General features: G+C 56.9%; 172 protein-coding genes, 6 tRNA genes, 1 other RNA gene and 4 pseudogenes (1 of these 183 cut by a window edge). 128 read left to right on the top strand and 55 right to left on the bottom strand.

The annotated features are described in order from the left end of the window. The first annotated feature begins 21 nt into the window (after positions 1 to 21). From CE168_RS03690 to CE168_RS03675, 4 genes are all read left to right on the top strand, one after another. Positions 22 to 3708 (top strand): DUF7604 domain-containing protein, encoded by a 3687-nt coding sequence (locus tag CE168_RS03690; protein WP_180753675.1) that lies wholly within the window; start codon positions 22 to 24, stop codon positions 3706 to 3708. A gap of 154 nt (positions 3709 to 3862) precedes the next feature. Continuing rightward, a complete protein-coding gene (locus CE168_RS03685) occupies positions 3863 to 5416 on the top strand; it encodes a SpaA isopeptide-forming pilin-related protein (RefSeq protein WP_180753674.1) in 1554 nt (517 codons plus the stop codon). Positions 5417 to 5748: 332 nt separating this feature from the next. Continuing rightward, on the top strand, positions 5749 to 6255 hold the full coding sequence (locus CE168_RS03680) for a hypothetical protein (RefSeq protein ID WP_099571138.1): 507 nt from the start codon (positions 5749 to 5751) through the stop codon (positions 6253 to 6255). A 484-nt stretch (positions 6256 to 6739) separates the two neighbouring features. Next, on the top strand, positions 6740 to 8254 hold the full coding sequence (locus CE168_RS03675; RefSeq protein ID WP_180753673.1) for an amino acid permease: 1515 nt from the start codon (positions 6740 to 6742) through the stop codon (positions 8252 to 8254). A gap of 127 nt (positions 8255 to 8381) precedes the next feature. Here CE168_RS03675 and CE168_RS03670 read toward each other — a convergent pair whose 3' ends face one another. From CE168_RS03670 to thiS, 3 genes are all read right to left on the bottom strand, one after another. After that, positions 8382 to 9296, bottom strand: coding sequence for a thiazole synthase (locus CE168_RS03670; protein WP_003833695.1), 915 nt, complete (start codon positions 9294 to 9296; stop codon positions 8382 to 8384). 82 nt (positions 9297 to 9378) lie between these two features. After that, complete coding sequence (thiF, locus tag CE168_RS03665) at positions 9379 to 10092, bottom strand: sulfur carrier protein ThiS adenylyltransferase ThiF (protein WP_099571136.1); 714 nt, start codon at positions 10090 to 10092, stop codon at positions 9379 to 9381. 127 nt (positions 10093 to 10219) lie between these two features. After that, positions 10220 to 10414: a sulfur carrier protein ThiS gene (thiS, locus tag CE168_RS03660; RefSeq protein WP_099571135.1), complete on the bottom strand. Its 195-nt coding sequence runs from the start codon at positions 10412 to 10414 to the stop codon at positions 10220 to 10222. 555 nt (positions 10415 to 10969) lie between these two features. Here thiS and CE168_RS03655 point away from each other — a divergent pair. The 5 genes from CE168_RS03655 (at position 10970) to CE168_RS03635 (ending at position 18011) form a co-directional block, all read left to right on the top strand. Further along, on the top strand, positions 10970 to 11935 hold the full coding sequence (locus CE168_RS03655) for an aldo/keto reductase (RefSeq protein WP_099571134.1): 966 nt from the start codon (positions 10970 to 10972) through the stop codon (positions 11933 to 11935). A gap of 126 nt (positions 11936 to 12061) precedes the next feature. Then, on the top strand, positions 12062 to 12556 hold the full coding sequence (locus CE168_RS03650; RefSeq protein WP_099571133.1) for a MarR family winged helix-turn-helix transcriptional regulator: 495 nt from the start codon (positions 12062 to 12064) through the stop codon (positions 12554 to 12556). A 305-nt stretch (positions 12557 to 12861) separates the two neighbouring features. Further along, the gene (locus tag CE168_RS03645; RefSeq protein ID WP_099571132.1) at positions 12862 to 14829 is read left to right on the top strand and encodes an ABC transporter ATP-binding protein; all 1968 of its coding nucleotides are present in this window, start codon (positions 12862 to 12864) and stop codon (positions 14827 to 14829) included. A 1-nt stretch (position 14830) separates the two neighbouring features. Beyond that, entirely contained in the window at positions 14831 to 16663 is a 1833-nt protein-coding gene (locus tag CE168_RS03640) for an ABC transporter ATP-binding protein (protein ID WP_099571131.1), read from the top strand. Positions 16664 to 16877: 214 nt separating this feature from the next. Beyond that, complete coding sequence (locus tag CE168_RS03635) at positions 16878 to 18011, top strand: ATP-binding protein (protein WP_099571130.1); 1134 nt, start codon at positions 16878 to 16880, stop codon at positions 18009 to 18011. A gap of 16 nt (positions 18012 to 18027) precedes the next feature. Here CE168_RS03635 and CE168_RS03630 read toward each other — a convergent pair whose 3' ends face one another. Beyond that, complete coding sequence (locus CE168_RS03630; RefSeq protein WP_099571129.1) at positions 18028 to 19044, bottom strand: FAD:protein FMN transferase; 1017 nt, start codon at positions 19042 to 19044, stop codon at positions 18028 to 18030. Between the two features lie 217 nt (positions 19045 to 19261). Here CE168_RS03630 and CE168_RS03625 point away from each other — a divergent pair, with 217 nt between their 5' ends. From CE168_RS03625 to CE168_RS03590, 8 genes are all read left to right on the top strand, one after another. Then, positions 19262 to 20686 (top strand): MFS transporter, encoded by a 1425-nt coding sequence (locus CE168_RS03625; protein ID WP_442861940.1) that lies wholly within the window; start codon positions 19262 to 19264, stop codon positions 20684 to 20686. 392 nt (positions 20687 to 21078) lie between these two features. Then, positions 21079 to 22842, top strand: a complete 1764-nt coding sequence (locus CE168_RS03620) for an FTR1 family iron permease (RefSeq protein WP_099571128.1) — start codon at positions 21079 to 21081, stop codon at positions 22840 to 22842. A gap of 91 nt (positions 22843 to 22933) precedes the next feature. After that, positions 22934 to 23596: an iron transporter gene (locus CE168_RS03615; RefSeq protein ID WP_022244781.1), complete on the top strand. Its 663-nt coding sequence runs from the start codon at positions 22934 to 22936 to the stop codon at positions 23594 to 23596. Positions 23597 to 23941: 345 nt separating this feature from the next. After that, complete coding sequence (locus CE168_RS03610) at positions 23942 to 25213, top strand: DUF2318 domain-containing protein (RefSeq protein WP_099571127.1); 1272 nt, start codon at positions 23942 to 23944, stop codon at positions 25211 to 25213. A 16-nt stretch (positions 25214 to 25229) separates the two neighbouring features. Then, complete coding sequence (locus CE168_RS03605; protein ID WP_099571126.1) at positions 25230 to 26594, top strand: ABC transporter permease; 1365 nt, start codon at positions 25230 to 25232, stop codon at positions 26592 to 26594. 125 nt (positions 26595 to 26719) lie between these two features. Continuing rightward, a complete protein-coding gene (locus CE168_RS03600) occupies positions 26720 to 27940 on the top strand; it encodes an ABC transporter permease (protein WP_099571125.1) in 1221 nt (406 codons plus the stop codon). 2 nt (positions 27941 to 27942) lie between these two features. Beyond that, entirely contained in the window at positions 27943 to 28764 is an 822-nt protein-coding gene (locus tag CE168_RS03595; RefSeq protein ID WP_099571124.1) for an ABC transporter ATP-binding protein, read from the top strand. 88 nt (positions 28765 to 28852) lie between these two features. After that, positions 28853 to 29410 carry an FMN-binding protein gene (locus CE168_RS03590; RefSeq protein WP_099571123.1) on the top strand — a complete coding sequence of 186 codons (558 nt, stop codon included), beginning with the start codon at positions 28853 to 28855 and terminating at the stop codon, positions 29408 to 29410. 139 nt (positions 29411 to 29549) lie between these two features. On the opposite strand, the gene CE168_RS03585 is transcribed toward CE168_RS03590, so the two are convergent. From CE168_RS03585 to CE168_RS03575, 3 genes are read right to left on the bottom strand one after another with little or no spacing between them, the layout of a single operon-like run. Next, positions 29550 to 30203: a TetR/AcrR family transcriptional regulator gene (locus CE168_RS03585; protein WP_099571122.1), complete on the bottom strand. Its 654-nt coding sequence runs from the start codon at positions 30201 to 30203 to the stop codon at positions 29550 to 29552. After that, the gene (locus CE168_RS03580) at positions 30200 to 32392 is read right to left on the bottom strand and encodes a YhgE/Pip domain-containing protein (protein WP_099571121.1); all 2193 of its coding nucleotides are present in this window, start codon (positions 32390 to 32392) and stop codon (positions 30200 to 30202) included. The genes CE168_RS03585 and CE168_RS03580 overlap by 4 nt, the downstream gene beginning before the upstream one ends. Continuing rightward, complete coding sequence (locus CE168_RS03575; protein ID WP_099571120.1) at positions 32389 to 35136, bottom strand: YhgE/Pip domain-containing protein; 2748 nt, start codon at positions 35134 to 35136, stop codon at positions 32389 to 32391. The genes CE168_RS03580 and CE168_RS03575 overlap by 4 nt, the downstream gene beginning before the upstream one ends. A gap of 372 nt (positions 35137 to 35508) precedes the next feature. On the opposite strand from CE168_RS03575, the gene CE168_RS03570 reads away from it, so the two are divergent. Further along, complete coding sequence (locus CE168_RS03570; protein WP_099571119.1) at positions 35509 to 36780, top strand: putative ABC transporter permease; 1272 nt, start codon at positions 35509 to 35511, stop codon at positions 36778 to 36780. Positions 36781 to 36941: 161 nt separating this feature from the next. Here CE168_RS03570 and CE168_RS03565 read toward each other — a convergent pair whose 3' ends face one another. Then, positions 36942 to 37178 carry a glutaredoxin family protein gene (locus CE168_RS03565; RefSeq protein ID WP_003833732.1) on the bottom strand — a complete coding sequence of 79 codons (237 nt, stop codon included), beginning with the start codon at positions 37176 to 37178 and terminating at the stop codon, positions 36942 to 36944. A 432-nt stretch (positions 37179 to 37610) separates the two neighbouring features. Continuing rightward, a tRNA-Lys gene (locus CE168_RS03560) sits at positions 37611 to 37683 on the bottom strand. A 147-nt stretch (positions 37684 to 37830) separates the two neighbouring features. On the opposite strand from CE168_RS03560, the gene CE168_RS03555 reads away from it, so the two are divergent. Next, complete coding sequence (locus CE168_RS03555; RefSeq protein ID WP_099571118.1) at positions 37831 to 39486, top strand: C69 family dipeptidase; 1656 nt, start codon at positions 37831 to 37833, stop codon at positions 39484 to 39486. Between the two features lie 357 nt (positions 39487 to 39843). Here CE168_RS03555 and CE168_RS03550 read toward each other — a convergent pair whose 3' ends face one another. Together CE168_RS03550 and CE168_RS03545 are read right to left on the bottom strand one after the other, a co-directional pair. Beyond that, positions 39844 to 40875 (bottom strand): glycosyltransferase family 2 protein, encoded by a 1032-nt coding sequence (locus tag CE168_RS03550; protein ID WP_099571117.1) that lies wholly within the window; start codon positions 40873 to 40875, stop codon positions 39844 to 39846. 303 nt (positions 40876 to 41178) lie between these two features. Beyond that, entirely contained in the window at positions 41179 to 41988 is an 810-nt protein-coding gene (locus CE168_RS03545; RefSeq protein ID WP_236824303.1) for a TetR/AcrR family transcriptional regulator, read from the bottom strand. 383 nt (positions 41989 to 42371) lie between these two features. Here CE168_RS03545 and ftsY point away from each other — a divergent pair, with 383 nt between their 5' ends. From ftsY to CE168_RS03500, 10 genes and pseudogenes are all read left to right on the top strand, one after another. Further along, positions 42372 to 43634, top strand: coding sequence for a signal recognition particle-docking protein FtsY (ftsY, locus tag CE168_RS03540; protein ID WP_099571116.1), 1263 nt, complete (start codon positions 42372 to 42374; stop codon positions 43632 to 43634). Between the two features lie 321 nt (positions 43635 to 43955). Continuing rightward, positions 43956 to 45251 (top strand): ammonium transporter, encoded by a 1296-nt coding sequence (locus tag CE168_RS03535; protein ID WP_099571115.1) that lies wholly within the window; start codon positions 43956 to 43958, stop codon positions 45249 to 45251. Position 45252: 1 nt separating this feature from the next. Beyond that, a complete protein-coding gene (locus tag CE168_RS03530) occupies positions 45253 to 45591 on the top strand; it encodes a P-II family nitrogen regulator (RefSeq protein WP_003807443.1) in 339 nt (112 codons plus the stop codon). 194 nt (positions 45592 to 45785) lie between these two features. Beyond that, on the top strand, positions 45786 to 47612 hold the full coding sequence (locus CE168_RS03525; protein ID WP_099571114.1) for a nucleotidyltransferase domain-containing protein: 1827 nt from the start codon (positions 45786 to 45788) through the stop codon (positions 47610 to 47612). A gap of 419 nt (positions 47613 to 48031) precedes the next feature. Continuing rightward, positions 48032 to 49480, top strand: coding sequence for a replicative DNA helicase (gene dnaB, locus CE168_RS03520; RefSeq protein WP_003833756.1), 1449 nt, complete (start codon positions 48032 to 48034; stop codon positions 49478 to 49480). Positions 49481 to 49482: 2 nt separating this feature from the next. Continuing rightward, positions 49483 to 50436 (top strand): annotated as a pseudogene (locus CE168_RS09315) (Mur ligase family protein); the annotation flags it as partial. A gap of 117 nt (positions 50437 to 50553) precedes the next feature. Next, positions 50554 to 51009, top strand: a pseudogene (locus CE168_RS09310) (DUF1727 domain-containing protein); the annotation flags it as partial. Between the two features lie 113 nt (positions 51010 to 51122). After that, positions 51123 to 51881: a type 1 glutamine amidotransferase gene (locus CE168_RS03510; protein WP_099571112.1), complete on the top strand. Its 759-nt coding sequence runs from the start codon at positions 51123 to 51125 to the stop codon at positions 51879 to 51881. A 197-nt stretch (positions 51882 to 52078) separates the two neighbouring features. Further along, the gene (locus CE168_RS03505) at positions 52079 to 52327 is read left to right on the top strand and encodes a phasin family protein (protein WP_099571111.1); all 249 of its coding nucleotides are present in this window, start codon (positions 52079 to 52081) and stop codon (positions 52325 to 52327) included. A 210-nt stretch (positions 52328 to 52537) separates the two neighbouring features. Next, positions 52538 to 54391 carry an AarF/UbiB family protein gene (locus CE168_RS03500; RefSeq protein WP_180753672.1) on the top strand — a complete coding sequence of 618 codons (1854 nt, stop codon included), beginning with the start codon at positions 52538 to 52540 and terminating at the stop codon, positions 54389 to 54391. 2 nt (positions 54392 to 54393) lie between these two features. Here CE168_RS03500 and CE168_RS03495 read toward each other — a convergent pair whose 3' ends face one another. Next, positions 54394 to 55413 carry a LacI family DNA-binding transcriptional regulator gene (locus tag CE168_RS03495; protein ID WP_095279266.1) on the bottom strand — a complete coding sequence of 340 codons (1020 nt, stop codon included), beginning with the start codon at positions 55411 to 55413 and terminating at the stop codon, positions 54394 to 54396. Positions 55414 to 55898: 485 nt separating this feature from the next. Between CE168_RS03495 and CE168_RS03490 the strand changes: the two genes are divergently transcribed. The 7 genes from CE168_RS03490 to CE168_RS03460 all read left to right on the top strand — a co-directional run bounded on the left by CE168_RS03490 (position 55899) and on the right by CE168_RS03460 (position 72562). Beyond that, positions 55899 to 57224, top strand: coding sequence for an ABC transporter substrate-binding protein (locus CE168_RS03490; protein ID WP_022245673.1), 1326 nt, complete (start codon positions 55899 to 55901; stop codon positions 57222 to 57224). A gap of 282 nt (positions 57225 to 57506) precedes the next feature. Further along, positions 57507 to 58433 carry a carbohydrate ABC transporter permease gene (locus CE168_RS03485; RefSeq protein WP_021913224.1) on the top strand — a complete coding sequence of 309 codons (927 nt, stop codon included), beginning with the start codon at positions 57507 to 57509 and terminating at the stop codon, positions 58431 to 58433. A 19-nt stretch (positions 58434 to 58452) separates the two neighbouring features. Next, a complete protein-coding gene (locus CE168_RS03480; RefSeq protein ID WP_003836777.1) occupies positions 58453 to 59271 on the top strand; it encodes a carbohydrate ABC transporter permease in 819 nt (272 codons plus the stop codon). A 130-nt stretch (positions 59272 to 59401) separates the two neighbouring features. Further along, a complete protein-coding gene (locus tag CE168_RS03475; RefSeq protein ID WP_065439056.1) occupies positions 59402 to 61375 on the top strand; it encodes a glycoside hydrolase family 127 protein in 1974 nt (657 codons plus the stop codon). 407 nt (positions 61376 to 61782) lie between these two features. Continuing rightward, complete coding sequence (hypBA2, locus tag CE168_RS03470; RefSeq protein ID WP_055062939.1) at positions 61783 to 67365, top strand: beta-L-arabinobiosidase HypBA2; 5583 nt, start codon at positions 61783 to 61785, stop codon at positions 67363 to 67365. Positions 67366 to 67474: 109 nt separating this feature from the next. Next, on the top strand, positions 67475 to 70888 hold the full coding sequence (locus tag CE168_RS03465; protein WP_236824295.1) for an OmpL47-type beta-barrel domain-containing protein: 3414 nt from the start codon (positions 67475 to 67477) through the stop codon (positions 70886 to 70888). A gap of 609 nt (positions 70889 to 71497) precedes the next feature. Beyond that, positions 71498 to 72562: a glycerophosphodiester phosphodiesterase family protein gene (locus CE168_RS03460; protein WP_099571110.1), complete on the top strand. Its 1065-nt coding sequence runs from the start codon at positions 71498 to 71500 to the stop codon at positions 72560 to 72562. A 115-nt stretch (positions 72563 to 72677) separates the two neighbouring features. Here CE168_RS03460 and upp read toward each other — a convergent pair whose 3' ends face one another. The 4 genes from upp to CE168_RS03440 all read right to left on the bottom strand — a co-directional run bounded on the left by upp (position 72678) and on the right by CE168_RS03440 (position 77789). After that, complete coding sequence (gene upp, locus CE168_RS03455) at positions 72678 to 73319, bottom strand: uracil phosphoribosyltransferase (RefSeq protein ID WP_099571109.1); 642 nt, start codon at positions 73317 to 73319, stop codon at positions 72678 to 72680. Positions 73320 to 73624: 305 nt separating this feature from the next. Further along, positions 73625 to 74368: a hypothetical protein gene (locus CE168_RS03450; RefSeq protein ID WP_099571108.1), complete on the bottom strand. Its 744-nt coding sequence runs from the start codon at positions 74366 to 74368 to the stop codon at positions 73625 to 73627. Between the two features lies 1 nt (position 74369). Then, on the bottom strand, positions 74370 to 75467 hold the full coding sequence (locus tag CE168_RS03445) for an NUDIX hydrolase (protein WP_099571107.1): 1098 nt from the start codon (positions 75465 to 75467) through the stop codon (positions 74370 to 74372). Positions 75468 to 75554: 87 nt separating this feature from the next. After that, positions 75555 to 77789, bottom strand: coding sequence for an RNA degradosome polyphosphate kinase (locus tag CE168_RS03440; protein WP_099571106.1), 2235 nt, complete (start codon positions 77787 to 77789; stop codon positions 75555 to 75557). An 820-nt stretch (positions 77790 to 78609) separates the two neighbouring features. On the opposite strand from CE168_RS03440, the gene CE168_RS03435 reads away from it, so the two are divergent. The 8 genes from CE168_RS03435 (at position 78610) to CE168_RS03400 (ending at position 84353) form a co-directional block, all read left to right on the top strand. After that, on the top strand, positions 78610 to 79440 hold the full coding sequence (locus tag CE168_RS03435; protein ID WP_099571105.1) for a P-loop NTPase: 831 nt from the start codon (positions 78610 to 78612) through the stop codon (positions 79438 to 79440). Then, the gene (locus tag CE168_RS03430) at positions 79421 to 80410 is read left to right on the top strand and encodes a CpaF family protein (protein WP_099571104.1); all 990 of its coding nucleotides are present in this window, start codon (positions 79421 to 79423) and stop codon (positions 80408 to 80410) included. The genes CE168_RS03435 and CE168_RS03430 overlap by 20 nt, the downstream gene beginning before the upstream one ends. A 14-nt stretch (positions 80411 to 80424) precedes the next feature. After that, complete coding sequence (locus CE168_RS03425; RefSeq protein ID WP_236824294.1) at positions 80425 to 81156, top strand: type II secretion system F family protein; 732 nt, start codon at positions 80425 to 80427, stop codon at positions 81154 to 81156. Positions 81157 to 81174: 18 nt separating this feature from the next. Further along, positions 81175 to 81699 (top strand): type II secretion system F family protein, encoded by a 525-nt coding sequence (locus CE168_RS03420; protein ID WP_099571103.1) that lies wholly within the window; start codon positions 81175 to 81177, stop codon positions 81697 to 81699. Between the two features lie 212 nt (positions 81700 to 81911). Continuing rightward, positions 81912 to 82199: a DUF4244 domain-containing protein gene (locus tag CE168_RS03415; protein WP_099571102.1), complete on the top strand. Its 288-nt coding sequence runs from the start codon at positions 81912 to 81914 to the stop codon at positions 82197 to 82199. Between the two features lie 3 nt (positions 82200 to 82202). After that, complete coding sequence (locus CE168_RS03410; RefSeq protein WP_099571101.1) at positions 82203 to 82571, top strand: TadE family type IV pilus minor pilin; 369 nt, start codon at positions 82203 to 82205, stop codon at positions 82569 to 82571. 146 nt (positions 82572 to 82717) lie between these two features. Further along, positions 82718 to 83107, top strand: coding sequence for an Rv3654c family TadE-like protein (locus CE168_RS03405; RefSeq protein WP_099571186.1), 390 nt, complete (start codon positions 82718 to 82720; stop codon positions 83105 to 83107). A gap of 115 nt (positions 83108 to 83222) precedes the next feature. Next, positions 83223 to 84353 carry a diacylglycerol/lipid kinase family protein gene (locus tag CE168_RS03400; protein ID WP_099571100.1) on the top strand — a complete coding sequence of 377 codons (1131 nt, stop codon included), beginning with the start codon at positions 83223 to 83225 and terminating at the stop codon, positions 84351 to 84353. 200 nt (positions 84354 to 84553) lie between these two features. Here the strand turns inward: CE168_RS03400 and CE168_RS03395 are convergent, their stop codons facing one another. Together CE168_RS03395 and CE168_RS03390 are read right to left on the bottom strand one after the other, a co-directional pair. After that, positions 84554 to 85537: a DUF5692 family protein gene (locus CE168_RS03395; protein WP_099571099.1), complete on the bottom strand. Its 984-nt coding sequence runs from the start codon at positions 85535 to 85537 to the stop codon at positions 84554 to 84556. A 49-nt stretch (positions 85538 to 85586) separates the two neighbouring features. After that, a complete protein-coding gene (locus tag CE168_RS03390; protein ID WP_099571098.1) occupies positions 85587 to 86183 on the bottom strand; it encodes a TetR/AcrR family transcriptional regulator in 597 nt (198 codons plus the stop codon). A gap of 271 nt (positions 86184 to 86454) precedes the next feature. Between CE168_RS03390 and dnaX the strand changes: the two genes are divergently transcribed. From dnaX to CE168_RS03370, 4 genes are all read left to right on the top strand, one after another. Next, entirely contained in the window at positions 86455 to 89052 is a 2598-nt protein-coding gene (gene dnaX / locus CE168_RS03385) for a DNA polymerase III subunit gamma/tau (protein WP_099571097.1), read from the top strand. Positions 89053 to 89116: 64 nt separating this feature from the next. Continuing rightward, positions 89117 to 89719, top strand: a complete 603-nt coding sequence (recR, locus tag CE168_RS03380; protein WP_099571096.1) for a recombination mediator RecR — start codon at positions 89117 to 89119, stop codon at positions 89717 to 89719. A 302-nt stretch (positions 89720 to 90021) separates the two neighbouring features. Continuing rightward, entirely contained in the window at positions 90022 to 90783 is a 762-nt protein-coding gene (locus tag CE168_RS03375) for an aspartate kinase (protein ID WP_099571095.1), read from the top strand. Positions 90784 to 90867: 84 nt separating this feature from the next. After that, complete coding sequence (locus tag CE168_RS03370) at positions 90868 to 91434, top strand: ACT domain-containing protein (protein ID WP_099571094.1); 567 nt, start codon at positions 90868 to 90870, stop codon at positions 91432 to 91434. Between the two features lie 244 nt (positions 91435 to 91678). Here CE168_RS03370 and asd read toward each other — a convergent pair whose 3' ends face one another. After that, positions 91679 to 92773, bottom strand: coding sequence for an aspartate-semialdehyde dehydrogenase (asd, locus tag CE168_RS03365; RefSeq protein ID WP_099571093.1), 1095 nt, complete (start codon positions 92771 to 92773; stop codon positions 91679 to 91681). 405 nt (positions 92774 to 93178) lie between these two features. Here asd and CE168_RS03360 point away from each other — a divergent pair, with 405 nt between their 5' ends. Beyond that, positions 93179 to 93799 carry a DUF5701 family protein gene (locus CE168_RS03360; RefSeq protein ID WP_099571092.1) on the top strand — a complete coding sequence of 207 codons (621 nt, stop codon included), beginning with the start codon at positions 93179 to 93181 and terminating at the stop codon, positions 93797 to 93799. 89 nt (positions 93800 to 93888) lie between these two features. On the opposite strand, the gene CE168_RS03355 is transcribed toward CE168_RS03360, so the two are convergent. Further along, the gene (locus tag CE168_RS03355; protein WP_099571091.1) at positions 93889 to 95484 is read right to left on the bottom strand and encodes a metallophosphatase; all 1596 of its coding nucleotides are present in this window, start codon (positions 95482 to 95484) and stop codon (positions 93889 to 93891) included. Positions 95485 to 95681: 197 nt separating this feature from the next. On the opposite strand from CE168_RS03355, the gene leuA reads away from it, so the two are divergent. Continuing rightward, positions 95682 to 97592 (top strand): 2-isopropylmalate synthase, encoded by a 1911-nt coding sequence (gene leuA / locus CE168_RS03350; protein WP_099571090.1) that lies wholly within the window; start codon positions 95682 to 95684, stop codon positions 97590 to 97592. Positions 97593 to 97735: 143 nt separating this feature from the next. Here leuA and CE168_RS03345 read toward each other — a convergent pair whose 3' ends face one another. Together CE168_RS03345 and CE168_RS03340 are read right to left on the bottom strand one after the other, a co-directional pair. Further along, positions 97736 to 99424 (bottom strand): glycoside hydrolase family 43 protein, encoded by a 1689-nt coding sequence (locus CE168_RS03345; protein WP_236824293.1) that lies wholly within the window; start codon positions 99422 to 99424, stop codon positions 97736 to 97738. Further along, a complete protein-coding gene (locus CE168_RS03340) occupies positions 99406 to 101001 on the bottom strand; it encodes a glycoside hydrolase family 43 protein (RefSeq protein ID WP_099571088.1) in 1596 nt (531 codons plus the stop codon). The genes CE168_RS03345 and CE168_RS03340 overlap by 19 nt, the downstream gene beginning before the upstream one ends. 100 nt (positions 101002 to 101101) lie before the next feature. Between CE168_RS03340 and CE168_RS03335 the strand changes: the two genes are divergently transcribed. From CE168_RS03335 to CE168_RS03300, 8 genes are all read left to right on the top strand, one after another. Beyond that, positions 101102 to 103231: a family 43 glycosylhydrolase gene (locus CE168_RS03335; protein ID WP_099571087.1), complete on the top strand. Its 2130-nt coding sequence runs from the start codon at positions 101102 to 101104 to the stop codon at positions 103229 to 103231. Positions 103232 to 103314: 83 nt separating this feature from the next. Beyond that, a complete protein-coding gene (locus CE168_RS03330) occupies positions 103315 to 104391 on the top strand; it encodes a LacI family DNA-binding transcriptional regulator (protein ID WP_022245262.1) in 1077 nt (358 codons plus the stop codon). Between the two features lie 267 nt (positions 104392 to 104658). After that, entirely contained in the window at positions 104659 to 105675 is a 1017-nt protein-coding gene (locus CE168_RS03325; protein ID WP_099571086.1) for a glycoside hydrolase family 43 protein, read from the top strand. Between the two features lie 253 nt (positions 105676 to 105928). After that, positions 105929 to 107245 carry an ABC transporter substrate-binding protein gene (locus CE168_RS03320; RefSeq protein WP_099571085.1) on the top strand — a complete coding sequence of 439 codons (1317 nt, stop codon included), beginning with the start codon at positions 105929 to 105931 and terminating at the stop codon, positions 107243 to 107245. A gap of 149 nt (positions 107246 to 107394) precedes the next feature. Further along, positions 107395 to 108342: a carbohydrate ABC transporter permease gene (locus tag CE168_RS03315; protein ID WP_099571084.1), complete on the top strand. Its 948-nt coding sequence runs from the start codon at positions 107395 to 107397 to the stop codon at positions 108340 to 108342. Beyond that, the gene (locus CE168_RS03310; RefSeq protein ID WP_099571083.1) at positions 108339 to 109247 is read left to right on the top strand and encodes a carbohydrate ABC transporter permease; all 909 of its coding nucleotides are present in this window, start codon (positions 108339 to 108341) and stop codon (positions 109245 to 109247) included. Before CE168_RS03315 ends, CE168_RS03310 begins: the two co-directional genes overlap by 4 nt. A gap of 189 nt (positions 109248 to 109436) precedes the next feature. Continuing rightward, a complete protein-coding gene (locus CE168_RS03305; RefSeq protein WP_099571082.1) occupies positions 109437 to 111959 on the top strand; it encodes a beta-L-arabinofuranosidase domain-containing protein in 2523 nt (840 codons plus the stop codon). A 37-nt stretch (positions 111960 to 111996) separates the two neighbouring features. Continuing rightward, positions 111997 to 113055 (top strand): glycoside hydrolase family 43 protein, encoded by a 1059-nt coding sequence (locus CE168_RS03300; protein ID WP_099571081.1) that lies wholly within the window; start codon positions 111997 to 111999, stop codon positions 113053 to 113055. 177 nt (positions 113056 to 113232) lie between these two features. Here the strand turns inward: CE168_RS03300 and CE168_RS03295 are convergent, their stop codons facing one another. Then, positions 113233 to 115563, bottom strand: coding sequence for a transglycosylase domain-containing protein (locus tag CE168_RS03295; RefSeq protein WP_099571080.1), 2331 nt, complete (start codon positions 115561 to 115563; stop codon positions 113233 to 113235). A 234-nt stretch (positions 115564 to 115797) separates the two neighbouring features. Here CE168_RS03295 and CE168_RS03290 point away from each other — a divergent pair, with 234 nt between their 5' ends. Next, a complete protein-coding gene (locus CE168_RS03290; RefSeq protein WP_099571079.1) occupies positions 115798 to 116940 on the top strand; it encodes an inositol-3-phosphate synthase in 1143 nt (380 codons plus the stop codon). A gap of 87 nt (positions 116941 to 117027) precedes the next feature. On the opposite strand, the gene glf is transcribed toward CE168_RS03290, so the two are convergent. After that, positions 117028 to 118206 carry a UDP-galactopyranose mutase gene (gene glf, locus CE168_RS03285; protein WP_099571078.1) on the bottom strand — a complete coding sequence of 393 codons (1179 nt, stop codon included), beginning with the start codon at positions 118204 to 118206 and terminating at the stop codon, positions 117028 to 117030. A gap of 199 nt (positions 118207 to 118405) precedes the next feature. Here glf and ffs point away from each other — a divergent pair. From ffs to CE168_RS03260, 5 genes are all read left to right on the top strand, one after another. Then, an RNA gene (gene ffs / locus CE168_RS03280) (signal recognition particle sRNA small type) lies at positions 118406 to 118502 on the top strand. 53 nt (positions 118503 to 118555) lie between these two features. Continuing rightward, positions 118556 to 119794, top strand: a complete 1239-nt coding sequence (locus CE168_RS03275) for a phosphatase PAP2 family protein (protein ID WP_099571185.1) — start codon at positions 118556 to 118558, stop codon at positions 119792 to 119794. Between the two features lie 125 nt (positions 119795 to 119919). Next, entirely contained in the window at positions 119920 to 122961 is a 3042-nt protein-coding gene (topA, locus tag CE168_RS03270; RefSeq protein ID WP_099571077.1) for a type I DNA topoisomerase, read from the top strand. A 108-nt stretch (positions 122962 to 123069) separates the two neighbouring features. Beyond that, positions 123070 to 123723, top strand: a complete 654-nt coding sequence (gene tmk, locus CE168_RS03265; RefSeq protein WP_099571184.1) for a dTMP kinase — start codon at positions 123070 to 123072, stop codon at positions 123721 to 123723. Next, positions 123720 to 124874: a DNA polymerase III subunit delta' gene (locus CE168_RS03260; RefSeq protein WP_065446837.1), complete on the top strand. Its 1155-nt coding sequence runs from the start codon at positions 123720 to 123722 to the stop codon at positions 124872 to 124874. The genes tmk and CE168_RS03260 overlap by 4 nt, the downstream gene beginning before the upstream one ends. Positions 124875 to 125326: 452 nt before the next feature. Here CE168_RS03260 and CE168_RS03255 read toward each other — a convergent pair whose 3' ends face one another. Both CE168_RS03255 and CE168_RS03250 read right to left on the bottom strand, forming a co-directional pair. Next, positions 125327 to 126364, bottom strand: a complete 1038-nt coding sequence (locus CE168_RS03255) for a LacI family DNA-binding transcriptional regulator (RefSeq protein ID WP_099571076.1) — start codon at positions 126362 to 126364, stop codon at positions 125327 to 125329. 239 nt (positions 126365 to 126603) lie between these two features. Then, a complete protein-coding gene (locus tag CE168_RS03250; protein ID WP_099571075.1) occupies positions 126604 to 126864 on the bottom strand; it encodes an HPr family phosphocarrier protein in 261 nt (86 codons plus the stop codon). A gap of 337 nt (positions 126865 to 127201) precedes the next feature. Here CE168_RS03250 and ptsP point away from each other — a divergent pair, with 337 nt between their 5' ends. From ptsP to CE168_RS03230, 4 genes are all read left to right on the top strand, one after another. Then, positions 127202 to 128851 (top strand): phosphoenolpyruvate--protein phosphotransferase, encoded by a 1650-nt coding sequence (ptsP, locus tag CE168_RS03245; protein ID WP_099571074.1) that lies wholly within the window; start codon positions 127202 to 127204, stop codon positions 128849 to 128851. A gap of 183 nt (positions 128852 to 129034) precedes the next feature. Further along, positions 129035 to 129592 carry a YbhB/YbcL family Raf kinase inhibitor-like protein gene (locus CE168_RS03240; RefSeq protein ID WP_099571073.1) on the top strand — a complete coding sequence of 186 codons (558 nt, stop codon included), beginning with the start codon at positions 129035 to 129037 and terminating at the stop codon, positions 129590 to 129592. A gap of 84 nt (positions 129593 to 129676) precedes the next feature. After that, positions 129677 to 131269 carry a C69 family dipeptidase gene (locus CE168_RS03235; RefSeq protein ID WP_099571072.1) on the top strand — a complete coding sequence of 531 codons (1593 nt, stop codon included), beginning with the start codon at positions 129677 to 129679 and terminating at the stop codon, positions 131267 to 131269. Between the two features lie 107 nt (positions 131270 to 131376). Further along, positions 131377 to 132894: a formate--tetrahydrofolate ligase gene (locus CE168_RS03230; RefSeq protein WP_099571071.1), complete on the top strand. Its 1518-nt coding sequence runs from the start codon at positions 131377 to 131379 to the stop codon at positions 132892 to 132894. A gap of 253 nt (positions 132895 to 133147) precedes the next feature. Here the strand turns inward: CE168_RS03230 and CE168_RS03225 are convergent, their stop codons facing one another. Further along, complete coding sequence (locus CE168_RS03225; protein ID WP_099571070.1) at positions 133148 to 133495, bottom strand: phenylpyruvate tautomerase MIF-related protein; 348 nt, start codon at positions 133493 to 133495, stop codon at positions 133148 to 133150. A 173-nt stretch (positions 133496 to 133668) separates the two neighbouring features. Between CE168_RS03225 and CE168_RS03220 the strand changes: the two genes are divergently transcribed. Continuing rightward, positions 133669 to 134205, top strand: coding sequence for a GtrA family protein (locus CE168_RS03220; RefSeq protein WP_180753670.1), 537 nt, complete (start codon positions 133669 to 133671; stop codon positions 134203 to 134205). Between the two features lie 177 nt (positions 134206 to 134382). Here CE168_RS03220 and CE168_RS03215 read toward each other — a convergent pair whose 3' ends face one another. Further along, positions 134383 to 135807 (bottom strand): MFS transporter, encoded by a 1425-nt coding sequence (locus CE168_RS03215; protein WP_099571068.1) that lies wholly within the window; start codon positions 135805 to 135807, stop codon positions 134383 to 134385. A 486-nt stretch (positions 135808 to 136293) separates the two neighbouring features. On the opposite strand from CE168_RS03215, the gene CE168_RS03210 reads away from it, so the two are divergent. Both CE168_RS03210 and CE168_RS03205 read left to right on the top strand, forming a co-directional pair. Next, positions 136294 to 136953 (top strand): histidine phosphatase family protein, encoded by a 660-nt coding sequence (locus CE168_RS03210; protein ID WP_099571183.1) that lies wholly within the window; start codon positions 136294 to 136296, stop codon positions 136951 to 136953. 157 nt (positions 136954 to 137110) lie between these two features. After that, positions 137111 to 138148, top strand: a complete 1038-nt coding sequence (locus CE168_RS03205) for a hypothetical protein (RefSeq protein WP_099571067.1) — start codon at positions 137111 to 137113, stop codon at positions 138146 to 138148. A gap of 195 nt (positions 138149 to 138343) precedes the next feature. Here CE168_RS03205 and CE168_RS03200 read toward each other — a convergent pair whose 3' ends face one another. Next, positions 138344 to 139249 (bottom strand): DUF805 domain-containing protein, encoded by a 906-nt coding sequence (locus CE168_RS03200; protein ID WP_180753669.1) that lies wholly within the window; start codon positions 139247 to 139249, stop codon positions 138344 to 138346. A 186-nt stretch (positions 139250 to 139435) separates the two neighbouring features. On the opposite strand from CE168_RS03200, the gene gltX reads away from it, so the two are divergent. From gltX to CE168_RS03165, 6 genes are all read left to right on the top strand, one after another. Further along, the gene (gltX, locus tag CE168_RS03195; protein ID WP_099571065.1) at positions 139436 to 140956 is read left to right on the top strand and encodes a glutamate--tRNA ligase; all 1521 of its coding nucleotides are present in this window, start codon (positions 139436 to 139438) and stop codon (positions 140954 to 140956) included. Positions 140957 to 141162: 206 nt separating this feature from the next. Further along, positions 141163 to 141235, top strand: a tRNA-Glu gene (locus CE168_RS03190). A 38-nt stretch (positions 141236 to 141273) separates the two neighbouring features. Continuing rightward, positions 141274 to 141348: transfer RNA gene (locus CE168_RS03185), tRNA-Gln, on the top strand. A 59-nt stretch (positions 141349 to 141407) separates the two neighbouring features. Beyond that, a complete protein-coding gene (locus CE168_RS03175; protein ID WP_180753668.1) occupies positions 141408 to 142109 on the top strand; it encodes a LytR/AlgR family response regulator transcription factor in 702 nt (233 codons plus the stop codon). A gap of 167 nt (positions 142110 to 142276) precedes the next feature. Beyond that, positions 142277 to 145153: a glycoside hydrolase family 3 C-terminal domain-containing protein gene (locus CE168_RS03170; RefSeq protein ID WP_099571063.1), complete on the top strand. Its 2877-nt coding sequence runs from the start codon at positions 142277 to 142279 to the stop codon at positions 145151 to 145153. Between the two features lie 146 nt (positions 145154 to 145299). Next, positions 145300 to 146808 (top strand): metallophosphoesterase, encoded by a 1509-nt coding sequence (locus tag CE168_RS03165; protein WP_099571062.1) that lies wholly within the window; start codon positions 145300 to 145302, stop codon positions 146806 to 146808. Between the two features lie 151 nt (positions 146809 to 146959). Here the strand turns inward: CE168_RS03165 and CE168_RS03160 are convergent, their stop codons facing one another. Further along, on the bottom strand, positions 146960 to 147700 hold the full coding sequence (locus CE168_RS03160) for an IclR family transcriptional regulator (RefSeq protein WP_143253530.1): 741 nt from the start codon (positions 147698 to 147700) through the stop codon (positions 146960 to 146962). Between the two features lie 431 nt (positions 147701 to 148131). Here CE168_RS03160 and leuC point away from each other — a divergent pair, with 431 nt between their 5' ends. The 8 genes from leuC (at position 148132) to CE168_RS03120 (ending at position 159221) form a co-directional block, all read left to right on the top strand. Continuing rightward, positions 148132 to 149535 (top strand): 3-isopropylmalate dehydratase large subunit, encoded by a 1404-nt coding sequence (gene leuC, locus CE168_RS03155; RefSeq protein WP_099571061.1) that lies wholly within the window; start codon positions 148132 to 148134, stop codon positions 149533 to 149535. Positions 149536 to 149615: 80 nt separating this feature from the next. Continuing rightward, complete coding sequence (gene leuD, locus CE168_RS03150) at positions 149616 to 150305, top strand: 3-isopropylmalate dehydratase small subunit (RefSeq protein ID WP_099571060.1); 690 nt, start codon at positions 149616 to 149618, stop codon at positions 150303 to 150305. Positions 150306 to 150590: 285 nt separating this feature from the next. Further along, on the top strand, positions 150591 to 151763 hold the full coding sequence (locus tag CE168_RS03145; RefSeq protein ID WP_099571059.1) for a diguanylate cyclase: 1173 nt from the start codon (positions 150591 to 150593) through the stop codon (positions 151761 to 151763). A gap of 420 nt (positions 151764 to 152183) precedes the next feature. Continuing rightward, on the top strand, positions 152184 to 153509 hold the full coding sequence (murA, locus tag CE168_RS03140) for a UDP-N-acetylglucosamine 1-carboxyvinyltransferase (RefSeq protein ID WP_099571058.1): 1326 nt from the start codon (positions 152184 to 152186) through the stop codon (positions 153507 to 153509). A gap of 726 nt (positions 153510 to 154235) precedes the next feature. Further along, complete coding sequence (locus CE168_RS03135) at positions 154236 to 155117, top strand: lysophospholipid acyltransferase family protein (RefSeq protein WP_099571057.1); 882 nt, start codon at positions 154236 to 154238, stop codon at positions 155115 to 155117. A 190-nt stretch (positions 155118 to 155307) separates the two neighbouring features. Next, positions 155308 to 156306, top strand: coding sequence for an NAD(P)H-dependent glycerol-3-phosphate dehydrogenase (locus tag CE168_RS03130; RefSeq protein WP_099571056.1), 999 nt, complete (start codon positions 155308 to 155310; stop codon positions 156304 to 156306). Positions 156307 to 156782: 476 nt separating this feature from the next. Next, on the top strand, positions 156783 to 157919 hold the full coding sequence (locus CE168_RS03125; RefSeq protein WP_099571055.1) for a D-alanine--D-alanine ligase family protein: 1137 nt from the start codon (positions 156783 to 156785) through the stop codon (positions 157917 to 157919). A gap of 180 nt (positions 157920 to 158099) precedes the next feature. Beyond that, positions 158100 to 159221: a CPBP family intramembrane glutamic endopeptidase gene (locus CE168_RS03120; protein WP_099571054.1), complete on the top strand. Its 1122-nt coding sequence runs from the start codon at positions 158100 to 158102 to the stop codon at positions 159219 to 159221. Positions 159222 to 159314: 93 nt separating this feature from the next. Here the strand turns inward: CE168_RS03120 and CE168_RS03115 are convergent, their stop codons facing one another. Next, entirely contained in the window at positions 159315 to 160100 is a 786-nt protein-coding gene (locus tag CE168_RS03115; RefSeq protein WP_099571053.1) for a mechanosensitive ion channel family protein, read from the bottom strand. Between the two features lie 224 nt (positions 160101 to 160324). Here CE168_RS03115 and CE168_RS03110 point away from each other — a divergent pair, with 224 nt between their 5' ends. From CE168_RS03110 to CE168_RS03095, 4 genes are all read left to right on the top strand, one after another. Then, positions 160325 to 161587, top strand: a complete 1263-nt coding sequence (locus CE168_RS03110) for an Mbeg1-like protein (RefSeq protein ID WP_236824292.1) — start codon at positions 160325 to 160327, stop codon at positions 161585 to 161587. Continuing rightward, on the top strand, positions 161587 to 162792 hold the full coding sequence (locus CE168_RS03105; RefSeq protein ID WP_099571052.1) for a DUF2974 domain-containing protein: 1206 nt from the start codon (positions 161587 to 161589) through the stop codon (positions 162790 to 162792). Before CE168_RS03110 ends, CE168_RS03105 begins: the two co-directional genes overlap by 1 nt. A 185-nt stretch (positions 162793 to 162977) precedes the next feature. Then, positions 162978 to 163685 (top strand): TetR/AcrR family transcriptional regulator, encoded by a 708-nt coding sequence (locus tag CE168_RS03100; RefSeq protein WP_099571051.1) that lies wholly within the window; start codon positions 162978 to 162980, stop codon positions 163683 to 163685. Between the two features lie 171 nt (positions 163686 to 163856). Then, positions 163857 to 165047, top strand: coding sequence for a pyridoxal phosphate-dependent aminotransferase (locus CE168_RS03095; protein ID WP_099571050.1), 1191 nt, complete (start codon positions 163857 to 163859; stop codon positions 165045 to 165047). 317 nt (positions 165048 to 165364) lie between these two features. On the opposite strand, the gene gnd is transcribed toward CE168_RS03095, so the two are convergent. The 3 genes from gnd to CE168_RS03075 all read right to left on the bottom strand — a co-directional run bounded on the left by gnd (position 165365) and on the right by CE168_RS03075 (position 168545). Next, a complete protein-coding gene (gene gnd / locus CE168_RS03090) occupies positions 165365 to 166258 on the bottom strand; it encodes a phosphogluconate dehydrogenase (NAD(+)-dependent, decarboxylating) (RefSeq protein ID WP_099571049.1) in 894 nt (297 codons plus the stop codon). 220 nt (positions 166259 to 166478) lie between these two features. After that, positions 166479 to 167807: a GntP family permease gene (locus CE168_RS03085; RefSeq protein ID WP_099571048.1), complete on the bottom strand. Its 1329-nt coding sequence runs from the start codon at positions 167805 to 167807 to the stop codon at positions 166479 to 166481. 186 nt (positions 167808 to 167993) lie between these two features. Then, on the bottom strand, positions 167994 to 168545 hold the full coding sequence (locus CE168_RS03075) for a gluconokinase (protein WP_099571046.1): 552 nt from the start codon (positions 168543 to 168545) through the stop codon (positions 167994 to 167996). 276 nt (positions 168546 to 168821) lie between these two features. On the opposite strand from CE168_RS03075, the gene CE168_RS03070 reads away from it, so the two are divergent. Then, positions 168822 to 169556 (top strand): FadR/GntR family transcriptional regulator, encoded by a 735-nt coding sequence (locus CE168_RS03070; protein ID WP_099571045.1) that lies wholly within the window; start codon positions 168822 to 168824, stop codon positions 169554 to 169556. A gap of 168 nt (positions 169557 to 169724) precedes the next feature. Here CE168_RS03070 and CE168_RS03065 read toward each other — a convergent pair whose 3' ends face one another. After that, positions 169725 to 171071, bottom strand: a complete 1347-nt coding sequence (locus tag CE168_RS03065; RefSeq protein ID WP_236824291.1) for an MFS transporter — start codon at positions 171069 to 171071, stop codon at positions 169725 to 169727. A gap of 53 nt (positions 171072 to 171124) precedes the next feature. Next, positions 171125 to 171331, bottom strand: a complete 207-nt coding sequence (locus CE168_RS08990; protein ID WP_180753667.1) for a hypothetical protein — start codon at positions 171329 to 171331, stop codon at positions 171125 to 171127. A gap of 66 nt (positions 171332 to 171397) precedes the next feature. Here CE168_RS08990 and rpmB point away from each other — a divergent pair, with 66 nt between their 5' ends. From rpmB to rsmD, 3 genes are all read left to right on the top strand, one after another. Continuing rightward, complete coding sequence (gene rpmB, locus CE168_RS03060; protein ID WP_003807649.1) at positions 171398 to 171592, top strand: 50S ribosomal protein L28; 195 nt, start codon at positions 171398 to 171400, stop codon at positions 171590 to 171592. Positions 171593 to 171959: 367 nt separating this feature from the next. Further along, entirely contained in the window at positions 171960 to 174698 is a 2739-nt protein-coding gene (locus CE168_RS03055) for an ATP-dependent DNA helicase RecG (RefSeq protein ID WP_099571044.1), read from the top strand. A gap of 56 nt (positions 174699 to 174754) precedes the next feature. Beyond that, positions 174755 to 175363: a 16S rRNA (guanine(966)-N(2))-methyltransferase RsmD gene (rsmD, locus tag CE168_RS03050; RefSeq protein WP_294446473.1), complete on the top strand. Its 609-nt coding sequence runs from the start codon at positions 174755 to 174757 to the stop codon at positions 175361 to 175363. A 48-nt stretch (positions 175364 to 175411) separates the two neighbouring features. Here the strand turns inward: rsmD and trmD are convergent, their stop codons facing one another. The 4 genes from trmD to rpsP form a co-directional block, all read right to left on the bottom strand. Beyond that, a complete protein-coding gene (trmD, locus tag CE168_RS03045) occupies positions 175412 to 176341 on the bottom strand; it encodes a tRNA (guanosine(37)-N1)-methyltransferase TrmD (protein ID WP_099571042.1) in 930 nt (309 codons plus the stop codon). A gap of 90 nt (positions 176342 to 176431) precedes the next feature. Further along, a complete protein-coding gene (gene rimM / locus CE168_RS03040; RefSeq protein WP_180753359.1) occupies positions 176432 to 177019 on the bottom strand; it encodes a ribosome maturation factor RimM in 588 nt (195 codons plus the stop codon). Between the two features lie 21 nt (positions 177020 to 177040). Then, positions 177041 to 177274: an RNA-binding protein gene (locus CE168_RS03035; RefSeq protein ID WP_003811858.1), complete on the bottom strand. Its 234-nt coding sequence runs from the start codon at positions 177272 to 177274 to the stop codon at positions 177041 to 177043. 2 nt (positions 177275 to 177276) lie between these two features. Continuing rightward, positions 177277 to 177726 carry a 30S ribosomal protein S16 gene (gene rpsP / locus CE168_RS03030; RefSeq protein WP_033512586.1) on the bottom strand — a complete coding sequence of 150 codons (450 nt, stop codon included), beginning with the start codon at positions 177724 to 177726 and terminating at the stop codon, positions 177277 to 177279. A 428-nt stretch (positions 177727 to 178154) separates the two neighbouring features. Here rpsP and CE168_RS03025 point away from each other — a divergent pair, with 428 nt between their 5' ends. Then, positions 178155 to 179189, top strand: a complete 1035-nt coding sequence (locus CE168_RS03025) for an endonuclease/exonuclease/phosphatase family protein (protein ID WP_099571040.1) — start codon at positions 178155 to 178157, stop codon at positions 179187 to 179189. Between the two features lie 120 nt (positions 179190 to 179309). Here CE168_RS03025 and ffh read toward each other — a convergent pair whose 3' ends face one another. Beyond that, complete coding sequence (gene ffh / locus CE168_RS03020) at positions 179310 to 180956, bottom strand: signal recognition particle protein (protein ID WP_099571039.1); 1647 nt, start codon at positions 180954 to 180956, stop codon at positions 179310 to 179312. Between the two features lie 171 nt (positions 180957 to 181127). Beyond that, complete coding sequence (gene cysS, locus CE168_RS03015) at positions 181128 to 182771, bottom strand: cysteine--tRNA ligase (RefSeq protein ID WP_099571181.1); 1644 nt, start codon at positions 182769 to 182771, stop codon at positions 181128 to 181130. Positions 182772 to 182885: 114 nt separating this feature from the next. Here cysS and CE168_RS03010 point away from each other — a divergent pair, with 114 nt between their 5' ends. From CE168_RS03010 to CE168_RS02995, 4 genes and pseudogenes are all read left to right on the top strand, one after another. Further along, entirely contained in the window at positions 182886 to 183626 is a 741-nt protein-coding gene (locus CE168_RS03010; RefSeq protein WP_099571038.1) for a type 1 glutamine amidotransferase, read from the top strand. A 106-nt stretch (positions 183627 to 183732) separates the two neighbouring features. After that, a pseudogene (locus CE168_RS09305) lies at positions 183733 to 184428 on the top strand (ATP-binding cassette domain-containing protein); the annotation flags it as partial. Positions 184429 to 184872: 444 nt separating this feature from the next. Beyond that, a pseudogene (locus CE168_RS09300) lies at positions 184873 to 185916 on the top strand (ATP-binding cassette domain-containing protein); the annotation flags it as partial. A gap of 193 nt (positions 185917 to 186109) precedes the next feature. After that, positions 186110 to 186649: a hypothetical protein gene (locus tag CE168_RS02995; protein WP_099571036.1), complete on the top strand. Its 540-nt coding sequence runs from the start codon at positions 186110 to 186112 to the stop codon at positions 186647 to 186649. Between the two features lie 260 nt (positions 186650 to 186909). Here the strand turns inward: CE168_RS02995 and ilvN are convergent, their stop codons facing one another. The 3 genes from ilvN to rnc all read right to left on the bottom strand — a co-directional run bounded on the left by ilvN (position 186910) and on the right by rnc (position 190438). Further along, positions 186910 to 187458 (bottom strand): acetolactate synthase small subunit, encoded by a 549-nt coding sequence (gene ilvN / locus CE168_RS02990; RefSeq protein ID WP_099571035.1) that lies wholly within the window; start codon positions 187456 to 187458, stop codon positions 186910 to 186912. Positions 187459 to 187494: 36 nt separating this feature from the next. Beyond that, positions 187495 to 189366: an acetolactate synthase large subunit gene (locus CE168_RS02985; RefSeq protein ID WP_099571034.1), complete on the bottom strand. Its 1872-nt coding sequence runs from the start codon at positions 189364 to 189366 to the stop codon at positions 187495 to 187497. Positions 189367 to 189622: 256 nt separating this feature from the next. Then, positions 189623 to 190438 (bottom strand): ribonuclease III, encoded by an 816-nt coding sequence (gene rnc / locus CE168_RS02975; RefSeq protein WP_099571032.1) that lies wholly within the window; start codon positions 190436 to 190438, stop codon positions 189623 to 189625. A 376-nt stretch (positions 190439 to 190814) separates the two neighbouring features. Between rnc and CE168_RS02970 the strand changes: the two genes are divergently transcribed. Then, positions 190815 to 191993, top strand: a complete 1179-nt coding sequence (locus tag CE168_RS02970; RefSeq protein WP_005323424.1) for an IS256-like element IS1249 family transposase — start codon at positions 190815 to 190817, stop codon at positions 191991 to 191993. 170 nt (positions 191994 to 192163) lie between these two features. Here the strand turns inward: CE168_RS02970 and rpmF are convergent, their stop codons facing one another. The 4 genes from rpmF to coaD all read right to left on the bottom strand — a co-directional run bounded on the left by rpmF (position 192164) and on the right by coaD (position 194368). Further along, positions 192164 to 192358 (bottom strand): 50S ribosomal protein L32, encoded by a 195-nt coding sequence (gene rpmF / locus CE168_RS02965; protein WP_004220165.1) that lies wholly within the window; start codon positions 192356 to 192358, stop codon positions 192164 to 192166. A 173-nt stretch (positions 192359 to 192531) separates the two neighbouring features. Further along, positions 192532 to 193158, bottom strand: a complete 627-nt coding sequence (locus tag CE168_RS02960; protein ID WP_099571031.1) for a YceD family protein — start codon at positions 193156 to 193158, stop codon at positions 192532 to 192534. A 14-nt stretch (positions 193159 to 193172) separates the two neighbouring features. Further along, positions 193173 to 193877 carry a cell division protein gene (locus tag CE168_RS02955; protein ID WP_099571030.1) on the bottom strand — a complete coding sequence of 235 codons (705 nt, stop codon included), beginning with the start codon at positions 193875 to 193877 and terminating at the stop codon, positions 193173 to 193175. Continuing rightward, positions 193874 to 194368 carry a pantetheine-phosphate adenylyltransferase gene (gene coaD, locus CE168_RS02950; protein WP_039196906.1) on the bottom strand — a complete coding sequence of 165 codons (495 nt, stop codon included), beginning with the start codon at positions 194366 to 194368 and terminating at the stop codon, positions 193874 to 193876. Before coaD ends, CE168_RS02955 begins: the two co-directional genes overlap by 4 nt. A gap of 117 nt (positions 194369 to 194485) precedes the next feature. On the opposite strand from coaD, the gene CE168_RS02945 reads away from it, so the two are divergent. Next, positions 194486 to 194812, top strand: coding sequence for a DUF3039 domain-containing protein (locus CE168_RS02945; RefSeq protein ID WP_180753358.1), 327 nt, complete (start codon positions 194486 to 194488; stop codon positions 194810 to 194812). A gap of 227 nt (positions 194813 to 195039) precedes the next feature. Here CE168_RS02945 and CE168_RS02940 read toward each other — a convergent pair whose 3' ends face one another. Next, positions 195040 to 196050: an aldo/keto reductase gene (locus CE168_RS02940; RefSeq protein WP_099571029.1), complete on the bottom strand. Its 1011-nt coding sequence runs from the start codon at positions 196048 to 196050 to the stop codon at positions 195040 to 195042. Between the two features lie 232 nt (positions 196051 to 196282). Between CE168_RS02940 and CE168_RS02935 the strand changes: the two genes are divergently transcribed. Continuing rightward, complete coding sequence (locus CE168_RS02935; protein WP_099571028.1) at positions 196283 to 196717, top strand: MerR family transcriptional regulator; 435 nt, start codon at positions 196283 to 196285, stop codon at positions 196715 to 196717. Between the two features lie 219 nt (positions 196718 to 196936). Here CE168_RS02935 and CE168_RS02930 read toward each other — a convergent pair whose 3' ends face one another. Next, positions 196937 to 197611, bottom strand: coding sequence for a non-canonical purine NTP pyrophosphatase (locus tag CE168_RS02930; protein ID WP_099571027.1), 675 nt, complete (start codon positions 197609 to 197611; stop codon positions 196937 to 196939). Positions 197612 to 197755: 144 nt separating this feature from the next. Further along, positions 197756 to 198520 (bottom strand): ribonuclease PH, encoded by a 765-nt coding sequence (gene rph / locus CE168_RS02925; RefSeq protein WP_099571026.1) that lies wholly within the window; start codon positions 198518 to 198520, stop codon positions 197756 to 197758. Between the two features lie 260 nt (positions 198521 to 198780). Here rph and CE168_RS02920 point away from each other — a divergent pair, with 260 nt between their 5' ends. From CE168_RS02920 to CE168_RS02860, 12 genes are all read left to right on the top strand, one after another. Continuing rightward, the gene (locus CE168_RS02920; RefSeq protein WP_099571025.1) at positions 198781 to 200103 is read left to right on the top strand and encodes a nicotinate phosphoribosyltransferase; all 1323 of its coding nucleotides are present in this window, start codon (positions 198781 to 198783) and stop codon (positions 200101 to 200103) included. A 73-nt stretch (positions 200104 to 200176) separates the two neighbouring features. Beyond that, positions 200177 to 201445, top strand: coding sequence for an aminoacyltransferase (locus tag CE168_RS02915; protein ID WP_099571024.1), 1269 nt, complete (start codon positions 200177 to 200179; stop codon positions 201443 to 201445). Between the two features lie 152 nt (positions 201446 to 201597). Beyond that, entirely contained in the window at positions 201598 to 202902 is a 1305-nt protein-coding gene (locus tag CE168_RS02910; protein ID WP_236824290.1) for an aminoacyltransferase, read from the top strand. Between the two features lie 105 nt (positions 202903 to 203007). Then, a tRNA-Thr gene (locus CE168_RS02905) sits at positions 203008 to 203083 on the top strand. Positions 203084 to 203150: 67 nt separating this feature from the next. Further along, positions 203151 to 203231, top strand: a tRNA-Leu gene (locus CE168_RS02900). Between the two features lie 431 nt (positions 203232 to 203662). Then, positions 203663 to 204670, top strand: coding sequence for an AEC family transporter (locus tag CE168_RS02890; protein ID WP_099571023.1), 1008 nt, complete (start codon positions 203663 to 203665; stop codon positions 204668 to 204670). Positions 204671 to 205031: 361 nt separating this feature from the next. Then, positions 205032 to 206729 carry a glucose-6-phosphate isomerase gene (gene pgi, locus CE168_RS02885; protein WP_003836153.1) on the top strand — a complete coding sequence of 566 codons (1698 nt, stop codon included), beginning with the start codon at positions 205032 to 205034 and terminating at the stop codon, positions 206727 to 206729. 540 nt (positions 206730 to 207269) lie between these two features. Beyond that, on the top strand, positions 207270 to 207635 hold the full coding sequence (gene rplS, locus CE168_RS02880; RefSeq protein WP_099571022.1) for a 50S ribosomal protein L19: 366 nt from the start codon (positions 207270 to 207272) through the stop codon (positions 207633 to 207635). Positions 207636 to 207754: 119 nt separating this feature from the next. Beyond that, positions 207755 to 208405 (top strand): signal peptidase I, encoded by a 651-nt coding sequence (gene lepB / locus CE168_RS02875; RefSeq protein WP_099571021.1) that lies wholly within the window; start codon positions 207755 to 207757, stop codon positions 208403 to 208405. Beyond that, positions 208405 to 209184: a ribonuclease HII gene (locus CE168_RS02870; protein WP_099571020.1), complete on the top strand. Its 780-nt coding sequence runs from the start codon at positions 208405 to 208407 to the stop codon at positions 209182 to 209184. The genes lepB and CE168_RS02870 overlap by 1 nt, the downstream gene beginning before the upstream one ends. A 161-nt stretch (positions 209185 to 209345) precedes the next feature. Then, positions 209346 to 210038 carry an ABC transporter ATP-binding protein gene (locus CE168_RS02865; protein ID WP_236824302.1) on the top strand — a complete coding sequence of 231 codons (693 nt, stop codon included), beginning with the start codon at positions 209346 to 209348 and terminating at the stop codon, positions 210036 to 210038. After that, a complete protein-coding gene (locus CE168_RS02860) occupies positions 210035 to 211540 on the top strand; it encodes an ABC transporter permease (protein WP_099571018.1) in 1506 nt (501 codons plus the stop codon). Before CE168_RS02865 ends, CE168_RS02860 begins: the two co-directional genes overlap by 4 nt. A gap of 47 nt (positions 211541 to 211587) precedes the next feature. Here the strand turns inward: CE168_RS02860 and CE168_RS02855 are convergent, their stop codons facing one another. Continuing rightward, positions 211588 to 212532 carry an AEC family transporter gene (locus CE168_RS02855; protein ID WP_065437693.1) on the bottom strand — a complete coding sequence of 315 codons (945 nt, stop codon included), beginning with the start codon at positions 212530 to 212532 and terminating at the stop codon, positions 211588 to 211590. A gap of 138 nt (positions 212533 to 212670) precedes the next feature. Between CE168_RS02855 and dapE the strand changes: the two genes are divergently transcribed. The 12 genes from dapE (at position 212671) to rplA (ending at position 225174) form a co-directional block, all read left to right on the top strand. Beyond that, complete coding sequence (gene dapE / locus CE168_RS02850; RefSeq protein WP_099571178.1) at positions 212671 to 213867, top strand: succinyl-diaminopimelate desuccinylase; 1197 nt, start codon at positions 212671 to 212673, stop codon at positions 213865 to 213867. 488 nt (positions 213868 to 214355) lie between these two features. After that, positions 214356 to 217223: an Rne/Rng family ribonuclease gene (locus tag CE168_RS02845; RefSeq protein ID WP_180753665.1), complete on the top strand. Its 2868-nt coding sequence runs from the start codon at positions 214356 to 214358 to the stop codon at positions 217221 to 217223. A gap of 152 nt (positions 217224 to 217375) precedes the next feature. Continuing rightward, positions 217376 to 217684: a 50S ribosomal protein L21 gene (gene rplU, locus CE168_RS02840; protein WP_003836136.1), complete on the top strand. Its 309-nt coding sequence runs from the start codon at positions 217376 to 217378 to the stop codon at positions 217682 to 217684. Positions 217685 to 217723: 39 nt separating this feature from the next. Then, positions 217724 to 217975: a 50S ribosomal protein L27 gene (gene rpmA, locus CE168_RS02835; protein ID WP_099571017.1), complete on the top strand. Its 252-nt coding sequence runs from the start codon at positions 217724 to 217726 to the stop codon at positions 217973 to 217975. A gap of 196 nt (positions 217976 to 218171) precedes the next feature. Beyond that, complete coding sequence (gene obgE / locus CE168_RS02830) at positions 218172 to 219863, top strand: GTPase ObgE (RefSeq protein ID WP_099571016.1); 1692 nt, start codon at positions 218172 to 218174, stop codon at positions 219861 to 219863. Between the two features lie 80 nt (positions 219864 to 219943). Continuing rightward, entirely contained in the window at positions 219944 to 221077 is a 1134-nt protein-coding gene (gene proB / locus CE168_RS02825) for a glutamate 5-kinase (protein WP_099571015.1), read from the top strand. Positions 221078 to 221188: 111 nt separating this feature from the next. After that, positions 221189 to 222412, top strand: a complete 1224-nt coding sequence (locus CE168_RS02820) for a pyridoxal phosphate-dependent aminotransferase (protein ID WP_099571014.1) — start codon at positions 221189 to 221191, stop codon at positions 222410 to 222412. A gap of 226 nt (positions 222413 to 222638) precedes the next feature. Beyond that, positions 222639 to 222714 (top strand) — tRNA-Trp (locus CE168_RS02810). A 33-nt stretch (positions 222715 to 222747) separates the two neighbouring features. Then, on the top strand, positions 222748 to 222975 hold the full coding sequence (gene secE / locus CE168_RS02805; protein ID WP_003836126.1) for a preprotein translocase subunit SecE: 228 nt from the start codon (positions 222748 to 222750) through the stop codon (positions 222973 to 222975). A gap of 24 nt (positions 222976 to 222999) precedes the next feature. After that, complete coding sequence (gene nusG / locus CE168_RS02800) at positions 223000 to 223809, top strand: transcription termination/antitermination protein NusG (RefSeq protein WP_099571012.1); 810 nt, start codon at positions 223000 to 223002, stop codon at positions 223807 to 223809. 226 nt (positions 223810 to 224035) lie between these two features. Then, entirely contained in the window at positions 224036 to 224467 is a 432-nt protein-coding gene (gene rplK, locus CE168_RS02795) for a 50S ribosomal protein L11 (protein WP_022245020.1), read from the top strand. 14 nt (positions 224468 to 224481) lie between these two features. Beyond that, positions 224482 to 225174, top strand: coding sequence for a 50S ribosomal protein L1 (gene rplA / locus CE168_RS02790; protein ID WP_004220116.1), 693 nt, complete (start codon positions 224482 to 224484; stop codon positions 225172 to 225174). A gap of 196 nt (positions 225175 to 225370) precedes the next feature. On the opposite strand, the gene CE168_RS02785 is transcribed toward rplA, so the two are convergent. Beyond that, entirely contained in the window at positions 225371 to 226150 is a 780-nt protein-coding gene (locus CE168_RS02785) for a PucR family transcriptional regulator (RefSeq protein WP_099571011.1), read from the bottom strand. A gap of 85 nt (positions 226151 to 226235) precedes the next feature. On the opposite strand from CE168_RS02785, the gene CE168_RS02780 reads away from it, so the two are divergent. Both CE168_RS02780 and CE168_RS02775 read left to right on the top strand, forming a co-directional pair. After that, entirely contained in the window at positions 226236 to 228335 is a 2100-nt protein-coding gene (locus CE168_RS02780) for a DUF6020 family protein (RefSeq protein WP_099571010.1), read from the top strand. Between the two features lie 64 nt (positions 228336 to 228399). Further along, positions 228400 to 229329 (top strand): biotin--[acetyl-CoA-carboxylase] ligase, encoded by a 930-nt coding sequence (locus tag CE168_RS02775; RefSeq protein ID WP_099571009.1) that lies wholly within the window; start codon positions 228400 to 228402, stop codon positions 229327 to 229329. A 24-nt stretch (positions 229330 to 229353) separates the two neighbouring features. Here CE168_RS02775 and CE168_RS02770 read toward each other — a convergent pair whose 3' ends face one another. Beyond that, positions 229354 to 229935: a biotin transporter BioY gene (locus CE168_RS02770; RefSeq protein ID WP_164519384.1), complete on the bottom strand. Its 582-nt coding sequence runs from the start codon at positions 229933 to 229935 to the stop codon at positions 229354 to 229356. A gap of 240 nt (positions 229936 to 230175) precedes the next feature. Here CE168_RS02770 and CE168_RS02765 point away from each other — a divergent pair, with 240 nt between their 5' ends. Continuing rightward, a protein-coding gene (locus CE168_RS02765; RefSeq protein ID WP_099571176.1) for an ATP-binding protein crosses the window boundary here: on the top strand, positions 230176 to 230686 show its beginning. The gene runs 1394 nt beyond the window's last position; 511 of the gene's 1905 nt are visible here — the first part of the coding sequence; its start codon is at positions 230176 to 230178; the stop codon falls past the right edge of the window.

Genomic DNA, 230686 nt, shown 5'->3' with positions numbered 1-230686 from the left:
ACAGGATTTAAGGGGATGCTCATGAGGCATGCACATGAATATGAGGCGAAGCCCAGGGGAGGACTTGCAAAACGTATAGTGGCTGTGCTCGCATCGGTCGCCATGCTGGGCGGCATGGGTTATGCCACCACCTCCGCCGCGCTTGCGGAAGATACGCCGACCACTGTGGAAACCACCACGGACCAGAGCGTGACCACTGCTAACGAAACGACCGGTGACGGTAACGCCACGGATAACGCGGGCACTGACAATGCGGGCGATACTTCCGTCGACCCTACGGGCACTGAATCCGATACCAACACGGGTACGGATGCCGGCGTGAACACGGCGAATGCGGCAAATGTCGGAGATGCTGCATCTTCGGATGCGAACTCGCAGACTGATACCACCGCACAGTCCAATCCGCAAACTGTCAACGCCGAGCAAAATAGCCCTTCCGTAGTGGCGGATGCTACTGATTCCAACTGTATTTACGCTGGAACGAATGCTTTGCAGCGCGTGTGCTGGCTTGATATGTCCAAGTTCAATTCAAACACCGCCAGAACAAAGGCCGGTCAAAAAATGACCGTGAATCTCGGCGGCGGCCTGACCATGTCATTTACCGCGTATTATTCCGGCAACCGTCCGGTCGTCGCCAGTGGAGTGCCAACGTGGGATGCTCGTACATACCAAGGTGAAGCTGGACATCACGCAATCTTCGGTGTTGAGGGATATTCTAATTTCCCAACCGGAAGCAAGCCCGCGCTGTATCAACGCGATGGAAATCGGGACGATTCGAAGATACAGCTTTCAGATATCACCATTACTAAAAACGGTCAGAATGTATCTAATCTGCAGTATTCGTTCGTTATGGCGGATGCGGAAAGCACCAACAAAAACGAGCAAATGGTGTACACCTCCAGTTCCGCGATTACGCAACTGGGATCTTATCCAACAGGCGATAGCAATTACAGTTTCTGTAAGCCGCAATTTTCGAATAACAATCAAACCATAACTTGCACGGGTAAGGATGGGGACAGCGTGCCTCAAGGCATTCGTCTGTATACAACGTCCACTCCAACTTGGGTTTCTATTGAGATGAAGAATAGTGGCCTTGGCTCTAGGCAGGGCGCAGCGTTCGGCGTTATTTTCTCGCAGGCTGTTGCGAGGGTCACTGTAAATGGTTTGGCGAGTGGCGACACGAATACAACGTTTAAGGCTGGTGTTTCGAATAATGAAGCCGGAAGTCTTGAATCGGATTCGATCTCGTTGAATAATACGGCAGAGAGCGATGCTTTGCCGATCCTCGCTAGCGCAGGCGAAAAGAAGACGGTTCGCTTCTACTTGGAAGGTAATCCAGGTGACTGGTCTAAGTATGACGTGACATTCGAAGGTACTGACAATGGCACGGTTGTTCCCGATCTTGATATCAAGACAGATGAAAACGGTCTGCATTACGTTGACATGACTGTTGAGGCCGATCATACGGTGCAGGGCCACTTTACGGTGACTGCCAAGCCTGATCCGCTTGGAGTGCCGGAACATCATAAGACCATCGCCAAGAAGGAGGGTGCCAACGATACGTACACGTTGAACCTCAACGTGACGGGCAAGCAATCCAGCACTTCGCAAACCGTCTCCCAGCCAGTCGACATCGCACTAGTGCTCGATAACAGCGGCTCGATGAACTACTGCATGAATGGTGTTCAGCCCTCCTTCTTCGACCCGTACCCGTGCAGAGGCGATAATGTTGTTCGCTCTGCAGCACTGCAGACGGCAGTGACCGCTTTCTTGGATGGCGTTGATATGCAGAATAAGACAATCGCAAACGATGGTAACAAAGTACAGGTTTCGTTGGTGAGTTTTGATGACTCTGCAGTTGCGCTAAGCGGACTTACGCCTGAGGTAGCGGAACTGAAAGCTAAGGTCAAAAGCTTAAATCCCGGGGGTGCCACTAATACTGCGGCTGGTTTCAGCAAAGCTAAGTCCACCTTGGATGAGGACAAGCGAACTAATGCAATCAAGTATGTAGTGTTCTTTACCGATGGTGTGCCGACTACGAGTACGGCATTCGACAATACTGTTGCGAACGATACATTGACGACCGCTAAGCAACTGAAAGGTGCGCATGTTGGTGTGTACAGCGTAGGCATCTTCTCTGATGCTAACACGAGCGTAACTTCGTGCAATCGGCAGTCAGATAAGACACGCAAAGCCAATGTGTTTATGAATGCGGTGTCCAGCAATTATCCGAATTATGGAAGTATTGCTTGGGATAATTCGTCTGGTGTAACGCTTAGTGGCGGCTCGAACAAGGGCTACTACAAGACCGCCAGTACGGCTTCTGGACTGTCGAAGGTTTTCAAAGACATTCAGCAAACCATTACGACCACCAACGGATATACCGGCGTGACCATTCAGGATACGCTGTCGAAATATGCTGAATTTGCTGGTGCCAATCCTGCAGAAACCGCACAAGTGGTTACCAATGGTGGCGATAACGTAACTAAGCAATGGAATATCAGGGTGAGTGATAAGACGATTACCGCATCGCCGAAGAGCACGGATCCGCTTCCTGACGGTGTGACTTACACGCTGCAGTTCGACATCAAGCCTACGCAGGAGGCGTATGACGATTATGCGGCGAACAAGAACGCTGGAAACGATAAAGATGGCTACGGCGGTGTGACTGGTAGCGCTGGTTCCGACGCTGCCGGTAATGCCACGTCTGCAGGTAAGCCTGGTTTCCATACCAACGACAGCGCATGCTTGGCCTACTCGGGTGACGGTGAAACACATGCCTGCGGTGATGCGCCTTATGCAGAGCAGCCGGTCGATCAGGTCAAGACCGGTGCCATCACAGTGCAGAAGAAGTGGGCTGATGCTGATGGCAATTCGAGCTCAGAAGGGAATCCTGCATCGGTGACGTTTACACTGCAGGTCGACGGACAAGACTCACGTGAAGCTACGGCAAAGGCTGACACGGGTTGGAAGGCAGCCTTCGAAAACCTAGCTCCCGGTCACACTTATAAGGTGGTCGAAAAAACCGTTGAAGGCTACGAAACTTCTTACACGAGTCAAGAGGTGAGAATCACTGCCGGCGAGCTGTGGAGAGCCGATTCCGACGCGAATACGGCTGACAATGTGAAGACATGGGACGTTATCGTCACCAACACTCACAAGAAGTCGACGTTGGCTGAAGGTTCGATCAAGGTGTCCAAGAGCATCAGCGGTCGTGAATGGAAGAAAGGTGACTCCTTCAACTTCACCATTGCCGGCTCTGACCCAGCCCAGAACGCTCCATTGCCTAAGCCAACTTCCGTCGCGATCAATGCGAATACCACAAAGCACGAGGCGAGCTTCGACAAGATCGAATACAAGACCGATGGCACCTACACCTACACGGTGAAGGAAACCAAGCCCACCGACGCCATTGCCGGCCTGCACTATTCTCAGGCGGAATACACGGTAACCGTGATCGTTCCTGCCGATATGGGCACGCCAACAGTGAGCATCAAGCAAGTCACGGACGACAACGGCAAGACTGTTGATAATCAGTCTGCGAATGTCGCCAAATTCACCAATACGTATGTGGCGGTATCGGCGTTGCCGTTGACGGGCGGAACCACGGATCGTCAATGGCTGCTGGTTGGCGGCTCGATCGGCGGATTCGCAGTACTGCTGGTTGGTGCGGCTGGCATCTGGAATCGCAAGAAACGTCTCGTCTGAGACGGTTCCTTGGACTGGGCTGCCCTACCAACCTTCACGGGGCAGCCCAGCCGTTCATCACAAATTTGTGGATCGCGAAGCATGTTGGGCTTCGGATCCCGTTAGCAAAAACAAACACAACATAAACAACACAAGAGAGGGGATTCTCATGAAGATGAGGAGACTTTTCGCCGGTATCGCCGCCGCTGCGACGTTGCTGGGTGGCATGGCTCTGGGCGCGGCCAGCGCACAGGCTGACGGCAGCGGCACTGTCGTCAAAAGTAATGTGAATTTCACATTCACTGCTCAGGACGCCAAGCAGCTGATCAATCGTAAGCTGAATGCCTACAAGATCGCTGACTACGTGCAGTACGGCACTGGTAGCGGTGCAACGTACGGTGTGCAGACTGCCGGCACGGTGACGGATCAATCCGGCATTAAGGCTGCGCTCGAAGACGCTGTTGCAGGCACTAATAAGACGGTTCCGACCGATGGCGGCGATCTGATGGCTTGGGCGCTCGCCGAAGGCGTGCTGGATACGACGGAATCGAGCAAGGATACGGCGACTGGCGCATGGAAGAACGGTGCTTCCCGTAAGTTCGTGGAAACGCTGAAGACCAAGACCAATATGCTTGGCGATTCGACTGTAGTTGATCTGGGCAAGAATCTTGCTAAAGATGGCTTGTCTGCTACTGTGACGCTCCCTGCAGGTCTGTACCTGTTTGTGGACGCGGATTACTCGGCTGGCACCAATAAGGATGCCACTCCGTCTATCGCAATCCTCGTTGGCTCCGGCAACGTTGAGAATGGCGTGCTGAATCCGCTCACTGAGGCAACTGTGGACATTAAGAACCAGACCACTGCCGTGACCAAGAAGGTGAATGGAAAGGACGCCATCACCGCTTCCGTTGGCCAGAAAGTGAGATACACCATTACGAGCAAGGTGCCGCAGAACACGCAGTACTACAGCGATTACGGCTACATCTATACGGATACCCCGTCTGCTGGCCAGACTGTGGATTTCGATTCCCTTAAGGTGAAAGTTGCCGATAAAGCGCTGGCCAAGGATACGGATTACACCGTGGCTAAAAACGAGGATGGCACTTTCACTGTCACCATCACTACCATCGAGAACCAGACCGCAGGTGCAGCCATCACTGTGACCTACGATGCCACAGTTACCGAAACGGAAGCCACCGGTAATAAGACCGTGATTAACACGGTCACGGTCTCCGACAATGGTGCTAAAGCCACCGACAGCACCTCCATCACCAACGGTCAGTTCTCCTTCACCAAGACCGATGCCCAGGGCAATGCTCTGGCTGGTGCTGATTTTGAGATCGAAGGGCAGAGTGGTACCTCGACTCCGTCCACTGCTACTGCGACTTCCGATTCAAATGGAACGGTGACTTTCAAGGGTCTTGCGGACGGTACTTACAAGGTCACTGAGACCAATGTTCCTGCAGGCTTCCAGCAGAATCTCAAAGCTGCATTTACCGTTACCATTGCGAACGGTAAGGCCGTCAAGTATGCAGGTGCCGATATCTGGGGCTTGGCTCCGAGCGCTGAGGTCTCCGGTAACTACACGTACAAGGTCAAGAACGTGAAGAACGTCACCCAGCTGCCGCTCACCGGCGCTGCGGGCACGACCCTCTTCACCGTCGTGGCGCTACTCGTGGCAGGTGCCGGCGTTGCCGTCGCGCTCAAGTCGCGCCAGCGCATGCGCTGATACGCGCTCAATCGCTGAAACAATAAGCGCAAAAACGAAATAAGCGGGCATTCGCGGAAACCATCCGTGGATGCCCGCTTTTCATGTCTTTTCGTGCCTTTCCATACTTTTTAGGGGTGAAGGTTTTGTATGGGGCAATATGGGATCGAAGCGGGTGAAATTCGGTACCAAACGGCGAAATCCGGCATAAAAAAGGTATCCGCAAGTGGCAACTAGGTGGCAAAACAGTCGTTAAAAAGCAACCATACAGGGGTTACGGGTGGGGGTATTTCGCGACAATACCACCCTACAATCGCAAGCACGTCCATGAAAACAGAGGAAAGGCGGGTGTCATGGCACGAGGTGGGGGAGCATTCAGCGACGAGGAAATCCAACTATTGCGCGGACTGCCGGCGGTCGCCAACGTAACGCGCAATCGCATCACCTACGCCGATTCGTTCAAGCAAGTGTGCACCATCCGCTACTTGACGGGCGAATCGCCGACCAAAATCTTCCGTGAAGCGGGACTTCCGCCGGATCTCATCGGATACAAGCGCATTGAACGGTGCGTTGACCGTTGGAAAACGTCGGCCATCAAATCCGTGGCCGGCAGCGGCAACATGAGTGACAGCGAGATCATCGCGCAACTTGTCAACCGGTATGAACACGCGTTCGTGATGAGGCGCAACCTCGACAGCATCGCCAACAGGCCGATGGAACATATTCCCGTCAACACGCAAGGCAACGACGGCATCGATTCGGGAACGGCGAGCATCATCATCAAGCAGCAGGCTCGCCGCATCGATGAACTGGAACGTGTGAACGCCGAACTGCGCGGGCAAATCGCCGCCACCGCCTGACCCAGACCATCGTTATGCCTCATAAGTGTCCGATTCTGCAGAATCGGACAAGTACACAGGCAAAAACGGGTCTCAGTTGTCCGTTTCTGGTGAATCGGACAAGTAAGGCGCGATTTGGGTCGAGCGGTTGGGCGTATTTCGCCTATATATGGCAGATTTGCACATGTGTCATGAGCTATTTCGCATATATATGGCAGACAGCTTACGGAAATACGCCCAAAACGTACCCCTAAGTGGTGTTTTGCCGTGAGCAAGTGCCATATATAAGCGAGAAAGCAGCGGTCAACCTCGGGAATCTGCCATATATAGGCGAGATAGGGCAGTATGGGGGTATGGCGAGGTGGAAAAAACGGGAATAAGGTGGTCGGCTGGGCACGGTTGGTCACAAACGGGATGCGCCAGTGCCGCAAAATCTGCGTACGTGCCCAAAAACAAAGCTTCGGCGGGCGCAATGTGCGGTTCGCGGGGTAGGGTAGTGAACATTATGACTTCCGAGAACACCAATTCCGCGGGCTCAAGCGCCGCGCACATCAAATCCGTCGAAAGCCTCGACCAAAGCAATGAAATGGAGCGAGGCCTGAAAAACCGCCATGTCCAGTTCATCGCCATCGGTGGCACCATCGGCACCGGCCTGTTCCTAGGCTCCGGTAAGTCGATCGCACTGACCGGCCCGAGCATCATTTTCGTGTACATCGGCGTCGGTCTGATCATGTTCCTGCTGATGCGCGCCATCGGCGAAATGATGTACAGCGATCCTAGCCAGCACACGTTCATCAACTTCATCACACGCTATCTCGGCCGCGGGTGGGGCAAGTTCGCCGGCTGGACGTATTGGATCGTGCTCATTCTGACCGGCATGACCGAAATCACTGCCGTAAGCACATATTTCGTAACGTTCTTCGGCACATTTGGCATAGACCTGAACTCGTGGAAGTGGCTGATCGAACTGTGCTTCCTCGTGGCGCTCACCGGCATCAATCTGATTGCGGTGAAAGTGTTCGGCGAGGCGGAATTCTGGTTCTCCATGATCAAGATCACGCTGATCGTCGGCCTGATCGTCACCGCCATCGTGATGCTGATCATCGGCTTCAGCTACCCCGCCACGCACATCGAAGGCGTGGACGGCACGGTGTCGGGCGCCACGGTGAGCCTCACGAACATCACCGACGGCTTCCAGCTCGCGCCGAACGGCTGGATGAACTTCTTCATGAGCTTCCAAATGGTGTTCTTCGCCTACCAGCTCATCGAATTCGTGGGTGTCACGGTGTCGGAAACGCAGAATCCGCGCGAGGTGCTGCCGAAGGCCGTGAACGAGCTGATCATGCGTATTCTGATCTTCTACGTGGGTGCCCTGATTGCGATCATGGCTATTGTGCCGTGGCGCAATTTCCACGAGAATTCCGACGGTTCGTTCGGATCTCCGTTCATCATGGTGTTCAAATATGCGGGTCTTGATTGGGCTGCCGCACTGGTCTTCTTCGTGGTGATTACGGCGGCCGCGTCGGCATTGAATTCGCTGATTTATTCGGCAGGTCGCCACTTGTATCAGCTGGCTTCTGATTCCGAGTCGCCTGCGATGGCGCGTTTGGCTGAAGTTTCCGATCACAAGGTGCCTGCGAATGCGATCATCGCTTCGGGTTGCATGATTCTGTTCTCCCCGATCATCAACGCGATTCCGGGCATTTCCGGCGCGTTCGTGCTGTTCGCTTCGGCCGCTAGCGCCGTGGTGATTTTCATTTACGTGCTGACGATGCTCGCCCACTGCAAGTATCGTCAGAGCAGCGATTTTCTGCCGGACGGTTTCGTCATGCCCGCTTGGCAGGTGTTTGATTGGATTGCGGTCGCGTTCTTTGTGCTCGTGTATGTCACGTTGTTCCTGTCGACGGACACGATTGGTTCTGCGATCGCCGGTCTGATTTGGCTGGTTGCGTTCGGCGGATATTGCCTGCTGCACGAACGATTCCAGAATCGCGATCTTAAGGAAGCCTTGCAGCAGTAGCGTTTGCAGGTAACGCAGGATACAAGTAAGGGACGTTCGCCGAACGTGAGTGCATCACGTACGTTCGGCAAACGCCCCTTTTCAGTATGGTCTTTGCGCGAATCCCCATTATGGGATTCAGCGCAAATCAGCCGATGTAGTCGGCCTCGTTCGTCGGGCTGGACGGCACGGCATGATCTTCCGTAACCTTGCCCAAGCCAGACAAATACGCTTCGCGACCCGCTTCGATCGCCTTCTTGAACGCGCGTGCCATCAGCGGAATATTGCCGGCGGAAGCGATGGCCGTGTATGCCATCACCGCGTCCGCGCCCATTTCCATGGCTTCCGCGGCCTGGCTCGGACGGCCAATACCAGCGTCGATGATCACCGGAACATTGGAATTCTTAATGATCACTTCAATGAAATCGCGTGCACGCAGGCCCTTATTCGAGCCGATCATCGCGCCCAGTGGCATCACGCAAGCCGCACCCGCGTCCTCAAGACGCTTCGCCGCGATCGGATCGGGGAACATGTACGGCATGACCACGAAGCCTTCTTTTGCCAGCTGTTTCGTGGCCTTGATGGTTTCCTCATTGTCGGGCAGCAGATACTTCGCCTCATGTTCGATTTCCACCTTCACAAAATCCGTCTGGCAGACTTCGCGCGCGAGACGGGCAATGCGCACCGCCTCTTCGGCATTGCGTGCGCCGGACGTGTTCGGCAGCATGGTGATGCCCTTCGGAATGTAGTCGAGCAGATTGTTTTCGGTGGTGCGGCAGCGGCGCAACGCCATGGTGACGATCTGCGTGCCTGCGTTCTCAATGGTCGCCTTGATGAGGTTCAGATCGTAGCGGCCGGATCCGAGAATGAAACGGCTTGTGAACTTGTGTCCGCCGAGAATCAGCGGATCGGCGTCACCGGTGGCGATTTCGTCATATGCGTGCGCATCCGGCTCCGGCAGCAGTGCGGTATTCGTGGTGGTGCCGACCAGCTCGTCGAGTGTGGCGTTCGGTGCTGCCGCGAAGTCCTTTTCCGCGGTGGTGATCGTGTTTTCGGTGCTCATGGTTAATCCTTACTATGCGATCAGTGTCGTGTTATTCGTTGTAATTTGCGTTTGTGGTTGCGTTTGTGGTTGCGTTCCGCTGTCAGGCGTCTTCTTCGCCAAGAATCAAGCGAGTGATCATATTGGCTTCGTGGCAGGCGACCACACCCACGCGCGGTGCCATCAGACCAGCACCCGGCACCGGAGCGGTTTCGCCATCGCCGCAGAAGTAGAAATTCTTTGAAACGCGACGAGTATTCACCAAATTGGAGCTGCGGAATCCTGCCATTCCAGAAGCGCTCACCAACTTCTTATTCGGCAGATTCTCAAGCACGGCGTTCACCAGCATCGTCTTGTTTTCCGGCACGTCGAACGCTTCGCAAATAATATCTTCATTGTCGAACAGCGTCGGCACGTTCTCGTCGGTCACTTTCACGGTATCAATGGTGATATCGATAAAAGGATTGATCTGACGCAAGTTGCTGCGCAATGCTTCCGTTTTGTACTGGCCGAGATCCTTCAAAAAAAACTGTTGACGATTCAGATTCGTCATATCCACGCGATCAAAATCAATCAAATGCAGGTGGCCGACGCCAATGCGGGTCAATGCCACCGCAATCGTCGATCCGAGACCACCGCAGCCACAAATGGCCACGTGCGCCCCGTCGAGCTTGTCTTGCGTGGCTGCGGTATGGCGGTCGAGCAGGGCTGCGCGGATTTCTTCGCGGCTGACGAGCGTGGTCGGGTCGGGCTGGTTGTCGAAAGCGTGCTGGCGGGCGTCGATCTGCGCCTGCGATGCGGATGGTTCAAAAGTCATGGTTGTTCTCGTATTCTCGTTTTCCGTTCGTGCGTTGTTTTTGCCGGGTTGGCCGTGTTTTGTATGTTCTTGCGATTGTTACGCGCGTATTGCGCCGGTCGTAATCGCAAGAAATTTTGAAAGTAGTTCAGCCGCCCTGCACGAACGTGACGATTTCCAACGTATCGGTGCCCTTGAGCTGCGTCTGCGCACGCTGGGTGCGAGGCACGATTTCGCCGTTGAGCTCGACAGCCACGCGGTCGGCGCGCAATCCCTTGTTTTCGATCAGTTCGGCCACGGTGATTGGCGTGGCGACGTCCTCTTCCTTACCGTTGATGATCATTGCGGTTCCCTTCTGTGTCTGTCGTGACACATGCTTCCTGCACTCCAAGTGTCCGTTTCTGGTGAATCGGACATCCGGAGGTTCATTTTTGGTCTCTAAATGTCCGATTCTGCAGAATCGGACACGCACGGCATCTATTTCAGTCCACGGATGTCCGTTTCTGGTGAATCGGACACTTAGGTGCTTATTTGAGCCGCTTGTGCGCCCGTTTCTGCAGAATCGGACACTCAAGGTTGGTACGAAAAAAGGGTCGCCGAAGGAACCGTACCCTATGAGGTGGTGCGCCCCTCCGTGACCCTAATCACGCGATATTCGGTTATCGCGAACGGAAGATGAGATACGCTTTGCGGCGTGAACAACCCGTCTCCTTACGGCGGCATTACCCGCATCAAGTCCTCGGTCGAAGCTTTATGAGCTCCCTCTCAGCCTTTCGGCTCCCGTTCGGTTGTGTTTTTATCTTCGCGCACGCGCCCGACAAGCTTGCGCCGGTTCACGTTGGGTTAGTCTTGAGATGAACGTGTACGAATCGGCTATGTTCTTGCAAGGAAGGGGAAGATGATGATGAACGGTGAATTGGCAGGATTTACGATTCCTCGGCTTGGCATGGGAACAATGGCTTTAGCGATTGAAGGGCGCCCGGATCGCGATACTGCGATTCGTACGATTCATGCCGGTTTGGACGCGGGTGTTCGCTATTTGGACACGGCTTGGTCATATTATCTGCCGAGTGAGCCTGGCACCGGTACTGCGGAAGATTTGGGGTACGGCGAAAAGTTGGTGCGTGATGCGCTCGCTTCGTGGAATGGCCCCCGAGATGAAGTGCTCGTCGCCACCAAAACCGGGTATCGCCGTACTTGCGAAGCGGTCGCGGCTACTGATGGCACGTATGCGGTGGGCGCTGATGAGAGCCGCCCGCAAAGCCAGCGTTTGCAGGCCGAAGGCAGCCGCTACGGTTGGATTGCCGACTCCCGCCCCGAAACCATGATTCGTGACGCCAAGGAGTCCGCGCTGCACTTGGGCGTCGATACGCTCGACCTGCTGTATTCGCATGGCCCCGACCCCGCGGTGCCTTACGAAGACCAATGCGGCGCGTTGAAACAGCTGCTCGACGAAGGCGTGATCAAATATGCGGGCATCTCCCGTGTGAATAACGAGCAGATCGACCTTGCACGCAGCATTATTGGCAGCGGATTGGTTGCCGTGCAAAACCAGTTCTCGCCGTCGCATCCCGATCCGGAACATACGATGGAGCATTGCGCCGAATTGGGGCTCGCATTCGTCTGTTGGTCGCCGCTCGGCGGATTCCTCGATACGTTCGATCAGAGCGCGTACGATCCGTTCCGCACGGTTGCCGCGCAACGTGGTTGCTCCTACCAGCGTGTGGTGCTGGCGTGGGAATTGACTCGTTACGAACGTCTGTTCACCATTCCCAGCGCTCGCAATCCGCAGGAAATCAACGATTCCTTCGCTGCAACGCAACTTCAGCTCACTCAAGAGGAACTTGTGATTCTTCCTCGATGATTATCGTTTATCGTTTCCTTTTTGTGCGTTTTTCTGTACTCGCATGCTGCGATCGGGGAAAAATGTTTATAGTAAAAGATATTATTGAGATGTAACTAGCGAGCATTGAATAAGGCGAGGTGAAGCGTGGGCTTCGAGCGGGAGTCGTTTGACAGGTTGATGAAAGCGGTCTGGGGCAAAAAGTCGCAGATGCAGCAGGCGATGTCGCGCGATTCCAAGGGTGAGCCATTCATTATTCGCGAGCTCGAGTTCAGGGGTGCGCAGACGCCGTCGCAGTTGGCCGCTGCGTTGAAAGTCACGTCTGGCAGGATTTCCACGCTGTTGGCTGCGTTGGAAAAAAAGGGTCTGATCGAGCGTGAGGTCGATCCCAACGACCGCCGCATTGTGCATGTGAATCTCACCGAGCAGGGGCGGGCGAAGGCCAAGCAGCAGCGTGAGGATATGTACGACGCCATTTGCTGGGTCTTTTCGCAGATGGGGGAGCGTCGCACGCGCGAATTTGTAGACCTTACCGAAGAATTCGCCACATATATGACCATCTGCATCCCCGGTCGGCCCCGCCCTACCGCCGAAGAGGTGAAGCGGGCTTTCGCGCAGGCCAATACTGAAGATCCGGCGTAGGGACTGCCCGTCGCATAAGTGTGCGCCTAACATGTGCCGTTCGCGACTGTAAGCTTGGCCAAATGGCCTGGAGTGTGTCGCGAATGGTATATGTTGGCCGCGCGCGACCGAGCTGAGAAGAATCGCTCTCAGCAAATACACAGAAATATGAGATTGTCTTACATTGTAAGTAATTAAATATCGTAAGATAATTCAATAGGACTTATGTAAATCATTAATCGCAATTCGATCAACTCATGTAGTTGATCCAACCAATCCATCAATCGCAAAAACTTCAAACGCAACACAAGAGAAGGAATCCAAGCATGTTCCGCATTATGCGATACCTCTCCAAAGCGGAGATAGGCCAGATGCTCATCGCATTGGTCAGCATCGTCGGGCAGATCTGGCTTGACCTGACCCTGCCGGACTACATGTCCGACATCACCACCCTCGTGGAAACCCCCGGCAGCGAAATGCACGATATTTGGATCGCCGGCGGCAAAATGCTGCTTATTTCGCTTGGATCGGCAGCATGCGCCATCATCACCGGCTATTTCGCGGCACGCATCGGCGCATCGTTCAGCCAGCGTCTGCGTTCCATGGAATTCCGCAAGGTAGAATCATTCGGACCGGCTGAAATGAGCCGATTCTCCACAGCCTCGCTGATTACGCGTTCCACGAACGATATTACGCAGATTCAGATGTTCATCACCATGGGATTGATGATGATCGTCAAATCGCCGATTATGGCGGTTTGGGCCGTCTGCAAGATTGCGGGAGACGGTCTCGAATGGACGCTCGCCACCGGTATCGCGGTAGTGGTGCTGCTGGTCTCCATTACAATCCTCATGGTTCTCGTCATGCCGAAGTTCAAGTCCATGCAGCGACTGACCGATAACATCAACCTTGTGGCGCGCGAGAACCTCACCGGCCTGCGCGTGGTGCGCGCCTACAATGCCGAGGATTACCAGGAAGCCAAGTTCACCAAGGCCAACAAGGAACTCACCGACACCCAGCTATTCACCAACCGTGCCATGGCCTTCATGATGCCGTTGATGAACACCATCATGAACGGTCTTATGCTTGCCGTGTACTGGATCGGCGCCTACCTGATCGACGCCGCCGACGCGGCCGACAAGCTCACCACCTTCTCCAACATGGTGGTGTTCTCCAGCTACTCCGTGCAGGTGATCATGAGCTTCCTGCTGATGAGCATGGTGTTCGTGCTGTGGCCGCGAGCGGACGTGTCCGCACAGCGCGTGCTCGAAGTGCTCGACACCGAACCGCTGATCACCGACGGCACCCGCAGCGACGCCGGCGAAGCGGGCAAGCAGGGCGAAATCGAATTCCGCAACGTGTGCTTCACTTACCCGGATTCGCGCGAAGCCATGCTCGAAGGCATCAACTTTACCGCCAAGAAGGGCGAAACCGTGGCGTTCATCGGTTCCACCGGCTCCGGCAAATCCTCGCTCATCAACCTCGTGCCGCGTTTCTATGACGCGACGCAAGGCGAGGTGCTCGTCGACGGCGTTAACGTGCGCGACTACACGCTCAAGGCATTACGAGACAGAATCGGATATGTGCCGCAACAATCCTTCCTGTTCAAAGGAACGATCGCATCCAATGTCAGCTATGGCGACAATCCGCTCGACACCACCGATGCCGGCATCGTCGACATGGCCGATACCTCGACCGCGGCCGGCAGAAAGCGCGAAAAAGAGCTGATCGCAACGCAAAACGAGCATCGCACACTCACTTCGGAACAGCGCGCCGACGTGCGTAACGCATGTGAAGTCGCGCAGGCGACCGAATTCATCGCAACCAAGGAAAAGCAGTACGATTCCGCGATTTCGCAGGGTGGATCGAACGTGTCGGGCGGGCAGAAACAGCGTCTGTCGATTGCACGTGCCGTCTATCGTCATCCGGAAATCCTGATTTTCGACGATTCCTTCTCCGCACTTGATTTCAAAACCGATCGTGCCGTACGCGACGCGCTCGCCAAGGAAGCGAAGGATTCCACCAAACTAATCGTCGCGCAGCGCATCGGCACCATCATGGATGCCGACCGCATCGTGGTGCTCGACGACGGCAAGGTGGTCGGCCAGGGCACGCACAGCGAACTGCTGGAAAACTGCGATGTGTACCGTCAGATCGCGCAGTCTCAGATGAGCGAAGACGAATTGAACGGCGGCAAGTCGGGCGAAAGCAAGCTGCCGGGCGAAACCGGCAAACCGATTGAAACCGGCAAGCCGTCCGTCGAAAGCGAATTGAACGAAAGCGAGGGTCGCTGACATGCCAGGAGGACCTATGGGACGCGGCCGCAGAGCCGTTGAAAAACCGCAGGATTTCGGTGGTGTGATGAAGAAACTGGTGCATTTCTGCCGCCACTACATTCCCGCCATCATTGTGGCGCTCGTATTGGGCGCGATCGGCACGGTATGCCAGATCGTCGGTCCGGACAAGCTCAAGGACATGACCAACGAGATCTCCAAAGGCCTGCCTGCGCTGGTCAACGGCAAGCCGGTGCTCGGTGCGATCGATATGGACGCGGTCACGCACATCGCATGGCTGCTGGTGGCGCTGTATGTGGGCTATGCGGTGCTGTGCTACGTGCAAAGCTGGATGATGGCGAACGTCACACAGCGTACTGCACAGGAGCTGCGCGAAGCCATCAGCGTGAAGATCAACAAGCTGCCGCTCAAGTATTTCGACAAGGTCAGCTACGGCGACGTGCTCAGCCGCATCACCAACGATGTGGACGCCATCGGCCAGACGCTCGGCCAGTCGGTCGGCTCGCTGATCACGTCGGTCACGCTGTTCGTGGGCGCGCTCATCATGATGTTCTACAACAATGTGATTATGACGGTGTGCGCCATCGTTTCCAGCCTGGTTGGCCTGCTCATCATGGGTGTGATCATGAAGGTTTCGCAGAAGTACTTCTCGCGCCAGCAGATCGCGTTGGGTGATGTCAACGGTCACGTCGAAGAGATGTATGCCGGACACACCGTGGTCAAGGCGTATTGCGGCGAGGCTGATTCGATTCGCGCGTTCGAAAAGTACAACGGCGATTTGTACGATTCGGGATGGAAGAGCCAGTTCCTTTCCGGCTTGATGATGCCGTTGATGAATTTCGTCGGCAATTTCGGCTACGTGGTTGTGTGCGTGGTTGGCGCTGTGCTTGCGATGGATGGCAAGATCGAGTTTGGTGTGATTGTTGCGTTCATGATGTACATTCGACTGTTCACCCAGCCGCTTTCCCAGTTCGCGCAGGCATTCCAGAACCTGCAGCGTTGCGCGGCCGCTTCCGAGCGCGTGTTTGGCTTCCTTGAAGAGCCGGAGATGGCCGACGAATCCGACAAGCAGGCGCTGCTCGGCGTGAACGGCAAACCGGTGCGCGGCGACGTTGAGTTCAGTCATGTGAAGTTCGGTTACGATCCGAGCAAGACGATCATCAACGATTTCTCCGCTTCGGTGAAGTCCGGTCAGAAGGTTGCGATTGTTGGTCCGACCGGTGCCGGTAAGACCACGATGGTGAATCTGCTGATGCGTTTCTATGAGATTTCGGGCGGTTCGATTGCGATTGATGGTGTGGATACGAAGTCCGTGCCACGCTGGAACGTGCATGACCAGTTCTCCATGGTGTTGCAGGATACGTGGGTGTTCCGTGGAACGGTGCGTGAAAACATCGCGTATTCGAAGCCGGGCGTCACTGACAAGCAGATCGAGGACGCATGCAAGGCCGTGGGTCTGCATCACTACATCATGTCGCTGCCGAACGGCTATGACACGGTGCTTGACGACAAGGCCACGCTTTCGCAGGGTCAGAAGCAGTTGCTCACCATTGCGCGAGCCATGGTTGAGGATGCGCCGATTCTGATTCTCGACGAAGCTACTTCTTCGGTTGATACGCGTACGGAAGAGCTGATTCAGAAGGCCATGGACGCGCTGACCGTGGATCGCACGTCGTTCGTGATTGCGCACCGTCTGTCCACAATCCGCGATGCGGACATGATTTTGGTCATGAACCATGGCGACATTGTGGAAAGCGGTACGCATGAGGAGCTGCTCGCCAAGGGCGGCTTCTACGCCGACATCTACAACAGCCAGTTCGCCCTCACCGACTGATTCACGGGGTCGACTGATTCACGGAGCCGCACGCCCCCCCCAAAAAAAAAGACGTGCGGCTCCCGTTATTTGCGTCATCTGTTTCACCCGTCCCGTGTACATTCGTACACTTTCGTATACTTTCGTATACATCGGTATACTTTGGTATATTTTCGTGTACATTGGTACATATTCGTGCGTAGTATTCATGCGAAAGTCGAGGTAAGGCAGCCCCATGGCGATGAACCCATTCAAGCCGACCGCTGGCAAGATGCCTCCGGTGCTGGTCGGACGTGAATCTGCCATTGAACAGTTCGCAGAAGCGCTTGACAACGGTGCAGGTGCTCCTGGGCGAATCATGTTGGTCATTGGCCAACGAGGTTTTGGCAAAACAGTGCTGCTCACGGAATTTCGGCGTATTGCGTCCGAACGCAAGTGGGAAACCATCTCCGAAACCGCATCTCCCGGTGTGGCGCAGCGTCTTATCGAAGCACTTGATTCGCATAATTTGCGTATTGATCAGGCAAGTTTGAATCCTTCCGTGAATATCGCAGGAATTGCGGGAGCAAGTCTTGGATCAATCGCCATTTCGTCATCTGCCTCGCCATTGAACCTACGGAACGCAATTGCCAAACGACTGGAAAGCAGCAAAATAGGCAAAGGCATTCTCATCACCATTGATGAAACGCAAGCGGCCTCGCTTGATGATCTTGTTGCCATCGCCACCGCTGTGCAGCACGTCATTACTTCCATTGATGAAACCAACGTGCCTGACAGCGAGAAAAAGGGTATTGCCATCGTATTTGCGGGACTTCCGTCGATCGTCAATGATCTCATCAACGATGACGTCATCACATTTCTTCGCAGAGCCGTGCAATGCAAACTAGACAATGTTCCGTTATTGGACGTCAAGAACGCTTTTCTTGAGTCCGTTGTCGATTCCGGCAAAACGATCAGTGATGACAATGCATGGAAGGCCGCTCAAGCGAGTGACGGATACCCGTACATGGTGCAGCTCGTCGGGTACTACATGTGGCAGTCGGCGCAACGGCGGCATTCGTCGGAAATCACGTTGGATGACGTTGATGCGGGCATTGCGGATGCACGGATCGCTTTTGATGATGCCGTTTGCGCTCCGGCTTTGGACGGTTTGAAATCGGCGGAATTGGAGTTTTTACAGGCAATGGCGGTTGATGTTCCCGACGTTACTGTAGTTAGCGACATTGAGGCTCGGACGGGCCACAGTCGGAGCTGGGTGAATAAGTATCGTGCCGCACTGATTAAAGATCAGGTTGTTCGCGCTGCGGGGCATGGCAAACTTGCGTTCGCGGTACCGCATTTGGGGGAGTATCTCAAGAAGCAGCTTTAGATTTGGGATTCGGCTGTTATGCGGATCGCAGGAAAAGTTCGGCCGGGAAGTTGCGGCTGGCTGCGATTTGACGGGATTCGTTCAATGTTGCGTATGCGAAATCGAACGTGCGTTGCAGTTGTGCTACTTCGGAAACGAACAGGGCCGTGGCCAGGCCGTCCGCGACGGCGGCGGGGTAGTCGCGCGCAATGTCGGGCGTTGCGTTTGCCGACTTATCGGCAGTATGGTGCAACTTGTTGAAATGCTGCGGATTGCAGGGAATGTATGCCCAGCTGGCTTCGGTCTGCTGTGCTGGCAGTCCGTCGATGGCATTGAGCAGATGATGAATGGCGATTTGGGTGCGCTCGTTGACGGCTACGTTCCAGTGGCGTCGGCTGGGTGCGCTCGCGCACAATGCACCATTTACGATGTGCGCAACTCCAATCGCACGAGATGAATCTTCCGGATCCTCAAGTGCGATGGAAATAGGCTGTTCCGCATGAATCAGCAAATCACCCCCCGCATCAATCACAAACTGTGTCGACCGCAACATGCGCCCAAGCAAATCGACAAGATAGCCTTTGCCGCATGCGCCGAAATCCAACTGCACCGGGCCGCGCGTGACCAGTGTTGTTCCGTGACGCTCCACATCCTGCCCCCATGTGGCGCGTCCACGCAATGCCCCCAAATGTTCGGGTGCATCCTGCGTAACCGTGAAACTCATCGACGCATCGTATCCAAGTCGGATCAAATCCTCGCCGACGCATGGATCAATCGCACCGGAAGTGGCGGAAAATAGCGCATCATACAGGTCGAACAGCGGCGCGCACCAATCCGGAAAATCGAAACTTCCGCCATGCTCGGCCTTGCCAATCGTTGCGGTCAGCGAATTATTGCGGAATCGAGACAGCACGCGTTCGTAATCTTCAATGAGCGATTCCATTGCGGAACGCGACTCGTCACCGATCGGCGAATCCGCGGAAATCATCATGCCGGTGCCGAGTGCTTTGGAAAACGCCGTAACATACGGCATGCGCTGCCCCAAAAAATCCATGCTTCCGATGCTAGCGTGTGTGCAATGAGAAATCAGCTGATTCTGACCGCACGATTCAGGGTTTCGCTCTTTCTGATCGCATGATTTCGATTATTTGACCGCACGATTTTAAAAAAGCGGCGAAAAACAAAATCGCGAGGTCGGCAGTGTCGAGAAAGAGACGAAGCTGTAAGTCAGGTGGTACAGTGGTTGACAAGGTGTCAACAGGGAGGTTGGTATGGGGCACGTCGATAACGCAGGTACGGTCACGAACGCAAACACAACCACGCGCACAACAAAAACGGTGAAGAGCCTGCCGATGCCCAAAGTCTGGGCTTTCGCCGTCGGCCAATTCGGCTGGGCGCTACTTTCCGGCATTATTTCGAATTGGCTCGTCTACTTCTACCAGCCCGACAACGAAACCATCTCGCAAGGGCAAACCGTGTTCGTGCCGCAAGGCCTTGCCGTGCTTGGCATAGTGACAGTGGTCGGCGGCATCACCGCGTTCGCCCGCTTCTTTGACGCATTCGTGGATCCGGCCGTGGCAAGTCTTTCCGACCGTTGCACATCAAAATCCGGTCGTCGCATGCCGTTCCTCAAATTTGCGGCCCTTCCGCTCGCCCTCGTCACCGTGCTGGTGTTTTGGAGTCCAATCAACGATACGAGCTGGATCAACGGCGCGTTCCTGTTCGTCACGGTGATCGGCTACTACATTGCGCTCACGTTCTACTGCACGCCCTACAACGCGCTGATCGCCGAGCTTGGTCACGATTCCAAACAGCAGCTCACCATCTCCACCGCCATTTCGTTCACGTGGGTGGCCGGCACCGCCATTGCGTACGTGGCACCGGTGATTTGGGCTGGTTTCGTGCCGGGCTTGGGGCGTGTGAACGCCATTCGTTTGACGTTCACCATCATGGCGGCCATCGCATTCGTGTGCATGCTGGTTCCGCCGCTCACCATCAAGGAACGCGATTACGTCAACTCGCAGCCCACGTTCGAGTCGACCATCGAATCGCTGAAGCAGACGTTCGGCGACGGCGAATTCCGCAAGTTCGTCTGCTCCGACGTGGTCTATTGGGTTGCGATCACTACATTCCAGACTGGTTTGCCGTTCTTCGTGACAAGCCTGCTCAAACTTCCCGAGACCACGACCACCATCTATTTCGTGCTCATGACCGCGGTTTCCGTGCTGTTCTATCTGCCGGTGAATCTGTTGGCGAACCGTGTTGGCAAGAAGCGGATTCTACTGGTTGCTTTCGTGATTTTCACATGCGCGTTCGCATTTGCCGGTGCGCTCGGTTCCGGCTTGCTTGCTGCGATTCCGCCAATGGCACAGGGCTTGATTCTTTCGATTGTCGGTGCGATTCCGATGGCTGCATTCGGTATTCTTCCGCAGGCGATTGTTGCGAATATTGCCGACGCGAGCTCGAAAACGACCGGTCAGGATCGTCAGGGCATGTTCTATGCGGCTCGCACGTTTGCGATGAAGATGGGTCAGTCGGTGGCGATGCTGCTGTTTACCGGCGTGAGCACGATTGGCATGGCGTCGGGCGCCGGCTATCGTATCGCGGCTGTTTGCGCCGCGGTATTGTGCGGCATCGGCGGTGTGGTGTTCGCGTTCTACAACGAACGCAAGGTGCTTGACGTGCTCGAATCCTGATTCCGTCCATGCGCCCGCTGACCTCACGATTTTGTTTTTCGTTGCTTTTTCGGAATCGTGAGGTCACCAGGGCGGAATCGTGAGGTCAGAAAGTCCAGTTCCATCCCAAATCTCCCAATTCCCGAATCTTCCAATCGCACGAATATGCATGGAGAGGAACGGCGAAAGCGCTTCAAAAAATCACTATGTGAGACGACGCGCGCGGATCGCAGAAAATAAGAATGGCGGAATTCCACCGTTTTATGGGTGTTTACAACAAAACTGCCAAAAAATCAAGACTGTTATTTCAATTTTTTTCGTTCTATCTTGTGAAGTCGGTGCGCACTGTGCGTACGGCAAAGATGGCGCACATGCGAATCGGATTATGAACGGCTGAGAGAGGAAGCGGTCTTATGTCATCCTGCGATACGCAGCGGGCTACAGGTGCGTTCGGTCGCCTTGTCGCGTTCATCGCGGCATTGCTGATCGCATTGACCACGCTTTTCGCGACTACCGTGGTCCCGCAGTCGGCAATCGCCGCCGATGACGGTCAAACGAATTTTGATTCCTGGGCTGCCGCTGCGAAGAACATCGAAGACCAGCTTGCGACCGCCGAAAAAGACTACAATGACGGCAATTACGGTCAGGCTGGCACTGATTTTCAGACCGCGCATTGGATTGGCTACGACGCGTCCAATTTTTCGAAGGTCGTCAATGACACAATCAGCGCTGACAAGCAGAAGGAACTGCTGCAGCAATTCACCGATCTTGAAGGTCTTGCCTACCAGCAGGACCAAGGCGACGCCATTGCAGCCAAAATCGACGCGCTGGCCGCCGAAATCAACGCAACCGCGCAAACGCTCGACACGAACGCAGACCTCGCCAATCCTAAGGAATACGCGAAGCAGCGTGCCGCGCAAACCGCCGAAGAGCGCAAGAAGCTCGACGCGGCCAAGAAGAATTCTTCCAAAGGCAAAGGCGACCGCACGTGGAGTGACGTTGCCGGCGAAATGACCGTCATTCTCGATCAGGCGTACGAAGCCGCCGCTTCCGGCAAGGGCAACGAAGGCTCCACGCTGGTCAACAACGCCTACTACCAGTACTACGAGAAACTCGGCTTCGAAAAGAACGTGATGAACGTGATTTCCGGCGACCGTGTTTCGCAGGTCGAATACCAGTTCAAGATGACTCGTAAGATCATGCGCGATGGCGGTTCCGACAAGGAAATCAAGCAGCATGTCGACGATTTGAAGAGCTGGATCGTGGAAGACGCGGCCACCCTTGACGGTGGCGCGTCCGGCAATGTCAACGGCTTCACCAAGCTCGTCACCAGCTCCGCCGGCCAGGCGTTCCTCATTCTGATCCGTGAGGGCCTCGAAGCGCTGCTGGTGGTGGCCGCAGTGATCGCCTACCTGGTGAAGTCCGGCAACGAGCGTTTCACTAGGTGGATCTACCTTGGCGTGGTCGCAGGTTTGGCCGGTTCCGGTTTGGTCGCCGTACTCTTTACGTTCCTGTTCGGCGGTTCCGGCCCGATTCAGGAGATTTCCGAAGGCGTGTGCGCGCTTATCGCCACTCTCATGCTGCTGTGGACCAGTAACTGGATGCTCAACAAGAGCTCCGTGGAAGCGTGGAACAACTACATCAGGAATAAGACCGAAGCGGCTGTGGCCGGCGCGCAAAGCAAGGTCGAATCCGGTCAGAGACTGGGCTTGGGCATGATCACCTCGCTTGCCATGCTGAGCTTCCTCGCCGTGTTCCGTGAGGGCGCCGAAACGGTGATCTTCTACGAGTCCATCTACTCCATGAGCCAGGATGCGCACGGCATGTGGGTTGGCGGTCTGGCCGCCGCCGCGGTGCTGATCGTCATCTTCCTGATTCTGCGATTCACTTCGGTGAAGATTCCGATCGGCCCGTTCTTCCTCGTCACTTCGATTTTGATGGCCGTGCTGGTTGTGATTTTCGCGGGTGGCGGCATCCATGCGCTCATCGAGGGTGATCTTATTGAAGGCACCTACTTGAGCAGCGTGCCAACTAACGATTGGATCGGCTTGTATCCGTACGTCGAAACGATTACGGCACAGGTGATTGCCGCGATCGCGGTGGTTGTGCTGTTCGTGGTCGGTTTCATTAAGAAACACAGGATGAAGTTGGCCGCGCAGGCGGAACAGGCTAAGTAAGCGCCAATCAATAATCACAAGTAAAGATTTAGAGATTTCCATAAGTTTCCAACGTTCCTCAAGGGACCAAAGAAAAGGAAGAGAAAAAACAATGAAGAATAAGAAGATCGCCGCCCTGCTCGGCATCCTGCTGGCCGGCTCCATGGCCTTCTCCCTGTCCGCATGCGGCAACTCCAACGATTCCGCATCCGATGCCAAGTCCGACACCTCCACTTCGGACACCACCGACAAATCCAGCGATTCCAGCGCTGATGACAGCAACGGCGCCGGCTTCGAAGAGATTCAGGTCGACGAGAAGCACTCCGATCAGGATGTTGACGCTCTGACCGTCAACGCCGTGTACTTCCAGCCGATCGATATGGAACCGTCCGGCATGGGCCTGAAGGCTGCCGACGCTTCCTTCCACCTGGAAGCCGACATCCATGCCAACGAGAAGGGCACCGAGCTCGGCTATGGCAAGGGCGACTTCGTGCCGGATCTGACCGTGAACTACGAGATCATCAACAACGCGAACAACGAGACCGTTGGTTCCGGTACCTTCATGCAGATGAACGCTTCCGACGGCCCGCACTACGGCGCCAACGTCAAGCTCGACGAGGCTGGCTCCTACAAGCTCGTGCTGAAGATCGAATCTCCGGAGAAGAAGGGTTGGATGCTGCATGTTGATCCGGAAACCGGCGTTAAGGGCCGCTTCTGGACCGAGCCGCTCGAGGTCACTTTCCCGGAGTGGAACTACACCCCGCAGGAGTGGTGATCTGAAACGTGAGTTCCGGCACATGCCAAGCGAAATGGTTTGGATGTAAGCCTGAATTCATGTTGAGATTCAACTCGTGGTTAACGCCGTTCACGTATCGCGAAACGTATGCAAGTAGCGCGAATATGGGTACGGCGTTCGCGGTTGCCTGGATAGTCGTTCGACGCGCTCAAGGCCGTTTGGCCGAGCCTACGGTCGAACAACCATCCAAGCAACCGCTCTCTTGCGTTTTAGGGGATACGCTTTTGGGAGATAACGCGCTTTTGGGGGAATCTTGGTAAGGGGGTTCCCTTTGTGTGCCGAATTCACTAGGCTTTGACAGGGATATATAACGAAAGGTGTGAGATGCTGACGCAGTACGTCACGGTGTTGCAGGGAACGCTGGCACCGGCTTTGCTGATTATGGCGCTGAACGTGATGCTCACGGTCGGTGAGGGGCGTGACAAGCCGTTGAGCGCGTACTGGCGTCTTGCGGGCTTTGTTATCGGATTCGCGGGTGCCATTGTGTTCGCCGCGTTGCGTGCGTCCGCGGTGATCAATCAGCGTACGTTCGTCAATTACCCTACGTTGTGGTGTTGTGTGATTTTCGATATCGCGGTGTTCGTTATTGCGCTGTTCGCACGTCGCATCACTACGAATTGGCATGATCATCGCGCGTTGCTTGATATTGCGAATCTTATTGGCTCTCTTGCAATCGCCGCCACCACCTTCCGTGCATTGCCTGATGTTATTTTGCGACTTACGATTTTCGTGGAGCCGGGAGATCCGATTTTCACTTCGGATATGCTCCTTCGTGCGCTTGGTTTCGCGTTGGGTGTGGTCACTGCGATTGTTGCGGCGTTGATTTTCCGTACGATGCGTTCCACTGCGATTCGTTGGTCGTTCACTACGGCTGTGCTGCTGTTGATTGCGCTGCTGTTTGTTTCGCATTTCACTGATCTTGCGCAGATTTTGCAGTCCAAGCGCATTGTTCATTTCCCTACGGAAGCGTTCCTGGCGTTGGTGTGGTGCATTAATCATCAGCGTCATATGGTCATTGCCATGGTGCTGGTGTTCATTATTCCGGTGATTGCCAGCATTGTGATGGGCTTCAAGATCAAGCCGGAAGGTGCCAACGAGGCCATTGTGCGATCGCATATCGCGTTCCGTCGCCGTGCGAAGGCGGCCGGTGCATGGAGCCTTGTTGCGATGATTGGCATCACGTTCGCGCTCACGTATGGTGTGGCGCAAACGAAGAAGGTTATTACGCTGTCTCCGCCTGAGGATTATTCGCTGAGCGACGGCGTGGCCACCATCAAATTCAGTCAGATCAACGATGGTCATCTGCATCGCTTCCAATATAAGGCGAAAGACGGCACGGTGATGCGTTTCATCATCATCAAGAAAAATGGTGGAGCGTACGGTGTCGGTCTTGACGCATGTGACAACTGCGGTGACGCGGGCTATTACGAGAAGGATGGCAAGATCATCTGCAAGAAGTGCGATGTCGCCATCAACCTCGCCACTATCGGATTCAAGGGCGGATGCAATCCGGTACCGTTCGATTATCAGGTTGAATCCGGCAAAATCGTAATCCAAACTTCAACGCTCGACGCATTGTCGACGCATTTCCAGTGAGCGGAAAGAGGTAGTCATGTTCTTTCTTCGAATGATTTTCCGCTCGTTCAGCAGGCAGTTCAAACGCAGGCTGTTGATCGCGGTCACCGTGTGCTTGTCGGCCACGGTCAGCGTGGCCATGTTGGGTGTGGTGTTCGACGTTGGAGACAAGCTGAACGCCGAACTGTCGACGTATGGTTCCAACATCATCGTGCAGCCTAAGGCTGATGCCGTCGTCAACGACCTGTACAACATGGGTGGTGACGCTGACAGCAGCGCTTCCGGTACTTCCGAATCCGATCCGACCACATTTTTGAAGGAATCGGATGTGCCGAAGATCAAAACCATCTTCTGGGCGTTCAATATCACGAATTTTGCCCCCGAACTTAATATCCATGCTGACGTGAACTGCGCGTCCGAATCGGCGGCATCGGCGGATTCCAGCTCCTGTAAGGCTTCCGGAGTGCCGATTGTAGGCACATGGTTCGCGAAGACCCTGCACATGGATTCCGGCGAATCCACGGTGGCGGGCATGAACGGCATGCGTTCGTGGTGGAAGCTTGACGGCTCTTGGCCGAAAGATGATAGCGCGCAAGGTCTGATCGGCACCACGCTCGCATCCAAGCTCGGCGTGGCTACGGGAGACACCGTAACCCTCTACAAAACCACGGCCGATGGCAGCCGCAACAAGCAGCAGATCACCATTACCGGCATTTACGATTCCGGCGATAGCGACAACAATGCGATGTACATTCCGTCATCCACCGCGCAGGTGCTTGCGAATCTGCCTGATTCCATCGACAAGATCGAAGTCAAGGCTCTGACCACGCCGGACAATGATTTGGCGCGTAAGGCGTCGAAGAATCCGAACGCGCTTACGCAAGACGAGTGGGAAACCTGGTATTGCACCGCGTACCCTTCGTCCATCGCCTACCAGATCGAAGAGGTTATTCCCGGTTCCGTAGCCAAGCAGGTACGTCAGGTGGCCGCATTGCAGGGCGATGTACTGCAGAAAACGCAGGCGGTGATGGTGCTGATGACCGTGCTTTCGCTGGTTGCGGCCGCTATCGCGGTGGCGAATCTGATGGCCGCCTCGATTGGCGAACGCGGTTCCGAATTGGCGTTGCTGAAGGCGATTGGTGCCACCGATGGCGCGGTTTCTCGCCTGATGCTCGCTGAAACGGCTGTGATTTCGTTGGTTGGTGCGATTGTCGGTGCGCTGTTGGGTTCCGGTGTCGCGCAGATTGTGGGACATGTGGTATTCGGTTCCGGCATTACGATGCGTCCAATGGTTTTTGTGCTGGTGTTCGTATTGTTGACGCTCACCGTGCTGATCGCATCGTTCTCGTCGATCCGTTCGATTCTGGGACTCAAACCCGCGGAGGTCTTGCATGGCCGCTGATTTCAACTTGGGTTCCGTAAACTCGGCCGCGGCTGCGGCCTCGGTCACGAACAGCGCACTGTGCTGTTCGTCTGCGGAGGTGTTGCATGGTAGGTGAGTTCAAGACAGTCCGTAAGGGGCATGAGATGACTAATCGCAAGATGTTCTTCACCATGCTGTGGGGTGCGGTGTTCCGCCGCCGTTCTCGAGCCGTTATGGCCGTGATCGCTTCCATGGTGGGCGCTGCCACGCTGTTCTGCCTTGCGGCAACGTGTATTGCCGTTCCACAGCAAATGAACGAGGAAATGCGTGCGTATGGCGCGAATCTTATCGTCACGCCGTCCGAATCAGCCGAAAAGTCCCACGGCATCGACACCGATACCGTCAAAGCGTTGAACCAGATGGTGAAAGGTTCGTACAGTGCCCGTTCCGCCGCCTACCGGTATGAAAGCGTGCGCATCAATTCCGCGCCATACACGATGGCCGGCATCATAACCAAAGACGTGAAAGCGCTCAACCATCATTGGAACGTAACCGGCGATTGGCCCAGCGAAGGTAATGTGATGCTCGGCCGTGACGTGGCCGACGCGCTCGGTGTCTCCATCGGTTCGACCGTAACCATCGGCTACCGCGCATCCGACGATGCGCAGGATTCCGGCGCTCTTGGCCAAACCGAAGCGCAAGTCACGGAAAACGGCCGTGTTTCGTCCGACATTATGGAGAACACCGGCACTGAATTTCGTGTCGGAGGCATCGTCGATACGGGCGGCAGCGAAGACGAAATCGTCTACGCAGTCAACGCTGACGTGGCCAAACTGTCCGGTTCCAAACGCGGTGCGGACGTGATCGAATATTCCGTCAATGCGGTAGGTAGCGAACTCAACGACGTCGTCAAATCGATCAACGCGAATCCGTCAACCGGCGTGAAAGCGCAGACCGTCACCAAAATCACCTCATCCGACACTCGCATCATCGCCATGCTGCAAACCCTGTTCTGGATCGTGTCGCTGGTCGTGCTCGTGCTGACGTTTGTGGGCGTGGGCACCACCATCAGCTCCATCGTCTCGCAGCGACGCAATGAAATCGGCCTGCGCAAGGCCTTGGGTGCATCCTCGCACGCCATCGGCATTGAATTCTATGTGGAATCCGCCATCTACGGACTGATTGGCGGCTTGATCGGCACTGCCATCGGCTACCTGCTGGCCCGCGTGCTGTGCGTGTCCGTATTCGAGCGTGCCATCGGCTTCAACTGGCTGTTGGGCGTCGCCTCGCTGCTGTTGAGCGTGCTCATCGCCGTCATCGCATCCATCCCGCCGGTTCGCCGCGCAACCCGTATCGACCCCGCCATCGTTTTGAGGGAGGAATAATCATGAGTTCCGAAAATACGTTGAATACGTTGCTTGAATTGGATCATATTTCCAAGATTTACGGCGATTTGCGTGCCGTCGACGATTTGACTTTGACGGTTCCGCAAGGTGAATGGCTTGCGATTGTCGGTTCGTCGGGTTCCGGCAAAACCACGCTGATGAACATGATTGGCTGCATGGATACTCCTTCGAAGGGTTCCGTCATGCTGGAAGGCCGCAAGTTGGAGGATTTGAACGCCAAGCAGCTTGCCGACGTGCGCAAGAACATGATTGGCTTGGTGTTCCAGAAGTTCTATTTGGTGCCGCATCTGACGGCTGTGGAAAACGTGATGGTGGCGCAGTACTACCATTCCGTAGTCAACGAGCAGCAGGCGATGGAAGCGTTGGAGCGCGTCGGTCTGAAGGAGCGTGCTCACCATTTGCCCGGTCAGCTTTCCGGCGGCGAACAGCAGCGCGTGTGCATCGCACGTGCGCTCATCAACTGTCCGAAACTGATTCTTGCCGACGAACCGACCGGCAATTTGGACGAAAAGAACGAGAAGATCGTGCTTGACCTGTTCCGCCAACTGCACGAACAGGGCACTACCATCATCGTCGTGACCCATGATGCGCTTGTCGCATCCTGCGCCCAGCGCGAGATCATGCTCAACCATGGCGTGCTCGTCGGTGAGAAGTGGAATGATGAAGCCGCAAAGAAAGCCTATGAGCAGGCGGGTGGCAAGCCGGCATACACCGGTTCCGCTGCGGAAGGCGCACAGAATGGCGAGACGGCCATCAGCTTCGCCGACCCGACCAAAGCCGCGAAAACCGGTGGTGAGGAATAAGCTGAAATCAGCCGAAATCGCGTTGAAATCGTACTGAAATCAGCCGAACAATCCAAGCCATAGCACTGACGAATCGTACGGAGCGAACATGAGCAACGAATCATCGAATGCGATCAAAGTAATCGCACTGTCTGCGGCAAGCCTTGCATTGCTGTCGGCATGCGGCGAACCCAAGGCGACGCCAATGGACGACGAATATGCCGGAAATTCCGGCGAAAGCGTGCAATCGCAGGAAAAAAATTCGAAGAACAGCGGTAGCGCCACCGACTCCGGCGATTCTGCGGATACGGACGTCAAAAACCATGCCGACGATCCGAACAGCACTACATCCGACAAGCAAGACACCGGCAACTATGCCGACGGTACCTATTCGATCAACGGCCAGTACGGGCCTGTGGGCGAAGACACCATCGACGTGCATGTGACGGTCAAAGATCAGACCGTCACCAATGTGGAGGTTATCGGGCATCCGTTCACGTCCATCTCCAAAAAGCACCAGAATGCGTTCGCCGAAGCCATCAACGGCGTGGTGGACGGCAAGCCGCTCAAAGATCTCAAGGTAGACAAGGTGGCCGGTGCCAGCTGGACGTCGGAAGCGTTCAACAAGGCGTTGGACGTGGCCCGTCAGGAAGCGTCGATCCAGTAGGCCCAGTAGCGGCGAAAAGTCTGCAAACGTACAATGAGCGCCCCGGCTACAGCCTCACCCAAAGAGTGATTAAAGGCCGTAGCGGGGGCGCTCATTAGTTTCAGATACTACTACGTGCAACTCTGCTCTGCAATGCCTTTCAGACGGCCATAACGGGCCACAGAACATCCGCCATGTTCTCAGGCCAAGGAATACTTGCGTCGCCATGCAACGCCTTACAGGCGAGCATGGAGCCGAGTATCGTGCTGAACAGGAATTGCGGGTCCAATCCATTACGGAACATTCCGGCTTTCATGCCGCGTTCAACAAACTCAGAAAAACGCTTTTCCGCAGGAACAAGCACTTGATCGGCAATCGCATTCAACGAAGGATTATCGGAAGAAAGCACCACACCGACGGCCTTCAAACCAAGCTCACTGTCGAAAAAACAGCCCTGAATGCGTTGCAGTATCGTCAGCAGACCGTTTTTCGACAACTCGACATCGCTGAAATCCGGCAATCCCGCAACTTCCAGCTGCACGCGGCGCAACAGATCATCCGCATTCTTATAGCGGCGATAAATCGTGGTTTTCGCAACGCCGGAACGACGAGCGACCTCTTCGATGGTCACCGCGCCGACGCCATCGGAAATCACAATCGCAAGCGTGGCCTTCATAATCTTATGATCGGTTTGCTCACGAAGCTGCTCGCGGCGGCTATGCACCTTGCGAACAGCCACATGCACGTCACTGACCGCGTCGGAAACCACATCGGAAACGGCTCCGGAAACCGCCTCATGCACTCCGGTAATCATGAGATCACCTTGGTGCTTTCCACTTTCGCCACATACCACTTATTGAACTTGACCAGCGGAATACGCAGCACCAAGCCAATCAGCAGCAGCGGAATCAGGAACAGCAGCAGCGAGCCGAGCGCATGCCAATAATCGTTGTTGTAAATACCGGCAATGGCCGCACGCAATGCCGTAATCGCATGCGTGGCCGGCAGGAACGGGCTGATATCGCCGATGATCTTCGGCAGCACGGCAAGCGGATACGCGCCGTTCGCGCCGGAAATCTGCAACACCAGCGTCAGCACGCCAATGGCCTTGCCCACGTTGCCGAAGCTCGCCACCATCGTGTAGGTGAAGAACGAGAACACGAGGGAGGCCACCCAGCCGGTCAACATGAACAGCCACGGGTGCACCGCCTGAATGTGCAGGAACAGCAGGCCGCCGCCCAGCGAGAACGTGCTCTGCAACAGTGCGATCACGGCGAACACGCCATAATGGCCGAGGAACAGCTGATGCGGCTTCGGATTGTCGAGCTCCTCACGATTCTTGCGCGACACCGTGGTCTTGAGTGTTACGGCCATAAGCAGCGATCCCACGAACAACGGCAGAATCGTGTAGAACGGAGCCAATTGCGAGCCGAAATTCTCCACAGGGAACACAGCCGTGCGCTTCACCTGGACGGGCGCCGCAAGAGCCGCCGCCAACGAATCCGTGTTGTTGCCGAGCACTTCCTTGACGGTGCCCATATTGCCGCTGTTCAGCGCGTCGGAAAGCGTGCCATTGAACGAAGACAGCGCGGTGCTCGCCTTAGTGAGGCTTTCGGCGGTGGAATCAAGCACCGTGCGAATATTGGTCAGCTGCTTGCCTGCCGACTTCGTGGTGCTGTTGAGATCTCCCAACGCGCCCTTCAGATCGGCGGCCGTGCTGCTCAATGCGGTGGCCGTGCTGCTGATCGAATCGGAAATATCGTTGAGCTGCGGCTTGAGCTGGCTGTCGAAATCGGTTTTGATGCCGTCGATGGAGGCCTTCGCCTGCTGGGCAAGCTGGCTCACGCGCTCGCGGTCGGCTGTGGTGTCGCTCACTTTCGCATCGATATTGTCGGCGCTGGTGTTGAGTGAGTTCGCTAGATCGTTGAGTTGCGTAATGGTCGCGCCTACGTTGGTTTTGAGACGGTCGATGGCGATTTTTGCGATTTCCGGCACCAGATTGTTGTTGCTGAGCTCGTCGAGGGCATCGTAGATGTTCTGATAGCCTTGCGCCTGCTTGGATACGTTCGCAGCCTGATTGCGCAGGGCGGTGGCCGTATTGCCGGCTTGGGTGCCCGCATTGTTGAATACGCTGTCAATATCGGTGGAGACAGCGCCGAAGCTGTTCGATGAGCTGCTCAACGCGGTGCTCAACGCATTCGTGCTGGTTTTGACGGCTCCGGTCAGATCATTGATGCCGTTCTTCGACTGTTTGAGCTCGTTGACGGCGTTCTTCGCGCTGCCGCTCACGTTGGAAAGCAGGCTGTTGGAACTGTCGAGCAGGTTCTGCGCGCTCAACGTCAGCGAGCTGAACGTGGTCAATGCGGACGACGTGTCTGTGAGCGTGTTCGCGAAATTGCCCATGTTGTTGCTGAAGTTGGTGAGCGTGGCCTGCGATTCCGGTTTGTCAAGCTCATCGGCCAGCTGCGAGGCGATGTTGAGCGCGGTGCTCGTCAACGTTTCGGAGAACATTTCGTTGATCTGTGCTGCCACGGTGTCGGCTCCCTGGCCGGTGATCTTCGGAGCGAGTGCGTTCTTCTTCTCGTTGTTGTAGTAGGTGAGCGTGGCATGGTCGCCGTCCGCGGTGAAGAACGTCATCATGCGGGTGCTGAAATCCCTCGGAATCACCACTGCCGCATAGTATTTGCCGGATTTGGTGCCGTCGATGGCCTCTTTTTTGGTGGTGAAGGTCCAGTCCATCTGGTCGTTGGCGCGCAAGGTGTTGACCACCTGGTCGCCGATGCTGATCTTCACTGGAATGAGGTCGGACTTGTAGCCTTCATCGTCGTTGGCGACGGCGAATTTCAGATTGCCGGTGTTGGCGAACGGATCCCAGCTTGCGCTGATGTTGAACCAAGAGAACAGACCCGGAATCACCACCAGTCCGGTAACGATGATGATGGAGACGATGTTGCTGGTCAGGCGTCGAACGTCGCCGACGAACAGTTTCCAGATGTTTTTCATGCGTTGCTCCTTTCGCTGTTACCGTTGGGATTGGTGTTGCTCGCTGTGCCGGTGTTGCCGGCTACGTTCATGGCCTGCACCAGTGTTGCGATGCCGTCGGCATCGGCTTGGCTGGTGTCTGCGACGTTGGCGATCGCCTGTTTGGTTTCGTGTTTTCTTCGTTGTGCCTTGCGCATCAGCTTGTCTCGCCTGATTTGTTGCGCGCGCTTCTTGCGGCGCAGCCTTGCAGCTTGGCGTTCCACCAGCTGTTCGCGAATCGCTTCGTCGCTGAGGCTGCCGAGTTCCACCTGGCGTTGCAGGCTGAAACGCATGTATTCGATGACCATCAGGAATCCGATGATGAGCAGCACCCAGATGATCCAGGTGGCAAGCACTACGCTTTTCTCGCCGTTGGTGAAGGAGAAGATCAGCACCAGGATCACCGGCACAATGAAACCAGCGATGAGCGCGCCACGCTTGAACTTCGGATACAGTTCAGCGAAACGGCTTGCGCGTTCCTCGATCGCCTCACGGTAGCCGCCCTTGTCGGCAAGCACCTGAATGGCTTGGGATACGTTGTATCCGCGTTCCGGAAGCTGCACTTCCTCGCCGATGATCATGTCGCTTTCCTTGATCTGACGGGCGAACAGACGGTTGAGATTGACCAGCAGCGGGCGAATCGCAAGTCCAATGAAGAACGCGGCCACGGCGAACAGCAGCAGCGTGCCAATCGACTTGAGCCAATGCCCATCGTAGAAGCCGGCAATCGTCTCGCGGAACGCGTCAATCGAATAACTGAATGGCACGAACGGGTAGACCATGCGGAAGAATTTCGGCATCATCTCAATCGGATACAGGCCGGAAGCGCCCGGAATCTGCACGATAATCAACGCGACGCACAATCCCTTGCCGATATGCATGAACGTGGTCGATAGTGCGAATGTGATGCTCAGATATACCAGCGATGTGATGGCGCCGGTAAGTACGAACAGCGGTGCGTTCACGGTCTGCACGCCAAGCAGCAGGTCTCCGATGGTGGTGATCGTGCCTTGGGCCGCGCCCATGATGCCGAGCAGCATGTAGCGGGCGAAATATTTTTCGGAAGCGGTCAGGTCGAGGCCTTCGAGGCCTTCATCGTCGACTTCCACCTTGAAGATCACCACGAAGGCGAACGCGCCCACCCATAGGGCCAGATTGGTCATGAGCGGAGCCATGCCGGAACCGTAGGAGTTTATCGGGTACACGTTCTTCGTGTCGATCACGGTGGGGGACTGCATGAACGAGGCGATTTTCTCCGTGTCGAGGGAGCTGCCGCCGGTCAGGCTTTTCAGCATGTCGACGCTGCCGAGCGCTTTCAGATCGGTGCTGACGGTGATGAGTTTGTTCTCCACCTGCTCGAGCTGCTTGTCGGTGTTCTGCAACGTGGTACGGGTGTCGTTCGCCACCTGGTCGAGTTGGTCGAGCACGGCGGAGGTCTGGTTGACCACGGTGGTCTGGCTGGTTACGGTGCCGGACAGTGTGCCGGCGGTCATGGCGAGCGAGCTCAGACCGGAGTTGAGCTGGGGGAGCGCACCGGAATTCAACGTGTTGCGGGCATCTCCCATGCTTTTCAGCGAATTTTGCGTGCTGTTGTTGAAGTCGGTGGCGAGTTTGGACACGCTGTCGGACGTGGATTGTGTGTTCTCGCTCAACGTTTTGAGGTCGTTGAGCGTGCCAGCGGCCGTGTTGTTAGTGTCTTCGAGCTTCTTGATGATGTCTTGGTACTGCGCGTTGTCGCTGACGTTCTTGAGCTTCTCGATGAGCTGGGCGTTGCTGTCGGTCACGCTTTGCATGTTGCTAACGGCCTGCTGTGCGGTGCCGCTTGCGGAAGAGACGGCCGTGGTCACCTTGTTGATGCTGGTGGTGGTGTCGCTGGCGGCCTGCGAAATCAGACCGGAACCGTTCTCCAAAGCGGTGTTGGCGTTGGAAGTGAAGGTATTGAGGCCGTTTTGCGCGGTGCTGATGGCGGTGGCGGTGTTCGCCAAGCCCTTGCCTGCGCTTGCTGCGGCCAGCTGCACGTCGTTCATTGCCTGACGGGCGGATTGCGTTTGTTGCGGCACGTTGGCGAGCTGCGCGTCAAGATCTTCGATGGTGGAGCGGATGAGGCTTACGTTCTTCTGGGTTTTGTCGAGTTCTGCTGTGGTTTCGTTGACGAAGGAGTTGGTTTTGCCGTTGATGGTGTCATTCGCGGAGTTCACGGCTTTAGTGAGTACTTCGCTGACGGTGGAGACGAAGGTGTTGTTGACGGTACGGTCGACGGTGGTCGCGCCTTGATCGGTGATTTTCGGGGAGATCGGGCTCGATTTTTCGTTGACATAGTATTCCAGCGTCGGCCGGTTCTTGCTGTCGGTCACGACGTTGGCGAGATCCTCGCTGAAATCGGAGGGGATGATGATCGCCGCATAGCAGTCGCCGGACTGTACCGCTTCCATCGCTTCGGCCTTGCCCATGAATTCCCAGCCAAGCTGGTCGTTGTCTTTCAGCGTGTCTTCGATCTGGTCGCCGAGGTTCATTTTGCCGAGCAGGGCGTTGTCGGTGCCTTTGTCGACGTTGGCTACGGCAACTTTGATGCCTTGGGTATTGCCATACGGATTCCAGAATCCGTAGATGTTGAACCATGCGTACAGCGGCGGAATGATGGTTATGCCGATCATGATGACCCAAGCGGCAGGTACGGTGACGAGTCGTTTGAGGTCACGACGCAGAATCTGCAGTACGTTGCGCATTGTCTCCCCAGTCCAATGGATGTTCGACCGTGTTGGCACGTAGCGATACGTTATTCGTAGCGCTACGCCTCCCGTATCGTAATACCCGCTCTCGGACAAATTTGGGCACAGGCGTAAATGCGCTCCGTCCATGACTGAAATAAACACGACAAACCGCGGCAGGACTGTGAATCTTGCTGTTGGCGACCGCGTAACTTGCATTCTGTGTATGTGCACGTCGAGTCTGCTGTCTGCACATCTTGTGATTGCGGGATGACATGTGACTTGCGCAGACAGAAATCGCAGGTTGTGCGCGTTGCGCGCAAACAATCATCTCGTGTAGCGCACTGCGATTGGGTTTTGGTAGCGTTGTTCTAGGGAGGACGAACAAGCATGAGCAAGATTGAAGATGTGAGCGAGGCCATCGCCGACGAAACCAAAATCGCAGCCATCGAAGAAGCGGGCATTATTACGCAATCGCAATCAGCGGAAGATGATGACAATCCGGCTGATCGCAGACTGCCGCTGATTGCACGCATCTACGGCATCGTCATGCTGGTCGAAGGCGTGGTGACGTTGCCGATCATCGTGATTTCCTGCCTGTACGCAGTCCACGCCGCGCTTTCCGGCAAACTGGCGTTTGGCGCGCTGAATCTCACCACTATTCTGTCGATTATTCATGCTGCAGTGCTGCTGGTCTCCACCGCATGCCTTGCGATTTTCGGCGTGCTGCTGATTCTCAACAAGCGTCGGCATATCGCGCAATGGACGTATTTGATGATTCCGCTCACGCTTGTGGAAGGCCTATTGTCGTTGGCGTTGCAGGGTTTGGGCGTGAATCTGATCAGTCCGACCGTGCAGCTGCTCGTATTGGTTGCGTTGCATATCACGGCTGATCCGTCGCTGCGCGAGGAACGACGTTTGCGGTTCGCGCTTCGTCGTTTGGATGCGCGCAGCGAGTATGAGACGGCTGTTTCGAAGGGTATGGCCGGCCGTGATCTGACTGGCAAGGGCTACATTTCGTTGGATTTCTTCAACTTGTTCTGGCTGTTTGTGGTCGGTTGCGTGTTTGGTCTGGTAGTGGAGACGCTGTACCACTATGTGCTGTTCGGCGAATGGCAGGATCGCGCCGGTTTTTTGTGGGGGCCGTTCTCGCCTATCTACGGTTTTGGCGCGGTGATTCTGACGGTGTTGCTCAACCACTTGTGGCGGTCGAATTGGATGCTGATTTTCTGCGCGAGCGCGGTGATTGGCGGCGCGTTCGAATATTTCACCAGCTGGTTCATGGAGGTTGCGTTCGGTATTCGCGCGTGGGATTACACGGGTCAATGGCTGTCGATTGATGGGCGCACATCCGGCAAATACATGTTTTTCTGGGGAATACTCGGCTTGGTGTGGGTGAAGCTGATTCTGCCGCATTTGCTTGCGATGATTCAGCGTATTCCGTGGAAGATTCGCTATACGTTGACGGCGGTGTGTTTCGCTCTAATTTTCGTTGACGGTGTGATGACGTTGATGGCGCTGGATTCCTGGTATTCGCGTATGGCGGGTATTGCGCAGAATTCGCCTGTTTCGCAATTCTTCGCCACGTATTTCGACGACGACTTCATGGCCAATCGGTTCCAGACCATGACGCTCGACCCGTCCACGGCCAGCCGCATGTAGTGGTTGACTGCTTTATGGATGACTGCTTTATGGACTAGATGGCGAAGCTTTGTGGAAGAACGCGGATGGTGACGTCCGCTGTTGGTCGCGCCGTGCACGGCTGCATGTGACCTGTGCCCGCACTGCCTTCGCGGACTCGGTGCACTGCGACTTCTACTTGCTTATGCGGCGAAGCTTTGTGCGAGCTGGCGGATCAGATCTGGCCTGTGTCCGCTCCACGAGGAGTTTGGTGAGATGACTACCGGAATCTGCTTGAAGCCAGCGTTTTTGATCTGTTCGAAGGTGGACGGGTTCTTCGTCAGGTCAACGGTATCGTAACGCACGCCCAGCTTTGCAAGCTCCTGTTCGGTGGCTTCGCATTGCGGGTTGCTCGGATTGGTGAAGACGGTCACGGTCATTCGATTTCCTCCCTATGCAAATGGCTTCCGTCGTTTGCGAAAGCCGTGTCGGCCACGTTCTTCGGTTATGCTCGCTTACGCAAGCCACTATCTAGCATACACACTACCGGTAGTGGTGTGTCGTGAGTTTCCTCACTGTATATAGTGGGGAATTCCCCAGAATTCCCCAAAATACGAACGTTTGTTCGAATATGTCTAGTGTACCCCAAACCACGGAATTCGCGCCCGCGCGCATGTCGAAACTGTTTCTAATGCTGTCGGATGGGCGCAAGATGCGTTGCGGACGGTCATGGAATGACGTCGAGTCTGCGATGCCTGTAGCGGTGAATGTACTGGGTAAATGCTGGGTTGCGGCCTTTGACCCATTAGACCGCAAAAACAAGAAAGCCTCGGAGACTGTTGAAAACATTGGCTTCCGAGGCTTTTCGCATGTGCCCCCCGTGGGATTCGAACCCACAACCCACGACTTAAAAGGACGCTGCTCTAACCGTTGAGCTAGAGGGGCAACAGAGAGCTAGTATACAGCATATTTACGCAAAACGCCACACGAATAAGTCGGAAGTGACGAAAAACGCGAATCATCGTCGAAATATCATCAAATTCCCGCGAATCGCAGCATCATTTCTGCATATCTGCTCGTACAGTGGAACGCATGTCATGTACCACGATTCTTGTAGGAAAGAAAGCCAGCTACGACGGCTCCACCATCATCGCACGCGACGATGATTCCGGTTCCGGCCGTTACGACCCCAAGAAATTCATTGCGGTCGCACCGCAAGACCAACCGCGGCATTACCGCAGTGTGCTCAGTCATGTCGAAATCGATCTTCCCGACAATCCATGCCGATACAGCATTGTGCCGAACGTGCTGCCAAATCGCGGAATTCTCGCGGAAGCGGGCGTCAACGAGCGCAATGTGGCGATGAGCGCCACCGAAACCATCGCAGTCAACGAGCGTGTGCTAGCCGCTGATCCGCTCGTTGAACTGCAACCGGCGAACGAAGCCGCTAATACCCCCGAAGTCCCGGGCGGAATCGGAGAAGAAGACATCATCACCCTCGTGCTGCCTTACGTCACCACGGCACGCGAAGGCGTTGCACGTCTCGCCGAACTGCTTGAAACATACGGCACCTACGAATCGAACGGCATCATCATTTCCGACGTAAACGAAATCTGGTATGTCGAAACGATCGGCGGGCACCATTGGATCGCCCGCCGCGTGCCGGACGACTGCTATGCGACCATCCCCAACCAGCTCGGCATTGACGATTTCGACTTCGACGACGCCTTCAACGTCCAACGCGAATTCATGTGCAGTGCCGATCTGCGCGAATTCATGGACGCGCACCACCTTGACCGCACTATGAGCGCGGCTGCGAGTAGCGGCTTCGGATTCCAGCCGACTAGCGCTTTCGGAGACGCCAGTATGAACGGCGGCGGCAATAGCAGTAGCGGCGCGGCGCTGGGCCACAGCCATTTCAATCCGCGCACGGCTTTCGGTACCGCCACCACCAAAGACCATATCTACAACACGCCGCGTGCCTGGTACATGCAGCGCTACCTCAATCCAAGCGAGGATTGGGATTCGCCGGCCGCCCGCTACACGCCCGCGTCCGACGATATTCCGTGGTGTCGCGTGCCTGAGAACGCTGTGACGCTCGAAGACGTCGATTTCCTGATGAGCGCACACTTCGAGGGAACCCCTTACGACCCGTACGGTACGCTCGGAACGTCGGAAAGCCGCCATCGTTACCGTCCGATCGGCATCAACCGCACCGGGCATATGGTGGCCATGCAGATCCGCCCGTACGTGCCGGAAACCGGCCGCTCGATCATGTGGATTTCGTACGGTTCCGGCCCCTTCACCGCGGCCACGCCGTTCTATGCGAACGTCAACGATACGCCCGCCTACCTGCGCGACACCACGCCGGAAGTCTCGACCGGCAACCTGTACTGGGCGAACCGTTTGATCGCCGCGCTCGCCGACGCGCATTTCTACGAAACCAGCAATGCGATCGAAGAATTTGCGGAATCGGCCCGCGCTTACGGCCATCGTCTGGTGGAACGTACTGATGCCGAATTGCGTGAGATGTCCGCGCAAACGAGCGTGTCCGAATCGCAAGAGAGTGCAGAGGCCGCGGAGATTACGGAAAATACAAGTATTGCAACCATCGCCAGACTGCAGCGGTCCAACGAAGAAATGGCGGAATATTTGCGCATTCACGTCACGAAACTGCTCAACGACGTGCTCTACACGTCCAGCAATCTCATGCACAACAGTTTCGCCATGTCCGACCGCTGGAACTGAGCGTAAAGCCCCGAAATCCGGCAAACCTCGTCCCAATGGGCCAGGTTTCCGCGCTCGGGGAGGTTCCGCATGAACGTAGGCTGTTGGAAGCGTCGGTGTTGCTTCCAACAGCCTCACGACTGCATCCGCATCCTCGTACGTCAGTTTTTGCCCATATCTTGCTTATATATGGCAGATTTGAAGAGTTGACATGAGGCATTTCGCTTATATATGGCACTCGTGCTTGTAGGCAAGGCGACTTCGGGGGTAAAAATATACCCTCTAAGTCACCTTGTTACCAAGGATATCTGCCATATATAAGCGAGATATCATCCGACGGACCCGCGAATCTGCCATATATAAGGCAGATGGCGCCGATCAGTTGAACCCGACGACGTGTTCCGCCACGAAATATCCCTTGCGAATCACGAAACGACCGATCGACCCGCGCAAATTCAACGCACGAGACATGGCCTTCTTGCGCACATCCTTGTAAATAGTGGGGGAGTACGCCTTAATGTCGTCCCACATATCCTTTTTCTTCTCATAATTTTCCGGATCGCGAGACAAAATCATGAACACACTTGCCACGGAGCTTTCAATCGCCAGAAAGTGGATCATATAACGGTATAGGCCGTCCGGCACCGTGTCGCGTTCCGGAGTGGCACGCACCATGCATTGGTTGACGAGGCGCAGCTGGTCGACGCGGCGGATCATCACATCGGTCTGCACGCTTTGGCCGTCGCGACCGATGAAATAATGGTAGAACGGCGTATCCAAATACTTCATGGTCTTCACCCAAGGGAATGGCTGATACGCGTAAATGAAGTCCACGTAGAACGTGTGTTCCGGCAGTTGCATGCCGGACTCTCGCACCACGGCGGTGCGGTACGTCAGCGCGTGCATGAGAATGTATTCAGCCAAGCCGAAATGCCCAAGATCGTTCCAGGTCAGGCGCTTGCCGGCCTTCATGGCATGGCGGAAGTTCACCACATGCTTGTTGCGTTTGCCAACCTTGTCATACACATAATTGGTGACGAGCATGTCGATCGGCTCGGCGGCGTCGGCTTCCTCGCGCAGCACGGCCATGACCTGTTCGAGCGATTCGGGGCCAACCCAATCGTCGGCGTCCACAACTTTCACATACATGCCGCTTGCCGCCGCGATGCCGGTATTGACGGCCCCGCCGTGCCCCTTGTTTTCCTGATGAATCGCGCGCACGATGCCCGGATAGCGGGCCTCGAATTTCTGCGCCATTTCCAGCGTGCCGTCGGACGAGCCGTCATCCACGATCAGCACTTCGATGTCGTCGTTGCGCTTCGCTGCGATTAACGACATGACGCATCGTTCCAAATATTCGGTCATGTTGTACGCGGGCACCACAAAGGTGAGCGTCTTCTTCTCCTGCATAGTCTTCCTTGGTTGGCCGAGGTGACCTTCCGCGCGCGGCGCGTGGTCACTGCGTAACGAAACTAACGTAGCACCTTGTTCGCTTCAGAGGAACGGTTTGTACGCAATAGGCACCCTGAATAGCGCAATCTGCACCTGAAATTTTCCTTAAGGGTACCGTTGTTGACGATTCGTCAGTTTTCGTCGATGTTTATTGGCTGTTGCGCTGCTTACGATTCCCCTGTTACGGGCACTGTTTGATTCCTGCGTCTGGCGCCTGCTGGCGTGGGTTGCGATGCTTGCTATGACTGGGTGCGGCTGGTTTTACGGCTGCTGTTCGGCTGGTGTGTCCTGGCTTCCGGCTGCGCCTTGTTCGGTATTCTGTTCAGCGTTCTGCTCGACTGGGCTTTCCGTATTGTTTTGTGATTGTGCTTCTTTTGCGGCCTTGCGCTCGCGTTTCGCGATTTCCTTGATTTCGCGCCTTTCTTGCTTTTCCGCCTCTTTTGCGGCTTTGTCGCTTTCGAAACGCAGTTCCGGCTTGGCTTCCATGCGGCTCAAGCCATGCCAGGCCAGATTCACGATGTGCGCGGCAAGCTGCTCCTTGCTGAGCTTGCGCTGGTCGGCCCAATATTGGCAGGTGTAGACGGTCATGCCGATGAGCATCTGCGCGTAGTATGGCACGCCCTTGGCGGGCAGATGCTGCCGCTTGAACGCCTCGGTGAGTATGTCTTCGACGCGGATGGAGATATCGCCGAGCAGCGAGTTGAATGATCCCGCGGGATCGGTTTTCGGCGAATCGCGGGTGAGCACGCGGAATCCCTCGGCGTTCTCCTCGACATAGGTGAGCAGTGCGAGGGCGGTGCGTTCGACGATCTGCCGCGGATGCGCCTGCGGATCGGACAGCGCGTTGATGAGGGTGTCGGTGAGCGCGCGCATTTCGCGGTCCACCACCACGGCGTACAGGCCCTCTTTACCTCCGAAATGCTCGTACACAATGGGTTTTGACACTTTTGCGGTGGAGGCGATCTCCTCCACGCTCACTGCTTCGAAACCCTTCGACGCGAACAGCGAACGACCGATTTCGATGAGCTGCTCACGCCGCTGATACGACGTCATTCTGGATGTATTGGCCATGCCGCCCAGTTTTTCACGTCCCGTGGATAGCTCCTTGACCGTCCGACCCCACGTATCGTCCGATTCTGCAGAATCGGACACGTGTGTCATATTGACAATGCTTACTTGTCCGTTTCTCCCGAATCGGACATCCGCGACCCATATTTAGGCACATACGTGTCCGTTTCTGGTGAATTGGACATCTGCAGGTCGGATCTGGACAGTTCGTTGTCCGTTTCTGGTGAATCGGTCAACTGCAGTGTATTTTGCGACGTTTACTTGTCCGTTTCTCCCGAATCGGACAAGTAACGCATACTTTTCGACGTCTGCTTGTCCGTTTCTGCAGAATCGGACATTCCGGATAATGCGTAGAGAGTGTCCGTTGCGCTTTTTAGGCTGGAGCCATGGATACGAATGTGATTATTGCGATTGTCGCCGTTGTCGTTATTGCGGCAATTCTGGTGATTGGCGGTTGGTGGCTCGGTAAGACCCGCAAGAACGCCGTCAACAAGTCCACTGAGGATGCGAAAGCCAAGGCTGACGCCCGTCTTGCCGCGGAAGCAAAGTCGGCTGCGGCTGATTCTTCCACGGTGAAGCCGTCCGTTGATTCCAATGTTGATGCAGTTGAAAAAGCTCCGGCTGAAAGTCAGCAGAAGTCCTCAGCTCAAGCTTCCTCTTCCGAAACGGCGGCTCCTGCACCAGCCACCGAAGCCAAGCCCGAACCGGTTCACGAAACCCCCGAATCCGCCGGCACGCGCATGCAGCGCCTTAAGGCGCGCCTGTCGAAATCCGGCAATCCGTTCGGCAAGGCTCTGTTCAACATTCTTGCGAAGGATCAGCTTTCCGAAGCCGATTGGGAGGACGTCGAAGACACCCTCCTGCTTGCCGACGTGGGCGCGGAAGCCAGCGAACAGCTCGTCGAGGAACTACGCAACGACGCCCGAATCGCAGGCCAGTCCGATCCGGCCGAAGTGCGCGCGGCGCTGAAAGACAAGCTGTTGAAGCTCGTCGGCACCGACGTCGATCGCCGGCTCAATGCCAATAAGGAAGGTGCTAGCAAGCCAAGCGTCATCATCATGGTCGGCGTGAACGGCACGGGCAAAACCACCACTGCGGGCAAGCTTTCTCGTCTGCTTGTTTCCGAAGGCAAGCAGGTCATGTTGGGAGCTGCCGATACCTTCCGCGCGGCGGCCGCCGACCAGTTGGAAACTTGGGGTGCCAAGGTCGGCGTCCCGGTCGTGCGTTCCGACAAGGATGGCGCCGATCCGGCGTCCGTCGCATTCGAGGCCAGTGCCAAGGCCAAGGAAGAGAACGCCGACGTGCTCATCATCGACACTGCGGGCCGCCTGCAGAACAAGGCGAACCTCATGGACGAGCTCGGCAAGATTCGCCGCGTTACCGAAAAGAACCTTCCGGTCGACGAGGTGCTGCTCGTGCTCGACGCCACCACCGGCCAGAATGGCATGACCCAGGCCAAGGTGTTCGCCGAAGCCATTGGCATTACCGGTGTGGTGCTCTCCAAGCTCGACGGCTCCGCAAAGGGTGGCATTGTGATTTCCGTGCAGAAGGAGCTTGGCGTGCCCGTCAAGCTTGTCGGCCTCGGCGAAGGCCCGGACGATCTCGCCCCGTTCGATCCGGAAGGCTTCGTCGACGGCATCCTCGCCTGAGCTGATTGTGCTCCCGAGAAAGCCTCCCCGCGCGGGAGGCTTTCTTTTTACCTCCGACCAGTCCTATCTCGCCTATATATGGCAGATACGCTGAAAAATGGGCTGATATTGGTTTGACCTGGGAGTGGTGCGCAATCTGAAACAAAACGTGCCAGCCGCATTATTCCGCCGTTTTCGGTTGACGTAATGGCGAGATGGCGTTACCTTGCTGTAACACGTCGTAACGTTTTCAAAACGCGGGCGGCGTTCCATACCGTTTTGTCAGCCCCACACGATGGGGCCGGAAATGTGAACTCAAAGAGAAAGAAAGAGGAGGGTGACATGGGTCAGCTTGATTCTGGAAATGCCGCGTGGATTTTGACTTCCGCGTCCCTTGTGTTCCTCATGACGCCGGGTGTGGCGTTCTTCTATGGTGGCATGGTCCGCGCAAAGGCCGTGCTGAACATGATGATCATGGAGGCGGCCGCTCTGTCCGTCACAATGGTGATCTGGGTGCTGTGGGGCTGGTCCATCGCCTACGCAGGCACTTCGGTAGGCGGTGTCTTCGGTGATCCGGCCACGGGCTTCCTGCTGAAGGATTCCATGGTTTCCGACGGCGGTGTCTTCACGTCGGCTTCGCTGAACTCCAACAACTACCCGGTCAGCGTCGATGTGGCGTTCCAGTCCGCATTCGCCATGATTACCGTCGCTCTGATCTGCGGCGCTATCGCTGAACGTGTCAAGTACTCCACTTGGATGATTTTCGTCGCGTTGTGGATTACCTTCGATTACGCTCCGCTCGCCCACATGGTGTGGAATGGCGGTCTGCTGAGCGCTGACGGTGCGATCTCCCAGGCCATCGGCGCTGCCGCCCACGATTTCGCAGGTGGTACGGTCGTGCACATCAACGCTGCAGTCGCCGCTCTGGTGATCGTGCTGATCATCGGCAAGCGCAAGGGCTTCGGCACCCAGCCGTTCCGTCCGCACAATGTTCCGTTCGTGATGCTTGGCGCCTTCCTGCTGTGGTTCGGATGGTTCGGCTTCAACGCTGGTTCCGCGTTCGCAGCCAATGGCACCGCAGGCTACGCTTGGGTTTCCACTTCCGCCGCAACCGCCGCCGCAATGCTCTCTTGGGGCTTCACTGAGAAGATCCGCACCGGCCACTACACCGCCATGGGTGCCGCTTCCGGCATCGTCGCAGGCCTGGTCGCCATCACTCCGGCCGCCGATGTGGTTTCCCCGCTGTGGGCCATCGTGCTCGGCGCCATTGCCGGTGTACTCACTTGCCTCGCTTGCGGCCTGAAGTTCAAGCTCGGCTACGATGATTCTCTCGATGTTGTCGGCGTCCACGGCGTCGGCGGCTTCACCGGCACTGTGCTTATCGGCTTCTTCGGCGAAGGTACCGGCCTGTTCGCGGGCGGCGACTGGAAGCAGCTGGTTGTGCAGCTCATCGTTGCCATCGTCGCCATCATCTGGTCTGCTGTTGTCACCGGCATCATCGCCTTCGCTCTGGAGAAGACGATTGGCTGGCGTGTCACCGAAGCCCAGGAAGTCGGCGGCATCGATCTTGCCGATCAGGGCGAACGTGCTTACGATTTTGCTGGTACCGCCAGCTCTGTTCTCAAGGAGGTGAAGTGAGATGAAGCTCATTACCGCTATCATTCAGCCGCATAAGCTCGACGATGTCAAGGAAGCCCTCGCTGCCGCAGGTGTTCACGGTCTGACCGTGTCTGAGGCTAACGGCTACGGCCGCCAGCGTGGACACACCGAGGTTTATCGTGGCGCAGAATACACCGTGGATCTCATTCCGAAGATTCGCATCGAGGTGCTGTCCGACGACGCCGACGCCGAGACTCTGGTCGGTGTGATCGTCAAGTCCGCCGGCTCCGGCACCATCGGCGACGGCAAGGTCTGGGTTGCCCCGCTTGACTCGGTGACCCGCGTGCGCACCGGCGAGACCGGCTCTGCCGCTATCTGATAATTCATTCGGATAGATATTAAGGGCCCCGGGCTTGGGTTCGGGCTATCAATAGACAGATCCTCGTACGTGCTTCGCGCCGTGCGGGGATTTTCATACGATTTTCGAGTCAGATTTTCTGCCTCGGATTTCCCACTTTCGCTTTTTACCTGCTCAGATTAGCTTGCTTTTGCGAAGATTCATAAGGATTTGCTATGACTTCAGCGGTTGATGGTCTTAAACAACGTTTCATGGATATGAGTCAGCCGGATGCCGACGGCGTGTACCGCAATGGTGCGGCGAAGCGAAAGGCCCGTACGGATTTGGCCATGGATTGCCTGACGAAGTTGTGGCAGGAGGCCTGCCAGACGGTTTCTTTTGACGTTCCACAAACTGGTATTGGTCTTGGTGCGGTGGGCTCGTTGGCTCGCGGCCAGGTTGGTCCGAGTTCCGATCTTGACTTGGTGGTCATTTATGAGCCTCACGCGCTCACTGACCAGCAGCTCAATGAGCTTGCCAACAAATTGTGGTATCCGATTTGGGATTCTGGTCTTGATCTTGACCAGTCGGTGCGTACCCGCGCGCAGTGCGAGGCTGTCACCGACCATGATCTGCCCGCCGCGATGGGTTGGCTGGATGTGGTGCCGATCGCGGGCGATACGCAGCTGATCGAATCCACGGCTGTCTCCATTTTGGAACGTTGGCGTAGGGCCGCCCGCAAGCGCTTGCCTGAATTGTTGAGTTCCGCCAAGTCTCGTTTGGACGAGTTCGGACGTATGGCGTACGGCAATCAGCCTGATATTAAGGAGTCTCGCGGTGGTTTGCGAGATTCCGTGCTGGTCTCCGCGCTTGCCGCTTCTTGGCTTGCCGACCGCCCGCACGGCCAGTATGACGATACTGTCGAACGGTTGCTGGATGTGCGTGACTGCATTCATTTGGTTGCCAATAAAGACACGAATATGTTGCTCGCTCCCTATCAGGCGAGGGTTTCGGCGATGTTGGGTTTGGCTGATCCGACGTTGCCGAGCGGCGAGCGTGAGGTGAAGTCGATTGATGATTTGCAGACGTTGCTTGCGCGTGTTGGCCGTCAGATCGCGTTTTCGCTTGATTCCACGGCTTCCCGTGCCGAGCATTCGTTGACTCATGAGAAGCCTCGTTTTGCGTTTTTTCAGGTGTTCCAGCCTCGTGGCGGCGGTAAGCGTCAGGCGCCTACGTTTGATGTGGTCGCGCCCGGTATTGCCAAGCATGAGGAGGAGATCGTACTTGCGCCGGGTGCCGATCCGAAGTCTGATCCGTGCCTTGCGTTGCGTGCGGCTGTTGCTGCGGCTGAGTTTGGTCTGCCGATTGCGCCCGGCACGTTGCAGAATCTGAAGTCATGTCCGATTGATGATCGCACGTGGAATGATGAGTCGCGTAGTCTGTTCTTGCGTTTGCTTGCGAGCGGTCCCGCATTGTTGCAGGTGTGGGAGGAGATTGATTTTGTTGATATTCCGGGTCGTTTGATTCCGGAATGGTTGGCGATTCGTAATCGTCCGAGCGCTTCGGCCGTGCATCGTTACACGATTGACCGTCATTCGGTTGAGGTGGTCACGCGGCTTGGCCGTGAAACACCTCGTGGAAACCGTTATGATGATCGGCATTATCAGGCGTTGCTGTTGGCTGGTATTTTACATGATATCGGCAAGCGTCCGGGGGTTGCCGATCATGCTGCGGAGGGTGCCCGCCATGCGTCTACGGTGTTGAAACGTATGGGTTTTGACCGTGACATTATTTGGTGGGTCACGTTGCTGGTGCGCGAGCATCTTACGTTGTCGGAGTTTGCGACTGGTCAGAATCCTAATGATCCGAATGTCGGCGACGAATTGGCCTCTCGTCTTGATCATGATCCGCTGCTGCTTGACATGCTCTTTGACCTGACTCGTGCTGACGGTTCGTCGTTGGGTGCCACGTCCGGCGAGACTATTTCCAAACAGTACGGCTGGAGCAAATGGCGCGAAACCCTTGTCCGGACCATGTACAACGCCACCCGCTACCACATGTGAGGCCGCGTAGGCTGTGAGCAAATGCCCGGCAAAGCGACATGGTTACCGATGCGGTACCCGCCGCGTCGGCGGAAACCCATCGTTTAAGAAAAAGTGGGGAACATATCACCTTCGGTTCACTTAAGCAAGTCAAAACCAGGGGAATATACACCCGTACGGAAGATGTCCCCAAGTTGTCCACTTGGTTATCCCCATTTGGTGGATAACTCGATATGTTTTCCACATAGTTATCCCCAGTATGTGGATAACTCGGGTTTTTTCGGCTTTCTTATCCACAGCGAATCGATTCGCGCGTGTCGGGTGATTTCGATCCTGCCAATGCGGAGATTCCTCCAGAATCTCATCGCAACATCATTCGTGAAGCGGCACAGGTATTATGGTTTTTCCCGGTACACTACACATCGAAGAGCTGGAGAAGCATGGCGGAGAGCAATTCTTGGAACAACGGCCTGAATCAAGGGCAAAACCGCGGTTTTTCAGGCAATGGCAGCACTTCCGGAACATCTGGAGCGGCCATTCGCGACGCCATCTTCGACCGTGTGCCGCCACATGACGACGCCGCCGAAATGGCGGTGCTCGGCGGCATGCTCATGAGCAAAGACGCCATCGGCGAAGTCTCACAGATGATCGACATCACCGACTTCTACCAGCCGCGTAACCAAACCGTGTACGAAGCCATCATCAACCTGTTTTCCGCATCGCAACCCGTCGACGCGGTGCTGGTAGCCAATCAACTGCTCAAAGACGGCGACCTCGAAAAAGTGGGGGGATCCGACTATCTGCACAGCCTCGTCGCATCCGTGCCGACCGCAGCCAACGCAACCTTCTATGCCGACATCATCCACCAGCGCGCCATCTTGCGCAATGTAATCGCAGCCGGCACCAAAATAGCGCAGCTCGGCTACACGGCCGAAGGATCCCAAGCCGAAGACGTCGTCAACCTGGCACAGGCCGAAGTCTACGAAATGTCGACCGGCAAAGTGAGGCAGGATTACGCGCCGATCGGCACCGTCATCACCGACACCCTTGACCAAATCGACCGACTGCAGAACGGCGAAGTCTCCAAGGGCGTACCAACCGGATTCCGCGACATCGACGAAGTGACGCAAGGTCTGCAGCCAGGCCAGATGATCGTTGTGGCAGGACGCCCCGCCATGGGCAAGTCCACGCTCGGCGTCGATTTCGCAAGATCCGCCGCGTTGCACCACAATATGACATCCGTGATCTTCAGCTTGGAAATGAGCAAAAACGAACTTGCGCAACGAATTATCTCCGCGGAAACGAATATTCCGTTGGCAGCCATGCGCCGAGCGGAAGATATTACGCAGGAACGTTGGAATATCCTTAATAATCTGCAAGATAAACTGCAGAACGCGCCATTATTCATCGACGATAGTCCGAACATGAGTTTGATGGAGATCCGTGCGAAATGCCGTCGATTGAAGCAGACGAACGATCTGAAATTGGTGGTGATCGACTACCTGCAGCTCATGACTTCCGGCAAGGCCGTGGAAAGCCGCCAGCAGGAAGTGTCTGACTTCTCGCGTGCATTGAAGCTGCTTGCCAAGGAATTGGAAGTGCCGGTGGTGGCGCTGAGCCAGCTGAACCGTGGCCCCGAAATGCGTCAGGACAAGAAGCCGCAGCTTTCCGACCTGCGTGAATCTGGTTCTATCGAGCAGGACGCCGACGTGGTGTTTCTCGTGCACAGGCCGGACGCCTACGACAAGGAGGACCGCCCAGGCGAGGCCGACATCATCATGGCGAAGCACCGTAACGGCCCGACCGATACCTTCAATCTCGCGTTCCTTGGCGCATACTCCAAGTTCAAAGATATGCCGCAGGACTATCAGAGCCAGCAGGAGGTATAAGCATGACGTGGAACTCATTCGCAACGCCGTTGATTGGCAAAGCCGTGCGTGCGGCCTCACGCCTGGCGCATGGCGGCGGCAGCGCGTTCCCCGGCAAAATCGTGGAACAGATCGACCCGCAATTCCTCGCACGCACGCTACAGCAACTGCCGCTCGGCGTGGTGCTCGTATCCGGAACGAACGGCAAAACCACCACCACTCGTATGGTGGCAAGCATGCTGGAATCGTTGGGATTAAAGGTGTTCACCAATCCGACCGGATCGAACTTCACCCGTGGCGTGGTCTCGTCGCTGCTGGCGGAAGTTTCGCTCGGCGGCAAACTGGACGCCGACATCGCCGTATTGGAACTCGACGAAGCGTACGCGGTGCATTTCGTCAAACAAGTACAGCCCGACTACTGCCTGCTGCTCAACGTGATGCGCGACCAGCTCGACCGTTTCGGCGAAATCGACAATACCGCGAAACTGTTGAGCAAAGCCGCCGAAGCGACCACCGGAACCGTGGTACTCAATCGTGAGGATCCGCGCATCGCACGACTTGCTGACGTCGCCCATACTGAAGATGGTGTGGAAGTGCGCTATTTCGGTCTTGACGGGTCGTTGCGCAGCTTCTTCCCGTCCGACGATGATATGCGCACGACGGTTGATACGGAATCGGCAACTGATACTGAAGCGTCAGTTGGTATTGACTTGTCCGAATCTGCAGAATCGGACGAGAATACTGCGATTAACGATTCCTCGGCAATTGCGAAAACTGGGGAAAATGCAGAAAAATCGGAAAATACAGAATCTGCGGAACAGTTTCCGGCTGACGTGACCCTGCTTGCTGTAGGCGACCATCGTGCTAGCTTCGGCATCGACGGCGAAACGTACGAAACCGGCGTGAAACTGGAAGGTGTGTACAACCTGTACAACGCGGCGGCCGCACTGGCCGTCGTGCGAGCGGTCGTGGCCGATGCGCAAGCAATGTTCCTGCCGTTCGAAGAGAACGTAACCGACGAACTATTGCGACAAGTGGGAATCTCACAGCGCATGATCGATTTTGCACACGCCACCACGCAAGCCATGATCGACGCGGCAGCCGAAGTCACTCCGGCGTTCGGACGCGGCGAAGTCATCGACGTAAACGGTTCGCCGGTAGAACTGCTACTCGTCAAAAATCCCATGGGATTCCGTCTGTCGCTCGCATCCTTCACTCCTGAAGGCTGCGATACCATGATCGCCATCAACGACGAGTACGCCGATGGGCGTGACATGAGCTGGTTGTGGGACGTGGATTTCTCCTCGCTGCGAGGCACCGGTGTAGCCATGGTTTCAGGCGTACGCGCATGGGATATGGCGTTGCGCCTCGAATACGACCAAGTGCCGGTGAACAGCGTCAACACGGAACTTGAAGAGGCCGTCTCAACGTTCGTGAACGCAAATCCGGGTACCCCTAAGCACATTTACTGCACGTACACGGCGATGCTTAAAACGCGAGCGGCGCTCGGCAAAATCGCCGAAGTCGCCGACGCTGGCGTGGGCAAGTGACGGCGCGTATCCGCACAATCCGGCAAGACGTGCGAAAAACGCATGAAAATCGGTGCAACGCATGAAAACGCAAGAACGTATGAAGAACGTATGAAACGCATGAGGGAGACGATATGAGCCAGGCAATCGACATCGTGTCGCTATATCCGAAAGACATGAACATCTATGGCGACTCCGGCAACGTACTCACCATCCAGCGCCGACTCGCGCTGTACGGCTACGAACCGCACGTGCACGCCTACAATCAGGGCGACGTGTGGCCCGAACACGTCGATATGATTCTGGGCGGCGGCGGGCAAGACACCGGCCAGAAGAAAATCGTCGACGACTTCTTCAAACGCGCCGACCTGCTGCGCTCGCTGGCCGCAGACGGCACCCCCATGCTCATGATCTGCGGCCTGTATCAGCTGTTCGGCGAATATTTCGAAACGGTGGATGGTTCCCGACTTGACGGCATCGGCGTGATCGGCGCGTACACGGTCGGCCAGGAAGTGCGCATGATCGGCAATCTGACCGAGCATTCCGCCGATTTCGGCGACATCATCGGCTACGAAAACCATTCCGGCCAAACCTTCCTGCGCGAAGGCGTGCAGCCGCTCGGCGTCGTCGACGCGGACGGCACCGGCAACAATGGCGAGGATCATACGGAAGGCGCACGCGTCAACAATGTGATTGGCACATACATGCACGGTTCGCTGCTGCCGAAGAATCCCGTGATCGCCGATTTTCTGATCCGTACCGCCGTGGAACGCCGATATGGTTCGTTCGATCCGGTTGCTGCAGGGCAAACGCAGGCGCAGCGTTCGGAACTTGACCGCATCAATACGATTGCCGACAACGCGCGTCGCGTGGCCATGTCACGTCCGCGCTGATCGGCCGCTCGTTTTTTGGGTGAGTTTCGCACGATCTCACTGTCCTGCGTTTTGCGGCTTCGTTTTCGTTTTTCCGTACGCTGTGGGCATACGGCAGCGAACTTTCCGCAGAATTGCGACGATTGACCAGTTTCGTTGACTTTATTTGTGAAGATAATGCGATAGAGTGGGTACCACCATCACCTAAGGAGGTAATCATGGCTGATTTTGATTTTGGTGACGGCCTGCGTAAGGTCTTTCTCGCCGGCGTTGGCGCTTTGGCGACCACGGTTGAGAAGAGCCAGGAAATCGTTGACGATCTCGTCAAGAAGGGCGAGCTGACCGTCGAACAGGGCAAGGCCCTCAACGCCGAACTCAAGCACAAGGTCGCGGAGGTCAAGGAAGCCTCCGAAGCCAAGACTGCAGAGGAAGCCAAGGAAGCGGAGTCTGAAGCCAAAGCCGAGTAACGTTCAATCGTTCCCATCGCCGTCTGCGCGTCGCATCACGTTCAGACGGCGATTTGCTATGCGCGCCATACGAAACTTGCACGGCATGCGAAACGTTCGAAAAATCGCGTGCGAATCGATAAGAAACGTGCGAATCGCATGAAATACGTGGGACGCAAGCCCCCATGAATCCCACTCATCGTAATCCGACCAACGTTTGCGAGCAGCGATATGTCTTTGAATTCCCCAATCGAGCCGGACGCGGTCCGCCCCGAAAGCGTAGAACCGGTCACACTTTCTGACCGAGTCAACGCGGTCATCAATCCCGCGGCAGACCCCTCGCCCGACGCGGCAGCGGCAACGGCAGCCAAATCCGCGGAAAAAACGGGAATGCCGCAATCGCGCAAACAGAACAGCGCAACCTTTACGCAACCCGAAACCATCGGACTGTTCGGCCCTCGCAAAGACTCATTCTCGCAACGCTACCACCTAACGCGACGTGGCAAACTGAAACGACTTACGCAAATCGCACAAATCGTCAACCAGTTCGACATTGTGCACGGACTGACGCCCATCAAAATGCGTCTCATGCTCGAAGCGCTCGGCCCGACCTTCGTGAAAGTCGGGCAGATCCTGTCCATGCGATCCGAAATCCTGCCCCAATCGTTCTGCGACGAGCTGTCCAAACTGCGCGCCGATGCCGATCCTATGCCGTACGGTACGGTACTGCAGGTGCTTGAGGACGAATATGGTCGTCCTGTTGGCGAGATCTTCGAGCATATCGACGCCACGCCGCTTGGCTCAGCGAGTCTTGCACAGGTGCATCGCGCGAAACTTTCCACCGGCGAAGACGTGGCCGTAAAAGTACAGCGGCCGGGAGTGCGCGAAACCATGGCACAGGATGTGTCCATCATGCGCACCATCGCACGAATAGCCGCCAAAACAATGCACAGTGCGCAAGTGGTCGATCTCTCCGGCGTGGTCGAGGAATTGTGGGACACCTTTGAATCGGAAACCGACTTTTTGATCGAAACCCGCAATTTGGCCGAATTCAAACGATTCTGCGAACGCTACAAATACATGGACTGCCCGAAGCCCTACCCGGAACTGTGTACCGAGCATGTGGTGGTCATGGACTATGTGGAGGGCATCTCCGTTTCGCACCCCAACGAACTTATCGAAGCGGGCTACGATCTGAAGGAGATAGGCACCAAACTTGTGGACAACTATGCCACGCAAGTGCTTGACGAAGGCTTCTTCCACGCGGATCCGCACCCGGGCAACATCATGGTGCGCGGCGGGCAGATCGTGCTGCTCGACCTTGGTATGACGGGTCGGCTTAATGCCAAAACCCGTTCCGTCTTGAAAGACATGATTTTCGCGGTCGCCAAACAGGATTCGCCCGCGCTTGCCGACGGTCTGCTGCGTTTCGCCGGTGCCGAGGCCGATCCGGAGGATTATCCGGCGTTATTGGCCGACTTGGACGTGATCGTCAAGGAATTCGGCACAGTGGATTTGGCCGAGCTGGATATCGCCGCCATGCTCACCGCGTTGACGCAAATGGCGCAACGCCACGGCATTGAAGTGCCGAGCACCGTCACCACGGTCGGGCGTGCGCTGGTCACTTTGGAAGGCCTGCTCGACGAGTTCATTCCAGACGTGAATATGATTCAGATCATCTCCGACCATATCGCCGCAAGCACGTCGAAGAAGGATTTCGCCAAGGATGAGGCGAAATCGCTGGTTATCGAAGGTCATCAGGCGCTGCACAGCCTGCTCGCTGCCGCCAATGAGCTGAAAGTGGCCTCCCGTATGCTTACGCGCGGCCAGTTGCGCGTGAATATGGAGATGGTCGGTTCGCAGGAACCGATCCATCTGCTTGCCAACATGGTGAACAGGCTTACGATGGCGCTGATCGTCGTCGGATTGTTCATCGGCTCGTCGATCGTCTACTACGCTGGCATCAAACCGGTGATTTTCGGCATTCCAATCGTCGGTTTCATGGGATATGTGATCGCGTTCATTTTGTCCGTCTGGATCGTGTTTGACATTTACTTCAAGGGACGTTCCAACAAAAAGCGATGACGCTAGTCTAGGGGGAGAGTGGATTCGCGTTGGATGAGGCGGCAGGGGAGGTATTCCGTGCCGTGGTGGGGCTGGCCGTTGATGGCGTCCATCAGGTAGCGGGCGGCTTTGCGGCCGATGAGTTCCGTTTCATTGTCGATGCTGGTCAGCGGCGGGCGGGAGCTCTTGGTGAGCACGTCCCAATTATCGTGGCCGATCACCGCCACATCCTCAGGAATGCGTAGATGCTGCGACTTCAACGCGTCAATGCATCCTCGTGCCAGCTGATCGCTCTGGCATACCACGGCGTCGAACTTCACGCCTTGGTCGAGCAGCAGTCTGGTGGCGGCACGCCCCCAATTCTCGTCCCAACGGCCATAGCGAATCGGGCCAGCCGGTTCCAAACCAACCTCGGACAACGCTTCCAACGCGCCCTTGGTGCGGTCGGTGGAGGCCGTATACGTTTCATCGCCGCCAATAATGGCGATACGGTTGCGTCCGCACGAAATCAGATGATTCACGGCCATGCGCCCGGCGTCCACATTGTCACACGTCACCGAACAATCGTTGGTGTCGGTGGAAGGACCATACACATACACCAGCGGCACGCCCCAATCACGCCCCAGCGACGGGCGCGGATTCGTCTCGCACTGCACAATCAGCAGGCCGTCCACTTTCAGCGACAGCAGTTTCTCTACATGGCTGCGTTCCAGCGCATCGTCACCGCGAGCATTGGCGAGTAGCACCGATGTCGATTGTGCGCGCAGCTCGTTTTCGGCGCCAATAAGAATAGGCGTGGAGAAACGGCCTTGCAGATCGGAAGTGACCAAACCGATGGTTCCGCTTCTGCCGCTTGCCAACGATTGCGCCAGCTTGTTCGGGGAATAGTTGAGTTGCCGCGCTGCCTCCATCACGCGCTCGCGGGTGTCTTCGCTGACGCGCGGTTTGCCATGCAGCGCCTTTGAAGCCGTTGCCAAAGACACGTTGGCCAGCGCTGCTACATCTTCAAGCCTTGCTGTTGAGTGAGTATCTGCAGTTGCCATGATGTTCCCCCTTTTTTACGGTGTGACGAAAACGTTGGCTGCGCGTCGATGCGCTTCGCCGCCCTTGTATTGCGTAATATTATACGACAAAACTGCGAAAGTTTTCGCATCGTGTCAAAAAGTGGACAAAACGGCTTTATATAGCCGATTGCTGACATTTTCACTTGCAAATTGCGAAACTTTCGCATTTGCGAAAATGAACACATTTTCTTTCGCATTTTCTGCATCTCACGTCATTTTTTGCTGTCATAAACGATTCTTAAAATGCTAAGAATCGTTTATTTATAACGGTTTTATCGACATGAATACCTTTGCATTCTGATGTGCGAAAGCGATTTTGCAAAATCTGGAGAAAACCATATACTGAGAAAAGGCTTTCGCACTACGGTTCAATCGAAGGAGAACAACCGGAAATCGTGAAGGCAGACGGCGGAAGGCCCGCCGGATGGCTCAAAGCTGAGCGATACATAGAGAAAGAAGTAGACATGGTGTCTTTCAACAAGGTCACTCGCGTTATTGCCGGCATCGCGGCAACCGCGTTGCTTATTCCGATGGCTGCATGCGGCGGTGGTTCCAGCAGTGGTGGATCCGCGGCTCCGGCCGATATTCCGGCAGCCGGCACTGATGACGGCACTGAGATCACTCTGTGGACCCGTTCTCCGCTGGAGCGTCAGGCCAAGAACGCGGTGAAGGCCTACAACGCCTCCCACAAGAACCAGGTCAAGCTGGAAATCATTCCGAACGACGATATGGAAGGCAAGGTTGGTGGTGCTTCCCAGACCGATTCCCTTCCGGACATTCTCGCCGGTGACGTGGTGCGTATTCCGTACTGGGCTTCTGAAGGCATCTTCACCGACATCACCAAGCAGATCGACGGACTCGACAACAAGTCCGACCTGCAGCAGGGCCACATTGAAGCCGGTACCGTGGATGGCAAGGAATACACGCTGCCGTTCATCACCGACGTTTCCGTGATGGTATGGAACAAGAATCTGTACAAGGAAGCAGGCCTTGACCCGGAGAAGGGTCCGAGCAGCATCGACGAGTTCGTTGAGCAGGCCAAGGCGGTCGCGGCCCTCAACAAGGACGGTGTGGCAGGCTCCTACTTGGCCGGCCAGTCCGGTGGCGCTCTCGTGTTCGACCTGTTCCCGTCCGTGTGGGCTGACGGCGAATCCGTGATGAACGCAGATGGCACCGAAGCCACCCTCGACAACGATTCCATGAAGGCCGTGCTCGACGCCTACAAGGAACTCGCCAACACCACCAACGGCTTGGGCGCAGGCTCCAAGGAAGAAACCGGTGCCACCTGGACCGCTCCGTTCGCCAACGGCAACATCGGTGTGATGCCGTATCCGAACACCTCTTCCACCGCACTGTTCGAAGCTGAGAAGGACGGCGGCTTCGAAGTGGGTGTCACCCCGATCCCGGGCACCAAGGAAGGCAAGACCTCCACGTTCCTCGGCGGCGATGCCATGGGCATCTCCAAGGACTGCAAGCACGTCGCTCAGGCTTGGAACTTCCTCGCATGGCTCATGAGCGATGACGCCCAGAAGGAAGTCTTCGCAGCCAACGGCGACACCGCATCCAACATCCAGACCCTGAAGACCGCCTACGACGATGCCGATCCTCGCGTCCAGACCATCAACTCCGTAATCATCGACGGCAATGGCCAGACCCCGAAGTCCGCAGCTTTCAATGAGGCTTTCAACGCAGCCGGTTCCCCGTGGCAGCTGCTCATCCAGAACGCAGTCTGGGGCGATGGCGATCTCAAGGCCGACAACCAGGCCATCACCGACGTGCTGGGTCAGTGAGGTGAGCCACTGAAAACGAACTTCTCTTCCTTTTTCTCCTTTCCCCGATTTACATAACTTAAGAACAACTGAATATCGAAAACAAAAATAGACAGACCACAGTTGTGGTCTGCCATGAAGATCGACAATACTTCAAAAACAATGTCGGTCTTCATGGCGGATTTCAACGGCCGCACGAGACGGAATCGCACTTCCAAACGCATATCCAATCGCTTGGCCATTTATGTCGAAAACCCCGAACGATTCAAGAGAGAGTCGCCAAAAGTGTTCCAAGGAGGGAATATGACTACTGTTTCCAAGAACGCTGCGCCAGTGAAGACGCATCGTTCCAAGGCCAAGGCGGAGGCAACCCGTCGTGGCCTGCTGTATGCGCTGCCTGATTGGCTGATGATCATCATGCTGTTCTTCGTGCCAATCGTGCTGCTCGTCATCATGGCCGGTTCCCGCTGGTCGTTGATGGGCGGTAACCGTGGTTGGAATTTCCCTGAGAATTTCGTCAAGGTTTTCGAAAATAAACTGCTCGGACAGTCGGTGTTGTTCACACTTGAATACACCGTGATCGTCACGATTTTCCTGCTGGTGCTTGGCCTTGGCCTGGCGCTGATCGTGCAGGAAAGCACCAAGTGGAACAATATGCTGCGCACGTGCTTCCTGCTGCCGTCCGCAACTGGTCTCGCCTCCGCTTCGCTGCTGTTCTACGCGCTGTACTCCCCGCAGGTGGGCCCCGTCACCAAGATCCTGAGCTTCTTCGGATTGATGGATGAGGGCGGTTCCGTGCTCGCCACCGGCCAGAGCGCGCTGTGGGCCACCATTATTGTGATCGTCTGGCGTTTCTCCGGCTACTACATGCTGCTCATGATGATCGGCCTGCAAGCCATTCCGGGCGACCTGTATGAGGCCGCGCGCATGGACGGTGCTGGCACGTGGCGCATTTTCCGTTCCATCACCCTGCCGCTGATGAAGCCGACCATCGTGATGTGCCTGATCTACTGCGTCACCGGTTCCATCCTCGCGTTCGACCAGTTCTTCATTCTGACCAAGGGCGGTCCGAACAATTCCACCATGACCGTGGTGCAGCTCATCTACAACTTCGCATTCGATTCCAAGAAGGATCTGGGCATGGCGGCCGCACTGTCGCTGATCGTGCTTGCGGCCCTCGTGGTGATCAATTCCATCCAGATGCGCGGTATGCGCGACAACACCAAGTGAGCAAGGGGAGGGAACTCACATGACTACTCCATTGTGGAAGCGCGTAATCGTCTATATTCTCGAAGGTCTGCTGGCTCTGGTCTTCATTTCGCCGCTGATCTGGGTGGTGGTCTGCTCGTTCAGTCCGCAGCCTGGTTCCGCACAATCCAAGGGCTGGGGTGTGAACAACTATCTGACGTTGTTCGGCTACCAGGAAGGCCTGCCGAAGTACCTGTTCAACTCGGTGGTGGTGACGTTGGTCGCCGTGGTGTTCTCCGTGGTGGTGTGCACGCTCGCAGGCTATTCGTTCTCCCGTTTCGACTATCCGGGCCGCAATCTCGGATTCATGGTGACGCTGTCCATTTTGATGGTGCCGTATGCGTCTCTGCTGATTCCGCTGATGGTGTGGTACAAGGATATTGGTCTGAACGATTCCTTGCTGGGTGTCGGTTTGGTTATTACCTTGTTCCAGCTGCCGATGAGCACGTTCATCATGCGTAATGCTTTCGATGCGATTCCGAAGGATATGGAAGAGGCCGCCATGGTCGATGGCTGCAACTCCCTGCAGTCGCTGATTAAGATTCTGGTGCCGGTCGTCAAGCCGTCGATGGTCACTGTCGGTCTGCTTGCTTTCCTTGAGGCTTGGAACAATTTCATGATTCCGCTGTACCTGTCGAGTTCGTCGAACGCCACGCTGCCGCTCGCTTTGGTGAACATGCGTCAGCAGACTATGGGCGTCATTGATTACGGTGCCACCGAAGCTGGCGTCGTGATTCTGATGATCCCCGCAGCCATCCTCTTCCTAGCCCTCCAGAAGTACTACGTCAAAGGGTTTATGGCTGGAGCCGTCAAGGGCTGACACCTGGCGATGTCAGCCCTTGGGAGACAGCCCAGTGGACTGTTTCCAGGCTCCGGCCTGAGCAGGACCGAAGGCGGAGTAGCCAAGAGCCGTCAAGGGCTGGCGAAGTCCTTAATCTTAAGGAAATATCATGAATGTAACTATTACTTCTCCTTTCTGGAAGCAGCGTCGCGACCAGATCGTTGAATCCGTCATTCCCTATCAGTGGGGTGTGATGAATGATGAGATTGCCACTGAAGTTCCGGATGATCCGGCTGGCAATCAGCTTGCCGATAATAAAAGTCATGCCGTGGAGAATCTGCGTATCGCAGCCGGTGATGAGGCCGGTGAATTTCATGGCATGGTCTTCCAGGATTCCGACATATATAAGTGGTTGGAGGAAGCGGCTTACGCACTGTCGTATCATCCTGATCCGCAATTGCGGGAACTGTGCGATGAAACCGTCGACCTCATCGCGCGTGCGCAACAATCGGACGGATATTTGGACACTCCGTACCAAATCAAAACCGGTGAATGGGCGCATCGTGAGCGTTTCACACTGATTCAGCAAAGCCATGAAATGTATGTCATGGGCCACTATATTGAGGCTGCTGTCGCCTATCATGAGGTGACCGGTAACCAGCAGGCGCTTGACGTGGCGTGCCGTATGGCGGATTGCATCGATGCCAATTTCGGCCCGGAGGACGGCAAGATCCACGGTGCTGATGGGCATCCGGAAATCGAATTGGCGTTGGCGAAGCTGTATGATGCGACCGGTGAGGAGCGCTATCTGAATCTGGCGCGGTATCTCATCGACGTGCGTGGTCAGGATCCGCAGTTCTACGCCAAGCAGATCGCCGCTGTCGACAACGACTACATTTTCCGGGATCTGGGATTCTACAAGCCCACGTACTTCCAAGCCGCGCAGCCGGTGCGCGAGCAGCAGACCGCTGACGGCCATGCTGTGCGCGTGGCCTATTTATGCACTGGAATCGCACATGTGGCGCGTATTACCGGCGATCAGGGCTTGCTGGATGCGGCGCATCGTTTTTGGAACAACATCGTGTCGAAACGCATGTATGTAACGGGTGCGATCGGTTCCACACATGTGGGGGAGTCGTTCACGTACGATTACGATCTGCCGAACGACACCATGTATGGCGAAACGTGCGCTTCTGTGGCGATGAGCATGTTTGCCCGCCAAATGCTTCTGTTGGAACCGAATGGTGAATATGCCGACGTGCTTGAGCGTGAGCTGTTCAATGGTGCCATCGCGGGCATCAGCCTTGATGGCAAGCAGTATTACTATGTGAATGCGTTGGAGACTTCGCCGGACGGTTTGGACAATCCGGATCGGCATCATGTGCTTTCGCATCGTGTCGATTGGTTTGGCTGCGCATGCTGCCCAGCTAATGTCGCGCGATTGATCGCGTCGGTGGACCGTTATGTGTATACCGAACGTGACGGCGGTCGCACGGTGCTCGCTCACCAGTTCATTGCGAATCAGGCAAGTTTTGATTCCGGGTTGCATGTGGAGCAGCGTTCCGATTTTCCGTGGAACGGTCATATTGAGTACATGCTGGAATTGCCCGCTGAGGCGGCTGATTCGGTACGTTTCGGCGTGCGTATTCCCACATGGTCGGCTGATTCCTATGCGCTGACATGCGATGGTGTTGCTGTGAAGACGGCTCCGGAAAACGGTTTCGTATATTTCGCAGTTGCTCCGGGAACTGCATTGCATGTGGTGCTGGATCTTGATATGGCAGTGCGATTGGTGCGTGCCAACTCTCATGTGCGTTGCGATGCAGGTCGTGTTGCGGTGATGCGCGGTCCGCTCGTCTATTGCGCGGAGCAAGCCGATAATGCCGGCGATCTGTGGACGTACCGTCTTGCTGATGGCGTGGATGCTGCGGATGCCACGGTTACTTTCGAGAGTGATTTGCTTGGAGGTGTTGACGCGGTGACGTTGCCTGCCGTTCGTGAGGCTGCGGATGCCGTGGACGCCCCGTTGTACATGTCCGCTCAGCGTGACGCCTCAGATGAGCGGACGTCGCTCAAGCTGGTGCCCTACTACGCATGGGCCAACCGCGAACTCGGCCAAATGAACGTGTGGTTGCGCAGCTAAACAAAAGAAAGACTTGCTACCCGGCGCTATGAGTGCCATGGTGCCGGGAAGCGGGTGAGCGCGGCGTGATCGATTGGAGCCGAATGCGCCGCGCTGACTGGAATGAGAGACCGGCTGCCCCTTATGGGGTGGCCGGTTTTGTCATAGCCCCTAGTATAAGACGGGAAAATGCGAAAACTTTCCTTTTCGCATAAAAGCCATCGTATGGCAGTTCACTTAGAAAAGCATTGGAGAAAACTGAAAGAAAATTTGCGAAACCGTATTCGCGTCATGTATTCTTGAAATGTCGGTGGACGCTCCAATCTCATGTCCATCGCACGACTCTCATTCCTACAGAAAGAAAGTTGGATGCCAGGGAACGAGCCTTGGCAACCAAGGGCCAACGATGGTCCATGTAGGAGGAATTGATGACACCATCAACAAGGAAGAAAGGGATTGTCACGTCATTGGGCGTGCTGACGGCAGTGGCCACACTGTTGTCTGGCGGTGTGACGACCGCATACGCCAATGACGCGCTGGCCAATCCGAACTCTGCCATGGGGTATCCGAGTTTCAAGGGGGCCGCCGACCCGATTCCGGGCACCGGCGTCGCTTTCGATCCCTCGACAAGCTACCTCAAGCAGGTGTTCGATGCGGATGTTGCCAACGGTGCCGGAACCGACACCGCACACGACTTCTGGATCGACAAGATGCTGACGCGCACAGGCACCGCACCAAACGGTACCGGCACCAACGATGCTGGCGACTACAACTATGCGGGCGCAGACAAGAACGAATACCTGTTCTCACGTGGCCGTGCCGCATTCATGTACACGCATACGCCGGAAGCACTTGGTTTCGTAGGAGATGTCGCATACTGGGATCAGACCGGCAACGACGGCTTTACCGTTGAGGTAAGCATTGGCGGTTCCAAGCAGACCCTGCGCGAGAACACCGACAAGCGCAAGCAGACGCCAAGCTACTTCACCACGGAATTCACCAACGGCGACAAGACCATTACCGTCACCGAAGTCAAGTACATCACCTACACCAATGTGATGGTCGCGAATTTCACCATCACCAGCACCACCGGCGGTGACGTAACGCTGACAGCAGCCTCGCCATTCGCACAAGACGGCAATGACGGCGACACTGAACTGACCGGTCGCTTCAATGTGAAGAACGATCTGACCACCATCTATCCACGGTTCTCCGGCAACGGTTTCACCGTAAAGAACGGCAAACTCGCTTCCACCCTCACCTTGGAAGCGAACGTGCCACAAACCACCAAGCTGCAGCTTGGCCTGATCGCCAACGAGTTGCCGGACTCCACCGCGGAATACGAAGCCCGATTCAACGGCGATCTCACCGATCCGGCCGCTTCCTACAAGGATTCCGTGACCACCTACAACCAGTGGTGGGTCGATAACATTCCTTACGTGGAAACCCAGGAACACAATATCGACAAAACTGTGTTCTACCGCTGGTGGCTGAGCCGTTTCAACATGTTGGACGCTAATATGCCGGGCAATACGTTCCAGTATCCGACCTCCATCGAAGGCGTGCTCGGATACAACAACCAGATCGTGCTGACATCTGGCATGTTCATCAACGACACCAAGTGGTTCCGTAACGCCGAATACTCGTACGGCACTTGGGTGTCGGCCGGGCAGACAGCCAAGAAAGGCCAGTCCGGGTATTACTACTACCACGACAATCCGGGCGATCCAGCCAATTGGAACCACAGCTACACGCAGTACATCACCAAGGCCGGTTGGGACTCCTACAAGGTGCACGGCGGCCCGTCATCATTGGCTGAAGCGTTGGGTGATTACGGTTCCGAAGATGTCAAAGGTCTGCTCAATTCGCAAAGCGAGCCAGACAGCAACGACAACCAGAATAGCAACGGCAACAAGCTGATCGACTGGTCGTGGTGGTCCATGACCGGCAACGATGCCGACGCGGTGTCGTTCTCCGAACCCGGTCGTTCCGGCCAGCGTATGGACCGTGCCGACGGTTCCGCCAACATGTGGGCCAACGCCAATGCCGCCGCGCAAGCATACAAGGCTGCCGGAGACACCGAAAAAGCCGCTGAAATGCAGCAGATCGCCGACGCCATCAAGCAGGATGTGCTCGACAACCTGTGGGATTCCGACAGCAAACTGCTGCTGCACAAGTGGCTGAACGACGGTCAATTCGCGAAATACAAGGAACTCAACAACTACTATCCGTATTCCGAAGGTCTGATGCCGACCGGCAATGATGATTACGATAGTGCGTTGCGCTTGTTCGAAGATGCCGACGAATTCCCGATTTTCCCGTTCTTCACCGCGAATCAGGCAGACAAGAAGGCGCTGAATTTCCCAGGATCAAACAATTTCTCCATTATCAATGCAACTCCGCTGCTGCAAATCTATTCTGCGGGAATCCGTGATTATAATGCTGCAGACAACGGATATATCACGAACGAATCGTTCAAGAAACTGCTGTATTGGGTGGCGTTCTCGCATTATCAGGGAGGCGACAACCAGTATCCGGACCAGAACGAATTCTGGAATATGGATAATAATTCCGCAGGAAGCACGATTCCGGAGAAGAACGCCGACGCCAGCAAGAACGGTGGAAAGATCACCTACCGTTCCTGGATTCACCACACCCAGCTTGGCACCACCAACTGGACGATTGTGGAAGACGTGGCAGGTATGGTTCCGCGTGAAGACAACAAGATTGAACTCAATCCGATCGAGATTCCCGGTTGGAACCACTTCACCGTCAACAACCTGAGCTACCACGGGCAGGATCTGTCGATCGTATGGAACAACGACGGCGCCTACAACGCTCCGAAGGGATACACCCTGTATGTGGACGGCAACGCCGTGCTCACCTCCGATAAGCTCGCCCACCTCATCTACGATCCGGCCAGTGGAACCGTTGAGGTTGCCGATGATTCCGGAGCGGTGATCACCGGCGCGACCACCGCCACCATGCCGAACGCCAACGAAGTGACCTATGCATCGAACAGCAGGGTTACGCAGATCTTCGCGCAGTCCGGACAGAACGTGGACGAAGCGTCCAAGAGCCAGACCAACGTGGCCAAGGACGCCGATGTGGAAGCCACTTACGAAACCAAGGGCTACCCGGCAACCAATGCAGTGGACGGCAAGAACGTGATGGAATCCTTCTGGGGCACCAAGGGATCCAAGAACGCCAAGGATTCGCTGACCGTAACGTTCAAGAATGGAGTGCAGAACATCGACGACGTGCGTTTGTACTTCTACCAGACCTCGTCCAGCCAGACGATTGCCGGCTACAGTGAGCCGTCGGTGTACACGCTTGAATATCAGGATGAGGCCGGCGCATGGCATGTCCTGCCGAACCAGGTGCGTACGCCTACTTACGCGGGAGCCAACTACAACCGCGTGCAGTTCTCCAAGGTCGTGGCCAAAGCCATTCGTGCCACCTTCACTCCGCAAGCAGGTCAGGCCATTGGCTTGAAGGAGATTCAGGCCTACGAAACCGACATTGTGCCGGAAGGCGAACCTACGAACCAGGCGCCAAGCGTTGACGCCTACATTGCCAGCAGCACCTCGTCCGGTGCGCAGCTGGTGGGCACGGTGAAGGACGACGGCCTGCCGTCTGACACGCTCACCACCACATGGGAGCAGGTGTCTGGCCCTGAAAACGGCGAAGCGAAGTTCGTCGACGCAACCGCTGCCAACACTACGGTCACGTTCAACCGTGAGGGTGACTATGTGCTCAAACTCACCGCATTCGACGGTGAGAAGACCGGTTTCAAGGAAGTCACCGTTCACGGCATTCCTTCCGACGGCACGGTGAATGTGGCTTCACAGTCCACTGCGAGCGCCAGCTTCACCAATCCATATCAGGCGAAGGACAATGCCAAGAAGGTTATCGACGGTCAGGTGTTGTATACCAATACTCCGAATGAGACCTGGAATAATTGGGGTGACAATACCGGTACCGAGCCGTGGCTGCAGCTTGCCTGGGATGGCACTGTTCCGTTGAAGAAGGCGAAGCTGTTCTTCTGGACTGACGGTGGCGGTGTGCCGATGGTCAAGTCGTGGAAGTTGCAGTATGCGGATGAGAATGGCGATTGGCAGGATGTGAAGCTTGCCGCCGGCCAGTCTTATACCACGATGCAGGGTGAAGGCAATGAGGTTCGTTTTGCCGAAACGGTGGAGACGAACAAGTTGCGTGTGCTGTTCCCGAAGGGTGCCATTGTTGGTGCTACCGAATTTGAGGCGTATGCGCTTGATCCGGTGAGCGTGGATGGCGTGAATCGTATGGTGCAGACTGGCAGCAAGGCTGCCGATGTGAATCTGCCGAAGACGGTGAGTGCCAGCTATACGGACGGTTCCCGTCGTGACTTGAGTGTTGCGTGGGATGCCATCACTGACGATCAGCTTGCTTCCGATAGCGAGTTTGCGGTTTCCGGAACGGTTATTGGCGCGCTCGCTGGAACCAAGGCCACTATTGGCGTGCGTTCCGACGCGCAGTCTCAGACTGCTGGTGCGGCTCAGCCGATCGAACAGACGGTGTACCAGAATTCCAAGTCGGTGGCTTTGCCGTCTGTGGTTCCGGTGCGATTCCCCAACGGCATGCTTGACGATCGCACGGTTATGTGGGATGAGGCAAGTGTTGCCGGCGTCAAGTTGGACACCATCGGCGATTATGAGGTGTCCGGCACGGCTGAGGGTTCAAGCTCGCAGGCCAAGATTACAGTGCATGTGGTCGCCGATCCGAATGGTGGTGCCGATCCTGATCCTGAGCCGACGCCGGATCCCAAGCCGGAGCCCGATACTCCGTTGACTGGTTGGATTGAAGGCAGGGCCATTGACACCACGGTGAGTGCCGAGGCGAGCTGGTCTCCGGCTTCCGGCAAGCTCAACGATGGTGTGCTGGTTGACGATACGTGGCCGTCTGATGATGACGCCGATGTGAATGGCCGCGTGTGGGGCAGCTGGGGTCAAGCTTCCGCTGGCATGTACGCGCAGTACACCTGGAGCAAGGAAGCCACCGTCGATTCCAGCCGTGTGCAGTTCTGGGCCAACTTCGCGGAGCGTAATGATGCCAAGGGTGGTTTGGATGTTCCGGACAGCTGGAAGATTCAGTACTTGGCTTCTGATGGTATATGGAAGGATGTGGAGAATGCGCAATACTCCACCGTGCGTAATTCCCCGGCCTCACGTGCCTCTGACGATGCTCAAGGCTGGAGCGTGGCCACGTTCACTCCGGTGAAGACCACGTCGTTGCGCTTGGTGCTTGATCCGCCGACCGCCGAGGGCGTCACCTTCGGTCTGGCGGTTGCCGAGTGGGGCGTGCATGCTGCGGAAAGCACTCCTGATCCAGAACCGACTCCTGACCCGGATCCAACCCCTGATCCGGAACCAAGCGTGGACAAGAGCAGGCTCGAATCCACCATCAACGCAGCCGGTTCCGTGCAACAAGCTAATTTCACGCCGAACAGCTGGAAGGCATTCTCCGAAGCCATGGGTAACGCTCAAAAGGTGTATGCGGACGAGAGCGCCACCCAGGATCAGGTGGATGCGGCCATCAAGCAGCTTGAAGAAGCCCAGCAGACACTGGTGAAGAAAGCCGACACCACTGAGTTGAAGACGGTTCTTGACCAGGCACAGGGCGTCAGCGGTGACCTCTACACCGAAGCCAGCGCCAAGAAGTTGGCTGAAGCAGTGGATGCCGCCTCCAAGGTGCTGAACGATGAGAACGCCACCCAAGCTGATGCGGATGCCGCAGTCAAGCAGCTGACCGAGGCCATCGCCGGACTTGAACTCAAGCCAGCGCCGAAGCCGGACGACGACAAGACCGACCCCAAGCCGAATGCCAAGCCTGGAAACAAGCCGGTTTCCAAGTCTGAAGTCAGTGCCGCAATCAGCAGCACCGGCAGCAATGTCATCGGCATCGCCGTCGTAGGAATGATCGTCCTGCTGACGGGAGCCGCCATCATGCTGACGCGCCGCAACCGCGACTAGCGCTAGCAATTGCTCAAGTCCTCTTACGGATCGCACGAGGAATACCAACGTAGCCTAAGCAATCCGTAAGAGGACTTTTCAATATCCAATCGTGAAAACAGGAATATTCATGAGCTTTTCGCACATCTCACATGCGTCGATGAAGACGCTGGTGGCAGGCATCGCAGCCGCAGCCACCTTATGCACGGGAGCAATCGCAACCATGCAGACAGCCAACGCGGCCGACGCAAGTACCGCGCCCAGCGTCGCCGGACACGCCTACAACGATCTGCCGGTCGGCAATCCCGACGTCACCGTCACACAAATCGACAACAGTGCGTTGCCGGCAACCCTTCGCAACCCCATCGGGCAGAACGAAGGAACCAATACCCCCAACGACCTGTCGCAAAACTACTATTCCGCAGACGCATCCACCCTTGAATACGATGGCAAACTCTTCGTATTCACCGGACACGACGAGGCCGAACCAACCTACGGGTCCTTCAATATGAAAGACTGGGGCGTCTACGTAACCGACAATCCGGAATCCGGCAAATGGACGCACTACAAGACCATCGCCAAAGCCGACCTGTTCGACTGGGCAACCGGCGACGGAGCCTACGCAGGACAAGTAGTAGTCGACGATGCTGGCACCGCAGACACGGCCGACGACTGGTTTTACTACTACGTGCCAGTCAAAGACAAGAACGCAGCCGCGGGAGCCGACCCGTTCTCCATCGGCGTGGCCAAATCAAAAAGCCCCCTCGGACCATGGGTCGACGCCATCGGAGCGCCGTTGCTGACTACCATGCAGACGCAAATCGAAACCATCGATCCCGCATTCTTCGTGGACAATGACGGTACCGGATATCTGCACTTCGGCACCTTCAACAGCGAACTCGCCGTAAAAATGCAGCGGGACGCCAACACTGGCCGCACCTCATATGTTGCCGTGGAAACCATGGGCGGAACGGCGGACGGAGCGCCGAAAATCTACAATATGCGTGACGCCGACGCGCTCGCCAACATACCCGACTACGATGCCAGCAAAGACGTGCTTGGCAGCGACTATGCGAACCAAGTGAACGCGTCGCTGACCTTGGGCAACAACGGCGGCGCTTATGCCAACGGGCCCAAAGGCTTCTTTGAGGCGGCATGGGTGTTCCGTGAAGGAGACACCTACTACAACGTGTACGACGGTGGCAAACCCGGGTCGGGAGTGGCGACCTGCGTGGAATCCAACTATCAGGCGTGCGTGCAATACTCCACGTCGGCAAGCCCTCTTGGGCCGTGGGCGTACCAAGGCGTAATCGTCGAATCGGGATCGTCCACCACCATGCATCCGTCGATTCAACGATTCGGCGGCAAATGGTGGGTCACCTACCACACTGGAGACAAGACTGGCGGTACTGACTTCCGCCGTGCAGTCTGCATCGATGAAGTGACGTGGAATGGCGGGCGCATAAACGCCGTTTCACATCCGACCAAAGCCGAACGGTTGCAACCCTCACGCAACGTGGCCCCCTATGCGTCAGTGGACGCGACCTACACCGAAACACCCGCCTACAAGGGTTCCGTGAACGACGGGCGAGTGCTGGAAACTGCTGTAGTGCCGCCGAACCATTGGACGAACTATCGAAAGATGCCACAAACACAATCCTCCGATTCGCTGATCTACCAGTGGAATGGCGCTGTACGTGTGAATGGATCGAAAGTCTGGTTCGATACCGATGCGAACGCATTGCGTGCCCCTGCCTCATGGAAACTGCAATATCTTGACGCAGACGGTTCCTGGAAGGACGTGCCCAATTCCAGCGAATACGGCGTGGATACAGGCAAGAACGCGCCTAATGAAGTGACATTCGACGCAGTGACCACCACTGCGCTCAAACTTGACATGACCGCGCAATCCGTTGACGGGGGCTATGCTTCCGTTGGCGTTCCTGAATGGGAAGTATACGCGCAACAGGGAGCAGTTGTGGCTGAACAGCCAGCCGACGTCTACGCCAAGACCGGAGACGCGCCGGAATTGTCGAACACGGTGAAAGTCGCGTACGGCTCGGAAACAGTGGAAACTCCGGTTTTGTGGCGCACGGTGTCTGCTTCTTCGTATGCACAGGCGGGTGAGTTCACCGTGCAAGGTGTGGTTGCTGGCATTGAAACCAAGCAGCAGGCTGATGATCTGACAGCCGGCAACGTAACCGTGACCGTACATGTTTCCGACGATTACGTAAAACCGGCTGATACCATTGCTCCTGCCGTGCGTGTGGCATTGGCTGGCACGGCTGGCAATGATGGTTGGCTGGTCACTTCACCGATCGCTCTTATTACGGCTTCCGACAATGCGGCTGCGCCGATCGCAAAACTCGAACTTGCGGTCGGGGATGGCGCATGGGTGACCGTCGGAACGAATGTGAACACTGCGGTAAAGGCTGTGACTGGCGAGGGTATAGTGAGTGTGCGTGCGCGTGCCACTGATGCGGCCGGCAATGTGAGCGAAATCGCTGCTGCGGAAGCGTGTGTGGATGCTACGGCTCCTACGGTAACCGCCTCGGTAGATACGGCTTCCCGCACTATGACATTGACCGCCTCAGATGGTGCTGGATCCGGTGTGAAAACGGTGGAATACCGGGTTGGAAACGGCGAATGGCAGCAATATGAAGAAGGTGCGGCGATTACTGCTTCTTCGTCGAAGCGTGAAACGGTGAGCTATCAGGCTTCGGACATTGCTGGCAATATGTCGGCTGCGGGCGTCAAAGATATTCCATCCGATACGTCGGTGCCGTTGGCCGGCTATATCGAGCAAGATGCCGTTGCTACTGACGTGGACAAAAAAGCGTCTTCTTGGACAGCTGGTGTTGCCGCGCTTAACGACGGCAAAACCATTCCGGGCGATTGCACGGTTGATAACGCCTGCATTTGGGGTACGTGGCCGAATACCGGTGAAATGAAGCTCGACTACGAATGGGATCGCGAAGTCACCATCGATTCCAGCCGTGTGCAATTCACCTCCGATGGAGGGGGCTTGGGAATGCCGGCGTCGTGGAAACTGCAGTATTGGGATGCTGGAACGAATGCGTTTGTGGATATTCCCGATGCCACATATACATTGGTTACCAATGCTCCCGGCGCTTACGGTACCGATAACGGCGGATGGAGCGAGGCAACCTGGACTGACGCGGTGAAGACCACTAAGCTGCGCATGGTGATTCAATCCGGCAGTGCATCGCCGGCCGCCGCCGAATGGCAGGTTCATGCACCTGAACCGACTCCGGACCCGACCCCCGATCCAACGCCTGAGCCCGAGCCGGAACCAACGCCAACTCCAAAGCCGGCTCCGGATAACAATAACAACAGCAAGCAGGACGGTAATAATGCCAAGCCTTCCGCGAAACCGCAATCATCGCAGCAATCTCAGTCTCAACGTAAGAAGAAGCTAAGCTCTACAGGCGTCGTTACTACGGCAATCGTCATTGCCATGACGGTGCTGGCCACGGCGGGGTGCTGCATCTTCGTAGCCAAGCGGGGCAAGCTGCGTAACTGAATCCAACATAAAAGTGGTAAGTTCTCAGCCTCGGCCTCTGGGCTGAATGTGTGTGCTTGACGCACTCAAGGTACCGCTACGCGGTCTTCGCGGCAAGCCGCTCACTTCGCCTGAGGAAAACCCACTGGGCTTTCCTCTTCACGGCTCAGTGGCCAAGCCTACGGATCCAGCATGCATGTTCGATCCGCCGACCTTTGGGAGTCCGAACCCCACGGACCTGGTGAACTCGGACGTCATCGGACCCCATTTTGCTCATAACTCGCCTATGCATGGCAGATTTGCGGGTCTGTCAGGAAGCATCTCGCCTATATATGGCAGAAGACTTTGCTAAAAAACCATATAGGGGGTATGAAAACGCATGTTTTCTGACTCCAGTCAGCCATATATAAGCGAGATGCCTCGTGACACAACTCGAAATCTGCCATATATAGTCGAGATATGGCTTGGCTGTTGGTGGCTTGAGACGGCGACATACGATCGCGGATCGCGTAGGTGGTCGCCGTTTTTGTGATTTATGGGCTAATCTCAGAAGAGACAGATTCGATGGCCGCGAACGGTGCGAACCAATGCGAGAGAATGCGTGAACGGCCATGTAAGGGAGGAAAGCCCATGTCCAAATCATTCGTCAATAAAGTGTTGGCGGGCGGTGCGCTCGCCGCAGGTGCCGCAGTATGGGCGATTGCCCCGCGTACCTTCTCCGACAAGCGTCGCAACTACGTGCCGTCCATTCCCGACGTGTGGTATGCGCACCGCGGTCTGCACGACGCAGGTTCCGGCCTGACTGCGCAATATGCCAATGAAAGCGGCGAATACGTGGCGCTCGCCCGACGTATGGCCATGAAGGCGGGCTATGGCAGTCCCAGCGTGACTGGTGCGATCGCTCCGGAGAACTCGCTTGCGGCGTTTGCCGCGGCCTGCGAGGCGGGTTACGGCATCGAACTTGACCTGCAGATGACCGCCGACGGCGAAATCGTGGTGGTGCATGACGGCGATCTGATGCGCGTCGCCGGAGATCCGCGACGCATCGCCGATCTCACATACGATGAGCTGACCCGTATTCCGCTGTTCCCAACCGACGCCCCCGGTGCCGCCGTCGCCGCGCCGCTGCCGGGCTCGCTTGAGAATCCGCCGCTGGTCACCACACCTGACAGCGCTCCGGAAGGGTATTTCCAGCATGTGCCACTGTTCGCCGACGTGCTCAAGGTAGTGGCGGGCCGTGTGCCGCTGATCGTCGAATACAAGTTCGACGACAATTCCAAGTGGAATCCGCGCGATGTCGAGCTCATGGAAAAGGGCGACGCACTGCTGCAGGCCTATTCCGGCGCGTACGTGATCGAATCGTTCAATCCGGCCGCCGTCAACTGGTACAAGGAGAACCGTCCGGAAGTATGCCGTGGTCAGCTTTCCTGGTGGCCGCAGGGGGAAGAGAAGCCGTCTGATCCTGCTGCGCTCGCCAAGGAATATGCGGCCGGTGCGTTGATTTTCGACTGGATTTCCCGCCCTGATTTCATCGCCTATGATTGGCACGGCGGCAACAGCCCGCAGGTGCGTCTGGCTCGTTTCATGGGTGCCGTTCCCGTGTCGTGGACGGTGCGTAGCCGCGACGAGCTTGCGCAGTGCGACGACTGGTTCGATTACCATATTTTCGAGGCGTTCGTACCGGACGAGCAGTAGAGGTTTTTACATATGATTTCGGCCTGCCGCCGCATGATTTGCGTTGTGGCAGGCCGTTTTTTATTCGATTTACTCGATTGACTGATTGGACCGATTCGGTTGAGCTCTGATTCGGTCAGTCGATCACGCCATACAGACGGTCGCCGGCGTCGCCCAAGCCCGGCACGATGTAGCACTTGTCGTTGAGCTTCTCGTCGACGGCACACAGCACCAGCTTGAACTTGATGGACGGATCGAGGTTCTCCTCAACGAACTTCAGGCCTTCCGGAGCGCCCAGAATGCACACGGCGGTAACATCCTTCGCGCCACGCTCGGCTAGGTAATGCGTTGCTGCGACCAGCGTGCCGCCGGTGGCGAGCATCGGGTCGATCAGGAAGCATTGACGGCCGCTCAGATCGTCGGGCAAGCGGTTCGCGTATGTGATCTGCTGGGTCGGGTTCTCCTCGTCGCGCTTCATGCCGAGGAATCCGACTTCGGCGGACGGAATCATCTTGGTCATGCCGTCAAGCATGCCCAGGCCCGCGCGCAGCACAGGCACAATGATCGGTGCCGGGGAAGCGATGTGCTTGCCTACCATAGGAGCGACGGGGGTTTCGATCGGCTTGTCCACGACTTCGATGTCGCGGGTGGCTTCGTAAGCCTCAAGCATCACGAGTTCGGAAATGAGCTCGCGGAACGTGGAGGACGGGGTGTTCTTGTCGCGAAGAACGGTTAATTTGTGGTCCACCAGCGGGTGGTTCAAAACATGAATATCCATGTTTTCTAAGCGTAGTCCATAATTGCGAAGAAAAATGCAGGAACTGAGAAAGGCGCCAAGAAAGACGCTGAAGAATCTTATGAAAAAGCAGTGAAATTTAAAAAGAGGGAAAGCGCCGAACCACGAAAGCGCCTGTCGGCGCAAAGGCCGCTCGCAGCGGCAAAAAATGGAGCCCGGGGCTATGCATGGCCCGGCGCGAATTCCTATTCTACAGATGCTGCAGACCGCACGGTACGCCGTGTCGCGAATTGATATTGCGATTGCTGTGCGGCACATTTAGTAGGGGGTGAAAGAAGCGGATTGCGCTACTCCAGTTTTCCTCGCCTCCACAGATTCGCCCCATGGCGAAAATCCTTGGCCGTAACAAACAGATTGCCGGCCGTATGCATCAAGCGGGCCGCTTTCGTGCGCACCTGCTTTTTCGCGGCATCCGAGCTTTCCGCTTGTACGGTCTCTAAAGTCACCGCCTCCAAGCGTGAGGCCATATTTCGTGCCTCGATGCGCAATCCCAACGCAACCACGTCGGTGAACGCCGCCGCACGTTCCAGCGCAACCGCAAAATCGCCGGTGAACGCGCCCGCCAGAATCGAATCGGCGGTGTGCGCAATGTCATCTTCCGTGGGTGCCTGGTCGACTCCGGCAATTGCCGAAGCGGTAGTTGCGACCGGTTCTCCGACGCGCCACAATCGTGCGATCGACTCACGATTCTTCCGCATCCACGTGCGCAGCACATACAGTCGCCATAGAATGCCCGGCAGCGAATCCGGCTCGGATCTGCTCCATAATTCGGCGATCACGTCAACGCCTTCGCGGTCCACCAGCGTGAGCACGCGTTCCACAAGTTCGGCGTCCTGCGTGTGGTGCACGCGATCCAGCAGCGCGGCCGCCGAGGCGTGGCTCATCTCGTTGATTTGTGCCGGATCGGCACCTCCCGCAATATTGTCGGCCATCATCTGGTCGAGCTGCCCCGGGCGGGCCGGGCGCGGCGATCCAGTGTTGGTGAAACCGGCGGAACGGCTTGGAATAACCGAGCCGGAACCGTAATGCATGTTAGTAGACAATGGGTGAAACCTTTTGAATATCGATAATGCTGGGACCTTGCGGCGTATCGATTATAAACAGCGCTACGGCGGTGCCGGTAGGCATGAACGGCGTTTTGGCGATGAGCTGCTTTGAGAGCGCTTTGCGAGCGCACAGTCCGCGCAGATGGTCAAACATACCCCCGATTACCGGTCGGTGCATGCAGATTGCCGTGGTTTCGCGGGTTTCGAGCGTGAGCTGGATCTGCTTGAGGAACGCCAGCCATGCGATGGTCGGGTGTTCGGCGAAGGCGTCTTCCGTGAGCGCGTCGATGTGTTCCATCGGGCGTTCGGTCTGCCAGCTAAGCACCTGCAGTGTTTCCTGACAGCGTAGCCATGGTGAGGTTGCGAGGCGGGTTGGGTTGTAGCAGGCAAGTTCGCGGTTGAGTGCGAATGCCGCGGCCGCGCCTTTCGGAGTGATCGGCCGGTTCGCGTCGGTGCCTTTCCATGATTTGCGCGATTCAGCCTTGGCATGGCGCACGATCAGCAGATTCTGCGCGGTCGCGGCACCCTCCTGTACGCGGTCCACGAAGATGGCGAGGGTGTCTTTATCGGTGGAATGTGTGAGGATTTTACGTGCTTCACGCACGGAAACCCACACGATATCGTTGATTTCGCCTACATCTGCGCGATGCACAGGGCCGAATGCGTCAAGCAGATGTTCCGCATCATCTCCGGAAATCGGTTGCGCCATCCAATACAACGTGTGCTTGGTGTCGACGGTGCGATCGTGCGAATGCCGGGTTTTCTTGCCTTCTTCGGATAACGGATACTCGACTTCGCACAGATAAGGGCCGAGTGCAATGGAAACGCCTGTCTCCTCGCCGATTTCTCGTACTGCGGCATGACGATGCGATTCGCCTTGCTCGAGTTTGCCTTTCGGCCAGCTCCAGTCATCGTACTTTGGTCGATGCACGATGCACACTTCAATGTTGTTGAGTTGTTCTTTTGGAGATTTCTGTGCTGCGATTGCCGGATTTTCAGCGATTTCGCTGCCGGCTTTCCACCGCCATACAATACCCCCGGCGGCTTCTACGACGCGTCTCATGTTCTCGCTCATATCTTTCATTGTAAGTGGTAGGCGCGGTTATTGTTCATGATCGAGCAATGAAAATGGCCGATCCTGCAATTGCAAAATCGGCCATTTTCGCGGAACTTAGTGCCTTGCCGGTCGGCGCGTATGCTTCTTGATGAGATATTCCTGGGAATCGACCAGCGGGCGACCCTCCTCATCCTTCGCATGACGCACGTAGGTGCCGTCGGCTGCCATGTGCCACGAGGTGGTGGAATCGGCCATCTGCAGATCCACGTACTTGATCAGTTCATCGACCTGCTCCGGAGCGGTGATGCGCACCAGCGCTTCGACTCGACGGTCGAGATTGCGGTGCATCAGATCGGCGGAACCGATCCACACTTCCGGACCTGCGGCCGGGCCTTCACCGATCTGTGGACCATCGGAGTTCGCGAATGCGTAGATACGGCTGTGTTCGAGGAAACGGCCCAGAATGGAACGCACGCGAATGTTCTCGGAAAGTCCCGGAACACCCGGCTTGAGCGCGCAGATGCCGCGTTCCACGATGTCGATCTTCACGCCGGCTTGGCTTGCACGGTACAGTGCGTCGATGGTCTTCTCGTCAACGATGGAGTTGACCTTGATCTTGATCCATGCTTCCTTGCCTGCGCGTGCGGCATCCTCTTCGCGGCGGATGCGCTGAATCAGGCCGGAACGTACGGTACGCGGCGCCACCAGCAGACGGTGGAAGCTCGACTTCGGAGCATAGCCGGACAGCTGGTTGAACAGGCGGGTCATATCCTGACCGACCACCGGGTCGCACGTCAGCAAGCCGAGATCGGTGTAAATACGGGCGGTCTTCGGGTTGTAGTTACCGGTGCCCACATGGCAGTAGCGGCGCAGGCCGTCGGCTTCCTGGCGCACCACAAGGCTCAGCTTGCAGTGGGTCTTCAGTCCCACGATGCCGTACACCACGTGCACGCCTGCGCGTTCCAGCTTGCGTGCCCATGCGATGTTGGCGTCTTCGTCGAAGCGTGCCTTGATTTCGACCAGTGCCAGCACCTGCTTGCCCGCATGTGCCGCGTCGATGAGCGCGTCGATGATCGGGGAGTTGCTGGACGTACGGTACAACGTTTGCTTGATGGCGAGCACCTTCGGATCCGCCGCAGCCTGCGCTAGGAACGCCTGAACGGAGGTAGAGAACGAATCGTATGGGTGATGCAGGAGGATATCGCGTTCGCGAATCGCTGCAAAAATGTCTTGCGCGCGGGACGACTCCACCTCGGCAATCTGACGATTGGTGGTCGGCACGAACGAACGGTACTTCAAGTCCGGACGGTCGATGCCGCCAAGTTCGAAGAGCACGGTCGCATCGAGCGGTGCCGGCAGACGGTACACCTCATCGGCGCTGACGCGCAGCTGGTCGGCGAGCAGCTGGGAAAGGAACGGGCTGGTCTCGTCGGAAATCTCAAGACGGATCGGCGGTCCGAAACGACGGCGCAGCAGCTCCTTCTCCATGGCGTTGAGCAGGTTTTCTGCATCATCCTCTTCCACGTCGATATCTTCGTTACGGGTAACGCGGAAGGAACGTGCTTCCTTGATGATCATGCCCGGGAACAGGGATTCCAGGTGCGCGATGATCAGGTTCTCCATGGTGATGAAGCCGTAGCGCACGTTGGTGGCATCGTCGTCGGTCATGTCGTCGACGGGCACGAGACGGTTCAGGTTTCCAGGAATCTTCACTCGTGCGAAGTGGGACTTGCCGGAAGCTGGATTCTCCACGAGCACAGCGAGGTTGATGGAACCGCCGGAAATGTACGGGAACGGATGGGCCGGGTCCACGGCGAGCGGCGTCAGAACAGGGAATACCTGCTGACGGTAGTAGCGAGACAGGCGCTCCTGCTCGGCTGCGGTGAGCTTGTCCCAGCTCAGAAGCACGATCTGTTCCTTCGCCAGGTCGGGAAGAATGTGATCGATCATGTAGTGCGCGTGCTCGTCCTGCAGGCGGTGCGCCTGCTCGCTGATGGCGCGCAGCTGCTGCCTTGGGCTCAATCCGGAGGCTGCCGTCACGGCGATGCCGGTGTCGATGCGGCGCTTCAGGCCTGCGACGCGAACCATGAAGAACTCGTCGAGGTTGTTCGCGAAGATCGCGGCGAAGCTTGCGCGTTCAATGATCGGCAGGTCCTCGTCCTGAGCGAGTTCGAGGACGCGCTTGTTGAACTTCAGCCAGCTCAACTCGCGGTCGAAGAAGCGGTCGTTCGGCAACGGCTCTTCGCCGGCCTGAAGCTCACGCTTATCGTTTTTATCGGTCTCGGCGATATGCTCAGCTATCTGGCTGCGCAAGATCGCCTTTGAGGGTGCGTCAAAAATCTGTGCCATACTTTCCTACTTTATCCTTAAGTAGCGGGACATGCCGTCAAAAGCGTCAAAATTTAGCAGGAGTTAACATTCGTTCGTTCGTATGCAAAATAAAGCGTCGACACGCCGTATTTTTGCAGCAAACGCACGCAATCAAACAAACACGCCGCGCGTTTCGCACATGATGAAACATTTTCGTGATTCTTGCGATCGCAAAGCAACAGTTGCGATAAATAGGGAACATCAGCCGATTTCGGTTTGCGATTGCCGGATTGCTGAGCATAATTACAAAGTACAAGAACAACTTAAGAGCAGAGCCCACAAAGAGTGTATGGCCAAGATAGGTCGTTACGTTGGACGGGCATTGGATAGACTTACCGTTACGACGATGTTGTTGTGCAGAGATTCTGCTTTTAAAGTTTCTTGCAAGGAAGGCCCGCTTCGGCGGGTCTTCCTTTTTGTTTTTAAGCGTGCTGGCATGTGTCCGTCCCGTTTCCCGAAGGGAATCGACAGACGTGGATATTTGATGCTTTGTGGATAGCTGTGGATGACACGCCGTGGTTGTGGATAACTAGCGTCCTCCGACCACAGGGCCGGTTCGGCTTGCGATGGTATGCATCGGGACTTTTCAATCGACGGTATGAGTAACGCAACGTCTTTTCCTAATATGCCTCCGGTACCGCTGCCGTCGGGCGGACTGATGCCGGTCGCGAGCTCGGCCACATCGCGATCGGCACCTCCGGCGCAGCGCAGAACCGTCTCTCCGCAACGGTTCTATACGTCACCTGGATTAGTCCAAGGCGGAGCGACACCGGTCGACGCAATGCCTGGAACGTACGGCATGGTTGCCGAGCGTGGCCGTATGGTGCGAGAACAACGCTGCGATGTGAGCAATGTGGTAATCGTTGACTCCGTGGTGGCGGGAGTGGGAGCGAGCACCCTGGCGGCCATCTTGGCTCGTGAGCTGAACGAGCGTGGACTCAAATGCGTACTTGTCGATGCCGATCTGCAAGGCGGAGGCCTTGACGTGCTTCTCGGCGTGGAAAACGAGGACGGCTCGCGACTTGGGGAAATCAGTGCACCGCTTGGCACCATCGACGGCAAGGCGTTGCTGCGGGAGTTGCCGGTCTGGGATGGCGTACCACTGCTGTCCTGCGATCCCTGGAAAACCGAAAATCCGCAATCCTGGGAAGTGCAGGCATGCATTCGTGCGCTATCGCAGGTACGTAGCGCGGTCATCGTCGACATGGGGCAATGGAACGGAATGCAAGATCTGACAGAACTACGACAGGCCATCCGCATCACCGTGGTCGAAATGACGGTACTTGGCCTTGCCCGTGCCAAAGCGAACATGCAGTCGCAACGTAATCTAAGCGATCCAATCGGAGAACACGATGCCGCAACGCAGGAACGGGAGTTTCTTGTAGGCATGCAACCGCGCGGAACCATACGCGACCATGGTGTGACGGCGGTCGAGGAAGCGGCGGAATATCTCGACTGCGATATCACCGCGTTCATCACAACGGACGCCAAACTTTGTAGCGAACTGTTGGAAGGGCTCGGACTTCGCAAACCTAATCGTGCGAATGCAAAAGCCATCGCAACGCTGGCTGATCTCATTCAGGAGGCATTGGGAGAAAAGAGCGTCGACCATGGAACTCGGCCCGCTTAGCGACATCGCATCCGAACCGGGCGTCACCGACATTGCGGTGACCTGCGACGGCACCGTGTGGGTGGATCGCGGCCAAGGAATGCGGCCGTACGCGTTGCGTGTGCCATTCGCCAACCCGCAAGCCATACGCGATTTCGCCGTACGATTGTGCTCGCAGCTCGGCAGAAGGCTCGACGACGCATGCCCGATAGCCGACGCCTCCACCGTGGAAGGCGTGCGCGTGCACGCGGTTATCGCACCGCTCGTTCCACAAGGCGCGGCCATCAGCATACGATTGCCGGACGCGGTTGCGCCCAGTCTGGAATCCTTGGCGAAAAACGGCATGTTTCCAAGCAAATGGATGCCTTTGCTGGAAGGATTCGTGGAACGCAAGGCTAGCGTGCTTGTGACCGGTGGCACCGGAGCTGGCAAAACCACGCTGCTCAAGGCAATGCTTATGCGGTGCGCGCCGGGGGAGCGCATCATCACTGTGGAAGAGGTGCGCGAACTTGGCATGCTCGACCACGACAATCGCGTGTCGCTGGTGACGCGAGACGCCAACATGGAGGGCAAAGGTGCCATAGGACTGTCGCAATTGATATGCGCGACATTGCGAATGCGACCTGATCGCATTGTGGTGGGCGAATGCCGAGGCGGAGAAATCGTGGACCTGTTGCGCGCGCTGAATTCCGGGCATCGCGGAGGTATGACCACCTTGCATGCCAACCAAGTAGCAGCGGTCCCTTCGCGACTGGTGGCATTGGGACTGCTTGCCGGGTTGAATCCGCAGGCTACTTCGGCGCTTGCTCAAGACGCATTTGACGTGGTGCTGCATGTGGGTCGGGTGGGAGGGCGTCGGCGCATCACGCAAATCGGGCGGCTCGAATTTGCGGAAGGCAAACTGCGTGGAAACCTGCTGTCCGGATGGAACGGCAGCCAAATGCGGGCCTCTCAGCAGTGGCCCGATTTCGTATGTGCATGGAGTCGTTGAATCGAGGTGGATGGATGGGAAGTCTTGGCGTTATCGCCGCGATATTGTTCGGACTGGCCGTATGGCTATGGCCACGCCGAAACACATACGATGTAGGTGAACGAACGGGAGATGGTCCGGGGTGCGCAGTCGGTCGATGGAGTAAGGAACATGGCGGGAAGCAGGGATTGAACCCCGAAGGAATCGACGACTTGAATGCGTCGGCGAGCGCATTGCCCGCCATCGGATGTATGGCATGTGTGGCGTCTCTGCGAGCCTCCGTGCGTAGCGGAGCCACATTGGTGCAGGCGTTCGAAGAACTTGGAGGAACGCCGTTCGCCACGGCTGAACTCACCAGACTGCGCATAACCATGGTGATCCGCAGTCGATGCCCGCCCAACGAGCAATCCGGGAGATTCGGGCAATCCGGCCAAGTCGAACGGCTGAGCGGCGAGTTGTATGCGGCCTGCCAGCTGAGCCTGACGCTCGGATGCGAAACTGGCCGTTGCCTGCAGGCGGTGGCTGAATCATTGAAACGGCAACGATTATTGGATGATTTGCGTTCCAACGCGTTCGCCATGCCCAAGGCGACGGTGAAACTCCTGATGGCGTTGCCGCTGCTCACTGTGCTCTTGGGAGAAGGTATGGGCGCGCATTCATTGGCTTTCCTTGTTTCAGGTGTCAAAGGCTTGGCATGTCTCGGATTTGCTCTCTGTTGCTACACATTCGGACTTATCTGGATACGTGCGTTGGATGCGGCAGGATGATATGAAAGGAGCCATGTGATGACTGGCTTATGGATGCTGACGGCGGTGGTGTGCGCGGCTGAGGCGATATGGCTGAAGCAGTGGAGGCCGGTTCGCGCGCCTTCTGACCTTGCGCTCGCCGAGCGAATGCGGGAACTTCCTCTGCCGTTGATATTGGAGATGCTCAGCGTCGCCATCCGACAGGGATCTTCCATTCCCCGTGCGCTGATTGCCGTGGGAGATATTGCGGCAGGAGAATTCGGCGCGGGACTGCGATCGGCCGGAGAGCAGTTGAACAAAGGTGTTTCCTGGGATGATGCGTGGCCAGATGATGGCGATCTTGCGGTAGTACGCGATGCGTTCGCCTCCTCATGGCACAGTGGCGCCTCTCCAGTGGAACGTTTGGAAACAGCCGTCGAACAATTGGATTGGGATGAGCGCTCGCAGATCGAACAGGCTGCGGCGAAATTGTCGGTTCGTTTGTTGTTGCCGACTGGATTGTGTTTTCTTCCCGCATTTGTTGCGGTTGGAATCATTCCGTCCGTCATGTCGTTTGTGCAATGACGATGTGCGCGTAACGATAGCGGAAAAGCGGGGAATGTCGAGATCCGATAATTCACGAAGTTTTGTGGATAACTGTGGATGACACGCCAAGGGTGTGGATAACTCACATCCTCCGACCACAACCTTGGAAAAACGCTCCCGCGAGCGTGATGATGCGCAACACTGGGTGCACTCGGCCGTCCGGCCGGGGTTGTTCGAACGAAAGGAACGCCATGAACAACGTAACGCCAATCAATGTCGATGGCTTGCCGGGCCTGATGGGCAGGGCAGGGCAACGGCTGCATGCCATGCGGGAACGGGCCGACAAGGCGATATGCCTGTTGGATGCGCGTATGCGCACGCTGACCGCCGAACCGGAAGAAGGCGCCGCCACCGCCGAATATGCGGTGGTGCTGGTTGCCGCCACCGGATTCGCAGCCGTTTTGGTGGGCATTATGAAATCCGATGCCATCAAAACGCTGCTGACCAACATCATCAAGAAAGCGCTGAGCGTCGGGTGATTCATGCTGAGGCAATGGTGGAAACGCCATACCGATGATGCCGATGAGGGAGCGGCCACCGCGGAATTCGCGGTGGTGCTCCCCTGCGTGGCGGCGGTGGCGATTTTGGTGTTGTGCTTGGGGCGTGCGTCCGTGGTGTCTATGAACTGCCAGGATGCGGCCGCGGCCGGTGCGCGGGCCTTCGCGGTTGATGATGCCGGCGGCGAATCGAAAGCAAGGGCTGCCGCTGTGGCTGCGGCCGGCGATTCGGCGACAGTACGGTTTGACCGTGGTGCGGATTCCGTCACCGTTACGGTGCAATGCCCTGTAATACCTGACCCAACCGGTGTGCTTCCCGCACGAGTTACAGGCAAAGCGACCCGCTACTTCTAGCGCCTCGCCTTGTGTCTGCGTGATGCGGGGCTGCTGGGGTGTGGGCTATACGCGGGTCTTCGGTGTCGAAAACTTGCAAGCACGACATGCGAAACATGCCGTGAAACACTGCTGGAGAGCGTCCGATGGATGCGAATCAGAAAGGAATGTATGATGTGAAACGCTTTGTGAAACATTGGTTTGCTTGGATTCGCGGATCCGATGAAGGTTCGGGAACCATATCCGGTGTGGCGCTGATCGCGGTGGCGGCCATAATGCTGAGTGCGGTCGCGTCGGCAGGCAATCTGTTGCTTTGCCTGCATCACGCGCAGAATGCGGCCGACCTAGCGTCGGTGGCGGCGGCCAACGCGCTATATGGAGGCTCTGCCGACCCCTGTTACGTGGCGGAACGTACCATTTCCGGTAATAATGCGACGATCGGATCCTGCACGATAGAAGGTGAGGATGTGTTGATCGAAGCGCAGGTCGGTACGCAAGTGCCATTCGTATCCCACGTCAGCAAGCGGTCGAGAGCGGGACCGATCGTCTGCGAATAAGTATCGCCTGGAAAAGCGTCTCATGGCGGAAAATCGTCACGCAAAACGTGGTCATCTGTCTGGAAAGCCGTTCATATGTGGCGTGTGGCGCGAATTGCGATTATCGTACTGAAGTATGAGCGAAACGTCCTGTGTGAATGCGACCGTTGCCGTTGTCGGCAATCCGACGTCGAACAAAGGCAAGGGCGCTGAAGTCGGCAATCAGGTGATCGGTCTGCTGCGGGAAGCCGGGCGCAAGCATGGCTTCAACGTTATCGATGCAACCGGTGAGAGTTTTGAAGGCTCTTTGCTGAACGCCAGAAACCGTAGAGACGAATATGACTACTTGGTGGTGGTCGGCGGTGACGGCATGATTGCGCTCGGCGCCAATGCCGTGGGCTGCTCCGGCAAGCCGCTTGGCATAGTGGCGACGGGTTCTGGCAACGATTTCGCGCGTGGACTTGAACTGCCGGTCAATCGTGTGGAAACCGCTGTCGATGGCATTGTCGGCGCGATTGTTCGCGGCACGCATATTGACGTCGATATGGGCTTAGCCACGTCGTTGCAGGGTGGATATGCCGTCGATTCCAGCACCGGTGATGAGTTGGTCGGAGATTCGGATGTGCCATTGCATCCGGCGGTCAATCGCTTCTATGCGGGCATGCTCTCGTGCGGTTTGGATGCGAGCATCAACGACCGTGCGAACCACTCGCGTTTGCCGAACGGTTCGTTGCGTTATTTCGCGGCCGTGCTTGTGGAATTGACTCATATGAAGCAGTACGGGTACCACGTCAAAGCCACGTTGGCCGATGGCACGGTGGAAGAGAAAGGCATTATCTCGCCGCTGCTCACGGTGGCAAATTCGCGGCATATCGGTGGTGGCATTGAGGTTTCGCCGTATTCGCGGTTCTCTGATGGCTTGCTTGATTTGGTGTGGCTCGACCATGTGCCCAATGTCGCCGAATGCGCGGATGCGGTGGCGCGCGCCTACAGCGGCAAGATCCTCGGATGCAAGGTGTTTGGCTGGAAGCGTGTGCGCGATATCGAAATCACCCGCGCGCAAGAGGGTGACGAGCCGCCGGTCTTGATGGCGGACGGCGAATATGTTGGTCGCCTGCCTGTCAAGGTCGTGGCCCAGGGGCGTGCGTTGCGTGTGCTCGTGCCGCCGGCCGTGGTGGAAAGCCAAGCTTCCAATACCGAGGAAAAAGTGCTGGAAATCATCAAACGAGACCATCGCGACCCGATTACCGGCGAATTTCTTCAGTGATCTTCAGCGACGTGCGGTGATCTGCAGTGTGACAGCAGCCAGCGTGTGCTGTTGCGTGACATCAAATATGTCGTAAGTTATCTCTTGTCGATAATAGAAATCCGATATTCGTGAGAATTGCATCTTACGAATACCGGATTTTCTGTAATTAGCGAATGGCGTAATTAGCGAATGCTGTAACTAGCGAACGCGGATTGGGATTAGGCGGCGACTTTTTGGCGGGCGATGGCCTGCTCGTAGTCGCGGGTGCCCTTGAAGACTTCCTGCAGCCACGGGTTGACGTGCTGCTTCTTCGCACGGTACAGGATGTAGCCGAGTGCGAGCACGTTGGCCACGAGTGCGATGATCGACACGGTCAGATTCACGTTCGGATTGTTCACCGACTGCACGGCGAACTTGGACTCATCCTGGAACATGGGGAACACTTGCGCGAACATGCACCAGATGGCGAGCGTGTTGGCGCGGTTCTGAATCCAGCCGCCCTTGTTCCAGAAGAAGTTTGCCACGGTCGGGGCGAGCAGCAGCGCGAGGCCGCAGTACCAGGAGTGGGTTGGCAGGCAGTTGTAGGTGTAGCAGAAGTTCCAAATATCGTATGCGACGATGAACACCCAGGTCATGTCGGGCCAAAGCATGTCCTGCTTCTTCTTCGACACGTAAATGCCGAACCAGCCGGTCATGCAGGCGATGTTGATCAGGCCGGCAACGCCGTTGAACACGTTGTGCCAGCCGCCATACAGCGTCACGCCTTCGGTGGAAACCCACGTGGTACCCCAGGCGCGAATGGCGGATTCGAAGTCGGAGACCACGGCGATGAGAATGTTGATGGCCACGATCACGAACGGGAAGCATTTGAACCACTCGGACTTGCCGATCTTGCCCCACTTGTATTTGAGCGCCATGAAGCCAATGCAGCCCGCGGTGGCAGCATACAGTTTGGCATAGTGGAACCAGCTGGTCATATGAACGTAGGTCGGGTTGTTGAGCGCCCACTCGGCGCCCATAGCGGCGGCCGCGTAAATGGTGATGAAGTAGATGGTCAGAATGGCCGGCACGATCAGGAACGCGACCACGCCACCGGTTTTGGTGCGGCGGGCCAGCTCATTGGCACCGATGAGGCAGCAGAATACGAGGATCCAGCCGATCCACTGGTATACGGCGGTGTCGCCATAGACTTGGAACAACATCGCTTTTCCTTTCTCTCGACACACATGTGCGCGCGGGTTGATTCCGCGTTTACATGTATTCGTTCAGGTGCAGCGTCTGCGCTGCGACCTGTCTGATGACGGTGTCTTCAATGTCTGGGTGCAGTCTGATCAGCGAAATCAGTCCAACGATGAGCGTGTAGAACGTCTCATGTTCGTTGGAGATGGGCATGCCATGCAGTTTTTCGAAATCACGTACGGTTGAACTGCAGATGTATTCCGCAATGCGATCGGCCACGAGGTCGATGAATTTGATGTACAGTCCCGCGTTGCCGTCTTCGATCATGCGCTGGCTGAACGGTCCCTCATCGGCGATGAGAGACCGGGTCAGTCGCACCACGTCGTCGAGCGCCTTCGAAATATTGCCGACTTCGCGATTCGCGTTCCACTCTTCCAAGTGTGTGATGACTTCGTCGATAACGTCGTCGAGTACGGCGTCCGCGACTTGGTCCTTGTCTTGGAAATAGTGATAGAAGAGAGATCTGGTCATGCCGACGCGACTTGCGATATCGCTGATAGTGACTTTAGAAAAGCCCTTTTCCAGGCAAAGTTCGCGGGCTGCGTGCACGATTTGCGCACGGCGTGCGTCTCCGACTGTCATCGCGGAAGCGTTGTGCTGTCCGTCCATGGCTCTCTCCTTCGCTTGAGTGGCGTCTCTCACCTACGCGACACGTTGACACTCTGTCAATTTCTTGACTGTCCTCAGTCTAGACCTGAAATTGACGCTCTGTCAATCTTGAAATGTCGGTGTCGTTGTATCCAGCTTAAACTCCATCGTCAGCCTTTTCTTTCGGGACACGCGCCCACACCTGCGCGAGTATGCGGTTCGACGGTTTTCGGCGCCCGCACGTGTCGTAATTAATCGGTAGCCTAGTGGCACTACTGCGGAAGGAATTGCGATGGCACTGGCACTCTATAGAAGGTATCGTCCCGACACGTTCGACGGCGTGATCGGTCAGGACCAGGTCACGGTTCCGCTGATGCGCGCGCTCGACGAGAACAAGCTCACGCATGCCTACCTGTTCTCCGGCCCGCGCGGTTGTGGCAAAACCAGTTCCGCTCGCATTCTTGCGCGATGCGTCAACTGTGCGAAAGGTCCGACCTCGCATCCGTGCGGCGAATGTGAAAGCTGCAAGGATCTCGCCACGGGCGGTCCCGGTTCCATCGATGTGGTGGAAATCGACGCGGCCTCGCATAACGGCGTGGACGACGCCCGCGAACTGCGTGAGCGCGCTGGTTTCGCGCCGGCCCGCGACCGCTACAAGATCTTCATTCTCGACGAGGCCCACATGGTTACGCCACAAGGCTTCAACGCGCTGCTGAAAATCGTGGAGGAGCCGCCGGAGCATGTGATGTTCATCTTCGCCACCACCGAACCAGACAAGGTGATCGGCACCATCCGCTCTCGCACCCACCATTACCCGTTCCGCCTGGTGCCGCAGGAGGTTATGGGCCCGTACCTCGAGCAGATTTGCGAAGACGAGCATATCGAGGCCGAGCCGGGTGTGCTGCGCCTTGCTATGCGTGCCGGAGGCGGTTCCGTGCGAGACACCCTTTCCGTGCTTGACCAGCTCATGGTTGGTGCGGTTGACGGCAGCATCGCATACGATTCTGCGGTTGCGTTGCTCGGTTTCACGCCTGACGCTCTGATTGGCGAGGCCGTCGACGCCGTTGCCGACAAAAACGGCGAAGCACTGTATGGCGTGATCCAGAAGGTTGTGGTCGGCGGTTTCGATCCCCGTCGATTCGTTGAGGATTTGCTTGCCCGGGTGCGCGATTTGCTGGTGCTCACGTTGGGTGGAGCGCGCGCGGAAAGCGTGCTTTCCGACGATGCGGCCGCCGAGAACGTGGATGATTTGCGTCGTCAGGCTTCCGCTTTGGGATTATCCTCGTTGACGCAGATGGCTGACACGATCAATGCGACGCTTGCCAATATGACCGGTGCGATTTCGCCGCGCATGCGACTGGAATTGCTTGCCGCGCGCTTGCTGGCCGGGCGTGAGGAAGGGGTGGCTGCAGTTGCGTCATCTTCCGGTATGCCTGATTTTGCTGGCGATTCCGAGGAGGCCGCCGCTGCAGAATCGCTGCGTGGATCCATGACCGGCTCGCGTCGCCGTGCGGCGAGACGTACCGCCGGCGTTCAGCCACAGGATTCCGCATCGGCAATTGATGCTTCTTCCGCGCCTGTGAAACCGGCTGTGCAGCCGTCTGCGGCGCCGATGAATCCCGCTGACGCCGTCGCTTCCGGAGTGGCTTCCATGCTTGCGGATGTTCAGCAGGCGATGAATGCGACGTCTTCCGTCGCGGCCGCTGCGCCTGCCGCGGCTCCGGCGCCTGCGGCAACTTCCATACCTGCTCCAGTACATGACGACCGCACCCCCGACCAGAAGTGGGATGCTTTGGTGGCCGCACTTCCTGAGGATGTGCGCGGTTATGTGAACCGAGAGAAAGTGCCTCGTGTGCTGTTGCGTGGTGACAGCTTGTGGATCAAATTCGACAAGGCGCTCAGCAAATACGCGTTCGCCAAGGGCGTGGCGAAGGAGTCGGTGGATGGAACCACCGAAGTGGTGAAAATCGTCCGCGCCGAAGTGCATAAGGTGTTCGGCCCGAATGTCACGCTTGCCCCCGCCAAAAAGCTGGCGGACGGTTCCGAATCGGTGCCGTGGAGCAAGCTTAGTCCGGAAGAGCAAAGCAAGATCAACGTGCAGCTGGCGCAGGAGCGACTCAAATCCGCAACACTGCTGACGGCGAATCTTGGCACCGCCGCAAGTCTTGAATCCTCCGGCAAAGAACCGGCAGACGAGGGCGCGCAGAAAACCGAGAATGGCGGTAATGCAGAGGATTCTAACGATGAGGAGGGTCACCGAGCCGTTGCGGACGCAACCGCCGAAAACGATCCATGGGCGGTCTCACAGCAGACCGCAGTAGTCCCATCGCAACTGGATGACGATCCGTGGGCCGTGCCAGCGCAACAGGTGCAACCGCAATCGGTGATCGCAAGCGGCGTCAACGACGTGAAAGCGCCGGAGCAACACGTGAAACATGTGGCCGTTCCCGATACCAGTGATAACGTCGATCCGTGGGCCGTGCCAGCGCCGGTACCGCAGCAGCCGCCGGTGGACGACGATCCTTGGGGTGCCCCCATGCCAGTTCAGGCAGGGCCGGCGGACGCTATGCCCGTGTCAACGGAATCTGAAACGGCCTCCAAGCATGCCAATCATCAGCATCGCGCACCTCGGCAGGAAGCGGCGTCTCAGCAAAACCAGCCGAACGCCGACCCATGGAGCCAACAGTTCTCCACGCCTGCGCAGCCAACACCGCAGGTCGCCGCGGAAGATGACGAATATTCCATGAGCGACGAATCGATCGGAGCGTCCAACGCGTTAAGCGTTGACGATTTGACACGACTATTCGAAGTGAAAAAAGTCGAGGATTTCGGCCCCGACGACGCCAAAAACCCGCGCAACATGCAGCAGAAGAAGAATCTCGACGATTAGCGGCACAATCGCGAATCCTACGGGAATGACCGCGAATCTTACGGCAACCAAGGAAAGGTGAACCATGGCACTGGCCTATGACGGCGCCATCCAACGACTGATCGACGCATTCGCGCACCTGCCCGGCATCGGGCCGAAAGGCGCGCAACGCATCGCCTTCTACCTGCTCAACGCATCCGACGAGGAATCGCAGACCCTGATCGACGCCATCACCGAAGTCAAGGAAAAAATACGATTCTGCGATGTTTGCGGCAACGTGTGCGAAACCAGTCCATGCCCGATCTGCGTCGATCCGCGCCGCGACCATAGCGTGATTTGCGTGGTCGAAGAACCGAAAGACGTGATGAGCATCGAACGCACACGCGAATATCGCGGCCTATACCACGTGCTCGGCGGCGTCATCAATCCGATGGCCAACGTGCAGCCGAGCGACCTCAACATCGCCAAACTCATCGAACGGCTCAAAGACAGCGAAGTCACCGAAGTGATTCTCGCGCTCAATCCGAACGTGGAAGGCGAGGCGACCACCAGTTTCCTTTCGCAGCTGCTGTCGCAAACCGACATCAAGGTCACGCGCTTGGCGAGCGGTCTGCCGGTCGGCGGCGACCTCGAATATGCCGACGAAATCACGCTCGGACGTGCGTTGGCCGGGCGTCGTGCGGTCTGACATCACATTCGCCACATGCGTTACATATGCCGGCATATGCTGGCGGCTATTGGCGATTGCTGGCGATTGCGTAGGCGTTGCGCAGGCGATTCGCCGAAGATTTCGTGCGAAACTTACGCTGAAGAATCGTACGAAACTCACGTCGGAATATTGCGTGGATTTCATGTATTGTTTCGCATGTTGAGCATGTATTGTTTCGCATGTTGGGCGTGCAGGGGCTTGATAAATCGGATTTTTCCTATAATCGACCAGCCTGCCTAGAATGGTTGGCAGACAACACATTGAAGAAGATTGGATAAGTTGTGGCTCTCATCGTGCAGAAATTTGGCGGCTCTTCCGTAGCCGACCCAGAGTCGATCAAGCGCGTGGCCCGACGCATCATCGAAACGAAGAACGCCGGCAATGACGTGGCCGTGGTGGTCTCCGCAATGGGAGACACCACCGACGACCTGATCGATCAGGCGCTCAGTATCGACTCCAACCCGCCGGCGCGCGAGATGGACATGCTGATGACCGCAGGCGAGCGTATTTCGATGAGTTTGCTCGCAATGGCAATTCATGCGGCCGGCTCTCACGCCTACTCCTTCACCGGTTCCCAGGCTGGTTTCATGACCGACGCCCAGTTCGGTACCGCACATATCAAGGCCGTGAAGCCTGACCGCGTGCGTCGTGCTCTCAACAAGGGCTCCGTGGCCATTGTGGCCGGCTTCCAAGGCGTGAACGAGGGCGGCGACGCCACCACGCTCGGCCGAGGTGGGTCCGATACCTCCGCAGTGGCTTTGGCTGTGGCGCTGGACGCCGACGTATGCGAGATCTACACCGACGTCGATGGCGTGTTCACCGCCGATCCGCGCATTGTACCGACCGCACGCCGTATTCCCGTCATCGACTATGAGTCGATGCTGGAAATGTCGTCCTGCGGTTCCAAGGTGCTTGCCCTGCGTTGCGTGGAATACGCGCAGCGATTCAACATGCCGTTGCATGTGCGCAGCTCCTTCTCCCACCGTAGCGGCACGCTGATCGTGCCGGAAGGTGTCGATCCGCGCACATTGCCGAACATCTGAGATATCTGAGATTCGCATTCGGCAATCGCGAGACATCGCAGGCAATCGCAAGAAAATCAAGACTTTACAAACAAAGGTAAGAACATGAGCGAAAACAACAGCCAGTCCTTGGGTGACCTGTTCCCCGATCTTGGACCGGAAGTCCCGATCATTTCCGGCGTTGCGCACGACAACACCGAATCGCTGGCCACCGTGCGCCGTGTGCCGAACGAGCCGGGCATGGCCGCCAAGGTGTTCACGATGCTGGCTGAGGCCGGCGTGAACGTCGACATGATCGTGCAGGCCTCCGCTTCCACCGGCACCGCCGACATTTCCTTCACTGTGCCCGGTTCCGCCGCGGCCAAGGTGCAGGAAGTGTTGCAGGAGAAGCAGGACGAACTGGGCTACCAGTCCTTCGACATTGACGCCAACGTGGGCAAGGTGGCCGTGGTGGGCGTGGGTATGAAGACCCACTCCGGCTTGGCTGCCAAGTTCTTCAATGCGCTGAGCGACAAGGGTGTGAATGTGCTGATGATCTCCACGTCCGAAATCCGCATCGCTGCGCTGGTTCCGCTCGAGCAGTTGCAGGACGCCGTCCGCGCGCTGCACACCGCCTACGGCTTGGACGCCGATCAGGTGGAAGCCGTGGTGTACGGCGGCACCGGTCGCTGACGCAATAGCACGTAATATCAATCGAAAGAAAGACTTGACTGGATTGCTTGAGGCGTCTCAGTCAAGTCTTTTTTATTCCCATATCTGTTTTACAGATATTTTTTGCAGATAATCTGCAAATAAAAAGCGGAGGATTGCTGAATAATCAACAATCCTCCGCAATATTATGTTCTGCAGAAATCAGATATCACAATGTGCAATCATGCACGATCATGCGTAACTGCAGAACATATGCAGATTGCCATCACTTCTTGGTGATGTAGCCGAGTGCCTTCAGCATTTCGGCGCTTTCCAGCGCACCGCCGGCGGCACCGCGCAGGGTGTTGTGAGCCAAGCCAACGAACTTCCAATCGAAAATGGAATCCTCACGCAGACGGCCGATGGAAACACCCATGCCGCCTTCGTAATCCACGTCCTTCTTGACCTGCGGGCGATCATCGTCGGTCAGGTACTGGATGAACTGCTTTGGTGCATGTGGCAAGCCAAGCTCGGAAGCCTTGCTCGTGTAGTTGACCAGGCGATCGATGAGCTCTTCCTTGGTCGGGTTCTTGCCGAAGTTGATGAACACGGTGGCGGTGTGACCGTTGAGCACAGGCACGCGAATGCACTGCGACGTGATCTTCAACGGACCGTCGAACGGCACGATTTCGCCCTTTTCCTCATCGACGTGACCGAACACCTTCAGCGGTTCCTTCTCGGACTTCTCCTCTTCGCCAGAGATGAACGGAATGATGTTGCCCAGCATTTCAGGCCAGTCGTTGAACGTCTTGCCAGCGCCGGAGATGGCCTGATAGGTGCTCACGATAACCTCGCGCGGCTCGAATTCCTTCCAAGCGGCGAGCGCCGGAGTGTAGGCCTGGATGGAGCAGTTTGGCTTGACGGCGATGAAGCCGTGCGTGGTGCCGAGACGCTTGCGCTGGTGCTCGATCACCTCATAATGCTCCGGGTTGATTTCTGGCACGACCATCGGCACGTCCGGAGTCCAGCGGTGGGCGCTGTTGTTCGATACGACCGGCGTTTCGGTTTTCGCGTATTCCTCTTCGATGGCGCGGATCTCGGCCTTCGGCATGTTCACTGCGGAGAACACGAAATCGACGTTCTTGACCACGTCTTCCACGTCAGCCACGTTCTTGACGACCATGTTCTTCACGAATTCCGGCATCGGCGTTTCCATCTTCCAGCGACCGCCGATGGCCTCTTCGTAGGTCTTGCCGGCGCTGTGCGCGGACGCGGCAAGGGTGACCAATTCGAACCACGGATGGTTTTCGAGCAGCGTGACGAAGCGCTGTCCGACCATGCCCGTAGCTCCGAGAATGCCGACCTTAATCTTTTCGGACATAACAACCTCTCGCTTATGCTGGAACGGTTTCGTATGATTTAACGCTTGAGGTCGACCAGCCGGCCCCAAACGACTTCGTGGGCGGCCACACGCGTTGTTTAATCTTACGAAATCCGCGGAACAAGCAGGTTCTCCTATCCGTATGCTGGTCTGTTTCGCGTTCTATACGTTCTTGTGCTCAGCTCGCGGAACATAGGGGCGAGCCAGGATGCCGTGAAGAGCTCTCTTGCAGTGATTCAGCATTTTTGCTTCCGTGACGTTCCCGGTTCGGGCAGTATGTTTGTCAGATTGGTGTGATGCGGTTGACTGATTGTCCGTGCTGATGCGTCTGTCTGCACAAATTTCGGTGCGCGGTCTGCGAGGCTTTTCGTGCTTTGGACGTATCGCTCGCGTACACTGGAAGCCATGTCGAAGGCATCAGAAGAAGCGCAAAAGCAGTTGGATCGTATCGTGGCGTTGGGCTATCCGGATGTGGCCGATATGTCGGCCGCCGCGTTCCGCGCTTTGGCGCGCCCGCTCATCCGTGCGTTGGAGGATTCCGATTTGGGCACGCAGATTCTGTTGGTGCCTACGCGCGAGTTGGTTTCCCCGGAATCGTTGATCGCGCGTACGTCGATCAATCGCATGGCTGGTTTCACCACGATGCCTCCGCGCGATATTGCCAGTTTTCTTCCGCAGGATGGTTTCGAGCCGCCGGAAGGCCCGTTTTACTTGGTGATCGAGCCGCATACGGGAACTTGCTACATCAATCGCGAGCCCGATGTTGCGCGCAAGCTGATCGATTCCGACGAGCGTTTGCCTCTCACGTTGGAAGAGGGGCTTGCGATTGCCACGCAGCATCCGGAATGGTTGTTGGAGGAGAACGGTTTCAATTTGTTGGGATCGCGTTCCGCGGATGGTCGTGTGCCGAGTATTTGGATGAGCCAGAATGCGCCTCGATTGGGTGCGGTATGGCCGAATTCCCGTCATACTTGGCTTGGCAACGCGTTTTGCGTGTCTCGTCGCGGCGTCAGTTTGTTCCACTGACGTTCTGCTGATATTTCGCAGATTTTCCGCATTCCACAGATTGGCGATTGTCCGACTGTTGCGACGGCCATGCCTTGCGGCGGTCGCGCCTAGCGCTTGAACAGTTTGGCGATGGCGTGGCCGGCTGCGGCGCACATCACCGATCCGACGCCCAGCAGTGTGGCCGTGACCTGTGGACGGCGCAGTTCGTTGCGGATGCCGACCAGATCGGTCACGCAATGGTCTTCGAAGAACACGCGCAGTTCGTTGCTGGAATAACGTCCGACCAAATCGCCCCACGTGAGCATGCACGTCACGTAGCTGACCGGATTGTTTTCGCGGAATTCGAACAGACGAATGCCGCGCAGTCGCGATTTCGGCCCATAGCATTCGAAGCCGCAGGTCGGCGCGTACCCAAGATCGATGTCGTGCACGTGCCCGACGAACGCGTTCTTATGGTCATGCCCGCAGAACAGCGCGAAATAGCCGCCCGCATCGCGCAATGCCTGCACTTCGCCAACGTTCTCATCCGCACAGCCGATCGCCTCGCCAAGCCTCGAGCCAGGTCTGCACACGTCACGATCCAACACATAGCAATGCCCTGCGAACGTTCGCGCACCCTCCACCGCATTCGGCGTGTATGCGGGCACTTCGCGCAGGCAGTCGTAGAATTCCTGCGGCGGAATATGCTGGAATGCGATAGCCGGAACCGCGCGACCATCGCCGTTGCGCCGTCCCAGCTCGCGTTGCACTTGCTTCAGCCATTCGATCGCTTCCGGCGAAGGTGTGCCGTAGCCGTCGGAATCGGCCAAATCCCAGCCGCGTGAATTCGACGCATATTTTGCGTAGGATGTCAGCGATTCTCGTCCGCCGGCAGTATTGCCAACAGTATTGCCGGATTTATCAGTATCTCCAACACGCTCGCAACCGTCAGAAATGCTGCAATCGCCGTCAAACGCATTATCCGCATAATCGCCGGAATTCACCATCATCACGCTCATCGCAATGCGCTTTGAACCATCGGAAGCCTCGATCGGAATCGCAAACGTGCCTGGTTCGAGCGCCAAAGGAGACGACCCGGCAACGGGATTCATGCAACCGGAAAACTCTCGGTAGATGTCATCCTGTTCGTCGGCGAGAATGCCGCACTGGAAATCGTGGTTGCCGTAGGTTGCGGCAAAGGGGATTCGCGCTTCCAATGCAGGTCCAAGGAATGCTGCGAACGTGTCTCGTACTTTCTGCCGTGTGTCATCGAGTATGGTCGCGGCGGTCGCGCGATTGATGGATTGTGCCCATGATTCAAGCTTGTTGGCGGATCCGTTGAGACCGTCGCGCTTGTTGCGTTTCACGAGTTTCGGCGAGTCGGTGCCGATGCCGTCAATCATCCAACTGTCGTCGGTAGGGGGATATTCGCGCAATGCTTTGGCGAGAGGGTGTCGTTTGATGCCGCGCAGTTTCGCTTCGATTTTAGTGACGATGCGCACGCGCGTGCCCGGCTGCTCTCCGCGGCGGCGCAGGAACGTGTCGATGTACGCGGGGTCGTATCCGCGAATCTGGTCGCCGGTGAAGACGATCAGATTGGGATGCGTTTTCTTGATAGCGGCTTCGATGAGACGGATCGTGTCTTTGCGTACGTTTGGTCCGTCCTGAATATCGGCCATCTGCAGCACACGGAAGGTGCCGTCGCTGTTGAATCGCAAGGTCATGATGCTCACTGTAATGCGGCAAATCTGGATATGGGGTGAAAAGTGTCGGAAGCGCTCTAAAATGGCAGCCGCATCGCGGAATGTCAGCAAAATATGGAGCTAGCTGACGCTAGGATGGACGGCGGTACATGAAAAGTAACATGCATGTAATAAATGGGTCGGCAGATCGTCGACAACTTCACAGATAAGGAGGAGTGATGGGTCAGGATCAATCTTCAGTGTTTGATCTCGCGGCAGTCGCCGCGGCGTCCAACGGAGGGAACAACGACCCGCTGCTGCCTCCGGCGCGTTATATTGGAGCTCCGCAAAAGCCTAGCAAGATGCCGTACAACAAGTACGTCGCATACGATAAGCAGGTGCCGTTTGATTACCCGGAGCGTACGTGGCCGGGCAAGCGACTGCAGCGTGCACCGCGTTGGTGTTCCGTCGATCTTCGCGACGGCAACCAGGCCCTCGTCAACCCGATGGATTCCGAACGCAAGCTGCGTTTCTGGAATCTGCTGGTGTCGTTGGGCTTCAAGGAGATCGAGGTCGGCTTCCCGTCGGCTTCCGAAACCGATTACGATTTCATCCGTATGCTGATCGAGCGTGAGCTCATTCCTGATGACGTTACGATCGTGGTGCTGACGCAGGCTCGCGAGCACCTGATTCGCAAGACTTACGAGTGCCTGAAGGGTGCCAAGCGCGCCGTCGTGCACTTCTATAACTCCGTGTCCGTGCTGCAGCGCGAGGTCGTGTTCCGTAAGGATAAGGCCGGCATCAAGAAGCTTGCCACCGACGCGGCCACCCTGTGCAAGGAGCTTGAGGGCGAGGCCGAGGGCATCGACCTGTATTACGAGTATTCTCCGGAATCCTTCACCGGCACCGAACCGGAGTACGCCGTCGAGGTGTGCAATGCGGTGATCGACGTGATCAAGCCGACTCCTGAGCATCCGATGATCATCAATCTGCCGGCAACGGTGGAAATGACAACGCCGAACGTGTTTGCCGACCAAGTGGAATACATGTCGAACAATCTGGTGCCGCGCGACGCCGTGGTGCTGTCGCTGCACCCGCACAACGACGAGGGCATGGGCGTGGCCGCCACCGAGTTGGCCGTGCTTGCCGGCGCCGACCGCGTTGAGGGTTGCCTGCTGGGCAACGGCGAGCGCACCGGCAACGTCGATTTGGTTACGCTTGGTTTGAACTTCCTCACGCAGGGCATCGATCCGCAGATCGATTATTCCAACGTTCCTGAGATTCGCAAGACTGTTGAGTACTGCAACCAGCTGAAGATCTCCGAGCGTCACCCGTATGCCGGCAATTTCGTGTTCACCGCCTTCTCCGGCTCTCATCAGGATGCCATTAAGAAGGGTCTTGAGGCTCGTCAGGTGGCCGCCGATCGTGCCGGTGCCGATTTGGACAGCTTCGTGTGGCTAGTGCCGTACCTGCCGATCGATCCGAAGGATATCGGCCGCACGTACGAGGCCATCATCCGCGTGAACTCCCAGTCCGGCAAGGGCGGCATGGCCTACCTGCTGAAGACCAACCACAATCTTGATCTGCCGAAGCGTCTGCAGGTCGAGTTCGACAAGGTTGTGCAGGCGTACGCCGATGAGACCAAGAAGGAAGTCAAGGACGAGGATATTTGGCGTCTGTTCAAGGACGAGTATCTGCCGGTCGAAGAGTCCGGCGCTACTGCGGCTGGTGCCGTGGTCGGCGACAGCAAGGACGACTCCCTCGAGCAGTGGGGCCGCCTGAAGCTGCTGAAGGTGTCGGTGTCTTCCGGTGAAGATGGTTCCGATACCGTGCTGAAGGCCAGGATTCTTGACCGTGGCGTGAACGTCGGCGTTGATGAGCCGGTGGAGCGTGAGGTTTCCGGCATGGGCAACGGCCCGCTTGCCGCTTTCCTGAACGCGCTGAGCAACTTCGGCATCGAGGCTTCCGTGATGGATTACGTGGAGCACACCATGTCCGTTGGCACCGACGCCATGGCCGCCTCCTACGTGGAATGCCAGATCGGTGAGGAAGACAACACGAGCATCGTGTGGGGCGTCGGCATTGACACGTCCATCGTCACCAGCTCGCTGAAGGCCATTATTTCGGCCATCAACCGTTCCGAGCGCTGATTTCCGCGGTTTTTCGGTTCTTGTAGCTGAAGGGCTTGTGATGTACTTGCGAGTACGTCACAAGCCCTTTGCTTTTTGATTTCATAGGATTCCCGAGTTTCCGGATTTTCCAGTTTTTCCGGATTATTCGGAAACTCGGAAATTCAGGATTGCGATCCCCAAATGCAGACATTGTTGCCGATTGCGGAGAACGTCATGACCGGCTTGCCGTCGATCTCGCGGGGGAGTGTTGCGAACCGTGCAATGTAGGTCACGTCGTCCAATCGGATTTCCGCGTCGCTTGCGCAACAGTTGAATCCGTTCACGGCGCCGGAAAGCGGTTTCCACGATCCGCAGGTGATCGGCCCGTCCGTCGACCTCGGCAGATTCGCGTCGGGAGTATCGAAGAAACTTACGATTTCACCCCGGGTGATCCGCCCGTCCTCATGGAACGTATATCGTGTCGGACGATTGATGCCAACGTACGTGCCATCATCCTCTTGCTTGCCGTTGAAGAACGTATGCTGATCATGCAGTACAACGTTGTAATCGCCTGTGATATCGGCAATGCCGGTCGGCGCGACGGCAACGGAACCGCGGTATTCGTACGGTGCCGCAGCCAGCCAGCCGTCGGAAGTTGGCAGTAATTCGCGTACGTGAGATTCGTAATCTTCATCATCGCCCTCGCTAAAGCGTTCCGCGAAACGGGTGTGGTAGACGAGGAACATGCGACCGTCCTCCGACCGACGAATGGCGGAATTATGCCCCTGCGAGACTTCGACATCGGCAAGTTCTGCCGGACCGCCATCCCACTGTACGGAAGACGTCAATCGAATGCCGGTGCCGCGCTCCTGATTGTCGGGAATCTCACCGTACGAAATCGCGGGATTGCCGTTCTGGTCCACGTACGGGCCAAGCAGCGATTTTGAACGGAACAGACGAATCTGATATCCGCCGGTGCGCCCAAGCCAGCCGTACGACATGAACAGATACCACCATCCGTTTTCACGAATGAAGTACGATCCTTCGCCGGAATTCCAGTAGCCTCCGGCCACTTTCACGCCGTAATAAGGATCGGAGGAATCCTTGACCAGCGGGTATCGCACGGAATAATCGCGCAAGCCGGTTTTCGGATCGAGCTTGAACATCCAGATGCCGCCGAACCATGAACCGAAACTCATCCACATTTCGCCGTGCTCGCACAATGCGGGCGCCGCGTCGATGGCGTTGATGCGCGTGTCTTTGAGCGACAGGTAGCGGGTCAGGTCATAGCCGACGGTGCCATCGGTTTTGGGCTCAAGTTCCAGCACTTTCGGCACGTCGGTGTTCCACAGGTTGCTCTCGTCGAAACCGGAATATACCACCGGCCCCACGTACGTCCAGTCGCCGTCCACATGGTCGGCGGTCAACAGCACGATCACCGAGCGGAACTGGTCGCCGTTCACCGACAGGTACATGCACCACTTGCCCATGGTCTCGTTCCAGATCACGTCGGGCGCCCACGTGTTGCCGAGCAGGTCGGGATTGGAATCCTGTTTCGGCCATGCCTGCCAAATATCGCCGAGCAGCGCGTACGGGTCGCGGCTCAGATTGTTATCGAACCGCTCCCAATGCACCATATCCGTGCTGCGCGCGCACCGACGATGCGTGCCGAACAGATAGTAGACACCGTTTTCCTCGACGATTGCGGGATCGTGCACGGCCACCCGCCCGGCATCAAGCGTATGCTCGATGCCGTTGGGCGAGATGGCCTGCGATGCGGGGCCTGCATTGCTTGCGTTGACTGCGCCGGTTGCGTCGGCTGCGGAATTCACGGTTGTTGCGCCGTTTTTGCTCACTTCTGAGACCCCCAAATGCACAGATTGTTCGTGCCCAGGGCGCTGAAGGTCATGACTTCCTTGCGGTCCTTGTCTCGCGGAAGCTTGTCGAACGCGCCGGAGTAGGTGACTTCGCCTTCGTCGCCGGTGAGCTTAAGCGTCATCTGGTTGGTGCCTTCCACGGCCTCCCAAGTGCCTGTCTGGTCGCCGGTCACGGTGCCGTCTTCCTTCAGGGTGATGTTGATGGGCTTGTTCACACCGCGATAGTCGGTGCTCGTCTTATCGGTGACCTTCTTCGGGCCCTTGAAATAGCTGGACTTGTCGTGCGTCACCATCTCGTAATCGCCGGCGATGTCGGCGGTCTTGTAGCCCTTCTTGTCGGCCTTGGTGCCCGTGTATTCGTACGGTGCGGCCGCCAGCCATCCGTCGGCGGTCGGCAGCAGCTCGTGCACGCGCACCTCATGCTTTTCGCCGGAACCGGAGAAACGGGTATGGTACACGAGGTAAGCGGTGCCGTCGTCGTCAACGAACGCGGAATTGTGGCCCTGGGAGACCTCGATGTTCGCGTTGTCGTTGCCGCTCCACTGGATCGAGCTCATCAGGCGCTCGCCGATGTCGCTTTGCCAGTTGTTGCCGATGGCCTTGGTGGAAATCGCGGTGTTGCCGGCTTCGTCAACGTACGGGCCGGTGATGTCCTTGGATCGGAACATGCGGATCTGGTAGCCACCGGTCTGCTGCAGCGCGCCGTAGGAGGCGAATAGATACCAGTAGCCGTTGTCGTGCAGCAGGTAGGAGCCTTCGCCGGAGTTGCCGAAGCCGCCGCCGAGCTTCACGCCATAGTAGGCGTCGGACTTGTTCGCTTCGGTGGGGTAGGTGGAGTTGTAGTCGCGCAGGCCGGTCGTCGGGTCGAGCTTGAACATCCACATGCCGCCGAACCAGGAGCCGAAGGTCATCCACATGTCGCCGTTATCATCGGTTTTCACGCACGGGTCGATGGCGTTGATGCCGGTGTCGGTCTGCGAGGTGTAACGGGTGATGTCGGCATCCTCGCCAAGCACCTGCGGCACGTCGGTCTTCTTCACGTTCACGCGTTCGAAGCCGGAATAGACCACCGGGCCAACGTACGTCCAATCGCCTTCGATGTCGTCGGCGGTGAGCAGCACGATTACGGAGCGGTAATTATCGCCGTTGATGGACATGTACATGCACCACTTGCCCATCGTTTCGTTCCAGACCACGTCGGGGGCCCACATATTGCCTTTGACGTCCGGATTCGTGGACTGCTTCGCCCAGCCTTCCCAAATGTCTTTGAAGACCTTCTCGTAGTCGGTGCTCAGATTGTTGGTGAAGGTGCTCCAGTTGATCAGATCGTCGCTTTTGAGCCAGGCGCGGTGCGAGCCGAAAATATAGTATTTGCCGTTGGCCTTGACGATGGAGGGGTCGTGGGATTCGCCGCGCTTGATGCTGGCGGTGCTGGTTTCGCTGGTTTCGGACTTTGATGACGCCGATGATTGGTCGGATGATGTGCTGGAGCAGCCTGCTAGCGTTCCGACGAGCACGGCTGCTGCGATCAGGCCTGCTGCGACCTGTTTCACAGTTGTACGGAGTTTCATTTTTCCCCTTCCTTGCGGATGATGCGATTTGTACAACGATGTAATTTCTTGTATAGTGTACAACGTTGTAAAGAAAAGTCGAATCATAAGGGGTTTCTCGATGTCGAGTTCCTACGAATTGCTGTGCTACGCGCGCGAAGCCACCGGCCGCGAAGAGGCGAATAACGAGGATATCGCCTACAGCATGCACCTTGCGTTGCGTGCCGACGGGGCCACCGAGTGGGAGCCGCTCAACGAGAATTACGGCGTTTTCTTCGCCGCCGGTGTGCCTATCCAGGCCGCATCCGCCGAATCTCGCCGCGCCTGCGTCGCCGCGGCGCATTTCGTCGCCGATCCGTTCGACGAGGCCCGTCCGGCCACCGATGCCGTCGCGTACGGCGCTGTGATGCCGGGAATCGACATCACGCTCAAATCCTTGAAGGATCCGTATCTGTTCCGCCTCGCGGACGGACGATTCGCTCTCGCGGCCACCCGTACCGCGCGTGGGGGAGCGCCGGACGGGTCCGAGCGGTCGGCGTTTCTGTTGGCGCTCAGCGACGATCTGACGGCTTTCACGCAGCTTGGATTGGTGATGCTGCGTACCGGCGGCGGCGTCAATCGTCCGTCTGTCGCATTCGACGCGGACGCCTCCCGTTATGTGATTTCCTGGATTTCGGATGATGGCGATGCGCGTTCCGCAAGCGTTGCCGATATTGTCGCCGCGGCCGCATCCGGCGAGCCGCTCGATGTTGCGGAAGCTGCGGTATCGGCGAAATCCTGCCATTCTGGCAACCTTTCCTGCGATTGCAATATTCCCAATGCCGTTCCTGGAAACGTGATTGATATCACCGAAGAAGAAGCGGCGAAACTCATCGAACGTTTCGGTCGTATTTACAACGTTGGAACATCGGTGGCGACGCAACATATCGATGCGGCCATCAGCGGCGAAGCGGCCCGTGAAGCCGTGCAGGCACTCGCCAAGGTCCGCGCCGATCTCGTCTACAGCGACGGTTCCGGCGCCACCCGTGTCGTGGATTGGAACAAAGACGAACTTGAGGCGATTGCGCAGGACGCCGCCGAAGGCAAGCTCCAGCCGGGCGACACGCGCACGGTGAGCGGCCGCATCCGCCAAACCGTATACCCGGTGCCATTTGCCGTGGAGCGTGCGGACCCGTCGGTGTTCGCTTGGAATTTCAACGGCAAGCCGATGTTCATGTTCATCGCCACCGACGATACCGACGGCAACTGCGTCGATCCGAACGATGGCGCCACGCATATGCCGTTGCGCATCGCCGACTCCATCGAAGCGCTTTCCGACGCGGCGGGCGGCCGTGCCAAGGAAATCGATCTGCTCAAATGCGGTGATTACAACGCTGAAGGACGCGCCATGACCGGCTGCTTCTGGGCGCCGGAACTGCATGTCATCGATGGAAAACTGTCGGTGCTCTTCATGCCATGCTTCGATGGGCCGGCCACCAATCCAGACGGCACGCCCAACGATCGCGCGGGCAAGCCAGACATGTGGACGGGCAGCTGCCATATCATGCAGCTCAAGCAGCATTCCGACGGCACGGATTTCGATCCGCGCGAACCCGAAAACTGGACGGTGCCGAAGCCGATTCTCACACCGACCGGCGGCGTGCTCAATCCCATCCAACGTATCTCGCTCGACATGACCGTCATCAGCGATTCCGGCCGCTGGTATTACGCTTGGCAGCAGGTCGGCAGCATTTGGATCGCCAGCTTCGATCCGGCCCGTCCGGAACGGCTTACCTGCGAGCCGAAGCAGGTCGTTGTGCCGGAATTCGCGTGGGACAATATGATCGCCGAAGGTCCGAACGCCATCGTGCATGATGGCACGATCTACCTGATTTATTCCGGCTCGCTGGTCGGTATTGACTACACCACCGGTCTGGTCACCGCTCCGGCCGGGCAGGACGCCGATCTGACCGATCCGAACGTGTGGACGAAGCTCGACTATCCGCTGCAGAAATCCGGAGTATACAACGGGCAATGGCAGCTCGGCACCGGCCATGGCATGTGGTCCAACGACGAGGACGGCAATCTCATCTATGTATTTCATAATGCGGAATACGAGAATGGACGGTATGGCGGCCGCGACGCCCAGGTGCGCCGCGTGCACTGGTCCAAGGAGGGTATGCCGATACTGGACATGCAGGCGGCGGAAGAGCTCAATCCGGACTATGCTGATATAACGATGAAAATCGTGGTTTCCGGCAATGAAGGCTGACTTCGTTGGCTTCAGCGCCGCAAGGGGTGAAAGCCGGTGTTGGGGCCGAATGTATGAGACGTTTTTGGTGAAAAGGGGTTGACATGCCGAAGCAGAATGGCGCCAACGGCGAGCACGTGGTGACCATGCGCGAGGTCGCGAAGGCGGCCGGCGTATCGATCAAAACGGTGTCCAATGTGGTCAACGACTACGAGTTCGTGTCGCAGGCCACGCGAGACAAGGTCAACAAGGCCATCGACGAGCTCGGCTACACGTTGAACGTGTCCGCGCGCAATCTGCGCAGGGGGCAGACCGGCATCATCGGCCTCGCCATTCCCGATCTGCAGATGCCGTACTTCGCGCAGCTTTCGTCACTGGTCATCGAAGAGGCCAAGAAGCTGGGCCTGCGCGTGATCGTCGAGCCGACGCAATACTCGCGCGAAGGTGAGATCGAGGCGCTGCACGGCTCCCAGCAGACGATGATCGACGGACTGATCTACAGCCCGCTGGAGCTTGACCAGGACGACGTCGACCAGCTGGACGTGGACTACCCGCTGGTGCTTGTGGGCGAACGCATCTTCACCGACAAGGTGGACCATATCGCCACGGAAAACGTGGAAGGTGCCAAGCGCGCCACGTCGTATCTGCTGCAGACCGGCTGCAAGCGCGTGGCCGTGGTCGGCGTGCATCCGGGCGAGAAGGTCGGTTCCGCCGCGCTGCGTTATCAGGGTTATCTTGAGGCGTTGGAAGAGGCCGGCGTCGAGTTCGACGAGCGTCTGGTGGTCGAATCGGGCATGTGGCATCGTAGCGATGGTGTGCGCGTGATGAACGCGCTGCTCGATTCCGGCGTGGTTCCCGATGGCGTCGTCGCGCTGAACGACATGCTCGCCTCCGGTGTGATGCATGCGATCCAGATGCACAATCTGCGCATTCCCGAAGATATTTCGGTGATCGGTTTCGATAATTCCGACGATTCGCAGTATTTGTCTCCTGCGTTGACGTCGATTGCTCCCGGTCTTGAGGCGGTGGCGCGTCTGTCGGTGAAATTGCTGAAGGATCGTATCGACGGGGTTTCGCCGTCGAAGGATCTCAAGCCGGAGCAGAAGGTGTTCCGCAAGGTTTCGTCGTCGTTGGTGGTGCGTCAGTCCACCAAGCTGCCTACGAATTCCTTGGTGGTGTGATTTTTCTTCCTTCTTTTTCTTCTTCTTTTGGAAGGAAGGAAGTGATTGGTGCCTCGGCGCTTGCGTCCGGTTTTTACGGATTGCCGGTGCCGAGGTTTTTGTTTTCCCTTTCTGACGATTGCCTGTTGCCGGGTACTGCGATTCGATTCTTCCGAGGAGTCGGATGCGAGAAACACGCGGTGCGTTCCTCCGATTTGTTACAACGTTGTAATAGTGATATATTCAACGTTGTAAATTACTGGAACAACGGATTGAAAAGGACTAGACATGGCTGTTTACAACAATCCGATCGTGCTTCAGCGCGCAGATCCTTGGGTCCTCAAAGTTGACGGCGAGTACTACTTCACTGGCTCCGACCCGGAATACAACTGCATCGCCATTCGTCACGCATCGAATATCAACGACCTGCAGAAGGCCCCTGAAACGGTGGTGTGGCGCAAGCATGAATCCGGCCCTGCGAGCATCTACATCTGGGCTCCGGAACTGCACCGCATCAACGGCGCTTGGTACATCTACTTCGCAGGCGCCGCAACGGATTTCGAGGCTTCCGGACTGCCGACGCATCGTATGTTTGTGCTGGAGAACACCGATGACGACCCCACCACCGACAACTGGGTGGAGAAGGGCCAGATCGTCACTCCGATCGACTCCTTCGCGCTCGACGCCACCACCGAGGTGATCGACGGCGTGCAGTACCTGGTGTGGGCCCAGAAAGATCCCGCGATCGAAGGCAATTCCAACCTGTACATCGCCAAGATGGCAAACCCGTGGACGCTGGACAGCGAGCCGGTCATGCTCACCAAGCCGGAATATGACTGGGAATGCATCGACTTCCTCGTCAACGAAGGCCCGGCCTTCCTGTTCCACGAGAACAAGATCTACATCACGTATTCCGCCTCCGGAACTGGTGTACCGTATGCCGTTGGCCTGCTCACCGCCGAGCGCGGCAGCGACCTGCTGAACAAGGATTCCTGGACCAAGAGCCCGGTGCCGGTGTTCAAGACCTGCGCCGAAAACGGCCAGTACGGCCCCGGCCACAACTCGTTCACCAAGTCCGAGGACGATTCCGAAGACCTGATGATCTACCATTGCCGCAACTACACGGAAATCAAGGGCGATCCGCTGTTTGACCCGAATCGTCATGCCCGTGTCGGCGTGGTCAAGTGGACGGAGAACGGCCCCGACTTCGGCGTGCCGGAACCCGACAATCTGTGGACTCCGGACACTACGGATGTGTTGCCGGCCGACGGCGGCGCTCTTGCGGGAACGCCGGTAGCGAACTGACTTACGTAATCGTAAGAAACGTTGCGATTCCAACAAAAATGAATAATTGAAGATTATAAAGAAACAGCTTTTCCATCGGCGTGTTTCCCGATTTGTACAACGATAGAAAAAGCTGTATAATCAAAATTACAACGTTGCAAACGGCAGTGCAGCTGACGAAGCGTGAACGACATCGCAAACAAGGTTGTTGATGAATGTCACTGCAACGGTTGGAGGAAATGTCTTGGGAGACCAAGAGGAAAAGGAGAAATCCATGAGGATCAAGAAGAGCACCAAGGCTCTCGCGGCTGCGGCGTCCTTGGCTATGATGGCCACCGTCGGCCTGTCCGCCTGCGGCGGCAGCAGCAACGACGCCGAGACGACCGCTGACGGCAAGGTCAAGATCACGATGTGGCACGGCTTCTCTGAGGCTGATGGCAAGACCCTCGAGTCCATCGTCAAAGACTTCAACAAGTCCCAAGATAAGTATGAGATCGATGCTCAGCTGCAGCCGTGGAGCACCATCGGCGAGACCATGGTGACCAAGGTCACCTCCGGCGACGGCCCGGACTTCGTGACCACCGGCGCCGACAACGGCCAAGGCTGGTCCATCGACGGCACCTTCCAGTGCGTCACCGATTTCTACGACGACAAGGACAGCGGCACCGATGAGTACATCGAGAACGTCGTTGACCAGATCACCTTCAATATCGACGGTTCCGAAGAGAAGTGCGGCGTCCCGATGGGTTACGCACCGACCGCTGTGTGGTATAACACCGACATGTGGAAGGCTGCCGGCCTGACCGACGCCGACTACCCGCAGACTTGGGATGAGCTGCTCGAAGTTGCCAAGAAGCTCACCAAGTCCGATGGCTCCCAGTACGGCATCGCTCTGCCGGATCTCGGCTGGGCTCCGTTCCTGAAGGGCAATGGCACCGGCATCTACACCACCGATGGCAAGGTCTCCATCAACACCAAGGAGAACAAGGCCTTCCTCGAGAAGATGCGTGACTTCTACAAAGGCGGCTACTCCGTGTCCGGCATGGATGAGACCGCTGCTCGTGAATCCTTCGAATCCGGCCAGTCTGCAATGGTGATCGTCGGACCGTGGGAGGATCAGGCCTCCACCGACAAGGGCATCAACCACGACCTGTTCCCGGTTCCGAACGGCGACGGCACCTATGTGTACCCGGACGGCACCAAGGGCTCCAACACCGGCTCCACCGGTCTGTACTGGTGGGTCACCTCCCAGGTTGGCGACTCCGCTAAGAAGCAGGGCATCTACGACTTCTTCAAGTTCTACAACAACCACGACAACCAGGTGACCTGGTCCCTCGGCTCCGCTTACCCGCCGAACAACACCACCGTCACCGCCGATGAGCTCTCTGAGCGTCCGCTGATCGCCAAGATCGGTGAGAACACCAGCAAGTCCTTCATCGGTATCGCAGGCCTCAAGGGTGGCTTCGGCGACATCGCCGCCTCCGTCGACACCCTGACCTCCAACACCGCCCGCACCGACGACGACATCCAGAGCCTGCTGGACGACGCCGAATCCCAGATCCAGGGCTACCTCGACGAGTACACCGAGTAAGCGAAGCGGGATTCACCTACAATCAACAAGTGAGCGGGGCTAACCCGCTCACCACCCCAGCAAAAGGCCACGGTGCTGGCCCTCACGCCAGCGACGCGGCCTTTGCTGTCTTAAAAAAACACATCCCTGGTGTCATTAAGGAGGAGATAATGGCACAAGCAACTGCCGTCCCAGGATCCGCGCATTCCGCGGTGGCCAAGGAGAACAAGAAGGCGATCCAGGCCCGTAACCTGCGCACCGGCCTGCTGTTCACCGCACCGGCCCTCATCGTTCTCGCAATCTTCGTTTTCTATCCGGCGATCAAGACGTTCATCACGTCCCTGACCTCCGACCGCATCAACCGTGCCGGCAAGTTCGTCGGTTTCGACAACTACATCAAGCTGTTCCAGAGCGCCGACTTCTGGACCGACGTCAAGAACACCCTCGTTTACGCAGTGGCCTACGCTCCGATCGTCGTGGTCGTCGCACTCGCGTTCGCACTGCTGCTCAACCGCAAGGACCTCAAGTTCGTCGGATTCTTCCGTACCTGCATGTTCCTGCCGTTCGTCATCTCCCTGACTGTCGCCGCCATCGCATGGCAGTTCATCCTCTCCCCATCGCTGGGCTTGGTTCCGTACTGGATTCAGCAGTTGACCGGCATCGCGCACGTCGATCTGCTCGGTACCCGTGAAACCGCCATGGCTGCCATCGTCTTCATCACCGTGTGGAAGAACTTCGGCTACTTCATGGTCATCTTCCTCGCAGGTTTGCAGGGCATCTCCGCCGAACTGTATGAGGCCGCCTCCCTCGATGGCGCCTCCGCATGGCAGAAGTTCCGCTACATCACTCTTCCGGCACTGCGCCCGACCTTCAATTACGTGGTCATCTTCGGCCTCATCGGTTCCTTCCAGGTTTTCGATCAGGTCTTCATCCTGACCTCCGGCGGCCCGGCACGCGCCACCGAAACCATCGTGTATCGCATCTACACCGAAGCATTCGGCAACGGCAAGCTCGGCTACGCATCCGCACTGTCGTACGTGCTGCTGATCATGACGCTCATCGTGGGCCTCATCCAGCTATATACCAACAACAAGCATGAGAAGGAGGAAATCGCATGAGCACCGCGACTCTTTCCGCACAAGAGCAAGAGAATGCCCGCATCAACGCCGAAAACGAGCGTCTTCGCAAGCAGGCGACCCGCAAGCGCTGCATCGGCCTGGGCTTCAGCTACTTCGCTTTGATCCTCATCACCATCCTGATGATCTTCCCGCTGCTGATTGTCGTGCTGGTGTCGTTCACCCCGAACGCCATCACGCAGACTTGGCCGCCAAAGCTCGTCCCGAACCAGTTCACCCTTGAGAACTACCAGTCGCTGTTCGAACGTCTGCCAATCGGTCGAGAAATGCTCAATACCGTCATCTTCGCCGGTGCCGTGACCATCATCTCCGTGTTCTTCGACTCCCTGGCCGCCTACGGCCTGTCCCGCGTGGACTTCAAGGGCCGTGGCCTGCTGCTCGGCGTGCTGATTGCCACCATGATGATCCCGGGCATGGCCCTGCTCATCCCGGTGTACAAGTTGCTCGCCAACATGGGCCTCATCAACAGCTACTGGGGCATCATCATCCCGCGTATGGCCGACGTCGGCGGCATCTTCCTGCTGCGTCAGTTCTTCATCTCCATTCCGAAGGACCTCGACAACGCGGCCCGCATCGACGGCGCAGGCGAATTCCGCATCTTCGCGCAGATCATTCTGCCGAACGCCGTGCCAGCAATCCTCACCGTGGGCATGTTCAACTTCATGGGCAACTGGAACGACCTGCTTTGGCCGTTGATCATGACCTCCAAGCCGGAGACCCGCACCATCACCGCAGGCCTCGCCATGCTGACCGGCCACGGTTCCTCCGTCACCCCGTACGGCGTGGTGATGGCAGGTGCGCTGATTTCCGCGCTGCCGCTGCTTATCGTGTTCTTCTTCGTGCAGAAGCGCTTCGTCGAAGGCATCGCGATGACCGGCATGAAGTAACCATAATTCAATAACTTTCCTTTCATCTCCTCCATCCGCATCTTGATCGGGTGCGGAAAATCCGCCGCGGTGTCTGCGATGCACTGCGGCGGATTTTTTAAAGTACGTGCGCTACATTGGACACAACGTTTATAACGATAGAAATCATCGTGTTCCCCTACCAATCATGCTGTGCGCAAAGGAACAATCATGAACGATGCCATCACACGCTTTCCCACATCCCGCGTCAGCATTGACGATACCGAATACCTAGCGGCTCAACAAGCAGGGGCGCAGTACCTGCTTCATCTCAATCCCGACAGGCTGCTCTATCCTTTCCGTCGCGAAGCCGGCATCCCCCAGCCGACAGCATCAAACGGTGAAACGATATTGTCATATCCCAACTGGGAGGCAACCGGCCTTGACGGTCATATCGCAGGCCACTATTTGTCAGCATGCGTAGCCTTCGCACAAGCTCTTGCTGGATCCTCTACCAACAACATCGCCGCCGCTGTCAACAGCACTGCTTTCATACAGCGTGCCGCCCATATGGTGCGCGGCATGTGCGAATGCCAGCAGGCCTTCTCCGATGACGAAACAATGCGTGGCTACATCGGCGGCATCCCGAATTCCCGCAGCATCTTCACCCGAATCGCACGCGGCGACGTCGAATCGCAGAACTTCGCTCTCAACGGCGGCTGGGTGCCGATATACAACCTGCACAAAACCTTCGCCGGGCTGCTGGACGCTTGGGAAGGACTGGCATGCATCGATGCGGATACCAGCATCATAGCCCGGCGGTCCGTCATCGAATTGGCCGACTGGTGGTGCCGCATCGCCGAACCGCTCAGCGACGAAATATTCGAACGCATCCTCGTCTCGGAATTCGGCGGCATGTGTGAATCCTTCGCCGAACTATACGCGCGCACAGGCAACGAACGCTACCGGCGCATGGCCTACCGGTTCTGTGACGCCACGATCTTCGAACCGCTGTCACGCGGTGAAGACACTCTTACTGGCATGCACGCCAACACGCAAATCCCCAAAGTGCTGGGCTGGGAGCGATTAGGCGCGCTGTGTGGCGACGACACCTGCAATACGGCGACCAATACGTTCTGGAATTCCGTGGTGCATCACCGTTCCATCAGCATCGGCGCACACTCGGTCAGCGAGCATTTTCACCCTGCCGATGACTTCTCCTCAATGGTCGAATCGCGCGAAGGCCCGGAAACCTGCAACTCCTACAACATGTCGAAACTAGCCGAACGGCTGTGGCTGCGTGAGCCGAAGCCGGAATATCTCGACTTCTATGAGCGCGTGCTGGAAAACCACCTGCTGTCCACGGTGAACCCTGAACATCCCGGATTCGTCTATTTCACGCCGATGCGGCCGGACCACTACCGTGCATACTCTACGTCCGGCCAGTGCTTCTGGTGCTGCGTCGGCTCGGGCTTGGAAAATCATGCACGTTACGGACGCCTTGTTTTTGCACGTCAGCATGTTGACGGCGAGCCGGAGCGACTGCTGTGCAACCTGCTGATTGGCGCGACGCTTGACTGGGCGGAGGAAGGTATTGCCGTTAGGCAGACGGTGACGCGCAGCAATGCTGACGGTGGACGGTACGTTGCACATATCCGCATTCATGCCGATGATGCACGGACGCATCGTCTGATTGTGTGTGTCAGGGATCCGTGGTGGGCTGCCGACTTCAGTATAGAGGTCGTGGCCGGCGGCGTTGCAGGTGATTGCACTGCGGTTGATTGTGTTGTGGACGACTGCGCCGTATTTGATGGCGCTGCGCCGGAGGGAGGGGCTTCGCAGTTGGCTTCGCTGCCGGAAGGCTATCGGGCCATGCGGCTTGAATGGCGAGGCGAGACTGAGATTCGCGTGCTGGTGAAGCCGCGCGTGAGCGTGGAACTGCTGCCAGACGGCTCCGCATGGGCGAGCTTCATGGTCGGTCCGAAGGTGATGGCGTTGCGCGGTGACGATCAGGATCTTATCGGCCAGTTCGCGGATGACAGCCGTATGGGTCATATTGCGGCAGGCCCGTTGCGTGCCTCTGCGGAACTGCCCATTATCGTTGCGGGCGATGCTGATGGCGCTGGTGTCGCCGGCGCTCCCAGCATGCTCGGCCAAGCCAGGCTGGACATGGAGAACAAGCGCCTGTCCGTGCCGGCGCTCGATTCCCGGAATCACCTGGTTGCATTGGAGTTGGAACCGTTTACCAGCATTCATGAATCCCGTTACAGCGTATACCTACCGATTGCGCCCAACGGTGATGTGGATGGCCGCCGTCAGGAACTGGCGCAGGCCGATGCGGAACAGATGCGACACGAAAGCAGCACGATTGATGCGATTTCGTGCGGCCAGCAGCAATCGGAAGTCGATCATGAATACTGTGGACAGAGCGATGACATGGGAGCGGATGGCACCATTCATTGGAGGCGTACCGCAGCGGAGGGGTGCTTCGGCTATACGATGAGGAGACCGTCTGACGGTGGCCGTTTGGAAGTGTCGCTGTGCGTTGACGACGCGGATATGCCGTATGCGCTGTCAATCGACGATGTAACGCTGAAACGCGTGGAGCGCCGCGTCATCGACGGTGATCCGTTATGCGCTGACATATATGATTTGGCCACTGCCGGCGACGCCTCACGTATCGCAGTGCGCATTGCCGCTGCCGGTCGGGTTTCAACGCCGCGAATCTCCGTGCTTCGCGTTGTTGCGTGCTGAGTATGATGCCGCTATATTGCAGGAAAGGATGCGGCCGATGAGTGATTGCACCAACGACCCTTACGCTTATCTTCTTGTACATTTCTTAGAGGATCCGGACGGCTACGCCGAACGCATCTATCTGGACGTGTCGGACGGCGACAATCCCCGTCGCTGGATTCCGCTCAACGGCGGGCGACCGGTACTGACATCGGATATCGGTACTACCGGTGTGCGCGATCCGCATATCATCCGCAATCCGCAAACCGGCATGTGGTATATCATCGCGACCGATTTGCGCGTATTCGGCGGTGACAATGGCGGATGGTACGAATGGTCTCATCATGCGAGCACGAATCTGATCGTCTGGCAATCGCCAGATCTGCTGCATTGGGAAGGCCCTCGCATGCTGGACGTCTCCCAGCGCGCCGACGGCACGCATATGCAACTTGGCATGGCATGGGCCTGCGAATGCCTGTGGGTGCCGGACTATTATCCGGAGGAATATGAAGGCGATCGCGGCGCATTCGTAATGTACTGGTCCAGCACCGTATTCGACGATGCGGATACGGCGCATGATGATAATTCTGTGACCAGTTCCGTGCTGTGGGGCGCGACCACCGACTTCACACAGGATACGTTCGAATTCGGCGGCGTGCTGATCGACACCGGTGGCGATTCCATCGACACCACCATGGTGCAGCGTCCATTGCCGGACGGCGGGCTGCGCACGTATCGCATCACCAAAGACAATTCCTTCGGCAACGGCATTTGGATGGACTACACCGATGCGCGGCGCTGGTGGGAATCCGACACGCAATGGCATGTCATACAACGTCATATCGGTGCGAATTATGTGGAAGACGGCAATCCCGGCGGTGTGGAAGGTCCCGCGGTATTCGCTAACCATCACAACAACGGTGGGCCGGACGACGAATGGTATCTGTTCGTGGACGTCATACCGTCAATCGGCTACAAGCCCATGAGCACGAAGGATCTTGACGCCGGCTGGCATCCGCTAAACGCCGCGGATTATTTCCTCTCGCCGCACACTAAGCATGGCGGCGTCGCCTCGCTGACTCGCGAGGAATACGAGCGTCTCATCCAAGTTCTCTGATTCGTAAAGCCCCTCTAATTCGTTAAAACCACGCGGTTTTAACGCTTGATGGTCCCTAAACACGCAATCCCCGTACTGCTTCCATTTTCGCCCTTTTTCGGGCCACGAAAATGGAATAGCAGTACGGGGATTACGGTTTTCAGACTTTAGGACTGGGACTCGGAACTCAGCCGAAATCTACTGCGTATTTCCGTTGGTTCCGGTCTGGCCGTTGGATTCGCTGGTGGAGCCTCCGCCGCTAGTATCGCCGCCGGTTCCGCCGGAATTGTCTCCGCTGCCGTCTCCGCTGTTGCTGCTGTTGCTGCTGTTGCTGCCGTTGCTGCCGGTTCCGCCGGTTCCGGAATTGTCTCCGTCTCCGTTACCGCCGCTGTTCTGATCGCTGTTCTGCGTCGGATCAGGCGTGGTCTGCTCGGTGTTCTCCTCGACCTTCGGCGTCTCCTGGTTCTGCCGTGTTTGGGTCTTCTGCGCGCCGGTGCCCCATGTGCCGTCCGGACCGCCGATCTTGCCGTTGTCGGTTGGCTCGGTGAAGGTCATCACCTCCTGATTCTGCAGGGCGAGTGACATGAACTCCTCGAACAGATGCGATGGGTAGCCGGTGGAGGAAACGCCATATCCTGCGAATGATGGCACTTCCTGCGCACTGCCGTCTTCCGCGGGATTCCAAATGGCCCACACATTGAGCAGCTGCGGCGTGTAGCCTACGAACGAAGCCGCCTTCTCGTCGTTCGCGGTGCCGGACTTACCGGCCACCTGGCGTCCGAGACGTGTCGAAACGCCAGCCGCGGTGCCATACGTGGTGGTGCCCTGCATGGCCTTCTGTACCAGATGGCAATCGTTCGCATCGAACACCTGCTGGTTCTCCTGCGCCGTCTTGTACAGTTCCTTCGAACCGTCGGACGTGAGCACCTTGTCGACGATGTGCAGCGTGTTCTTCGCGCCATCGTTCGCAATGGTGGAGTGGCCTTGCGCCAGATCCCACACGGTAATGCCGTTGATGCCCAGAATGTTGTAGGTGGTGTCTTCGGCGATGTCTTCCTCAATGCCCGCCTGATGCGCGATCTTGGCGAGATTCGCGGCGCCGAGGTGCTTGTTGACCTCCATGAACACGGTGTTCACCGAATTCGCGGTCGCCTGATAGAGGTTGATGTACCCCCAGTTGGTGTTAAGTGCGTTCGGCACCTGCGCGGTGGTTCCCGGAGTCGTCTCAAACGTCAGGCCGGAATTACCGTTGAACAACGTGTTGAAATTCACACCCTCCTGAGCGGCTCCCAGCAAACCGAACGGCTTCATCGTGGAACCCGGCTCGAATGTGGCCTGTGTGGCGTTGTTGAGCTGCTTGGTGAGGTAATCGTTGCCTGCATACATGGCTTTCACGGAACCGGTCTTCTGATCGACCGCAATACCGCCCACCTGAATACTTTCCGGCATGCCCTCCGGTCGGGTGTCGCCGACCTGCTGAATCTCGTCCTGCATGCCCTTGTCAAGCGTGGTGACGATCTTGTAGCCGCCGGTTTCCAGATCATCGGCGGTGAACGCCTTGGAATTGACCAGTTCGTTCTTCACCGTGGCCAGCAGATACCCGTTCGCGCCGGCCATCTGGTTGCTCTGCTGTATTTCCGCCACGGCAGGGAACTGCGCTTCCTTCTTCTCCTGGGCGGTGATGTAGCCGTCTTCCTTCATGATGCTGAGCACGCGGTCGTATCGCTTTTCGGCCTGTTCCTGATTGACGGCCGGATCCCATGAGCTCGGCGCCGGAATGATACCGGCCAACATGGCGGATTCCGGCAAGGTCAGATCGCTGGCGTTCTTGTTGAAATACGCCTTCGCCGCCGCCTGAATGCCATACGCGCCACGACCAAGATAAATCGTGTTCATGTAATTGCACAGCACCTGGCTTTTATCTTGTGCCTGCGCGATCTTGATGGCCAGGAACGCTTCTCTCAGCTTGCCGGAATACGACGTGGTTTCGCCCAAATAGTAGCGTTCCGCATACTGTTGGGTGATGGTCGAACCACCTTGCCTGCTGCCGGTGGTCAAGTTCGTATACAGTGCTCGCGCGATGCCATACAGGTCGATGCCCTTGTTGGTGTAGAAGGATCGGTCTTCCGATGCGACGATCGCGTTGCCCACGTAATCAGGCAGTACCGCGCAGTCGATGATTTCGCGGTTTTGCTCCGCGTAGCTGCCAATTTCCGTAGTGCCGTCGGAATAGTAGACGGTGGTTTTTTCGGCGAGGGCAAACTTCTCCGGTTCGGGGATTTCCGTGGTGATATACATGTAGGCGAACAGGCCGATTCCTGCTGCGAGCAGTGCCGCGAAGATGCCGAGTACCCACTTCAGTACGAGATGCTTGCGTTTGTTCTGCTTTTTCTTAGGTCCGTTGGCGCGGTGCGATCCATGGTTCTGAGGCTTGGGCGCGCTATGGAATGCGTTGCTGCGATTGCTGCTGGCGCCGCCGTTGCGGGCGCTTCTTGAGCGTGAGCTTACGCTTCGTGTGTGTGAAACCATAGCTTCCACCGTAGCTGATTGACTTGAGAAATCAGGTGGAAATAGGTGCGTTTGCCTTGGCGGGGGCATTTTTTGCGCAGCTCTTTTACAAATCGACAGTTTGCAGGACGTTGCCTCAATATCGGCTGATTTTCAGGGTTTTGTCAGTTTTTCAGGTGCCTTTTTGCTGTTTCGCAGGTATGCTTGAAACTTGGTACCTGTGAAACGCATATATAACAGAGGAGTCGTTTACAGATGAGCATTCGTGTAGCTATCGCCGGTGTTGGCAATTGCGCCTCGTCGTTGGTGCAGGGCATTGAATACTACAAAGATACGAAGGACGAGGATAAGATTCCCGGCCTGATGCACAACAATTTCGGCGGATACCGCGTACGTGACATCGAATTCGTCACCGCGTTCGACGTGGATGCGCTGAAGGTCGGCAAGGACTTGTCTGAAGCCATCGAGGCGTCGCAGAACAACACGATCAAGTTCGCCGACGTGCCGAACCTGGGCGTCGAGGTGCTGCGCGGTCCGACCAACGATGGCTTGGGCGAATACTACCGTCAGATGATCGAAGAGTCTGACGCCGAGCCGGTCGACGTGGCCCAGGTGCTGCGTGACAAGAAGGTCGACGTGCTTGTTTCCTACCTGCCGGTCGGTTCCGAGCAGGCCGACAAGGCGTACGCCCAGGCCGCCATGGACGCCGGCTGCGCGTTCGTGAACTGCCTGCCGGTGTTCATCGCCTCCGATCCGGAATGGGCGCAGAAGTTCCGTGACGCCGGTGTGCCGATCGTCGGTGACGACATCAAGTCTCAGGTTGGCGCCACGATCACGCACCGCGTGCTCGCCCGCCTGTTCGAAGACCGTGGCGTGCGCCTGGACCGCACGTACCAGCTCAATGTGGGCGGCAATATGGACTTCATGAACATGCTGCAGCGTTCGCGCCTGGAATCCAAGAAGATTTCCAAGACTCGCGCCGTCACTTCCGTGGTGCCGCACGATATGGACCCGCACAATGTGCATATCGGCCCGTCCGATTACGTGGCATGGCTTGACGACCGCAAGTTCGCGTTCGTGCGTCTTGAGGGCACCACGTTCGGTGATGTGCCGCTGAGCTTGGAATACAAGCTGCAGGTGTGGGATTCCCCGAATTCCGCCGGTATTGTGATTGACGCCGTGCGTGCCGCCAAGATTGCGCTCGATCGCCATCTGGCCGGTCCGATTCTGGCTCCGAGCTCCTACTTCATGAAGTCGCCGGCCGTCCAGCACGAGGATGGTGAGGCGCGCCGCTTGGTGGAGGAGTTCATCAAGGGTAGCGTTGAGGGCAGCGAAGAGCAGCTTGATGCCGATGTCGCCGCAGCGAAGGCCGCCGGCAAGGATGTGTGGCGCGCCTGATTTTTGGTTCGCCTGATATGAGGAATCCCCAATCTACCGTCGGTGGATTGGGGATTCTTCATTACGATTTGGAAACGATGCGTATCGTCACTTCTTGAGGAGTGGTTCGACCTGTTCCTCGTACGCGGTCAGCGCGGTGTCGATCACATTGTGCATGTCGTAGTACTTGTACGTGCCCAGACGGCCGCCGAACACCGTCTTCGGCTCGGCCTTCGCGAGCTCCTCGTACTTCGCGTACAGCGCCCTGTCGGCCTCCGTGTTGATCGGATAGTACGGCTCGTCGCCACGCTCGGCGAAACGGCTGTACTCCTCCCACACCACGGTCCTGTCGGGATTCTGGGAGGAGGCGCGCTCCGGGTTGAAGTTCTTGAACTCGATCGCGCGCGTGTACGGCACGTCCGCGTCGGAGAAGTTCATCACCGGGCATCCGAAATGGTCGCCCTCGTCGTAACGCACCTCCTTGAAGTCGACCGTGCGCCACTTGAGCTCGCCCAGCGAGTAGTCGAAGTAGCGGTCCACCGGGCCCGTGTACACCACCGGCACGCCAGCCGTGGCCAAAGCCTTCCTGTTGTACGGCTGGGACTCGTCGAAGAAGTCGGTCTCCAGGGTCACGTGGATGCGCGGATCGTCGATCATGCGCTCCATCCACGCGGTGTAGCCGTCCGTGGGCAGGCCCTCCCACGTGTCCCTGAAATAGCGGTTGTCGTAGTTGAAACGCACCGGCAGGCGGTTGATGATGCCCGCGGGCAGGTCCTTCGGGTCAGTCTGCCACTGCTTGCCCGTGTAGTTCTTGATGAACGCCTCGTACAGGGGACGGCCGATCAGCGAAATGCCCCTGTCGTTGAGGTTCCGGGGATCCTGGCCCGCCAGCTCGCCGGCCTGCTCGGCCACGAGCGCCCTGGCCTCGGCGGGCGTGTAGTGGGCATGGAAGAACTGGTTGATGGTGCCCAGGTTGATCGGCAGGGGGTAGACCTCGCCGTCGTGCGTGGCGTACACGCGGTGCACGTAGTTCGTGAACGAGGTGAACCTGTTCACGTAGTCCCACACGCGCCGGTTGGACGTGTGGAACAGGTGGGCGCCGTACTTGTGGATCTCCGCGCCGGTCTCCTCGTCCATGTAGCTGTACGCGTTGCCGCCGATGTGGTCACGCACGTCGATGATCTCGACCCTCGCGCCCAGATGCTCCACGGCCTGCTGGGCCACGGTCAGGCCGAACAGGCCCGCGCCCACGACCACCAGATCGGGATACTCCACCGATTCAGTCATAAGAACAACCTTCCGAACTCAAACAAACACACAATATTCGTGTGCGATTCCTCATCAAGCATACCCGTCCATCCTCCTTAACATGGGGTGCAGCATTTTTGACGTTCGATTTTTTCGTATGGCGAGGCCTGCATGGCGACCTATGGCATGGCCTACGTGGGTTTCCGGCGCGGTTCGGTCCGGGCATGGTGTACACTGGTCTTTGCCTCCGCGTGGCGGTACGTCACCCAACTCCCCCAGGGCAGGAATGCAGCAAGGGTAAGTGGCCTCTTCCGGGTGCGTGGAGGTTTTCTTATATCTTCTTGCCATTCCTGCATACCGTAGAGCCGATGTCGTATTCTCAATGATTATGACCGACGAATTCAAGCCAATCATCCGAGACCCGCATAAGTCCGCGAATATGTTGGAGCAGCCGGTCGCGCCCGTTCCTGCACCGCAGCCGCCATCGTCGCAGACAGCTTCCCAACAATCATCGCCGCAGTCCGCGCCGATTCCCGCGCAACCCGCGTCGGATCAACAATCCTCGCAGTCTTGGCAAAAACTGGAATTTTCCGACACTGCGCAGGTTGCATCAGCCGCACCGGTCTCGCCGATTGCGCAAGCCGGCCAAGTCGATCCGATCGAACAGGTGCTTTCCCCACGTGAAGTGAACGCAGGACTCGCCAAAGTCGATCCGCTGACCCGTCGCCCGCGCGTATCGAGCATCGTGCTCAGCGTGGCGTTCGGTCTGCTGCTGCTTGCCGCCGCAGCGGGCGTCTGGTGGTTGGGCGTGCGCACGATGGAAGGCCAAAGCTATGAGGATATGGTCTGGTCGAAATTCGACGCGGCCCTGCCGGGATGGCTGGAACCGGTCGTGCATGTCTTCACCATTTCCACCGTTGTAGTCGCAACAAGCGTGATTATGTCGATAATCGCCCTCGTCGTGCTCATCGTAAGAAAACGATGGCTGTTGATCGCGCAACTGGCGGCATTCGGCGGAATCTGCTTTGTCGCGGCGGAGTTGCTGAAGCCGCTGCTGCCACGTCCGTACCTGATTAATCTGGAATCAAATCCCAATAATTCCGCGCCTTCCGGGCATGTCATACTCGCTGCGACGGCGGGGGCGATCCTGTTGTGCGCCGTGCCTCGCATGTGCCGTGCATTGGTTGCGGTGATTGGTTGGGCGTACGCGGTGCTTGTCGGATTGTCTGTGATCGCGGGGCAGTGGCACCGCCCGACTGACGTGATCATGGCACTGCTGATCGTCGGCGGAGTGGGCATGCTCATGCTCGCCGCAACGTTTGCGAACGGTATGGATGAGCCCGGATCGCGTGCGTCGTCGCCTTCCGTGCAGATCGTCGGCAGCGTGTTGCTGACGTTCGGTGTGCTTGGCACCCTGTATGGCGCGTACATTATTTGGCAGATCCAGCCGGGACTTGCGATGAGCGCGGAATGGACGAATTCCGGCGCGCATCTTTCCACGGTGATTTTGACTGCTTCCATCGCGTCGCTGGTGTTCGGCCTGGTGTTGGCTATGCGTCAGCTAACCGCCTCGCCACTGACGAAACTTGGGCTGGTGGGGGCTCCTCCGGCACCGCCGAAACGCTGACGTCCATACCTGCGAGTGCACCGAAATTTTACGGTGAAGGCCGCTCGCGCCACACGGGCGGTTTGCCAACTGCATACGGTCAGTGAGTATTATTGCGTTGCAAACGCTAGTAATAAGGAGTGGCTATGGCTACCGGCAGCAAGCTCGTGATTGTGGAGTCTCCCACCAAGGCCAAGAAAATCGGTGGGTATTTGGGCTCCGAATATACGGTGATGGCCTCGGTCGGCCATATTCGAGATCTTGCGCAGCCAAGCCAGGTGCCAGCCGTCGACAAAACCAAATTCGGCAAGTTCGGAGTTGACGTGGAAGACGGATTCAAGCCGTACTACATCGTCGACGGCAACAAGAAGAAAACCGTGTCCGAGCTGAAAAGCGCGTTGAAAAAAGCCGACACCCTGTACCTCGCAACCGATGAGGATCGCGAGGGGGAGGCCATCGCCTGGCATTTGGTACAGACGCTCAAGCCGAAAGTGCCGGTCAAGCGCATGGTGTTCCACGAAATCACGAAGGAAGCCATCAAAGCGTCGCTTGACAATACTCGCGACGTTGACGACGACATGGTCGACGCTCAGGAAACCCGCCGTATTTTGGACCGCTTGTACGGTTATGAGCTTTCTCCGGTGCTGTGGCGCAAGGTTGGTCCGGGTCTTTCCGCGGGTCGTGTGCAGTCCGTTGCCACGCGTTTGATCGTGGAGCGCGAACGCGAGCGTATGGCGTTCGTGCGTGCTTCGTATTGGGATGTCACCGCAACGTTGGAAGCGCCGGATGCCGATGGCAACAATGTTGCGTTTGATTCTCGTATGGTGTCGCTTGGTGGGCGTCGTTTGGCGGGTTCCAAGGATTTCGGCGCCGATGGCAAGCTGACTGCGACCGATGCGAAGGATCAGGTCATGCAGTTGGATGAGGCGCAGGCTTCCGCGATTGCGCAGGCGTTGGAATTTGCAACGTTTACCGTCGCGTCGATGGAAACGAAGCCGTACCGTCGCCGTCCGGTTCCACCGTTTACTACGTCTACATTGCAGCAGACCGCCGGCAATCGTCTCGGCATGAGCTCACGTCAGACCATGCGTGCGGCGCAAGGATTGTATGAAAACGGCTATATTACCTACATGCGTACCGATTCGGTGACGCTGTCGCAGGAAGCGATCGCAGCTGCGCGTGAAGCGGTCGTCAAGCATTTCGGCGAAAACTATCTGTCGGATGCGCCGAAACAATATGCCACAAAAACCGCGGGTGCGCAGGAAGCCCACGAATGCATTAGGCCAGCGGGTGCGAAATTCCGTGACCCTGCGGAAATCGCAAGCAAAGTGCCGGCCGACCAGCTCAAGCTGTACACGCTGATCTGGCAGCGCACGCTTGCCTGCCAGATGGCCGACGCAACCGGTTCCACGGCGACCGTGCGACTGTCTGCGCCGACCGAATCGAATGGGGAAGCCATGTTCCAGGCTTCCGGCACTGTCATCGAATTCCCCGGCTTTATGAAGGCGACCGGTGAAGGCCGCCGTGCGTCCGCCGAATCGAAGAAGAGTGATGCTGCTGAAAGCGTTGAACAGGCTGCGCAATCCGGCAAATCCAGCAAAGCGAATAAGAAGTCGGATGACAATGTGTCGCTGCCGCCGATGAATCCGGGCGATGCGCTCGCTGCGGTGGCGGTTGACGCCGACGGACACGAAACTCAGCCTCCGGCGCGTTACACCGAAGCGTCGCTCGTGAAAACGTTGGAACAGAAGGAAATTGGCCGCCCGTCCACGTATGCGAGCATTATTTCCACGATTATCGATCGTGGGTACGTGTATGAGCGTGGTCGTGCGTTGATTCCGTCGTGGCTCGCGTTCTCCGTGGTCAAATTGCTGGAAACGAAGTTTCCGCGGTACGTGGATTACGAGTTCACGGCTGATATGGAAAGCGGTCTTGACCAGATCGCGAGCGGTCAGGAGACCGGTAGGAATTGGCTGACCCGCTTCTATTTCGGTTCCGGTGAGGGTGCTGCGCAATCCGCGGACGAGGCGCATGCCGGTTTGCAGCAGCAGGTCGCGCAGCTGGGTGAAATCGACGCTCGCGAGATCAATACGATTGAGATCGGCGACGGTTTGCATGTGCGCGTCGGCAGGTATGGCCCGTATTTGGAGGATGTGAACCATCTGGATGATGAAGGCAATCCGAAGCGTGCGTCGCTGCCGGATACTCTCGCTCCGGATGAGCTGACGGTGGAAGTCGGTCATGATTTGATTGAGAATCATTCCGGCGGTCCGCGTGCACTTGGTGTTGATCCGGTTTCCGGGGGCACTGTTGAAGTGCGTAATGGTCGTTTTGGCCCGTATGTTGCGTTGGTGATGCCTTCTGCGGATGCTGGTGCTGACGGTGACGTGGCTGGTGATGGCAAGCCGAAGAAGGGCAAGAGCGCTAAGAAGGCTGCCGATCGCCCGAAGATGGCGTCGTTGTTCAAGACGATGAGCCCGGAATCGTTGACGTTGGATGATGCGTTGCGTTTGCTGAGTTTGCCTCGTGAAGTTGGTTCTTATGAGGAAGCGGATTCTCAGACCGGTGAAGTGCAAACGGTTGCTGTGCAAGCCAATAATGGTCGTTACGGCCCGTATTTGACGAAGACTGGTGCCGATGGCAAGTCGGATACGCGCTCGCTCGCTTCGGAAGATGAGATTTTCACGGTTGATTTGGACAAGGCGAAGGAACTGTTCGCCCAGCCGAAGTATGGTCGTGGGCGCGGTCGTGGCGCTGCCAAGCCGCCGCTGCGTGAACTGGGCGTCGATCCGGAAACGCAGAAGCAGGTGACCATCAAGGAAGGTTTCTACGGCGCGTATATCACTGATGGTGAAACGAACCGTACGTTGCCGAAGCAGTATGCTCCCGAGTCGATCGAGCCGGCTGAGGCGTTCCGTCTGTTGGCGGAGAAGCGTGCGCAGGGTCCGTCGAAGAGGCGCGGTCGCAAGGGTGCTGCTAAGAAGACTGCTGCTAAGGGTGCTAAGGCTTCTGCTGATCAAGTTCGTGCCGATCGCCGTGCCAAGGTGCGCGAGTTAGCTGATAAGGGTTGGGCCAACACCCGTATCGCCAAGGAGATCGGTTCCACGCCGACCACGGTGAAGGCCGATGTGGAATGGCTTGCCGCCAACGAAGGATATGCCCGTCCCGCCGTAGTTCCCGCCCGGTGATGAATATGCAAGGCATATTCATCTCCTTTGAGGACGGACAGCCCGGTGGGCTGTCCGTAGCAGTGAGCAGCGGTAGCGTTGCGAACGCCGCAGGGTACAGTGATGAATATGCAGGGCATATTCATCTCCTTTGAAGGCATCGACGGTGTCGGCAAAACCACGCAGGTCGAACGGTTGCGTGCGTATGTTGAGGCGCAGGGACGCGAATGCGTGGTCACGCGCGAGCCAGGCGGTACTGTGCTTGGTGTGGCGATTCGTAAGCTGCTGCTTGGCGGTGTGGAAGGTTCCGACGCGGATATTGCTCCACGTGCGGAGGCGTTGCTGTTCGCCGCCGACCGTGCCCAGCATGTTGCCGAAGTGATTCGCCCTGCGCTGGAACGCGGCGCCGTGGTGATTACCGATCGCTACCTTGATTCTTCTCTTGCATATCAGGCGGGCGGCCGCGAATTGACGGCAGGTGAAATCCGCAACTTGAGTATGTGGGCAACGTGCGAGCTATTGCCGAATCGCACGTATCTGCTGGATCTTGACCCTGTGCAATCGCATGCACGACTGCAGCATGATGAAGATCGCATGGAGTCTGCAGGAAACGATTTCCAACGTCGTACACGACAGGCATTTCTTGACTTGGCAAAGGCGGAATCGCAACGCTTCCGCGTGATTGATGCCAGCCAATCCATCGATGAAGTATGGGCGCATATTCAGAACGATTTTGCGCAAATCAGTCAAATGAAAACTTTCCAATCGGAGGCCGCCCAGTGAGCGTGTGGGATTCGATTGTCGGCCAGCAGCAGGTTGTCGAACAACTCAAAGCCATCGCAAGTGGCGATCCGAAAGCCATTGCGCAATCCTGGTTAATTTGCGGTCCTCCGGGATCGGGTCGTTCCAATGTGGCGCGCGCGTTTGCTGCGGCGTTGGAGAGCCCCGATCATGGTCTTGGCGACGAGCCGACCAAAGCCGCGCAGCAGGTGCTTGCCGGCACTCACCCCGACGTGACCGTGCTGGCCACCAACAAAGTGACCATCGGCATCGACGAGGTGCGAAACATCATCACCACTTCCGAGCAGATGCCAAGCACTGCGCCGTGGCGCATCATCATTATCGAAGATGTCGATCGCATGCTGGAACGCACCACCAACGTGTTGCTCAAGGAGATTGAGGAGCCGAGTGAGCATACGATTTGGCTCTTGTGTGCGCCGAGTGCGCAGGACGTGTTGCCGACGATTCGCTCGCGCACTCGCATCGTCAATCTTGCCGTGCCCTCCACGCAGGCGGTGGCTGCATTTCTGGAGCAAAATGGCGGATTCGAGCCGAAAATCGCGGTGCGTGCCGCACGTCTTGCGGAAGGGCATATCGGCATCGCGCGCTTGTATGCGAAGAATGAGCAGGTGATGTCTGACCGCGACGAGCTGATTGTGGGCGTGCTTGGATTGCGTCGCGCGTCGGATGCGGTGCTGCTTGCCGGCAATCTTATCGACAATGCGAAGGCGCAGGCCGAAGCGGAGGTGAAGGTCAAAGCGGCAGAGGCGGAAGCTGATTTTCGCAGAGTCAATGGGCTTGGGGCGAAGGATCGTATTCCTCCGAAGCTGCGTGGCGCATACAATGCGATTGCCAAAAAAGACGAGCTGAAGCGTCAGACTACGCGACTTACACGTGATGTGCTTGACCGTGCGTTGAACTCGATTGCCAGTATTTACCGTGATGTGGCTGTGTTGCAGAACAATGCCGAGGATTCGGTGGGGCTGATTAATTTGGAGAATCGTTCGTCGATCACCGAACTGTCGGTGCGGCTTACGCGTGGGGGAGCGGTGCGGCGGCTGGAGGATATTGCCGTTGCGCGTCGCCGTCTGGCCGGCAATGGCAATCCCGTACTGGTCTTTGAAGCTCTCTTCTGCTCCCTCATCGCCAGCTAGGGCTAGCGGCGTTGGCACATACTGTTTTCCGAGGGCAGATTCTTCCAGTCGCTGGAGGTATTGCCCTGCTAGTGGGCGTCTTAGCGTCCTATTTCTTCCACTCACTGGATGAATCTTCCCGCTGACAGGGCTTTTGGCGTCCGTATTCCTCCAGTGAGTGGAGGAATTGCCCCGCTGATTGGTTTCTTAGCGTCCTATTTCTTCCACTCACTGGATGAATCTTCCCGCTGATTGGCCTCTGAAGGTCCGTTTTCTTCCACTCACTGGAACAATCTTCCCGCTGGTGGGGCTTTTAGGGTCCTGATTCCTCCAGTGAGTGGGGGAAATGGTTGTTTGGCTGCATGATTTTGGCTTGCTGCCGCGTAATTTCGTTTTTTCGCGATTATTTCGAACCGTGCGATCAGAAACTTGCTATCGTGCGATAACTGCCGGCAAAATTGCAAAAATGCGATTCAGCGCTGGTAATTGGTGGATTCGCGCACGATCAGTTGCGGCGCAAGTGAGATATGCGCGGGGCTGCCGGGGGCGTCGTTGAGTAGGCGTAGCGCTTCGGAGACGATTTGTTTGAACGGCGGGCGCACGCTGGTCAGCGCCGGCATGGTGGTGCGTGCAATCGGCGAATCGTTGTAGCCAACCACCAGCACATCTTGAGGCACGCGAAGCCCGAGCGAATGCAACGCCACCATCACACCGAATGCGATCGAATCGTCGGCACACACCACTGCCTCCGGCTGCACGAGCGGCTCGGAAAACAGTCGCATGGCGCAGTCGAATCCGCGCTGCACGCTACGGTCTCCGAACTTGTTCCATTCGGTTTCGGTGGCAAGATGGTGCGCTCGCATCTGCGTGTGGAACATGGCGAACAGTTCCGCCGATTCGAAGGAGATTTCCTTGCCGGCCATGTATGCCACGGATGCGATGCCACGTTCGGCCAAATGCCTGATCACGATTTCCATGGCTGTGTTTTCGTCGACGCTCACCATGGATGTGCGGAACGAGCATTGGCGGCCGCCCACCTGCACGATCGGCAGTGTGGAGGCGTAATGTTCAAGCTCCGCGGAAAGATAGGCCGCCCAGGCAGGCAGCACGATCAGACCGTCGACATGGCGGTCCACCAACGATTCGATACGTTGAACCTGCGTGGCCTGATCGCCGCCAATGCCCAGCAGCAGTTGCCGCGAATCCACGTCGATGACGGGTTCGATTGCGTCAAGCAGCTGCGCACAGAACGGGTCGGTGGCGGTCGGAATCACCAGGCCGATGGTGTTGGTGACGGTGCTGCGCAACGCGCTCGCCGCATAATTGACCGAATAGTTGAGGTGTGCCGCGGCCGCTCGCACACGGCGTGCGATGTCGTCGTCTTTGGTGCGTTTGCCGGAAAGTACGCGGGAGACGGTGGCGATGGAGACGTTGGCCAGCGCCGCGACGTTCGCGATCGAACTGTTCGCCGAAGCTGCCGAAGCTGAAGCGTTGTCGGTTGTACGTGCCATGCTCTCCTCCTACAGATATTCGAAATGCTCGAAAAAACTCGGATTATTCGAATTACTGCCGTGTCTCAATCGCGTATTTAAGAATAAAACAGCCACCCGTCGAAAGCGGCAGGTGGCTGAAAGCAAGTATCGCAAATATCGCAATCATGCATGTTGCATTGCGATTTCATAATTGCGATGCAACAACTGAAGATTGTTGAATATCTTGTGAAATTCTGAAATCTTCAGCAAAAGGAAGATCACTCGGCGTTGACGAGGATGTTCAGCAGGTTGTCTGCCACGGCCTCGTCATCGGTGCCCTGCACGTCGATGATCACGGAATCGCCCTGCTTGATGCCCAGGCCCATGATGGACAGGATGGAGCCAGCCGGAACCGGGTTGCCGCCCTCCTTGGCGATGGTGACGGTGCAGTTGGAGGCGGTGACGGCCTGAGAGAACTGTGCGGCCGGACGGGCGTGGATGCCGACGGGATCGTTGATGACGGTGGTGCGGGTTGCCATGATGGACACTCCTTTGAGTCGTGTGTTGTTTGATTTTTGGTTGTGTTATTTGAAAGTCGCGCTGCTTGCCGAGCGAAATGCCTCGGTACGCCGCTAACGACTACTATAGCACCTTTTTCTACGAAACGCAGAAAACGTTTACCGGTTGTGTGTTACGGCTTAAAGTGTGTATACTGTGGGAAGGCTGAAAATGATTTACCGGCAAAGACGGTGGGAATCATCCAGTAACTCGACGCGCAAAGCAAGCGCGGAAATCACAACAACGACAACAAACGTTCGGTTCGCGTTCCTTTCGCGGGCAAACAACGAAACAAGGAAACAGGTCAAAGGAGTTCACATGATTATCAAGGGTGTTGGCATTGGTCGAGGTGTTGCAGTCGGCCCGGTCATCCGTATGGCGCAGCCACTGCCGGAACCGTCGGACGCTCCGCGTGCGGAAGGCATTGCCGCCGAAAGTGAAATCGCCCGCGTTGAAAAGTCTCTCGCATTGGTGAACGCCGACCTGAACCGTCGTGCCGAAGAGGCCGCCAATGGTGACGAAGGCGCCAAGCAGGCCGCTCCGATTCTGCAGGCCATCGCCATGTTCGCTTCTGATCCGTCGTTGGCTGAATCCATCAAGGGTCTGATTCAGCAGGGTAAGACCGCCGAACGTGCGGTGCTCGAAGGTTTCGCCGCAGTGGAAGACATGTTCCGCGCCATCGGTGGCTATCAGGCTGAGCGTGCCGCCGATCTGCATGATGTCGGACAGCGCGTGATCGCCGACCTTATGGGCGCTCCCGCTCCGGGCTTGCCGCAGAGCGAAACCCCGTTCGTGCTCGTCGCCGAAGATCTTTCCCCCGCTGATACCGCGGCGCTCGACATGAGCAAGACCCTCGCCATTGTCACCTCGCAGGGCGGCCCGACCTCGCACACCGCCATTCTGGCTCGCGCTCGTGGCATTGTGGCGGTTGTTTCCGCAGCCGAAGCCGAAAACCTGACCGACGGTACTACCGTGGTCGTGAACGCGGCCAAGAGTGAACTTGTCGTTGATCCGACCGAAGAGGAGATCGCCACCGCCGAAGCCGCCAAGTCCCGTGCGGCCGCAGCTAAGGAACTGCGCGGCAATCCGGGCTCCACCAAGGATGGTCATCTGATTCCGCTGCTCGCCAACGTGGGCAAGCCGGCCGATGCGGCCAAGGCGCTGGAATATGGCGCTGAGGGTGTTGGCCTGTTCCGTACTGAATTCCTGTTCATCGGCAACTCCGAGCCGCCGACCGTCGAAGAGCAAACCCGCGCTTACACCGAGCTGCTGAGCCAGTTCCCGGGCAAGAAGGTCGTGATTCGTATGCTCGACGCCGGCGCCGACAAGCCGTTGCCGTTCCTCACTCCGGAAGACGAGCCGAATCCAGCCCTCGGTCTGCGCGGTCTGCGCACCCTGCGCGCCCATATGGACGTGCTCGAAGGCCAGCTCAAGGCGCTCGCCGCAGCTGATGCCGCCACCGACGCGAACCTGTGGGTTATGGCCCCGATGGTTGCCGACCAGCATGAGGCCGACTACTTCGTGAAGCTTGGCAAGAGCTTCGGCTTGAAGTTCGTGGGCGCGATGGCCGAAGTGCCGTCGATCGCGCTTATGGCTGACAAGGTGGCCGATGTGGCTGACTTCGTGTCGATCGGCACCAACGATCTGACCCAGTACACGCTGGCCGCCGACCGTACGCTCGGTTCCGTTGCCAACTATCAGACCGCCTGGCATCCGGCGGTGCTGCGTGCCATCAAGATGATCTGCGACGCGGGCAACGCCAAGGGCATGCCGGTAGGCGTGTGCGGCGAGGCCGCTGCCGATCCGGATTTGGCCGTGGTGCTGGCCGGTCTTGGCGTGAACTCCCTGTCCATGACTCCGGTGGCACTCGACGACGTGCGTGCCGCTCTTGCCGAAGTCACCTTCGAAGAAGCTCAGGCCCGTGCCGAAGCCGCCCTCAACGGCGACTTCTACCACCCGGCCAACTGAGCCGTACTAGCTGTGCCTATCGCCTATAACGTCCTATTTTTCAAGTAATGTGAGGTCTGATAGGCCCTGTTTCCCGGAATGACCCCTGCCCGCGTGCCCCCATAGGCTCGCCCGCAGGGGTCGTTTCGTTATGCCGTCAATTGAAGCCTTGTATGAGTCAGACGCTTGAGGGATACTGGGTGCATGAAGATTTCCGCAGATTTCACCGTCATTCCCGACGCGTTTGCCAAGGCGGCGCCGCCTGAGAACTGCATCGACGGTACGCCGATTGTTTCCTTCCCCTTCTACATTGATGCGCTTGATCCCGCAGTGCAGTTCCTGCATTGGGAATTCGTTGATCCGGATTCGATTCCGGTATGCGGTTTCCAGTGGAATCATTGGTCTCTGGCGAACCTGCCCGTGGACGCGCTGATGTACGATTTCAACGATTCTCACGCGCTCGCGATTCCGGCTGATTTCTCGCGCACGGTTTCCGCGATGATTCCTGAAACGATTCAGGGACGCACGTCCGCCGCTTCGCCGTTGCTGCAAGGCCGCAGTAGCGATCCCGCAGTGACGATGCGTTACAACGGTCCATATCCGCCGGATCGGGATCACGACTACTACCTGCATGTGTGGGGCACCACGGCTCCGCTTGCCGGCCTCAATCAGGGATTCTGGCTCAACGAAATGGAACGTGCGCTGCGTACTTCCGGCACAATCGTTGATCAGGGCGCTATTTTCCTCACTGGAAAAGCCTGATTTTTGAAAGACAATCTAAAGTAAGATCAGAAATATACCCGACGAAAACGTATTGACAATAATCGAAAGGATTGCTGAATAATTATGGCGTGTACCACGATTTTGGTTGGAAAAGACGCAAGTTATGACGGATCGACCATCATCGCCCGTAATGAAGATAGTGCAAATGGTGAGTTTTGCCCGAAGCGCTTCATCGTAGTCAAGCCTGAAGATCAGCCGCGCAAGTACAAGAGCGTGCTTTCGCATGTTGAAATCGACCTTCCTGACAATCCGCTGCAGTACACGGCTGTGCCGAATGCCGATTTGAAGGAAGGCATTTGGGGTGAGGCCGGTGTGAACGAGGCGAACGTTGCCATGAGCGCCACTGAAACGCTCACCACCAACGAGCGTGTGCTTGGCGCCGATCCGTTCGTGGAACTCACGCCGGCCAAGGGCAAGGAAGGCGAGGAAGGCTTTGAGCCGGAAGTCGCTGGTGGTATTGGCGAAGAGGATTTCCTCACACTCGTGCTGCCGTATGTCACCACTGCCCGCGAGGGTGTGGAACGTTTGGGTGCGCTGCTTGAGGAATTTGGCACCTATGAGATGAACGGCGTTGCCTTCTCCGACGTTGACGAGATTTGGTGGCTGGAAACCGTTGGCGGCCATCATTGGATCGCCAAGCGTGTGCCGGACGAAGCGTATGTGACCATGCCGAACCAGCTGGGCATTGACGAATTTGATCTTGAAGATGCGCTTGGCGAGCAGGAAGACCACATGTGCTCCGCCGATCTGGCCGAGTTCATTGAGCGTAACCATCTTGACCTGTCGGTGGAGAGCACGACGCCGTTCAACCCGCGTGACGCGTTTGGCTCCCACTCCGATTCCGACCACGTGTACAACACTCCGCGTGCTTGGTACATGCAGCGTTTCCTCAACCCGTACGACGAGCAGTGGGATGGTCAGGATGCCGACCACAAGCCGGTTTCCGACGATATTCCGTGGGCTCGCCAGCCAGAACGCAAAATCACCATCGAAGATGTGAAGTATGTGCTGAGCTCCCACTATCAGGGCACTCCGTACGATCCGTATGGAAAGCTTGGCGATCAGCGCACCCGCCACATGTTCCGCCCGATTGGCATCAACCGTCAGAGCCAGCTTGCGGTAATGCAGATTCGTCCGTACCGCCCGCAGGTGAGCCGCGCGATCCAGTGGATCGCCTATGGCTCCAACCCGTTCAACACGCTTGTGCCGTTCTTCCCGAACGTCAACTCCACGCCGAAGTATTTGGAAGACACCACTACGCGCGTCACGTCCGAAAACTTCTATTGGGAGAACCGCATTATCGCGGCTCTGTGCGATTCCAGCTTCGCCGACACCGCCAACGCTGTGGAACGCTATCAGGAGAAGACCGGCGCGATGGGTCATCGTATGGTTGCCTCTACCGACGAGCAGATCGAACGCTTGGTGGGTGACGTTGCTGACGAATTCGATGCGGAAGACGAAATCGGCGATGTGCAGCCGATGGAACCGGAGGGGATCATCGAAGCCGTGCGCAACGACGAAGCCCGCGAAATCCTTGCCGCAGCCAACGAGACCATGGCCGCGCAACTCAAGGAGGAAACCGACAAGCTTCTTGATTCCGTGTTGTATACTGCCAGCATGAACATGAAGAACGGCTTCCACATGTCGGACTTCTAGAATCTCACCATTCGGCTCCTGTGACCACGTTGCGGGAGCCGATTATTTTCCGCAATACAACATCGTTAAAATGACGTGCATTCCAAATCGAAGAAAGGAAACCCCCAGTGACCAGCATTGAGGACTTCACCAGCCAGTACGGCCTGGTGCAGAAGATTGACGCGTTCGGCTATCTCGATTATTTGAAGAATAATCCCGACGCTCAGCGCAAGCACGGCAAGGTCGTGCTCGTCACCGCCGACACTCCGTTGAAGGCGTCTCGCGGCGAAGGCAAGACCACCACCACGATCGCGTTGATCGATGCGTTGCGTGAGCGTGGCATCGACGCGGCCGCTGTGCTGCGTCAGCCGAGCATGGGCATCACGGCAGCCGGTTCCAAGGGTGGTGCTTCGGGCGGCGGCAAGGCCTCCCTGACCCACCCTGAGCTGATCGACTGGGGTCTGTGCGGCGAAATGGGTGCTATCGAAGCGGCTCAGAACCTGCTGGTTTCTTTTGCTGAGAAGGCTGTGGACGATGGCAAGCTGGACACCATCCTCGTGCCGCGCGTTTCTGAGGTGCCGTCCCGTTCGCTGCGTCAGATCGCGGTGGACCGTGGCAAGGGCAATGTGGCTGAGCGTGTGGTGCTCACTCCGACCTGCGAGCTCATGCAGATTGTGGTGCTTTCTCGTTCCATGGATGAGATCGCGGACCGCGTGTCCAAGATGATTGCCGGCACGAAGGACGGCAAGGCCGTGACCTTCGGTGAATTTGTTGATTTGTGGCGCATTACCGGCATTCTTTCCGATGCGGTGAAGCCGGCGAAGACGGAAACGGTGAATGGTTCTCCCGTGTATGTGCACGGCGGTCCGTTCGCGAACGTGTCCATCGGCATTCCGACGTTGGTTTCCGTGGAAATGGCGTGCGCTCTGCACGACGTGGTGATTGTTGAAGCTGGTTACGGTACTGACGCGGGCGCTCAGAAGTGGCTTGACATTGCTTGTCGCGAGTATGGCGCACAGTGGCCGTCCGCCGCGATTGTGGTGACTCGCGCTTCTACTTGGCGTGACGATCCGGCGCTCGCTTGGCGTTACCCGTTCCATGTGCAGCGCTTGGAAGGTCTTGATATTCCTACGTTCCCGCTTATCAACCTGTGGGATGGAGAGGATGATCAGGTGCCGGCCTTGAAGCAGACCGCCAAGGATCTGGAGTTCCGTGAGCCGATTATCGGCAACCTGTTCCGTGACGGCGGCGAGGCGCTGGCTCCGCAGCTTGACGCGTTTGTTAACGCGGTGGTGAACGGTTCCATGCCGGCCACGCCGCACAGCCGCAAGGGTATGGCTCTGGTGGAGAACGTGCGTTGGGTTGCCGAAAACGCGTACGGTGTGCCGTCTGACCGTGTGATTCTGAAGGACGGTTTTGCTGAATCGCTTAATGGGGCGATGGGCCTGTGCGCCAGCGCCGGCATTGACTTCGGTTCGCTCGCGCTGGTTGCGGTGAAATCTCCGGCCACGATGACCGACAACGATTCCGCTCCGGCTGAAGAGCGTACGGTTACGTTGAAGAAGGTTGAGGTGCATTCCGGTGCCGGTTTGGTGCATGTGAACCTCACCACTTCGCTGACCACCCCTATGCCGAAGATCGTGTGATAAACGAGTCGTAGCGTTCTGATCGCAACGTTTTAGGGCGGCCACTTGCGTATATGCGTAGGCGGCCGCCCTTTTTCACCCTAATTTTGGCGGTCTCTAGCGAACGTCGCAACGCCATGACTTCGCAGGAAGGAGGTAACTTCGTTGGAAGTTGTCGCCCCGAACCGTGAAGCGGGAAACACGGTGTGTTTCCCGTAGGTGAGGTGAGAGGTTCGCAATATGGGCGAACCTCGAAGGAACGGTGGTAACTTCGTCAGAAGTTGCCGCCGTTCCAGCCCCAATCGGTGGTGGCGGTGTAACGGATGTACGTGCGGTCGGACGGAATGCCCAGTTCCTTCTCCAATGCGGCCATGATCTGCTCGGTTAGCTTCTCCCAAGCGGAACCGGGCACGGAACGGCCGAACACGTTCACCTCGACGTATGCGGCCGGCTTGGAATCGTCACCGCCGAAATAAATCGGCATATTGTCTTCAAACGGGCACATCAGCCAGCCTTCGGACTTGCCGGGAACGGCGGTGATCGCCTTGCCGTATGCGGACTTCAGCGCCTCGCGCTGCTCGGCGGTGGTGGACACGGAAACATGGGTGTGGATGACTGGCATGATGCGCTCCTTGGATTGTTAGAATCAGCCTTTGCGTTCATCTCCAGTCTAGGCGTCAAACGGCTCAGACGGGGTGGTTGTGTGAGAAATTTTGGGCTTTGTCTGGATGGTCGCCAAGGTGGTCTGCGTACGCGTGTTAAATATTCGTTGTGAGAAAACTGATTGAACAGCTTATGAAATTTGGCCTCGTTGGCGTGATTGCCTTCATTATCGACTGGGGCATTCTGAATCTTCTCGTCGGCGTATTCCACATGCACAATGTGCTCGCCGCAACCATCTCGTTCGTTATTTCCCTGATTTTCAACTATGTTGCCAGCATGAAACTGGTGTTCAAGCATCGCGACGACATGGCTCGTTGGATGGAGATTGTCATCTTCGTGGTTGGCGCGCTGATTGGCCTGTTCATGAACGACGCCATTATTTGGATTTCCACGTATGGCATGAACCATGATGCGTACGTGTCGCAGAGTACGGAATATCTGATCCGTACCAATGTCGGCAAGCTCATCGCAACCGCCGTTGTGATGGTGTGGAACTTCCTGACGCGCAAATGGCTGCTCGACGATACGCATACCAACGCCATGAACCGTCTGCGCAAGGCTGACAACCGCCTGACTCCGGAGGAGTTGGAAGCCAAGTGGCAGAACAGCTTCTCGCACAAGCTTGGCGTATGGTCGATGGAACACACTCCCAACGGCTGGCCCAAGTAGTCCTGAATTTGGAAAATCTGTCTGCACAACCCGGAAATCTGCTCTGATCAAATCTGCCCTGATTTCCGATTGCGCAGACGGCCGGACAGTCCTGAATATGAAAAAGGCGGTGCCTTACCTATATAGAGGTATAAGGCACCGCCTTTTCATATGCTTTGCATGCTTAAGTACGAAAGATCACACGCTTACGGTGGTGAGCATGGGCTGCTCGGTAGAGTCCTTGATCTGCTTGAAGCCGAACAGGGCGATCGCCAGCGAGGTGAGAGCCAAAGCCGTCACTACAATGAAACCACCGTGCGATCCCATACGGTCGATGAACTGGCCGGCAATCGCCGAACCTACGGAGCCGCCGATCGAGTTCATCGCACCCATCCAGGCCATGCCTTCAGTGAAGCGTGTGGGCGGCACCAAGTGCAGCATCAGCTGGTTGCCGTTCACCCACGTCGGTGCTTGGCATACGCCGATGAACAGGTAGATGATCATGATTACCCACAGATGTTTGGCGAACATGAATGAGCCGATGCCTAGATCGACCACGGCAAGGCAGAAGTAGAAACGCTTCCACAATGGAATCGTCCAGTTCTTCGCGCCATACACGAGTGCGCCAATTAGTGAGCTGAACGAGAAGCAGGCGAACACGAAACCCGTGTACTGCTTCATATTCGCCTCCGTGGCGAACGCAACGATCGAAATGCCGGCAGCCGACTGGAACGCACCCAAGCCAAACCATGTCACGCATACGGCAATCAGGCCCGGCCCCCAAATCGACTCCTTGCGACCGGCATTCACATCCGCGGCGGCCTGATCCATGGCGGCCTGCACTTCGGCAGCCGTTTTGCCTTCGGAACGTGCGCGATCGCGGGCGTATTCGATTGCCGCTTCAGCCTGCAACGCCTTGGAACGGGCGGCTTCGCGCTCGCGGTATTCCTTGCGGGTCATGCCCGCTTCGCGAGCCAGCTGCGTTTGCGATTTCGGCTCGGTGGAAAGCTCGGTGAGGAACATGAGCGCGCCGACCACCACGCACACGCCGGTGAACGAGAACGCCAACAGGCCGGAAATCACGGCCAGCGTGGAGGCGAGCGGATTGCCGATCACCCACATGCATTCGTCGAACACGCCGGAAAGCGAAAGCGCACGGTTCGTTTTCTCCGTATCGCCTTTAAGCAGCGTCGTCCAGCGCTGACGGCTCATCGCGCCCCATGGCGGAATCGCCGCCATGAAGGGCACGATGCAGAACAGAATCCATGAGGGCACTCGAGCGGTGATGCAGGAAACCAGCGCGGTCGCCGCGATCATCCACACAATGATCGTCGGAATCGACACCTGACGCTGGCCGAACTTATCGACCAGCTTGCCGAGCATCGGGCTTGCAACGGCCAGTGCGATCGCCTGCACGGCCGTCAGCGCGCCTGCCAGCGAATAATTGCCGTAATAGTGCTGTACGGAAATCGTAATCGTCATGCCGACCATCGGGAACGGCATGCATGCGATCACCGAGCCGACCGAAAATCGGGCGGTGTGCGGTATGCGAAGAAGCTCCGCATACCCTCCGAAAAGACGTTGGCCGATGCTTTTGGCGCCGGCGAGGATTGAATTGGTCACGTTTTGCCGCTCCTTTCTGCTCACGGTTGGTGCTTGCGTCCGCCGCTTTGCGTTGCCGTGGACCGCTTGATATGTCCTTGTTCTTCTTTGACTGTTTTTCTGTTGTTGTTCTCCAGCCCCAGTTTCTCACTTCAACCTCGCTTGAACGTCAATCGATTGACGTTTCAGCGTGTTGCATAGGGGAGTGGAGATTGGTTGTGTGTCGTCTTCTTGACCTAGACAACTTTATGCGGAGGTGCTGTCGCAACACGCGGTACATTGAGGTTGGCAGACATAATTCGATTGGTTATTTTGTAAGTACTCACCACACGTTCACTTGGTGGACGAAAAGATGTTCGGCGGGCGAAAGAAGGTTGTCGCAAAATGGTTGCGCAACGCTTCCAGAGCTTGCAATTGCAGGATTTTCGTTCCATCGGTCAACGTCAGCAGTCAACGTCAGCAGTCAACGTCAGCAGTCCGGCAGCATCTTGCGGAAAGGCGGTAGGGATGCCCGCAACAACCATCCATTTCGTACGTCACGGCAAAGTCGAAAATCCGGGGCATTTGCTCTACGAACGACTGCCCGGATTCCACCTGTCGGAAGTGGGCGTGCGCATGGCGCAGGCGACCGCGCACTACATTGCCGTCAGTCCGCAACTCAACACCGTTTCCGCCATCTACTCGTCGCCGCTGGAACGTACGCGCGAAACGGCCGGCGAAATCCTCACCGCACTCAACGAAGTGCGCGAAACCCGTGGCGAGGAGCCGCTGGAACTCACCGCCGACGAGCGCATCATCGAAGCGCGCAACGAATTCCGTGGCACGCGCATCGGCTACGGCGAAGGTGCGCTTTGGAAAAACGGCAACTGGAAGCTGGTACGCAACCTATGGAAGCCAAGCTGGGGCGAAAGCTACCAGTCGATCGCGCATCGCGTGCAAGCGTTCGCCCTCGAAAAAGTGGGGGAGCATCCGGGCGAGCAAATCATTGTAGTCAGCCACGAATCGCCCATCTGGAGCTACAGGCACATGCTGGAAACCGGGCACCCGGAACATAATATGCTGCTGCGCCACACGGCACTCGCCTCCATCACCTCCATTACCTACGATTGCGATACGCGAAAGGTTTTGTCGATCACGTATGTCGATCCCGCTGCCGGCGTGAAATAATGCGTGAAACGCGCGGCGGATGGTTGTGATGGCTGATATGCGGCAGGTAACGTGCGTCGGTTGTTGAAAGGAAGGGGATTCCATGCCATTATTGAAGGGCTGGGTCTCCTGATGGGCTTAGCGAAGATATGAACGTCGAGGCTGCAAAGGAGCACGAATGCCTTTTAAGATCAACAACGAAGCGCTTTACCCGCTCTACAATATGCCTCATACGCAGTTGGCTATCGAATATTGCGTCAAAGTGGTGGAGTTGTGGCCGCTGCAAACCGCGCAGGAGATGGAGAACGACGCCAAGTATATGGAAGATCTGCAGGTAGGGTTCTCCTGCATGATGGCAAGGGCGTTGCTGCGCTTGCCGGATGAAGTCGACATATCCGTGGCGGAAGCCGTATATGAGGGAATGGATGAGATTCCGGGCTGCGATCCAGCAGTGGTGCAGGCCCTGAAGAAAGCTAATCAGGCGTATGATGTGATGCGCGATTATTCCGAAACCAACAATGTCGACCTGTTTTTCAAAGCGGCCGACATTCTGGGCATCTTCATCGACGCCCACGTCGAAAAGAGCATCCGCAGTGTGATGAAAAGCGTCACTCACCTCATTCGCGGTAGCTCCGGATTCGAATTCGACGGCGAAGTGTCGAAGAACGTCAGCTTCTGCTATGCCACCACGGTCGATCCGTTGCAGCTCACCGGCCGCTACCTTGCATCTGTTGCGGTGTGTGACGGGCTGATGAATCTCATGTGCGACGGCATTGACGATTTGGGCGAGCAGGTCATACGTGTGCTGCCGGTATTGCTGTACGCCAACGAGCTGTGCGAGCAGATGGCCATTCCGCCGACCTGCATGGGCGATGCGGCCCTGCTGCAACTGGTTGAGATGCGCGATTCCATACGCCACATGGATGGAATCGTTCCGGTCGAGGTCAATTCCTTCTGCGAGCGGACCTTCCTCATAACCGCAAACATGATGATTCCGCAGGCGGGCTTGGAATGGTCGTATCATGCGGATTGCCTGCGCTGGGATCCGAAGAAGGCCGAGCGGGAAGCCAAGGATGAAGACGAGCGTAAGAGCAGGGAGGCGCTTGCCGAAAAGTTCAAGTCGAAGAAGGATGATTCGTCTGATTCGAGCGAAGCCTCGGATGCTGCGGAAGCCGAAGATACGGAAGGTGGCACCTCGGAGCGCGATTCGGAATAATCAAAATACTGCAAAACGGGTATTCTAAGAATAAATTTGGAATATGAAATCCTGTCATGACATCGAATGATGGCATTGACGTGACAATATAAAAATCCCGGCACCTGTGACTGCAGTGCCGGGATTTTTATTACTGATTGTTGCAGGTGATATTTTGTTGTGACGTGGTCGTGATTGGGTTGTGCGCGACGTTCGTCAGTGACGGATATTGCCTTCCACGGTAGGGTCGTCGGATCCGTCGGAATCGTCGGAACCATACGGGGTGCCGTACGGAGCGTTTGTGGCTGCAGGGGTTGGGGTCGGTGCCGCCGGAACTGGGGCATAACCGTTGCCGGCTGCAGGGTCGTCGAAGCGTACGCCGGCCGGATCGGTCTTCCTGGCCATGAGCACGATGAATATGATCGACGTGGCCAGGAAGGTGACGAGGCCAAAAAGGAACAGTAAAAGTCCGGCAAGATCTGATTTGCCAACTCCATCCATTGCTGGGATAAAGCGAATGCCCATCAAAAAGACGCCGATGACAGTTGCGCCAATGAGGTCAGCTACATAGAGGATGACCAGTGTGGTGCCTGGCTTATTGATGTCGTGCAGGCGGCGAACGGAAAGCGCGAGGGAGGGAATAATCGTTGTCAGTCCCCACATAGTGTTGACAGTTCTTTGAATGCCGTTGGCGGCGTTGTTGCCGATGATGACGTCCAAAACCGCGATGATGATGCAGTTGCACAGAATCCACCACCAGAATTCGCCGCGGGAGGCGCGACCCTTGAATGTGGCGTATTTCTTCCAGAAACGGATGAACGCCTCGCCGATGGTGCAGTTATATGCCGGCTGATCGAGCGGAGCGGTCAGTGCGAAGAAACCGTTGGCCCCCTGAGGCTGAGGCGCACCGTACTGCGGCTGCTGTTGGTTGTAGCCGGCGGCATTGTTGTACTGCGGTGCGCTGTATTGCGGTGAGCCATACTGGGGTGCCTGTTGGCCGTAGTCGGGTGCGTCGTATTGCGGTGCCTGCTGGCCGTAATCATTCTGCCCGTAGGAGCCGTAGCCGCCGTATTGCGGGGCTTGCTGCGGGTTCTGTGGATTATATTGGTTGGGGTCCGTCATTAGATACCCTTTCGGAAAGTGAATCGACATCAAAAAATGAAGTCAGTTAATATAATACTCTCTCATGAAATAAGATACAAAATACATATAATTAACAATTTGAGAAACTGATTGTTGCCGGCGTTGTTGACGAGTCGGTGTGTGGGGATGGGTGGCACGTCCGGTTTGCGGGGCACAATGGAACCTATGACTGAAGCTGAAAACACCAAACCAGAACTTCCTGAGAATGTTCGCGTGCGCTTCTGCCCGTCTCCGACCGGCATTCCGCACGTCGGCATGGTCCGTACCGCACTGTTCAACTGGGCTGAGGCCCGCCACACCAAGGGCACGTTCGTGTTCCGTATTGAAGATACGGACGCCCAGCGTGACTCCGAGGAAAGCTACAACCAGATCATCGAAGCCCTGAATTGGCTGGGCATCGACTGGGATGAGGGCATCAACGTGGGCGGTCCCGACGGTCCGTACCGCCAGTCCGAGCGCGGCGACATTTACAAGGACGTCGCAGCCAAGTTGCTTGAAGCCGGCTATGCGTACGAATCCTTCTCCACTCCGGAAGAAATCGAAGCCCGCAACGTGGCTGCAGGACGCCCGAAGGCCTTCGGCTACGACGGTTACGACCGCAATCTCACCGAAGAGCAGAAGGCCGCGTTCCGCGCCGAAGGCCGCAAGCCGGCACTGCGCATCCGCATGCCCGACGAGGATATCGCGTTCGACGATCTGATCCGTGGCCGCATTGAATTCAAGGCCGGTTCCGTGCCGGATTACGTGATCGTGCGTCCGAACGGCGATCCGCTGTACACGCTGACCAATCCGGTCGACGACGCCATGATGAACATCAACGTGGTGCTGCGCGGCGAGGATCTGTTGAGCTCGACCCCGCGTCAGATCGTGCTCTACCGTTACCTGATCGAGTTGGGCGTGGCTAAGGAAATGCCGCTGTTCGGCCACATGCCGTACGTGATGGGTCAGGGCAACAAGAAGCTTTCCAAGCGCGATCCGGAATCCAACCTGTTCCTGCACCGCGACAACGGTTTCATTCGCGAGGGCCTGTTGAACTACCTGGCGCTGCTGGGTTGGTCCATCGCCGCCGACCGCGACGTGTTCTCCATGGAAGAGATGATCGAGAAGTTCGACGTGCGTGACGTCAAGGCCAATCCGGCCCGTTTCGACATCGACAAGGCCATTTCCATCAACGCTGAACACATTCGCATGCTCGAACCGCAGGACTTTCTGAACCGTGCCGTGCCGTATCTGAACCGTGACGGCGTGGTTTCCGCTGATTCCTGGGATGCGCTGACCGACCGTGAGCGCGAAGTGCTGTCCGCTTCCGTGGAACTCGTGCAGCCGCGCGTGCGCCTGCTGGGCGAGGTTGCGGGCATGGTCGGCTCGCTGCTCTCCACCGAGGGCTATATCGAGCCTGACGACGATGCCAAGAAGCAGTTGAAGGATTCCGCTCCGGCGGTGCTCGACGCTGCTATTGCCGCGCTTTCCGCTGTCGATGAGGCTGATTGGAAAACCGACTTCCTGCATGAGACGCTGAACAAGGCGCTGATTGAGGATGGCGGTTACAAGCCGCGTCTGGCATTCGGCCCTGTGCGCGTAGCCATGAGCGGCCGTCGTGTGTCTCCGCCGCTGTTCGAATCCATGGAGATCGTCGGCAAGGAGATCACCGTCGCTCGCCTGCAGGGTTTGCGCGAGCACCTGTGATGTGCTGATTCGTGCGTTTGCATGATTGCATGACTATTGACCCGCTGGAATGTTTTGTTCCAGCGGGTTTTGTTGTTCTTGGGATGATGTTCAAAAATGGTGGAAAATGGCGCGACACGCCGTGACTTGCGTACTCATGCGGATTCGCGTATATTTATCACTCGTTGCGGTTCACGGCTCAGCTGAGAATCACAGCAATAACTCAAGCCCCCGTCGTCTAGCGGTCTAGGACTACGCCCTCTCACGGCGCCAACACCGGTTCAAATCCGGTCGGGGGTACGACGGACAACTTTTCGAAGTTGCCACGCCTGCCAAATTGGGATGTGGTGTAATTGGCAACACAGCTGATTCTGGTTCAGCCATTCTTGGTTCGAGTCCAGGCATCCCAGCCAATGACCCTCGCAGATGCGAGGGTTTTTTGTTTTCTCGTTCACCATTTATAATGAACACCATGGTACAGGTTCGCATAGCGATATTGGATGATGCCCCACAGTGTCAGAAGATACTGTCCGGCCTGTGCAATCGCTATGCGGATCAATTCGGCTTGGACCTTCATCTTCAGATATTTTCCGATGTCAAAAAATTTATCGAGGAATACGTCCCGGAATGGAACGTGCTACTCGTCAATGTCGGCCGGTCGTCGAATGGTGGAATTGACGGTGTCAGGCAAATTCGTCGAACGGACACGGCTGTCGAGATTATTCTGGTTTCGATGTTTGAGGACTGCGCTGTTGATGGATACGAAGTCGGTGCGGCGTCGTACATCCTGAAACCACCCTCATGGACGCTGTTCTCCGCAGCGATGTCGCGATGCATCCATGGCATTCCCACGGTTACCGTCAGGGCATCCGGGAAAGAACGGCGTTTGCGTCTGGATGAGATTCTCTATGCTTCGTCTCACAGACACCGCACTGTCGTGCACACGATGATTGGAAATATACAGATTGAAGGGTCCCTTACCGGACTGGAACAACGATTGAGCGACTGTTCGGATAATTTCGTTCGAATTAATTCCGGCTATCTGGTGAATCTGTCGCAAGTCATAGGCATCGTTGACCGAGAAGTGCAACTTTCGAACGGCGAGAGCATACCTGTCAGCCGTCCTCGAAAGACCGCGTTCAAGGAAGCTTGGAAGCAATACCTTACCCGCTAGCGCGTTATTCGTAGATGACAAATTTTGCGCTACGGATGACAGAACGGTGCTTTTTAGTATGTTCGAATCTTTGATTTTGCTGTAATCGATATCGATGATGACGCCTGCTCGCGGCGTTGCATTCAGTAAAGTGGCTGGACGGCAGCGATTATGCAAAGGAGAAGAATATGGTCGGCATCAATATGGAAGATGTCATTGGTGTGCTCCAGACATGCAAATGGTATTTGGTGACTTTGGGTGTCCTGCTGGCCGTCGGTCTTGTGGTGGCGATTTCCTGCCACTGGATTGCGAAGCCGACGAGACAGCTGGTACGGAGTAGTACGTTCGTTGGCATGATGGCTTCGATTGTGGCCGTGGCCAGTCTGATTTGCCTTGGTCCGATGTCGACACTCATCGGTCTGACCATGGGATCGAGCACGGTGAGCGAAGCCACTACCGAGGATGCGAAGCAAGTGGCAGAACGGATTGCCGAAGAAGGTTTTGTTCTGTTGAAGAATGACGATGACACACTGCCTCTGAAGAGTGTCAAAAAACTGAATCTCTTTGGTTGGGCGTCGGAGAATCCCACGTATTCGGGTGGAGGCTCGGGCGGCATCAATGAGAATTATGAGGTGATTTCGTTGCGCCAGGGCCTCGAGCATGCGGGATTCTCCGTCAATCCTGGTTTGGCGAAATTCTATGCTTCTTACACGTCCGATCGTCCCGAAATGACCATTCAGAAGCAGAGCTGGACCCTGCCTGAGCCGGCGATATCCACCTACTCGGATTCCTTGCTGGAGCAGGCGAAAGCGTATTCTGACGTGGCTGTAATCACGCTGACACGAGGGGCCAGCGAAGGAGCCAACGATTTGCCTACCGACATGAGCAAAACCGATATCGACAGCAATTCCAAGGACTATCAGGAGTTCTCCGAGAACGATCATTATCTGCGTCTCAGCCATACGGAGCGCGATCTTGTGAGCATGGTGTGCAAGAACTTCGATAAGGTCGTCGTGCTGTACAACGGAGCCAATCCGATGGAGCTGGGCTTTCTGAACGAGCATCAGCAGATCAAGGCGGCGTTGTGGTGCGCAGGGCCGGGGCATGTAGGTTTTGACGCAGTGGGCAAGATTCTCTCCGGCAAGGTCAATCCTTCCGGGCGTACTACGGACACTTTCGTATATGACATGACCAAGGCCCCTTATCGGAACAATGCGGTCAAAACCAATTACAGCAATATGAAGGATTTGACTGTCGATGGCATGAATGCCGGTAAGCCACAAAAGTTTTCCCCGGCATACATCGATTACGCCGAAGGAATCTATGTTGGCTACAAATTCTATGAGACCGCTGCCGATGAAGGTGCGATCGATTACGACAGCGTTGTGCAATACCCGTTCGGATATGGCCTAAGCTACACCACGTTCAAGCAGGAGATGAGCGATATCACGGAGAAGAACGGTGAGTTGAGCTTTACGGTGACCGTCACCAACAGCGGTACAACGGCCGGCAAGGATGTTGTGGAGACCTATTTCAATCCACCCTACACTGATGGTGGCATTGAGAAGGCCACTGCGAACCTGATTGACGAACAGAAGACAAAGCTGCTTGAGCCGGGGGAATCGCAGGAAATCAAGGTCTCCTTCACCTTGGACGATCTGGCGTCGTATGATTACCAGACCGAAAAAGCGTATGTATTGGATTCTGGAAAGTATCATATTTCCATCAACGCCGACTCCCATAACGAGCTTGATTCCAAGGATTACGTGGTCACAAGTAGGAAAGTGTACTCGGGCGAAACCATGCACAATGGCGATAAAGTCGCGGCGACCAACCAGTTCGATGACTGCAACGGTGATATTCAGTACCTTTCCAGGGCGAATGGTTTCGCGAACTATGACGAGTCCACTGCGGCAGGTAGCGATGTCATGAGCGAAAAGGATCGTGCCGTCTACCATGTGAACTCTAACTTTGATTTCACCACGTACCTTGATTCCAAGGCGACCATGCCGATCACCGGGGCGAAAAACAATCTCAAGCTGGCTGACCTGCGTGGAGCGGCATACGATGATGAACGTTGGGATCAGCTACTCGATGAGATGAGTGTCGGTGACATGGTGCAGTTGACTTCTTTAGCTGGTTATCAGACTGCGGCAGTGGATTCAATCGGCAAAGTGAAAACCAACGATGCCGATGGTCCAGCTGCAATCAACAACAACTTCACCGGCGCCGGATCAATCGGCTTCCCCGTCGCGACGGTGGTTGCCGGAACCTGGAATCCCAAGTTGGTCGAGCGTTATGGTGAGATTATGGGAGCCATGGCAAAGGAAATGGATGTAGCCGGTTGGTACGCTCCCGGTGTGAATATTCACAGGACGCCGTTCGGTGGTCGTAACTACGAGTTCTATTCGGAAGACGGCACATTGTCCGGCATCATGGCGGTCAGCGCCATCAAGGGTGCCGCCAAGCATGGCGTATACGCATACATTAAGCATTTCGCGTTGTATGACGGCAACGCGAAGATGGTTTCCGTCTGGTCTAATGAGCAGGCAATCCGTGAAATCTATCTCAAACCCTTCGAGATGGGCGTCAAAGATGCTCACACGCATGCGCTGATGGTCGCTTGGAATTATCTCGGTGTTAAGTGGGTGGGCGAATGCGGCAACCTGCTGAACACCGTCCTGCGTGATGAATGGGGCTTCCAAGGTATGGCGATTTCCGATTACTTCCGCGACAACGGACACGGGTTCATGAATGCGGATGCGGCCGTCGCCAATGGCATGGACGCAATGCTGTCCACGTATGGATCGGGACCGAATGTGCCTCGGAATGTCAAGGATGCAAGCACGGTGCAGTACATGCGCCGGGCGTCGAAGAACATTCTTTATACGGTGGTGGGCAGCTGGATGTACGAAGAGGGTTCGGACCAAGTTGGTCTGGAGCCGTGGAAGAAGATTGTAGTTGGTGCCGATGCCGCTGTGGGCGTGGTACTTATCGCGGTCGAAGTGGTTGCCATCAGGCGATACCGCCGACGTGTTGCGGTAGAAACGGCAGTTACGCGGTAACATTTCGGCGTATGTCATGGTGAAGCGGGTTCGAGGGACTCTTTCGGACCCGCTTTGTTGCTCATGCATGACTAACGCGGTAAATGTGCAGCATGTCCGACAAGGGAATATGCCAAGCGAACCATAATTGCACTACCCTAGGGATTATGACTGAATTGCAGCATGCCGCCAAAGCCGCGGCCACGCGACCGCGCATCCAACCGGCGGAAGAAGGAGACGATCGCCCACTTTCCATATCCGCGCGACTGGGACGACTGCAATTCCACCAATCTGGCAAATTCCGCGTGCTGCAGCTTACCGACATCCAAGACGGGCCGAAAGTCAGCAAAGACACCGTCAAACTCATCGAAGCGTCGCTGGACGCCACACGGCCGGACATTGTTATCTTCACCGGCAATCAGATCGCAGGATACGATCCCGCATACGCGCAAACCACACGTAAACGCCGGTGGAGCGCGTCTGCCGAAACTGCGTGCGAGACCTCCTCATCCAAGTCCTCCGAGGTGTCCGAACGTTTCGAAGCCGCATTAGAACGCACCCGCACATCCGTGCGCGCCACCATCGAACAGCTCGTGCATCCGCTCGTCGACCGTAGCATTCCGTGGGCGGTGACCTTCGGCAATCATGATTTTCAGTGCGGGTTGGGCAATGCGGAAATCGAAAGCATTTGCAGGGAATTTCCCGGATGCCTGAATCCTGATCCTACGGGAGACGAGAGCAACGCTGAAAGCGCAGATTCTGCGGAAATCGTGGATTCCGCGAAAAGTACGGATTCTGCGCGACTTCAGGCGGAGCAATATTTGCCGAGCCAACGCGTGTTTGCCTGCGAGTCGGGAACATTCGCGTTGCCGGTTTCCGACGTGGATCGTACGACGTCCGTGCTTGGCCTGGTATTGCTGGATTCAGGCGATTATGCACATTCCGGCGGGTACGGAAGCCCGTCCGTGGAGGCGTTGCGATTCCTTGCCAAAGTGCCGGGAATGATGGCCACGCAATCGCAGGAACAGGTAGGATCGCACGAAACCGCGCAAACGCAGGAACAGGCAGTGCCGTGCATGGTATTTCAACATTTTCCGGTGCAACAGTATTACCAACTGTTGAAGCCGGCTGCGGCGAATGCGGCACGCGCGATCGAAGGCTACCGCAATTTCGCCGGAAAACACTACGTTTTGGACGAGGAGAAAACGCTTCCCGGCAGTTATTTGGGGGAGGGTATCAGCTGTCCCGATGCCGACAGCGGCGAATTTGCGATTTTGGAGCAATACGGGTATTTCGCGATTTCCGCGGGGCATGATCACCGCAATGCGTTCGTTGGAACGGTACCTATTCCGCAAAATTCCGATGATGCGCGGACGGTGAAGGTTTTGCCGAAGGCGGTTGACGGGCTGATGATGATCGCGTCGCCCACCAGCGGTTTCGGATCGTACGGTCCGGTGCCGCAGAAGAGGGCCGCACGCCTGATCGAGTTCGACATTCGACATCCGTACGAGCCGCGCACACAGCTACTGGAATACGGCGAATTGGTGGGCAAGCCGAGCGCGGGCAAGGCGTACGCATACGGTATGACCAGCGAGTCGAAGCCCGAATCCGAAGGCATGGACCTGCTGCATAGGCCAACCTGGCGGAGCAAACTGCTGTCTTGGCTGCACAAGTAAACGGCAATCGCGGCAAATGAAAACCGCAAATGAAAACCGCAAATGAAAACCGCAAATGAAAACCGCAAATAAAAAACCGTGCCTTGCATGCGTTGCAAAGCACGGTCGAAAAGCTTGCGAAGCCGTACGGTCATAAGACCATAACTGCCTGTCAGCGGCCGGAAGAAGCCTTAATCAGGGCGTCAGTCAAATATTTGCCGGCAGCCATGACCAGCGGGGCGTAACGGCGTCCGGGATTGGATCCCATACGACCGTCCGGGCCGGAAATCGAAATTGCGGCAATCACCTGACCGGAAGCATTGCGAATCGGCGCGGAAATCGAGCATACGCCCTCATCGCGTTCGTTCACGGATTCGGCCCAACCGCGCTTGCGTACGGCGGTAAGTTTGGCCGCGGTGAACTTGGCGTGACGCAACCCCTGATGCAGACGTTCGGAATCCTCCCAAGCCAGCAGAATCTGGGCTGCGGAACCGGCCTCCATCGACAGCATCGCACCAACCGGAATGGAATCGCGCAAACCGGACGCGCGCTCCACAGCGGCAATGCACACGCGCATATCGCCCTGACGGCGGTAAATCTGCGCGGATTCGCCGGTACGATCCAGCAACGTCTGCAAAATCGGCGCGGCTGCGGTCAGCAAACGATCCTCGCCGGCAGCTGCGGCCAATTCCGCAAAACGCGATCCAAGAACGAAACGACCATGCTGATCACGCAACACAAAACGGTGACGTTCCAACGCAATCGCCAGTCGATGCGCGGTCGGTCGGGCCAAGCCCGTCGAGGAAACCAGTTGCCCGAGCGTTGCCGGACCGGATTCGAGCGCGTCAAGGATTTTGACGGTCTTGTCAAGCACACCCACACCGGAATGAATCTCGTTGCTTTGAGAAGACATCGTGCGGTGGTTTTCAGCTTGAAGCTCAGTCTCATTCGACTGCGATTCAGGCATGGCGGTGCTTGTATTCGAAGAAGTCATAAGAGGGATTATGCCATCTCACATATTGAAATGCAAAATGTACGCAATGTCGGACTGCGGTAAAGCAGAAATTTTTTAATTCTTACTCGGTAATGGAAAAGTTGGGAAAATGCTGATTTTTCAACGATTATGTTGGCGCGTGCGGGGAGGTATGTCGCATTTTGCGTGTTTTTAGCGTGAATTAACGTGAACTCGACGCATGCATAATACGTGCGTTGCATGCAAGTATCTCAAATACCGGCATAGACGCATTCGAACCGGGCTTAAACACCATAGGCTTATAGCACGAACAACGCGGGTTGGCAATACCCGCGAGGAAAAAGCGAGGAAAAATCCGAGGAGGTCCCGCAATGGGAACGACATTGGCCGAGAAGGTCTGGGCCGATCATTTGGTACGCAAGGGTAGTGATGGGGCTCCCGACTTGCTGTACATTGATTTGATGCTCATGCACGAAGTCACCAGTCCGCAGGCGTTCGAAGGCTTGCGACTGGCCGGACGCAAGCCTCGTCACCTTGACCAGCTGATCGCAACGGAAGATCACAACACTCCGACTGCCGACATCGACCGCCCGAATCCGGATAAGATCTCCGCGCTGCAGCTGAGCACGCTCGAAAAGAACTGCAAGGATTTCGGCGTACGTCTGTGCCCGCTGGGAGACGCCGATCAGGGCGTGGTGCACGCGTTCGCGCCGGTGCTGGGTCTGACGCAGCCGGGCATGACGATCGTGTGCGGCGATTCACACACCTCCACGCACGGCGCGTTCGGCGCCATGGCCATCGGCATCGGCACCTCCGAAGTCGAGCATGTTATGGCAACGCAGACCCTGAGCCTGAAGCCGTTCAAGACCATGGCCGTGAATATCGAAGGTGAGCTGCCGAAGGGCGTCACCGCAAAAGACATTATTCTTGCGATTATCGCGAAGATCGGCACCGGCGGCGGCCAAGGGCACGTCATCGAATATCGCGGCGAAGCCATCAAGAGACTGTCGATGGACGCACGCATGACCATCTGCAACATGTCGATCGAAGCAGGCGCTCGCGCCGGCATGATCGCGCCGGACGAAGTGACGTTCGAATACCTGAAGGGCCGCCCGCACGCGCCGGAAGGCGAAATGTGGGACAAGGCCGTCGAATACTGGAAGACGCTGAAAACCGACGATGACGCCGTGTTCGACAAGGAAGTGACCATCAAGGCTGAAGATCTCGAACCGTATGTGACCTGGGGCACCAATCCGGGCCAGGGCATCAAGATCTCCGGCGTGGTGCCGGACCCGGCCTCGTTCAACGACGAAACCGAGCGCACCGCGGCCGAGCGTGCCATTGCCTACATGGGTTTGACTCCGGGCACGCCCATCAAAGACATTGCCGTGGATACCGTGTTCATCGGTTCCTGCACCAACGGACGCCTTGAGGATCTGCGCGTGGCCGCCTCCATTATGAAGGGGCACCACAAGGCCGAGAACATTCACCGCGTGCTCGTGGTGCCGGCCTCCTCGCGTGTGCGTCTGCAGGCGGAAAAGGAAGGACTCGACAAGATATTCAAGGACTTCGGTGCCGAATGGCGTAACGCCGGCTGCTCCATGTGCCTGGGCATGAACCCCGACAAGATGGTGGCCCGCGAACGTTCCATTTCCACGTCGAACCGCAACTTCGAAGGCCGTCAGGGCAAGGGATCGCGTACGCACTTGGCATCGCCGGCAGTTGCCGCAGCAACCGCCATCCGCGGTACCATCTCGTCTCCGGCTGACCTGTGAATCCTTGGAAATCCTCGAAAAACTTGGAAAATCTTGGATTTCCGGCATCTTGTGAATCGTAAATCGAAAGAAATGTTGAAATGGAAAAACTGACTGCTCTTACCGGCGTGGCTGTGCCGCTTCGCCGCTCCAACGTCGATACCGACCAGATTATTCCCGCCGTGTTTTTGAAGCGCGTGCAGAAGTCCGGTTTTGACGACGCGCTGTTCTACGCATGGCGTCGCGATCCGGAATTCGTGCTTAACCAGCCGGAATACAAGCAGGGCAAGATTCTCGTTGCCGGACCGGATTTCGGCATTGGCTCTTCGCGTGAACATGCCGTGTGGGCGCTGCACGATTACGGTTTCCGCGTGGTGATTTCGTCTCGTTTCGCCGACATTTTCTACGGCAACACCGCGAAGAACGGCGTGCTGGCTGCGATTATGCCGCAGGAATCCGTTGAGCTGCTGTGGAAGCTGCTCGACGAGGAGCCGGGCCGTGAAATGACCGTGAGCCTAGAGGATCGCACGGTGACGTGCGGCGATGTGACGCTGCCGTTCGAGGTGAACGACTACACCCGTTGGCGTTTGATGAACGGCTACGACGATATCGATCTGACGTTGCAGTATGAAGACGATATCGTGGCATACGAGAAGATGCGTGCCGAAAAGTTCCCGTTCAAGCCGAAGACGCTGCCGGTCAAGCGCGAACCGGAGCAGACGATCGCTTCCGCACGCGAAGGCGAATACCCGGATTGGCAGGGGCCGCTTGCCGATCGCGGCATTATCTGAGTTGGCGTCTGGCTAGCTGCGCGGGCTGTTTGTGCGGGGTGATTCCTCCACTGGGTGGAAGGATCACCCCGCTTGCATTGTTGCGCGGGCTGTTTGCGGGAGGATTCCTCCAGTGGGTGGAGGTTTTGGGACTTTGAGACGGTCCGTAGCGGGGTGATTCCTCCAGTGACTGGAAGAATTGGGACGTCAGGATTGCCGATTATGTGAGATTTGCGCGGGTTTTGCATATGAGACGCGCTATGGTGGGCTTATTGGTTTGCGCTTTCGTAGCTTTCGGAGAGAAATATGAGTCAGGGTTTCGCGCCGTTTTATGATGTCAATCGCACGTATGAAGACAATTATTTGCAAGGGCCGTTTGGCGCGTTTGCCGAAGCGTTGAAGGCTGATTCGTCTGATTCTGCAGATTCGGTCGCTCCTGTTGCTGCGGCTGCGTCCAATTCTTCCAGTGAAGATCAGGCTGCCCATGTTGTTCGGGCTCAAGCTCAGGAATTCCTTGGTTTTCGCGTGAACCTGTCATTTGGCATTCCGGCAGGCCCGCTGCTGAACGAGCGTTTCACCACGGCTGCGTTCCGCATGGGTTTCGATTTGGCCGTGTATAAGACGGTTCGCTCCCGCGCATGGGGCTGTAATGCGTTCCCGAACGTGCTTGCCGTGCATCCGAGGAATGCTGACGGTTCACTGGTTCCCGGCAGTGCCGAACTTGACGAGGGTGTGCTTGCCGACACCCGCTATGAGCTTCCGATTTCGATTTCCAACAGTTTCGGCGTTCCCTCCCGTGATCCGGACGAGTGGCAGCCGGATATGCAAAAGGCGATCGCGGCGGCCGGCGATGGTCAGCTGCTGGTGCCGAGCTTCCAAGGTTCCCGCGTGGAAGGCATGGATCGCGAGGCATACATTGCCGATCACGTCACCACCGCGCATTTGGTTGCCGAAACTGGCGCTGGTCTGATGGAAATGAACACCAGTTGCCCGAATGAGGGGCATAATCGTCTGCTGTGCCACGATCCGCATTTGGTTGGCGAGATTACGGAAGCGGTGAAGAACGAAGTCGGCGATCGTCCGCTGATTGTGAAGCTCGCATACATTCCGAACGATGCCGATCTGGAGATCATGGTGCGGGAAACCGCCGGTCATGGTGCGGTGCAGGGCTTTTCCACGATCAACACGATTTCCGCGAAACTGGTGGATGCGAACGGCAATCAGGCGTTGCCTGGCGCGGGTCGTGACCGTTCGGGCGTGTGCGGCAATGCGATTCGTGGCGCCGGTCTCGATATGGTCGGCCGTTTGAGTGCGATTCGTGAGAAGTTGGGGCTTGATTTTGCGATCGTCGGCGTGGGCGGTGTGATTCGTCCGGAAGATTACAAGGCGTACCGTGAGGCTGGTGCGAACGCGGTGATGAGTGCCACGGGTGCCATGTGGAACGCTCATCTGGCTCAAGACATTAAAGCTTCGTTGTGATCGTTGTGATTACGGCTCCATCTGTGGCTGATTTGTGATTTGGCGTCCATTTTTCCCAGTGACTGGAGGTTTTTGGACGGTGAAGCATGGTTTGGCGGGTGAATTATTCCAGTGACTGGAGGTTTTTGCCCGCTGAGATGGCTGTTGGCGGGTGGAATGTTCCAGTGACTGGAGGTTTTTGGACGCTGAGGTGCGGTTTGGCGGGGTGATTGTTCCAGTGACTGGGGAAATTTTCCCGCTGAGATGGTTGTTTGTGGGTGGATTGTTCCAGTGACTGGAAGTTTTGGGCGAAAGTCGAACGAAATTGGGAGACACTGCGCTGAACGTGGCATTTCACGAGCCCACTACATGCCTTATGGCAAACTGAAGGTTAGTGTGTTTCAAGCTTGAACCGTGTAAGGGAAGCGAAAGAGGTTGAGCGTGTCTGACAATAACAACGACATTCTGCACGTCGAAGGTGGCAAGCCGCTGAACGGCACCATCAAGGTGCGTGGCGCGAAGAACTTCGTGAGCAAGGCCATGGTGGCGGCGCTGCTCGCCCCGGGCACGTCCGTGTTGAAGAATGTTCCGGAGATTCGTGACGTGCATGTGGTCTCCGATCTGCTGCGCCTGCATGGCGTGGACGTTACGGTGGACGGCGATCATGGCGTGGTCACGATCGACGCCACGAATGTACAGCTTGCTGACGTGGCCGACGTGGATACGCTGTCCGGCTCGTCGCGCATTCCGATCCTGTTCTCCGGTCCGCTGCTGCACCGTTTGGGTGAAGCGTTCATTCCGGCTCTCGGCGGATGCAATATCGGCGGTCGTCCGATTGATTTCCATCTGGAAACGTTGCGCAAGTTGGGTGCCAATGTCGATAAGGAACATAAGGACGGCATTCATATCACCGCTCCGAACGGCTTGCATGGCGCGAAGATTCATCTGCCGTACCCGTCGGTAGGCGCTACCGAGCAGACGTTGCTTGCCGCAGTGCTTGCGGAAGGCAAGACGGAGCTTTCCGGCGCTGCCACCGAACCTGAGATCATGGATTTGGTGTGCGTGCTGCAGAAGATGGGTGCGATTATTTCCGTGGATGTGGATCGTACGTTCCGTATCGAAGGTGTGAAGGAGCTGAAAGGTTACACGCACACCTCGCTGACCGACCGCATTGAGGCCGCTTCTTGGGCTTCTGCGGCATTGGCCACGCATGGCGACATTTTTGTCAAGGGTGCCACGCAGCCTGAAATGATGACGTTCCTGAACGTGTTCCGCAAGATCGGTGGTGAGTTCGACATCACCGATAACGGCATTCGTTTCTGGCATCCGGGCGGCGATTTGAAGCCAGTCGCAATCGAAACTGATGTGCATCCGGGCTTCATGACCGACTGGCAGCAGCCGCTGGTGGTGGCGTTGACGCAGGCGAAGGGCCTGTCGATCGTACACGAAACGGTGTATGAGAATCGTTTCGGTTTCACGAAGCCACTGGTGCAGATGGGTGCCACGATTCAGCTGTATCGCGAATGCCTTGGATCGTTGCCGTGCCGTTTCCAGCAGCGCAATTACAAGCATTCCGCGGTCATTTTCGGACCGACCCCGTTGACCGGCCGCGATATTGACGTGCCGGATCTGCGCGGTGGCTTCAGCCATCTGATCGCCGCATTGACGGCGAAGGGTCCGTCCAACGTGCAGGGCATTTCGCTAATTGACCGCGGTTACGCTGATTTCCGTGGCAAGCTCGAAGCTCTCGGCGCAGATTTCGACTGATTTGTTGCCTGATTTAGCTGATATAGCTTGATTGGCTTGGTAAGGCCGGTGTTCACAACAGTGGACACCGGCCTTTTGCTTACATATTGCCGTTACGTGTGTATTGCCGTTGCTCGCTTTCAAAAAGCATAGTAATTCAGTGTGCAAATTGTTGAGCTTAATTTATGGGTTATGGCACGTAATAGTGATGCAATAGTGTCATTGTTTTTGAAAATAATGACTATTTCGGCAGAGATTCTTTCGGAATAGCACTATGATTGTCGATATTGAATGGCGTTTGCAACGATGTGAACAGCCAGAAGTCCTCATCGTTATTGTGTGTATTGCATGTTTGTCCCCGTGTCTCGGGTGGGGGTGAATTACTTGTAAATAAAGCATTTTTTGCGGCAAAAGGGGGTATTCTGCTTATGAGAGAGGGCGCAACTGCAGGGGTGTATCAACGATCTCAGTGACGCTGTGGAGGAATCCGCGGCCACTGAAGTGGCGTAAGCCTACAGACATAGGCAGTTGGGGGCTGAGCTGAAGAGTGGTGACGCAAATGAAGCGGCGTTGCCCAGGCTCACAAAGACGGAAAACGGCGGAACGGGTGGAAGGTGAATCGGCCCCTGGTTCCGCCTTTTCATATATTCGCTTCGTATATTCCGCGTTTTTTGTATTTCGTGTGTGCGTCGTGCATGAGCGCAATCGCCCCAACCAAGCGGAATGGGTGGTGGCAGAATGGAACGCATGGCATCCAAAGGAAAACCCTCGCCGCGTTCCGCGGTCAAACCGTTAAGCGACAAACAGGTCGCAAAGCTCGCACAGCATCACCATCTCGTTGATCCAACCCATGATTTTCCATGCGGGCCACGCAAAGCCAACACCGCGGAAATCGAAGCGCAGAATCCGAAAGCGACCCACCGACTGCTCACCGGATGCGACATCGTATTCCGTAATCGCACCAAACTCAAGGCGTGGGGCATCGAACATGTGCCGGAAACCGGTCCATTCATCACCGCGGCCACGCACGTCACCATGTTCGACGTGTTCGTGCCCATGATCTCCATATTCCACCAAGGCCGCCGCCCGCGTTATATGGCCAAAGCCGAAATGGCCTCGTGGCCGCTGATTGGCAAATGGTTCCAGCTGGTAGGCATGCAGCCCGTGCAACGACGTGCTGGCAAGGCGAAAGCCATCGAGGAGACCTCCGTGGAAATCCTCACCTCCGGCCGACCCCTAACCGTATGGCCGGAAGGCACGGTAACGCGCGACCCGCAGAAATGGCCGATGAGCATGAAAAACGGCGTGGGTGTGATCGCACTTGAGGCCTCACGCCGACTCGGCTATCAGATTCCGCTGTATTGCGCGGTAACGTGGGGTGCGGCAAGCATCAACCATTGGTGGCCGTGGCCGCGTAAAAACGTGGTCATGTGCTACGACGAGGCGCTTGATTATGCGGATCTGCTCTCCGATTGCGATTCCTGGGGTGAGGAAGTGCCGGAAGATCTCGCCAACGAACTCACTCGACGCATTCGCGTACGCATGACCGAAGTCATGGCCGAAATCCGCGGCGAACAAGCCCCCGACGGATATTGGGATTATCGCACGATGAGCCGAGTGAAGGACTGAATCGAAAAAAGACCGAACACTCGATTGCTGAAATGAAGTAATCGAAATACTGCCGGCCGATTGCGCGTACGTGTTGCGCGTATTGCGGTATGCATCGCGGTGTGCGTAGCCGGCGGTAGCATAAGGAAAGCAATTTTTGAGCCAAGACTCCGGACTATGAATGGTGCCTGGAGCAATGCAAGGAGCAAATATGACGAACGTGACGGTACTGGGCGCAGGAGCTTGGGGAACCGCTTTCGGTCAGGTGCTTGCCGATGCAGGCAACAATGTGACCATGTGGGCCATCGAACCGGAGATCGTGGAAGGCATTCGCGACCACCATCACAACGGTGTTCGCCTGCCCAGCGTGAAAGTGCTGCCAAGCAACATGACTGCCACCGGCGACCGTGCCGAAGCCGTAGCCAACGCCGACATTATCATCGTGGCCATCGCGGCGCAGTTCGCACGCGTCGCGCTCGCCGAATTCAAAGAGCTCATTCCCGAAACCGCGCTCGTGGCATCCCTGATGAAAGGCATTGAACGCACTACCGGCAAGCGCATGGACGAAGTCGTTATGGAAACGCTCGACCTGCCGGCCGACCGCTTCGCCGCCATTTCCGGACCGAACCTGAGCAAGCAGATCGCCGACCGCGAGCCGGCCGCAACCGTGGTTGCCTGCGAAAATCTCGACAATGCACGCAAGATCGCAGCCGCCTGCACCACCGACTATTTCCGTGCGTTCGTAACCCGCGACGTAATCGGCTTGGAAATGTGCGGATCGCTGAAGAACGTGGTCGCGCTGGCTGTGGGCATGGCCCGCGGCGCCGGCTACGGCGAAAACACCGCCGCCATGATCGAAACCCGCGGTCTGGCCGAATTGACCGCCCTGGGAGAGGCGGCAGGCGCCGATCCGAAGACGTTCGCCGGTTTGGCGGGCGTGGGCGACCTGATCGCCACCTGCGGATCCCCGTTGAGCCGCAACTACACGTTCGGCTCCAACCTGGGCAAGGGCCTGAGCGTTGAGGAAGCCACCAAGGTGAGCAACGGCGTGGCCGAAGGCGTGCCGACCACCGATGCGGTAGTGGCGCTCGGCAAGCAGTATGGCGTGCCCACGCCGCTCGCCACCGCCATGAGCCACGTGCTTTCCGATGGCATCTCCTGCGCGCAAATGCTGTCCGAACTTTTCGGCGAAGGCATCAGCGAAGAATAATCTTTCCGCAATATCGCAATTGCAAATAAGACCGCACTTTCAGGTGCGGTCTTTTTATTTTTTCGAGACATGCGATTGCGTAAAACGTCAATCGGAATTTGTTAATCGTCAATCGCCATATATTCGGCAATAATAGTAAATCTGTATAAAAATAGTCTAATCGTAATTAGTCTAATCGTAATTAGACAAAGCGCTTAAGCTCGGTTTTTCAGGCTGCAATCGCATCATTCCAACGTTTGATTCCGTATTCTATGATTCATGAAAATAGGACATGAGCGACGGGCGTGTGTAATCATGGTTCGTCGCGTGTGGCTGTGGGGTGCGGTTTGTATACTGAACTGCGATATTGCGAACGTGCGATATCGCAGGCGAACAGTAGTGCAAACCGGCGCGATATTGCGAGAACAAACAGTATTGACAGACGGTATTGGGCGCGTGTGCGTTCAACGGACCAATTTATGGAGCATAAGACAAAGATGGCAAAACAGCGCATTGTGGTGATGTATGGCGGCAAAGCCGACGAGCATTCGATTTCCTGCATCTCTGCGGCGGGCGTGTTGCGCGCGTTGGATACTGACAAGTTCGAAGCCATTGAGGTGGGAATTACCAAGAACGGCGAGTGGATCGTAGACGGCGAGGATCCGCGCAAGTGGAACATGAGCGAAGGTATGCCGACGGTGGAGAAGACGGATTCCTCCAAAGATGTGGTGCTGGATGTGGCACTCGGTCAGGATGGTTTCTTCGCTCGTGAAGATGACGGCACGTTGACTTCGCTTGGCCACGTGGACGCCGTGCTTCCGGTATTGCATGGTCCGTACGGTGAGGATGGCACGATTCAGGGCCTGTTCGAAATGATGAACGTGCCGTACGTTGGCTGCGGTGTGCTCGCTTCCGCCGCGTGCATGGACAAGCATTATACGAAGGTTTTGCTGGCTGCGGCCGGTATTTCCGTGGCTCCCGGCATCACGTTGGATGCGCGCGATTATGATGCCGCTTCCGAATTCGCCGCAGACGCGGACGAGATGCTTGCCGCGGTGCAACAGGCCGGATTGCAGTACCCGCTGTTCGTGAAGCCGTCCCGCGCCGGTTCCAGCTTCGGTGTGACCAAGGTCGAACATGAGGGCGATGCGGCCGAGCTTGCCGCCGCCGTGTTCGAAGCGTCCCACCATGATTGGCGTGTGCTCGTGGAACAGGGAATCGACGCACGCGAAATCGAATGCGCCGTGCTCTGCCCGAAGGCCGGCGAGGCTCCGCAGGCCAGCTGGCCGGGCGAAATCGTGCTTGACAAGCGTGCCGAGGGCGACGACCAGTTCTATGATTTCGACAGCAAATACATGAACTCCGACGCAAGCCATGTGGAAGTGCCCGCAAGTCTGCCGGAAGAAACCCTGAACCGTGTGCGCGAAACCGCCAAAAAAGCGTTCATCGCGGTCGACGGCACCGGCCTGAGCCGCGTCGATACCTTCGTGACGGCCGACGGCGAAGTGATGGTTAACGAAATCAACACCATGCCGGGCTTCACCCCGATTTCCATGTATCCCAAGGCATGGGAGGCGACCGGCGTGAACTACACCGACCTGATCACCATGCTGATCGAAGGCGTGCTGCGCTGATTTCGAGTGTGTGGCGGATCCGCGCCCGATCGTAGTGCTCGCCATGTGATCCTTTTCGTTGCGGACGCTTATGGCGACGGTCGTGAGATTGTAAGCTGATATTCAGCATTCCTGTACTAAGGTGCTGAGTATCAGCATTTTCATATATGCACTTCCGTGCACGTCGTCGCAAAGGCAGATATGACGTTTCCGCAGTACCCCCAATATCCGCAGCGGCCGCAACAACCGCAGCCGCGGCAGAATCCGCAACAACCATCCCAATATCAGCAATATCCGCAACAACCGCAGTATCCGCAGCCGCAAGCCAATCCTTATGAACTTTGGCTCAGGCGCGTGAAAAGCGTGTTCTCCCGTATCGGCGGAAGCATGTGCCTGATGGTGGTGATCTGGTATGCGCTTGCAACGGTGCTTTCCAGCGTGCTCTATCAGGTACTGCACACCACGAATCTGCCGAATTGGGCGGCGTATGTGGCATCGGATGTCCCTTTGTATCTCGTGGCCATGCCGCTCGCGGTACTGATCATGGGCAAATCGTCGGTCATTGCAACACGCAAGTTCGACATGAAACCGAGCCAATTCTTCAAACTGCTGGTCATGTGCTTCCCGCTCATGTATGCGGGCAGCCTTATCGGCAATATGCTGTCGTCGCTGCTCTCCGGAGGCAACGCCAGCAATTCGGTAAGTGACCTGGCCATGCAATTCGACGTGTGGAACGTGGTGTTCCTCGTGATTCTCGGACCGTTGTTCGAAGAATGGATCTTCCGCAAGGAACTTATCAGCCGCACGCGCAAATACGGCGAAAAAACCGCGATTGTGTTCTCCTCGCTGTTCTTTGGCTTGGTGCACATGAACCTGTTCCAATTCTTCTATGCATTCGCATTGGGGCTTGTGTTCGGCTACGTGTACGTGCGTACCAGCAAACTGCGTTATTCGGTGGTCATGCACATGTTCGTCAACTTCATGGGCGGTGTGGTCGCGCCGTGGGTGGTGAAGAACATTGACATCGACAGCCTGATGAACGTGCTGACAAGTGCGGAAAACGGCGACGGAACGGCCATGATGCAGTGGATAGATCAGAATGCGACGGGAATGATGATATTCGGCATCTATATGCTGCTGTATTACGGTCTGATCATTGCGGGTGTCGTGCTGCTTATTCGTGAACGTAAGAATTTTGAATTCTATACCGCGCCCGAAGAATTGCCTCGCGGCGTTCGCACGGGCACGGCAATAATGAACGTCGGTGTAATTACTTACATTGTAGTGACGGTTATTATTACGGCAATCAATCTAATGATGTAATAATTTCAGCATAAAAAAGTGCCGCATGTAGAATACTGCATGCGGCACTTTTTATGTATGGGCCAATCGCGATTTTCTCTGTTCGCGAGGAAATCACGATTCCTCGTTAATGGCGCGATTCTCAAGAAAATCAGCATTGGCGATGGAACGTGCCACGACGTTGATCATGTCGGAAAGTAACAATCCCGGCTTGGCAAACGCGCACACTTCAGCATTGATGCCGTAAGGGGAGTAGCCGGTCAGCCTCACTTTCGGAGGGAAGCGCGGATCAGCCAAATCGGCGGTGTCGCGCTGCACGGCCTCCACCACCTGACGGGTCATCTCGTCGATGTCAGTGCCGGCCTTGGCGGTGAACGGCACACGAACCATCATCTCATTGGATGGATTGAGTTTTTCCAGCGACGCGGTGTTCAGAATCGAATTCGGAATGATTTTGATATTGCCGTTGCGCTCGCGCACCACGGTCTGACGCCAGTTGATGTCTTCGACCACGCCATCGGTGCCCGCAACGTTTACCAGATCGCCCGGCTGGATCACACGGCCAAGCATCAGACCGAAACCGCCGATGATGTTCGCGATCGTATCTTTCATACCGAGTGACACCGCAAGACCGCCGATGCCGAGCGCGGTGAAAATCGTGGTCGGATTAATGCCGAACACAGGCTGCAGCACAGTGCCCACAGCCAACGTCCACACCACCGCACGCAGAATATTGATGAAAATCGAAGCGTTCGGCACTTGCGAACGGTCCAGCACTTTGCTCACGATTCGGGTAAGCGCCTTGTCGATAACGGCCGCAAGCAGTGCGACGACAATGAGCAGAATGATTTTTCCGGAATTGGCTTTCAGCCAATCCACAGCGATTTCAATCGGTTCCATGGTGTTCTGGAGCGTCCCTTCATAAGTTCGATTCGCAAGTATTACTGGTGCGCGACTTGCGTTCACTGCACCTGCGATGTGTGTTCGCAACTTGCGTTCGCACATATCCTACAGTGTGTGGCTGAGTCGGTTTGAGCGTGGGCGTGCGGGGAGCGCGTGCGAACATTTGGGGGAATGCGCGTGGTGACATGTGGTCGGAACTGCGGACGGGCTAGAGTTGAGGCATGGGCAATGTTGTGGATTATGTGCGCCGCGAGTTTCGCGGGTTCGGCGAATTGGCGTTCAGCAATGTCGATTCCCTGGTGCTTTCCGAGCTTTCCTACATGCGATTGCTGGGTTTGGTTCCGGCATTCGGCGAGGCCAAGTCGGTGGCGACCGTGCCGATCCGTGAATTGCTGCGCGCCGAAAGCTACGATGAGATGTTTGTTTCGAATTCCTCTGAAATGAACGATTATCGGCTTTCGATACTGCGTGCGGTTTGCGAATCGCCGCGATTCCGCGGGTTGCGGGTGGGGGAGTATGCCGAACGTTTGGATGAGGACGAGCAGCAGCAATTCGCTGCGATGACTTTCGATTTGGGTGCTGATTTCGGCTTATATGTTGCATTCCGTGGCACTGATGGCACGCTTGTCGGTTGGAAAGAGGATTTCAATATGGCGGTGCGCTGCCCAGTGCCGTCGCAAGAATCGGCATATCGATATGCGGACTCGATTTTGGACAGGACGGAACGTTTCCTTTCGGCGAAGGAATCGCCCGGCATTATGCTCGGCGGGCATTCCAAAGGCGGCAACATGGCGGTATATGCGGCCATGCAAATCGCGCAAAGCGATATTGAAGCGACCAACGAGCGCGCGCAACGGCTCGGACTGCTGCCGGCGCTCGGCGGAAGCGTGCCGGGACGTAACTGCAGAATCTTCCGCATCTTCTCACATGACGGTCCTGGAATGTCTCAAGTTATGGTGCATAGCCGCGCATATCAGGCAATCGCGGCACGAATCGACAAAACCGTGCCGGAATCCTCCATCGTCGGCATGCTGTTGCAATCACAAGTCAAACCGACCTTTGTCAAAGCCGACGCCATAAGCATTCTGCAACATATGGGATCAAGCTGGCAGGTGGCGCAATCCGGCGAATTCGAGCGGGCAAACGAGCTGACAGGCGGCGCGCAACTCATCGGCAAAACCATCGACGGATGGTTCGACCGCGTAAGCCAGGAACAGCGCGAACGGGCCATCAACCAGATATACGACATCTTCGCAGCAGCAGGGTACGGTAATATCGCTGATTTGGTGGCGAATTGGACGGATTCGCTGCCGAAAATCGTGGCGGCCGCCAGGGGTACCGACGTTGAAACGCGTGAACTCATCAAAGATGTGCTCAAGGCGATTCCGGTCAGCGCGGCGAAAGTCGCTGTCGGTGAACTGCGAACCGACGGTGAACTGCGAACCGACGGTGAACTGCGCAACGACAAGGAGATGGATGCGTGATGGGCAACATTGTGGACTACGCGCGCACGGAAACGCGCAGTTTCGAAGCATTGCCATTCCGCGAGGCCGACGCATTGGTGTTGGCGCAGCTTTCGTACGACGAAGTACCGGAATGCGTGCTGCTATTGGACGATTTGGTAGCGAAATACGGTACGTTGCAGGCGCGTGCGAAGCAATTCGATATTCGGCGTCCGATCGCATCGTTACGTATGCTGCACAAGCCCCCGTTTGGAGGTGTGACGATTGCGCGTGCCGATGACGAGCTGAACCACGACAAGCCCGTGGCCGACCATGATGTGGAGAACGTAGGATTGGTCGATCCGCAGGTGACGCACGACTTCTACCATGCTGTGGCGGCGAATCCGCGGTTTTCCGACGTTGAGATGAGTGCGTACTGCGAGCAGTTCGATGGTGGTGCGCAAACGCAGTTCGCGGCGGTGACTTTCCGGCTGCCGTCGGGAACGCTGGTTGTGGCGTTTCGAGGCACCGATGATTCGCTGGTCGGATGGAAGGAAGACTTCAACATGGCCTTCCAATACCCGGTTCCAGCACAGGTTTCCGCAGCTGAATACCTGAAAAAAGTCGCCTCGCTGTGGGATGGGCCGATACTGCTGACCGGACACTCCAAGGGCGGTAATCTGGCCGTATATGCGGCCATGAACGCCGAAGACGAGATCAAGGGTCGAATTGAACGCATCTACTCGCTCGACGGGCCGGGTTTCCCCGAGGAAGTGGTGAAAAGCTTCGAATATGCGAGCGTGAGCGATCGCATTGTGAAAATCGTGCCGGACTCCTCGGTGGTGGGCATGGTGCTGGAAACCCCCGAACGTTGTGTGGTGGTGAAATCCGACGTGGATGGCATCATGCAGCATTTCGCCTTCTCGTGGCAGATGCACGGGGGTGAATTCGCCAAGGCCGAAGACGTGGCCAACAGTTCCGTGGTGTTCAACAAGTCACTGAACGGCTGGCTTGCGGGACTTTCCAAAGAACAGCGAGAGCATGCGGTCGACGCGCTGTTCTCCGTGCTCGAGGCTTCCGGGGCGGGCAGTATTTCCGCGATTGTGGCGGCCGGGCCGAAGGTGATTCCCGAAATGCTCGGCACATATGTTGGCTTGAGCGGTGAGGATCGACGCAACATCAATCAGGCGCTGGTGATTCTGTTGCAGGCGGCGCTCGCGCGCAACCCGAAGGTGCAACGCAAGTAGGGCGCGGGCGAGTGCCGTGGGTGGCGTGCGTATGCGACGTGCGTGACGTGCGCGACGTAAGTATGGTACTGCCGGCTGTGTTGTATTTGTAAATTCGTATGCGACATTCGGTGAAAAATGGTCTAGACAACTTGTACAATAAAACGTGGTTATGAGGCAACGTGACTAATTATCAGGGGGTACTGATGCCACGACCACGTAGGGATTCGGAAATCCTGCCAGCGAAAGATCGTCTTGAAAACGCTTTCTGGGAGCTGCTTTCGGAACGCGAGTACAACAAAATCACTGTCACCGACATCGTGCGCACGGCGGACGTGAATCGCAATTCCTTCTACTACCATTTCTCCGGATTGCCGGAACTGGCCGATTCCGCCATTCTGCACGCCGTCGAAAACACGCCAATGCCGGGTGTGCCAGGGCGAGATTTCGATCCTGACACCGAATGGCGCAAGCACGTCACCGCGCTGCTGCGTGACCCCGAACAGCGCCAGCGTCTCGACCGATTGGCATTGCTTGCCGGTCCGCACAGCTCACCGGAACTCGTTTCGTCGCTGAAAGAATTCGGGCGTTTGACCATGATTTCCGTGCTTGGACTGGATGTGGACCATCTCGATCTGAAAACCGATCTTATGCTCGACTTCACTGTCGGAGGTATGTTGGCGGTGTTGCAGCGCTGGCCGAAGTTGCATGAGAAACTGCCACTCGACACCGTATTCAACGAGGACGTCGCCGTGCTTGCGGCGGGCATGTTCATGTCGATGTCAAAAGCGGACATGCTTGAATATTGGCGCAGAATCTTCAGCAACGGTTTCGTGCCCGGCATGGAGGCCGCGCAGCGCAATCGACTGAGGGAAGCCGGGGAAGTCGAGGAAGCTAAAAGGACTGTCGAATAATACCGTTACATGACACCCTGCCCGCGATTGTGACAAAGCAGTGGTAGAAACGAAAGTGTTGCACGTTCGCCGCCATGAGGTGAATTCGCGATTGACTGACTGAATTGAGCCGGGCGCGGGCGTGCATGATACATGCGTCAGAAGTACGACAGTACGACAGGGAGGTTGTTCATGATCAACGAAGCCTACAAGGCCATGCTTGGCGGAAAGTCCGTGATCCGCGAGCTGAGTGAATACGCGACCGCGCGTGGCGCCGAAATCGGCTACGAGAATGTGTTCGACTATTCGCTGGGCAATCCAAGTGTGCCCTGCCCGCAAAGCTTCACCGACGAAATGATCGCCCTGTATAGGGATGCGGAACCGGTCGCACTGCACGGATACTCGCCGTCGCTGGGTATTACCTCAGTGCGCACGGCCATTGCGGAAAGCCTCAACCGCCGCTTCGACATGGACTATACGGCCGACTACATCTTCCCGACCACGGGTGCGGCCGGAGCACTGGCCCACGCGCTGCGCGTGGTGACCAAACCGGGCGACGAAGTTATCACGTTTGCCCCATACTTTCCGGAATACCAGCCGTACGTCAACGGAACCGGCGCGCACCTGACCGTAGTGCCGGCCGACACCGAAAACTTCCAGATCAATTTCGACGCATTCGAACAGGCGTTGAACCCGGAAACCGCAGCGGTGCTCATCAATACGCCGAACAATCCTTCCGGAGCCGTCTATTCCGCCGAAACGCTGACTCGACTGGCTGAAATACTGCGGGCCAAGCAGATTGAATACGGGCATGACATCTTCCTGATCTCCGACGAACCGTACCGCGAAATCGTATTCGACGGGGGCGTGCAGCCGTATCCGAGCAAGTTCTACGACAACACGCTTTCGTGCTACTCGTACTCCAAGTCGCTGTCGCTGCCGGGCGAGCGCATCGGCTATGTGGCGGTGAACCCGCGTGCCACCGACGCCGAACTGATCGTGCCCATGTGCGGCCAAGTCAGCCGCGGAACCGGACACAACTGCCCAGGATCCAGCGTGCAGCTGGCCGTGGCCAAGGTGGTGGATGAGACCAGCGACCTTTCCGTGTACGAAAAGAACATGAACCTCTTGTACGACGCGCTGGTACGCCTCGGATTCGACGTAGTACGACCGGGCGGTACGTTCTACATTTTCCCGAAGGCGCTTGAGGAGGATGCGAACGCGTTCTGCATGAAAGCCAAGGACTACGACCTGATTCTCGTTCCGTCCGACAGCTTTGGCGTGCCCGGCTATTTCCGCATGGCGTACTGCATCGACACGGAGAAGGTGGAACGTTCCATCGCCGCGCTCGAAAAGTTTGTGCACGAAGTCTACGGCCGCTGAGTTCCTGACTGGAACCTCTGACTGGAGCAATCCGGACACAAATATGCTAAGGGGCGTGTGTCTGCCTTATATATGGCAGTTCGGTTGGCTAAAACCTCCAAATCGTACCCTCGAAGTGCTGTTTCGCCGAGAGCGTCTGCCATGTATAAGCGAAATAGGCGTTCTTAAGCTGTGTGGAGTGTCCGTTTCTGCAGAATCGGACACTCATGGGCTGGTTTTGGGTGTTTGGATGTCCGATTCTGGTGAATCGGACAGTTGGGCTGCTGTTTTTGGATTCTGCTTGTCCGTTTCTGCAGAATCGGACATTCAAAGCACTCTCAGTGGGTGGCGACTTCGTCGATCTTGGTGACGTGGCCGCCGAACTGGGCGCGCATGGTGGAAACAACGCGCAGAATGTCATCCGCGCCGCCGCGGGAAGTCTGCCGCGCGTAAAGTGCGGCCGCGGTGGCGGGGGTCGGCACGCCCAGTTCGAGCGCCGCCTCGATCATCCACTTCGCCTCGCCGGACTCGTTGGCCACCGGCGGCATGGATTCCAGCGTCGGATCGGACTTGAATGCGATCGCCAGCAGATCCAGCAGCCAGGACTGTACCACGGAACCGTCTCGCCATGAAGTCATCACGGCAGCGGGATCCTTGATGAGGTCGGACTTCACCATAGTGGCGAAGCCTTCGCCGAACGCCTGCATCATGCCGTATTCAATGCCGTTGTGCACCATTTTGGCGAAATGGCCGCCGCCGACCGGGCCTGCGAGCGCCAGTCCGGAATCGCCCTCAGGCTTGAGCGCTTCGAAAATCGGTCGGGCGCGTTCGAAATCCTCTTCGCTGCCGCCTACCATAAGCGCATACCCACGGTCGATGCCCCATACGCCGCCGGAAACACCGCAATCCATGAAGTGAATGCCCTTCGGCTCAAGTTCAGCCGCGTGGCGAGCGTCATCGGTGTAGCGGGAATTGCCACCATCGATAATCATGTCGCCAGGTTCCAACAGTTCCGCCAGTTTGTTGATAGTGCTGTCGGTCGCCTCGCCTGCGGGCACCATTACCCATACGATGCGCGGCGCGGCGAGCGCGGCCACCATTTCCTCAAGGCTTGCCACAGTGCGGTCCGATTCGGGGGAGCGGTCGTATCCGACTACTTCGTGTCCGGCCGCAGCGATGCGCTTTGCCATATTTCCGCCCATTCGGCCCAAGCCGATCATTGCCAGCTGCATGATGTTCTTCTTTCTACGGTTTTTGATGTGGATTTAAATTGGGATTTAAATTGGATTCGAATTGGGATTGGTGCCGCCCATCCATTTTCTGCATCTTCCGCAACGCAGAAAAGAAGATGCTTAAAAACGAATGGACGGCAAGTTTTTTGTATTTCAGATATGTTTTTCAGATATGATGCACGCGAATCGCAATCGCAATTTGTGTGCGAAATGTCGTGCGTCAAAGCACCAGCGAAAGCAGCATGACGCAACCCAAGCCGGTGACCGACAGAATCGTTTCCATCAGCGACCAGGTCTTCAATGTCTGACCGACCGACATACCGAAGTATTCCTTGACCAGCCAGAATCCTGCATCATTCAGGTGCGAGAAGAACACGGATCCTGCGCCGATGGCGAGCACCAGCAGAGCCAGATGCGTTGGGCTCATGCCGGTGGCGAGCGGCACCATGATGCCGGATGCGGTGACGGTGGCCACGGTTGCGGAGCCGGTGGCGAGACGGATGAGCACGGCGACCAGCCAGCCTGCGATCAGCGGATTCATGGCGGATTCGGTGATCGAATTAGCGATCACGTCGCCAATGCCGGAATCGACGAGCGTCTGCTTGAAGCCGCCGCCGGCGGCGACGATCAGAATAATGCCGGCGACCGAGCTGAAGGATTGGCCGACCATGCCGTTGACCGCGTCGCGGGTGAATTTCTGCATGTAACCGAGCACGACCATCGCGAAAATCGTGGTGATGAGCAGCGCGGTCAACGGAGTGCCGATGAAAGCGAGTGCACGACCCCACGCGGTTTCGCTCTGACCGGTCAGATCCACTATGGAAGAGGCGAGCATGAGTACGACCGGCAGCAGGATGACGGCGATTGCGGAAGCGAAGGATGGGCGGTTTTCCGCGGATTTCGGAGCTTCGGCCTCAGCCTTGTTTTCGGGGGCGGCGATCGGCACCCACTTGGCGGCGAGTTTGCCGAAGAGCGGGCCGGAGATGATCACGGTTGGAACGGCTACGAGCAGGCCGAGCGCCAGGGTGATGCCGAGGTTCGCATTCAGAGCGCCGATGGCGGTGAGCGGGCCGGGGTGCGGCGGCACGAACGCGTGCAGGGTGGAAAGGCCTGCGAGGGCTGGAATGCCCAGCAGGATCACCGGAGCTTTGGCGCGGCGAGCGGCAAAGAGCACCACCGGAATGAGAATGACCACGCCGACTTCGAAGAACATGGGAATGCCGACGATGAACGCGATCAGGGCCATGGCCCACGGCAGACGTTGCAACGGCGTTTTGGCCATGATGGTGTCGACGATGGTGTCGGCACCGCCCGACTTGAACAGGATTGTGCCGATGATCGAGCCGAATGCGATGAGCAGGCCGACGTTGGAAATCGTGGAACCGACGCCAGAGGTGAAGCTGTCGAACGCCTTGCCGTACTCCACTCCCGCGCACACGGCCATCGCGAACGAGCCGGCAAGCAGGGAAAGGAACGGATGCACTTTGCATACCGCGATAAGTAGAACGATGATGGCGATGCCGATGATCGCCGCTGCAATGAGGTTCATGAATCCTCCTCGATTCATGGGTTTGGTGTGCCGGATTTGTCCGATTCTGCAGAATCGGACAGTTGTGCTGCTGTTTTTGGGTTCTGTTTGTCCGTTTCTGCAGAATCGGACAAACATGTACCAGTTTTGGGTGTGTAGTTGTCCAATTCTGGAGAATCGGACACATTTGGACCGGTGGATGGCGGATTAGGAGGCCTGGGTTGCGGTTTGGGCTGCCGCGGTTGCGGCCACGGTTGCTGCATAGGCGTTCAGCGCTTCGATGGCACGGTCGACCATTTCGTCGACGCTGCCTTCGATGGAGATTTCCACGCCGTTCTCTTCGGAGGCGAGCGGCTCAAGAATGGCGAACTGGCTTGGCAGTAGCGCGGGTGGCATGAAATGTCCCTTGCGTTCGCTGAGCCTCTGCTGAATGAGCTCGTGGCTGCCGTTGAGATGAATGAAGAATGTGGGCACGTCTTTGGCGAGCACCTCGCGGTAGCTGCGCTTCAACGCGGAGCTGGACACCACGGTGTTTTCGTCGAGCGCCTCGCGTGCCACCATCCAGGAGTTGATGACGTTCAGCCATGGCCAGCGGTCCTCATCGGTGAGTGGAATGCCGGCTGACATTTTGTCGATATTCGCTTGCGGGTGGAAGTCGTCGCCTTCCGCGTACACGTATCCGAGTCGTTCGTGGATAGCTTCTGCGACGGTGGATTTGCCACATCCTGCAACGCCCATCACCACTACGTGAATGCTCATGTTGCTCTCCTTGCTGTTGACGATCCTGTGCCGCTTCGCACCAGGAATAAGACTACTATAAACCATAAAAGTAGTATCAGTCAAATAAAAAGTACTACGAATTGGAAAAATCGTGTGACTTGCTATGCTGGAGATAGTGCAAAATAGCGGTAAATCACGCAATCGTAGATATACGATCATCTGCGATTTGTGATTGCCGTGCATGTCGCAGAATATGTGAAACATACCGTGAAACAAAGCAGGCATGTTATGGAGTGAGCGAGGGAGGAACGGTCGATGGCTGAAGACACGGTAATCGCAGAAAATGCCGGCGGTGAACTGATGCAGGATTCGGTGAGCCGAACGCTTGCCATCGAAATGCTCGACGGCGTGTGGAAGGCTGGCGAAAGCCTTACGTTGGAAGACCTGCAAAGTCGTTTCGGTATTTCCAGAACCGTGGCGCGAGAAGTCGCGAAAACACTTGAATCCATGAACGCGGTACTTGTCAAACGTCGCATCGGACTTGTCGCACGCCCATTCGGCGAATGGCAGGCGCTCAACCATCAGGTGATCGAATGGCGTCTCCACTCCACGCAACGCGAGCAGCAGCTGTCATCCCTCACCGAACTGCGGCTAGCGGTCGAACCGGCTGCAGCGGCTTCCGCCGCACGTCTTGCCCCCATCGACGTCAAGGCGAAATTCCCCGTGTATGCGGCGAAAATGCGGCAGATCGCCGAATCCAACAAGGAAGGCGAAGCCGGACTTGCGCAATTCCATGATCTCGACGTGGAATTCCATACGTTGATCCTGCATGAAAGCGGCAATGAGCTGTTCGCCGCGCTTTCCGACACCATCGCCACCGTGCTGCGCGGACGCGTGGAACTCGGCAAATACCCGATGAAGCCGAAGCCTGACGCGCTCGACGCACATGATGCCGTAGCCGACGCAATCGCCAAGGGAGAGCCTGAACGTGCGCGCAGCGCCATGCTTGACATCGTCGACGAAGTGGCACGTGCCCTCAACTTTTTCTGATTTTCGAATCAGCATTGCTTTTCCCCGTAGACCCTGAAGAAGATTGCAATTGCGATTACTATGCGATCGACTCTTGCCATGCATGACTTTTCGGACGTGAGGCGACATCGGAAATACGACATGAAGGCAGCTGGTTGCCGAAAAACAGACAGAAGTTAAACGGCGAAACTACTTGCGGGTGGGGTCTTTTTGCACCAGGAGGAAGATGAGGGCAACGATCAGCAGGATTGCGATTGAAAGCACGCCTACAGAGGCGTTGCCGGTCAGCGAAGTGGTGGTCGCAACAAGGAAGGTGCCGATAATCGAAGCGGTTTTGCCGAAAATATCGTAGAAACCGTAATATTCATTGGCACGATTCTTTGGAATGATCTTGCCATAATACGAGCGAGACAACGCCTGAATGCCACCTTGGAACAAGCCGACAAGAATCGCAAGAATCCAGAATTCCGTAGCGGAACGCAAGAAGAACGCGGCAAACAGCACAATGCAGATATAAGCGATCACGGCGGTGGCGATCATGGTTTTTGCGCCAAAACGCCCAGCCAGCTTACCGTACGCGATCGCGCTCGGGAATGCCACGAACTGCGTGACCAGCAGTGCCATTACCAGATGTGTGGAGTCGATGCCCAACTGCGTACCGTATGAGGTGCTCATGGAAATCACCGTGTTCACCGCGTCGATATAGAAGAAGAACGCGATCATGAACATCCACAGCGGCTTGTTGCGACGGATCGCGCGGAACGTGATGCGAAGTTCGTGGAATGTGCCGCGAATCGCCTTGCCGGCCTGGTTCGCGGTAGCGCGGTAATGCACCTGCTTATAGCTGGTGAGCAGCGGAATGGTGAACGCAACCCACCACAATGCGGTGATTACGAACGAAGCGCGCGTGCATGCCACCGTGGGCCATCCGAACAACGACGGACCGCCGAAAATCAGCGCTATGCAGGCAATGAACGGAATCGTGGAGCCAATATAGCCCCATGCGAAACCATGCGAGGACACGCGGTCCATACGCTCATTCGACGTGATATCGACCAGCATGGAATCGTAGAACGTGAGCGAACCGTTCAGTCCGACCGTGGCGAGAATGCACACCACCAAGAAAACGAGCCAGCTGAGCGGCAGCGCCATCGCACAGCAGGCGACCACGCCCGTCAGGAAGAATCCGGTGAAGAACTTTACCTTCATGCCCTGCACGTCGGCCATGGATCCGAGCACAGGCATCATCACCGCGATGATCAGCGATGCGATGGTTTGCGCGTACCCCCATGTCGACACGATATTCGATTGGCCGGCGGACTGCAGCAGCGAGTTCGCGTAGATTGGCACGACGGCGGTCGATAGCATTACGAATGCGGAATTGCCGACATCGTAGACGATCCACTTTTTTTCGCGTGTGGTGAGTTTTTCGTTGGGTTCTGGCAGATTTTCTGCAGATGTTGCAGACGTTGCAGACGTTGTGGGCGCGGAAGTTGCGGCAGGCGCAGTTGTGGGCGCTGTTGCGCGTTCAGACATGATTGTTGACTCTTTCGAATAAACCGTCAATTCACTGTTGTATACACTACAGTTCATCTTAAATGGACGTAAGGGATGCGCTCTGCCGTTACGTATGAACAATGCATGAACATTGCGACTGATGTGTGATTGATGTCCAGTTTTTTGAACAAGCGCCATGATTCCGGGGAATCCAAGGCGATTTCTATCCACAGGTCTGCAATCTGGTTTGCGATTGGCTGGGGCTGGTTGTATAGTTGAGAAGTTGTGTGTTCTGCCATGCATTCAGTTGCATGGTGTCGAACGCGCAGACTTGCAAGTCAATAGTAATTTATAGGGAGTCCATTATGGCAGCTCGTTGCGCAGTGTGCGGCAAGGGACCGCAGACCGGTTTCACCGTTTCGCACTCACATATTCGCAATAAGCGCACCTTCCGCCCGAACCTGCAGCCGGTTCGCACCACCATCGACGGCGAGAACGTTCGCGTTCGCGTTTGCGTCAAGTGCATCAAGGCTGGCAAGGTTCAGCGCGTTGAAGCGTGAATCGCGAAATAACAGCTTGAAACCCCGGTAGACCGCTGGTCGCCGGGGTTTTGCTTTATGCGCCCAGGTCGTGAGTGTCCGGATTGTTCCAATGGGTGGAGGTTTTGGGTCGTTGGGTGGCTTGTTTGCGGGGTGATTCTTCCAGTGGGTGGAGGTTTTGGGACGTTGGCAGGGCTCTGGGTGTCCGGATTCTTCCAGTGGGTGGAGGATTTTGCCCGTTGAGGGGCTTGTGGGCGTCCGGATTTCTCCAGTGGGTGGAGGTTTTGGGACGTTGGCAGGGCTCTGGGTGTCCGGATTGTTCCAGTCGGTGGGGAATTTTGCCCGCTGAAGCCGCATCTGTCGGCATAACTGGGGAGAATGGTGCATTATGAGCACCACACTGGAAACGCCGATTTCATCAATCGAAAGCAACCGCCGCAGAGTTGGTGCGCTGAAATCGCTTGGCGTGGTGTCCGTAGGCGACGCCCTGACCTACTATCCGTTCCGCGTGACCGATCCCATTCCAGCGCACGCACTGCACGAGGCGAAAATCGGGGAAAAAATGGCATTCGCAGCGCACGTGCTCGAAACGCGTGTTTTCCCCATGGCTCGTCGTGGCTTCCGCCTGATCGCAACAGTCACCGACGACGATTTCGCAGCCCGTCGCAACACCCCAAAATCGTTGGCGTCACTGGTTTTCTTCTCATATCGCAAATCGTATGTCGATTGGGTGCAGCGCAAATTGCACACGGGAGCGCTGCTGGTCGTCGCAGGCGAGCCAAGCGTGTATGACAATCGTTTGCAATTCACGCATCCCGACCTGCTTACCATCAATCCCGTGCAATCGCAGGCAGAAAGCGGGGAATGGAATGACGGTTTCGGCGATCCTGCAAATCCACCGCTTGGTAATCTGAAATACGATGCGCAAACTGTTGATGAAGCATTGAAACGAGTCTGCCGTCCGCGACCGGTATATCATGCGAATTCCAGGATTTCCAGCGAACATATTCACGAATCGGTATTGAAATACATGGATGCGTTGCGTGGAAGCGAATATTTGGCGGCGACAACGGCAAGTAATTCCTCAGATAATATCGCGCAAGAAGGGGAGTTTGACGCTCCTCAAGTAAATCGTGAAGTGCAGATTAAAGCGTTGTCCGTCGCTATTCCCGACATTATTCCGGAAGATTTTCGCGAGGAATATGGGCTTATGCATCGCGCTGAAGCATTCATGGCGATTCATGATCCGGTCGATCGCAAGAATTTCGACAACGCCCTGCAAACGTTGCGATACGAGGAAGCGCTGATCTGCCAGACCGCACTCGTCAAAACACGCGACGCATCACGCAAAAACAAGGCGACCGCATGTTCCGCAACGCGGTTGAAAGACGACTTCATTGCCTCACTGCCGTTTGCTCTGACGAGCGGTCAAAGGCAGGTTATTGCCGATATTTCCGCCGATATGACGCGCGACTACCCCATGCAACGATTGCTGCAGGGCGAGGTTGGATCCGGCAAAACCGTGGTCGCGGTCGCAGCCATGATGCAGGCTGTGGGATCGGGCGGGCAGGCCGTGCTTGTAGCGCCAACGCAGGTTCTTGCCGAGCAGCATTATGCGAGCATTTCCAAAATGGTGGCGAAACTGACGGATGCAGACGATAAAACGGCTTCCGAAATCCGGGAAAATACGGCGCCAACTCAAGTGTCAACAATCCAACAAACCGGGGAATCCGCACAAAAAACTATCAACAATAATGCTGTGGATAAAGGTGTACAACCCGCCGATCTGTTTGAGATAGCCCAAATTTCCAATGTGGATAACTCGAATAACGACGATTTGATTACATTGCGAAGTGAGCAATCGCATATTTCAAATGCGCAAAAAAAGGGTATTCCAAGCAAAGGAAACGATATATTCGGCACAAAAGATGGGGAGATTCCCGTATTTCTTCTTACGGGAAGCATGCGACTGGCCGAACGCCGTCGCGTACTTGCCGCAGCCGCATCGGGCATGCCCTGCATCGTCGTGGCGACGCACGCCGCATTTTCCAAGAATTTCCAGGCACCGAACCTCACACTGGCGGTAATCGACGAACAGCATCGCTTCGGTGTGGAGCAGCGCGAATCGTTGAATTCCAAGGGGACTACTGCGCCGCATCTGCTGGTCATGACGGCCACGCCGATTCCGCGCACCGCAGCCATGACCTGGTTCGGTGATCTTGATATTTCCGCGCTGACTGAACTTCCTGGCGGCCGCAGGCCAATTCGCACATTCGTGGTGCCGGAAAGCAATGCGTCGCTGATGAGCGAAATGTTCGCCCTGATCCGTAAACGCATTGACGCGGGGGAACGCGCCTACGTGGTCTGCCCGCGCATCGACGATGATTCCGAAAATGCGGACGACGCGTTGGCGGCGTCGGCTGCTTCGGATTCGAAAACCGCAGGCTCGCCGGTTCCCGCCTTTGACGAGGCATACGATCTTGGCGAAGACGACGACAAGCGTGCGCAACGCCCCCCGTTGCATTCCGTCGCAGAAATCGTGGAGCGTCTGCAATCGTTGCCGCAATTCGAAGGCATTCGATTCGCAACATTGACCGGGCGCGACGATGACACCACAAAATCGCAGGTTATGGCCGATTTTGAAGCCGGCATAACGCCGATTCTGGTAGCGACCACGGTAATCGAGGTCGGCGTGGACGTGGCGAAAGCCAGTTGCATCGTGATTTTCGACGCAGATCGGTACGGACTTTCGCAATTGCACCAGTTGCGAGGGCGCGTTGGCCGTGGTGGTACTGATTCGGGGGCTTTTCTGATTTCGCGTGCGCCTGCGGACAGTGATGCCGCCCGCCGTCTTGACGTGATTCAGGGCACGTTGGATGGTGCCGAAATCGCACAGGCCGATTTGGAATTCCGTGGAGCCGGCGACGTGCTCGGAGATGCGCAATCCGGCGGGAAAACGGGATTGAAGCTGCTGCGCGTGGTCAAGGATGTGAAGATCATCGAACAGGCACGGGCCGAGGCCACGCAGCTTGTTGCGGCCGATCCCGATTTGCTTGGATTTGTGCAGTTGGCTGGAGCGGTATTGGATTTCACGCGCGGCAACGAAATGTTCCTGACCAGCAATTAGTTTGGCACGCCTAAAAGAGCCGGACACACCTAAATTAAGCCCGCCACGCTAGAGTAGTGCGTATGCGCGTAATTTCAGGACGATTCAAAGGTGTGGCATTGACCACGCCGAAGTCGGGTACCCGACCGACTACAGATCGCACCAAAGAGGCGATTTTCTCGCACCTTGATTCGTGGGGAGTGTTGGACGATGCCCGCGTGCTCGATTTGTTTGCAGGAACCGGCGCTTTGGGCATCGAAGCATTGAGCCGTGGCGCGCGAGAGCTGGTGGCGGTGGAATCCTCCGCTCCGGCGGCCGCATTGATCGCGCAGACGCTGACCGCGTTGAAGCATAACCGTTCGTGGGAACATGGCATGAGCGCCCGCGTGGTGAAGGCCCGCGCGGAAAAATACGCGTCTTCGGCTTCGGCCGTTGAACCGTTCGACATGGTGTTCATCGACCCGCCGTACGCCTTCGAAACGAATGATTGCAACCAGCTGCTCGCCGATCTTGCCAGCCGTGAACTGACTTCCAGCAACACGGTGATCATGCTTGAACGATCCACCCGTTCCGAAGCTCCCGCGGCCCCCGCAAACTGGGAAATCACCGATCGGCGCGACTATGGCGAAACTGCCGTCTACTACATTGAACCCAGCGAGCCAATCTCCGATAAAGGTCAGCACTGATCGCAAGAAAAACTTGCGATCATTCCGCGTAAAACAAACGTTTGAAAGCTAGCGTTTGCGCGGGTGAGCGGCGGAAACCTCCCAACCGAGCGCCATCAGCGTCTTGCGATCGGCTTTGTCGAGTTTGGTGCAATCCAGCGCTTCGATCAGATCCGGACGCAACTTGTCGGTTTTCTGGAGCGCCTCATCACGGCGGAAACGATCCACTTTCGCATGATTGCCGGAAAGCAACACGTCCGGAACCTTGATGCCACGCCATTCGGCAGGCTTCGTGTACTGGCGATGCTCCAACAGCGCGTTCTCGCCCGTATACGATTCCTCAACAATCGATTCTGCATTGCCCATAAAACCGGGCAGCAGTCGCGTAATTGCCTCCAACATGACCGAAACCGCGACTTCGCCGCCGTTCAACACATAATCGCCAATCGAATACTCGCGCACATCAATGCCTTGCGCACGGTAATACTGCGGAATACGCGCGTCATACCCCTCGTAACGACCGCAGCCGAACAGCAGATGATCGGCATGACTCAATTCCGTCGCATCCTGCTGTGTGAACAGTGGGGCGGAAGGATTCGGAAAAATCAACACAGGACCTGCGAAAGATTGTGCAATATTCGTTTTTTCGGAATCGTCGGATTTTGCGGGAACTGCAACAGTTGCAGAATTGCCAGAATCGCACGTATCGTAAGTATCGCAAGAAACTGCAGAATCCTCAATATTTTCCGTATTCTCAACTACCGCCGGCTCAAGCTGCAGCAGCTCGTCGAGGCACTCGCTCCACACTTCCGGCTTCATCACCATGCCTGCGCCACCGCCAACTGGAGTGTCATCGACGGAATGATGCACGTCGTGCGTCCAGTCGCGCAAATTATGGGCGGTCACTTCCACAAGACCTTTCGCCTGCGCTTTGCCGAGCAGACTGAGGTTCAGCACTTCGAAATATTCCGGGAAAACGGACACGATATCAATCTTCATAATGGTTCCAGAATACCGGTATGTCTGCCAAATAGCAGAAAACAAAAGGTGGGCATGGAAATCCAATGCCCACCTGATAAGTAATTGCGATCACAGTCCCGGAATAAGGCCTCCGGGCGGATCGAGGGTCAGATAACCCTCTTCAAGGTCGATGTCTGGCACGAGCTCGTCCACAAACGGCACGAGCGCGCTGTTCTCAACCACAACGCCGTCGGCATCCTTCACCGGATTGGCGAGACGAATCTTCAGCAGCCATTGGGCCACTTCTATCACGTCAACGACTTTGCCTACCACCATGCCCGGTTCAAGGCCAAGCATATTGTTTTCAGCCAGTCGCGCCTCAAGGCCAATAAGGTCTTTCGGATACCATTCGTCGGCTTCAAGCATGTCTTCCGGATCGTCCGCCTCGCCATACAGCACAATGCCGTTGGCCGCTTCGGACTGGTCGCGGTTGTCAATGCCTTCGAACTTGATGATCCAACGGTTTTTGAAGGTACGGGAGTGTTCTACCACGTACTCTTCTTCGCCGTCTTTCGTATACAACACAGCACCGGGAGCGAACCGGTATTCCGGTTCGTCCGTATAGATCTGCACGGTGACTTCGCCTTTGAGTCCCTGCGCACGCCCGATACGACAGACCCTCAGCAGCTCGGGCTGTTGAGGGTCGTCAGAATGCATATCACGCACCACGCTAGGATCTCACCTGCGCACGTCCATGATGTCGACGCGCACCTTGTGGTCGGCCAGTGCCTGTACCACGGTGCGAATCGCATTTGCCGTGCGTCCGCTGCGTCCGATGACGCGACCGATGTCTTCCGGGTTGACGCGCACGCGAATGAGTTCGCCACGCGCGTTCTCATGGGACTTCACTGAAACATCGTCGGGAAAATCGACGATGTTCTTAATCAGATGTTCCACAGCCTGGGCGAGCATGATCACTCAGCTTCCGCAGCCGGCTCTTCAGCCGGAGCTTCCTCGGTAGCGGCGGCTTCGGCTTCAGCCTTGGCCTTGGCTTCAGCTTCGGACTTTGCAGCCTTCAGCTTCTGAGCCTGGGACTCAACGGCCTCAACGCGAGCGGCGGCATCCGGGCCGGCCTCAACGGTCTTCAGGGTGCCTTCAGCGCCTTCAAGGCCCTTGAACTTCTGCCAGTCGCCGGTGATCTTCAGCAGGTTCAGCACCTGTTCGGTCGGCTGGGCGCCGACGCCGAGCCAGTACTGAGCACGCTCGGAATCGATGACGATGGTCGAAGGCTGGGTGTTCGGGTTGTAGGTACCGATCTCTTCGATGGCGCGGCCATCACGCTTGGTACGGGAATCCATGATCACCACGCGGTAGAACGCGTAGAACTTCTTACCCATGCGCTTCAGACGAATCTTGGTTGCCAAAATGGCTCTCCTTGTATAACTAGGGGTGTGCGTTTCGTTTTCTGTGTGGGGCACGGAATCCGAAACCCACGTGTTCCTCACGTCACGCGATAGTTAGAGGGCCTCGCGCGCGCGAATAACTTGACGATTATAACCGTGGGGTACGGACGGATGGGTCTTAGAATGTTTTCCGCTCTACGCGACTTTCCGAATCCATGCAAAACTGGGAAGTCGTTTGTCTGATTCTGTGGAAACGGTCAATTATGCGGCGAATATGATGCTTTGAATGACCGAATCGGCAGAATCGGACATTTGCTGGCATTCGTGAGATGTTTGCGTGGGTCTACATGGCGGAATCGTCGGAATCAGGCAGGCTGGCTACACTTGGAGGTTCCGAGTTTGCGTATGTCCGTTCGGAGTGAACGGTTTGCATAGGGGGAGTTGCCTGAATGATTATCGCGCTTTGGATTGCGTTGATTATTTGTGTTGTATGGATTGCGCTTGGCGAGATGCCGGCTGGTTGGGATGGGCGTTTGCCGTTGCCGTATTTGATTGCGTTGATTCCGTTGCTGTGGATTCCGACGCTTGTGATTGCCGTCGCCGGTTTCGCGTTGCATGAGCCGGCTCTCGGGGGAGTTGCTGTGGTGGTCTGTCTTGCGTCGCTGCTGCGTAAAATCGCATATTGGATGGAGAATCTCAATTCTCCCAATACTGCGCAGAGGGTCGCCGAAAAACTTGCAAAAAAGCGTGAAACATCTCGTGAAACAGGCGATGAAGCTGTTGCAAAATCCGCGAAACATGGCCGTTTCCGTGTGATGACACTTAACTGCAGATTCGGTCGCGCCAACGCTGCGGCAATCGTCAGTGCGGTCAAAAAACATGATATTGCAGTACTTGCATTGCAGGAATTGACGGACGATCTGGTTGCGCAATTGGACGCTTCGGGATTGTCTGATTTGCTTCCGTACCGTCAATTGGGGGAGAACAAGGAAACGGATAATGGCGGATTCAATGGTGTGTGGATTCGCATTGAACCAAGCGACATGTCTCCGGTCACTGCGGTGATTCCCGCGGCCGATGTGCCGGGTGTGTGCTTCCCGATCGATTCGATGCGTGGCATCACGTTTGTTTCGGCGCATCCGAAGTCTCCGATGCGCGGATGCAAGGAATGGTCCGCCGGCATCATCGGTTTGGGGGAATTGGCGACCACTCAGAAGCAGGGCGACATCACTGTTGTGTTGGGTGATTTGAACTCCGGTACCGATCATCCAAGCTTCCGCAAGCTGCTGAATGCGGGATTCAAGGATGCTGCCTTGTGCGAGGCGAAGGGCCGTCATCCCACGTTCCCATCATGGCTGCCATGGCCGCGCATCATTCTCGACCATGTGCTTTTCACCAAGGGATTGGACGCTTCCGACGTGAGTTCGTTCTGCGTTGAAGGCAGCGATCATCTTGCACTTGTTGCCACGCTGACGTTGAAGTAGTTGATGACGATTATGCGGTAGTCGATTCAGTTGAAAATAACTGATTGGATACGCAAAAGGGGATGTGATTCGTATTGAATCACATCCCCTTTTTACGTTTCTGTTTTCGCGTTGCTTGCTTTAGTGCAGCAAGCCTGACAGTCCGCCACCAAAGTTCGGCGGTAGCTCACCGGCATCGCCCATCATGTCTTGCAATCCGGCAGGAAGTGCAGGATTCTGCGGCTTCTTGGCAAAAGCGGAACCGCCGGAAGACTTACCGTCGGAGCTCTTGCCAGCAAGCTTGTTGCGCAATGCCTTCTCTTCGGCCTCGCGCTTCATTGGATTTCCGGACTTGCTTTTCTTCTTGCCCTTCTTGCCTTTGCCCTTACCTTTGCCGCCGCCCATGGCAGGGCCGCCAAAGCCAGGCATGCCAACGCCAGCCTTGTTGCTCATACGCTTCATCATCTTCGCAGCCTGCTCGAAACGCTGCAACAGCGCGTTCACCTGCGAAACGGTCACGCCGGAACCGTAAGCAATACGAGCGCGACGAGAACCGTCAATAATCGAAGGGTCACGACGTTCCGCAGGAGTCATCGAACGAATAATGGCCTCAGTACGATCGATTTCCTTCTCATCGAACTGTTCAAGTTCCTTACGATGCGCAGCCATACCCGGAATCATGCCAAGCAGATTCTTCATCGGACCAAGCTTGCGCACCTGCTGCAGCTGATCGAGGAAATCATCCAAACCAAAGGAACCATCGGAAATCTTGACAGCGGCCTTACGAGCCTCTTCCTCATCGAACTGCTTCTGCGCCTGCTCGATCAGGGTAAGAATATCGCCCATATCGAGAATACGGGAAGCCATACGATCCGGGTGGAAAACCTCGAAATCCTTCAGACCTTCGCCAGTGGAAGCGAACAGAATCGGCTTGCCGGTAACGGAGGCGACCGAAAGCGCGGCACCGCCACGGGCATCGCCATCAAGCTTCGAAAGCACCACGCCGGTGAAGTCCACGCCCTCATCGAACGCCTTCGCCGTCTGTACGGCATCCTGACCGATCATCGCGTCGATTACGAACAGGATTTCGTTCGGCTGCACGGCATCGCGAATATCGCGAGCCTGCTTCATCAGCTCTTCGTCAACGCCGAGACGGCCTGCGGTATCGATGATGACCGTGTCGTACAGCTTCTGCTTGGCCAACGCAACAGCGTCACGCGCCACCTTCACCGGATCGCCGGTAGTCAGACCCGGGGAAGCGACGGCTTCGCCACCGTCGGACTGCACACCCTTTTCCGGAGCGTACACGGGCACGCCTGCACGTTCGCCAACCACCTGCAGCTGCGTCACTGCGTTCGGACGCTGCAAATCGGCTGCGACCAACAGCGGAGTATGGCCGGAATCCTTCAACCAGTAGCCGAGTTTGCCTGCGAGGGTGGTTTTACCAGCACCCTGAAGACCGGCGAGCATGATGATGGTCGGCGGATTCTTGGCAAAATTCAGCGGGCGGTCAACGCCAGCGCCAAGCACGGCCGTCAACTCTTCGTTGACGATCTTCACGACCTGCTGGGCCGGATTCAGTGCCTGGGAAACCTCGGTGCCGAGCGCACGCTCGCGGATTCGGCCGGTGAAGGAACGCACCACGTCGAGCGCCACATCGGCGTCGAGCAGCGCACGGCGGATTTCGCGGATCGTACCGTCGATATCAGCCTCGGAAAGCTTGCCTTTGCTCTTCAAATGCTTGAACGCAGTCGAGAGCCTATCTGTCAAAGAACTAAATGCTGCCATAATGTTCCTCAGTCTAGCCGTCCCGCGGGAAATTTCGCATTCTAATTAATGGTGTTGATGATGTTCAGTTGATATTCGGTGAGATGCTTGATGTTATTTGCATGAGAAATGAAAATCCCGTCTCTTCCAATAGAAGAAGACGGGATTATCGCCCATTGATGATGCAGCGGATTATTTGAGGGTCCAGGTAGGACCCTGGGGGGTGTCTTCGATGGTGATTCCGGCGGCGCCCAAGGCGTCACGGATGGCGTCGGCGCGGGCGAAATCCTTGGCCTTGCGGGCTTCGGCACGTTCTTCCAACTGTTCGGAAACCAAGCGGTCAAGCGCGGCGTGCTCAGCGGAATCGGCACCAGCTCCGGCAGTGCCGCCGGCCGCACCCTCGCTTACCCACGGTTCCGCCAACGGATCCAGACCAAGCGTATCGAGCATCGCACGCACATTCACCAAAACAGTACGCACTTCACCTTTCGCAATATCCGAATCAACACGATCGGCAAGCTTCGAAAGCAACGTGTTACCGAAACGAATCGCAGTGAAAATCGCAGCGGAAGCGCCGGAAACATTAATATCGTCATTCAGCGCGGCAACGAAATCAGCCGGCAGATCATCGGCGGAAATCGAAACGATCTCCTCACGAGACGGCTGCTCGCCAACAGCGGCACCGGCACGTTCGATGAAATTCGACACACGATCGTACGCGGACTGCGCTTCGGCCAACGTTTGATCCGACCATTCCAGCATGGAACGATACTGTACGGAACCAAGCGCATAACGCACCACCCAAGCGGAATTTTGAGTCAAAACCGCAGGAACGGACAAGCCGTTGCCCAGCGACTTCGACATCTTCTCACCCTTGGCTGTAACCCACGCGGAATGCATCCAGCGAGCTGCCGAATCGTAGCCGGCAGCGCGAGTCTGCGCCATTTCGTTCTCATGGTGCGGGAAACGCAAATCCAGTCCGCCGCCATGAATGTCGAACATATCCTTCAAATAACGGTGGCTCATCGCCGAGCATTCAATATGCCAACCCGGGCGACCCGTGCCGAACGGAGTGTTCCAACGCGCGTCAAGCGGATCGGAATCCTTCGGAGCCTTCCACAATGCGAAATCACGTGGATCATGCTTGTCTTCCGACATGTCCGCAGGATCCACCGGATTGTACTTGTCGTTGCCCGCATTGTCGACAGACGGACCCATGGCATCGGCCACCTCGGAAGCAGCATCAGCCACAGCGGTCTGCTTCTGATGCGTCAACTCGCCATAGTGCGGCCAGCTGGCAACGTCGAAATACACGTTGCCGGTAGGATTGCCGTTCTCGTCAGTCACCACGTAGCCGTGGCCATTGTCGATGATCTGCTTGATCAGATCGATCATGTCGATCATGTGGCCGGTCGCACGCGGCTCATACGTAGGCGGCTCAACACCCAACGTGTTGTAAGCCTCGGTGAACTCGCGCTCGTAGATGTACGCACGTTCCCACCACTGCTGGCCGGCGGCCGAAGCCTTATCGAGAATCTTGTCGTCGATATCGGTGACATTGCGCACGAACGTGACCTTGTAGCCCAAACGCTCGAACCAGCGGCGCACCACGTCAAACGCGACAGCCGCACGAATATGGCCGATATGCGGCGAGCTTTGCACGGTGGCGCCACACACGTACATGCCGACCTGACCGGGCTTGATCGGCTTGAAATTCGACACGGCGTGCGATGCGGTGTCGTACAGCTTCAGATCGGCAGCGGCGCTCGCCACTGCGTCAACTGCGGTTGCGACGCTAGAAATGTTGATATTCTGCGGTTCTTGCGTGTTCGTCATAACCACGAGAGTATTGCCAGAATCGGACATGCATGCGAGATGAAAATGAACGGCAAAACGGTTTTTGTTGGATTTGTGAACATCGTTTACGTAGGTGATGCAACAATAGAATGTATGACGCAATCGCAGGTGCTGATTTTGCAACACGTTCCGTGGGAGAGACCGGGACGCATTTTAGACAGTTTGGATGATTTGGGACTGCAGTATCAAATCATCAATGTCGCCAAGCAGAAGAAACCGGATTTGCCTGATTTTGGCGAGGTTTCCGGCGTGGTGATTATGGGCGGCCCGATGGGTGCGCTCGACTACGACAAGTATCCGGGATTAAAGGCCGAGGCCAAGCTTGCGCGGGCTGCAGTCAGTGTGGGCAAGCCGGTGTTGGGCGTGTGCCTGGGACATCAGATTATCGCCACCGCGCTGGGGGCGAAGCTCAAGTCGGGAGAGGCGCCGGAAATCGGTTTTGCGCCGATCAAACGCATTGACAAGCATGATTATTTTTCCATGTGGAACAAAACCGTGGACGTGCTGCACTGGCATAACGATGTGGTGACGCTGCCGGAGGGCGCGCAACCATTGGCGCGATCCGAGAAGACTAAGGTGCAGGCGTTCCGTTTTGGTTCCGCTCTGGGCATGCAGTTCCACTTGGAGGTTACCCCTACCTTGTTGGAGGAGTGGCTTGACGAATCAAGCATGGTCAAGGATTTGAAGGCTACCGGTGGGTCGAAATCGCAGTTGCGGGAGGCGTTTGCCGAATATAATCCGCAATTGCAGCCGCTCGCGGATCAGGTGTTTTCAAGTTTTGCCGCCCGTTGCAATTCGTATGGGCAGGGTTTGGCTCAGGCGCAGCAAGGCTGATTGCCGAGTTGCGTGCGGTTCCGATCGCTGCGTAGCACTGGCGGCGATTCGCAAGTTGCGGCATTGACTGTAAGTTTGGGAGATGTTCCCGCTACATTGGTGACTTATGCCGACTTATGATTTGGGACTTGAACACGTTTCGCTTGCTTTTGCGACCAAGAATATTTTCAACGATGTAACGCAGGGTGTTTTTGAAGGCGACCGCATCGGCATCGTCGGTAAGAACGGCGACGGCAAATCCACGTTGCTGCATTTGTTCAAAGGCACGCAGGAGCCGGATTCCGGCCGTGTGACCATTCGCGGCGGGCTTACGTTCGGCATGCTCGACCAGCGTGATCCGCTCGACGACAATGCCACCGTGCGCGAAGCTGCGCTCGAAGGCCGTGAAGACTACGAATGGGCCGCGGAAACCAAGTCGCGCGAAATCGTCGAAGCATTGCTTGGCGGCATCAGCTTGGAAGCGAAAATCGGTTCGCTTTCCGGCGGTCAGCGTCGCCGCGCCGATTTGGCACGCCTGCTGCTCAAGGATTGGGATATTCTCGCGCTCGACGAGCCCACGAACCATTTGGACGTGGTGACCATTCACTGGTTGGCGGAACATTTGAAAAACCGCTGGTCGGCCGGATCCGGCGCACTGCTGCTCGTCACCCACGATCGTTGGTTCCTCGACGAAGTGTGCGAATCCATGTGGGAGGTGCACGATGGCGAAATTGAGCCGTTCGAAGGCGGCTATTCCGCATACATGCTGCAGCGTGTGGAGCGTGATCGCCAAGCCGACGTGCGTGAAACGAAGCGTCGCAATCTGGCTCGTAAGGAACTTGCCTGGCTTACCCGCGGCGCCCGCGCCCGTTCCACCAAGCAGAAATTCCATGTGAAGGCCGCGCGTGAGCTCATCGCCGATGTGCCTCCGGTGCGCAATACGCTGGAATTGAAGCAAATGGCCACATCCCGCTTGGGCAAGCAGGTGGTTGACCTGATTGACGTGACGCAGATTTTCGAACATGTGCAAGGCGAGGCTGATATCGATCCTGATGTTGCCGAAATGGAAGCGTCGGCATCACGCGTCGATGTGGTGCCGGCCATGTATGCCGAGCCGCAAGTGCATGGTTCCGTGGAAGTTGCCGTCGATGATCTGACTGATCCGCGATTGGTGGATGCCGGTGTTGCGGCGGCGCAAGTTGCTGCAGCTGCGAAAGAATCGCAAGAAATTCAGGGATCACAAGAAAATAACACTGATGATTCTGCAGAAGAAATTACTTCTGCAGCGCAAAAAATTACTGTTACCGGTCGTAAGATTCTTGACGACGTGACATGGCTGATCGGGCCTGGCGATCGTTTTGGCATTGTCGGCGCGAACGGTGCCGGAAAATCGACGTTATTGAAGATTCTTGACGGCACGATCACCCCTACTGTAGGTCATGTGAATATCGGCAAAACCGTGAAATTCGCGGTGCTTTCGCAGCGTCTCGACGAGTTGGAGAAGCTCGGTAAATACAAGATCAAGGAAGTGCTGAGCCGTTATAAGCCGAGCTATATCGTTGATGGTAAGGAAACGACGCCGGGGCAGATGATGGAGCGTCTCGGATTCGAGTCGGCGCAGCTGATGACGCCGATCAAAGACCTATCAGGTGGTCAGAAGCGCCGTATGCAGCTGCTGCTGATTTTGCTGGACGAGCCGAATGTGCTCATCATGGATGAGCCCGGCAACGATCTCGACACCGACATGCTTGCAGTTATGGAAGATCTGCTCGATACGTGGCCGGGCACGCTGATCGTGGTTTCGCACGACCGTTACCTGCTGGAACGCGTGACCGACCAACAGTTCGCGTTGATCGGCGGCAAAGTGCGTCACCTGCCCGGTGGCGTGCAGGATTATCTGGACATGACTGAGGCAATCAAGAACGGCAAGGATCCGTTTGCGGGCGAAAAGGCAGGTGCCGGCAAAGGCAAGAAGAGCGGTTCCGCTGGGGCTGGTGTTGCCGGTTCCACAACCGAAGGCACCGCAGGTAACTCCGCAAGTGGGTCTGCAACTGCTGAAGCATCTTCTGCGCCTTCTACGCCGAAGCTTTCCGGCAAGGCCTTCCATGAAGCCTCCAAGCGCGTATCGGCAATCGAGCGTAAACTCGCCAAACTCGAAGAGCAGAAAGCCGATCTTGAACAGCAAATGGCTGCGCACGACCCCAGTGACTACGAGGGCTTAGGCAAGCTCAACGAACAGCTTCAAGCCGTCACCGACGAGTCCGAAGAACTCGAACTCGAATGGATGGAGCTTTCCGAACAGCTCGAGTAGCATTCGTATCGTCTGCGCCAATTACCGGATCGGGTGTGCATATTGTGGCGGCGGCGCAGCTTCTCCAGCGTTTCCGGTGAATGTTGGCCATTCGTGCGACAGCGATGCGTGGCATTCCATGTGCCAATGTCATATTCTTGTTATTGCAGGAGACCTTAGCTGTTCTTGTCGGAGAGACCGATGGAGGTGCCTTATGAATCAAGTGATGCGAAGAAGTGCCTGTTGCTTGTTGTCCACCTTGTTGTTGTGGTCATGCGTTGGTTGCACGAAAGCTGCACATGAAAGTTCTGGTGATGGCTCCGTACAGAGCAGCAGCGAGAATGATGATGCCGCAAAACAGGCATATAAAGCATTTACTGTGGACGCTCTTGACCGCGTTGCCGTCGATGACCTTAATGATTCGGAAGAACTGGTTCTAGTAAACAAGTTGGGTGCGAAATCCGTGCATGGCGATGATGCTATTTCGTTTGCAAAAACAGTTGATGACAGCAATATGTATTATGTCATCTCCATGTGTAAGCAGAAGGAACAAGCTCCTTATTCGTTTGTTCTCTACAAAGATGGACAGCCACACACCCTAACCACTAGGGAGGGCTGTACACCTAACGGAATAGAAACGATCTCTCTTCCGGCGAGGAATTTCCCAGATGCCACCTCATTGTCCATTATCAATATCGGCAATACGGATCTTGTTGTTTCCGTATATGAAGTAAAGGAGCACCATCATGAATAAAAGGAAAAAGCAATTGCAGCAATTACCGGTGTTATATTAGCTGGCTCTCTGGCGTTCCTCTCGGCTCCTGCGCAAGCGGTGCAAAATACTGGCATTGCGCCTACTTCTTGTCCGGAAATCGGCCATCACCAGTCTGTTTCTAACAAAAGTCGTATATTCAGCGTTTTCCAACCAGTAGGGGTGTGGATTCTTGTGTTTTCAAACAAAAAGGGCTTTCCCGGGGGAGGGGAAAGCCCTTGGAAGTGGAGTGATGAGGCAATTTAGCGGCCGGTGATTTCGGAACCGATCACCTTTTCGCTCAGCGCCTTCGGACCTCGCGTCACGGCGACCGCACCGGAACGAACCAGCTCGATAACGCCGTAATGCTCCAAAAGCCCCAGCAGTGCGTCGATCTTGCCTTCGGCACCGGTGGCCTCGATGGTCAACGACTCCGGATTCACATCGACCACGCGCACGCGGAACAGACGAACGATCTCAAGCACGTCGGAACGGTTGGATTCGTCGGCAGCCACCTTGATAAGCACCAGTTCGCGCTCCACAGTGGTGTCCGGATCCAAATCCACGATTTTCAACACGTGCAGCAGCTTGTTAAGCTGCTTGATGATCTGCTCAAGCGGCACCTCATCCACTTCGGCGGTGACGGTGACGCGGGAAATGTCAGGGCGCTCGGTGGGGGAGACGGACAGCGAGTTGATGTTGAACGCACGACGGGCAAACAGGCCAGCGATACGCGCCAGCACGCCCGGACGATTCTCTACGAGCACAGAAAGCGTATGGCGCTTGGAACCCGGCTGAGATGCAGGATACATTGGTAGACCCTTCCTTACTACTTACCCGATACTCGTTTACTCGTTGTCGGCAACAGCATTCGGACGCTGCAGCGGCTTGATTCCGGGCATATACGTGACATTGTCGTTGGAATCGCCAGCTGCGACCATCGGCCACACCATGGCGTCCTTCCATACGCGGAAGTCGATAAGCACCGGACGATCGTTGATTTCGTTGGCTTTCTTGATCGCTTCGACGGCTTCTTCTTCCGTGAACGCACGCATGCCGACGCAACCATATGCTTCGGCAAGCTTCACGAAATCAGGAACATCCACGATTTCCGGCGCATTCTCGCCATCCATCAGATTGGTGGCGGAATAATGCTCGCCGTAGAACAGGGTCTGCCACTGGCGAACCATGCCATATACGGAATTGTTCAGCAGCGCGATCTTGACCGGCGTGCGGTCGTGGAATGCGGCTGCCAGCTCTTCAGACGTCATCTGGAAGGAACCGTCGCCGTCGATCAGCCACACCGGCTTTTCGCCCTCATGGAAACGTTCGGAACCGACACGAGCGCCGATGGCGGCCGGCAGTCCGTAGCCCATGGTGCCAAGGCCGCCGGAGCTCAGCCAAGAATGCGGTTTCTCGAAATCGATGAGCTGCGTGGCCCACATCTGATGCTGGCCCACACCGGTAACCCAAATCGTGTCAGGATCAGCCAGGTCGGAAAGCTGCTTGATGACCCACTGCGGGGCGAGTGAACCATCGGTCGGCTCGTCCCACTTGATCGGGTACTTTTCACGCCAATCATTGATGATTTCCCACCAATGCGAAGTGTCAGGCTTGCCATGCACAGCCTGTTCGCGCTTGATTTCTGGAATGAGATCCTTCAGCACGGTTGCCACATCGCCAACAATCGGCACGTCCGGCTGACGGTTCTTGCCGATTTCCGCCGGATCGATATCAATGTGAATCACACGTGCACCCGGAGCGAAAGCGTCAAGCTTGCCGGTCACACGATCGTCGAAACGAGCGCCGATCGCAACAAGCAGATCGCAACGCTGCACGGCGCCGGTAGCGGCAATCGTGCCATGCATGCCAAGCATGCCGAGCACCTGCGGATCGGAATCAGGCACAACACCGCGTGCGGGCAGCGTAGTGACAATCGGAGCGTTCGTGACTTCCGCCAGTTCCTGCACGAACTTGCCGGCATCGGAACGTGCCGCACCGCCGCCCACATACAGCACTGGACGGTACGACTGCTCGAACAGCTTCGCAGCGTCGGAAAGCACACGGCCGTGCGCTTTCGTAGTGGGGTTGTAGCCGGGCAGAATCATGCGCTGCGGCCACGAATAGTACATATCGCCGGTCTGCGCGGTCTTGGTGACGTCAACCACCACCGGGCCGGGGCGGCCGGAACGTGCCACATAGTGCGCTTCAGCCAGCACGCGTGGAATATCCTGCGCACGCGTGACCAGATAGGAATGCTTGACCACCGGGTAGGTTGCGCCGACGATATCGGCTTCCTGGAAAGCGTCGGTACCAATGGCGTTCACGCCGACCTGGCCGGTGATGACCACCATCGGCACGGAATCCATGTTCGCGTCAGCGATCGGGGTGATCATGTTCGTGGCGCCCGGGCCGGACGTGACGATGCACACGCCGACCTGGCCGGTCGATACGGCATAGCCTTCAGCCGCGTGGCCTGCGGCCTGTTCGTGGCGCATCAGCACAAAACGGAAACCGGTCTCATCATTGATCGCATCGTAAACCGGCAGAATCGCACCGCCTGGAACGCCGAAAACATCCTTGACGCCCAGATCTTCCAGCGAACGTACCAGCGCTTCGGCGCCGGTCATCTTCTCGCCGTCAACAATGGTCTGCTTTTCAGTGGTTGCGGCTGCTTTGGGCATGCCGCTGAATGCCTGCAGAGGCGTAGGTAACACCATGTTCCCTCTCATGTTCGTTCGTGGAACTCTCTTACAGGGGTATGCTTCCGCGTTTCGGTGCACGCAATCAGCCGAACCCCATCATCGGAAAGCGGCGCAATCGCTTGTGGCGACTTGCGAATCGCAATCCTTCGCTAATAATCAGTCTATGCTATCGGCTGACAGGAGAATATGCCGGATTCGTGCCATATTCTGGCGCTTTGCGTTCCACGGTGGTATGAGAGGGTGGATTCGTAGCTGTTTTGTCCGCTTGCGACTACTTATTGTCGTTGCTGTCGTTGCCGTTGTTGCCGTGCTTGTGATGATGTTTGCGATGCTTACGGACGTTTTGTGCTTCAGACTTGCGATTATCCAGCGCCTTCCAACCTTCTTCAGCTGCGGCGAGTTGCGCCTTGCGTTTGCTGGTGCCTGTGCCGGTGCTGATGATTTCGTCGCTTTCGCCCAGCATGACGTTCGCGGTGAACACTTGCGCATATTCCGGACCGGAAACCGACATCTGGTAGCGCGGCTCGCCGAAGCCCATTCCATGCGCTTTGACGGTAAGCGAGGTTTTCCAATCGAGGGCAGGGCCTTCCGTGGCGACTTCCGCAAGCGTTTCGTCAACAAGATGATGCACAACGCGACGTGCCTCGTCAATGCCGTGCTGAATGAACGTTGCACCGATCAACGATTCGACGATATCGCACAAAATCGAGCTTTTATCGGCGCCGCCCTGATCGCTTTCGCCATGACCGAGCAGAATGTACGGGCCCGCATGTAGCTTTTCGCGGGCGATTTTGCTTAGGGATTCCTCGGAAACGGCTTTCGCTCGCATTTTCGCAAGCTGACCCTCGTTCATGTCGGGGTGCGCCTTGTAGAGGGTTTCCGTGGAAACGAGCTCAAGCACGGCATCACCGAGGAATTCCAAACGTTCGTAGTTTTTCGCGCCAGGATTCTCATGCGAGAAGGAGCGGTGGGTGAGCGCTTCGACCAGCAGGTCGGGTTCGAGCGTGGTGCCAAGCGCCTCAAGCAGCGCGTTGGCGGTCACCTCGCCTTCGGAAACGGCTGATGCGTCGATGTTGTTCTTGGTCATATTCGTCCTCGGTTTCGTAGTGGGTATGGGGCGGCGAAGCTCGCCGCACGGTTTCGGGACGTTGCGTACGTGGCAAAATGCCAGCGAATCTGGCCGATTGCTATGCAAACAACGATCTCGTTCAGTTTACTCTCTGCCCACGTCTAGGCGGAATAGGGCGGAAGCAGGGCAGGAAATAGGAAAGGGACAAGCGGAAAGGGACAAGTGGAAAAGAAGGGTTAAGGGTCAAAAAGTGTGTCCGGAATCGCGGATTTTCACGGATTGACCTGTAGGTTTCCGGAAAGTATATGCTCCGGAAGCATATATCTAGCCCCCGACGGGAAATCCTCGGTGTGGCAGCCGTGATGTGCTATGCGCGGCGTGGTGTGGTGTCGCAATGTCGAAGAACCAACCACGCTGCCACTGCGGCGGTGAAATGAAACGCAACGGCACCACCAGCAAAGGCACCACCAGATGGCGCTGCAAACAATGCGGCGCCTCCAGCGTCAAACGTCGAAACGACATCACCAACGCGGCAGTGTTCACCCAGTTCATCGAGCATTGCACCACCGCAATATCACTCGACGACCTAGCCAAACGAAACGGTGTTAGCCGCGCCACCATGAAGCGGCGCTTCAAGTGGTGCTGGCTCGTTGATGTGCCTGACCCCACCGCCGGCCACCACAAGCGGATCTACGACCAGGTATTTCTCGATGGCACCTACACCGCCGGTGGCTGCCTGATCGTCGCGGCGACCATCGACCACGTGATCGCCTGGCACTGGTGCAAACACGAAACCACCCGCGACTACCAACTGCTGCTTGAACGCATCGAAGCCCCACTCATCGCCGTCATCGACGGCGGCCAAGGCGCATACAGCGCAATCAAAAAGTGCTGGCCGACTACGAAAATTCAACGCTGCCTCGTCCACGCCCAACGCGTGGTCCGCCGCTACACCACCACCAACCCACGCACCGATGCCGGGCGCACCATCTACCGACTTGCGCTGAAACTGACCCGGATCACCACACTGGATGAAGCCGCCGCGTGGGGTGTGCAACTGCACGAGTTTTCAACGATCTACCGGGAATGGATGAACGAGAAAACCATGATCAAAGACCCCAAAACAGGTGCATGGACCCGCGTGTGGACCCACCACAACGTGCGCAAGGCCTACAACAGCCTCAACCATCTTTGGCGGTCCGAGATGCTGTTTGTCTACCTCAACCCGCCAGCAGGAGTCCTTGCGCCCGAGCGGATCAAATCCACCACCAACAGCTTAGAAGGCGGCATCAACGCCCAGCTCAAACTGCTCGCCAGAACCCACCGCGGCAGATCAGGCGAACGACAACGCCGCATGCTGGATTGGTGGCTCTACTTAAAAACGGAACTGCCTGACGATCCAGTACGAATCGCCAGGCAGTCCGACTGGGGCCAGGGCCAACTCGCCAAAGTATCCACCCTGACCCAAACCGAGAACCAAGCCGACCACGAAACAGGACGCCCAGCCCTCTACGACAACGCTATCGACACCGACTACACCCACTCAATCGGCATTCAAAAAGGCCAAATCTAACCCCCGCGACACGCCGAGCCAGACACACATTTTGACCCTTAACCCGAAAAGAATGGGAATGAGACGGGTATGGCCGTGCTCTCAGCCTGAATCCGGCCTGAGATATGCAAAAACCCTGCCACCCGTCGATGGCAGGGTTCTCATGCTTTATGCCGTTACTCGGCAGCCACTCACTTGGTGTGGATGGAGCGGACAGCCTCGCGGTACACGCGGCCGCGGTAGGCGCCGCAGCTCGGGCAGGCCATGTGCGGCAGCGCCGGAGCGCCACAGTTCGGGCAGGTAACGGTCTGGGCGGCCTTGGCCTTCCAGTTTGCGCGGCGAGAATGAGTATTCGCGCGCGAGGTCTTGTACTTAGGCAGTGCCATTGTGTTTCCTCTGTTTCGTTCGAACGATTGAGCTTAAGCGTTCAGTATCTTAACTTGTGCTCCGTACAAACTGCAAAACTCGATCAGAAACCCATGCAAAAACCAAGTAAAATCAGCCTTGCCTGTACCCTGCTCGTATCCCGCCTGACGCCTAGTTGCACTAGGCCGAGCCTTTATTCGTTGCCTTTCAGCTGGGCCTTCAACCCCTCCAAAGCGGCGAAACGAATATCGGTCACATCATGATGATGGTCCGGTTCCTCGTTCAAATCGGCGCCGCACTGCGAGCACAATCCCAAGCAATCCGGTTTGCACAACGGCTGCAGCGGCAGTTCCTCAACCAACGTGTCACGCAGTAAAGCCTCGATGTCGGCCCAGGAGCCGCCTTCAAGCAGCGGATACGAATCCTCCGACTCGTCTTCGCCGGCAATAATGTCGACTTCCTCTTCCTTGGCGCCGCCCTTGCCGTTTTTGCCGCCCTTACCGGATGCAACGTTTGCGGACTTGTCTTCATAGGGGAAGAACGAGGTGACGTTCACCGTCCAATCGCGCTTGATCGGTTTCAGGCAACGGGTGCATTCCGCATGCACGGGGGCGCTGATGCGGGCGTTGAAAATCAAGCCGTCAACAATCGAATCAAACGATCCGACAACAGTAACGTCAGCACCCTCTTCAACGCCGACGATCTCATCGCCGATGCCGCTCGGCGCGGGGAAAGTCGCGTCGATCTCCTTGCTTTGCCCGGCTCGTGAAGCGACCTGCGCCACGGAAATCGCCCACGGGGAATCTTCGATACGTGCCATGTTCAGCCTTCCATTCAGCTTTCCGGATAGTCGTTTGCGTCAAGATGCGGCACATGCGTGCTCGCTTCGCGCTGGCGATCATACAGTACGTTCAATCCCGCCTGCACGTCGTTGCCAAGCTTGCCGAGCTGCTGTTGCAGCGTTTCCATCACCGTGGTGCAGTACTTGTCGGCTCCCTGCGTGAGATGGTCGGCCCTGGCTTGCGCCTGGTCGAGAATAGCACGTGCCTTCTGCCGTGCGATCTCGGTCACATTTTCCTGACCGGCGAGGAACTGCGCCTGTTCGTTGGCCTCACGTATAGTGTCGGCCGCACGCGATTGCGCGGATGACACGATGACGTTGGCTTGCGTCTGAGCGCTTTCCAAGCGTCGTTCCGATTCGCGCATCAATGCCGAGGCGCGTTCCAGCTGCACCGGCATCATTCTCTTCAACTGGTCGAGCTGTTCGGTGAACTCGTCACGGTCCACGCGCACGGTGCCGGGGGAGAACAGTATCGGTTTTGCCTCATCCAACGCCGATTCGAGCTTGTCGATGATGTCATACACGGTGGTGAACTCGTCACGGCTCAGATTGCCGGAATCCGTCAAAGGCGCGTCCGGGTCGAACGTGGTGCGCAAATCTGGCAAATCAGACATGGCGATCACCGGTCGCTGCGACGTCGTGTCATCGTCGACGCCGTCCGCAAGCGGATCGTAGCCCGTGGTCTCTTCACCCATCATGCCCTCTTTTCATTGTTGAGCGCTTCGCCGAGCAGCGGAATCACGCAATCGGGCACCATGCCAGTCACATCGCCGCCGTGGCGAGCCACATCTTTCACTATCGAACTGGAAATATGTTCCAAATCAGGTGCCGCCGGCAAAAACAGCGTTTCCACATCGGCAAGCTTGCGATTGACCAACGCCATACCCAACTCGGCCTCATAATCGCCATTCTGGCGAAGACCCTTCACAATAACCGTCGCGCCGACCTTTTTGCAATAGTCGGTAATCAGTCCGGTTGTTGAAGAAACCTTGATATTGCGGCAATTCCGCTTTTCAAGCGCCTTACGGATGATCTCAACGCGGGTCTCTTCGGAAAACATCGGTGTTTTCGCCGCGTTCACCGCCACCACGACATGCACTTCATCGAAAAAACGCGCGCAACGTTCGATGACGTCCAAATGTCCGGCGGTTACTGGGTCGTACGACCCGGGGCAAACTGCAATTGTCATAGCCTCAAGCGTACCGCGGTTGCGTGAAATTACGCGAAGTGTCGGCGAATATGTGGGTTTTCATGGCTATGATGGAGGCAGTGGTGCCGCGGTTGCGGCGTATTTGAGGAGTTGATTATGGCATTTTCGATGTTCGGGGATCGCGACGGCTTCATTGACGAGGCTGATCCGGTCTCGCCGCTTTCCAATCCGGATGCTGGTACCGGCACTGCGGTGCTGGAACGTCCCGAAGAGGAGACGAAGCTGGATGATGGCGGCAATGGTGATGCGGATCGTTTCGCACATTATGTGTCGCGCGATCGCATTGCCGAGTCCCGTCGCACCGGCCGACCGGTGGTGGCGTTGTGCGGCAAGGTGTGGGTGCCGAAGCGTGATCCTTCGCAGTTCCCGGTATGCCCGGATTGCAAGCGCATCTACGACGAAATGATGAACTCCGACTTCTGATCGTTTTTCTCATCGTATTTCTCATCGTATTTCTCATCGTATTTCTCGTCGTATGGTGATGTTGGAATTTCACTGAAATTTCCGAAGATTGCCGAACGTGATTACATATAAAAAATCTGCCGAGATGGTCTCTGTGTCGAAATTATTTTCGATAATTCAGATTGTCTCGGCAGATTTTTATTGCTGTTGTATTTTATTGTCGGCTTGCTTTTTTGAAATATCCGCGCTTAGCGCAGCGAGATTTCGTCGATGCGACGCAGTTCCTCATCGCTGAACGTGGTGTTCTTCAACGCGCCGATATTGTCGAGCAACTGCTGCGGGCGGGACGCGCCGACAAGCACGGAGGTCACGTAACCGTCGTGCAGCAGCCATGCGAGCGCCATTTCGGCAAGCGTCTGACCACGTTCGGCGGCAAGGTCGTTCAGATCGCGGATTTGCTGCAGACGTTCCGGCGTCAACGCGCTTTCCTGCAAGAATCGGCCGTCATGTGCGATGCGGCTGTCTGCGGGCACGCCGTTGAGGTAACGGTTCGTGAGCAGGCCCTGTTCGAGCGGTGAGAACGTGATGAGGCCTTTGCCGAGCTTTTTGGCGGTTTCCTTCAGTCCGTTGCGTTCCACAGTGCGGTCAAAAATGTTGTAACGGTTCTGGTTGATGATGAACGGCACATGCAGTTCGTCAAGGATCGCGGTGGCTTTTTCGAGCGTCGGACCGTCGTAGTTGCTCAAGCCAACATATAGCGCTTTGCCGCTTTGCACGGCGGTTGCCAGTGCGCCCATGGTTTCTTCGAGCGGTGTGGAGGAATCCATGTGGTGATGGTAGAAAATGTCGACGTAGTCGAGGCCGAGACGTTCGAGGCTCTGATCGAGAGAGGCGAGCAGATATTTGCGGCTGCCGAGATCGCCATAGGGGCCGAGCCACATTTCGTAGCCGGCTTTGGTGCTGATGATCAGTTCGTCGCGATGATGATGGAAATATTCGTGCAGCAGACGGCCGCAGTTCTTCTCGGCACTGCCCGGTTCGGGACCGTAATTGTTGGCGAGGTCGAAATGCGTGATGCCGTTGTCGAATGCGGTGAACACAATGTCACGCATGGTGGCGTATGGCGTAATATCGCCGAAATTATGCCAAAAACCGAGTGAAACCGCTGGGAGTTTCAGGCCGCTTGCGCCTACATGGTTGTAGGTCATGGAGTCGTATCGGGTGGGTGACGGCGTGTAGACGGTGGTCGGTTCGAGCATTGTTCCTCCTTGAAGACTCTGCGCATTTCGCTGTGCGCCGTGCTGCTTGAGTTGGCGCATATCGTGAGTTTGTCGACGATACTATCGTCGCACTTCAAGTAAACTTGAATGCAAATATCGTCGATAGTGTGTTTTTCGATGATTGTCGTTCGCAGGAAATCGCAGGAAACTGCCGATATGGCAATCGCAAGAAATCGCACAATCGCAGAAAACGTAGAAATGAGACGGGAAGATGGCAACATATACGATTCGTGAGGTTGCACAACGATTCCATGTGCAGACGTCAACCTTGCGCTATTACGAGGATCAGGGGCTGCTGTGCAATGTGGAACGCGACGATGCTGGGCGGCGCGTGTACACCGACGCGCATATTGGGCGGCTCAAGGCGATCGCCTGTTTCAAGCATGCGGGCATGAGCATCGATGAGCTCAGGCGCTTCTTCGCATACGAAAAAGACGAGCGCGCACATATCGCGGACATGTTGGAATTGTTGGAATCGCGGCATCAGGCGATTTTGGAGCAGCGGGCCGCGCTGGAAGAAGCGTATATGCATGTGTTGCGCAAACTGCACTTGTATCGCGATATTCAGCGCAGTATCGAAACCGGCGGGCCGCACCCGGATTGGGCGAATTACGATGGCAAGGATTTTCGAGCCGACGATCGGTGAGGATTGGCGACGGTTGGTGAAGATCGGTGCCGTCCGGCGGCGTCCGGTTGGCGAAGGCCAAAACGGTGAGGTTCGGTGACGTCCGGTGAAAATCAGCAAACAAAAGGTGCGGAACCGTAAACTACGGTTCCGCACCTGATAGCAATTGTTGCGTCTTGTCTTGCGGCGGCTTGTTCGAGTTGCGGCGGCTTGTTCGACCCCGCGTCGGCCTTGCTTCTCTTACTTCAGCAAGGTGGCTACGGACGGCAGCAGAGCACGCAAGGCCTTGCCGCGGTGGGAAATGGCGTTCTTTTCGGCCGGTTCCATCTGTGCGGACGTGAGTTTCTCGCCGGCTTCGATGGCGCGGGCGGGCTGATCGTCGGGCACGAACAGCGGGTCATATCCGAAACCATGCTCGCCATGAGGCTCATGCAGCAGCACACCCGGCATTTCGCCGGTTTTCACAGTCTCGCTGCCAATCGCATAACGGCCGTTTGCACCGGCGCCAGCTTCGGTTTCCGGCACCACCAGCGCGGCCGCGCAACGGAAACGCGCAGTACGCTTGGCGTCTGGAATGTCGGCCATCTGCGCGAGCAGCAGCGCATTATTGGCTTTGTCGTCGCCATGCCTGCCTGCCCAACGTGCGGAAAGAATGCCGGGAGCATTGCCCATCACGTCCACAATCAGGCCGGAATCGTCGGCAATCGCCGGGCAGCCTGTGCGCGCGGCCACGTCACGGGCCTTGATCAGCGCGTTCTCTTGGAAGGTCACGCCGTCTTCCACCGGATCCGGCAGATTCAGCGAACTGGCGGAAACCAGCTCCACCCGAGCCGCGTCCGCACCTAGGCAATCTTCCAGAATGCGATTGATTTCAGCGAGTTTGCCTTCGTTATGGGTTGCGACGATGATTCTCACGTTCCGATTCCTTTCGTTGCTTCGTTGATGTCAGCTTGCCTGACATGCGTCTGACATGCGTCTGACGTGCGTCTGACGTGCCTGGCCGACGGTCGGCCTGCGGAGGCCAGCCTACAGTCGGATTGCGTTCGGCTTGCGGCCGTTTCAGTCCTGTGCGAGCGCGGCCTGCTGCGCGGCCTGCAGTTCCTTGTTGCCCTTTTCCGCCAGATCAAGCAGCACGTCAAGCTCGGTGCGGTTGAACGGGCGATGCTCCGCGGTGCCCTGAATCTCAATGAATTCGCCGGAGCCGGTCATGGCCACGTTCATGTCGGTCATAGCCTTGCTGTCTTCGATATACGGCAGATCAAGCATCGGCTTGCCGTCGATTACGCCCACGGACACGGCGGAAACGCTGTCTTTGATCACGCGGTCGGCAGACTTGATGTGCTTGTGCTTCTCGGCCCAATGCATGGCGTCCACGAGCGCCACATATGCGCCGGTGATCGATGCGGTTCGGGTGCCGCCGTCAGCCTGCAGCACGTCGCAGTCGATCTGCACCTGGTTTTCGCCGAGCGCCTTCATGTCGACCACGCCACGCAGGCAGCGTCCGATCAGTCGGCTGATCTCGTGCGTACGTCCGCCGATCTTGCCGCGCACAGATTCGCGATCAGTGCGGTCTGCGGTGGCTCGCGGCAGCATCGCATATTCTGCGGTGACCCAGCCCAGGCCGGAGTCCTTGCGCCAACGAGGCACGCCTGCGGTGAACGTAGCCGTGCACATCACGCGTGTATTGCCGCATTCCACAAGCACGGACCCCTCCGGAACGTCCGTGAAATGACGGGTGATACGCACCGGACGCAGCTCATCCACCTTACGTCCGTCCGCGCGAATTATCGTCTGCCCGTCCAACATGTCTTTAATCGCTACCATCGCTGATTTCTCTGCTTTCGATTGATTACACGATCAACAATCGCTTGTATTTTCCGAAAAAACAGTATCACCAGCCGAAAACCCATCTTGAGGTGCGTGAATCGTTCGTAATTGTCTTGCGATCATTTTGCGTCGTTTTCCGCGTTTATCTCACGTAATACAGGCATTCAAGCACGTATGATGGAGTGAAAACCTGTGCTTGGCCACAGCGAGGCCTACGCTCATGGTCAGTTTCACCAAAAGTCAGAAAGGCTTTGGAAATGCTGGATTATTCACCTGCGCTCATGACCGACATGTACGAATACACCATGCTTGACGCGTGTCTGAGGGACGGCACCGCCAATCGCAAGTGCGTATTCGAAATTTTCACCCGTCACCTGCCGATTGGCCGCCACTACGGAGTGGCCGCCGGGCAAGGACGCATTCTTGACGCGCTTGAAAACTTTCATCTTGACGATAATGATCTGAAATTCCTTGCAGATCGCAAGGTGGTGGGCCCTGAAACCATCAAATGGCTTGAGAATTTTCATTTCTCCGGTTCAATCAAGGGCTATCGCGAAGGTGAGATGTTCTTCCCGAATTCACCGATTCTGCAAGTCGAAGGCACGTTCGGCGAGTGCACACTGCTGGAAACGCTGCTGCTGAGCATTCTGAATTACGATTCTGCGGTTGCGTCGGCGGCGTCCCGCATGGTCAGCGCCGCGAAGGACCGCCCGTGCATGGATATGGGCGGTCGCCGAACGAACGAGTGGGCCGCCGTTGCCGCAGCCCGCGCCGCCGTAGTGGGCGGTTTCAAAGGTACGGCCAATCTGCTGGCCGCGCAAATGTATGGCTTGAAGGCCATTGGCACGGCCGCGCACTGCTTCACGCTAGTGCACGATGACGAGCGGAGCGCGTTCGAATCGCAGATCGCCGCGCTTGGCAAGAACACCACGCTGCTGGTCGACACGTACAACATTGAAGAGGCTGTGAAGACGGCGGTTGAAGTGGCCGGCCCAGAATTGGGCGGCGTGCGCATCGATTCCGGCGACTTGGCGTCGCTGGCGCAGCGTGTGCGTAACCAGCTGGACGCGCTGGGAGCCACCAATACGAAGATCACCGTCACCAACGATTTGGACGAGTATGCGCTCGCATCGCTGCAGACTGCGCCGGTCGATTCGTATGGCGTGGGCACTATGCTCGTCACCGGATCGGGCGCTCCGACCTGCGCGATGGTGTACAAGCTGACCGAACGCGAAAATTCCGCTGGCGACATGCAGCCGGTGGCCAAGAAGTCGAAAGACAAGGCCACGGTTCCGGGACGCAAGCTCGCCTTCCGCTCGTACGAATATTCGCTGGCCGACTGCGAACATGTGATTTCCGGATCCGAAAAGCAGCTTGCCTCCTATCAGCCGGAAGAAGGCTGGAAGGATCTGCTGGTCGACTATGTGACCGACGGCGAAATCAACTCCGACTATCAGGGGCACGAAGCCATCGTCAACGCGCATAATTATCGTGCTCAGGCACTGGCCGAACTGCCAATCGGCGCGCAAAGCCTCATGAAGGGCGATCCGGTGATCCCCACCGAAATCACAGTCCTTTGACTCGTGCTACCATCATGCTGGTTGCGTACGGCAATCAATCTCGTAATCAACCAGCATGAAGGGGTAGGATTACATGCGAGCATTTTCTCTGGTTACGTTGAGTCCGGAGGCGTTTGACGATTTTTCCGCACACCACCCGGACGGCAACTTCCAGCAAACCTCCGCTGCAGGCCGTCTGCGTGCCGCCCAAGGAATCGAAGTGGAATATCTTGGCGTTCAAGAAAACGGCAAAATCGTTGCGGGATCGCTGTTCGAAACGCATCGCAGCCGCCTTTCCACATTCAGTGTGGTGCATGACGGACCATTGTGCGACTATCGTGATCGCGAATTGACCGAATACTTCATGACCCAGCTGAAGCAGCATGCGAAGGCGAAAGGTTCCGCACAGATGGAAATCGTGCCGGAAATGCCATACTGCCTGCATGATTCGCGCGGCGGTGAACTGCCAGCTGACCAAGGTGGTGCTCCTGCTGAGGATGCCGTGGAAACGTTGAAAAACCTCGGCTTCATACATGACGGCTTCACGATCGGCTACACTGCGGTGCCGCGCTGGCGCTACTTGAAAGACCTGACTGGCATTACCGACGAAAAGTCACTGCTCAAGTCGTATGACAAGCGCACGCAGTGGAGCGTGAAACGTGCCGCATCCATGGGCGTGCATGTGCGCGAACTGGGTGAAGACGAGCTGCAGGTGTTTGCCGACATCGAGCAGGCCACCGCCGAACGTCGCAATTTCGAATATCGCGGTGAAGCCTACTTCCGCAAGTTCAAACAAGCCTATGGCAGCAAAGCTCACTTCATGGTGGCGCAGATTCACATCGGCGAATACATTGCCGACATGGAATCCAAGCGTGATGTCTTGCAGAAGAAGGTCGATACGCTGCAGTCCAAATACGATGAGCATCCGACCACCAAAACGGGACGTCAGCTAGGGGAGGAGTCCCGCAACCTTGCGGCGGCGGAAAAGCGTTTGGCTGAAGCGGCCGAGTATGCCAAAGATGGTGACGTGCTTCCGGCGGCGGCCTCCCTGTTCGTGGAACATGCGCGTGAAACGGTGTATCTGTTCTCTGGCAGCGTGGAGAAGTACAAGCCGTTCTACGCTTCCGCGCTTGTGCAACATGACGCCATGCTGCACCTGTGCGTGGAGCGTGGCGTGACCCGCTACAACTTCTACGGCATCGACGGCGTATTCGATGATCCGAACAGCGAAGGCCGTGGCGTGCTCGAATTCAAGCAAGGCTTCAACGGGTATGTTGAGGAACTCATGGGTTCGTTCGTGCTTCCCGTGCGCCCGTTGGCGTTCAAGTTCAAGACTGTCGTACGCAAACTCCTTCGCCGCTAGCTCGTCATTCGCATGGAGGTCTCTGGGCGCGGACTTATAAGCGCGCGAGGGTTATGTGAACGTGGTTGACGGCGGCTGCAGGTCAGACTAGGTTATCTCCCTTGGGAAATGGGGCTTTTAGCCGGTTTGAATAATGAAAGGCAGCGCGGATCATGGTGCGAGAAATGGATGTGAGTGAGGAACAAGAGCGAGAATCGTCTGAATGGAATGTGCGTGAGCTGAGCGCCGATGAATTTGATGCGCTTTCTGCTGCGAGCGAGTACGGCGGATTCCAGCAGACTTCCGAAATGGCGGTTTTGGCGCAAGCTGAAGGCATGCAGACGCAATACGTTGGATTGGTGGATTCGCACGATGCTCCGGTGGCGGGAGCGTTGGTGGCCTTTTCACAAGGGCGTTTCGGCGTGGAAGGTTCGTTGTGGCTTGGCCCGTTGTGCAATGGGAATGACAGCGAGCGGATGACCGCGTTGACCGACGGTTTGCGCGAGGTTGCCGAACGGGTTCACGCCATCAGTCTGACGTGCTGGCCCAACCAAGTGTATTGCGTTCGTGATTCGCAAGGCAAGGCTGTGACCGAACCCAATGATGCGATGGTGCGGGAGTACGAGCGGCTGGGTTGGAAGCATGCTGGCTTCACCCGTGGGTACGATGCCCTGATGAACCGTTGGAATTACGTCAAGGACCTGAGTGAGTTCTCGGACGCCGGCGAACTGCTCGCTTCGTATGCGAAGAACACGCGTCGTAACGTCAAGATCGCGCGGAACAGCGGCGTGGAGGTTCGACGCCTGAATCGCAGCGAGTTGAATGTGTTCCACGATATTTGCGAGCTGAGTAGCGAACGCCAGCATTTCGCCAACCGTAGCCTTGATTATTTCGAACGCGTATATGATGCGTTTGGAGACAAGGCCGAATTCATGGTGGCGGAAGTGCATCTTGACCGCTATTTGCAGTCCTGGGAAGAAAAGCTGGCGAAGTTCTCGAAAGACGTGGAACGCTTGGAGCGTTCGCTTGAGCATACGAAGTACCCGGATGATGTGCGCAAGAAGCTCGATACGGCTCAGAAGAATGTGGAGTCCGCACGACGCCGCATTGAGGATGCGAACGAGCGCATCGCTCGTGATGGCGAAGTGGTACCGGTCGCCGTAGGTCTGTTCATGTGGCATGAGCGCGAGCTGGTGTATTTCTCCAGCGGATCTGACGATCGTTACGCCAAGTTCTACGCGCCCACCGCCTTGCAGCATGAGATGATGTCGCGTTGTTTGGAACGCGGAGTGACGCGGTACAACTTCTATGGCATTTCGGGTGTATTCGACGATCCGGAAGACGATGGACGTGGCGTGTTGGAGTTTAAGCAGGGCTTCAACGGCTATGTGGAGGAGTTGCCGGGCGAATTCACGCTTCCTGTGAGCAAGCTGCGCTACGGCGTGAACGATTTGGCCCACAAACTCCTTCGCCGCTAGCTCGGGGGTGCTGGGGCTGCTTGGCGCGACGCGGATTTGCGCGGGGTGAGTTTTTCTGATACGCTTTGTGTCCTGTGCGCGGATGGCGTGTGCTTACCGGGCATTGCCACTTTAGCTCAGTCGGTAGAGCGGCTCACTCGTAATGAGCAGGTCGACAGTTCGATTCTGTCAAGTGGCTCCAGTGCCCTAGATGTGAAAGCATCTAGGGTTTTGCATATCAGGAGCATTTCGCTCCGGTATGGCTACTTGCGCGAGTGGCGGAATTGGTAGACGCGCAGGATTTAGGTTCCTGTGTCTTTGACGTGTGGGTTCAAGTCCCATCTCGCGCACTTGCAGAAAATGGCGGCAGCCTGCCTGTTCTTGGCCATCGCAGACCATTCAATAAGCCTTTTTGAGAACATTTTGAGAACATTTCGCACGTTTGCGTCCCGATTTCTCCAGTGACTGGGGGATTTGGGACGTTGGGGAGCCTGCGAGCGGGTGGATTGTTCCAGTGAATGGGGAATCAGGACGTTGAGAGGCGCGCAAGCGGGAGGATTGTTCCACTCACTGGGGGATTCGGTGCGCTTAGGGGCTTGTTGGCGGGATGATTCCTCCAGTGAGTGGATGTTTTTCCCGCTGGGGTGGCTTTGGGCGGGTGGATTCTTCCAGTGGGTGGGAAATTAGGGCGCGGCAGGGAGTCGGCTTGGTGGTGGGGGATGCTCCTAAGATGACTGTGGGTAGGAAGAGGAAGAGAAGCTTAAGGATTAGGGGGAGTGTTGTGTCTGCACTGATTCAGCCTGTTGCGTTGCTGCTGATTATCCTTGCCGGATATTTGTTCAAGCGTGCCGGTCTGTTCAAGGATCGCGATTATCGCATTATGCAGACCGCTATTTTCAATTTGGTGCTGCCGGGTGCGATCGTCTATTCGTTTGCTACGAATCCGCATGATTCCAGCCTGTTGCTGATTTCGCTGTTCGGCCTGATCGTTGCGTTCATTCCGCCGGTCGTGGTTTTCCTGACGTCCCGCCATCGTCCGGTGCAGGATCGCGCGTTCATGATGTTGAATGGCTCCGGCTTCAACGTTGGCTGCTTCTGTTTCCCCGTAGTGCAGGCTTTTCTTGGCACAGGCGCGATCGTGCCCGCCGCCATGTTCGACATTGGCAATTGCGTGATGGTTGCCGCCGGCACGAATGTGATGACGCAAACGCTGTTGCATATCAAGCCTGGCACGCCGCTTATCGAGCAGTATCAGGGCAATGCGCCCACGCTCCCGCATGTGAAGCTGAAAGACAAGGATGCCAAGTGTCTTGCCCGCAAGGCTTTGGCCCGCAATGTGTTCAAGGGGTTCTTCGGCTCGGTTCCGTTCGATACGTACTTGGTGATGATTATTCTCACGCTCGTTAACGTGAAGATTCCTGACATTATCGCCACGCTTGTGCAGCCGCTTTCGAACGCGAATTCGTTCTGCGCGATGCTGATGGTGGGCATGCTTATGGATTTGCCGTCTGGCAGGCAGGATGTGTTGAAGCTTCTCAAGGTGATTGGTTGGCGACTGCCGTTCGGTATTGCGTTTGCCGCTGCGGCTTGGCTGCTGCTTCCGTTCAGTGCTGAGATTCGTGAGACGGCCGCCATGTGCTGTCTGGCGCCGATTGCCGTGTTTTCCACGCTGTTTACCGACAAGGTGCTTGGCAATGCGAAGCTTGCTGGTTTTACGCTGTCGATTACTGCGATTATCAGTTTGCTGATGATGACCGGCGCTCACTTCTTGTTCGTCGCGCTCGCATGAGAGCGGCAAGAAGATTTTTACCGGGGCCCATGCTGAGCGCTTTGGTCTGGTCGGGTTCTGCGGTGGGGATTTGGTGCCGGCGTACGGTCGATTGCGTAGAAGTGTGACGAAGGCTTACGGCGGAACTGTGCATACGATTTCAGTAAGCGTCAAAAGTATGCTTGGCGAAGATGGAAGTGGTCGGAACCGCGCTATATTGCGAATCCTAGCGAATGTGTTAACTCGGGAAACATTTTTGTGTTGTTCTGTCTTATTTTGTGAGTATCTTGTGAGGTGAAGAGATACGGAATGCGACGTACGGAAATCTACGAAGATCCGTAGCTTGTTCCGCTTCATAGTGATGATGAAAGGACCTAATACCATGGCCATCAATCCTCCTGTTGACGCCACCAAGACCCCGGAGTGGGCCGCACTGCAGAAGCACTACGATGAGCTGCAGTCCGAAGGCATCAGCCTCAAGCAGTGGTTCGCCGATGACGCCGAGCGCGTCGAGAAGCTGAGCTTCGATGCGGGCGACCTGCACTTCGACCTATCCAAGAACCTGATCAAGCCGGAAACCCTGCAGCTGTTCGCGGACCTCGCCAAGGCCGTCAAGCTCGACGAGCGCACCAAGGCCATGTACACCGGCGTGCACATCAACAACACCGAAGACCGTGCCGTGCTGCACACCGCACTGCGCCGCCCGGCCGAAGACGAAGGCAAGTACATCGTTGACGGACAGGACACCGTCAAGGACGTGCGCGAAGTGCTCGGCCGCATCTACGCCTTCGCAGACAAGGTTCGCTCCGGCGAATGGACCGGCGTTTCCGGCAAGAAGATCGAAACCGTGGTCAACATCGGCATCGGCGGTTCCGACCTGGGTCCCGTCATGGTGTACGAAGCGCTGAAGCCGTACGCTGACGCAGGCATCTCCGCACGCTACATTTCCAACATCGACCCGAACGATTTGGCTGAAAAGACCAAGGGCCTCGACCCGGAGACCACTCTGTTCATCGTTGTTTCCAAGACCTTCACCACCTTGGAAACCCTGACCAACGCTCGTGAAGCCCGCACCTGGCTGCTCGACGCCCTCAAGGCTGCCGGCGCAGTCGACGGCTCCGACGAGAAGAACGCCGAAGCCATCAAGAAGCACTTCGTCGCCGTCTCCACCAACCTGGAGAAGGTCGCCGAGTTCGGCATCGACCCGGCCAACGCCTTCGGCTTCTGGAATTGGGTTGGCGGCCGCTACTCCGTGGACGCCGCCGTCGGCACCTCCCTCGCTGTGGTGTTCGGACCGGAACGCTTCGAAGAGTTCCTGCACGGCTTCCACGAGATCGACGAATACTTCGCCAACACCCCGTTCGAGAAGAACGTGGTCGTGCTGCTCGGCATGCTGAACGTGTGGTACCGCAACTTCTTCAAGGTCGCCTCCCACGCCGTGCTGCCGTACGACCAGTACCTGCACCGCTTCCCGGCCTACCTGCAGCAGCTGACCATGGAATCCAACGGCAAGTCCGTGCGTTGGGACGGCACCCCGGTCACCTCCGAAACCGGCGAAATCTTCTGGGGCGAGCCGGGCACCAACGGCCAGCACGCCTTCTACCAGCTGATCCACCAGGGCACCCAGCTGATCCCGGCCGACTTCATCGCGTTCGTGAACACCCCGAACCCGACCAAGGACGGCGATCAGGACGTGCACGAGCTGTTCCTCGGCAACTACTTCGCACAGACCAAGGCTCTGGCCTTCGGCAAGACCGCTGACGAAGTGCGCGCAGAAGGCACTCCGGAAGAGATCGTTCCGGCCCGCGTGTTCACCGGCAACCGCCCGACCACCTCCATCTTCGGTGTGGCACTGACCCCGTTCGCACTCGGCGAGCTCATCGCCCTGTACGAGCACATCACCTTCGTTGAAGGCACCGTGTGGGGTCTGGACTCCTACGATCAGTGGGGCGTTGAGCTGGGCAAGCAGCTCGCCAAGCAGATCACCCCGGCCATCTCCCAGGATGACGAGGCTCTGGCTGCTCAGGACGCTTCCACCCAGTCCCTGATCCAGTTCTACCGCGCAAATCGCAAGTTCTGATTTCTAGGGAAACCGGAACGCTGCGTTCAGCGACGTGCATAGCGCCGTAGCGCAATAACTTCCAAAGGGCTCTGCATTTCGGTCCAGAGCCCTTTTCATTACCCCTGAATCATCATTTTCAAATATCCAAGTTTTGCATTTCGTGCGAAATCAGCACCATGAAGTTCTGCATATCGTACATGGAAGTAGCGTTTTCCGCAGAAAATAGCCATTCTTTAAATAATCAATCATCAAGAACTTTTGCGGCGAGTTTTGGACGGCATGAGGTCTGGTGGATGAGGTATTTTTGAATATTGCTATGCCGGGACTCAGGACGCCGCATAATCCTGAATCCCTTCGGGTCCAGCCGAAAACGATCGCAAGATTGAGTGGAATATTGCACGAACGCAAACTTTGCGAACGCAAGTTGCCGCGATTTTCGGCGGATTGGCAATCCTTCGCAGGCAGACCTGCGAAGAACATACCAGGCAGAACGATTTTGCGAAAATCGTGAAGCCCTTACCTGTGCGCTGATATGCGGCGGCGACTCGAGGAAACACAATGGTTAACGCTATTGAGGCATTTGACGCCAAGCACATGAAGCCGGCCGAGGAAATCCCGGCATTCCGTCCGGGTGACACCGTTGAAGTCAACGTGAAGATCCAGGAAGGCAACAACTCCCGTATTCAGGCCTTCACCGGCGTTGTGATCGCTCGTCAGGGCGGCGGCGTTCGTGAAACCTTCGTTGTGCGCAAGATCAGCTTCGGCACCGGTGTGGAGCGCCGCTTCCCGCTGCACTCCCCGGTCATCGACTCCATCAAGCTGGTCCGCAAGGGCCGCGTGCGTCGTGCCAAGCTGTACTACCTGCGCAACCTGCGCGGTAAGGCCGCTCGTATCGCCGAGCGCCGCGACAACTCCGAGAAGTGAGTTTCAAACGCAAATAAAGCGTGAAATTGGCCCTCAGCCTTACGGCAGGAGGGCCTTTTGCTATTCTTGGCCGCTATGATAAGGGTCAGTGTGCAAACCGGACGATAAAGGAATCATGTATGAAGCATGCCGAAGAAAAAAACAATAGCGGCGAAAGCTTTGGCTTGCGCGACACCCTGGTTTGGTGCGGAATTCCTATTATTGTCGTGCTGCTGATACGTGTTTTCCTGATCGGATTCTACGTGATTCCTTCCGAATCCATGATGAACACCATCGAACCAGGCGACCGAGTGATCACCTCGAAACTCACCCCGAAAGTCTTCGACCTGAAACGCGGCGACGTGGTGGTGTTCAAAGACCCCGACCACTGGCTGCAGCAGGAAGACAACAGCAAATTCGGCGGCGACTACCTCATCAAACGACTCATCGGACTGCCAGGAGACACCGTAGCTTGCGAAGGACCGGGCAAGCCGATCACCGTCAATGGCGTGGCGATTGACGAAAGCTCATACATTCGCCCAGGCGTGGACCCCAGCTCATTCGCGTTCAGCGTGACCGTGACCGAAGGACACGTGTTCGTTATGGGCGACAATCGCGCCAATTCCGCCGATTCTCGCTACCATCAGAACGATTCCTCACATGGACTCGTGCCTATTTCCGACGTAGTGGGTGTTGGACTCGCGAGATATTGGCCATTGAACCGTATCAGCGGGCTCGATTCGCACCATGAAGTGTTCGCCGACGTTCCGGAAGGAGGCTCGGCGGTCTGATGGCGGTTTCCGTAATTCCCACATTGGATTTGGAACGCGCTATTGCCGAACAGGGCTACGATGTGATCGTCGGCTTTGACGAGGTAGGGCGTGGATCTCTCGCAGGGCCGGTAATGGTTGGTGCGGCTGCGATTTGGGCGCGTGACTTGGATGGGTCGGCTGGAGCTTCGCAAGGAGACTCGCAGGAATCTTCGCCTCTGGAAGTGCCGAAAGGCGTGGCCGACTCCAAAATGCTGACCGAACACAAGCGCGAAGCCATCTTCGACGAACTCGAACAATGGTGCGCCGCATGGGCGGTCGGAGCAGCCTCCAATACGGAAATCGACGAATGGGGTATTTCGTACGCACTCGGCGTGGCGGCACTGCGGGCGCTCGCCGAAGCGGAACGCAAGCTTGGCATTGGCGGGAGTGGATCTGCTGGAATTGCAGGATCTTCTGAATCATCGGAAGCGTTGAACAATCTGAAAATCGGCGCGATTCTTGACGGTCCGAACGACTACATCACCAAAGCACTCAACACCTTCGACGCGCCCGACGTGCCAATTCCGGCGGACGTGACCTGCAAAGTCAAAGGCGACCGGCATTGCGCGACCGTGGCGACGGCGGCCGTCATCGCCAAAGTCACACGAGACCGACTCATGGTCAAACTCGCCGCGCAGCCGCAATATGCGCCTTACGAATGGGCCAACAACAAAGGCTACGGATCGGCGGCCCACCGCGAAGCCATCGCCGAACATGGACCCAGCGACCTGCACCGCCTTTCCTGGCACCTCGTCTGACATACGGCATCTCATCCGCAGTCCGCGATTACGCTAATCCTTGCGGATGATGCATGCCGGAAGGAAACCTGTAAGTTCATCCCGCCGTCTGATGGCCGGCACCAATCCGTTTCCGTACCGTAGGAAACATGGAACACATACTTCAGGCGACCGATCTGGTCATGGATTATTCGACCCAACAGGCGACACCAAATGCCACACACATGCTGGCGCTCAATCACGTGGATTTCGGCATCCAGGCAGGCGAAAGCATCGCGGTCATGGGACCGTCCGGTTCCGGCAAATCGACGTTACTGCACGCACTCGCCGGCATCATCACCCCGACAGCCGGCAATGTGATGTTTCGCGGTGCCAACCTGGCGCGGTTGAGCGACGCTGACCGTACCAAACTGCGCCGCAGCGCCTTCGGTTTCGTCTTCCAATCCGGACAGCTGCTGCCGGAACTGCCGGCCATCGAAAACATTGCGTTGCCGATGATGCTGGGCGGCGCAAGCTACCAGCAGGCCACCGACACGGCCATGCTATGGCTGGAACGATTGGGATTGCGCCAGCTCGCGCAACAACGTCCCGGCGAAATGAGCGGCGGCCAGATGCAGCGCATCGCCATCGCACGTGCGCTCGCCGCGCAGCCGGCAGTCATCTTCGCCGATGAACCGACCGGCGCGCTCGACCAGACCACCGGCCACGAAATCATGAGCATTCTCATGCGGACCGCACGACAGACCGGCGCGGCCGTGGTCGTGGTGACGCACGATTCGAATGTGGCCGCATTCTGCGATGCCACCGTTACCATGCGTGACGGCAGGCTGAGCTCGCCGCAGCAATCCCAACCTACCGCCGGAGACGCACGATGAACATGTTCCGATTATGGCGATTGTTCCACCGCTCCGGCACCCGCGGCACATCCGGCCGCACCTCTGCGCTGGCCGTCGTTGCCTTCGCATCCGCCACCGCAGTCTTCCTAACCGTGCTCGGAGGCCTGCATGGCTTCATCTGGCGGGCCTCCGCCGACCACACGTTCGGTTGCATGATCGATTCCAACAGGTGCGCGCCCGGTACATACGAAACATGGTCCAAAGCCCTGGCGCACGTCGACAAGCTCGTCGCCACGGTCGGCGACGGCCATTGGACGGCCGACCAGGCCACAGCCGTCATGAACACCTATTCCGACGGCTATGTGATGCTCGCCGCATTCGCCAGTCTGCTACTCATCGTGCCGTTCGTGGCGCTCGCCGGCTCGGCGGCTCGTCTCGCGGCCTCCCGCAGGGACGCACGTCTCGCCGCACTGCGACTTGCGGGCGCCACCACCGCGCAGGTCACGAAACTCACCGTGCTCGATGCGGGTGGCCAGGCTCTGCTTGGCGCGCTGGTCGGCATGGCCGGCTACTTCGCGCTGATACCGGCGATCATGCTGCTCGACTTCCAAAACCAGCATTTCACCTTCGAACAGTTGTGGGTGGGACTGCCTGCTCTGGTGGCCGTGACCGTCGGAGTCACGCTGCTTGCCTTGGTCTCCGCGCTGGTCGCCCTACGCCGCGTGGCCTTCACCCCGCTTGGCGTGACGCAACGTACCGGACAACCCATGCCGTCCGCATGGCGCGCACTGATTTTCCTTGCCGTGTTGGCCGTAGGCTACCTGCTGCTCAACAGCGTCTCCGCATTCGCGCACTTGGGTCAGATGGTGGTCTACGCCATCATCTTCGGCGTCTTCTTCCTCGGTTTCGCCATGGTGAACGTCGTCGGTACCTGGGTGGTGGCGATGCGCGCCAGATCGCGTGCGAAACACCCGAAGGACGCGGCCACTATGATTGCCATGCGCCGTATCCTCGACAATCCCAAGCGTGCTTGGCGCAACGTGTCCGGTGTGGCGCTCGCTGTGTTCATCGCGGGGATGACGTCGGTGTGCGGATTGCTCGCCACCGGAATCGGAGGCAACCACGACCCGTTCGACCCATCTATGCTGTACATGCGCGATATAGCGATGGGTGGTTTCCTGACGCTCGCCTTTGCCGCGGTGCTCGCCGCCGTCAGTTCCGGCGTGATGCAGACGAGCAACGTCTACGACCAGGCCGACGAGTACCGCATGCTTGCGTTGGAAGGCACGGATGAGGCGACGCTCGACAAGGCACGCATGATGGAAGTGATCACCCCGCTCAACACGGTGATGGCCGTTTCGTTGGGGTGCTCGGTGTTGTTGCTGTTTCCGATTCTGGCAACGTCGTTGCTCAATCCGGCTTCGTTGCTTACGTTGGCCGCGGGAATCGGCTTGTGTTATGCGTTGATGGTGCTCGGAGGGTGTGCCGCGAATCATGCGGCGCACGGGCTCGGTCATGCCGGCTACCGTACGGACGATTGATGGCCTCGCCGCGGCGGTCGTGGATACCGCGGCAAGGACTGGCGAGGTCAGCCGAGCAGCACCGCGATGATTGCGATGAAGATCGGTGAGGTCAGTGTCGAGAAGAGAATGCCGTCGCGTGCGAACGAGAGACCCACGTTGTACCGCGCCGCGTAGTTATAGACGTTCTGCCCGGTCGGTAGGGCGGCGAGCACCACGCACGCGTACAATGTGGCGCCGCGGAAGCCCATCACGAAATACGACAGCAGGAACGCGATGATTGGCATCACGATGTTCTTCAACGCCGCTACCGTGAACACCGCGGGAATGTTCGACTTGTCCTGCAGCGGCTTCGTGCCGTGCAACGACATGCCGAATGCCATCAGAATCATTGGCACTGCGGAATCGCCGATCATGTCGATCGGATCGTAAATACAGTCCGGCACCACGAAATGACCGGCTTTTGCGGAAATCGCGGATACGGCGATGCCCAGCAGCGAACCGATAAGCAGCGGCTGATGCAGCGGCTGCTTCAGAATCTCCCTCGTGGAGACCTTGCCTTTGGTGGTCACATCGAGCACGGTCAGGCCGATCGGTGTGAACACCGCCTGTTGCATGACCAGAATCGGCGCGACCAAAGCGGGATTGCCCAGAATGTATGTGGCGATCGGCAGACCGATGTTGTTGGAGTTCAGATACAGCGAATTCAACGCGCCGATGGTGGCATCCGCCGCCTTCAGATGGAAGAACAGCCTATTGAGGATCAGAAACACCAATCCGACCAGCACGGCCGAGAAGAACGCCACGACAATGGAGGAGTGGAATATCTCGAAGATTCTCTCCTTGGACAGGATGGCGAACATCAGGCACGGGCTCGATACGAAAAAGCTGAACCTGTTGAGTACCATCTGCGCGGTAGGTCCGCCTATGCGCATGCGCGCGGCCACGTAACCGGTGCCGATGACGATGCCAATGACGCAGAAGCCTTCCAATGCGCTTAACAGACCCAGCATGACAATCTTCCTTTCGCTCTCGGCCGTTGGTTTGGCCGCTATCCAGTGTTGCACCATGCATATGGATAACATCCGACCCGTCTCAAAAGCGTTGTTGAACGGCGATGTCGGTTCCGGTGGTGCTGGATAATGGACGGTATGAACGAACTTGAGATTGGATTTTCCGCTTCCGCCACCAGGCAGGAGCAGCTGAACGGGCTGATGGAACAGATCATGGGCTCCTATTCCGTGAGCGACGACGAAGGCCCTCTGACCGATGCCGTCGAAGTGTTTCTGAACAAACAGCAGCATCTGACAGTGCGCAGGCATGGCGATACGCTGGTTGCGTCCACGAATTTCGGACGTGAACGCCGCGTGATTCTCGCCGGGCATCTCGACACGGTGCCGGTGATCGACAATTTTCCGCCGCGATGGCTGGAACCAGGTGATCCGCTGATTCGCGAGGATGTTGCCGACGGCCATGAGCATGAGCGCGTGATATGGGGGCGTGGCGCCACCGATATGAAGGGTTCCGACGCGGTGATGCTCTATTTGGCGGCCACGTTGACGGATGCGAAATACGATCTGACATACGTGTTCTACGATCACGAAGAGGTTGCTGCCGAACAGAACGGCCTGCGTAAGGTGGTTGAGGCGCATCCTGATTGGATTTCCGGCGATTTTGCGATTATTGGCGAGCCGACCGATTGCGGTATTGAGGGCGGTTGCAATGGCACGATGCGTTTCGACGTGATCACGCACGGCATTGCGGCACATTCGGCACGCGCGTGGATGGGCAGGAACGCCATTCATGCGGCCGCAGAGATTCTGAACCGGCTGAACGCGTATGAGAATCGTGCGATCGAAGTGGATGGCCTCGCGTACCAGGAGGGGCTAAATGCCACGCTGATTTCAGGCGGCAAAGGCACGAATGTGATCCCCGACGAATGCCGCGTGCACGTCAACTACCGTTTCGCACCGGACAAATCACTGGCTGAGGCGAAGGCGCTGATGATTGGCGCGGATGCCGGTGCGGAATTGGGCAACGGCGAGCATGTTGCCACGGGCGGCGTGTTCGAAGGCTTCGGCATTGAAATGAAGGACGAGTCGCCTTCCGCGCGCCCGGGGCTGACGTCGCCGCTCGCGCAGTCGCTGGTGGAATTGGTGCGCGAGCGCACTGGGCGTGAGCCTCTGGCCAAGCTTGGCTGGACGGATGTGGCGCGATTCTCGATGCTGGGCATTCCCGCAGTGAATCTAGGCGCGGGCAGTCCGTTGCTGGCACACAAGCACGACGAGCAGCTGCCGGAATCGGATTTGCTGTTGATGACCAATCTGCTTGAAGACTGGCTAAAGTAGCCGTTTCGTGACTGACGGCTGTCTGCTTGACTTGCTGATTTTGCTTGCTTTGGATTGAAATAATCAGAGATAATCAGAGATAATCAGATTTCTGCATTTGCTGTCTGCGCAAGTCTCGTCCCGTGTCTGCACAAGTCGGGAATAAGGCCTGATTGTGACTTGTGTAGACGGGAAATGCAGGTTGCGCAGGCGCAGATTGCGACTTGTGCAGACGGGGCCTGGGATTTGCGGGCGGGGAACGTGGGAGTCGGAAAATTTCCCGTCATGTCATGTTCCGTTATTTTTTGTGCCATACTTATAGACGGTGGTTCTGCAAATCACCAATGCATCCGATGGCGTTGATCCCCTCGCGTGAAATTCATGTGTGCCCGCGAGCGCCGGTGTCCGCCGTCGCATGATGAAGACTTTTGACGGAAGTTGCTTCCTACGGGCGCCATGATGCGCGGCCACGGTGAGAGCGTGGTGTGAGAACCGTATGAGGCCTAAGCATGGACGGCGCGATTGCAGCGTGCCGTCGAGGAGTCATTGTGCCTGATATCAATGAGGGCTTCGATCAGGTCGAAGCCGCGGCATCGCCTGAGCATGCCGTGAATGTTGTGAAATTCGAATCGTCCCAGTCCGATTCTGCGCCGCGTCGCCGTCGTGGCGGTCGTCGTGTGGTGCGTGGGGTTGGAGCTGCCGGCGCGTCTTTGGAATTGAAGGTCGAGGAGCATGCCGCGACCCCGCTGTTCGAAGAGCCGAAGTTACCGGTTGCGCAGCCTGTGCATGGTGTTGGCGACGACGCTGTTTCCAGTGATGATGGCGATTCCGATGGCGTGTCTCGCCCGTCTCGTCGCCGTCGTCGTTCGGCCCAGTTCGACGATGATGTTCGTGAGATTGCCGATGAGCAGTCGACACATACTCGTCGCCGCCGCGCGGTGCAGGTCGAGGATGAGCGTGATGAGGATCGTCCTCGTCGTCGCCGTCGTTCCGTTGAAGATGCGGATGAGTATGGCGAGATGCCTCCTCGTCGCCGTCGCAGTGCCGTCGATGATTCCCGCGATGAGGAATCGTATGAAGAACGTGCGCTTGATGCGGTCGATATGTTGCCGGAAGGCCATGAGGTCCGTCATAATCCGCGTCCGATGATGTCGCTGCTGTTCCAGGAGCCGGTTTTGCCGTCTGCTGCGGATTCTCGTGACGGGTCCGATGACGATCGTGACGATTCCCGTGGATCTCGCAATGATCGCAATATGCGGGATCATGACGATGCGCAGGATGAGGACCGTCCGACCCGTCGCCGTCGCCGTCGTAATCGTGACGTTGCCGACGAAGAGCGTTCCGAAGGCAATCGCAGTGAACGCAACGATCGTGACAATCGTAATGATGATGCGGAAAACGATGAGGAAGGCGGATCTCGCAAGTCCCGTCGTTCCCGTCGTTTGAACGCGCAGGAACGTCGGGCTGCGGCCGAGGTCGAGCAGATTGAAGAGGATTTGATCCTCGACGATATCACGTACGCGCCTATCGACGACGAAACACGTGGCAATCGTGGTGACGATGATGATGACGAGCAGCCGACGCGCACCCGTCGTCGCCGTCGTGGTCGTGGCAATCGTGAGGAAGCTGACGAACAGCAGCAGGAGAACGTCGAAGGTGAGTCTCGCCGTCGCCGTGAGGAGGATGACGAGGAAGAGGGCACGGTGACCCGTCGCCGTCGCCGTCGCCGTGGCGGCGCGAAGACCGAGGAGCAGGAGGAGCCGCTCGTACGCCGTTCCCGTAAGCAGCAGTACATCGACGAGATTACCGATGTCGAGGGTTCGACCCGACTTGAGGCCAAGAAGCAGCGTCGCCGTGACAATCGCCGCGAACGTAGCCGCCAAAGCCAGCTCATGGAACAGGATTTCCTGGCTCGCCGCGAGCATGTGGACCGTCTGATGGTGGTGCGCGAGCGTGAACGCCACACGCAGATCTCCGTGATCGAAGACAATGTGCTTGTCGAACATTACGTGTCCGACATTCAGGAAGTCGCCACCGTGGGCAACATCTATCTTGGCCGCGTGCAGAACGTGTTGCCGAGCATGGAGGCCGCGTTCGTCGACATCGGTCAGGCTCGTAACGGCGTGCTGTATGCGGGCGAGGTGAACTGGGATTCCGCACGTTTGGAAGGCCAGCCTCGCCGCATCGAACTCGCGTTCAAGTCGGGAGACCCTGTGCTTGTGCAGGTCACCAAGGATCCGATTGGGCACAAGGGCGCACGACTGACCTCGCAGGTGACTCTCGCGGGCCGTTTCCTGGTGCTCGTGCCGTCCGGTGGCATGACGGGCGTGAGCCGCAAGCTTAGCGAGCGCGAGCGTTCCCGCCTCAAGAACATCGTGTCGAAGGTCGCTCCGAAAGACATGGGCGTGATCATTCGTACCGCTGCAGAAGGCGCTTCCGAAGAGGCGATCACCAAGGATCTCGAAAGCTTGGTGCGCCAGTGGGAACGCATCACCGCCAAGCGTGACGAATTCCTGCATGGCAAGCGTCCGAAGCTGCTGCAAGGCGAACCGGACGTGGCGATCCGCGTGGTGCGAGACATCTTCAACGATGACTTCTCCAAGATGATTGTTGAAGGTGAGCGCGTGTACGGCCGTATCGAGGAATACCTCGACACCATGGCTCCCGACTTGAAAGACAAGCTTGAAAAGTGGGATCCGGCCGAACATGAAGGCAAAGACGTGTTCGACAAGTGGCAGATCGACTCCCAGCTGCGCAAGGGCATGGAACGTCAGGTCTACCTGCCGTCGGGCGGCTCGATCGTGATCGACCGCACCGAAGCCATGACCACCATCGATGTGAACACCGGCCGTTTCATCGGCCGCGGCAAGAGCCTTGAGGAGACGGTGACCCGTTGCAACCTCGAAGCTTCCGAAGAGATCGCACGTCAGCTGCGCCTGCGTGACATCGGCGGTATGGTGATGATCGACTTCGTCGACATGGTCATGCCGGCCAACCGTGATCTGGTGTTGCGCAGACTGGTGGAATGCCTGGCCCGCGACCGTACCAAGCATCAGGTGGCCGAAGTCACCTCGCTTGGCCTGGTGCAGATGACGCGAAAGCGCATCGGACAGGGCTTGGTGGAGGCCTTCTCCGAGGAATGCCCGACCTGCAAGGGTCGCGGATTCATTCTTCACGACGAGCCAACCGTGTCCGCGGATTATGACGATCCGTACGCCCTGAAGGGCGGTGACCCGTTCGTCAAAACCAACAAGCATGGTCACGGCACGGACGTGCAGGTGCCGAAAGGCTCCTCGCCGGACGTGAAGGCCAAACTCGCGCAGATCGCGGCGGCGGCTGTAGCAGCCAACAATGCGGAACTGGGCGAGGAGATATAGAAGAATAAATGATTATTCCGGTCTGTCAACCTGACACGCCGGGAACAGACTTGCGGTTGTACGCGGGTATGTGTAGATTAGATTGCTGGTGTCTGGCCGCGAGGCTCGAACGTGCCGGGCAGTAAGCTTTCCAAGTTAATAAAGGAACGGATATGTACGCGATTGTGAAGGCCGGCGGCCATCAGGAAAAGGTTGAGGTCGGTGACGTCATCTACGTCAACCGTCTCGAGGCTAAGAAGGGCGAAACCGTGGAATTCCCGGTTGCTCTCGTTGTGGACGGCTCCAAGGTTGTCCTCGGTGCCAAGGATCTCGCCAACGTCAGCGTCAAGGCTGAGGTTGTCAACGATGAGGCCAAGGGTCCGAAGATCAGCATCATGAAGTATAAGAACAAGACCGGCGTTGCTCGTCGCAAGGGCCATCGCCAGCAGCTGACCGCTGTCAAGATCACGGCTATCGCCTGATTGACGCAGGGTTAGAGTCAAGGACCGAAAGGAACAGACATGGCACATAAGAAGGGCGCGTCCAGCTCGCGCAACGGTCGCGATTCAAACGCGCAATACCTCGGTGTGAAGAAGTTCGGCGGCGAAGCTGTCGTGGCCGGCAACATCATCGTTCGTCAGCGTGGCACTAAGTTCCACCCGGGCGAGAACGTCGGCATGGGCAAGGACCACACCCTGTTCGCCCTCAAGGACGGCAGCGTGCAGTTCGGCGTTCGTCGTGACCGCAAGGTCGTCGACGTGATCGCCGCCTGAGATACGCGCAATCAACGCTTATAAGATAAAGCCGCGCCCGTTGTGGACGCGGCTTTTCTTTATTTTGATGATCGCTGAGGATTGTTTTCCTCCAGTCCGTCCCAAACGTCACGTAACGTTGCATGCAGAACATGCATGCAGACTTGCGAACGGACAATAAATCGGACCGTTTCGAACAAACGATTAAGGTAGATACATGAGTGATTTCGTCGATCGCGTGACCGTCCATGTGAAGGGCGGCGACGGCGGCAACGGTTCCGCCGGCATCCGTAGAGAAAAATACAAGCCGTTGGCAGGCCCGAACGGCGGCAACGGCGGTGACGGTGGTTCCGTGATCTTCATGGCCGACCAGAACGCCAACAGCCTGCTCGATTACCGTTTCATGCCCCACCGTGAGGCTGGAAGCGGCACCATGGGCTTGGGAGATACCAAAGACGGTTCCAAAGGTGCCGATCTGATTCTGCCAGTTCCCGTGGGCACCGTGATTTTCGAAGCCAAAGGGCCGCAAGGCAAGCCCAAGCATCCGGGCGAACAGCTCGCCGATCTGCGCCACGCCGGAGACAAGTTCGTAGTGGCGGCCGGCGGCAACGGCGGCCTTGGCAACGCCGCACTGGCCAACCGCACACGTCGTGCTCCAGGCTTCGCGCTCTTGGGTGAGCCGGGTGAGGAACGAGATGTCATCCTCGAACTCAAATCCATCGCCGACGTGGCTTTGGTGGGCTTCCCGTCCGCAGGCAAATCCAGTCTGATCGCCGCCATGAGCTCCGCCAAGCCGAAAATCGCCGACTACCCGTTCACCACACTCGTGCCGAATCTTGGCGTGGTCATGGCGGGAGACATGCGTTACACCATCGCCGACGTGCCAGGCTTGATTCCGGGAGCCTCGCAAGGCAAAGGCCTCGGCCTTGAATTCCTGCGCCACATCGAACGCACCGAAATCATCGCCCACGTAATCGACTGTGCCACGCTGGAACCCGACCGTGATCCGATGAGCGACTACAAGGCGCTCGAACACGAACTGGCCGAATATGCAGACAAGCTGGAACTGCCATTGGGCGCGATCCCAATCCCCGAACGCCCCCGCATCATCATCCTCAACAAGGTCGATATGCCGGAAGCCAAGGAATTGGCTGAATTCGTCAAACCGGAATTCGAAAAACTCGGCCTCAACGTGTATGTCATCTCTACTGCATCCCATGAAGGTTTGAAAGAACTCAACTGGGCGTTGGCAGCCATGGTCTCCGACATGCGCAAGGAAGTCGCCAAACGCGAACAGGCCGAAGAAGAGGCGCGTGTGGTCATCAAGCCGCTTGAAGAGCCTCGCAATCGTCGCCGTCGCAACGACGAAGGCGGCACCGCGCTTGACTTCACCGTGGAACGCAAGGAAGCCGGCAACGGCGACGTCTGGTATGAAGTGCTTGGCACCAAGCCGGAACGTTGGGTCATGCAAACCAACTTCGACAACGACGAAGCGGTCGGCTACTTGGCAGACCGCCTCGCCAAGCTCGGCGTTGAAGACGAACTGCGCAACAAGGGCGCCAAGCCGGGTGACGAAGTACGCATCGGCAAGGGTGCGCGAGCCGTGGAATTTGATTGGGATCCGACCATTGCGGCAGGTGCGGAAATGCTCGACGGCGCCCAGCTTGGCGCACGAGGAGTCGACCTGCGACTGCAGGAACAGGACGGCCGTTCTCAGCGCCGCACCAACGCGGAACGCCGCCGCCAATACCACGAAATGATGGACGCACGCCAGGCCGTGCGCGAAGCCATGATGGCCGAGCGCAAGGCCGGACACTGGGCCGATCCTTCCGTGGATGACGACCGACACGACGAAACCAGCCTCTTCGGACGCGGCGAAACCACCGAATCCGAAAACGTGGAACAATAGAAGCAGCAATACGCCCGCTGATGTGCCGATCGGCATATCAGCGGGTTTTCTTTTCGGCCATTCGAACGCCTGGAGGAACCATGAACACGCCATCGCAAGCCCAAGTGCGCCGAGCCATCGCCGAAGCGCAAACCATCGTGGTGAAAGTGGGATCCAGCTCGCTGACCAAGCCAAGCGGCCACCTCGATCCGGAACGGCTCAACGCGCTCGTGGCGGCCATCGCACGCGTACGACTCATGGGCGGGCGCGTGGTGCTCGTCTCCTCCGGCGCCATTGCAGCCGGATTCGGCCCCCTTGGCTTTGAAGCGCGACCAACAGATGTGGCTGACCAGCAGGCATGCGCGGCCGTAGGCCAAGGCCTGCTCATGGCACAATACGAAAACGCCTTCGCGCGCTACGGACTGCGCGTCGGGCAGATCCTCATCACCGTATCCGACACCATCGCGCCACAACAATACCGCAACGTACGACGCACTCTCGAAAGACTGCTCGACCTGGGCGCGGTGCCAATCATTAACGAAAACGACTCGCTCGCATCCAACGAAATCCGATTCGGAGACAACGACCGCCTCTCCGCATTGATTGCCAACATCGTTGTCGCCGACGCCCTCGTACTCCTCACCGACGTGGACGCGCTCTATACGGCGCCCCCAAGCGAACCCGGGTCGAAACGCATCAGCTACGTGCCGAACGTGGAAGATGCGCTCGCCAATGTGCAGGTCGGCGGCACAGGCTCAAATGTGGGCACCGGCGGCATGGTCACCAAAATGGAAGCAGCCCGTGTGGCGGCAGTTTCCGGCATTCCTGCAGTGCTCACCTGCGCGTCGAACGCAGGCCCGGCCATGATGGGAGACCCGGTCGGCACCGCATTCGCACCAATCAACGACCGTGGCTCTTCGCGCCGCCTATGGATTGGCTTCGCGGCCCACCCGCAAGGTACTCTGGTGGCCGACGCGGGCGCGTCCAACGCGGTGCGTGGGGGAGCGGCCAGTCTGCTCGCAGCCGGCGTGCTTGAGGTGAAGGGCGATTTCGCCGCCGGAGACGCGGTGTGGATCGACAACGAAGTGGGAGAGCATCTCGCAAAAGGCCTTGTAGGATTCGACTCCGAAGAGATCCCGCAAATGCTCGGCCGTAATACCGCCCAGCTCAAGCGTTTCCTCGGCGAAGAATACGCCCACCCCCTAGTTCACCGCGACAATCTTGTCTTAGTCTAAAAAATTTATCTGCCAGTCCCTGCCGGACACCAGATGCAGGAAAGAAAAAGGAAGCAGAACAATAGATCAAAATGTGCCGAAGGCTGTTGTTTTTCGGGTGGGAGAGTTAGCATGGCAAGCATGACTATGGCTGACTGGCAGACTCTTTCCGAACGTATTAACCACGTGGCTCCGAGCGCTACTCTGGCCGTTGATTCCAAAGCGAAAGCGATGAAAGCCGAAGGAATCGACGTCATTGGATTTGGCGCGGGCGAGCCGAACTTCCCGACTCCGGCTCCGATCGTCGCAGCTGCGGCCGAAGCGGTGCAGGATCCGAAAAACTATCGTTACACCCCAACGGCAGGTTTGCCGGAACTGCGTAAGGCGATCGCAGAAAAAACGTTGCGCGATTCCGGTTACGAAGTCGATCCGAACCAGGTTATCGTAACCAACGGCGGCAAGCAGGCCGTGTACTCGGCATTCCAAATCCTGCTTGATGAAGGCGACGAAGTCATCATTCCGACGCCGTATTGGACGAGCTATCCGGAAGCGGTGAAACTGGCCGGAGGCGTGCCTGTCGAAGTGTTCGCCGGTGCCGACCGCAATTTCGAACCAAGTCTTGAAGATCTCGAAAAAGCGCGTACCGAACGCACGAAAGCCATCATCGTGAACACGCCGAACAATCCGACGGGTGCCGTGTGGAAGCCGGAAACCGTCAAGGCGATTGGTGAATGGGCTGTGGAACATCATGTGTGGGTGATTTCCGATGAAATCTACGAGCATCTCAACTACGATGGCGCAAAAACCACGTACGTCGGCGCTGCAGTGCCCGAAGTGCGTGGCCAGCTGCTGGTACTCAACGGCGTGGCCAAAACGTATGCCATGCCCGGTTGGCGTGTCGGTTGGATGATCGCTCCTATCGACGTGGCCAAGGCCGCGTCCAAGCTGCAGGGGCATATGACGTCCAACGTGAACAATATCTCCCAACGTGCCGCAATCGCGGCCGTGTCCGGCTCGCTCGATGCCGTGTACGAGATGCGCGAGGCTTTCGACAAGCGCCGTCAGACCATCGTTGCCGCGTTGAACGATATTGAGGGTGTGAACTGCCCGACGCCGACCGGTGCATTCTATGCGTTCGCCGATGTGAGCGCCCTGCTGAACAAGCCGCTTGGCGCAAGCAAGGCCTCCTATGCGAGCACGTCCGAGCTGGCTGCGGCATTGCTTGACGAAGGCCATGTGGCGGCCGTTCCAGGTGAAGCGTTCGGTGCTCCTGGCTACTTGCGATTCTCGTATGCGCTTGCCGACGACGATTTGGTCGAGGGCATGAAACGCATGAAGCAGTGGGTCGAAGCCTGATACTGACCTGACTGAAACTTTTCGTACGATTCGCACCACGGTGACATGCCGGGTGCGAATCTTTTTTTCGTTGGAAAATAGCGGTTTTGAGAGGTTTTTTAAAAAACTGGTTGGACTAAGTCGCAAATACCCGCTATTATTTCGACTTGGCGGTTTTGCCGCTTACTTCTTGCGTGGTTTTTCGCATAAAATCCTCGCCAGCAAGTAGAAACGGCAGAGTACACCTAGGGAAGTGGCGCAATTGGTAGCGCAACGGTCTCCAAAACCGTAGGTTGTGGGTTCGAGTCCCGCCTTCCCTGCCAAGCTTCTTGCAACAAGCTCAGCGGAGGATTATTATGGCGAAGGCAAAAAATAGCGAAAAGGCCGTTAAGCCGAACATCTTCATGCGAATTGGCTTGTTCATCAAACAGATTATCGACGAACTCCGCAAGGTCGTGACCCCGACCAGCAAAGAGCTGTTCTTCTGGGCGCTCGCCGTGTTCATTTTCGTGCTGTTCCTGATGGCACTGGTCACCGGCATGGACTACGGTCTGGGCAAGCTGACCCTGTGGATCTTCGGCTGATCAACAACTTGAAGGTGAAACTGCATGACTGACGAAGTGTTTTCTGACAACCTCGACGAGGCTCCTGAAGCTGATCTCGAGGCCGTGGCCGCCGTTGAGGCGCTGCCGGCCGAAGGCGAAAGCGTTCAGGAAACCGCCGATGAGACCGTTGAGGCAGAGCCGACTGCCGAAGTCGTTTCCGACGAGTCCGAAGAGGGCAAGGAAGACGACGAGCAGGATGCCGGCGCCAAGGCCGTCGAAGACTTCTCCAACAGCCTGCGCACCCTCGAGGGCAAATGGTATGTGCTGCACACCTACTCCGGCTATGAGAAGCGTGTGAAGACCAACGTTGAATCCCGTGTGGCGAGCTTCGGCATGGAAGACAAGATCTTCCAGATTGAAGTGCCGATGGAAGAGGTCGAAAAGCACACTGAAAAGGGCAAGAAGGTCATCACCCGCGTGCGTGTACCCGGCTACGTGCTGATTCGCATGCTTCCGGATGAGAACGCCCGTCGTATCGTTCGTGAAACCGAAGGCGTCACCGGCTTTGTTGGTCCGACCAAGGAACCGGCACCGCTGAGCCGCAAGGAAGTCGTTTCCATGATGGCTCCGATGATTGCCTCCGAAGCGCTCAAGAAGGCTGGCGACAAGCCGGCCGCCAACAAGAAGCGCGTCCTTGAAGTCTCCTACGCCGTTGGCGATCAGGTCACCGTCACCGACGGTCCGTTCACCACCATGGCAGCTGTCGTCTCCGACGTTGAGCCCACCACGCAGAAACTCACCGTGCTCGTGTCCATCTTCGGTCGCGACACACCAGTGGAGTTGGGCTTCAATCAGGTAGAAAAACTGGCCTGAAATTTAAAATAGTAAGGATTTTGAAAGACCCCGCGCATTGCGGGGTCTTTTTTGTCTGGGGGAGTGGGCACAATAGGAAAGCTTGTGTCTGGAGGGTTTGGCGTGCCTGAACGAGGGTGCGGAATCCGCTAGCACAGCACAGCAATATACGTTGCGGAAGGAACCGGACGCGGGAGACCTACTCCGGTGCCGCTACCACCGCTTCTACAGAAAGAAGAACCATACAATGGCTCCTAAGAAGAAAGTCTCGGCGCTTCTCAAGCTCCAGATTCAGGCTGGCAAGGCCAACCCGGCCCCGCCGCTGGGCCCGGCACTGGGTTCCCATGGCGTGAACATCATGGACTTCTGCAAGCAGTACAACGCTGCCACGCAGGACAAGATGGGCCAGGTCATCCCTGTTGAGATCACCGTTTTCGAAGATCGTTCCTTCACCTTCATTCTGAAGACCCCGCCGGCGGCAGCTCTGCTGAAGAAGGCTGCGGGCATCCAGAAGGGTACCGAAAACCCGCTGACCCACAAGGTCGGCTCCGTCACCAAGGCCCAGGTCCGTGAGATCGCCGAAATCAAGATGGCTGATCTGTCCGCACGCGACGTCGAAGCCGGCATGAAGATCATCGAGGGCACCGCCCGCTCGATGGGTATCACGGTTACCGACTGAGAGGAGAGGGACAAATGGTAAAGCGTTCCAAGAAGTACCGCGAAGCTTCTGAGAAGATCGATCGCAACAATCTTTACACCGCCAACGAAGCCATCGCTCTCGTCAAGAGCATGCCGGAGTACAAGTTCGATCAGACCGTTGAGGCCGTGCTGCGCCTGAACGTCGATCCGCGCAAGGCCGACCAGCTGGTCCGCGGTTCCGTCAACCTGCCGAACGGCACCGGTAAGACCGCCAAGGTCCTCGTGTTCGCCCGTGGCCCGAAGGCCACCGAGGCTCTCGAGGCTGGCGCCGACATCGTCGGTGACGATGATCTCGTGCAGAAGGTCGCCGACGGCTTCCTTGACTTCGATTCCGTGGTGGCTACCCCGGACATGATGGGCAAGGTCGGCCGCCTCGGCCGCGTGCTCGGTCCGCGTGGCCTCATGCCGAACCCGAAGACCGGCACCGTGACCATGGATGTCACCAAGGCCATCAAGGACATCAAGGGCGGCAAGGTCGACTTCCGCGTCGACAAGAACGGCAACCTGAGCTTCCTCATCGGCAAGCTCTCCTTCACCGAGCAGGCTCTCGACGAGAACTTCAAGGCTGTTGCCGACGAAATCAAGCGTCTGAAGCCGTCCACCGTGAAGGGCCGCTACGTCACCAAGGCGACCATCACCTCCACGATGAACCCGGGCGTCCCGGTTGATCCGACGGTCATCGCCTGAGCAATATAGCTTGCAAATAGCTTCTATATAGCTTGCAAAAGACCCGCATCCTGCCTCAACGCGAGATGCGGGTCTTTTCGTATATATCTTGTGATTATCCATCTCATTTAATAAATAATGATTCTGCAATCGCTGAATATCAAGGAATTTCAATGAAACTAGATATCAGACAGATATTAAAAACAGAAAAGTAATTTCAACGATCGCGCATACGGCCGATTGCAAGCGCGGTCGTCAACACGTATGCGTCGCGCGGATCGGTCGCATCCCAACCAGTCGTTTCCGCGGCACGCTTCAAACGATAGCGCACCGTATTCGGATGCACGTTCAAATCCTTCGCGGTGTTCTCCAAAGAACTGCCGTTCCTCAAAAACGTGGAAACCGTCACAAAAGTCGGATCGTCGGGATTATCGCCATGAAGCACCCGATACACGTTCTGATACAGCTCCTCACGAGCGTAGTCATCGCCCAAAAGCGCCCTCTCAGGCAGCAATTCGTCGGCACGCAATGGGCGGGACGGCGAAGCCAAAGCGGGAGCGGCCTGCAACGAGAACAAGGTTTCACGCAACACATGCGAGGCGCCGATGACACCGGAACGTACCGGACTCAAATACACCGGCTCATCCTCGCTGAACGCGGAAATGACAGACGTGCACGTCACCTCGGCGGTGGCGGCCCCCATCTGGCAGACCAGCACCAGCAGAAAACTGCCGTACGTGCCGACGATCGCGTGCTCCCCACCCAAATCACGCACCGCATTGCGCGCGACAAGCGAAGCCGAGGCGGGACTTACCTTCGGTGTGCCGCCAATCGCAAAGCAATCGAAATTTCCGCGCCATCCGAGCACATTCATCAACGAGGCGACGCGATCATCCGTAAGATTCGTCATCAGGCATTCGAAAGCGAGCCGTTCGATAGTTGAATCGTCGGTGTGCCCTGCCAGAAGGTCGAGAATGTCTGCCTGATCGGAGTTCATAAGTGTCAAGTGTAGCCGCCTATCCAACGAATCGCTGAACAGGCGGTGACAACAAGGTGAGGCTCATTCGGGGAGTGCCGCTATTATGCCGCTTATGAGCGAAGTCAAAAAAACCGGAAAGCGTGGCGAAAAGGTCGGCACATTCCTCAGCTGGACGCTGGCCGTGCTGGCATGCCTGTGGGTGGCATGGTGTTGCGCCATCGGGCCGTTGTATTGGTTCGGTGGCGGACTTTCCGACTTCGGCTGGCTGAACGTGCTGTATTTGGCGGTCGCTTTCGCAGTATGGTTTTCGATTGTCGTCGCGCTGGTCAGATTCGGACGCGGCCGTCGCGTGCTTCCGCGATATTTCGTACGTCGGCATGAAAGACTATGCGACGAGATCGCAGGAACGCCAACCACTGTGCTTGGCATTATGTTGCGACACCTGCATGACGTCGCGCACAGTCGCCCAGGGCGTGCCCTTCATGCGATGATCGTATGGTTTGGGCGCAAACTTACGCGTTGCACCGACTGCTGGTGGAAACTCATGCTGGTGTTCGTGACCGGCTGGCTGTGGGTGCCTACCACGCTATTGGCCGCATTCGGCGCCGACATACGTTCGCAAATCCGAGAATTCAGCTGGGCGTTGAACCAGTGGACGGGTCTGAAGCAGCCGTATATAGGCTTCTTCTCGTTCGTGCCCATGGATATCTACCCGACCGCGCATTACATGTGGCCGGATAATCCTACGTACCTGACCGACCAGCATAACGTTGTGCTCACCGTGTTCTACGGCGCGGTGGCGTCGGTTTCCCGCTATTTCACCGACTCCAACGATGCGGGCATTGTGGTGCTCGCCGCATTGCAATGGCTATTCGCCGCATTCTGCTGTTCGGCGACCGCCAACCGATTCTTCAACCTGCCGTGGCGCAGGCTGGGCGTCGGCACATTCGACTTCTCGCATCCGGAACGCCACGATTGCTGGAATATGCGCGATTACACGCATCCCGAAGCGGGCGTTGTGGCACGTCCTTCCAGACTGCGTGCCGGTGCGAAAACCCGATTCGTGATACTTCTGTTCTTCATGGTGTGCCCTCTTGCGGTGTTCGCCACGATTTCCCTGACGAAATCGCCGTTGTTCGCTTTCGCATTCGTATGGTGGTTCGGCGTGTGGTACGAACTGCATATGACGCACATCAAAGCGCTGCCTACCATCAACGGCAAACCGACTCGTCTGCGCAAACGCTCGATCATGGCGTTCACCATCTCAAGCTGCGTGATGCTCGTCAGTGCGAAATACGCGTGGTACATCATTCTCTTCGCTCTGATCCTGGCGCTCATCAATGATCGAAAGCGTTGGAAAACTTATCTTGTGACATTGCTGCTGCCGATCATCCTCATTCATGGCGGCATCATATTCCTCACCAACACGGGTGCCATCATCGGCGGCGACCCGATCGAAAGCCGGGGTATCCAACTGCAGCAGATCGCGCGCGTCGCCAAATACAATCCAAAAGGCATTCCGGCGGACGCGGCGAAAAAGCTCGACCCCATCTTCAACCTCGACCAAATGGCCGAAGCATACTCCCAGCAGGACGCCGACCCGGTGAAATCCTCCGGCATCCAATCGAAAAAAGTCAGCTACAAGTGGCGTACCGTCACCGAAGACGACATGAAGAACTTCAACGAGGCATGGCTTGAAATCGTTGTCGCGAATCCCGTGATCGCACTCGACGCGTTTTTCGCGGAGTGTTTCGGCTATTTCGACGTGACCGACCTACCGTACGTGTCGATGGACTACTACGTGAACAACGATTACGTGCAGAGCGGCAATGAGTGGATCCATCTGTATAACCATGATTGGCGCGATGCGGTGGCTGGTTTCGCCAAAGGATGGGGCAATATTCCCGTGGTCGGCTGGGTGACGCACGGCAATCTGTACGTAACGCTGATGCTGCTGGTCGGCGCCGCCGAAGTGGTGCTGCGACGGTGGCGTTCGCTGTCGTGGCATTTGCCTTTGCTGCTGCTCATGGGCGTGATGATCACCGCTCCGGCCAACAATTTCGAACGGCATATGCTGCCGGTCGCGTTCGTGTTCGGTTTCGTATGCCTGCAATTCTGGCGTGAGTCGCGTAATGCGCGGCAGGCGGTCAAGGCGAACGTGGTCAGCGAACATGAGGCCAGCCAAGTGCGGCAGGACGAATAGCGGCTGCGTGGTTGTTGCGTTGGCTGTTGCGTTGCATCGAACATGCCGTAGTAGATAGGGGGTAATGATGGCGATTTTGGATTCGGCAGTGGTTATGCCGCGTACTTGTGCTGTGGCGGATCAGGTGCTGCTGCTCGACACCGTGGGATCCACGAATACGTATGCCGCGGATTTGGTGCGCGAGGGAGTGCTGTTCGGTGTGAATGGTGCGGATGGCGTGAGCAGCGCGGATGGCGTGAATGCAGGGAAGTCCGCGTGGAGCGGGCATGAAATCGTGGTCATTGCGGCGAATGAGCAGACGGCAGGCCGCGGGCGTCTCGACCATACGTGGACGAGCGTTCCGGGGGAGTCGTTCATCGTGTCGCTGGTGGTAAGCGTGCCCGTTTCGATTATGCGCGATTCGTCCGTCAATGGTTGGCTGCAGATGATCGCCGGCTGCGAGATGCGTGAGGCGATTGTTGGTGCGGTACGCGATTGCGGCGGCGGCTTTGACGAGAATATCGGGGATATTGCATTGAAATGGCCGAACGATATTTTCGTGGATGGACAGAAACTTGGTGGCGTGCTCGCCGAAATGGTGCCGATTGCGGGTTGCGAGGATCGCGTCGCCATTGTGATCGGCGTCGGCTTGAATCTTGCCGTCGCACAGGAGCGGTTGCCGATAGACAAGGCCACGTCGTTGCAGTTGATTGCGCACGATCTGCCGGATGTTGCCGTTATGCGCGATGCGATCGCCGCACGTTGGGTGCGAGGCTTGCGCTCGCGGTTGGCTGATTTTGAGGAGGATTCCCATCGTGAGGCTGTGCGTGCCAGAGAGGCCATGATTCCGATCTGCTGGACGCTTGGCAAATCTTGCGAAGCGCATTTCGTGGACGGAACCACTCTGCGGGGCAAGGCCGTCGCTTTAAACGACGACGCCTCCCTGACCATTGAGGATCAGGAAGGCGTGTTGCATCAGGTCAGCACGGCCGATGTGGGCGTGTTCGGCAAGTGAGAAAACGTTCGTAACGAGTTCTACTCACTTCAGCTTGGCAAGACCTGCTACCACGGCGGAAGCGATGACGGCCTTGACCGCGTCGCCGGCAATGAATCCCATGGAAGCTACCGCAACGATCGGCAGCGCAACGCCGGTAATGGCGGACTGCACGATGAAACCAAGCAGATAGTCAAGTACAATGCAGCCGGCGACGCAGGCGAACAGATAACGTGCGGCGGTCAGTGCACCGTGCTTCAGCGAATCGGTGCGGGCCTCGCCCTTGAGCAGCGAGGTGACGACGGCCGCCGGCAGGAAGCCGATCAGGAAGCCGGCGCTCGGGCCGACCAATGCCATGGTGGAAGCGCCGCCTGCGAACACCGGCAGACCGACCGCGCCTGCCGCCAGATACATGAGCATCGCGGTGCCGGCCTGCTTCCACGGCAGCATCAGCGCGGCCAGCATCACCACAAACGTCTGCAGGGTGATTGGCACGGGCGTGCCCGGAATCGGCACGGCGCCGGCCGCGGAAGCCGCCCACATGAGCACGGCGAACAGTGCGGGCTTGAGCACGGATCCAAGAGTGCCGCTGGTAGCGGTTTTCAGTGTGGTCTTGAGCGTCAGCATTGCGTTACGCACGATAATTCTCCTTGAATTTGATTGCATTACTGTTGATGAATCGACGATTATTGGCAGCCGAAATGACGGCGATCGCAAAAGTGACGAAAATGCAGGATTTGTCAACTTATGCCCCAATCGTAGGCTTGCTGAGTTTCGGTAACGTTTGTGGAGCCTTACAAAAAGTTTGCGTGTCTTTTGTGGGAAACGAGTTCGCGATTTTTCGTTCGTTTGGCCAAACTTGACGTTATGCCTAAAAATGTCAACAAACTTTTGGTGGCGAATCGCGGCGAAATCGCGCTTCGCGTAGTGCGCACCGCACGCGAGATGGGGATTCCCACGGTTGCGGTGTACGCGGAACAGGATCGCCATGCGCAATATGTGCAGATGGCTGACGACGCATATCTGCTTTCCGGAGATACATACAAAGACACGTATCTCAACGAGGATCTGCTGATCGACATTCTGCAGCGCAGCGGTGCCGACGCAGTGCATCCCGGCTACGGATTCCTTTCCGAAGTCGCTACATTCGCACAGAAAGTGATCGACGCGGGCGCGGCTTGGGTTGGTCCCAATCCGAAAGCCCTCGTGGATTTGGGAGATAAGATCACCGCACGTCGTGTGGCGACTTTTGCAAAAGTTCCGCCGGTTCCCGGCATTTCCCAGTCAATTTCCGACATGCGATTGCTGCTTGATTTCGCACACACGCACGGTTATCCGCTGATGCTCAAGCGCACCGATGGCGGCGGTGGTCGAGGCA

Origin of the sequence: Bifidobacterium sp. N5G01 (assembly GCF_002742425.1) — a bacterium.
GTDB classification, from domain to species: domain Bacteria; phylum Actinomycetota; class Actinomycetes; order Actinomycetales; family Bifidobacteriaceae; genus Bifidobacterium; species Bifidobacterium hominis.
The sequence above is the reverse complement of the archived record's forward strand: the minus strand, read 5'-3'. Positions and strand labels throughout refer to the sequence as shown.

Coding starts and splice junctions, on each gene's coding strand:
- CE168_RS03690 (WP_180753675.1), top strand. CDS start 22: ATGAGGCATGCACATGAATATGAGGCGAAGCCCAGGGGAGGACTTGCA.
- CE168_RS03685 (WP_180753674.1), top strand. CDS start 3,863: ATGAGGAGACTTTTCGCCGGTATCGCCGCCGCTGCGACGTTGCTGGGT.
- CE168_RS03680 (WP_099571138.1), top strand. CDS start 5,749: ATGGCACGAGGTGGGGGAGCATTCAGCGACGAGGAAATCCAACTATTG.
- CE168_RS03675 (WP_180753673.1), top strand. CDS start 6,740: ATGACTTCCGAGAACACCAATTCCGCGGGCTCAAGCGCCGCGCACATC.
- CE168_RS03670 (WP_003833695.1), bottom strand. CDS start 9,296: ATGAGCACCGAAAACACGATCACCACCGCGGAAAAGGACTTCGCGGCA.
- thiF (WP_099571136.1), bottom strand. CDS start 10,092: ATGACTTTTGAACCATCCGCATCGCAGGCGCAGATCGACGCCCGCCAG.
- thiS (WP_099571135.1), bottom strand. CDS start 10,414: ATGATCATCAACGGTAAGGAAGAGGACGTCGCCACGCCAATCACCGTG.
- CE168_RS03655 (WP_099571134.1), top strand. CDS start 10,970: ATGATGATGAACGGTGAATTGGCAGGATTTACGATTCCTCGGCTTGGC.
- CE168_RS03645 (WP_099571132.1), top strand. CDS start 12,862: ATGTTCCGCATTATGCGATACCTCTCCAAAGCGGAGATAGGCCAGATG.
- CE168_RS03640 (WP_099571131.1), top strand. CDS start 14,831: ATGCCAGGAGGACCTATGGGACGCGGCCGCAGAGCCGTTGAAAAACCG.
- CE168_RS03635 (WP_099571130.1), top strand. CDS start 16,878: ATGGCGATGAACCCATTCAAGCCGACCGCTGGCAAGATGCCTCCGGTG.
- CE168_RS03630 (WP_099571129.1), bottom strand. CDS start 19,044: ATGGATTTTTTGGGGCAGCGCATGCCGTATGTTACGGCGTTTTCCAAA.
- CE168_RS03625 (WP_442861940.1), top strand. CDS start 19,262: ATGGGGCACGTCGATAACGCAGGTACGGTCACGAACGCAAACACAACC.
- CE168_RS03620 (WP_099571128.1), top strand. CDS start 21,079: ATGTCATCCTGCGATACGCAGCGGGCTACAGGTGCGTTCGGTCGCCTT.
- CE168_RS03615 (WP_022244781.1), top strand. CDS start 22,934: ATGAAGAATAAGAAGATCGCCGCCCTGCTCGGCATCCTGCTGGCCGGC.
- CE168_RS03610 (WP_099571127.1), top strand. CDS start 23,942: ATGCTGACGCAGTACGTCACGGTGTTGCAGGGAACGCTGGCACCGGCT.
- CE168_RS03605 (WP_099571126.1), top strand. CDS start 25,230: ATGTTCTTTCTTCGAATGATTTTCCGCTCGTTCAGCAGGCAGTTCAAA.
- CE168_RS03600 (WP_099571125.1), top strand. CDS start 26,720: ATGACTAATCGCAAGATGTTCTTCACCATGCTGTGGGGTGCGGTGTTC.
- CE168_RS03595 (WP_099571124.1), top strand. CDS start 27,943: ATGAGTTCCGAAAATACGTTGAATACGTTGCTTGAATTGGATCATATT.
- CE168_RS03590 (WP_099571123.1), top strand. CDS start 28,853: ATGAGCAACGAATCATCGAATGCGATCAAAGTAATCGCACTGTCTGCG.
- CE168_RS03585 (WP_099571122.1), bottom strand. CDS start 30,203: ATGATTACCGGAGTGCATGAGGCGGTTTCCGGAGCCGTTTCCGATGTG.
- CE168_RS03580 (WP_099571121.1), bottom strand. CDS start 32,392: ATGAAAAACATCTGGAAACTGTTCGTCGGCGACGTTCGACGCCTGACC.
- CE168_RS03575 (WP_099571120.1), bottom strand. CDS start 35,136: ATGCGCAACGTACTGCAGATTCTGCGTCGTGACCTCAAACGACTCGTC.
- CE168_RS03570 (WP_099571119.1), top strand. CDS start 35,509: ATGAGCAAGATTGAAGATGTGAGCGAGGCCATCGCCGACGAAACCAAA.
- CE168_RS03565 (WP_003833732.1), bottom strand. CDS start 37,178: ATGACCGTGACCGTCTTCACCAATCCGAGCAACCCGCAATGCGAAGCC.
- CE168_RS03555 (WP_099571118.1), top strand. CDS start 37,831: ATGTCATGTACCACGATTCTTGTAGGAAAGAAAGCCAGCTACGACGGC.
- CE168_RS03550 (WP_099571117.1), bottom strand. CDS start 40,875: ATGCAGGAGAAGAAGACGCTCACCTTTGTGGTGCCCGCGTACAACATG.
- CE168_RS03545 (WP_236824303.1), bottom strand. CDS start 41,988: ATGGCCAATACATCCAGAATGACGTCGTATCAGCGGCGTGAGCAGCTC.
- ftsY (WP_099571116.1), top strand. CDS start 42,372: ATGGATACGAATGTGATTATTGCGATTGTCGCCGTTGTCGTTATTGCG.
- CE168_RS03535 (WP_099571115.1), top strand. CDS start 43,956: ATGGGTCAGCTTGATTCTGGAAATGCCGCGTGGATTTTGACTTCCGCG.
- CE168_RS03530 (WP_003807443.1), top strand. CDS start 45,253: ATGAAGCTCATTACCGCTATCATTCAGCCGCATAAGCTCGACGATGTC.
- CE168_RS03525 (WP_099571114.1), top strand. CDS start 45,786: ATGACTTCAGCGGTTGATGGTCTTAAACAACGTTTCATGGATATGAGT.
- dnaB (WP_003833756.1), top strand. CDS start 48,032: ATGGCGGAGAGCAATTCTTGGAACAACGGCCTGAATCAAGGGCAAAAC.
- CE168_RS03510 (WP_099571112.1), top strand. CDS start 51,123: ATGAGCCAGGCAATCGACATCGTGTCGCTATATCCGAAAGACATGAAC.
- CE168_RS03505 (WP_099571111.1), top strand. CDS start 52,079: ATGGCTGATTTTGATTTTGGTGACGGCCTGCGTAAGGTCTTTCTCGCC.
- CE168_RS03500 (WP_180753672.1), top strand. CDS start 52,538: ATGTCTTTGAATTCCCCAATCGAGCCGGACGCGGTCCGCCCCGAAAGC.
- CE168_RS03495 (WP_095279266.1), bottom strand. CDS start 55,413: ATGGCAACTGCAGATACTCACTCAACAGCAAGGCTTGAAGATGTAGCA.
- CE168_RS03490 (WP_022245673.1), top strand. CDS start 55,899: ATGGTGTCTTTCAACAAGGTCACTCGCGTTATTGCCGGCATCGCGGCA.
- CE168_RS03485 (WP_021913224.1), top strand. CDS start 57,507: ATGACTACTGTTTCCAAGAACGCTGCGCCAGTGAAGACGCATCGTTCC.
- CE168_RS03480 (WP_003836777.1), top strand. CDS start 58,453: ATGACTACTCCATTGTGGAAGCGCGTAATCGTCTATATTCTCGAAGGT.
- CE168_RS03475 (WP_065439056.1), top strand. CDS start 59,402: ATGAATGTAACTATTACTTCTCCTTTCTGGAAGCAGCGTCGCGACCAG.
- hypBA2 (WP_055062939.1), top strand. CDS start 61,783: ATGACACCATCAACAAGGAAGAAAGGGATTGTCACGTCATTGGGCGTG.
- CE168_RS03465 (WP_236824295.1), top strand. CDS start 67,475: ATGAGCTTTTCGCACATCTCACATGCGTCGATGAAGACGCTGGTGGCA.
- CE168_RS03460 (WP_099571110.1), top strand. CDS start 71,498: ATGTCCAAATCATTCGTCAATAAAGTGTTGGCGGGCGGTGCGCTCGCC.
- upp (WP_099571109.1), bottom strand. CDS start 73,319: ATGGATATTCATGTTTTGAACCACCCGCTGGTGGACCACAAATTAACC.
- CE168_RS03450 (WP_099571108.1), bottom strand. CDS start 74,368: ATGCATTACGGTTCCGGCTCGGTTATTCCAAGCCGTTCCGCCGGTTTC.
- CE168_RS03445 (WP_099571107.1), bottom strand. CDS start 75,467: ATGAAAGATATGAGCGAGAACATGAGACGCGTCGTAGAAGCCGCCGGG.
- CE168_RS03440 (WP_099571106.1), bottom strand. CDS start 77,789: ATGGCACAGATTTTTGACGCACCCTCAAAGGCGATCTTGCGCAGCCAG.
- CE168_RS03435 (WP_099571105.1), top strand. CDS start 78,610: ATGGTTGCCGAGCGTGGCCGTATGGTGCGAGAACAACGCTGCGATGTG.
- CE168_RS03430 (WP_099571104.1), top strand. CDS start 79,421: ATGGAACTCGGCCCGCTTAGCGACATCGCATCCGAACCGGGCGTCACC.
- CE168_RS03425 (WP_236824294.1), top strand. CDS start 80,425: ATGGGAAGTCTTGGCGTTATCGCCGCGATATTGTTCGGACTGGCCGTA.
- CE168_RS03420 (WP_099571103.1), top strand. CDS start 81,175: ATGACTGGCTTATGGATGCTGACGGCGGTGGTGTGCGCGGCTGAGGCG.
- CE168_RS03415 (WP_099571102.1), top strand. CDS start 81,912: ATGAACAACGTAACGCCAATCAATGTCGATGGCTTGCCGGGCCTGATG.
- CE168_RS03410 (WP_099571101.1), top strand. CDS start 82,203: ATGCTGAGGCAATGGTGGAAACGCCATACCGATGATGCCGATGAGGGA.
- CE168_RS03405 (WP_099571186.1), top strand. CDS start 82,718: ATGTATGATGTGAAACGCTTTGTGAAACATTGGTTTGCTTGGATTCGC.
- CE168_RS03400 (WP_099571100.1), top strand. CDS start 83,223: ATGAGCGAAACGTCCTGTGTGAATGCGACCGTTGCCGTTGTCGGCAAT.
- CE168_RS03395 (WP_099571099.1), bottom strand. CDS start 85,537: ATGTTGTTCCAAGTCTATGGCGACACCGCCGTATACCAGTGGATCGGC.
- CE168_RS03390 (WP_099571098.1), bottom strand. CDS start 86,183: ATGGACGGACAGCACAACGCTTCCGCGATGACAGTCGGAGACGCACGC.
- dnaX (WP_099571097.1), top strand. CDS start 86,455: ATGGCACTGGCACTCTATAGAAGGTATCGTCCCGACACGTTCGACGGC.
- recR (WP_099571096.1), top strand. CDS start 89,117: ATGGCACTGGCCTATGACGGCGCCATCCAACGACTGATCGACGCATTC.
- CE168_RS03370 (WP_099571094.1), top strand. CDS start 90,868: ATGAGCGAAAACAACAGCCAGTCCTTGGGTGACCTGTTCCCCGATCTT.
- asd (WP_099571093.1), bottom strand. CDS start 92,773: ATGTCCGAAAAGATTAAGGTCGGCATTCTCGGAGCTACGGGCATGGTC.
- CE168_RS03360 (WP_099571092.1), top strand. CDS start 93,179: ATGTCGAAGGCATCAGAAGAAGCGCAAAAGCAGTTGGATCGTATCGTG.
- CE168_RS03355 (WP_099571091.1), bottom strand. CDS start 95,484: ATGACCTTGCGATTCAACAGCGACGGCACCTTCCGTGTGCTGCAGATG.
- leuA (WP_099571090.1), top strand. CDS start 95,682: ATGGGTCAGGATCAATCTTCAGTGTTTGATCTCGCGGCAGTCGCCGCG.
- CE168_RS03340 (WP_099571088.1), bottom strand. CDS start 101,001: ATGAAACTCCGTACAACTGTGAAACAGGTCGCAGCAGGCCTGATCGCA.
- CE168_RS03335 (WP_099571087.1), top strand. CDS start 101,102: ATGTCGAGTTCCTACGAATTGCTGTGCTACGCGCGCGAAGCCACCGGC.
- CE168_RS03330 (WP_022245262.1), top strand. CDS start 103,315: ATGCCGAAGCAGAATGGCGCCAACGGCGAGCACGTGGTGACCATGCGC.
- CE168_RS03325 (WP_099571086.1), top strand. CDS start 104,659: ATGGCTGTTTACAACAATCCGATCGTGCTTCAGCGCGCAGATCCTTGG.
- CE168_RS03320 (WP_099571085.1), top strand. CDS start 105,929: ATGAGGATCAAGAAGAGCACCAAGGCTCTCGCGGCTGCGGCGTCCTTG.
- CE168_RS03315 (WP_099571084.1), top strand. CDS start 107,395: ATGGCACAAGCAACTGCCGTCCCAGGATCCGCGCATTCCGCGGTGGCC.
- CE168_RS03310 (WP_099571083.1), top strand. CDS start 108,339: ATGAGCACCGCGACTCTTTCCGCACAAGAGCAAGAGAATGCCCGCATC.
- CE168_RS03305 (WP_099571082.1), top strand. CDS start 109,437: ATGAACGATGCCATCACACGCTTTCCCACATCCCGCGTCAGCATTGAC.
- CE168_RS03300 (WP_099571081.1), top strand. CDS start 111,997: ATGAGTGATTGCACCAACGACCCTTACGCTTATCTTCTTGTACATTTC.
- CE168_RS03295 (WP_099571080.1), bottom strand. CDS start 115,563: ATGGTTTCACACACACGAAGCGTAAGCTCACGCTCAAGAAGCGCCCGC.
- CE168_RS03290 (WP_099571079.1), top strand. CDS start 115,798: ATGAGCATTCGTGTAGCTATCGCCGGTGTTGGCAATTGCGCCTCGTCG.
- glf (WP_099571078.1), bottom strand. CDS start 118,206: ATGACTGAATCGGTGGAGTATCCCGATCTGGTGGTCGTGGGCGCGGGC.
- CE168_RS03275 (WP_099571185.1), top strand. CDS start 118,556: ATGACCGACGAATTCAAGCCAATCATCCGAGACCCGCATAAGTCCGCG.
- topA (WP_099571077.1), top strand. CDS start 119,920: ATGGCTACCGGCAGCAAGCTCGTGATTGTGGAGTCTCCCACCAAGGCC.
- tmk (WP_099571184.1), top strand. CDS start 123,070: ATGCAGGGCATATTCATCTCCTTTGAAGGCATCGACGGTGTCGGCAAA.
- CE168_RS03255 (WP_099571076.1), bottom strand. CDS start 126,364: ATGGCACGTACAACCGACAACGCTTCAGCTTCGGCAGCTTCGGCGAAC.
- CE168_RS03250 (WP_099571075.1), bottom strand. CDS start 126,864: ATGGCAACCCGCACCACCGTCATCAACGATCCCGTCGGCATCCACGCC.
- ptsP (WP_099571074.1), top strand. CDS start 127,202: ATGATTATCAAGGGTGTTGGCATTGGTCGAGGTGTTGCAGTCGGCCCG.
- CE168_RS03240 (WP_099571073.1), top strand. CDS start 129,035: ATGAAGATTTCCGCAGATTTCACCGTCATTCCCGACGCGTTTGCCAAG.
- CE168_RS03235 (WP_099571072.1), top strand. CDS start 129,677: ATGGCGTGTACCACGATTTTGGTTGGAAAAGACGCAAGTTATGACGGA.
- CE168_RS03225 (WP_099571070.1), bottom strand. CDS start 133,495: ATGCCAGTCATCCACACCCATGTTTCCGTGTCCACCACCGCCGAGCAG.
- CE168_RS03220 (WP_180753670.1), top strand. CDS start 133,669: ATGAAATTTGGCCTCGTTGGCGTGATTGCCTTCATTATCGACTGGGGC.
- CE168_RS03210 (WP_099571183.1), top strand. CDS start 136,294: ATGCCCGCAACAACCATCCATTTCGTACGTCACGGCAAAGTCGAAAAT.
- CE168_RS03205 (WP_099571067.1), top strand. CDS start 137,111: ATGCCTTTTAAGATCAACAACGAAGCGCTTTACCCGCTCTACAATATG.
- CE168_RS03200 (WP_180753669.1), bottom strand. CDS start 139,249: ATGACGGACCCCAACCAATATAATCCACAGAACCCGCAGCAAGCCCCG.
- gltX (WP_099571065.1), top strand. CDS start 139,436: ATGACTGAAGCTGAAAACACCAAACCAGAACTTCCTGAGAATGTTCGC.
- CE168_RS03175 (WP_180753668.1), top strand. CDS start 141,408: ATGGTACAGGTTCGCATAGCGATATTGGATGATGCCCCACAGTGTCAG.
- CE168_RS03170 (WP_099571063.1), top strand. CDS start 142,277: ATGGTCGGCATCAATATGGAAGATGTCATTGGTGTGCTCCAGACATGC.
- CE168_RS03165 (WP_099571062.1), top strand. CDS start 145,300: ATGACTGAATTGCAGCATGCCGCCAAAGCCGCGGCCACGCGACCGCGC.
- CE168_RS03160 (WP_143253530.1), bottom strand. CDS start 147,700: ATGTCTTCTCAAAGCAACGAGATTCATTCCGGTGTGGGTGTGCTTGAC.
- leuC (WP_099571061.1), top strand. CDS start 148,132: ATGGGAACGACATTGGCCGAGAAGGTCTGGGCCGATCATTTGGTACGC.
- leuD (WP_099571060.1), top strand. CDS start 149,616: ATGGAAAAACTGACTGCTCTTACCGGCGTGGCTGTGCCGCTTCGCCGC.
- CE168_RS03145 (WP_099571059.1), top strand. CDS start 150,591: ATGAGTCAGGGTTTCGCGCCGTTTTATGATGTCAATCGCACGTATGAA.
- CE168_RS03135 (WP_099571057.1), top strand. CDS start 154,236: ATGGCATCCAAAGGAAAACCCTCGCCGCGTTCCGCGGTCAAACCGTTA.
- CE168_RS03130 (WP_099571056.1), top strand. CDS start 155,308: ATGACGAACGTGACGGTACTGGGCGCAGGAGCTTGGGGAACCGCTTTC.
- CE168_RS03125 (WP_099571055.1), top strand. CDS start 156,783: ATGGCAAAACAGCGCATTGTGGTGATGTATGGCGGCAAAGCCGACGAG.
- CE168_RS03120 (WP_099571054.1), top strand. CDS start 158,100: ATGACGTTTCCGCAGTACCCCCAATATCCGCAGCGGCCGCAACAACCG.
- CE168_RS03115 (WP_099571053.1), bottom strand. CDS start 160,100: ATGGAACCGATTGAAATCGCTGTGGATTGGCTGAAAGCCAATTCCGGA.
- CE168_RS03110 (WP_236824292.1), top strand. CDS start 160,325: ATGGGCAATGTTGTGGATTATGTGCGCCGCGAGTTTCGCGGGTTCGGC.
- CE168_RS03105 (WP_099571052.1), top strand. CDS start 161,587: ATGGGCAACATTGTGGACTACGCGCGCACGGAAACGCGCAGTTTCGAA.
- CE168_RS03100 (WP_099571051.1), top strand. CDS start 162,978: ATGCCACGACCACGTAGGGATTCGGAAATCCTGCCAGCGAAAGATCGT.
- CE168_RS03095 (WP_099571050.1), top strand. CDS start 163,857: ATGATCAACGAAGCCTACAAGGCCATGCTTGGCGGAAAGTCCGTGATC.
- gnd (WP_099571049.1), bottom strand. CDS start 166,258: ATGCAGCTGGCAATGATCGGCTTGGGCCGAATGGGCGGAAATATGGCA.
- CE168_RS03085 (WP_099571048.1), bottom strand. CDS start 167,807: ATGAACCTCATTGCAGCGGCGATCATCGGCATCGCCATCATCGTTCTA.
- CE168_RS03075 (WP_099571046.1), bottom strand. CDS start 168,545: ATGAGCATTCACGTAGTGGTGATGGGCGTTGCAGGATGTGGCAAATCC.
- CE168_RS03070 (WP_099571045.1), top strand. CDS start 168,822: ATGGCTGAAGACACGGTAATCGCAGAAAATGCCGGCGGTGAACTGATG.
- CE168_RS03065 (WP_236824291.1), bottom strand. CDS start 171,071: ATGTCTGAACGCGCAACAGCGCCCACAACTGCGCCTGCCGCAACTTCC.
- CE168_RS08990 (WP_180753667.1), bottom strand. CDS start 171,331: ATGGCAGAACACACAACTTCTCAACTATACAACCAGCCCCAGCCAATC.
- rpmB (WP_003807649.1), top strand. CDS start 171,398: ATGGCAGCTCGTTGCGCAGTGTGCGGCAAGGGACCGCAGACCGGTTTC.
- CE168_RS03055 (WP_099571044.1), top strand. CDS start 171,960: ATGAGCACCACACTGGAAACGCCGATTTCATCAATCGAAAGCAACCGC.
- trmD (WP_099571042.1), bottom strand. CDS start 176,341: ATGAAGATTGATATCGTGTCCGTTTTCCCGGAATATTTCGAAGTGCTG.
- rimM (WP_180753359.1), bottom strand. CDS start 177,019: ATGCATTCTGACGACCCTCAACAGCCCGAGCTGCTGAGGGTCTGTCGT.
- CE168_RS03035 (WP_003811858.1), bottom strand. CDS start 177,274: ATGCTCGCCCAGGCTGTGGAACATCTGATTAAGAACATCGTCGATTTT.
- CE168_RS03025 (WP_099571040.1), top strand. CDS start 178,155: ATGATTATCGCGCTTTGGATTGCGTTGATTATTTGTGTTGTATGGATT.
- ffh (WP_099571039.1), bottom strand. CDS start 180,956: ATGGCAGCATTTAGTTCTTTGACAGATAGGCTCTCGACTGCGTTCAAG.
- cysS (WP_099571181.1), bottom strand. CDS start 182,771: ATGACGAACACGCAAGAACCGCAGAATATCAACATTTCTAGCGTCGCA.
- CE168_RS03010 (WP_099571038.1), top strand. CDS start 182,886: ATGACGCAATCGCAGGTGCTGATTTTGCAACACGTTCCGTGGGAGAGA.
- CE168_RS02995 (WP_099571036.1), top strand. CDS start 186,110: ATGAATCAAGTGATGCGAAGAAGTGCCTGTTGCTTGTTGTCCACCTTG.
- ilvN (WP_099571035.1), bottom strand. CDS start 187,458: ATGTATCCTGCATCTCAGCCGGGTTCCAAGCGCCATACGCTTTCTGTG.
- CE168_RS02985 (WP_099571034.1), bottom strand. CDS start 189,366: ATGGTGTTACCTACGCCTCTGCAGGCATTCAGCGGCATGCCCAAAGCA.
- rnc (WP_099571032.1), bottom strand. CDS start 190,438: ATGACCAAGAACAACATCGACGCATCAGCCGTTTCCGAAGGCGAGGTG.
- CE168_RS02970 (WP_005323424.1), top strand. CDS start 190,815: ATGTCGAAGAACCAACCACGCTGCCACTGCGGCGGTGAAATGAAACGC.
- rpmF (WP_004220165.1), bottom strand. CDS start 192,358: ATGGCACTGCCTAAGTACAAGACCTCGCGCGCGAATACTCATTCTCGC.
- CE168_RS02960 (WP_099571031.1), bottom strand. CDS start 193,158: ATGGCACGTATCGAAGATTCCCCGTGGGCGATTTCCGTGGCGCAGGTC.
- CE168_RS02955 (WP_099571030.1), bottom strand. CDS start 193,877: ATGATGGGTGAAGAGACCACGGGCTACGATCCGCTTGCGGACGGCGTC.
- coaD (WP_039196906.1), bottom strand. CDS start 194,368: ATGACAATTGCAGTTTGCCCCGGGTCGTACGACCCAGTAACCGCCGGA.
- CE168_RS02945 (WP_180753358.1), top strand. CDS start 194,486: ATGGCATTTTCGATGTTCGGGGATCGCGACGGCTTCATTGACGAGGCT.
- CE168_RS02940 (WP_099571029.1), bottom strand. CDS start 196,050: ATGCTCGAACCGACCACCGTCTACACGCCGTCACCCACCCGATACGAC.
- CE168_RS02935 (WP_099571028.1), top strand. CDS start 196,283: ATGGCAACATATACGATTCGTGAGGTTGCACAACGATTCCATGTGCAG.
- rph (WP_099571026.1), bottom strand. CDS start 198,520: ATGGTAGCGATTAAAGACATGTTGGACGGGCAGACGATAATTCGCGCG.
- CE168_RS02920 (WP_099571025.1), top strand. CDS start 198,781: ATGCTGGATTATTCACCTGCGCTCATGACCGACATGTACGAATACACC.
- CE168_RS02915 (WP_099571024.1), top strand. CDS start 200,177: ATGCGAGCATTTTCTCTGGTTACGTTGAGTCCGGAGGCGTTTGACGAT.
- CE168_RS02910 (WP_236824290.1), top strand. CDS start 201,598: ATGGTGCGAGAAATGGATGTGAGTGAGGAACAAGAGCGAGAATCGTCT.
- pgi (WP_003836153.1), top strand. CDS start 205,032: ATGGCCATCAATCCTCCTGTTGACGCCACCAAGACCCCGGAGTGGGCC.
- rplS (WP_099571022.1), top strand. CDS start 207,270: ATGGTTAACGCTATTGAGGCATTTGACGCCAAGCACATGAAGCCGGCC.
- lepB (WP_099571021.1), top strand. CDS start 207,755: ATGAAGCATGCCGAAGAAAAAAACAATAGCGGCGAAAGCTTTGGCTTG.
- CE168_RS02870 (WP_099571020.1), top strand. CDS start 208,405: ATGGCGGTTTCCGTAATTCCCACATTGGATTTGGAACGCGCTATTGCC.
- CE168_RS02865 (WP_236824302.1), top strand. CDS start 209,346: ATGGATTATTCGACCCAACAGGCGACACCAAATGCCACACACATGCTG.
- CE168_RS02860 (WP_099571018.1), top strand. CDS start 210,035: ATGAACATGTTCCGATTATGGCGATTGTTCCACCGCTCCGGCACCCGC.
- CE168_RS02855 (WP_065437693.1), bottom strand. CDS start 212,532: ATGCTGGGTCTGTTAAGCGCATTGGAAGGCTTCTGCGTCATTGGCATC.
- dapE (WP_099571178.1), top strand. CDS start 212,671: ATGAACGAACTTGAGATTGGATTTTCCGCTTCCGCCACCAGGCAGGAG.
- CE168_RS02845 (WP_180753665.1), top strand. CDS start 214,356: ATGGACGGCGCGATTGCAGCGTGCCGTCGAGGAGTCATTGTGCCTGAT.
- rplU (WP_003836136.1), top strand. CDS start 217,376: ATGTACGCGATTGTGAAGGCCGGCGGCCATCAGGAAAAGGTTGAGGTC.
- rpmA (WP_099571017.1), top strand. CDS start 217,724: ATGGCACATAAGAAGGGCGCGTCCAGCTCGCGCAACGGTCGCGATTCA.
- obgE (WP_099571016.1), top strand. CDS start 218,172: ATGAGTGATTTCGTCGATCGCGTGACCGTCCATGTGAAGGGCGGCGAC.
- proB (WP_099571015.1), top strand. CDS start 219,944: ATGAACACGCCATCGCAAGCCCAAGTGCGCCGAGCCATCGCCGAAGCG.
- CE168_RS02820 (WP_099571014.1), top strand. CDS start 221,189: ATGGCAAGCATGACTATGGCTGACTGGCAGACTCTTTCCGAACGTATT.
- secE (WP_003836126.1), top strand. CDS start 222,748: ATGGCGAAGGCAAAAAATAGCGAAAAGGCCGTTAAGCCGAACATCTTC.
- nusG (WP_099571012.1), top strand. CDS start 223,000: ATGACTGACGAAGTGTTTTCTGACAACCTCGACGAGGCTCCTGAAGCT.
- rplK (WP_022245020.1), top strand. CDS start 224,036: ATGGCTCCTAAGAAGAAAGTCTCGGCGCTTCTCAAGCTCCAGATTCAG.
- rplA (WP_004220116.1), top strand. CDS start 224,482: ATGGTAAAGCGTTCCAAGAAGTACCGCGAAGCTTCTGAGAAGATCGAT.
- CE168_RS02785 (WP_099571011.1), bottom strand. CDS start 226,150: ATGAACTCCGATCAGGCAGACATTCTCGACCTTCTGGCAGGGCACACC.
- CE168_RS02780 (WP_099571010.1), top strand. CDS start 226,236: ATGCCGCTTATGAGCGAAGTCAAAAAAACCGGAAAGCGTGGCGAAAAG.
- CE168_RS02775 (WP_099571009.1), top strand. CDS start 228,400: ATGATGGCGATTTTGGATTCGGCAGTGGTTATGCCGCGTACTTGTGCT.
- CE168_RS02770 (WP_164519384.1), bottom strand. CDS start 229,935: ATGCTGACGCTCAAGACCACACTGAAAACCGCTACCAGCGGCACTCTT.